A 227,597-nucleotide genomic window follows, 5' to 3' on the forward strand; every position below is an offset into this window, starting at 1 on the left:
CAGCACATCGACACGGTCGTCGACGCAGATGGCTGCGATCAGCAGGACGCGCAGATCGGATGCGCGCAGGGCCGCACTGACCGCGGAGCGGATGCCCGGGACCAGCGGCAGCGGGTCGGGCAGCGCACTCATCCCTGTGCGCTGCTCGGGCGTGAGTGCAGCAGCGATCTCCACAGCGATGGCCTCATCGCCGCAGCACGTCGCGACGAGCTGCGCGTGCACATGCGGTGCGATCGTCGCCTGTGCGGCGGGCGGCCCTCCCGGCACCGCTGCGCGGACGTTCCTGGGTACTGCGAAAACCGTGGCCACATCGCCCTCCGATCACAACGCTGATCGCGTGGGCAAAATGTTAGCACCGATTACAAACTAATCGCATGCACCCGTGGAATCGGGCGTCCCGTGTTACGAGGCGTCGTCCTCGTCGTCCGCCCGGTACGGGTCGGCGTCGCCCGCGTGCGTGGCGGTCGAGGCCAGCTTCGCCACCTCGGCATCCCGCTCCTGCGCCTCACGCAGCAGAGCGCCGATGTGGTCGGCGGTCTCCGGCAGCGCATCCGGGATGAATTCCAGCGTCGGCACCAGACGGGTGCTCAGCTGACGGCCCACCTCGCTGCGCAGCATCCCCGTCGCCGAGGTCAGCGCGGCGCCGCTGGCGACGCGCTCCTCCTCGGTGCCGAGCACGGTGTAGAACACCGATGCATGCTGGAGATCGCCCGAGACGCGCACGTCGGTGATCGTCACGAAGCCGAGGCGCGGGTCGCGCAGCCCCTTCTCCAGCCGCTCGGCGAGGATGACGCGGATGCGGTCCGCGAGCCGTGCCTGTCGTTCGCCAGCCATGTTCCCTACTCCCCTGTGTGACGAATGAGGGGCGCCCGCAGGCGCCCCTCACATCGTACGGATTCGATCAGCCGCGCGGCTTCTCGACCATCTCGATGGTCTCGATCTCGTCGCCGATCTGGATGTCGTTGTACTTGCCGAGGCCGATACCGGCCTCGAAGTCGGTGCGCACCTCGGTGACGTCATCCTTGAAGCGGCGCAGCGACTCGATGGCCAGGCCATCGGCGAGCACGACGCCGTCGCGGATGACGCGCGCCTTGGCGTTGCGCGTGATCGTTCCCGAGCGGACGATGACACCGGCGATGTTGCCGAACTTCGAGGAGCGGAACACCTCGCGGATCTCGGCGACACCCGACTGGACCTCTTCGAACTCGGGCTTGAGCATGCCCTTGAGCGAGCTCTCGATCTCATCGATCGCGTTGTAGATCACCGAGTAGAAGCGGATGTCCACGCCCTCGCGGGACGCCGCCTCGCGGGCCTTCGCGTCGGGGCGGACGTTGAAGCCGATGACGATCGCGTTGTCGATCGTCGCCAGGTTCACATCCGACTCCGTGACGGCGCCGACACCGCGGTGGATGATCCGCAGCTGCACCGAGTCGTCGACCTCGATCTTGAGGAGCGACTCCTCCAGCGCCTCGACGGCACCGGACACGTCGCCCTTGATGATGAGGTTGAGCGTCTCGACCTTGCCCTCTTCGAGAGCACGGGTGAAGTCCTCGAGCGAGATGCGCTTGCGGGCCTTGGCCAGCTGGGCGTTGCGCTCGACGGCCTCGCGCTTCTCAGCGATCTGGCGGGCCATGCGGTCCTCGTCGGTGACGATGAACACGTCACCGGCGCGGGGCACCGAGTTCAGACCCTGCACCTGCACCGGACGCGAGGGCGCTGCGAACTCGACCGCGTCGCCGTTCTCGTCGAGCATGGCGCGGACACGGCCGTACGCCGTGCCGGCGACGATCGCGTCACCGACGTGCAGCGTTCCGGACTGGATCAGCACGGTCGCGACGGAACCGCGGCCCTTGTCCAGCTTCGCCTCGATGGCGACACCACGGGCGGCCTTGTTCGGGTTCGCCGTGAGGTCGAGACCGGCGTCGGCGGTCAGCAGCACCGCGTCGAGCAGCTCCTGGATGCCGGTGCCGGCGCGAGCCGACACGTCCACGAACATGACGTCGCCGCCGTACTCCTCGGCGACCAGGCCGTACTCGGTCAGCTGCTGGCGCACCTTGGCCGGGTTGGCCTCGGGCTTGTCGACCTTGTTCACCGCGACCACGATCGGCACCTCGGCCGCCTGGGCGTGGTTCAGTGCCTCCACCGTCTGCGGCATGATGCCGTCGTCGGCGGCGACCACCAGGATCGCGATGTCGGTCACCTGCGCACCACGGGCACGCATGGCGGTGAACGCCTCGTGACCCGGAGTGTCGATGAAGGTGATCGCACGCTCGTTGCCCTCGTGCTCGGTCCAGATCTGGTACGCACCGATGTGCTGGGTGATGCCGCCGGCCTCGCCATCGATGACGTTGGTCTGACGGATCGCGTCGAGCAGTCGGGTCTTACCGTGGTCGACGTGGCCCATGACGGTGACCACCGGAGGACGGATCTCGAGGTCGTCCTCGCTCTCGGCCTCCAGCTCGGCCTCGAGGTCGAGACCGAAGCCCTCCAGGAGCTCCTTGTCCTCGTCCTCGGGGGAGACGATCTGCACCTTGTAGCCGAGCTCCTCGCCGAGGACCTCGAAGGTGGCCTCGTCGAGCGACTCGGTCGCGGTCGCCATCTCACCCAGGTTGAACAGGATGGTGACGAGCGTGCCGGGCTGGACGGTGTAACCCCTCAGGGCCTCGAGCTTGTCCGCGAAGTCGGCGATCGATGCGCCGCGGCGCAGACGGATGATCTCGCCGTTGCCCTTCTGGACGTTGACGCCGCCGACGACCGGCGCCGACCGCATCTCGAACTCTTGCCGCTTCGCCCGCCGCGACTTGCGCTGCTTGCTCTTGCCGCCGCCCTTGCCGAACGCACCGGCGGTGCCACCACCGGGTCCACGGCCACGACCGCCACCACCACCAGGGCGACCGGCGAAGCCGCCGCCCGGACGCTGGAAGCCACCACCGGCACCGGCACCCGCACCGGGACCGCCGGGACGCCCCGGACCGCCGGAGCGCTGCTGGAACGGTGCGCCGGGACGACCGCCCTGGCCGCCGCGTGCGCCACCGGGACGACCGGCACCTGCCGGACGGGGGCCGCCGACGCGCGGCGAACCGGGACGGGGAGCCTGCGGCCGCGGGATGTTGCCCGGGGTCGGTCGCTGGCCCATGCCCTGCGCAGAGGCGAACGGGTTGTTGCCCGGGCGCGGGCCTGCGGGGCGCTGCCCCATGCCCTGCGCGGACGAGAACGGGTTGTTGCCGGGGCGCGGAGCGCCCGGCTTCGGGGCGCCGCCGCCCTTCGGGGCGGCACCGCTCTGACCGGCACCGGGCTTCGGTGCGCCACCCGGCTTGGGTGCGCTGCCGCCCGGCTTGGGCGCCTCGGATGCCGGGGCCGCGGGCGCGGCCGGAGCGGCCTGCTCGGCGACCGGCGCCTCGGGCGCGGGCTTCGCCGGAGCCGCGGGCTTCGCGGGACCGGGCTTCGGGCCCGGCTTCGGGGCGCTCTTCGCACCCGGAGCCGCAGGCTTCGGGGTGGACTTCGTCTCGGGCTTGGCCTCGGCCGGCTTCGCGGTCGGGTCAGCCTCGATCGCCGCGCGCAGCTTGCGCGCCACCGGCGGTTCGATGGTCGAGGACGGGCTCTTCACGAACTCGCCGAGCTCCTTGAGCTTCGCGAGAGCGAACTTGCTGTCGACGCCGAGTTCAGCGGCGATCTCGTGCACACGTGGTTTGGCAGCCACAATTCTCCTGTCTGGGTCGGTCCGCCCAGGCAGGGCGGACCATCAGTCGCGGACGGGTCTCATTTCGAGCCGTTCACTTTGTTTCCATAGCCGTTCAGCCTTTGTTCTGGCGATGCTGTTCAATGGTCCGCACGTCGGCCTCGGAGAACTCCAGGGATCCGGACGTGCGCAGTGCACGTGGGAAAGCGCGGCGCCGCTGCGCGGCATCCATGCATTCCCGCGTCGGATGCAGCCACGCACCTCTCCCGCTCAGCACAGCGCGCTCGTCCAGGACGAGTTCACCATTCCGGGCAACCACCCTGATCAGGGCGGATCTAGAGGCACGTTCGCGGCAACCGACACACGTTCGTACAGGTTCCATCCTACACCTCGGCCTCGGGTGTCCGTTCCCCCGCGCCGGGGTCAGTCCATGACGCTGTCGGGCTGGATGTCGATCTTCGCCCCGGTGAGCTTCGCGGCGAGGCGGGCGTTCTGCCCCTCCTTGCCGATCGCGAGCGACAGCTGGTAGTCGGGGACCAGCGCGCGGACGGCCTTCGTGCTGGCGTCCAGCACGAAAGCGCTGGTGACCTTCGCCGGCGACAGCGCGTTCGCGACGAACGTCGCGAGGTCGGGGTTGTGGTCGACGATGTCGATCTTCTCCCCGGAGAGCTCCTCGGTGACCGCGCGCACGCGACGACCGAGCTCACCGATGCAGGCGCCCTTGGCGTTGATCGACGGATCGTTCGCCTTCACCGCGATCTTGGTCCGGTGACCGGCCTCGCGGGCGAGCGAGACGATCTCGACCAGACCCGCGGCGATCTCGGGGACCTCGAGCGCGAACAGCTTGCGCACCAGCCCCGGGTGGGTGCGCGACACCGTGATCTGCGGGCCCTTGGCGCCCTTCGCCACGCTCGTGACGTAGACGCGCAGTCGCGAGCCGTGCGTGTACTCCTCGCCGGGCACCTGCTCCTCCGGGGGCAGGATGCCCTCGACCGAGCCGAGGTCGACGTGGATCATCCGCGGGTTCGGACCCTGCTGGATGACGCCGGCGACGATGTCGCCCTCCTTGCCGCGGAACTCACCCAGCACGGCGTCGTCGGCGATGTCGCGGAGCCGCTGGCTGATGACCTGCTTGGCGGCGAAGGCGGCGATGCGGCCGAAGTCGTCGGGAGTGGTCTCCTCTTCACCGATGACCGCACCCTCCTCGTCGAGGACGGGCTGCAGCACGGCGACGTGACCGGACTTGCGGTCGAGGTGCACCCGGACGCCCTCGGTGGTGTCCTCACCCTCGGACGAGGCGTTCTTCAGGTAGGCCGTGAGGATCGCCTGCTCGATGATCTCGACGAGTTCATCGAAGGGGATCGCCTTCTCCTTCTCGATACCGCGCAGCAGTCCGAGTTCGATGTCCATGACGGCCTCCCTATTAAGCTCTCACCGCGGTCAGGTTCGCCGCGGGCATCCGTCCAGGATACCGGAACCAGCGACGAGGGAGGATTCGCGCTCTGGACGTGCGCATGCCGCTGCCCGCATACTGTGCGGCATGGTTCTCCCCGACGCGGCCCCCACTCGGTACGACACGATCGTGATCGGCGCCGGCATGGCCGGCACGACCTGCGCACGGATGCTGCAGGACGCCGGACATCGAGTGCTGGTGCTGGAGGCGAGGGATCGGTTGGGCGGGCGCATGCACACCGACAGGACGGCGGGATTCCCGATCGACCTCGGCGCGTCCTGGATCCACGGGATCGCCGACTCCCCGCTCTGGGAGCTCACGCAGGCGCTCGGCGTGCCGACGATCGAGTTCACCGTGGGCAGCTTCCAGGCCGGAGGGCGGCCCATCGAGGACTTCGACGGCGACGGCCGCCGGATGGATGCTGCGGAGAGCGCCCAGTGGGTGGAGGACGTCGCTCGCGCGGACGCCGCGCTCCTCGACGAGATCGCCGCTTCCTCCCCCGGCGACACCTACCTCGACGTGACCGAGCGGGTGCTGGATCGGTCCGGTCTCGAGCCGGAGCGCATCGACGAGATCCGCGAGTTCTTCCGGCACCGGGTGGAGGAGCAGTGCGGTGCCTGGATCGGCGACCTGGACGCGCACGGTCTCGACGAGGACGCCATCGAGGGCGACGAGGTGGTGTTCCCCCGTGGCTATGACGAGCTCCCGCACCGCATCGCCGCGGGCCTGGACGTGCGGCTGTCCGAGCCGGTGACCGCCGTCGCGCGCGGCACGGACGGTGTGCGGGTCACGACCACCGCGGACGAGCACCGCGCGGGCTCGGTCGTGGTGACCGTGCCGCTCGGTGTTCTCAAGGCCGGCGTGATCGCGTTCGACCCGCCGTTGCCGGAGCAGATCACCGGTCCGCTGGGCAGGCTCGGCATGGGCGTGTTCAACAAGGTCTTCCTGCAGTTCCCAGAGCGATTCTGGGACGAGGGCAGCTACGCGATCCGCGCGCTGGGCGAGCAGGGCGAGATCTGGCACTCCTGGTACGACGTCTCCGCGATCAGCGGGCGACCGATGCTGCTCACCTTCGCTGCCGGCCCGCTGGGCCGCCACCTTCAGGACGTCTCGGACGCCGGGATCATCACCGACGTTCTCGGCGCGCTGCGCGTGCTGTACGGCGACGGCGTCCCGGATCCGGTCGCGCACCGGATCACGCGATGGGGCGAGGACCCGTACTCGCACGGATCGTACTCGTACCTCGCGACCGGTTCGTCGCACGAGGACCACGACGCACTCGCGGGTCCGGTGGACGGAGTGCTGCACTTCGCCGGCGAGGCGACCTGGGGCGACGAGCCGGCGACTGTCGGCGGCGCCTACGCATCGGGCCATCGTGCCGCGGAGCGCATCCTCGGACGCCCCGTCGACCGGGCGGAATTCGCCGCGGGGCTCAGATGACGCCGCGCAGCCAGGTGAGAATCGTGTCCAGGGCCTCGGGGTCCAGGCGGGTTCCGGGGTCGTTGTAGCCCGCACCCGGTGCGGCGGCGCGCTCCTCGGGCGTGCGGACGTCCTCCTTGAGCACGTGGTTGGCGTGCTCCGGGAACGCGAAGGTCACGCGGGGCATGCCGTCGGCGGCGATCTGCAACGGCTCGCCGTCGAGCTCCGTGTCGACCTGCACGTCGCGGCGCCCGATCACCACGAGCACGGGGACGCGCACCGCGGGCAGCGTGTCGGTGGCATCCTCCGCCCACAGCTCGCGGGCGAACGGCAGATTCGCCGGCGTCTCGAAGCTCATCAGCACCGTCCGCAGCGGCTCGGGCAGTCGGTCATCGGGTGCCATCGACTCCCCTGCGCTGTACCGCGCTGCCGCCTGCTCCACCAGAGGCACCAGGTCGGCGCCACCGGGCACCAGCCCGAGCTGCGTGCGCAACTGGGTCAGCAGCACCGCACCGATGCTGCGCCCGGGCGGGGCCGCCAGCACCAGCCCTGCGAACGGCACCTCCTGTGCTGTCGTCGCGTAGTGCAGCACATGCAGGCATCCCTCGCTGTTGCCCAGCCCGACGATCCTCGCGGCATCCACGCCATCCTGCGCGGCGAGCGATCCGACCGCCGAGACCAGCTCGTCGAGGTGCGACTGCATGCTCATCTTCCCGATCAGCCGCGGTACGTTCTCGGCGGCACGCGGTCCGGAGGCGCGTTTGTCATAGCGCAGCGAGGCGATGCCCGCCTCGGCGAGCGCCTCGGCGAGCAGCCTCGCGCTGCCGTTGTCGCCCGGCAGCAGCGGCGAGGTCCAGTCCTGATCGGTGGGGCCGCTGCCTGCGACCATCACCACCGCCGGGTACGGTCCTCTGCCATCCGGCGCGGTGAATGTCCCGAACATCTCGATGCCGTCCAGCTGCCAGGTCACCTCTGCGGAGTGCGTCATGGACTCATGATGTCACTCGCCCGGAATCCCGCGCTTGTCCGCGTGACGGCGCGGGTCTAGCCTGAGCGCAACGGATCTCTGCGGATGCCGCCCGCATCCGCGCTGGGGAACGAGATCGGACCACCGTGATGCCGCTGGACATCCTCTTCATCGGGGCGGACGCCGGCGGGAACGTGCCGCCGGTGACCGCCGTCGCGCGTGAGCTCGTCACGCGCGGGCATCGAGTCGCGTTCGCCGGCCTGCTCCCCCGGCATCCCGGAGTGGAGCCCGTACCGCTGCCGGCACTGGTGGGGCATCAGCCGGGACTCGCCACGAACGGCGCGGCGCAGATGTCGGACATGGCCAGGATGGGCTTGAGCCGGACCATCGCGCGGCAGGTGCGGCAGGCGATCGCCCAGCGACATCCGGACGTCGTCGCGATCGACGGCATCATGATCGCGTCGATCCGCGAGGCGACGCGGCTCGGTGCTCCGACGGCCGTGCTGTTCCACTCGTTCGGCGCGCTCTGGGACGGCCGGATGTCGCGCGGCCCCGCCGGCACGGTCCTGGGGCCGGTCGGATTGAGCCCGACGGCGGTGTGGGGAGCGGCGGATGCCCGGCTGCTGCTCACCGATCGGGAACTCGATCCACTCGCCGATCAGGAGAACACGCTCGGATTCGAGTGGACCGGCACCACCGAGCGGGGAAGCGCACCGGCACCGCGGGCCGCCTCGGACCCCCCGCTCGTGCTGGTCAGCCTCAGCAGCGTCTGGCAGCGCAGGCAGGACGGCGTGTACCGGAGGGTGATCGCCGCCCTCGGCGGCCTGCCGGTGCGTGCCGTGGTCACCAGGGCGATGCCGCTGACCCCGCTGCGCGGCGACATCCCGCCCAACGTCGAGGTGCGCGGCAGATCGGCGCACGCCGAGATCCTGCCGCACGCGTCGCTCGTGATCGGGCACGGCGGGCACTCGACGACACTCTCGGCGCTGGCCCACGGCGTGCCGCTGCTGGTGCTGCCCATGAACAGGGCGTCGGATCAGCCGCTGATCGGCCGCGTGGTCGAGTCCCAGGGCGCCGGCCGGGCGCTGCCCCGGTCGGCGCTGGCCCCGGAACTGCAGAGCGCCATCACCGGGCTGCTCGCTGATGCGCGCGTCGCGGCGTCCGCGGCCCGCATCGGAGAGCGTCTGCGGGCCGAGCAGGGCGCGGCCGTCGCTGCGGACCGGATCGAGCAGCTCGCCGGGTCCTGACCGCGCTCAGCCCGCCGACGGCAACGCGTTGATCGCGCGGATCAGCCGGTGCAGCGACCCCACCCTGAACTGGTTGAGCACCAGAACGAGCCGCGGCAGGTCGACCGCGTCGTGATCGGCGCGCTCAGGCGCGAGCGGCTCGGTGCGCTCGATGCTGCCGCGCAGCAGCAGGTCGCCGAACCGCTCGTTCAGAGACTCGATCTCCGCGTCGGTCGGCTCGTTGCGCAGGCGCAGAACCAGCTGGTCGCCCACCCAGCGCAGCGAGTCGTAGTTGTGCCAGAAGCCGATGATCTCGCGGGAGGCCGCCTCGACGGAGTCGGTGATGAGCACCCGCTCCAGATCGTCGCCGGCGATGTATCCGCCTGCCGCGAGGCTGCCGTCGACGAAGGCCTTCAGCCCGTGCCAGAAGGTGCCGCCCGGCTCGTCCAGAAGCACGATCGGCACCGGCTCGGCTTTGCCGGTCTGCTGAAGGGTGAGCAGCTCGAACATCTCGTCCATCGTGCCGAACCCGCCGGGGAGGCAGACGAATCCGCGCGACTCCTTGATGAGCATCAGCTTTCGCGTGAAGAAGTACTTCATCGAGACGAGATTCGAGTCCTCGGCGACGACCGCGTTCGCCTTCTCCTCGAAGGGCAACCTGATCGAGACGCCGATCGACATCGCCCGTCCCGCTCCCTCCGCGGCGGCCTGCATGATGCCGGGACCGGCACCGGTGACGACCATCCAGCCGTCCTTCGAGAGCAGAGCGGCCACGTCGTGCGCCTGACCGTAGAGCGGGTCGGCCTCAGTGGTGCGCGCCGAGCCGAAGATCGTCGCCTTGGGCACGCCGCTGAGCGGCTGGAACAGGCGGAACGCATCTCGCATCTCGCTGATCGCCGCCGAGGCGATCTTCAGGTCGAGACGGTCGGTGCGATCCTGCCCCAGAGCGACAGCGGACTGCAGGATGCGCATGACGAGGGCCCTGTTGGCAGTGACGCCCTCCTCGTCGAGCAGCGCCGTGAGTCGGGCGCGGAGGTCGTCGGATGAAGGCACATCGGTCATGTCTCCAGCCTGTCACGCGGGACAGCGCCGAGCTCGTCGCCCTCGCCGGGCGAGTCGGGGCCGCCGCGGGGGCGCCCGTGCCGGAAGATGAGTGCTGCCGCGCTGCACAGCGCGCCGGGAGGAGAACCCCTGATGGCCAGGACGAAGCGGGCGCGTCACAGCGAGCTGAAGAACACCGCGTACGAGATCTTCATCGGCATCCTGTCGCTGCTGTCGATCGCGAACCTCGTGCTGGTCTACGTGTTCGCCGGCGACGGCGCGATGCAGCTGGTGCTGTCCGTGATGAACGCGCTGTTCAGCGTGATCTTCCTGATCGACTTCCTGTACCGGATCGCCACATCCGACACACCATGGAAGTACTTCTTCCGCGGCTTCGGGTGGGCCGATCTGCTGGCGAGCCTGCCGTTCCCCCAGTTCAAGGTCCTGCGCGTGTTCCGGCTGCTGCGCGTGTTCCGGCTCCTGAAGGCGCTCGGCGTCCGCCAGATCGTCTCCACGCTCGTGCACGACCGAGCGAACAGCACCCTGATGACGTTGCTGCTGCTGGGCATCCTGGTGCTGCAGTTCGGCAGCCTCTCGATCCTCGCCATCGAGGAGCACGCCAAGGGTGCGAACATCACCTCTGCGTCGGACGCGCTCTGGTACACGGTCGTCACGATCTCGACGGTCGGCTACGGCGACCAGTATCCGGTGACCAACGCCGGACGCGTGCTCGGCGTACTCATCATCATCGTGGGCGTCGGCATCTTCGGAACCTTCACCGGTTATCTGGCGAACATGTTCCTCGGGCCGTCCAAGGACGCACCCACCGCAGCAGATGCCCCGGCCGCGGATCGCACGGTCGATGCGGATGCCCCGGTCACAGCTGACACCGCGAAGGCGGCATCCGCGGGGGTGGCCGGCGGTGCGGCATCCGGAGCGGTCGCCGCGGGCGCGTCGGCGAAGGCCGACGCCGCCGGGCGCGAGGAGCGCCTGCGCGCGCTGCTCGCTCAGTCCGAGCGGATGCAGGCCGAGATCCGCGACCTGCTCGCGGAGCACTGATCCCTGACTCCGCCCGGAGCCATCACGCCTTCCCCGACTTCGGATCGCGTACGCGACACACCGCTGAAACGCCGGATGCCACGGCGTTTCAGCCGTGGCATCCGAAGTCGGGCGCGCTCGCGAAGCGCACGGGCCAAGCGGGAATCAGCCCAGACGGGCGACCAGCTCGGATGCCTGGACGGTCTCGCGCTCGCCGGAGCGGCGATCCCAGAGCTCGACCTGACCGTCGGCCGCACCGCGCCCCACGATCACGATGGTCGGCACCCCGAGCAGCTCGGCGTCACCGAACTTCACCCCGGGCGAGACCTTCGGACGGTCGTCGAAGAGGACGTCGCGACGGGTGGCCTCGATGTCGGCGGACAGCTGAGCGGCCAGCTCGAAGGCGACCTGGTCCTTGCCCGTGGCGATCACGTGCACGTCGAACGGCGCGATCGTCTCGGGCCAGATCAGACCCTTGTCGTCGCTGTTCAGTTCGGCGATCGCAGCCAGGATGCGCGTGACGCCGATGCCGTAGGAGCCCATCGTCACGGTGGTCAGCTTGCCGTTCTCGTCGAGCACCTTGAGCCCGAGCGCCTCGGCGTACTTGCGCCCGAGCTGGAACACGTGACCGATCTCCATGCCGCGGGCGATGGTCACCGGGCCGGAGCCGTCGGGAGCCTGATCGCCATCGCGCACACTGGCGACCTCGACGAAGCCGTCCGCGGCGAAGTCGCGGCCCGCGGTCACGCTGTGCGCGTGCTTCTGGTCGATGTTCGCACCGGTGATCCAGCTGGTGCCCTCGGCCACCCGCGGGTCGACGAGGTAGCGGATGCCGGTGGCCGACTCCTCGCCCAGCACGGCGCCGGTCTCACTCCACGGGCCGATGTAGCCGCGCACGAGCAGCGGGTTCTTCTCGAAGTCCGCGTCGCTGGCCGGCTCGACCTCGGCAGGCGCGAAGGCGACCTCTGCCCGCTTCTCGTCGACCTCCCGGTCGCCGGGCACGCCGACGACGACGAGCTCGCGGGATCCGTCGAGGTGGGTCAGTGCGAGCACCACGTTCTTCAGGGTGTCGGCTGCGGTGTACTCGCCGTCGAGCACGGCGTTGCTGTGCGCGACGAGCGTGTCGATCGTCGGGGTGTCCGGCGAATCGAAGATCACCGGTGCGGCATCCGCATCGAAGGCGACAGGGGCGATCGCCGGCGTGGTGTATGCCTCGACATTGGCGGCGTAACCGCCGGCGGAGCGCACGAACGTGTCCTCACCGATCGGGGTCGGGTGCAGGAACTCCTCGCTGCGCGAGCCGCCCATCGCGCCGGCATCCGCCTGAACGATGACGTACTCCATGCCGAGGCGCTGGAAGATGCGCTCGTAGGCGTCGCGCTGCGCCTGGTAGCTCGCGTCGAGCCCGGCATCCGTGTAGTCGAAGGAGTACGCGTCCTTCATGGTGAACTCGCGGCCGCGCAGCAGACCTGCGCGCGGACGCGCCTCGTCGCGGTACTTGTCCTGGATCTGGTAGATCGACAGGGGCAGATCCTTGTACGACGAGTACAGGTCCTTCACAAGCAGCGTGAACGCCTCTTCGTGCGTCGGGGCGAGCAGGTAGTCGCCGCCCTTGCGGTCCTGCAGACGGAACAGCAGGTCGCCGTACTCCTCCCAGCGGCCGGTCGCCTCGTATGCCTCGCGCGGCATGAGAGCCGGGAAGTGCACCTCCTGAGCGCCGGCGGCCTCCATCTCCTCGCGCACGATCTTCTCGATCTTCGCCTTCACACGCAGGCCCAGCGGGAGCCAGGCGAAGATGCCGGCGGCCTGCGGTCGGATGTACCCGGCACGGATCAGCAGCTTGTGGCTCGCGACCTCGGCGCCTGCCGGGTCTTCACGGAGCGTACGGACGAAGAGATGAGAGAGACGGGTGACCACGGGACGATTCTACGGGTGGCCGCCCGTCCCCTTCACCATCGTCAGTTCAGCGCGCGGGTGCCCTCGGGGATCACGCCGTTCGCGTAGAGGCTGGTCGCGACGTCCTGCAGCGCGGTCAGCGCGACACGCTGCGGCACGGGACCGTACGAGATGCGGGCGACGCCGAGCGCCTGGTACTCCGCCGCGGTGAGCGCGCCGGGCAGCCCGATCACGCTGACCTTTCCGACGCCGATCCCGTCGACGAGCGTGCGGGTGGCATCCGCATCGAGGATACCGGGCACGAAGACGGCCTTCGCGCCGGCATCCAGGTAGGCGCGGCCGCGCTCCACGGCATCGGCGAGCTTGTCGGCGAGCGGCTTGTCGCCGCCGCGCACGATCGCGTCGGTGCGGGCGTTCAGCACGAAGGGCACGCCCTCCGCCTCACCGGCTCTCACGATCGCCTCGACCTGCGCCACCGACTCGGACAGCGGCTTCAGGCGGTCCTCGATGTTCGCGCCGACGACGCCCGCGCCGATGGCGAGCCGCGTGGTCTCGCCGGCATCTCCGTAGCCGTCGTCGAGGTCGGCGGACACGGGCAGTTCCACGGCGGCCGCGATGCGACCGACGAAGTCGATCATGATCTCGCGCGGGATCTGACCGTCGGCGTAGCCGAAGGTCGCGGCGATGGAGTGCCCGGCGGTGGCGAGCGCGCGGGTCTCGGGAAGGGCCGCGATGGCCTGAGCCGAGACCACGTCCCAGATGTTCACGACCCGAAGGATCTCGGGTGCGTCGTAGAGAGCGGCGAGCGACTGGGCCTTGTCAGCAGTGGTGGTCATGTCAGCCACGCTAACCCGGTGGCGGGCGCTGTGGGCCGATGTGTCCGAAGAAGGCGGAATAGGCTGACGCCATGCCTCAGCGCCGATCGCACATCGCAGATTCCGCCGCGCAGAGCGCCCTGGCCGAGGCCCTGGCCGCGGTGCGTGCGCCCTTCGACGTCCCGTTCCCGCCCGAGGCGGTCACGGAGGCTGAGAAGGCCACAGCGCCTGTGCCCGATGTCGATCTGCGCGAGGTCCCGTTCGCGACGCTGGATCCTGCGGGGTCGAAGGACCTCGACCAGGCGTTCCAGCTCGAGCGCAGCGGCAAGGGCTACACGGTGCGGTACGCGATCGCCGACGTGCCCGGTTTCATCACTCCGGGCGGTGCGCTGGATGCCGCAGCACGCGAACGCGGGCAGACCCTCTATGCCGCTGACGGCTCGATCCCGCTGCATCCGTCGGTGCTCAGCGAGGGCAGCGCCTCGCTGCTGCCCGATCAGGAGCGCCCGGCGCTGGTGTGGACGTTCGCGCTGGATGCCGACGGCGTCGTGACGGAGACGACGCTGCAGCGGGCACTGATCCGCTCGCGTGCCCAGCTGGACTACGTGAGCACCCAGAAGGCGCTGGACCGCGGCGAGGACTCCCCCGCCGCGCTGCTGCCCGAGATCGGCAGGCTGCGACTCGAGCAGGAGGCGGCGCGCGGCGGCGCCAGCCTGAATCTGCCGGACGCCGAGGTCGTGCACACCGGCCCTGGCAGATACGACATCGAGATGCGGCGTCCGCTGCCGATCGAGGACTGGAATGCCCAGCTGTCGCTGATGACGGGCATGGCCGCGGCGACGATCATGCTCGATGGTGGCATCGGCGTGCTGCGCACGATGCCGCAGCCCGATGATGCAGCTTTCGAGGCCTTCCGGGTGCAGACGAAGGCGCTGGGCCGGCCGTGGACCGACGGTCGGTACGGCGACTACCTACGGGGGCTCGACCGCGCGGATCCGCTGACCCTGCCCATCCTCGAGGCTGCGAGCGCGCTGTTCCGCGGCGCCGGCTACGTCGTCTTCGACGGCGCACCGCCGGAGGAGCGGATGCAGGCGGCGATCGGCGCTCCGTACGCGCACGCCACTGCACCGCTGCGCCGGCTCGTCGACCGCTGGTCGCTCGCGATCTGCCTGGCGCTCTCGCAGGGCGGGAGCGTTCCCGACTGGGCTCGCGAGGGGCTGGCGGAGCTGCCGAAGCGGATGCAGGAGTCCTCTGCTCGGGCGTCGCAGCTGAATGCGCAGACCATCGATCACGTCGAGGCGGCGCTGCTCGCCCCGCTCGTCGGCACGGTGTTCAGCGCGACCGTCCTTCGCCCCGCGAACGGCGAGGGGAAGGCGACCGTGCAGATCGCCGACCCCGCCGTGACCGCGCGCGCCCCGATCCCGTCCGGCGCGAAGCCAGGGGATGTCGTGCGCGTGCGTCTCGACGCGGCGGACGTCCGGACGGGCACGGTCACGCTCTCCGCCACGGGAGACCGGTGAACGATCGACTGGATGCCGCGCAGCGCGCCTGGATCGACGACCGACTGCCGGGTGCGGAGTTCGTCCAGGACATGTCCTGGAACCTCGTCGACACGACAGTGCTGCACGTCCGCGCAGGCGGCACGGACTTCGTCGTCAAGGCCGCCGGTCCTGACGACACCCACCTGCCACGCGAAATCGCCGCACACCCCGCCTACGTCGAACCACTCGCGCTCACCGGGCAGGCCGCGCGCCTGATCGACGCGGGTGCCACCGCCCGCATCATCCTGCTCGAGTACCTGCCCGGCGCGCTGGTGCTCGGCACGAACGCCGAGCACGAGCCGGACACGTACCGGCAGGCCGGTGAGTTGCTGGGCCGGCTGCACCGGCTCGCGACACGGGCGGATGCCGGATACGAGGCGCGCGCGACCGCTCGCGCCCTGCACTGGCTCGACCAGCCGCATCGGCTGGATGCCACGGCCGCTGAGCGGGCCCGCGACATCCTGTCCTCCGCTCCGACGCCGGCTGTTCGCCTGGTCCCGACCCATGGTGACTGGCATCCCCGCAACTGGCTCGACGACCGCGGCACCGTGCGGGCGATCGACTTCGGGCGCTTCGCCTTCCGTCCGGCATCCACCGATCTCACCCGCCTCGCGGCACAGCAGTGGCGCGAGAATCCGGAGTTCGAGGCGGCGTTCTTCGAGGGCTACGGTCCGGATCCGCGCGATCCGGAGCTGTGGCGTCTGGAAGCGCTCCGCGAAGCGATCGGCACCGCGTGCTGGGCGTACAAGGTCGGCGATGAGCGGTTCGAGAACCAGGGGCACCGGATGCTGGCCGAGGCGCTCGCCGCCTTCTGAGCAGGCACCGCCGCTACGCTGGCCGGATGCCCGGCATCCAGATCCGCGACTGTCGCGACAGCGACGCGGCGGCGACCCTGCAGGTGTTCCTCGACGCCGTCACGGTCACAGCTGCGGCCGACTACTCGCCGGAGCAGATCGCCGCGTGGGCGCGACCGGAGAAGCGCAGCATCGAGGAGTGGAGCGCGGCGATGCAGCGGCTCGCCGGCATCGTCGCCGTCATCGACGGTCGAGTCGCGGGGTTCTCGGACGTCAGCGCGGAGGGGGACATCGACATGATGTTCGTCTCCCCCGACTTCACCCGCCGTGGCGTGGCCCGCGCACTGCTGACCGAGCTGGAGAGTCGCGCCAGGACCGCCGGAACGCCCGTCCTCTCGGCGAACGTGAGCGTCACAGCCCGTCCGTTCTTCGAGCACGTGGGCTTCTCGGTCGAGGCCGAGCAGCATCCGGTGATCGACGGCGTCGAACTCACGAACTTCCGCATGATGAAGCCGCTCGGCTGATCGTGAGGGCTGGATAGCATGGCCGGATGCGCCACCTGATCCGCCTCTCCGACTGGGACCGCGCCGACGTCGAGCGTGTGTTCGCCCTCGCCGACGAGTACGAACGAGGCGCCGGGCCACGCCGCGAGGGCTGCGCCGTGATGTTCTTCCCGAGCAGCAGCCTGCGCACCCGAGCCTCGTTCGAGCGGGGCGCGCAACTGATGGGCCTGCAGCCGATCGTGTTCCCGCCTGATTCTCTCGAGAAGCCCGAAGCACTCGCCGACGTCGCCGGTTATCTCGCGTCGTGGGCGGACGTGCTGGTCGTGCGGCACCGGATGCAGATCATCGAAGAGCTCGCCGCATCGAGTCCGATTCCCGTCGTCAACGCGATGACCGAGCTCAGCCATCCGTGCGAAGTGCTCGGCGACGTCTACGCCCTCGGCCGCACGCGCGACCCGCAGAGCCTGCGCTTCCTGTTCGTCGGCGCCGACGGCAACATCGCCCGTGCCTGGCGGGAGATCGCCGGCGTTCTCGATCTCGACCTGGTCCAGTGCTGCCCGACCGCGATCGCGACGCCCGGGACAGCGCACACCGAGGATCTCGCCGGCGCAATCGCGAGGGCCGACGTGATCATCACAGATGGTCCGGGGCAGCACGCCGAGGCACTCGCGCCGTTCCGCATCACCGCCGACCTACTCGACTCGGCTCCGGCGGGCGCGCAGTTCATCCCCTGTCCCCCGCACGTCGCGGGTCGAGAGGCGACCAAGGCCACATTCCTGCATTCGGCCTTCGCCGGGCACAGCTTCAAGAGGACGCTTCTGCCCGTGCAGCAGGCAGTCATCTCGACCTGCCTCGCCTGACCGCTCAGGATGCCGGGGGTTCCTCCCCCGATTCGACGAGGGCCTTCAACGTGTGCAGCGAGGCGGCGAGGTAGCTCTCGTAGCGCCGCATCCACGGGCCGAGTGTCGCCTGGAACGCGTCAGCGTCGATCCGGTACCGCTGGTTGCGCCCCTCACGCTCCGACACGACGAGTCCCGCGGCGCGCAGCGCCATCAAGTGCTTCGAGATACCTGATGCCACCAGCTCCGGGAACTCCTCGGCGAGCTCACCGACCGTGCACACACCACGGTCGGCGAGCAGGTCGAGGATGCGCCGGCGCGTCGGATCGGCGAGTGCCCGGAACGCGGCATCCGAAGGATCGGTCATTCGTCCTCCACGAGCGCGGCGAGCTGCTCCAGGATCCGGTGCTTCGCGATGCCGCGCTGGTACGCGTCTCGGGTGCCGCGCCAGTCCTCCTTGCCGATGCCGGCGAAACCGTCGTGCACGAGAGCGGCCGCGGTACCCGCCTCGGTCGGCCGCAGTTCGATGACGAGCCGGCCGGGATGCTCCCACCCGGCATCCTCTTCCAGCCAGGACAGCACCAGTCGCCCTTCCGGCACGAGTTCGAGCACGCGGCCACTGATGGCCGTGTCGTCCGGTCCGGTCATCCGGTAGGAGCCGCCGACGGCCAGGTCGATCTCCAGGTCCGCGCCGATCCAGCGGCGCAGGCCCTCCTGGGTCTCCAACCACCGCCACACGGCGCTGGGGCGAGCAGCGATCTCGAGGGAATGCGACACGTCGGGCATGATGACCTCCTGTATTACCAATCAGTAAACTTTACTGATCGGTAAGAGATTAGGTCCGGCCGACGCCGGCGTCAACCCCGATCCACCTGTGCGAACTGCGCGGCACTGTACCGGTCCCCCTGCACGCTGTCGGCGAGGGCGTCGAGCTCGGCGAGTTCAGCGGGCGTCAGCACCAGATCCACGGCCGCCAGGTTCTCCTCGATACGGGAGATCCGCCGGGTGCCGGGGATCGGCACGATCCACGGCTGCTGCGCGAGCAGCCAGGCCAGCGCGATCTGTCCCGGCGTGGCATCCTTCGCTGCGGCGAGCGCGGTGACGTGCGCGATCAGCGCGGCGTTCGCCGCGCGGTTCTCCTCGGTGAACCGCGGCAGCCCGTTGCGCATGTCATCGGATGCGAACGCCGTCGCGGTGTCGATCGCCCCCGTGAGGAAGCCGCGGCCGAGCGGGCTGAACGGCACGAAGCCGATGCCGAGTTCACCGAGCACCGGCAGCACCTCCGCCTCCGGGTCGCGGGTCCACAGCGAGTACTCGCTCTGCACCGCCGTCACCGGCTGCACGGCATGAGCGCGACGGATCGTCGCCGCGGACGCCTCGGACAGTCCGAAATGGCGCACCTTGCCCTCCGCGATGAGTGCGGAGACCGTGCCGGCGACTTCCTCGATGGGCACGGCCGGGTCGACGCGGTGCTGGTACAGCAGGTCGATCACATCGGTGCCGAGTCGCCGCAGCGAGGCATCCACGACCTCCCTGATGTGCTCCGGCCGACTGTCCAGTCCGTGCTCGCCGATGCGGAAGCCGAACTTCGTCGCGATGACGACCTGGTCCCGCACGGGCGCGAGCGCCTCTCCGACCAGTTCCTCGTTCACGTAGGGCCCGTACACCTCGGCGGTGTCGAAGAGCGTCACGCCGAGGTCGACCGCGCCGCGCAGCACGCCGATCATGTCGTCGCGACTGCCCGGGTTGGGCCCGTAGGTCTGGGACATCCCCATGCATCCAAGGCCGATGGCCGAGACGTCGAGTCCCTGGCCGAGGGTTCGCTTCTGCATGTCATGCTCCTTCGCTGTCGGTGATGCGGTCATGCTCGGCCAGCGCGCGGATCCCGCGAACAGCCGAGTACGGCTTCATGTACAGGACCTCGCCGATCCGCTGCTCCCGCGCCCGTCGCAGGCGCCGGGCCAGATCGGGCCGCAGGTCCCAGAGGTAGGCCCGCGCGAGCTCCGCATGCGGGGAGTTCGACACGATCCTGATCACGTCGGCGTCCTCGATCAGCACGATCGCGTTCTGCACGTTCTCGTGCGTCGTACTGCTCAGCGTGTCGAGCCGGATCGGACCGGTGTATCCGCGTCGCCGCGCATACCCGGCGAGCAGCTCGGCCTCGGGGATCTCGCCGCCCACGGCGCCGCCGCAGAGGACGAGCACCGATTCAGCGGCATCCGGCGACGGCGAACGCAGCGCGGCGCGCACTCGATAGCGGTTCACGCCGTTGATGCGCGTGCCGCGGTTGCGGTAGCCGAGGACGACGATCGCCTCGCGCCGCGTCGGATGCCCGTCGTCGACGCCCACCCGGCGGCGGGAGGAGCGCTCGTGCACGACCTCCGACCAGACCAGGACGGCGGCGACCGCCGTGGCCCCGGCGACGGCCGCGCCCCGGAATGCCCTGCTCATCCGATTCGCGGTCACGTCCACCGACGCTACTCCCTTCGACGCGGCATGGGTCAGGGCCGGGTCACGAGGACCCGGCCCTGGAGGGCGGAATCAGCGGATGCCGGTCAGCAGGCGCCGAGGTCCTTCCACACGCCCCACTCGCCCGTGGTGCCCGGCTTCTCGCCGGTCGTCCACCAGGAGGCCTTCCAGGTGTGACCGGCCTCGCTCACCTGAGCGCCGCCGAGGTAGATGCCGGAGTCGCTCCACGCCGGTGCCGTGCAGGTGCCCGGGTTCGGCGTGGGCGTCGGATCGGGATCCGGATTCGTCGGTCCGCCGGTGCCCACGGTCACGTCCATGCAGTTGTAGAACGCGTTCACGGTGTCGGCGACGTTCCAGCGCGCGAGGATCGTGTGGTCGCCGGCAGGCAGATTCGACAGCGTGTGCTTCACCGTGGCCTCGGGCTGCCTGTTCCCCCCGTCGAACACCTTGAACGGCACACCGTCGACGAAGTACTCCCAGCTGCTCGTCGAGTGACGCGCGGTGATGTTCCAGGTGAGCGTGGCCGTTGAGTCGACCTTCGTGCGCGGCCACGGCTTGGACGCGTCGTCGAGGATCGCGTACTCGGCGTTGCCGCCGCTGCACTTCATCGATCCCTTCGGCGCCTCGACGCTCTGCGGCTCGTACGTGATCGATCCGCAGTCGAACGAGGTCGCGCCCGCCGCGCACTGCGCCTGGCGGCTCGGCGGATCCGTCACCCAGCCGTGTGCACCGGCTGCCGTCGCTGCGGCCCCGGCGACGAGGGCCCCGATCGCGATGCCCACCGCGATGATCCATTTCCGTCTCATTGCCTGTCTCCTCCGTGTCGTCCTTCACCGTCCAGCGGCCCCGGCAGCATCCGAGCGCCGTCGCCGAGCACGCTAGCGGCGATCGGGATCGGCACGCCCGGTTCCGGCGCAGGCATGTGGAAACCACGTACGGCGTAGCATCCAGCTGTGACCGCAGACCCGCTCGCCTCCTGGCTCCGCACCGACGCGCACCGGCTGCGCACGCTGGATCCGGACGATCCCGACGACAGCGACATCGAGCCGTTTCTCGAGATCATCGGCGATGCAAGGATCGTCGCGATCGGCGAGTCGATGCACCGCGTGCACGAATTCCTCGCCCTGCGTCACCGTCTGTTCCGCTTCCTCGTGCGCCGCGCCGGGTTCACCGCCCTGGTGATGGAGAGCGGGCAACCGGAGGGGCTCAGGGTCGATCGCTGGCTGCGTGACGGCGGCCCCGGGCTGCGCGACGTGCTGAACCGCGGGATCACCTACCGGTTCGGCGCCTGCGAGGAGCTGCTGGACCAGGTCACCTGGATGCGGGAGCAGAACGTCCGCGGCATCCCGGTACGGTTCGCTGGGATGGACATACCGGATTCCTCGGCCAGTGCGGTCCCCGGAATCCTCGCCGCCCTGGACCTGCTCGATGAGGCCGACCCGGCGTATGCGGCGCATGTCCGTGCTGCTGTGGTCCCGCTGTTCGACTATCTGCCCATCGATCGCTCCGGCCTGGCGCAGGCGGCACCCGCCATCCGGGCCTACCTTGCGCTCCCGCCGGAGAGCCGCAACGAGATCGCGGCTGCCATCGGTGACCTCGCCGCCCGCGTGCGGGCGCTGAGGCCCGATCTGATCGCACGCCTCGGCGGCGGGAGGGCAGCGATCCGTCGCGTCGACGAGGCGATCCACGCCGCGGAGAGCGCGCGCTCCGCCGATGACTTCCTGCGCGCGATGACGAGCGGCCCGGTTCGCACCTGGTCCCCTGCCAACATCCGGGATGCGTGGATGGCGGACTCCGTCGAGCGGGTGCTGCGCGACCAACCGCGCATCCTCGTCGCGGCTGCGAACGGTCATGTGCAGCGCACGCCGTTCTCCGCACCTCCGTACGTGCCGGACGCCATGACGACGCTGGGCGGACATCTCACGGAGCGGTTCGGGCCGGACTATGTCGCGATCGGCACGACGTTCGGCGGCGGTGACGCGTGGCTGCACCGGCCGGATCCCGCCGATGCACCCGGGCACTCCCGGCCCTTCGTGCAGCCGCTCGGCCCGCTGCTGCCGGACAGCGTCGACGCGGCATTGGCGCACACCGGGGTCGGCGATGCCATCGTTGATCTCCGGCGCGCGACGCCCGCCGCCGGGCACGCGCTGGACCGCATGACCGGTGTTCAGAACGGCGACGTACTGCAGCCGCTGTCCGTGCGGGAGGCGTTCGACGCGATCGCGTTCGTCGAGACCGTGTCCCCGTGGCACACCTGGCTGAACGAGTACGGCGTCGACGAGCGAGCCACGAGCTGACAGGTCAGACGGCGACGGCCGTCGTGGTCATCGTGAGCAGCTGGTCCTGCAGATCCAGCGAGACGGTGATCGAGGCGAACTCCGCGAGCGAGGCGGCGTGGGTTCCGCCGCACGGGATCGACGCGGTGCCCTCGGGCAACTCGCACTCCCAGCGGCGCATGTCGATGATCGTCGGGCCCTCGGTGACGATGCGGCTCGGGGCCCCTGAGGCCACCCAGGCGGCCAGCGTGGTGTTGATCGCCGCCTCGCGCTCCGCCACCGTCGCGGCGAAGGTCTCGGAGTCGAAGCCCGCCTTGCGCAGGCTCTTGCCGATCCGGTACTCGTCGACCGCGCCATCGGCGTGGATGAAGCTGGTCTGGTTCGCCCGGCCCTCGAAGTCCGGGTTGCCGAGTGCGTCGCTGCCCGGGTCCTTGCGCCACAGGTCGGCGAGGGCCAGGTCGAGGGCAAGGGATGCCAGGTGGCATGCGGTGTGACCGCGACTGAGGCCGGCCCGGCGCTCCGCATCGACCTCGAGCACAGCCGACGCCCCTGCCACGACGGATGCCGGGATCTCGCCCTCCGTGCGGTGGCCGACCAGCCACGTCCAGCCCTCCGCGCCGCGCTTGACCGGGATGTCGGTTCCCACGGCGAGCGCGCCGTCGTCGCTGACCGCCGCCATCACGGCCTCTGCCACATCGACACGCGCGCCGTCCACCGTGATCGTGCCGGAGTCCCCCGGCTGATCGGGCCAGGTGTGGTCGACCGGGTGGAACGGCGTGGCGTCTGTGACGACCACGCGTGAGCCGGAGTCGACGAGGAGCACCTCCCCGGTGCCGCTCAGAACGTTGCCGGGAAAGGAGACACGCGTCGGATGCATGACCTCAACGCTACGCGAAGAGCGGTCAGCGGTTCGGCGGGATGGTGACGCCGGCCGATCCTCAGCTGGTGACGACCTGCGCCGTGCCGAGCGGCGCGTCCGGGCCCATCTCGGCGGCGATGCGGTTCGCCTCCTCGATGAGGGTGGCGACGATGTCCTCCTCGGGCACGGTCTTGATGACCTCGCCCTTGACGAAGATCTGGCCCTTGCCGTTGCCGGATGCCACGCCGAGGTCGGCCTCGCGGGCCTCACCCGGGCCGTTCACGACGCAGCCCATGACGGCGACGCGCAGTGGCACGGTCATGTCCTTCAGCCCCTCGGTGACATTGTCGGCGAGGGTGTAGACGTCGACTTGCGCACGTCCGCAGGACGGGCAGGAGACGATCTCGAGCTTGCGCTCGCGCAGATTCAGCGACTGCAGGATCTGGTGCCCGACCTTGACCTCCTCGGCCGGCGGTGCGGAGAGCGACACGCGGATGGTGTCTCCGATGCCCTCGCCCAGCAGGATGCCGAACGCCGTCGCGCTCTTGATCGTGCCCTGGAAGGCAGGCCCGGCCTCGGTGACGCCGAGGTGCAGCGGCCAGTCGCCGCGCTCGGCGAGCATGCGGTACGCCTTCACCATGACGACGGGGTCGTTGTGCTTGACGGAGATCTTGAAGTCGTGGAAGTCGTGCTCCTCGAACAGCGACGCCTCCCACACGGCGCTCTCCACGAGCGCCTCCGGGGTGGCCTTGCCGTACTTCTCGAGCAGGCGCCGGTCCAGCGAACCGGCGTTGACGCCGATGCGCAGCGAGACCCCGGCATCCTTCGCCGCTTTGGCGATCGCCCCGACCTGGTCGTCGAACTTGCGGATGTTCCCCGGGTTCACGCGCACCGCTCCGCAGCCGGCATCGATGGCCTGGAAGACGTACTTCGGCTGGAAGTGGATGTCGGCGATGACCGGGATCTGGCTCTTCTTCGCGATGATGTGCAGCACGTCGGCGTCGTCCTGGGACGGCACGGCGACGCGGACGATCTCGCAGCCCGATGCCGTCAGCTCGGCGATCTGCTGCAGGGTGCCGTTGATGTCGGTGGTCTTCGTGGTCGTCATCGACTGCACGCTGACGGGGGCGTCACCGCCGACGAGCACCTTGCCGACCCGGATCTGACGGGACTTGCGACGAGGGGCGAGGACTTCCGGGACGCGCGGCATCCCCAGGTTCACTGCTGGCACCCCTCCAGCGTACCCGGGCGTCACACGCGGAGGCCTGATGCCCGCTGTGTGGTAGCTTCGCGGTATGTTCGCGAACCGTTCCTGGTGGCCCGCCTCCTAGGCGGAGTTTCGCGTACCCACGAGAATCAGACCGCCTTCCGGGGCGGTCTTTTTGCATCCCGCGCCGGATTCCCCGATACAGGAGACCCGATGGCCATCGCCGACCGCCTGCACGCCCTCACTGCCGACCCCGACGCATCCTTCGTGCTCATCGCACGCGACGGCGGCGTCGAGCTGCTCACCGGCGCCGTCGCCGACGTGGATCTGCTCGCCGACATCCCGCTCGCACCGGACCGCGAGGTGTTCGCACTGGTCCCCTACCGTCAGGTGCGCGAGCGGGGCTTCGAGGCCCAGGACGACGGCACTCCGCTGCGCTGCATCCTCGTCGACGAGCACGACGAGCTGGATGCCGCCGAGCTGATCGCGGCGCTGCCGAATGCCCCGATCGCGCTGCGAGACGGCGCCTTCGACATCACCGACGAGGACTACGCGGCGATCGTGGAGCAGGTCATCGACGAGGAGATCGGCCGCGGCGAGGGCGCGAACTTCGTGATCCGTCGCGATTACCGGGCTTCCTTCGACGCCGACGACCGCACCGCCGCGCTGACCTGGTTCCGCGCCTTGCTCGAGCACGAACGTGGTGCGTACTGGACCTTCGCGGTGATCACTCCCGGCCGCATCGCAGTCGGCGCGAGCCCCGAGGCCCACGTCGTCGCCCGCGACGGGATCGTCACGATGAACCCGATCTCGGGCACGTTCCGGCATCCGTCCGGGGGCGCGACCAAGGCCGCGCTGACCGAGTTCCTCTCCTCCACGAAGGAGACCGAGGAGCTGTTCATGGTCGTCGACGAGGAGCTCAAGATGATGAGCCAGGTCTGCTCGGACGGCGGCCGCATCACCGGCCCGCACCTCAAGCAGATGTCGCGGCTCACACACACCGAGTACATGCTCCGAGGGCAGAGCAGGCTCGACCCGCGCGATGTGCTGCGCGAGACGATGTTCGCGCCCACCGTCACCGGGTCGCCGATGCAGAACGCCTGCGCCGTCATCCGCCGGCACGAGCAGACTCCGCGCGGCTATTACTCCGGCGTGGCTGCGCTGTTCAGCCCGAACACGCACGGCGGTCACGACCTGGACGCGCCGATCCTGATCCGCACCGTCTACGTCGGCGATGGGAGCCTGTCCGTGCCTGTGGGCGCCACCCTGGTGCGGCACTCCGACCCGTACGGCGAGGTCGGCGAGACGCATGGCAAGGCCGCGGGCGTGCTGGGCGCGATCGGCGCGATCGAACGCGACCACGCGGCAGAGGCGCGCGATGACGCGGACGCTCCCGACGCCGCGACCTCGCTCGCCGATGACCCCGAGGTCTCCGAGCTGCTCGCCTCGCGAAACGCGCGCCTGGCCGATTTCTGGCTGCAGCCGCAGGACGCCGCGGCCTCGGGCCCCGTCGCCGGCCGGACCGCCCTGGTCGTGGACGCGGAGGACCGCTTCACGACCATGCTCGCCCACCAGTTGCGGCATCTCGGTCTCGACGCCCGCGTCGTGCCGTGGGACGCCGTGACCGACGACGAGATCGACGCCGCCGACCTGGTCGTCGCCGGCCCCGGGCCCGGCGACCCGCGGGATGCCGCGTCAGCGCGCATCGCGCGGATGCGGCAGGTCGTCACTCGCCGCCGCGCAGCGGACGCTCCGCTGCTCGCCGTGTGCCTCAGCCACCAGATCCTCGCGGACTCGTTCGGGATCGACCTCGTGCCGCTTGATGCGCCGCACCAGGGCGTGCAGAAGACGGTGCCGGTGTTCGGTGAGGACGCGTCGGTCGGCTTCTACAACACGTTCACCGCGCGGGTCGCTCCCGGCACCGCTTCCGTGGCGGATGCCGAGGTCTCGGCCGATGCGAACACCGGAGACGTCTACGCGCTCCGCGGCGAGCGCTTCGCGTCGATCCAGGGCCACCTGGAGTCGATCCTGTCGCGCGACGGCATCCGCACCCTGCAGCGGCTGGCGGAGCACGCCCTGGCCTGAAAGGCCCTTCGTCACTTCGTCTCGCTGCGCTCGCTCAGGAACCGGATGAACACCCCGGACCCTGAGCGAGGAGCGCAGCGACGAGACGAAGGGCGTCAGCCCAGCAGGTTCACCGGCTTGAGCAGATCGGCGACGATCAGCAGCGCACCCATGCCGATCATCACCACGGCGACGACGACGGTGAGCGGCACCAGTCGCGTGGCATCCACCGGCTTCGGCGCCCGGCGTCCGGTGAGCCTGGCCCAGGTGCGCTTGATGCCCTCCCACAGTGCGACGGCGATGTGACCGCCGTCCAGCGGCAGCAGCGGGATGAGGTTGAACACGAACAGGGCGATGTTCAGCGCGCCGAGCAGATACAGCAGCGTGGTCAGGCGGTTCAGGATCGGGCTGTCGGTGACGGCCACGTCACCGGCCAGGCGTCCGACGCCGACGACGCTGAGCGGCCCGTTCGGGTCGCGCGGCGCTCCGGCGAAGACGGTCTCGCCGACGCTCCACATCTTCTGCGGCAGGGTCACGATCATCGAGGCGACGCCGCTGACCTGCTGCCAGGTCATCTCCGCTCCGGTTCCGATCGGCTGGCGCACATACGCCTGCTGCGAGGTGATTCCGGCATAGCCGACCTCGTGCATGACGGGCTTGCCGTCCGCATCCACCACGGGCTGCCCCTTGGCATCCACCTCCTGCCGCTGCGCAGGAACCGGCGTGAGGGTCGTGTCGACCTGTGTGCCGTCGCGCTCGACGACGACGGGCAGCGCGACGCCCGGCGAGGCCTGGATGATGGCGGATGCCTCGGCGAAGGTGGACACCTTCTCACCGTCGACGCTCACCAGCACGTCGCCGGGCTGGATGCCCGCCTCGGCGGCGGGCGCTGTCGGGTCGCCCGGCTTGCAGGTGGTCTGACTGGAGCCGGCCGGCACCACGCACTCGCTCACGGATGCCACGGTCGTGGTGGCCTGCAGCAGGCCGATGCCCGAGGCGACGACGGTGAAGATCAGCACGCCGAGGATGAGGTTCATCAGCGGGCCGCCGAACATCACGATGATGCGCTTCCAGACCGGCAGCCTGTAGAAGACGCGGTCCTCGGCGCCCTCGGCGATCGTCTCGTCGTTGGCGGAACGGGCGTCCTGCACCAGTTTCGAGAACAGACCGGTGGCCTTGCCGGTCTCCTTCGACGGCGGGTACATGCCCGACATCGAGATGAACCCGCCCAGCGGCAGCGCCTTCACGCCGTACTCGGTCTCGCCGATCTGCTTCGACCACAGCCGCGGGCCGAACCCGATCATGTACTGGCCGACGCGCACGCCGAAGAGCTTCGCGGGCACGAGATGCCCGATCTCGTGCAGTCCGATGGACAGCGCGAGACCGATCAGCATGAACAGGATGCCGCCCAGGTACAGCAGGATTTCCACCAGATCACCGTACTGGCCGAGGCGAGGAATCCGCTGTGACCGCGGCAGGGATCCGCAGACCGCGTGGGAGACTGGAGGCGTCATGGCCACCGTACCCGCCTCCGCTCCCCTGCCCCCCGTCCTGCGTCCCGAGCGCCCGCCGCACCGGTCGCTCGCCGATCTCGCCGAGCGCTTCGACCTCGGCATCCGAGGGGATGTCTCCGGCCTGACGGCTGCGGGCATCACTCTGGCCACCGCGGATCTGCGCGAGGGCGAGGTGTTCGTCGGCATCCACGGTGCTCGCAGGCACGGCGCGGAGTTCGCCGGGCAGGCCGCCGCGCAGGGCGCCGTCGCGATCCTCACCGACGCCGACGGCGCGGAGATCGCCGCCCCGAGCGGGCTGCCGGTGTTCGTCGCCGACGACCCGCGCGCCGTTCTCGGCGGGATCAGCGCCTGGCTGTACGGCACCGACCATGACATGCCGGAGCTGCTCGCCGTCACCGGCACCAACGGCAAGACCAGCACCGCCCACGTGCTCGAGGCGATCCTGAACCAGCTGGGCGTGGTCACCGGCCTGAGCTCCACGGCGGAGCGGCACATCGCCGGGCAGACCATCGTGTCGCGGCTGACGACGCCGGAGTCGTCCGAGATGCACGCGCTGCTGGCTCTCATGCGCGAGCGCGACGTCGAGGCGGTCGCCGTCGAGGTGAGCGCCCAGGCCCTGTCGCGGCACCGCGTCGACGGCATCCTGTTCGACGTCGCCGGCTTCACCAACCTCACCCACGACCACCTCGACGACTACGGCGACCTCGAGACCTACCTCGAGGCGAAGCTCGCGCTGTTCCGCCCCGACCGCGCCCGTCGCGGGGTGGTGTGCGTGGACACCGCCTCGGGGCTCGAGGTCGTCTCGCGCGCGGAGATCCCGGTGGTCACCGTGGGTGCACCGCAGCTCGCACAGGATCCGGATGCCGCGGCCGGCGCCGACTGGACCGTCCGCATCGAGGAGGAGACGCAGCGCGCCACGACCTTCACCGTCCGTGCGCCGGGCGGAGCGGAGATCACCACGACGATCCCCGTGATCGGCGCGCATATGGCCGCCAACACCGGTCTCGCCATCGCGATGCTCGTCGAGGCCGGCCACGACTTCGACCGGATCGCAGAGGTCCTGCTGCGGGACGGCGAGGTCCGGGCTGTGCTGCCCGGCCGCACCGAGATCGTCTCCGGCGAGCGCGGCCCCGTGGTCTACGTCGACTTCTCGCACACCCCCGACTCGTTCGAGAAGACCCTCGCCGCGGTGCGCAAGGTCACTCCCGGCAAGGTGCTGATGATGTTCGGGGCCTCCGGCAACCGGGACACGCTCAAGCGGCCGATCATGGGTCGCGTCGCCGCCGAGGGCGCCGACATCGTGCTGGTGACCGATCACCATCCCCGCTACGAGGAGGCGGCACCCATCCGAGCCGCACTGCTGGAGGGCGCGCGCTCAGCGGGGACGGAGGCCGAGATCCTCGAGGTCGCGGCTCCCGAGGAGGCGATCCGCACCGCGGTCGCGATGACCGGCGAGGGCGACGCGATCCTCTGGGCCGGCCCAGGTCACCAGGACTACCGCGAGATCGACGGGGTGCGCACCCCGTTCTCCGCGCGCGCCCTGGCCCGTCAGGCGCTGCGGGATGCCGGGTGGCCGGCGGCTGACGACCACTGAGACGGATCAGGCCGCAGAGATGAGGGCGTCCGCCTTCGCGCGGGCCCAGGCCTCGGCATCCGCCAGCGACTCGAGAGTGAGCTGCTCCGGCGGCTCGTGCGCATCGACGACTGCGGCGATCGTGTCGATGATCCCGAGGAACGACAGTCGCCCCTCGTGGAACGCGTCCACCGCCTGCTCGTTCGCGGCGTTGTAGACCGCGGGGAACGTCGCCCCTGCGCGGCCGACCTGCTTCGCGAGGGCCACGGAGGGGAAGGCGATGTCGTCGAGCGGCTCGAACGTCCAGCTCGTGGCCTGGCGCCAGTCCATCGGGCGCCCCACGCCGCCGACGCGGTGCGGCCAGTCCAGGCCGAGCGAGATCGGCAGCCGCATGTCGGGTGGCGACGCCTGAGCGATCGTCGAGCCGTCCACGAACTCCACCATGGAGTGCACGATCGACTGCGGGTGCACCACCACCTCGATGTCGTCGTAGGCGACGTCGAAGAGCAGGTGCGCCTCGATCACCTCGAGCCCCTTGTTCACGAGAGTCGCCGAGTTGGTGGTCACCATCCGTCCCATGTTCCAGGTCGGGTGTGCGAGCGCCTCGGCGGGGGCGACCTCGGTCATCTGCTCCCGCGTGCGCCCGCGGAAAGGTCCACCTGATGCGGTGACGACCAGCCGCCGCACTTCGCCGTGCTCTCCGGAGCGCAGCGCCTGCGCGATCGCGGAGTGCTCGGAGTCGACCGGGACGATCTGCCCCTCGGCTGCGGCGGCGCGGACCAGCGCGCCGCCGACGATCAGCGACTCCTTGTTCGCCAGTGCCAGGGTGCGGCCGGCCTTCAGGGCGGCCAGAGTGGAGCCCAGTCCGATCGAGCCGGTGATCGCGTTGAGCACGACATCGGCCTCGACCTCACGGACCAGCTGCTCGGCCTCCTCCGCGCCGAGCGCGGTGTGCTCGACGTGGAACTCGACTGCCTGCTCGGCCAGCATCCCGGCATTCGAGCCTGCGGCGATGCCGACCAACTCGAACCGCCGCGGATTCGCGCGGATCACGTCCAGGGCCTGAGTGCCGATGGAACCTGTGGACCCGAGGACGAGGATGCGACGCATGCCGCCAGCCTATTGCGCGGCAGGGTGCCTCACTGCTTCTCGACGGGGGTGGTGCCGAGGATGTCGACGACGAAGACCAGGGTCTCCTTCTTCAGCTCGTTGCTGTCGTCCGCGGCTCCGTAGCCGTCCTTCGGCGGGATCTCGGCGAGCACCTGAGAGCCGACCTTCTGGCCGATGAGCGCCTGCTGGAAGCCCTTCACGACCCCGGTCGCGGGGAACTGCGACGGATACGCGTCGCGGCTCCACGTGGAGTCGAACTCCTTGCCGTCGCTCCACTTCACGCCCCGGTACTGCACGGTGACCAGGTCGTTCGCGGTCACCGTGGCGCCGTCGCCCTGCTTGAGCTGGCCGATCTTCGTCTCGGTGGGCGGGTCGGTCTTGGGGATGGTGATCGTGGGCGCGCCATCCTTGTCGAGCTTGACGGCGGCCATACCGGCGGGCGGGTCGACGTCCTTGCCGGTGGCGACCGTCGGCAGCTTCTCCAGCGTCTGCACGTACAGCACGACGGAAGGCTGGTTCTCGCCCAGCTTGTCACCGGGGAGCGCGAGCACCGCCTCCGAGCCGATCGGCATGCACTCGGTCGCGATGAGGAAGATCGGCGACATGGTCATGTCGTACATCTGCTGCGGCGTGTTCGGGTTGAGCAGCACCGGCAGCACGCCCTCCGGGCCGCGCTTCGACGTGTCCAGCACGGCCCCGGTGTCGGCCTGGATGAGCTGGTAGCGCACCGAGATGAAGTCGGTGGGGGTGATGTCCTTGCCGTCGCCCTTCTTGACCACGGTGCGCTCGACGTCCGCGAACTTCGCGTCCTTCGGCACGGTGACCTTGGCATCGAGTCCCGATCCGTCGACCTTGACCGAGTCGGAGGTCGCGCCGGCCTGGGTGTCCAGCACGCACGTGGAGGAGCTCTTGGTGGGCGTCGGCGTCGACCCCGCATCCGGCGAACCCGCGCAGCCGGCCAGGATCAGGGTCGCCGCGGCGACGGTGGACAGCAGGGCAAGCGGACGACGCAGGCGCACGGTGAGACCTCGTGATCGGGAGCAGGAGACTTCCCATCATCCACCATCCGGTTAGGCCAGGGCTGAGTGCCACCCATTCCCCCACCGGCATGAATGCTTCGATAATCTCTACGGATGACCTCTGAGCAGTCGCCGGAGCCCGAATCGGCACCTGAACAGACCAGCACTCCGAGGCGCGCCGGCTTCGCGTACGCATTCGGCCGAATGCTGCTCACACCGTTGGCACGCCTGATCTACCGTCCTCGGGTCGAGGGCCGCGAGAACGTGCCGATGGACGGCCCGGTGATCTTCGCCAGCAACCATCAGTCGTTCATCGACTCGATCGCCATCCCGGTGACCGCTCCCCGACCGGTGCACTTCCTCGCGAAGTCGAGCTACTTCGAGGGCACCGGATTCAAGGGCGCGATGTCGCGGATGTTCTTCACCTCGATCGGCGCGATCCCGGTGCGACGCGGCGCCGGTCAGGCGGCTCTCGACGCCCTCGACCAGCAGAAGCAGCTGCTCGACGACGGCCTGACCGTCGCGCTGTATCCGGAGGGCACCCGCTCCGACGACGGCCGGCTGTACAAGGGCCGTACCGGGGTGGCGTTCCTCGCGCTGGAGACCGGCGCACCGGTCGTGCCCGTCGGACTGATCGGCACCGACCTCGTCATGCCCCGCGGCGCGAAGATGCCTTCGCTGCGCCCGCGCGTGACCGTGAAGTTCGGTGCGCCCCTCGATCTCAGCACGCACGGGCCCGCTTCCAGCGGCAGAGCGCGGCGCCAAGCGACCGACGAGATCATGGCCGCCATCCACGCGCTCTCCGGGCAGGAGCTCGCCGGCGTCTACAACGAGCCGCCCGCGCAGAACCCGATCGAGAAGATCAAGCAGGCCCTGCCGCACGAGCGGCGCTGATCCCGGCACCCCGCGGCGCGCCGGACGGCTCCCTCAGTCTGCGACCGTGACGACCGGCTCGACGCGCACCGGGAAGTTCACCGAGTTCGCGATGAAGCACCACTCGTGCGCCTGATGGTGCGCCTGCTCGGCCGCCTCGACCATCGAGGAGTCGGCGACGGTCACCTGCGGGCGCAGCACGACCTCGGCGAACGCCCCGCCACCGCGGCCGTCCTCGCGCATCACGCCGGTCGCCTCGTCACGGTACGACGTGACGACCACTCCCACCGTCACGCAGGCGTGCAGGTACGAGAGCAGGTGGCATTCCGACAGGGATGCCACGAGCAGATCCTCCGGGTTCCACCGCGAGGTGTCGCCGCGGAACGGCTTGTCGGAGGAGGCCAGCAGGTCGGGCTTCCCCTCGACCTGCAGCGTCACGTCCCTGCGGTAGTCGCGATACCCACTTGTGCCGGTGCCGGCGTTGCCTGTCCACGTGGTCGTGAGCGCGTAGTGGTGTTCTCCCAGGGGCATGCCGTCAGTCTGGCACGGCGGCCGACACGTCATAAGCTGGAAGACGTGCTCGAGACTCTCACCGTTGCGGATTCTGTGGAACTGGCCGTCGTCGAACGCAGCGGATTCGTCGAATCCCGTCATGCCGGCGCCGCCGTCGTGCTCTCGCCCGAGGGCGAGGTCGTCTCGCGCCACGGCAACGCCGATGCGCTGATCCTGCCGAGGTCGAGCATGAAGCCGCTGCAGGCCGTCGCCTGTGTCACGGCCGGCGCCGCGCTGGAGGGCGAGCAGCTCGCGATGAGCACCGCCAGCCACACCGGCACCGACCGCCACGTCGAGGTCGTGCGCGAGATGCTCGTCGCCGGCGGCCTCACCGAGGACGACCTCGCATGCCCGCCGTCCTGGCCCGGCGACACGGACACCCGCAGCGAGATGACGCGCGACCACGCCGAGCCGAGCCGCATCCGGATGAACTGCTCCGGCAAGCACGCCGCGATGCTGCGCGCCTGCGTGGCGACCGGCTGGCCGACCGAGGGCTACCTCGATCCGGCGCATCCGCTGCAGCTGCACATCCGCGAGACGGTCGAGCGCCTCATCGGCGCGAAGGTCGCGCACACCGCCATCGACGGGTGCGGCGCTCCCGTGCACGCGATGACGCTGGAGGGCCTCGCCCGCAGCATCCACCGCATCGGCACCGCCTCGGATCGCTCGCCGTTCGCCCTGCACCGCGTCGCGGGGCAGCTCGTCCGCGCCGTGCGTGAGAACCCCTGGACGATCGCCGGCCCCGGCCACCAGGACACCGTCGCGATCGAGCGCCTCGGCGTCTTCGCGAAGCATGGCGCCGAGGGTGTGATGGTGATGGTCGCACCCGGCGGCACGACCGTCGCCCTGAAGATGCTGGACGGCAACGGTCGTGCCGCCACCATCGTCGCCGCCACCCTGCTCGCGCGTGCCGGAGCGGTGGCCGAGACGGATGTCGCGGCGCTGGCCGCCGAGCTGCCGCTGGTCGTGAACGGCGGCGGAGCCCCGGTGGGCACCATCCGCCCCGGCGCCGGCATCTGACCGCTCAGTCCGGCGCACCGGGGAGCAGCACTCGCCGCGGCGCACTGCCCTGGATCGTCGACCACGCCCTCCCCGCATGCGTGCGGGCATACGGCGGCAGGCTGCGGACTCCGGCCAGCTGACGCAGTTCGCCCCCGCACTCCGCGGCGATCAGCATCTCGCCTTCGGCCCGCACCCGCTGCGCGAGCGACCAGTTCATCCGCCAGTCCTCGGGGTCGGCGACGATGATCACCGGCCCAGCGGATGCTGCGGCACCCGCGACCGCGGCCTCGATCCTGAGCACCTGGTGCGACGGGTGCTGTCCACGGAGCAGTTCGACAGTGCGCGATGCCGCCGGCGTGACCACTCCGCTGATGCCCTGCTCCGGCCGCCACTGGGGTGAGCCTGGTGCGGGCTGCGGCTGCGCGTGCTCCGCCCCGATCCAGCACAGCTGCACCTCGCGACCGTCGATGCGCGCCCGCCCTGCAGGGCGATCCCTGCGGAACGCGTCGGCTTCACCGCCGGCTGCGATGTGCTCGATCCGCCCCGGCATCCGCAGCACCGCGCGCCGCGGCAGCGCGTCGATGACCCGACCCAGCGCGCCGGAGATGCGGGACGACGTCACCGCTGCAGGGCGGGCGCGCACGAGCTGTTCCCATGCCGACACGAACTCCTGCGCGTACTCCGGCGGGTAGGCGGAGACGAGGGCGTCGAGATCGTCGCAGAGCACCAGGGGCGGACGTACAGCCCCGGCGAGCAGCTCCTGCACGGAATCCCAGGCGCCCTCGGCGTCGGCCGGGATCATCCGTGCGGCCGGCTGCTGCACCGAGAGCAGGCGCAGAGCCGCCGTCTTCCCGGATCCTGGACCGCCGACCACCGCCAGGCCGGATCCCGGTTCGAGGGAGACCGTCGGCTGGCGTTGACGGTCGGGTTCGTCCGCCCTGCCCAGCACGAGCCCCGCGCCGCGTCGCCGCAGGCCGCCGTCCGCAGACGGGAGCAGCTCTTCCAGCCCGATCCGTTCGGGAAGCGCAGGCAGCCAGGGGCTGCGCGGCCGTTCGGCCTCAGCCCATCGCAGCGACGCGGCGCGCACCTCAGCGGCGCCGGTGAGCGCGATGCGGGCGCAGACTGCCTCCTCGTCCTGCGGCCGGCGCACGAAGGCGAGCCCGCGCGACTCCGGCCCACCCGGCACTGCGGCCGCGGCGTCCGAACCGATCACGAGCCTGCTGTCCGCGGCATCCGACACTCGCAGGCTGACACGCAGCGGGCAGTTCGCGGCGAGTGCGTCGCGGATCACCCCGGCCGCGCGCTGCGTGCCCAGCACGAGGTGCATGCCCAGCGCGCGGCCGCGCGCGGCGACGTCGGTGAACACCGCGCCCAGATCGGCGTGCTCCCGCAGCAGCGCGGCGAACTCGTCGACGACGATCACCAGCCGCGGCAGCGACGGATGCTGGCCGATGTCGCGCGCACCGGCCTCGGCCAGCGCCCGTTCCCTGCGGCGCAGTTCAGCCGTCAGGCTCTCCACGCCGCGACGCGCCCCGTCATCGTCGAGGTCGGTGATCACCGCGGCGACCTGCGGCAGCTCACGGAGCGGATCGAAGGCCGTGCCGCCCTTGAAGTCGGCGAGCACGAAGTTCACCCGCTCGGGACCGTGCAGGGCGGCCATCGACGTCACCCAGGACACCAGGAGCTCGCTCTTGCCGGTGCCGGTCATGCCGGTCACGATCGCGTGCGGTCCATCCTCGACGAGATCCACGACGACATCGCCTCGTTCGCCGCGGCCGATGGCCGCCGCGAGTCCGACGCTCGGCGCTCTCTCGAGTTCGTGCAGCGCGACCGCCGCCGGCACCTCGGACACCTCCTCCGCACTCGCCGCGCTCTCCGCTGCGATCCGCCGCGCCTGAGCGGCGGACAGCCCCTCGACGACGAGTTCCTGGACTCCGTCCGGGGTGCGCAGTCGGGCGCGCGCGGGGTCGGCGCAGTCCAGCACCGCAGTCACCCCGTCGGGCGGCTGCTCTTCCGGGGCGCACAACGAGAGCTGCGCATCGCCGCCGTGCTCGCTCCCCGTGCCGATGACCAGGCGGAAGGCGGAACGTCGAGCGGCACTCGCATGCGGCAGCTCAGCCACGCCGAGGTCCTCGAGGCCCTCCCCCAGCAGCATCAGCTGCGACGCGGTGAACCGCCGGCAGAGCTGCACGATCAGCGCCCGCAGCACCGCGGCGCCGACCGGTTCGGGCGCGCGCACGCAGACGCCCCGGCCGATCGGGACGACCACCGGCGCATCGCCCAGCACCGCAGCACGTTCCCGGAACGCACGGGAGCGATCGTCCTCTCCCCCGCTGGCACGCACCCCGCTCGCCCGTGTGCCGCGACCGACCACGAGCGCCGTGTCCGCCGTCGGCGGTTCAGGTCCGCGCAGCGGCTGCTCGATCAGGCACCCGGCCGCATCCGGGTGACGTCGCCACAGGTCAGCGCGCTCGCGGGAGTGCAGCTCCATCAGTTCGGCCTCGGCGCGCCGCCACGCGGCATCCGCCTCAGCCTCTCCGCGCCGGCGGTCGCGGCGCCGCGACCGCAGACCGTCGAGGAACGACGCGAGGAGCATGAGCGGCCCGAGGGCAGCGAAGCAGAGGGCGAACAGTGAACCGGTGACCGCCCACAGCACCACCCCGGCGACGACGGGCACGATCGCCGCCAGCAGCGGCAATGACGGGCGACTGGGCGGTGCCGGTGACGGCGGCAGCATGATCGTGGTGGCTTCCATGCCCCCATCAGAGCGCACGGAAACGCGCGATCGTGGGCTGTCCACAGCCCGATGCGGTCAGTCCTCGGAATCGCCCGCTGTGGAGGACGGGTCATCAACCTGCAGCACGATCACCGTGACGTTGTCACGGCCACCGTTCTCCAGCGCCGCCTCGAGCATCGCCTCGACCGCGGCGGCCGGATCGTCGTGCTCGCGCAGGAAGTGCAGGATGCCGTAGTCGGTGAGCTCCTTGGTGAGTCCGTCGGAGCAGACCACGAAGCGGTCCCCCGCCTGCACCTCGACGGAGATGTAGTCCGGCGGGAGCAGCTCGCTCGCTCCGACGGCACGCGTGATCACATTGCTGTACGGGTGCCCCTCGGCCTCTTCCGGGCTGAGCTTGCCCGAAGAGATGAGCTCCTGCACCACCGAGTGATCGGTGGTGACCTGTGCGAGCTTGCCCTCGCGCGCCAGGTACACGCGGGAGTCGCCGATGTTGAGCACGACCCAGCGCGGCTCCTCGTTGCTCAGGTCGAGGAAGAGCCCGGTCAGCGTGGTGCCGGTGCCCTCGTCCGTGGTGTCGGGATGGGCGGCGATGTCCGCCACGGCCAGGCCGAGTGCCTTCTCGATCGCCTCGGTGCCCACGTCGCCGCTGTCGACGACGGCGTCCAGACGGGCGATCGTCCGGCTGCTCGCGATCTCGCCTCCGGCATGACCGCCCATGCCGTCGGCGACGACGAAGAGCGGATAGCGCGCAAGGAAGGCGTCCTGGTTGGTGTCGCGGCGGTGACCCTGATCGGTCGCACCCGCCCACGACAGCTGTACGGCGTCATCGACGCGGTACGTCTGCGTTGTCGTCTCAGGCACGAGGACTCTCCGGTGTGCGGGCGGTGCTCCGGACATCGCCGGAATCTCTTGCCATCGTAGTGGAACGCGGGTTCACAGACCGACTGCCGGATCCTCGGGAAGCGGGAAGAGCGCGTCGATCGCGGCCAGCTCCGTCGCATCCGGCTCCCAGGCGATGGCCGCGCGCGCGTTGGACTCGACCTGCGCCGGCGTCGTGGCCCCGGCGATCACGCTCGAGACCCCTGGCTGCGCCAGCAGCCAAGCGTACGTCGCCTCGAGCATCGTGATGCCGCGGTCAGCGCAGAACGCGGCATATCCCTCGAGCGCGTCCCAGGGAGCGTTCTCCCAGATGAAGCGGCGCTCACTCATGATGCGGCTGCCGGCGGGCCCGGCGTCACGGGTGAACTTGCCGGTCAGCAGGCCGTTGTGCAGCGGGAAGAACGGGAAGAAGCCCAGTGCGTACCTGTTGACGGCGGGCAGCACCTCGCGCTCGGCGCCTCGCGCCAGCAGCGAGTACTGGTTCTGCGACGAGACGAAGCGCCCGGTCGACCGCCCCTGTGCGGTGAACTCGGCTTCGGCGATCTGCCAGCCGGTGAAGTTCGAGTGTCCGTAGTAGCGGATCTTGCCCTCGTCGACCAGCTCGTCCAGCGCGTCGATCGTCTCGGCGATCGGCGTCTGCACGTCGGGAAGGTGCAGCTGGTAGAGGTCGATCCAATCCGTCCTCAGCCGGCGCAGCGACTGCTCGACTGCGAACCTGACGTAGCGGCGCGATCCACGCCCGCCCGGGAAGTCGTAGCCCATGTCGTACTCGTGCCCGAACTTCGTCGCCAGCACGACACGATCACGGCGCCCCTCCAGCGCCTCGCCGATGAAGCTCTCGCTGGTGCCGCCATTGCCGTACATGTCGGCGGTGTCGAAGAAGAACATGCCCTGGTCGATCGCCGCATCGATCACGTCGCGGCTTCCCTGAATGCTCTCGGTCACCGTGCCCGTTCGGCCGAAGTTGTTGCATCCGAGACCTGCGGCAGAGACGACGAGTCCGGAGGCCCCCACGCGACGCTGAGCGTTCACCATGCCTTCCACACTATCGGTGCTGTGTGAGGCGGGGACGCCGAAGGGCTCCCGATCCTTCGATCGGGAGCCCTTCGGTTCCGGACTCAGGCCGGGGGCCGGTTCTCGTCGCCCTCTGCGGCAGGAGGAGCATCCGGAGCATCCGCCTGCGGCTCGGCCGCGGGAGTGCCGAAGTCGATCGCGGGAGCGTCGGCCTGCGGCGCCGATTCAGGAGCGGCGTCCGCTGCGGGTGCGGCATCCGTCGGCGGAACCGGAGGCGCCGGCGGCGCGGGAGGCGCGGGCGGAGCCGGCGGGGTCTGCGGAGCAGCCGGGGTCTCCGGCGTGCTGAAGGCAGGCGGAACCGGGGCGCCAGGAGCCGGAGCGGCCGGCGGAACGGGGGCACCAGGAGCAGGAGCACCCGGAGCCGGCGGGGCGTAGCCCTGCGGCGCGGGCGGGGCGTATCCCTGCGGAGTCGGGAAGCCCTGCGGCGCACCGTACGCGGGAGCGGCGCCCGCCGGCTGCACGGGCACACCCTGCCACACGGTGCGGTCGCCGAAGAACGCGTTGCCCGCCCACGGGGCCGGAGCGATCGCGACGTTCCAGCGCGACTTGTCGAAGGCGTTGATGCCGAGCCACACGATCGAGAGGAAGATGTAAAGGATCACCCAGACACCCTCCTTCTGCAGCTTCAGTCCGACGCGCCACGAGGCGATGACCATCAGCGCCGCAACCGCCAGCAGGACGATCTGGCCGATCACGGGGATCCACCCGAGCAGAATGGACGCGCCGATGCCGTAGAGGATGAGCCACGGGCTCATGTCGCCGAGCTTGAGGAAGATCATCGCGTTGTAGACCGGGATCCACGCGCGCCACTTGCCCTGCACACCGGCCTTCTCGAAGATCTTCATCAGGAAGAGCGACGTGAGGATGTACCCGGCGATGGAGATGAGGAAGATGACGAAGAAGTACACGGCCAGAATGGCTGCGTAGCCTGCTCCGTAGTCGGAGTAACCCATGAGACTCACATTTCTCTGGTCTCGGGAGACGGATCTCGCCCCCCACGGCGAAACCTGGGCTTCGCACAGGTCATGCTATCGGCGTGGCTCCGGCCACGGCAACGACCGTTGCGGCGGGTTCTCCCCGCGGGTCATTCGTCGACGACGAGTTCCAGCACGCCTGGATCTGTGCGCCGGAGCACGACGCCGTTCTCCTCCGCCCAGCGCAGCAGTGCCGCCGAGCTGCCCACACGGGGCCGCGACAGCGCGAGGAGGCGCACGAGTTCACCCTTGGACTTCTTGTTGAAGTGGTTCAGTGCGCGCCCGGTCGGGGTCACCACGCGCACGTACTCCGACTTCACGGTCACCGGCACCGGTCCCAGAGCCACGTAGGCCTCGCTGCGCAGGTCGAGCACGAAACGCTCCTGTGCGAGCGCGGCACTCGTCGCGTCGGCCCAGTGCCGCCGCATCGGAGGGATGCCGGGAAGAGAGGTGCCCGCGGCGAGACGGTAGGACGGGATCGGGTCGAGAGCGCCGACCGGACCGAACGGAGCCGAGTGCACCAGCACATGCGCTCCGAGCCAGCGACGCCCCTGCGCATCCAGCGACGCGGCATCGAGTGCGTCGTAGAGCACGCCCGTGTACCGGTCGATCGCCGGCATCGTCGCTGCCGTGCGCAGCACGCGGTTGTGCTCGACATCACCGGCCTGGCGATCGCTCAGCTTGAGAACGCGCTGCGCGTGCGCGGCATCCGCTGAGAGCGCGATCAGCGCATCGACGGTCTGATGGCGCGCCGCGGCGAGCGATGGCAGCGCGAGGGCGTCGACATCGAGCGGCGTGTCCGTCCCGCCCGGACGCTTGGTCTCGGACGGCGGCAGCAGGATCCTCATGGGCGGCCCCTTCCCGGACTGGGCTGCAGACGGCTCCGCCCCGGGACCCTGAGCGGGGACCGGGGCGGAGACGTGGATACGGATGTCAGGCGATCAGTGCGGCGTTTCCGGCCACGATGGTGAGCTCGTCGCCCTCCATCGACAGGAACCCGTCCTGCGCGTTGGCCAGCACCTTCGAGCCGTCGAGCTCGGTGATGCGGACCTCACCCTTGGCGAGGATCGCGAGCACCGGCTCGTGACCGCTCATGATGCCCATCTCGCCCTCGACGGTCTTGGCGACGACGAGGCTGGCCTCGCCCGACCAGATCTCCGCCTCGGCGGAGACGAGATTGACCTTCAGAGCCATGATCAGGCGTTCTCCTTCTGGATCTTCGCCCACTGCTCTTCGACGTCCGAGATGCCACCGACGTTGAAGAAGGCCTGCTCGGCGACGTGGTCGAAGTCACCACGGGCGATCGCGTCGAACGACTCGATGGTCTCCTTCAGCGGCACCGTCGAACCCTCGACACCGGTGAACTTCTTCGCCATGTAGGTGTTCTGCGAGAGGAACTGCTGGATCCGGCGCGCGCGGGCGACGATGATCTTGTCCTCTTCGGAGAGCTCGTCGACACCGAGGATGGCGATGATCTCCTGCAGCTCCTTGTTCTTCTGAAGGATCTGCTTGACCGTGGTCGCCACGCGGTAGTGGTCCTCGCCCAGGTAGCGGGGGTCCATGATGCGCGACGTCGAGGTCAGCGGGTCGATCGCGGGGTACAGACCCTTCGAGGCGATCTCACGGGAGAGCTCGGTGGTGGCGTCGAGGTGCGCGAACGTGGTCGCCGGAGCCGGGTCGGTGTAGTCGTCGGCCGGCACGTAGATCGCCTGCAGCGAGGTGATCGAGTGACCACGCGTCGAGGTGATGCGCTCCTGGAGCACACCCATCTCGTCTGCGAGGTTCGGCTGGTAGCCCACGGCCGAGGGCATGCGGCCCAGCAGCGTCGACACCTCGGAACCCGCCTGCGTGAAGCGGAAGATGTTGTCGATGAACAGCAGCACGTCCTGCTTCTGCACGTCGCGGAAGTACTCCGCCATCGTCAGAGCGGAGAGGGCCACGCGCAGACGCGTCCCCGGCGGCTCGTCCATCTGGCCGAACACGAGGGCGGTCTTGTCGAAGACGCCCGCCTCCTCCATCTCAGCGATGAGGTCGTTGCCCTCACGGGTGCGCTCGCCGACACCGGCGAACACCGACACACCACCGTGGTCCTGCGCGACGCGCTGGATCATCTCCTGGATGAGGACGGTCTTGCCCACGCCCGCGCCGCCGAACAGGCCGATCTTTCCACCCTGCACGTACGGGGTGAGGAGGTCGATCGACTTGATGCCGGTCTCGAACATCGTGGTCTTCGACTCGAGCTGGTCGAAGTTCGGCGCCTTGCGGTGGATCGGCCAGCGCTCGGTGATCTCCACCTGCTCGCCGGGCTCGGCGTTGAGGACCTCGCCGATGACGTTGAAGACCTTGCCCTTGGTGACGTCGCCGACCGGGACCGAGATGGCCTCACCGGTGTCGCGCACCTCCTGGCCGCGGACCATGCCGTCGGTGGGCTTCAGCGAGATGGCGCGCACGAGGTCGTCACCGAGGTGCTGAGCGACCTCGAGCGTGATCTCGGTGGACTCCTCGCCGATCGTGATCGTGGTCTTGAGCGCGTTGTAGATGTCGGGGATCGAGTCGTGCGGGAACTCGATGTCGACGACCGGGCCCGTGACGCGTGCGACGCGTCCGACGACCGCGGTCGCGGCGTTGTCAGCCGTTGCGGTGGGGGTCATATCTTCGTCTCTCTCTTGAGGCTTACTTGCTCGACGCCAGGGCGTCGGCGCCGCCGACGATCTCGGCGATCTGCTGCGTGATCTCCGCCTGACGCGCGTTGTTGCGCAGACGGGTGTAGTCGGTGATGAGCTTGTCGGCGTTGTCGCTGGCCGACTTCATCGCCTTCTGCGTCGCGGCCTGCTTGGCGGCCGAGGACTGCAGGAGGGCGTTGAAGACGCGGCTCTGGATGTACACCGGCAGGATGGCGTCCAGCACGGTCGCGGCATCCGGCTCGAACTCGTACAGCGGGTAGACGGTGCTCCCCGCCTCGGAGGCGTCTGCCTCGGCGATCTCGAGCGGAAGCAGACGGCGTGCCGTCGGCTCCTGCGTCATCATGCTGACGAAGCGGTTGAACACCAGGACGATCTCGTCCACGCCGCCGTCGGCACCGCCCCGCAGGAAGGCCTCCTGCAGGACGTGCGCGATCTCCTCGGCGGTGTGGAACGAGGGCGTGTCGGTGTCACCGGTCCACTCCGCGGCCGCGGTGATGCCGCGGAACTGGAAGTAGCCGACGGCCTTGCGGCCGACGAGGTAGTACACCGGCTCGCTGCCCTTGGATCGGATCTGCTCACCCTGCTCGAGGGCTTCGCGGATCACCTGCGAGTTGAACGCACCGGCCAGGCCGCGGTCGCTCGAGAAGATCACGACCGCGGAGCGGCGGATCGTCTCGGACTCCCGGGTGAGCGGGTGATCGACGCTGGAGTGCGTCGCGACGGCGGACACGGCCCTCGTCACGGCCTGCGCGAAGGGAGAGGACGCCTTGACGCGTGCCATCGCCTTCTGGATGCGCGAAGCCGCGATGAGTTCCATCGCCTTCGTGATCTTCTTGGTCGTCTGAGCAGAAGAGATCTTCTGCTTGTAGACCCGGAGTTGAGCGCCCATGAATGCCTATCCCCCGCGCGTTACGCGCGGCGACCCTTGACGATCTTCTCCTGGTCGACTTCGCCGGCGTCCTCGGCCGAGACCTGCTCGTTGCCGGGGGTGCCCAGGGACTGGCCCTTGCCGCCGGAGAACTCCAGGATGAAGGCGTCGGTCTGCTTCTCGAGCTCGGCGACGGTGTCGTCGTCGAGGACGTTGGTCTCGCGCAGCTTGTCGAGGACCTTCGTGTTGCGACGCAGGTAGTCGAGCAGCTCGCGCTCGAAGCGCAGCACGTCGGAGACCTCGATGGTGTCCAGCTTGCCGTTGGTGCCGGCCCAGATCGAGACGACCTGCTCCTCCACCGGGTACGGCGAGTACTGCGGCTGCTTGAGCAGCTCGGTCAGGCGCGCACCGCGGGCCAGCTGACGACGCGAGGCCGCGTCGAGGTCGGACGCGAACATCGCGAAGGCCTCGAGCGAGCGGTACTGCGCGAGCTCGAGCTTCAGCGTTCCGGAGACCTTCTTGATCGACTTGACCTGAGCGTCACCGCCGACTCGCGAGACCGAGATGCCCACGTCGACAGCAGGACGCTGGTTGGCGTTGAACAGGTCGGACTGCAGGAAGATCTGGCCGTCGGTGATCGAGATCACGTTGGTCGGGATGTACGCCGAGACGTCGTTCGCCTTGGTCTCGATGATCGGCAGACCCGTCATCGAACCGGCGCCGAGCTCGTCGGACAGCTTCGCGCAGCGCTCGAGCAGACGCGAGTGCAGGTAGAAGACGTCGCCCGGGTAGGCCTCACGCCCCGGCGGGCGGCGCAGCAGCAGCGACACGGCACGGTAGGCCTCGGCCTGCTTCGACAGGTCGTCGAAGATGATCAGGACGTGCTTGCCGCCGTACATCCAGTGCTGGCCGATGGCCGAGCCGGTGTAGGGGGCGAGGTACTTGAAGCCTGCCGGGTCGGATGCCGGAGCGGCGACGATCGTCGTGTACTCCAGGGCGCCGGCCTCTTCCAGCGCGCCCTTGACGGAGGCGATGGTCGAGCCCTTCTGGCCGATCGCGACGTAGATGCAGCGGACCTGCTTGTTGACGTCGCCCGACTCCCAGTTGGACTTCTGGTTGATGATCGTGTCGATCGCGAGAGCGGTCTTGCCGGTCTGGCGGTCGCCGATGATCAGCTGACGCTGACCGCGGCCGACGGGGATCATCGCGTCGATGGCCTTGACGCCGGTCTGCAGGGGCTCGTGAACGCTCTTGCGCTGCATGACGCCGGGCGCCTGCAGCTCGAGCTCACGAACGCCCTCGGTGGCGATGTCGCCGAGGCCGTCGATCGGGTTGCCGAGCGGGTCGACCACGCGGCCGAGGTAGCCGTCGCCGACCGGGACCGAGAGCACCTCACCGGTGCGGGTGACCTCCTGGCCGGCCTCGATACCGGTGAAGTCGCCGAGGACGACCACACCGATCTCGTGCTCGTCCAGGTTCAGTGCGAGGCCCTTGGTGCCGTCCGCGAAGGTGACGAGCTCGTTCGCCATCACACCGGGCAGTCCCTCGACGTGAGCGATGCCGTCGGCGGCGTCGATGACCGTGCCGACCTCGGTCGCAGCGGCCGACGTGGGCTCGTAGGCGGCGGCGAAGTCCTTCAGCGCGTCACGGATGACGTCGGGGCTGATCGATAGTTCTGCCATTGTCTTCCCTTTGTATCTGGTGGCGCGGTCAGCCCGCGCAAAGTCTTGAGTCAGCCCGCGAGCTTCTGTCGGAGGTCGGCGAGCCGCGCGGAGATGCTGCCGTCGATCACGTCGTCGGCGACCTGCACGCGCAGGCCCCCCACCACGGTGGGGTCGACGACAACGTTCAGCGACACGTTGGAGCCGTACCGCCGGGTCAGCGCCTGGCTGAGGCGCGTCTGCTGCTCCGCCGAGAGGGGCGACGCCGTCTGCACCGTGGCCACCACCGCGCCGCGCTGTGCGGCGACGATGCTCATGGCACGGCTCAGCAGCTGGCGCACGCGACGCTCACGCGGCTGGCGCACCAGCGACGAGACGATGAGCTCCGTCGCCGGGCTGGTGCTGCCGCCGAGCACACGCTCGACCAGACCGCCCTTGGCCGCGCTGTCGCCCAGGCGGCTGCCCAGGGCCAGCTCGAGCTCGGGGTTGTCCGCGATGACGCGAGTCACCGCGAACAGCTCGCCGGAGAGGTCTGCGTTCGGCTCACCGATCGCCGCGGCACGGACCGCGAGCTCCTCGATGCCGTCCACCAGGTCGGCTGCTGAGGACCAGCGCTGCGACACGGCGACACGGAGCACCTCGCGCGTCGGCTCAGAGGCCTGCGCGAAGACGTCCGATGCGACCTTCGCGCGGGCCTCTGCAGGCACCGACGGGTCGGCGAGCGCGCCGCTCAGCTGAACGGACTCATCGACCAGGCGCGCGACGGCGAACAGTTCGCCGGCGACGTCTACCGTGATCCCCTTCGTCGAGGCCAGAGCATTCGCGGTGGTCTCGAGAGCCTGAGTGGTCGCGCTGCCCATTACTTGGCCGCCGTCTCAGATGCCTCGAGGTCGGCCAGGAAGCGGTCGACCACTGCGGCGGCACGAGTGTCATCGGACAGCGACTCGCCGACCACGCCACCGGCGAGGTCGATCGCGAGAGTGCCGACCTCGCTGCGCAGGGAGACGAACGCCGACTGACGCTCGGCCTCGATCTGGGAGTGTGCGGCAGCGGTGATGCGAGCAGCCTCCGTGGTCGCGGCGTCCTTCGCCTCGGCGACGATCTTCTTGCCGTCCTCGCGGGCGGCGTCGCGGATCGTGCCGGCCTCGGCGCGAGCCTCGGCGAGCTGGCGGGTGTACTCCTCCAGCGCGGCCTCGGCCTGCTTCTGCGCCTCATCGGCCTTGGCGATGTTGCCCTCGATGGCTTCGGAGCGCTCGTCGAGCATCTTCGTCAGCTTCGGGATGGCGACCTTCCAGAACACCACCAGGATGATGATGAAGCAGATCGCGGACCAGAAGATGTCGTAGGTCGCCGGCAGCAGCGGACTGGGAGATGTTTCCTCCGCCGCAGTGACAAGAGTGCTCAGCATCCTGTCTCCTTACGTGTGAGGTGGCGGATCAGAAGCCGAAGATGAAGCCGGCGGCGATACCGACGAAGGCGAGCGCCTCGGTGAAGGCGATACCGATCCACATCAGGACCTGCAGGCGGCCGGCCAGCTCGGGCTGACGGGCCACGCCCTCGATCGTCTTGCCGACGACGATGCCGACGCCGATGGCCGGGCCGATGGCGGCGAGGCCGTAACCGACAGCGGCGAGCGAGCCGGAAGTTGCAGCGAGAACCGTAGTTGCGTCCACGGGGGTTTTCCTTTCGGTTGGTGGGCAGGCGGTAGCCTGTCCCCTTTAGTGCTCTTCAGCGACTGCGAGCTGGATGTAGACCGCAGTCAGGACGGCGAAGATGTAGGCCTGGAGGACAGCCACCAGGATCTCGAACAGGGTGAAGGCGAACCCGAACGCACCGGTGGCGACACCGAGCGCCGACCAGAAGCCGCCGAGTCCGAAGATGAAGAACTGGGTCGCCGAGAACAGCAGCACCAGCATGAGGTGTCCGACCATCATGTTCATCAGCAGTCGCAGCGTCAGCGTGACGGGGCGGATGATGAACGTCGAGATGAACTCGAGGATGGCGACGAACCACTGCAGCGCGACCGGGATGCCCGACGGGAAGAGCGAGGCCTTGACGAAACCCTTGGGGCTCTTCTTCACACCCGCGTAGATGAACGTCACGTACGAGACGAGGGCCAGCAGCAGCGGCACCGCGATGACGGACGTTCCGGCGATGTTGATGCCGGGGATGATGCCCGTGATGTTCATGAACAGGATCATGAAGAACATGGTCATCAGGATCGGGAGGAAGCGCTCCCCGTCCTTGCGGCCGAGCAGGTCGTGCGCGATGTTGTTGCGCACGAAGCCGAAGCCCATCTCGATGATGCTCTGGAAGCGGCCGGGAATCATCTTCAGGCGACGCGTCCCGATGAGGAACAGTGCCACGAGGACGACAGTTGCGAGGATCTGCGCGAGGTTGATCCGCGTGATCGCGAACGGCGTGCCTTCGAACAGCAGAACCGGGGGGAAGAACTCCCAGATCGACGGCGGATGGAACGTCGGATCCTCAGCGGCTGCTGCGATGAAGGTCACGGCTTGAGTCAACGTTGCGGCTCCAGCTTCGTCTGCGCCGATCGTGATCGGTGCGGAGGGGACGGATGATCGTCACCCGCGATCACGCCGAGGCACATGACTGTTCAGCAATCTCTCAGCGGGGACTTCTACAGCCTAGCAAACTTGTGCGCCTGCTCACGAATCCGATGAGTCCTCGGTGGACTCCGGCAGCGAGACGTCGCTGACATTGGGCATCCTGGAGCGCATCATCACCACGACATCGATGATCAGCGTGACGATGATGCCCGCCAGGATGGCGAAGAAGAACACCTGGGGCTGGATCCACGGCTGCCCGCGCAGCGTGGCGAGCACCACGAGGAAGATCACGAACTTCAGCAGCCAGCCGCCGAGCACGGCACCGAAGAAGATCGGCACGTAGAGGTCGTCGCCGTACCACCGGTTCGCGATCAGGATGCTGATCGCCGTGATGGCCAGGAACACCGCGGACAGCAGCACACCGACCAGCGCGCTGATCAGTCCCTCCTGCCCCGCGACGGCCCATCCGATCAGGGCGCCGAGAACGGCGAGGACTCCGGTGGCGATCGCGCTGAGGATCAGGGTGCGGCGCAGCAGCGGCGTGCTGGTCGGCCTGGCGGGGGTGTTCATGACTTCTCCGGTGTGGGGTGCTTCGGACGGGAGGGGTAGAAGGTGACCACGAGGCAGGCGATGACTCCGACGGCGCCGAAGACGACGCCGACGAGATAGCCGCCGGGCCAGTCCTCGCGGGTGGCGATGTACATCAGCAGCACCGCGATCGAGATCACGGCGGTCCACGCGTAGAAGATCAGCACGGCGTCGCGGTCGCGGTGGCCGAGATCGAGCATCCGGTGGTGCAGGTGCAGGCGGTCGGGTGAGAACGGCGACTTTCCGGCGCGCATGCGCCGGAAGACCGCGAGACCGAAGTCGAGCAGCGGGAGGATGACGATCACCAGCGGCAGCAGGATCGGGATGAATGCACCCAGCAGCTGCGAACGGCCGAACTGCTCGGGGTCGAAGGCGGTCGGCGGCATCTGGCCGGTGAGGGCGACCGCTGAGGTGGCCATCAGCAGCCCGATCACCAGCGCGCCGGAGTCGCCCATGAACAGCTTCGCAGGACTCCAGTTCAGCGGCAGGAACCCGAGGCAGGCCCCGATCAGCACGGCGGCCAGGAAGGTCGCGAGGTTGAAGTAGCTGGACGCGCCGGAGTCACGGGTGAGCGTGTAGGCGTAGATGAAGAACACGCCGTTGGCGATCAGACACACCCCCGCCACCAGGCCGTCCAGACCGTCGATGAAGTTCACCGCGTTCATGACCACGACCAGCGCGAGCATCGTCACCCCGATGCTGACCCAGCTGGAGACGAGGATCATCTCGTCGAACGGGAGCGAGAGGATCTGCAGCCCCCCGCCCACGGTGATGATGCCGGCGGCGAGGAACTGCACACCCAGCTTGATGAACCAGTCCAGGTCCCACAGGTCGTCGAGCACACCGATGACGGCGATCAGCGCGGAGGCGCCGAGCACCGACCACATCGTGCTCGGCGGAACCCACATGATGTCGAAGAAGGGGTTCGCCGCCGAGGCGGCGATGGCCGCGACGATGCCGAAGAAGATGGCCACGCCGCCCAGTCGCGGCGTGGGCGTGGTGTGCACGTCCCGTTCACGGATGCCGGGATAGAGCTTGTACTTCAGGCTCAGCTTCCAGACGGCCCAGGACAGCGCGAACGTGATCGCCGCCGTCAGGATGACCGTGAACAGGTACTGCTTCACGCGGCGCCGTCCGGAGCCGTGGTCCCGTCCTCGACGCCCTCCTCCGGCGCTCCCCGGTGCTTCGCAGGCTCCTGTTCCGTCGCCGCATCGGCCGGCGGCTCCTCGGGCTCGAGCAGATCGCCGAGTACGACCCTCAGCTGTTTCCTGCTGATCGCCCCGTCGCGCAGAACACGCACGAGCGGGTTCTCGGCGGACGGATCGGCCAGCGACGTGCAGTCGATGATGGTGGACGCGACGCCGGTCTCGCTGAGGCCGCCGTCGAGGTACACCGAGACGCTGTCGCCGAGCATCTCTTCGGCGTCGGGCACCGATATCGCGACGTCCTTGCCGGTGAGGTTGGCGCTCGAGACGGCCAGCGGTCCGGTCTCCTCCAGGAGCTCGAGGGCGATCCGGCGATCCGGCATCCGCACCGCGACGGTGCCCAGCGTGTCGCCGAGATCCCAGGCCAGCGACGGCTGCGACGGCAGGATGATCGTCAGGCCGCCGGGCCAGAACTCGTCGACCAGCCGCTGCACCGGCTCGGGGATGGTCTCGACCAGCGCTGCGAGAGCGGCCTGCCCGGCGACGAGCACGGGCGGCGGCATGTCGCGGCCCCGGCCCTTCGCCTCGAGGAGACGGCGGACGGCAGCCGGCGAGAAAGCATCGGCGGCGACGCCGTAGACGGTGTCGGTGGGGATGACGACGAGCTCGCCCCTGGCGATGGCCTGACGGGCGTGACGCATACCTGCGAGAAGCTCGGCCTCATCGCTGCAATCGAAGACGGTAGACATGGCGGCCTCAGTCTACGCGGGCGGCGGGCGCCGAACCTGTCGATGGGATGCCGATCCGCGCGGCGCGGATCACGGCCGCAGCGCCATGGTCGCGCGATCGCGCCTGGTGAGATCCGGATGCGTCACTGCCCCGCGCCATCCGTCGCCGGTCAGGATGCCGCGGATCGCGTCCCCCTGAAGCTCACCGTGCTCGAGCACGAGGACCCCGCCGGGGCGCAGCAGCTCGAGCGCGCGGCGGCTGATCACCCGCACCACGTCGAGCCCGTCCGGTCCGCCGTAGAGCGCCTGCGCCGGGTCGAACAGGCGCACCTCCGGGTCGCGCGGGATCGCGTCGTCCGGCACGTAAGGCGGATTGGAGATCACGACGGACACGGTTCCACGCAGTTCCTCGAAGGCCGTGGCGAGATCGCCCTGCACGAGAGTCAGATTCGCGGCATCCGCGGTGTTCCGCACCGCCCACGGAAATGCTGCGTCCGAGAGTTCGACTGCGAAGATCCTCGCCTGCGGCACCTCTGTCGCCATCGCCATCGCGATGGCGCCGCTGCCCGTGCCCAGATCGATCCCGATCGGCTCGGGCTCCGCCATGCTGATCAGCGCATCGATCGCGAACTGCACGACCAGCTCGGTCTCGGGGCGGGGCACGAACACCCCCGGCCCGACGGCGAGCTCCAGCCGGCGGAACGGCGCCGTGCCGGTCAGGTGCTGCAACGGCTCCCTTGCGGCCCTGCGCTCGGCGAGTGCCGCCAGCTCCGCGGCATCCTGCTCGTCGACGGCGTCGCCGCGCAGGGCAGCGGCCTGCACTCCCCCGCGCGACAGGCCGAGCACATGGCCCGCGAGCAGCTCCGCATCGACCCGGGGGTCGGGGACACCGGCATCTGCGAGCTGCCCGGCGACGGCGCGCAGCAGCGCGGAGAGGGTGTCTGGCATGGGTTCAAGTCTAGGAGCAGACACATTCCGTCATCGTTCGGAGACCGAGAAGTAGGCTGGTGCCGCTCTCGCTCCTTGCATCGAAAGGTCGACCCATGTCCGGTATCCATTCCGAGATCACCTCCACGTTCGGCAACACCCCGCTCGTGCGTCTGAACCGGCTCACCGAGGGTCTGGACGCCACCGTCCTCGTCAAGCTGGAGTCCTTCAACCCGGCCTCGAGCGTGAAGGACCGCATCGGCATCGCGATCGTCGACGCCGCGGAGGCGTCCGGCGAGCTGAAGCCGGGCGGCACCATCGTCGAGGCCACCAGCGGCAACACCGGCATCGCCCTCGCCATGGTCGGCGCTGCGCGCGGCTACCGCGTGATCCTCACCATGCCGGCCTCGATGTCGAAGGAGCGCCGCGTGCTGCTGAAGGCCTACGGCGCCGAGCTCGTGCTGAGCGACCCGACCAAGGGCATGAGCGGCGCGATCGAGGCCCTGCAGGAGATCATCGAGAAGACTCCGGGCGCGGTCTGGGCCCGCCAGTTCGAGAACGCGGCGAACCCGCAGATCCACCGCGAGACGACCGCTCAGGAGATCCTGCGCGACACCGACGGGAACGTGGACGTCTTCATCGCCGGCGTCGGCACGGGCGGCACGGTCACCGGCACCGGCCAGGCGCTGAAGAAGGCCAAGCCCGAGGTGCAGGTCATCGCCGTCGAGCCGAAGGACTCCCCTCTGCTCTCCGAGGGTCGCGTCGGCCCGGCGAAGATCCAGGGTATCGGCCCGAACTTCGTCCCCGCCGTACTCGACCGCGACGTCATCGACGAGATCATCACCGCCGAGTTCGACGAGTCCCTCGCGACCGCACGCGCCCTCGCCGCGAAGGAGGGCCTGCTGGTCGGCATCTCCAGCGGCGCCGCCGTCGCACAGGCGCTGAAGGTCGCCGCCCGCCCCGAGAACGCGGGCAAGACGATCGTCGTGATCGCACCCGACACCGGCGAGCGCTACATCTCCACCGCGCTGTTCGAGGACCTGCGCGAGGACTGATGCCGGTCCCTGGCATGACATGGGCCGGGCGGATGCGCGAGGACATCGCCGCCGCCCGGCTTCGTGATCCCGCCGCGCGCAGTGCGGTGGAGATCGCGGTCCTCTACCCCGGTCTGCACGCCGTCTGGGCGCACCGGGTGAACCACGCGCTGTGGAAGCGCGGGCTGCGCTTCCCTGCCCGTCTCGGCTCCCAGCTCAGCCGCTGGCTCACCGGGATCGAGATCCATCCCGCCGCAGTCATCGGCCGACGCTTCTTCATCGATCACGGCATGGGCGTCGTGATCGGCGAGACCGCCGAGATCGGCGACGACGTCATGCTCTATCACGGAGTGACGCTCGGCGGCCGCACCAGGGATGCCGGCAAGCGGCATCCCACCCTCGAGGACGGTGTCCTCGTCGGCGCCGGCGCGAAGATCCTCGGCCCGATCATCATCGGTGCGGGCACGGCCATCGGCGCGAACGCGGTGGTCACGAAGGACGCCCCGGCCGACTCGGTGCTCACCGGCGTACCCGCCAAGGTGCGCTCTCGCGTGCCCGGTGAGAACCTCGCGCATCTGCTCTCCGCTCCCGAGTACCTGATCTGAGGCTGCCCCTGGACGGTATTGACTCCTAGACAATAGGATGCGTCGCAATCGAGCAAGGAGGCTCAGATGGCGACTCCCCAGCCGCGCGCCGCGCGGGATCACCGAGTTCCCCCGTCCAGAATCGACGCCCGCCCACTCCGCCGGCGATGGTTCGCCGCCCTGGCTGCGGCATCCGTCCTCGCCGCCGGAGCGATCGCCGTTCCTGCGGCGGCCCCACCGGCATCCGCAGCGCCGGCGGCCTCGCAGGCCGCCGTGGACGGATGGTGGGACGCGCCGAACCGCCCCTCCCCCGACGCCGAGTTGAACGTCACCGGCGCGCCGTTCACCGGCTCCGTCAAGGGCGAGGTGCGCGGGCTGGTCGACGCCCACACGCATCTCAACTCGAACGAGGGATTCGGGGGCCGGATGATCTGCGGTGCACCGTTCTCCCCAGACGGCATCGCCGCCGCGCTGAAGGACTGTCCCGAGCACTATCCCGACGGGCGCCTCGCCATCTTCGAGAGCCTCGTCAGCGGGATCGACCATCACGACCCGGTCGGGTGGCCGACGTTCAAGGATTGGCCGAAGACCGCCTCGATGAGCCATCAGCAGTCCTACTACGCGTGGATCGAACGCGCCTGGCGCGGCGGACAGCGCGTGCTGGTGAACGACCTCGTCACGAACGGCGTGATCTGCTCGCTGCCGATCATGCCGAAGGACCGCTCCTGCGACGAGATGACGGCGATCCGGCTCGAGGCGAAGAAGGCGCGTGAGATGGAGTCCTACATCGACGACATCTACGGCGGCCCGGGCAAGGGCTTCTTCCGCATCGTCACCTCGCCCGAGCAGGCGCGGCAGATCATCGAGTCGGGACGGCTTGCCGTCGTTCTCGGTGTCGAGACGTCCGAGCCGTTCGGCTGCAAGATGATCCTCGACGTCGCCCAGTGCAGCAGGGCGGACATCGACAAGGGCCTCGCCGAACTGCAGTCGCTCGGCGTGAGCAGCATGTTCCTGTGCCACAAGTTCGACAACGCGCTGTGCGGAGTGCGCTTCGATGAGGGAACCCAGGGCACCGTCATCAACATCGGTCAGTTCTACTCGACCGGCACGTTCTGGCAGACCGAGCAGTGCACCGGCGCAATGCACGACAATCCGATCGGAGGCGCGAGCGTCCCCGAGCTCGAGAAGGACCTGCCGCCGGGCGTGGAGGTCCCCACCTACACGGCGGGGAAGAACTGCAACACGCGCGGACTCACCTCGCTCGGCGAGTACGCCCTGAAGGCGATGATGGCGCGCAACATGATGATCGAGCTGGACCACATGAGCGTCAAAGCCGCCTCACGCAGCCTGGACATCGTCGAGGCAGCGGGCTACCCGGGTGTCCTCTCCAGCCACAGCTGGATGGACGAGCGCATGGTCTCGCGGCTGTACGCGCTCGGCGGCTTCAAGACCGGCTACCCCGGATCCGCCGAGGGCTTCGTCACGGAGTGGAAGCGGGATGCCGCCGCCCGCAGCACCGCAGGCGGCGGATATGGGTTCGGTCTCGACTTCAACGGCGTCGGCAGCCACCCCGGGCCGGACGCGTCCCCCACGAAGATCACGTATCCGTTCTCTGCGGCGGGCGGTGTGAAGCTCGAGCGCCAGGTGACCGGCGAGCGCACGTTCGATCTCAACACCGACGGATTCGCGCACTACGGCCTGCTGCCGGACTATGTCGAGCAGATCCGGCTCGCAGGCGGCAAGGCGGTCGTCGACGACCTGATGCGCGGCGCCGAGGGCTATCTGCGCACCTGGGAGAAGACGAAGAGCTATACGTCGAAGCAGAATCTCGCCACCCGGAAGCCGGCGATGGCGAGCACCTCGGAGTGGAACCCGATCTACAGCTACCAGGCCGGCCAGGCGGTCGACGGCTCGACGTCGACCCGCTGGGCCAGCAAGGACTGGGACGGCAATCCGCAGTGGCTCGGCGTCGACCTGGGAGCCAGCGTGCCGGTGGGCCGCGTCACCGTCAACTGGGAGAAGGCGGCCGCGAAGGCCTACGAGGTGCTGGTCTCCGATGACGCGAAGAACTGGCGGCCCGTATGGTCCACGACCACGGGCGACGGGGGCCTGGACACCGCGTCCTTCGAGCCGACCGCGGCCAGGTACGTCCGCGTGAGCATGACCCAGCGCACGACGAACTACGGCTACTCGATCTGGGAGCTCGGCGTCTACGGCGGCTGAACTCGCGCGGGGCGGGTGCCGGCCGGCATCCGCCCCGCGTACCCTCGGGAGCATGCACTGGGTGCTGCACGTCGACCTCGACCAGTTCATCGCGGCGGTCGAGGTGCTGCGGCGCCCCGAGCTCGCCGGTCTCCCGGTGATCGTCGGCGGTCGCGGCGATCCCACCGAGCGCGCTGTCGTGTCGACCGCGTCGTACGAGGCGCGCGCGTTCGGCGTCGGATCGGGGATGCCGCTGCGCATCGCAGCCCGCAAGGTGCCCGACGCCGTGATCCTCCCGGTCGACGCACCGGCGTACCTCGCCGCGTCCGAGGAGGTGATGGCCGAGCTGCGAGCCCAGCCTGGAGCCGTCGTGCAGGTGCTCGGCTGGGACGAGGCGTTCGTCGGGGTCGACACGGACGATCCGGAGGCGTTCGCACGGGGCATCCAACAGTCCGTGCTCGCAAGGACCTCGCTGCACTGCAGCGTCGGCATCGGCGACACGCTCGTGCGCGCTAAGATCGCGACCGGTTTCGGCAAGCCGCGCGGGGTGTTCCGGCTCACGGCGGAGAACTGGGACGAGGTGATGGGCGACCGACCGGTCATCGAGCTGTGGGGCGTCGGCTCGAAGGTGTCGAAGCGACTGCTGGCCCTCGGCATCCGCACCGTCGCCGAGCTCGCCGCGGCGCCCGAGGACGCCCTCACGACGGAGTTCGGCCCGCGCATGGGGCTCTGGTATCAGGAGCTCGGTCGTGGCGGCGCCTCGGCCGAGGTCGACGACACGCCCTGGGTGCCCCGCGGGCACAGCAGGGAGACGACGTATCAGACCGATCTCGTGGACCGCGCGGAGATCGAGCTCGCGGCACTCGCGCTCCTCGACCAGGTGCTCACGGATGTGGGCGAGGACGGGCGTCCGGTCGTGGGCCTCGGTCTGAAGGTGCGCTACGCGCCCTTCACGACGAAGACGTTCACCAGGCGCGTGCCCTCGACCACGGATCGCGAGGCCGTGGTCGCGAAGGCGCGCGAGATGATCGCCAGGATCGACCCCGAACGGCCGGTGCGACTGCTCGGCATGCGCGCCGAGATGGCCATGCCGGAGGATGCCAGGGACGGGCACACCCCGACACGCGGCGGATGGTGAACGCTCAGGAGACCTCGACCAGGCCGCCGCTGTGCACCGGACGGATCTCGACCGCGCCCCCGGCGAGCACGGCGGGGTTGTGCCGTGCCAGGCGCGCCGCCTCGTCGATGTCGGCGGCCTCGATCACGTAGAAGCCCGCGACGATGTCACCGTCAGGCCGATGCACGCCCTCGACGTCGCCCGTCCGCCTGACCGTCTTCGCGAACTCCTTGGGTGTGAGGGCGTAGGCGAGGCTCATCCTGCCGCTGGCGACGAGCGCCTCGTAGTCGTCATCGCACTCCTTCAGCTCCTCCGGCGTCGCATCGGGAGCGTGGGCGGAGTCGGAGACATGGATGAGGACGGCGAACTGCGGCATGGCATCTCCTGAAGTCGAGGAACAGGCAGAGCCTAGCCCCTGACTCCGACGAAGGAGACGACCTCCGTCGTCAGGAGCCGACGGCGCCGAGGCGCTCGGCCTCGTCCGCCTCGATGCAGGAGGCGATCACCGGGGCGAGCGCGCCGTCCATCACCTGGTCGAGGTTGTACGCCTTGTACCCGGTGCGGTGGTCGGCGATCCGGTTCTCGGGGAAGTTGTACGTGCGGATGCGCTCGGATCGGTCCATGCCGCGGATCTGGCTCTTCCGCGCATCGGATGCCGCCGCGGCGAGCTCCTCCTGCTGCTTGGCCAGCAGACGGGCGCGCAGCACTCGCATGCCCGCCTCGCGGTTCTGCAGCTGCGACTTCTCGTTCTGCATCGACACCACGATGCCGGTCGGAACGTGGGTGATGCGAACGGCGGAGTCGGTGGTGTTCACCGACTGGCCGCCAGGACCCGAAGAGCGGAACACATCGATCTTCAGATCGTTCTGATCGATCTGGATCTCCTCGGGCTCGTCGACCTCGGGGAACACCAGCACGCCGGTGGTGGAGGTGTGGATGCGCCCCTGCGACTCGGTGGCGGGCACGCGCTGCACCCGGTGCACGCCGCCCTCGTATTTCAGGTGCGCCCAGACGCCCTGCGCCGGATCCGTCGAGGATCCCTTGATCGCGACCTGCACGTCCTTGTAGCCACCGAGGTCGGACTCGTTGCGCTCCAGCAGCTCGGTCTTCCACCCCATGGATGCCGCGTACTGGATGTACATCCGCAGCAGGTCGGCGGCGAACAGCGCCGACTCGGCCCCGCCCTCCCCCGCCTTGATCTCCATGATCACGTCGCGGGCGTCGTCCGGATCGCGCGGGATCAGCAGCCGGCGCAGCTTCTCCTGCGCGGCCTGCAGCCCCTCTTCGAGCGCGGGCACCTCGTCGGCGAACGCGCTGTCCTCGCGGGCCAGCTCGCGCGCGGCATCCAGATCATCGGATGCCGCCGACCAGGCGTCGTACGCCGCGACGATGCGCGAGAGCTCGGCGTAGCGCCGGTTCACGCGCTTGGCGCGCGCGGCGTCGGCGTGCACCGCCGGGTCGGAGAGCTCCTCCTGCACCCGGCGATGCTCGTCGATGAGGCCTTGGACGGACTCGAACACGATCTCAGCGGATGCTGTTCTCGTGCCCGTGGCTGTGGCCGGTCGCCGGCGGGGCCGGGATCGACTTCTGCATCTGAACGAGGAACTCCACGTTCGAGCTGGTCTCCTTGAGCTTGCCCAGCACGACCTCGAGGGCCTGCTGCGGGTCGAGGCCGGCGAGGGCGCGACGCAGCTTCCAGGTGATCTTGACCTCGTCGGAGGACAGCAGCATCTCCTCGCGGCGGGTGCTCGACGCGTTGACGTCGACGGCCGGGAAGATGCGCTTGTCGGCCAGCGCGCGCGACAGACGCAGCTCGCTGTTGCCGGTGCCCTTGAACTCCTCGAAGATGACCTCGTCCATCTTGGAGCCGGTCTCGACCAGCGCCGTCGCGAGGATGGTCAGCGAGCCACCGTTCTCGATGTTGCGCGCGGCGCCGAAGAAGCGCTTCGGCGGGTACAGCGCCGAAGCGTCGACGCCACCGGTGAGCACGCGACCCGAGGTCGGGGTCGACACGTTGTAGGCACGGCCGAGGCGGGTGATCGAGTCGAGCAGCACGACGACGTCGCGGCCCAGCTCCACCAGGCGCTTCGCACGCTCGATCGCCAGCTCGGCGACGGTGGTGTGGTCCTCGGCGGGACGGTCGAAGGTCGAGGCGATGACCTCGCCCTTCACCGAGCGCTGCATGTCGGTGACCTCTTCGGGGCGCTCGTCCACCAGGACGACCATGAGGTGCACCTCGGGGTTGTTGTGCGCGATCGCGTTCGCGATCTGCTGCAGCACGATCGTCTTGCCGGCCTTCGGGGGCGCGACGATCAGACCGCGCTGGCCCTTGCCGATCGGCGCGACGAGGTCGATGATCCGCTGGGTCAGCTTCTCGGGCGCGGTCTCCAGGCGCAGACGCTCCTGCGGGTAGAGCGGGGTGAGCTTGCCGAACTCCACGCGGGTGCCGGCGTCGTCGGTGGACAGACCGTTGATCGAGTCGACCTTCACCAGGGCGTTGTACTTCTGGCGGCCCTGCTGCTCGCCCTCACGCGGCTGCTTGATCGCGCCGACGACGGCGTCGCCCTTGCGCAGGTTGTACTTCTTCACCTGGCCGAGCGAGACGTAGACGTCGGTCGGGCCGGGCAGGTAGCCGCTGGTGCGCACGAACGCGTAGTTGTCGAGCACGTCGAGGATGCCGGCGACCGGGATGAGGACGTCGTCCTCGCCGATCTCGGTCTCGAACTCGTCGGTGGTCTGGTTGGCGCCGCCGCGGCGCTTGTTGCGCTGACGCGAACGGCCACTGCCCTGCTCGTCGTCGGACGAGGAGGAGGACTGCTGCTGCTCCTGCTGGCCGCCCTGGCCGTTCTGACCGCCCTGGCCACGGCCGCGGTTGCGGCTGCGGCTGCGGGTCCGGCCGCGGCCGGTGCCCTCCTCGCCGTCGCCGGAGTCCTTGTTGTCGCCGCCCTGGTCGGCGGACTTCTCGGCCTGCGCCGCACCGGACTCGGATGCCTCGGATGCCGCGGGCTCGCCCTCGGCCTGTGCCGGCTGCTCGCTCTTCTTGCCGCGACGACGGGCCGGCTTGGCGGGCTGCTCGCCCTCGGCCGCGTCGTTCTCGGCGACGGGCGTCTCGGCGACCTGCTCGGCCTGCTCGCCGGCCTCGGCTGCGGGAGCGGCCTTGGACGAGGCGCGCCGGGTGCGCTTGGCGGGTGCGTCTGCGGCGGCCTCGGCGGCGGGGGCGGCTGCCTCAGCGGTCTCGCCCTCGGGTGCGGCATCCGCCTTCTTCGCGCGACTGCGCGTCGGACGCTTCGCCTTGGGCGCCTCGGCCGGAGCCTCGGCAGTGCCGTCGGCAACGGGGGCGGCAGTCTCGGCGACCGGCGCGGCGGCCTCGGTCTGCGCCTTCTCGGCGGCCTTCGCGGCGGCGGTCGCCGTGGTGGCACGACGCGGCGCGCGCTTGCGCGGCGCCTCGGCCGCAGGTGCGTCGGCCTGAGTGGCCGGAGTGGATGCGGGGGCGTCGTTCACCGGCGCCGCCTGGTCGTTCTGGGTCTCGGAGAAGTTCTCCACGAGTACTCCCTCATATGTCGTGGGGTATGAGCAATCCTGAGCACACAGCAGTGCTGGGTGCGTTGCACGCACAGGCGACGAGCACCAGCCAGCCGGAACCGCGAAGGAACGGATTCCTTCTCAGACCGGGGAACACGTGCGGATCTCGCAGAAGTGCGATGGGGCCAGATTCACGAAGTTACGTGGAGCCCTCCGCTCGGTTCCTTACTGTACCACCCCGCACGTCCACTGCGAGCATGTGTGCCGCCCACGGGGTGTCCGTGACGGAGTCCGCGAGCTCGACGGCGTCCTGCCGGTGGCCTGGGCCGTCGGCGAGCACCAGCACGCTGGGACCCGCGCCCGACACGACGGCGGCGAAGCCCGCCTGCCGGAGCGACTGCACCAGCCGCAGCGTCTCCGGCATCGCCGGACCCCGGTAGTCCTGGTGCAGGCGGTCAGCGGTCGCGTCCAGCAGCAGCTCCGGGCTCTGCGTGAGCGCCGCGACCAGCAGCGCGGAGCGCGACACGTTGAACACGGCGTCTTCGCGCGGCACCTGAGGCGGCTGCAGCGAGCGCGCCAACGAGGTCGACATCGTGAAGCCGGGCACGAACACCAGCGGCGCCACACCGCGGTGCACGAGCAGCTTCTTGTGCGCAGGGCCGTGATCGCCGATCCACGCGATCGTCAGCCCGCCGAACAGCGCGGGTGCCACGTTGTCGGGATGCCCCTCGATCTCGGTCGCGAGTCGCAGCAGCGCCTGATCGTCGATCTCGACGTCACCGGCGAGAAGGCCCTTCGCCGCCAGGATGCCCGCGGTCACGGCCGCTCCGGAGGAGCCGAGCCCGCGGCCGTGCGGCACGCCGTTGTCGGCGACGATCCGCAGCCCCGGCATCGGGCGGCCGGCGTCCGCGTAGACATGCGCGATCGTGCGCACGACGAGGTTCGTGGCGTCGGTGGGGATCTCGTCCGCGCCGGAGCCGGACACCTCGATCTCGAGTCGGTCGTCGGCGAAGGACGACACCACCAGGTGGTCGTAGATGCTCAGCGCGAGGCCGAGCGTGTCGAAGCCTGGACCGAGGTTCGCGCTGGTCGCGGGGACGGTGACGTCCACGGTGCGCAGAGCACCCGCGACAGGCTCGCCGCCGGGCAGATCGACCGGTTCGGCAGCGGGGATGACGGTGACGGCCACGGTCACTCGCCCTCGACGCGCAGCACAGACACCACGCGCTCGACGACGCCGCTGGCGGCCAGGCTGTCGACCGTGGCGCTGAGCGACTGGTCCGCCGCCCGGTGCGTCCCGATGATCAGGCGGGCGGTGCCGCCCTCCTCGGCATTCGGCTCGGCCACCGTCTGCAGCACCGTCGCGACCGAGACGCCGCCCTCGCTGAGCAGGCCCGCCACCGCGGCGAGCACGCCGGGGGCATCCGACACCTCGAGGGTGATCTGGTAGCGCGTGGTGACGTGCCCGATCGGCACGATCGGCAGGTTAGCCCTGGTGGACTCCCCCACGCCCGTTCCGCCGGCGATGTGCCTGCGGGCGGCGGAGACGATGTCGCCGAGCACGGCCGACGCGGTCTGCACGCCACCGGCACCGGCGCCGTAGAACATCAGCGGCCCGGCGGCCTCCGCCTCGACGAAGACGGCGTTGTTGGCGCCGTGCACCGACGCGAGCGGGTGCGACCGCGGCACCAGGGCCGGATAGACGCGCACCGAGATCGACTCGGCGCCCTCGTCGCCCAGGCGCTCGCAGACCGCGAGCAGCTTGATCACGAAGCCCGCGTCCCGGGCCTCCTCGATCATGTCAGCGGTGACGCCGGTGATGCCCTCGCGGTGCACCGTCTCGAGCGGCACCGCGGTGTGGAACGCCAGGGATGCGAGGATCGCCGCCTTCTGGGCGGCGTCGTAGCCCTCGACGTCGGCGGTCGGGTCGGCCTCGGCATAGCCCAGGCGCTGTGCATCGGCGAGCACGTCAGCGAAGTCCGCACCCTCGGAGTCCATCCGATCGAGGATGTAGTTCGTCGTGCCGTTCACGATGCCCATGATCCGCACCACGCGGTCGCCGGCGAGCGAGTCGCGCAGCGGGCGGATGATCGGGATTGCACCGGCGGCGGCGGCCTCGTAGTAGACCGAGGCGCCGACGCGGTCGGCGGCCTCGAAGATCTCGGGGCCGTGCGTGGCCAGCAGCGCCTTGTTCGCCGTCACGACGTCGGCACCGGAGCCCAGCGCGAGCAGGGTGTGCGCCCGGGCCGGGTCGATGCCGCCCATCAGCTCGACGACGATGTCCGCGCCGGTGATGAGGCTCTCGGCGTCGGTGGTGAACAGCTCCCGCGGCAGGTCGACGTCACGGGGCGCGTCGAGGTTGCGCACCGCGATTCCGGCCAGTTCGAGCTCGGCGCCCGCGCGGTCGGCGAGCTCGTCGCCGTGGCGCAGCAGCAGACCCGCCACCTGGGATCCCACGGCTCCGGCGCCCAGCAGCGCCACTCGAAGTCGTCGGTACTCGCTCATCTCTCTCCTTCGGAGGTCTGCGGATGCAGGGCGTCGGAATCGGGCTCCGTGATTCCGACGTCGCGGGACAGCAGATCGGCCACGGTCTCGCCGCGCACGATCACCCGGGCGGCCCCGTCGCGCACGGCGACGATCGGCGGACGCGGGACGTGGTTGTAGTTGCTCGACAGCGGTGCGCAATAGGCGCCGGTCGCCGGCACGGCCAGCAGGTCGCCCGGGGCGGCGTCCGCCGGCAGGTACTCGTGATCCACGACGATGTCGCCGGACTCGCAGTGCTTGCCGACCACGCGCGACAGCACCGGCTCGCCGTCGCTCTCGCGGGAGGCGAGGCGCGCCGAGAACTGCGCACCGTACAGAGCCGGGCGCGCGTTGTCGCTCATCCCGCCGTCGACGCTGAGGTAGCGGCGGCTGCCGTTCTCGAGGACCACGTCCTTGATCGTCCCGATCTCGTAGAGCGTGACTCCGGCGTTGCCGATGATCGCGCGGCCGGGCTCGAAGGACAGCAGCGGCAGGTCGATGCCGCGCGCCGCGCAGCCTTCGGCCACCGCCGCGACGATGCCCTCGGCGAGTTCTGCGACCGGAGCCGGGTCGTCGGCGCGGGTGTACGCGATGCCGAAGCCGCCGCCCAGGTTCAGCTGCGGCACGGGGCCGCCCTCGAGCAGCTCCGCGTGCAGGTCGAGCACGCGCGACGCGGATTCGCGGAAGCCTGCGACCCCGAAGATCTGCGAGCCGATGTGGCAGTGCAGCCCGACGAACTCCAGTCCCGAAAGCTCACGGATGCGGGCGACCATCGCCGCAGCATCCGCGAGCGGGGTGCCGAACTTCTGATCCTCATGGGCGGTCGCGAGGAAGTCGTGCGTCTCGGCGTGCACTCCGCTGTTGACCCGCAGCATCACGCGCTGCACGGTTCCGGTGCGCGCCGTGATCGCCGCGAGTCGCTCGATCTCGATCGAGCTGTCGATGATGATCGTGCCGACGCCGACCTCCACCGCGCTCTCCAGCTCGGCCGCCGACTTGTTGTTGCCGTGGAAGCCGATGTGCGCCGGGTCGACGGATGCCGCGAGCGCGACCTGCAGCTCTCCGCCGGTGCACACGTCGACGTTCAGCCCCTCTTCGACCATCCACCGTGCGACGGCGGTGGAGAGGAAGGCCTTGCCCGCGTAGTAGATGCGCGCGCTCGTGCCGTGCGCCGTGGCCGCCGTCTCGAAGGCGTCGCGCAGCGCCGCCGCGCGGCGGCGCACCTCGCCCTCGTCCAGGACGAGCAGGGGGGTGCCGTGGGAGCGCACCAGGTCACCGACGGGCACACCGCCGATGACGAGCGCTCCGTCCGCGTCGCGGTGCGCGGATGCCGGCCACACCCCCGCCGCGAGATCATCGGGATCGTCGGGCACGGCCAGCCAGTCGGGGGCGAGCGCAGTGGGGGCGGAATGCACGGAGCAGGACACCAATCGTGGGAGGGATCCTCGGGCGAGAACAGCGCACGCGGCGAGGTTCCCCCGATTCTATGGCACCGTCGCGCGACCTCCTGTCAAGCCCTCGGCCTCATTACGAGCCCTTCGGTAGGGTGGCGCCGATGGAAGACGAAACGCACTCGAACCAGCCGGCGTCCGCCGCACGGGTCCGGTGGCGGGACCGGATGATCCGCGGCGCCCTGCGCCTGCGGGCGGTCAGGGCCGTGCTGCTGCACCTCGCACGCCGCGGGCCGATGCTCGCGGATGCGGTGACCTATCGTGCCCTGTTCAGCGTGTTCGCCGCCGTGCTGCTGGGGTTCTCGGTCGCGGCGCTCTGGCTGGCCGGGAACGATGCCGCGTGGAATGCGGTCGTCTCCGCGGTGGACGCCGCGCTGCCCGGACTCATCTCGAAGGACGGCGAGGGCGGGATCGTCGACCCGTCGAGCATCCGGGCGCCAGCCGGCCTCACGATCGCCGGAGCGCTCTCCGCGATCGGATTGATCGGGTCCGCGCTGGGCGGCATCGGCTCGCTGCGCGCGGCGATGCGCACGATGTGCGGCACCGCAGCCGATGACGGTCCGTGGCTGCGGGTGACCGCACGCAATCTGCTGCTCGCGGTCGTGATCGGTGCGACGTTCCTCGCGGCGGCGTTCCTCACGTTCGCCGGTGGCGTCGCCGTGCGCTGGTCGGCTCGGGCGGTGGGCATGCCCCCCGAGTCCGGGGTCGTGTTCTGGTCGGTGCGCGTGCTGTCGCTTGTCGTCGTGCTCGCCCTGAACGTGGTGCTCATCGTCGCCGCGTTCCGCACCCTCTCGGGGGTGCGCGCCCCGCGTCCCGCGCTCTGGGGCGGCGCGCTCGGCGGAGCTGTCGGTCTGCTCGTGCTGCAGGAGCTGTCCGGTCTGTTCGTCAGCGGGGCGAAGGCGAACCCCCTGCTGGCCTCGTTCGCGTCGCTGCTGGCGCTGCTGATCTGGCTCAACCTCTCGACGCAGGTGATCCTGCTCGCGACGGCCTACATCGCCATCGCCGCCGAGGAGAGCAGCGATCGCGTGCTCAGCACGCACGGAGCTCAGACCCTGGCGCAGTACCGACTGCGTCGGGCGGAGCAGGACGTCACCGTCGCCACTTCAGCGCTGCGCGAGGCGCAGCGCGCGGTGTCCGACGAGCGCGGGGCCTCCTGACCGGAATGCGCTCAGGGGCAGGTGCCGTTCTCCTGCAGCGTCCGGTCGGTGCCGATCCTGCCGTCGACGGCCACATCGGCCACTGCGGTGTCGCCGACGATCTTCAGCCCGGTGAGGGTGATCCCCGCCGGCAGCTGGTCCGCGATGCAGATCCGGTGCGTCTCAGCAAGGCCCGAGCCGATCCCGCCGAGGCGGTCGGCCAGCTGCGCGAGGTCGAGGTCGATGCCGCCCAGCGTCGCGGAGACGGGGGTGAGCAGCAGCTCGCCGGCATCCGCTCCCGGCGTGACCGTGAGGGAGACCGGGAGAGACATCCCGAGAACAGGCACGCTGCCGCTGGCCGTGACGTCCGGTGCGTCGAACGCGATCTTCTCGATCGGCAGATCCGCCTTCTTCACGAGCGCGGCGAACTGGTCCTCCGGGATCGTCACCGTTCCCGACGCGTGTCCGATGTCACCGCCGCCGAGCGGCACTCCCGTCGCCATGACGTCCACGGCGCCGGTGATGCCACCGAGCTCGACGCTGTCGCTCGAGAGATCCAGCCGGCCGAACCGGCCCGCGATCAGCTGTGGCACCAGCAACCCGTAGGTCTGCACGTCGAGCTGCTGATCTGCGGGCAGATCCATGCTGTCGACGACCACACTGCGCACGATGTTCGGCACGACGGCCCGCGCCACGAGCTCGGCCGTCACGGCGAGCGCCGCGAGCACCACGACCACGATCAGAACCACCCAGGGCCAGCGGGCGCGGCGGCGCTTCGGCTGCGCCGCGGCCGGTGCGAGATCGTCCGGCAGCGGCAGCGTGTGGTACGCCGAGGTGTCGCTCACATGCGCTCCGGGGCGGTGACTCCGAGCAGGCCGAGTCCGTTGCGCAGCACGATGCCGGTGGCGTCGTTCAGCCACAGCCGGGTGCGGTGCACCGTCTCGATGGGGTCGTCCCCCTGCGGGATCACGCGGCAGTTGTCGTACCAGCGGTGGTACAGACCGGCGAGCTCCTCGAGATAGCGCGCGATGCGATGCGGCTCGCGCACCTCGGCGGCGAACGCGACGAGACGCGGGAACTCCTGCAGCGCGCCGAGCAGCGCGGACTCGGTCTCGTGGGTCAGCGTCTCGGGGGCGAATTCCGAGCGATCCACGCCGGAGTCCCCCGCATTGCGGGCGACATTGTGGGTGCGGGCGTGCGCGTACTGCACGTAGAACACCGGGTTGTCGTTGGTGCGCTTCTGCAGCTGCTCGGGGTCGAGGTCGAGCGGCGAGTCCGCCGGTGAGCGCTCCAGCGAGTAGCGCAGGGCGTCGGCGCCCAGCCAGTTCAGCAGGTCGTCCATCTCGATGATGTTGCCCGCCCGCTTGCTCAGGCGCGCGCCGTTGATCGACACCATCTGACCGATCAGCACCTGGATGTTCTTCTCCGGATCCTCACCCGCGGCGCCGGCGACGGCCTTGAGCCGGTTCACGTAGCCGTGGTGGTCGGCGCCGAGCAGGTAGATCTTGTTCTCGAAGCCGCGGTCGCCCTTGTTCAGGTAGTACGCGGCATCGGCGGCGAAGTAGGTGTACTCGCCGTTCGAACGACGGATGACGCGATCCTTGTCATCCGTGAAGTCGGTGGTGCGCACCCACACGGCACCCTCGTCGTCGAAGACGTGCCCCTGCTCGCGCAGGCGGTCGACGGCCTGGTCGATCAGGCTGGGGCCGCCGTCGGCGGACGCCGCGTGCAGCGTGCGCTCCGAGAACCAGACGTCGAAGGGCACGTTGAACCGCTCCAGGGAGTTCTTGATCTCGGCGAGCTGGTACTCGTAGGCGAGGTCGCGCGCGACGACCAGCTGCTCGTCATCGGGGAGCGCGAGCAGGTCGGGGCGTGCTTCGAGCACACGAGTGGCGAGGGTCGCGATGTATTCGCCCGGGTAGCCGCCCTCAGGAGTCGGCTCGCCCTTGGCAGCGGCGAGGATCGAGTCGCCGAAGCGCTGCATCTGCACGCCGGCGTCGTTGATGTAGTACTCGCGCACGGCGTTCGCGCCGCTCGCCAGCAGCAGGCGCACGATCGAGTCGCCGAGCGCCGCCCAGCGGGTGTGCGCGATGTGCAGCGGGCCGGTCGGGTTCGCCGAGACGAACTCGACGTTGACCGACACGCCCGCCTGCGAGTCGTTGGTTCCGTAGCTCTCCCCGGCGTCCACGATCGTCTTCGCGAGGGCGCCGGCCGCTGCCGCGTCCAGCCGGATGTTCAGGAACCCCGGACCCGCGATGTCGGCGGCGGCGATGCCGTCGGACTGCACGAGCCCGTCGGCGACGCGCTGCGCGAGCTCGCGCGGGTTGGTGCCGAGTCCCTTGGCCAGGCGCATCGCGATGTTCGACGACCAGTCGCCGTGGTCACGGTTGCGCGGTCGCTCCAGCACGATGTCGGAGGCCGTGAGGCCGAGCTCTTCCCCGGGTCGCAGCGACGCCGCGATCGGGGTGATGACGGCGAGGATTTCCTGGGCGAGCGTTTCCGGGTTCATAGACCTTCTAGTCTACGTGGTGCTCCTGTGCGTCAGCGGGCGCGGGCCGCGGCGACGGAGGCCGTCAGTCTCGCGTGCCCCTCCCCGTCCACGACGACTCCCGCGTGCCGGAGGGCGAGCGCAGCCGCGCCGACCACGCCGTCCGCAACCGGGATGAACCGCGCCTGCGGTTCGCGGTCCAGCACCAGGCGCCGGAAGATCTCGGACAGCAGCCCCTCCTGGGCGAGCACGCTGCCGCCCACCACCACAGGTCCGGAGCCGCGATGCACGGATGCGAAGGTCTGCGCGAGCAGCTCGCCCGCGCGCAGAAGAATGCCGCGCGCGATCTCGTCCGCGTCGGCTGCGGCGAACACCAGCGGAGCCAGGCGCGCCAGTTCGACGGGGCGACCGAGGTAGATCGTGCGGACCAGCGCCTCGAGCTTCGCGGGCCGGCCGTAGCCGAGCGAGAAGTCGCTGGGCACGACCTGGAGAGCGTCCAGGACGGCTTCGGTCAGGGCGGTCGCCGGGCCGCGCCCGTCGAGGTCCTCGACTGCCGCGAGTGCGGCGTGATGACCGATCCAGAAGCCGCTCCCCCGGTCTCCGAGCAGCCAGCCGACGCCGTCGGAGGTCGCCTCCAGCCGGCCGCCGGAGACCCTGACGACCGCGGCGCCGGTGCCGGACACGATCGCATATCCCTTCTGCTCGGCAGTCCCGGAGAAGTAGAGGGCGAGAAGGTCCGACTCGAAGCCCAGCGCCCCGTCGTAGCCGGCGACGGCGAGCGTGTCGATCAGCCAGCGCACGTCGCCCCCGGCGCCGTGTCCGGCCATTGCCGCGACCACGTGATCGACCTCGCCGATCTCACGGCCCGCGGCACCGAGCGCAAGCGACATCGCGTCCACGATGCTCTCGCCCGCGAGCTGCATGCCTGCGGAGGTGGGGTTCCCGCTGCCCGACTTCCCGTACCCGAGGCACTGGCCGTCCCGAGTGAGGAGCGTCGCCCTGGTGGACGTTCCGCCCGCGTCGATACCGACGATCAGGCGGTCGCCATCGAAATCTCGCATGTTCATCGTTGACCTCGGAGCAGAATGAGAATAGGTTTCAGAAAGACGCTTACCAAACGTATGCGATTTTCACTGGAGGCAATGGTGCCACGGACCGAGACGACCGGCAACGATGTCAGCATCGCACGCCGGATCGACGCCGGGCGCTGGCGCATGCCGGCTGCGATGGCCAGAGTCGCCGATGTCGTGGAGCAGAATCCCTCCGCGCCGCTGGAGTGGACGATCAGCGAGCTCGCGGCGCGTGCGCAGACGTCCGCGGCGACGGTCACGAGGTTCTGCCGTCTGATCGGATTCGACGGTTACACCGAGCTTCGGGTCCGCGTCGCCTCCGAGATCGGACGGGCGAGCGCGACCGACGAGGCACCGCGCCGCGCACGACGAGTCCTCGGTGAGGATGATCCGCCCGAGATCCTCATGCAGACCCTGGTCGAGACGCACGGCCGCGCCATCCAGGCGACCGTCGACCGGCTGGATCTCGGCGCGGTGGAGCGGGCGGCGAAGGCGATCGCGCACTGCGATCATCTGGACATCTACGCCGTCGGCTCCAGCGGGACGATCGCGGCGTTCCTCCGTGATCGCCTGTACCGGATCGGAGTGAACGCGCACCTGTGGACGTCCGCTCACGACGGCCTCACCTCGGCCGCACTGCAGGGCGGCACCAGCGCCGCGATCGGCATGTCCACCACGGGCAGCACGATCGACACCGTCCAGATGCTGTCCCGAGCAGCCGCCTCCGGCGCCTTCACCGTCGCGATCACGCAGGACGCCCATTCGGCGCTGGCCGATGCGGCGGACGAGGTCATCACCACGGCCGCGCAGTCGCCCTCCGTCCAGCCCGATGACCTGTCGGCGCCGCACGCTCAGCTCTTCGCCATCGACCTGCTCTACTACCTGGTCGCGCAACAGGACTTCCCCGCCTCGAGAGCCCGGCTCGAGGACACCGCCCGCGCCGTCGCCGGGCTTCGGCGGCCACGATGGCGATCCACGGCACACCTTCCCCGAGGAATTCAGGAGATCCGATGACCGCCACCCCCACAGACCTGCTGCGCGAGGCCACCACACGGCTCGAGCGCATCACCGCGCTCGCCGAGGAGGGCGGCCTGGACAGCGCGATCTCGCTGCTCACGCGTGCTCTCGAGGACGGCGGTGTGATCCACGCCTTCGGCACCGGGCACTCCGAGGCGTTCGCCATGGAGATCGCCGGACGTGCCGGCGGGCTGATCCCGACCAACAAGATCGCCCTGCGGGACCTCGTGCTGCACGGCGAGCGGGATGCCGGCATCCTGAACGCTTCGCTGGAGCGCGAGCCCTGGCTGGTCGACGAGCTCATGGCTCTCACGCCCGTGAGCGAGCACGACGTGTTCGCGATCGCCTCGAACTCCGGAGTGAACGGCTCGATCGTCGGCGTCGCCGTCTGGGCGAAGGAGCATGGTCATCCGGTCATCGCCGTGACCAGCCTTGATCACACGTCGAGGGTCGAGTCCAAGCATCCGAGCGGGAAGCGGCTCAGCGAGGTCGCCGACGTCGTGATCGACAACCTCGCGCCCTACGGGGACGCCACTCTCGAGGTGACCGACGGCGTCGCCGCCGGTGCGATCTCGTCGATCACCGCCGCCTTCATCGCGCAGCTGCTGACGCTCGGCGTCGCCCGCGCGATAGCCGAGACCGGCCATAAGCCACCCATGTACATCTCTGCCAACATCCCGGGAGGAGACGAACACAACCACGCACTGGAAGAGCTCTATGCGGAGCGCATCCGCCGCGGCAACTGACGCCGCCGGATCGTTATCCACCCGGAGCACCGATACGAATACCCTGGGCCGCAAGGCCACCAAAACCACACATCCCCAACACCAGGGAAGGTAGTCACAAGATGGAACTCGAGAACACCTCCATCAGCCGCCGCAACCTGCTGCGCGGAGCCATCGCCACGGCGGCGCTGGTCCCGTTCGGCATGACGCTCGCATCGTGCGCAGCGCCCGGCGGCGGCAGCAGCGGCGGCGGCTCGACGGGCAAGGTCACCGCCGACAACCCGTTCGGCGTCGCAGCGAACTCCAAGGTCGACGCGGTCATCTTCAACGGCGGCTACGGCATCGACTACGTCGAGAACTCCGCGAAGATCATGGAGGGCAACAAGAAGCTCGACGGTGTGACCGTCAAGGTCTCGTCGTCCACCAAGATCGCGCAGGAGCTGCAGCCCCGCTTCGTGGGCGGCAACCCGCCGGACCTGATCGACAACTCGGGCGCGAACTCGATCGGCTGGAACACCATCCTCGACCAGCTCGAGGAGCTGGACGACGTGTTCGAGGCCAACAACCTCGAGGGCACGAAGATCGCAGACACCGTGTACGGCGGCGTCAAGGACCCCGGCACCTTCGACGGCAAGTTCAAGGCGCTGAACTACGTCATGACGATCTACGGCATCTGGTACTCCGGTTCGCTGTTCGAGAAGGAGGGCTTCCAGGTCCCGAAGACCTGGCAGGACCTGCCCGCACTCGGCGCCGCGGCCAAGGCCAAGGGCAAGTACCTGTTCCTCTGGGGCAAGGAGGCGGCGACGTACTACCAGACGCTCGTCATCGACTCCGCGGTCATCCAGTCGGGCGACGACGTGCGCCTGCCGCTGGAGAACCTCGACCCGAAGGCCTGGTCGCACCCGACCCTGCAGAGCATCCTGACGATCCTGTACGACCTGATCAAGGCGGGCTACATGAAGCCCGGCGGCGGCGGAACCCAGTTCACGCAGGCGCAGTCGCAGTGGAGCCTCGACCAGGCAGCGCTGCTCTACCCCTCGGGCTCGTGGATCGAGAACGAGATGAAGAAGCAGACCGCGCCCGACTTCAAGATGATGGGCATGACCGAGCTGCCGCTGGACGACAAGCAGACCACCCCGGCGGGCTTCGCGCGCGCCGAGGCGGGCGAGCCGTTCATCGTCCCGTCGAAGTCGAAGAACCCGGCCGGCGGCAAGGAGCTGCTGCGCACCATGCTGTCGAAGGAGTCCGCCACCGCGTTCGCGAAGAGCAAGTTCGCTCCGACGATCGTGAAGGGCACCGTCCCCGAGGACGGCTTCGGCTCGACCGCGCTTCAGTCGCAGGGCAAGATGCTGGAGGCTGCCGGCGACAACGTGTTCACGATCAAGTCGACCAACCTGTACGGCATGAACTCCGACCAGCTGCCGATCTGGAACTCGTTCCTGGCCGGCGGCATGACGGTCGCCGAGATCACCAAGCAGCTGCAGGCTCTGGTGGACAAGGTCGCGAACGACAGCTCCATCACGAAGATCGAGATCAAGTGAGCAATTCCACTCCCAGCGGTGGACCGGGCTTTCAGACAGCCGCGGTCACCGCAGCACGCACGGGGCGCCGCAAGGCGCCCCGTGCGGGGCTTCCGCGCAAACTGAACTGGGACTACGGCTCGTTCCTGCTGGTGTTCCTGGTCCTGCCCCTGGCGATCTTCCTGGTGTTCGTGATCTCCCCGTTCGTCCAGGCGCTGTACTACTCGATGACCAACTGGACCGGGTTCTCGCCGAACATGCAGTTCGTCGGCCTGCAGAACTTCGTCAAGCTGTTCCAGGACACCACCTTCCTGCAGGCGATGGGCAACAACATCCTGCTCGCCGTGGTGGTGCCCCTGATCACCATCGTCATCGCCCTCATCTTCGCGAGCATGATCACCGTCGGCGGCCCGAGCCACGGCAACGTCAGGGGCCTTCGCGGCTCGAGCTTCTATCGGGTGGTGTCGTTCTTCCCGTACGTCATCCCCGCCATCGTCATCGCGATCCTGTGGAGCATGATCTACGCTCCGACGGGTCTGCTCAACGGCGTCCTGAGTATCTTCGGCATCGACAACAACCAGTTCGCCTGGCTCGGCGAGGAGAGCACGGCCATGGGAGCGACGATCTTCGTGATCGTCTGGAGCATGGTCGGCTTCTACATGATCCTGTTCATCGCCGCCATCAAGGGCCTCCCGGGCGAGACCCTCGAGGCCGCCCGCATCGATGGCGCGGGGCGGTTCCGCACGGTCACCTCGATCCTGCTTCCGCAGATCCGCGACAACGTGCAGACCGCGTACATCTACCTGGGCATCATGGCGCTGGACGCCTTCGTCTACATGGCCGGTCTGAACTCCACCGGTGGCCCCTCGAACACGACGCTGGTGATGAGCCAGTACCTGTTCCGCACCGCGTTCGAGAAGGGCCAGTTCGGCCTCGCAACCGCCATGGGCGTCGTGCTCGCGGCGATCACCCTGCTGTTCGCCGCCGTCGTCATCGGCGTTTTCCGCCTCATCGGCGGCAAGGATGAAGGAGGACGCGCATGAGCACCGACACGCGCGCCGCTGTCACGATCGAGAAGGGCAAGCGCCCCGCTCCCCAGATCCGCGTGACGAAGTCGACCACGGGCGACAAGGTCGTCGGCGGCATCTCGCACGTCATCCTCGTGATCTGGTCGATCATCGTCATCCTGCCGATGATCTGGACCCTGATCGGATCGTTCAAGACCACGAAGGAGATCTTCGCCAGCCCGTTCGGGCTGCCCGCGAACTGGAACTTCGACAACTACATCAGCGCCTGGGTCGACAACAACTTCGGCGGGATGTTCGTGAACACGGTCATCGTCGTCGGCGTCTCGCTGGTCCTCGTGATGGTGCTCGGCGCCATGTGCGCGTACGTGCTGGCACGCTTCGAGATCCCCGGCAGCCGCATCATCTACTACCTGATGCTGGCGGGACTCACCTTCCCGGTGTTCCTCGCCATCGTTCCCCTGTTCTTCATCCTGCAGGGCATGGGGCTGCTGAACACGCTGCCTGGTCTGATTCTCACCTATGTCGCGTTCGCGCTGCCGTTCACGGTGTTCTTCCTGTTCTCGTTCTTCAAGTCACTGCCCTACGAGATCCAGGAAGCGGCCTACGTGGACGGCGCCAGCGAGTGGCGGACGTTCTTCCAGGTGATGCTGCCGATGGCAAAGCCCGGCATGGCCGCGATCGCGATCATGAACTTCCTGGGTCTGTGGAACCAGTTCCTGCTCCCGATCTCGCTGAACACGAACCAGGACAACTACGTGCTCTCGCAGGGCATGGCATCGTACGCGTCGTCGGCGGGCTACGCACTGGACTTCGGCCAGATGTTCGCCGCCGTCATGATCACGATCATCCCGGTGCTGATCGTCTACATCCTGTTCCAGCGCCAGCTGCAGGGCTCCGTGTCACAGGGCACGTCCAAGTAGTCGGCGGAGCGCTTATCCTCGGATCATGACTCCGCCATCCCGTCGTCCACGCATGTCGCTGCGTGGCGCGATCCTCATCGGCGCCGCCGTCCTCGTGACGGCGGCGTCGATCGGGTTCGGGATGCTTCGCACGCACGCTCCGGATCCAGTCGCACTGGGCGCATCATCCGGTGCGACGAGCGCCGAGGCTCCCGCTCCCCTGGTGCTGCCCGAGCACCCCCGCATCCTCGTCTTCGGCGACTCGTGGACGTACGGGTCTGCGGCCACGCCGCCCACCGACGGCTACGCCTACCGGCTCGCCGACCTCATGCACGGGACGACGATCGTCGACGGCGTGCGCGGCAGCGGCTACCTCAAGCCCGGTCTCGACGGACCGGCCTACGGACCGCGGATCGACCGGCTCGATCCGGCGCTGCGCCCCGACCTCGTCGTGATCGAGGGCTCGATCAACGACCGGCGGCTGCCGGCGGCCGGCTACCGCGCCGCGGTGGACGCCGCATGGAACAGACTCGCGGACATCTATCCGGATGCCGGGATCGTGGTGCTCGGCCCCGCACCGCAGGTGCTCCCCGTCGAGCAGGCCACCGCGCGCATCGATCGCGACCTGCAGCAGCTCGCCGCTCAGCGCGGCTGGTGGTACATCTCCCCGGTGCAGCAGAAGTGGATCACCCCGCAGAACTACGCCGGCCTCATCGACACCGGGATCGGACGGGATCACCCGTCGAACGCCGGACACCGGTACCTCGCCGAGAAGGTGGCGGCTGCGCTGAAGGAGATGGCGGGTGCGCCGGTGACCGTCGCCGTGGAGCCGGCGGAGACCGTGCAGCCGGTCGCCCCTGGCAAGTAGCCGACCCGGCCGCCAGGGGCGCAGAACGCCGAAAGGGCCGCCCTGACGGGCGGCCCTTTCGATGTTCGTGCCCCCGACAGGAATCGAACCTGCGACCTACGGTACCGGAAACCGGCGCTCTATCCGCTGAGCTACGGAGGCGAACCTGACGAGCCTATCAGCTACCGGACCGCCCTCATGCCGCGCGCTCCCGCGGCGGTGCTCCCAATACCCTCATAGGGTATGTCGCTACGGTCCTCATCATGCCCGTTCGCCGATACACTCCCGCCATCGTCTCCGCTGCTCTCGCGGCTCTGATCCTGACCGGGTGCGCGGCTCCGGCGCCGTCGCCGGACACCGCACCGGATGCCTCGGCGACGTCGTCCGAGCTGCTCGCAGAACACGACCTGGACGGTCTCGACGTTCGCGCCGTCATCGATCGCCTCGACGCGCTGCCGGTGGCGGAGCGGCCGGCCGACCTCATCGCGTCTGTGCGCCCCGACCGCGTGGAGTTCTCCGACCAGGCAGGACGGACGACGTCCCTGCCTCTCCCCGACGACCTCTTCTACACCTCGGTCGCCCCGTACACCGACCGCACCCACGAATGCTTCTTCCACAGCCTGACGACGTGTCTCGGCGAACTGCCGAACGCCGACGTCCGCGTGATCGTCACCGACGCGGACGGCGCCGTGCTGTCGGATGAGGCGCGCACCACGAACGACAACGGATTCGTCGGGCTCTGGCTGCCGCGCGGCATCCAGGGAACCATCACCGTCGAGCGCGACGGCCTTCGCGCGAGCCGGCCGTTCTCCACAGATGCGGACTCCCCCACCTGCCTGACCACGCTGCAGTTGACCTGAGCCGGTTCGAGCCGAACCCGCGCACCGGGTACCGTGGGCTCAGCACCTGCTGATCGAGAGGAATCCGATGTCGTACGCGCCACCCACCCCTCCCGGCTGGTATCCGGACGGCGCGCCCGGCATGCTGCGCTGGTGGGACGGAACGGCCTGGACGGCCAGCACGATGGCGATGCCCTCGCCGGCACCCGTAGCAACGCCTCAGCACTACCCGCAGGTGCCCGCAGGGACCCCGACGAACACCCCGTGGATCTGGGCCGTCGTGGCGGTGCCCCTGGCCGGCCTGGTGCTCACGATCGTGCAGCTGGTGCTCATGCAGCAGATGATGCAGCGGATGATGGCGACGTTCAACACGATGATGTACGACCCGTACGCCTCCGACCCGACGAACATGAACGGCTTGTTCGTGTGGACGAACGGCCTGATGACGATCACGATGCTGCTGTCGTTCGGCAGCCTGCTGCTCTACGGCGCCGGAGTCCTGTTCGCCTATCTCGATCACCGCGACCTCGGCCGGCTGGGGTACCAGCGCCGGTTCCACTGGGCCTGGAGCTTCGTCAACCCGGTGTACCCGATCGGCCGCTCGGTCGTCGTGCGCCGTCAGGCGGGCACCGGTCAGTGGCCGATGTGGGCCGCGATCGCGATCGCCGTCACATCAGTCCTCACTGCGATCATCTGGACGTCCGCCGTGCTCTCGTCGTTCTACGCACAGTTCTTCTCGACGGTCTCGCAGTTCTCCTGAGCCGGAGTCCGGCTCAGCCGAGCTTGTGCAGGGCGTCCTCCGCGGCGACCCAGGCGAGCATCGCGCACTTCACGCGGGCCACGTACTTCGACACCCCGCCGAGCGCTGCGGCGTCGCCGAGCAGCTCCGGGTCGGGTTCGATCTTCCCGCGCGACCGCATCGCCTCACGGAACGCGTCGATCCGATGCTCCGCCTCGGCCACCGGCATACCCTCGACGAGCTCGGCGAACAGCGAGGCGGACGCCTGCGAGATCGCGCACCCGTGGCCCTCCCAGGCGATCGCCTCGATCGTGCCGTCGGGGGCGGCGTGCACCTGCAGGGTGATCTCGTCACCGCACGTCGGGTTCAACTGGTGCGACTGCGCCGCGATGGCCGGGCGCAGACCGAAGCCGTAGGGCGCGCGGGAGTGGTCCATGATGAGCTCCTGGTAGAGCCCCTGCAGGTCGGACGAGGCCATCATGCCCTCCGGAAGAAGTCGATGGTGCGGGCGACGGCGTCGATCACCTGATCGACCTCGTCCCCCGTCGTGTACAGATACGTGCTCGCGCGCGTCGACGACGTCACGCCCAGTCGACGGTGCAGCGGCTGCGCGCAGTGGTGCCCCACCCGCACGGCGATGCCGGCGTCGTCGAGGAACTGCCCCACGTCGTGCGAATGGATGCCGGGGATGTCGAAGCTCGCGAGTCCCACCCGCGGCAGATCGATGCCGGCGCCGAGCACGCGGACACCGTCGATGGCGGACAGGCCCTGCACCAGTCGGGCGCCGAGCTCGGCCTCGTGCGCGGCGATCCGCGGCATCCCGACGGCCTGCAGGTACCGCACGGCCGCGGCGAGCGCGACCGCCTGCGAGACCCGCTGCGTGCCGGCTTCGAAGCGCTGCGGCGGCGGCAGGTACTCCGCCTCGGTGGTGGTGACGGTGGTGATCATCGAACCGCCGGTGAGGAACGGCGGCATGATCTCGAGCAGCTCGCGCCGTCCGTACAGCGCGCCGATGCCCGTCGGCCCGAGCATCTTGTGCCCGGAGAGCACGGCGAAGTCGACGTCGAGCGCGTGCACGTCCAGCGGCAGGTGCGGCGCCGACTGGCAGGCGTCCAGCAGCACGAGGGCTCCGACGGCGTGCGCGGCGGCGATCAGCCGCTCGACGGGGTTGATCACGCCCAGCACGTTCGAGACGTGCGTGACGGCGACCAGGCGGGTGCGCTCGCCGATCAGCTCGGCCGCGACGTCGAGCCGAAGGGCGCCGTCGTCGTCGAGCGGCACGACCCGCAGGGTCGCGCCGGTGCGCGCGGCGAGCTCCTGCCACGGGATGAGGTTGGCGTGGTGCTCCATCTCGGTGGTGACGATCTCATCACCGGGGCCGAGGCGAAGCCGGTCGGCCTCGGGGCCGCCGCGTCCTGCGGAGGCGTTCGAGAGCGAGTACGCGACGAGGTTCACGGCCTCGGTGGCGTTCGAGGTCCAGACCACCTCGTCCTCGTCCGCGCCGATGAACTCTGCGAGCGTCGCGCGGGCGTCCTCGAAGGCCACGGTCGCCTCGGCGGCGAGCGTGTGCGCCCCGCGGTGCACGGCGGCGTTCAGCGTCGTGGCGAACTCGCGTTCCGCGTCGAGCACGGCGAAGGGCCGTTGCGAGGTCGCCCCCGAGTCGAGGTAGACGAGCGGATGCCTGTTCACCTCGCTCTGCAGGATCGGGAAGTCCTCGCGCAGTCGGAGGACCTCCTGATCGGTCAGCGCGGCAGCGGTCGCGGTGCGGATGTCCATGCATCAATCCTCTCAGCCACCGGAGCACCCTGGGCCCGGTCAGAGCAGGAAGATCGGCAGCATCCCCGGATTGTGCGCATGCACGAGCACCGCGAACACGACGGCGTCGAACAGCAGATGCACGGTCACCACGTATGCGAGCGAGTGGGTGCGCAGGAAGATCCAGCCCTGCAGCAGCGCGAACGGGATCGTCAGCACGGGCCCCCACGCGCGGTAGCCCAGCTCCCAGAGGAACGAGACGAACACCACCGCCTGCAGCACGTTCGCGGTGGCGTCCGGCAGGTGCCGGCGCAACAGGGCGAACACCGTGCAGATGAAGAACAGCTCATCCCAGATGCCGACGGCGCCCACGCCGAGGAACAGACGCCCGATGAGCTCTGGACTGTCCACCACCGGCCAGTTCAGGTACACGCCGCTGGTGATGAAGTAGAACGGCAGGATCAGCCAGCCCAGCACGAGCACCGCGACGAGCCAGATCCACTGCCACGGCGCCCAGCGCCTACCCGTGCGCCAGGGGAACGAGATCGCCCTGTCCCGGAACACGAGGCGCGAGAGCAGGTAGGGCACGAGGACCGCGCCGCCGAGCGCCAGCGTGAAACGCAGCATCGCCCCGTCGTCGAGCTCCGCCGCGAGCGGGATCGAGTGCACGATCAGCATGCCGATCGCGATCAGAGCGAGGTCACGGGTCAGCGACGGCTCCGCGGCGACGAGACGGCCGCGCTCGATGAGCGCCGCGACGCCCACGCCGGCCACGAGGAGCGCCCAGCCGACGACGGCCCAGCCCAGCACGAAGAAGGCGGGGGCCGCCGCACACACGAGCGCGGCGGGTCCGAGGCTCTGCCAGGCGCTGCGCGTCACTGCACTCGTCGATACGCGAGGTCGCGGATGTCGCGGCCCTTGGCGATGCCCTTGCGCTCGAACGCGGTCATCACGCGACCGTCGAAGCGCTCGGCCCACTCCCCCTCGAAGGCGCGCTCGAACTCGGGTGCCTCGTCGAGCACCTCGCGCATCTGCAGCGCGTAGTCCTCCCAGTCGGTCGCGAGGCGCAGCATCCCGCCGTCGGCGAGAGCACGAGCGGCGGTCTTCGGGAAGCCGGGGCGCACCAGACGGCGCTTCGTGTGGCGCTTCTTGTGCCAGGGGTCGGGGAAGAAGATCCACACCTCGGATGCCGCGCCGGCGGGCAGGTACGAGGACAGCACCTCGGGCGCGTTCGCCTCGACCAGGCGCAGGTTGCGCGCACCGGCCTTGTCGGCGTCGAGCATCGTGCGGGCGAGCCCGGCGCGGAACACCTCGACGGCGAGGAAGTCGTCGTCAGGGCGGCTGGATGCCGCGTGCACGATCGCATGCCCCTGTCCGGAGCCGACCTCGACGATCAGGGACGCTTCGCGGCCGTACTCGGAGGCCGGGTCGAGCCGGGCCTCTGGATGCACCGAGGTCCAGGCGACGTCGCGGGGCACATCGAGCAGGTAGTGCGGAGCCAGCTCCTCGAACGCCCGCTCCTGGGCCTCCGACATGCGGCCGGAGCGGCGGACGAACGAGACCGGCTCATCGCGGAAGGTGCGGGGTTCTGGCATCCCTCCAGGGTAATCGGCTCGCTCGCCCCGCCGATCACCAGTTCGGAGTGACTCCTTCGACGTTGTCAGGCAGGCGCTTGCCCTGGGGCGTGTAGATGTAGGCGATGCCGTTGGTCGAGTTCTGCCACACCTTCTCGAAGTTCTCCCGGGTGTAGATGCTGCGCACGTTCTCGTTGCTGTTCGCCGCGGGGTCGTTCAGGATCGGATCGCCCTCGGCTGTGAAGCCGACGATGACCATGAGGTGACCGTCGGTGTCGTATCCGGCCTCAGGCATCTCCTCGAGATCCCAGGAGAGCGAGACGATCACCGGGATGCCCCGTGCGATGAACCGCTCCGCCTCAGCGAGCGAACGCAACCGGGTGACGAACGAGTCGAGCCCGAAGCGGTGCGCATACGCGGCGTTGAACGGCCAGTTGCCCGCGCCCTCATAGGTGTAGTCCCACGCGTGGATGGCGGCGTAGGCCACCTGCGGGTCCTGCGGAACACCCTCGATCGTCGCCAGCTCGCGCGTCGGCACCCGCTTGCCCCAGTAGTACTGCACCATGGCTGTCGAGGTGGGTGAGCACCAGACCTCTCCCCCGCCGCCGAACTCCGGGTACTCGCCGGAATGGATGTTCTGCGCGTACGGCGGCACGTCCAGTTCGACCTGCTTGCCGAGCGTGAACGCACTGGTCACGTCGTCCGATCCCTCGAGGTACTCGTTGGTGAGCGTGGTCACGGCCTCGACGCTGGGCCTCGCCCTCGAGCCCTCTGGTCGCAGCAGTCGCACCCGGGTCTGGAACGCCTCGGGTTCCTGACCTGTGCGCGCCGAGAACGTGTCTGTCCAGATGTTCGCATGCTCGTCGCCCTGGCCGTCGACCGAGGTGCGATGGATGTCGCCCTTGCCGAAGTCCGCGCCTGAGGTCCAGCGTCCCATCACGTACCACTTGGTCCAGGTGCCGTCGGTCAGTCGTCCGCGGAAGGATGACTCGACCCAGGTGCCCGTGGGCGTCGTCGCGTTCCACGAGACGATCGCCTCGTCGATCGAGTAGCCGGGGACGACGACCGGCGAGGTCCACGTGCCGTACTCGTAGGTGCGCTCGGCACCGTCGCCGAACGGATCGACGTACGTCAGCGTCGGCAGCCGGTGCGAGCGTGACGGCGGCAGCGTCACCCCGCTGTGCGGGGCCGGCCTCACGCCGTCGGAGGTTCCGTGGGCGAAGTCGCGCCTGGAGTCCCAGTGCGTCGACGTGATCATCTTCTGATGCGTATCATCGTCGCCCGCACTCGCGGATGCGACAGGTGCCAGGAGTCCGGCCATCAGTACGGCGATGGCGCCGACCGAGATCAGGTGGCGAAATTTCACGATTCTCTCCTCGGGGCAGGAACAGCTTGTGCCGATTCTGCCCTCGAATCCCTCTTGAGGGAAGACGAATCTCGTCGTGATCTTACGTTTCGTATCTTTGATGCGCTCCGGTCACTCGGTGACGAAGTCGATCAGCTCCTCGACCCGCCCGAGCAGCGAGGGCTCCAGATCGCGATAGGTCGACACCCGCGACAGGATGCGCTTCCAGGCGTGTGCGATGTCGGCCTGCGACTCGGCCGGCCAGCCGAAGGCGCGGCAGATGCCGGTCTTCCAGTCGGTGCCCTTCGGGATCACCGGCCAGGCGCGGATCCCCAGCGCGGCGGGCGTCACGCACTGCCAGACGTCGATGTACGGATGCCCGACGATCTTCAGGTGCGGACCGTGCGGTCCCCGCAGGATCTGCTCCACCATCCGGGTCTCCTTCGAGCCCGGGACCAGGTGGTCGACGAGCACGCCGTAGCGCCGCTGCGCTGTCGGCGGGGCCTCAGCGAGCAGCTCGTCGAGCAGGTCGATGCCCTGCAGGTACTCCACGACGACGCCCTCGTGTCGCAGGTCGTCGCCCCACACCTTCTCGACGAGCTCGGCGTCGTGCCGCCCCTCGACCAGGATGCGGCTGGGCAGCGCCGTCCGCGCCCTGCTGTCCGCCACGGCGAATGAGCCGGAGGCTGTGCGCTGCGGGCCGGAGGACTTCGCGGTCGGATGCACCAGACGCACCGGCTCGCCGTCGATGAGGAAGCCGGCGCCGAGCGGGAACATCCGCCGACGGCCCTTCCAGTCCTCCAGTTCGACCATGCCGGCCTCGATCCGGATCACCGCACCGCAGTACCCATCGTCGGCGACCTCGACGACCAGATCGACCTCGGCGGCGACGTCCGCGGACTTCTTGAACCCCTGCTCGCGCCAGCCCGCGGCGAGCACATCCGATCCGTACCGGTCTTCCATGCCTTCCAGGGTATGCGTCGCTCTGCCGCGCTCCGCGCAGGGCGAACGGCGATTGCGTCCCGCCGCTGTCGCCTGTCCTCGCCAGTGCATAGACTCGTGCCGTGGGGCATGCTCATCGGGGTGGAGGGAGCGGGATGCGGACTCGCTGGACGGTCGTGGTGGGTCTGCTGGTCGCGCTTCTGGGCTCGGGCCTCGCTGCCGGTGCGGCATCCGCGGCGGATCCAGGACCACTCGACCCCGGGGTCTACGTGACGGACACCAGTGGCGTCCTCACTCCCGCGCAGGAGAACGAGGCCGAGGCCCGGCTCACCGCGCTCGACGAGCAGACCGGTGTCGGGCTGTTCTTCGTCTTCGTGCCGGAGTTCACGAACCCGAGCATCGACACCGATTGGGTCGACCAGACCGCCGACGCCAACGGTCTCAGCGATCGTCAGTATCTGATCGGCATCGCCACTGACACGCGGGTGTTTGCGATGAACGGCCCCGAATCCGGAGGGGCCGTGTCTGTCGCCGACCGCGCCCGGGTCACCGACGCCATGCTTCCGGCACTGCGCCAGAGTGATTGGGCAGGGGCGATCGACGCGGCCGCTGCGGAGGTGCAGGACATCGTGGTCGACGGCCCGGCGCGCACCGCGCGGGGGTGGGCGATCTTCGGCGTGGTGGCCGTCGTCGCAGTCATCGTCCTCGTCATCGTGCTGCAGGTGCGTCGCAGCCGCAGGCGCGCGACGGAGAAGGCAGCCCGCGAGGCGGAGATCGCCGCGCTGTCGCATCAGGCGTCGATCGCCCTGGTGCGCACAGACGACGTCGTGAAGTCCAGCGAGCAGGAGATGGAGTATGCCAGGGCGCAGTTCGGCGACGACGCCATCGGCGAGTTCGTCGCGGCGCTGAAGACCGCTCGCACCAACCTCGACCAGGCGTTCTCGCTGCAGCAGAAGCTCGACGACGAGATCCCGGACACCGATCAGGAGCGCATCGTCTGGAACCAGAGCATCATCCAGCTGTGCTCCGAGTCGACCCAGTCGCTCGAGGAGCGCAAGGCTGCTTTCGACGAGCTCCGCGAGCTCGAGCAGAACGCCCCCGCGGCGCTGGAGAACGTGCGCCGGCTGCGCGCCGCGGCGGTTGCCGAGATCGACCGCGCCGACCAGATCTTCGCCGCGCTGGGCACGGTCTACGCGCCCGCGGCGATCTCCGCCGTCGCTGACAACACCGCTCAGGCTCGCTCGCGCATAGCGTTCACCGACGAACAGATCCAGGCCGCCGAGCAGCAGATGGCCGCGGGGAAGACCGGGGATGCCGCGGTGTCGATCCGCGCTGCGGAAGGCGCGGTCCAGCAGGCAACACAACTGGAAGATGCCGTCGAGCAGCTCTCGAACGACCTGAAGGCCGCAGACGAGCGCGGCGCGGCACTCGTCGCCGAACTGCAGAGCGATCTGCAGACCGCGCAGACCCTGCCCGACGCGCAGGGATTCGTCGCGCAGGCGATCGCCGCCACCTCCCAGCACCTGTCCGACGCGCAGCGTCTGCTCGGCGGCACCGGACGCAACCCCATTGACGCGCTGCGCGTGCTGGACGCCGCGAACGCTGTCATCGACCAGACCGTGCAGCAGGTGCGTGACGAGCAGGCCAAGATCGCACACGCCCGCAGCCTGCTCGGCGGTGCCCTGGAGCGTGCGGACGTGCAGATCTCCGCAGCGGAGAGTTTCATCCTCAACCGCCGAGGGGCGATCAGCTCCACCGCCCGCACCCGTCTCGCCGAGGCTCAGTCCAACCGCGACCAGGCGCGCCGCATGGCCGACGCCGACCCGCAGCAGGCCCTTGCGTACGCGCAGCACGCGGATCGGATGGCCGGTGAGGCATTGCGCCTCGCGCAGAACGACACCGGTTCGTGGGGCGGGGGCGGCGGCGGTGGCGGCAATGACACCCTCGGCGCCGTGCTCGGCGGCGTGCTCATCGGTCAGCTCCTCGGCGGCGGAAACCGTGGCGGTGGCGGCTGGGGCGGCGGCGGCTGGAGCAGTGGTGGAGGCGGAGGCGGCTTCTCCGCCGGCGGCTTCGGCGGCGGACGCTCCAGCTCCAGCGGAGGCCGCTTCTGAACCCGGATTGACCTCGATCTCGACTCACAGACCCTTCCGTATCGAAAGGAAACACACCATGGCCAAGGAATCCATCTTCGGGCGCATCTCGACACTGGTGAAGGCGAACATCAACTCGCTCCTCGACTCCGCCGAGGATCCGCAGAAGATGCTCGACCAGCTGGTGCGCGACTACACCAACAACATCGCGGACGCCGAGTCGGCGATCGCCGAGACCATCGGCAACCTGCGTCTGCTCGAACGCGATCACGAGGAGGACGTGCGCGCGGCCCAGGAGTGGGGCAACAAGGCCCTCGCCGCCAGCCGCAAGGCTGACGAGCTCCGCGGCGCCGGCAGCACCGCGGACGCCGACAAGTTCGACAGCCTCGCGAAGATCGCGCTGCAGCGTCAGATCAGCGAGGAGCGCGACGCCCGCGCCGCCGAGCCTCAGATCGCCGCGCAGACTGAGATCGTCGACAAGCTGAAGAACGGCTTGAACGGCATGAAGGACAAGCTCGAGCAGCTCAAGAACAAGCGCAGCGAGCTGCTCGCGCGCGCCAAGGTCGCCGAAGCGCAGAACAAGGTGCAGGACGCCGTCAAGCAGATCAACGTTCTCGACCCCACCAGCGAGCTCGGCCGGTTCGAGGACAAGATCCGTCGTCAGGAGGCGCTCGCCCAGGGCAAGGCCGAGATCGCGGCATCGACGCTCGATGCGCAGTTCGAAAGCCTCGAGGACCTCGGAGAGCTCACCGAGGTCGAGGCGCGTCTGGCCGAGCTGAAGGCCGGCGGTTCGCCGAAGCCGCAGGCGGCCATCGAGTCCGAGTGACACCCCGGGTGGGCGCTGCTGCAAGGCGGCGCCCACCCCGTCCCCCATCATCCCGACACCCCGACTGACATGACCGAATTCCTGATCGTCCCCCAGTGGCAGGGTTCGCCCTCCGCTCGGGCCATGCTCCTCACCGACGGCGCCGCCGCCATCGCCGGCGACCTGCCGCGCTCCTCCACCACGATGCTCGACGTGCCGCTCGAGGCCGGCGAATCACTCGGCAGCGGTGTGCATCGCCTGAGTTCGCTGCTGCGGGTGCGCACCGCCCTGCAGGACTCGTGGACCGAGGGCGCCGTCGTGATCGGCGGCGACTGCAGCGTCACCGTCGCGGCCCTCGCCGCTGCCGACACTTCGGACGTCGCCGTGCTGTGGTGCGACGCGCATCCCGATCTGCACTCCCCTGACACCTCGCCGTCCGGCGCATTCTCGGGCATGGCGCTGCGCGCTGTGCTCGGTGAGGGCGAGGCTCAGGTCGCGCTCTCCCCCGGCGTTCCCCGCGAACGCGTGGTGACCGTCGGCGTGCGTGCCATCGACGACGAGGAGGCGGGCGAGCACGAGCGCCTCACCTCGCTCACTCCCGAGGATCTCACCCGCGCGGATGCTGTGCTCGACGCCATCCGGGCCACCGGCGCCTCACGCGTCTGGGTGCACATCGACGTCGACGTCATCGACCCCGCTGAGTTCAGCGGGGTCTCCGAAGCCGCACCGTTCGGCGCCTCGGCCTCCGATCTGGTCACCGCGATCCGCCGGCTCCGCGAGGAGTTCCCGCTCGCCGGTGCGACGATCGCAGGCTTCGCCCCGCGCACGCCGACGGCCGCCGTCGACGATCTCGGCGCGATCCTGCGGCTGATCGGCGTCCTCGCGTGACGGACGACTGGCGCCCGGCCGCCGAAGCGGCCCTGGCCCGCGGTCGGCGGTTCGACCGCCGCATCCCCTCGCTCCTGCTGCGCTCACCGATCAGCCGCATCGGCTACTGGTGGGGCACCTCCGTCGGCTTCGTCTGGGGCTCGCTCTGGAGCACAGGTCCGGTCGAGCGACGCAACGGCCTGTGGGTGTTCCGCGGGCTGCCGAACTGGGCGTTCGCCCGCGGCGGGGTCTGTGTCGGCGGCTGCTACCTCACCGGCGAACGCCCGCCGAGCGAGGCGGTGCTGAAGCATGAGGCGGTGCACAAGGCGCAGTGGCTGCGGTACGGCTTCCTGATGCCGCTGCTGTATCTGTTCGCGGGGCGCGACGCGCTGCGCAACCGCTTCGAGATCGAGGCGGGCCTCGAGGACGGCGGATACGTGCGCCGTCAGCGCGTCAGCAGTCCGTAGCTCTCCGGTGTGCTGATCGCCGCGGCATCCATTCCGAGCGAATCGGTGAGGTGCTCGACGATGTCGGCCGTTCCGAGAAAGCCTCCGAGCAGGGTGACGCTCGTCTCGATCGCGTCGTCGCAGAGCATCTCGTCGGCCCATGCGCATGTGGCCCGGGCCAGTGCCTCGCCAGGAGCACACAGGCGCCCGGATCCCGTGGCACCGGTGCGGCTGCCGCGGGCGAGCCAGGTGACCGTCATGCGACCCGGCGCCGTGATGACGCCGATGTCGGAGACCTCGGGCACTTCGATGAAGATGCGACCGGACGCGCACAACGGGAGAGTCGCGATGAAGAGCTCGAGCTCGGCGAGCGAGTTCTCGTCGGCCGTCACGAGATGGTGCGAACGACGACGGGCCTCGCGGCGCTGAGAGCGCGTGCTGGTCGCGTCAAGGGAGGTTCGCATGATGCCTCCATCGTATCACCCAGCCAAGGCTTACCTAACCTCAGCCCGCCCCTCCTACTCGACGAGCGTGCGACCGAGTGCATCCAGCTCGGCATCGGTGAGCCCGCCCGCCCGCAGGTAGCCGACGATCGAGCCGTGCCTTCGCTCGATGCCGGCGAGGAGCTCCCGCATCACCGGCGCGGGCGATGCCGTCGCCAGGTCGATCGCGTTCCTGGCATCCGGATGCCGTGCCTGCAGGTACTGGACGACCGCCCTCGTGCGTGCCTGCGGCAGCTGCGAGGCGGTCAGCGCATAGTCGGCGATGATCTCGTCACGGTCAGCACCGACCGCCGAGAGCGCGAGGGCGACGGTGACCCCCGTGCGGTCCTTCCCGACGGTGCAGTGCACGAGCGTCGGTTCGCCTGCCGCGATCACGCGGATGGCGTCGATGAGACGCGGCGCCGCATCATCGACGAGGTGCTGGTACATACCGGCGAGGCTGAAGTCCTCGGCGAAGAAGGATGCCACAGACCCGAGGAACAGCGGCACCCGGGTGGTGGGCACGTCATGCAGCGCGGACGGCTCGGCGGACACCTCGGTGTCGTCGCGCAGGTCGACGACCCGGCGCACTCGGGCACGCAGCATCTCGTCGCCCTCCGCGGTGAGGTGAGCGAGGTGCCCTGAGCGGAACAGCACCCCGTCCCGCACCCGGGACGTCCCCGCGGAGATCCCGCCGACATCGCGGATGTTCGCGACGCCGGGAACCTGGAGGACACTCATGATTCCATCCTACGAAGACCGCGCCGTCGAGGCGCCGCTGCATAATGACAAGTATGTGCGCGACACCGCGCACACACAGCACGCAATACCCTCGCATTCGCTTGTCATATTGCACCGGCATTTCCGCGAGACCCTGTCCAGGAAGGAGAATACAGCGGTGGAGAATGACACCAGCGAGTTCCGCTACCTTCCCGGCCAGGCTGCCGCACTCGGCGTCCCCGCACCGAAGACCGAGCGACTCGCGCTTCACCTCCCGGACGGTCGCACCCTGAGCGCGATCCGCTACGGCGGGGGCAGCCCCGAAGTGACGCTGCTGCACGGCGCCGGCCTGAACGCGCACACCTGGGACACCACCGCCCTTCTCCTGCGACGCCCCGTCCTCGCGATCGACCTCGCCGGGCACGGCGACTCCTCCTGGCGCGACGATCTCGACTACACGCCGCAGACCCTCGCCGCCGATGTCGCCCTCGCCCTCGATGCCTGGACCGACGGCCCCCAGGTGCTCGTGGGCCAGTCCCTCGGGGGCCTGACCGCGGCATCCGTCGCCGCTGCCCACCCCGCATCCGTCCGAGACCTGATCATCGTCGACATCACGGCCGGTGTCCGGGGCGACGCCGCCCCCTCTGTGCTCGGCGAGTTCTATCGGCAGGCCGACTTCGCGTCGCTTGACGAGGCGGTGGATCGGGCGATGTCGTTCGGTTTCGGAAGCACCCGCGCCGAGACCGAGCGGGGTGTGTTCCTGAACACCCGTGTCCGTGCGGACGGACGCATCGAATGGAAGCACCACTTCGCGCACCTCGCCGGATCGGCACTCGCGACCACGCCGGATGCCGGTGCGGCCATCCTCGCGTCCGACCGCAGCTGGGCGGATCTCGCCGCCGTCACCGCACCGATCACTCTGGTCCGCGCGACCAGGGGCTACGTCGCCGACGACGACGCCTCCGAGTTCCGCACACGGCGTCCGGATGCCGCGATCCGCACCGTCGATGCGACCCACAACGTCCAGGAGACCGCACCCGCGGCCCTCGCCTCTCTCATCGCGGAATCGTTCGACGCCTCCCGACGTTGACCCTCCCGCACGCACACAGCACTGCCGTCTGAAAGGACCGCACATGTTCCGACGCCCCACCCGCCTCGCGCTGATCGGCGCGCTGACCGCCGTCGCGCTCGCACTCAGCGCGTGCACCGGCTCAGCGGAGCCGACGCCGACCTCCGTCGGCAAGCCCGACCCCGACGCCAGTCTGTCGGTCGGCCTGGTCCTGGAGCCGACCAACCTCGACATCCGGCACACGAGCGGCGCCGCACTCGAGCAGATCCTGTTCGACAACATCTACGAGGGCCTGGTCACGCGCACGCAGGACAACAAGATCGAGAAGCGCCTGGCCAGCGACTACGAGGTCTCCGCCGACGGCCTGACCTACACGTTCACGCTGAACGACGGCGTGACCTTCCACGACGGGACCGCGCTGACCTCGGCCGACGTCGTGTCGTCGTACAAGACGGTCCAGACCGACGAGAGCGTGCAGGGCCACGCAGACTTCGCGGGCGTCGCGTCGATCACCGCGACCGATCCGAAGACCGTGCAGATCGTGCTCACCGCGCCGAACCAGAACTTCCTGTTCGCGCTCACCGGCCGCGCCGGGCTGGTCTTCAAGACTGGTGACACCACCGATCTGAAGACGGCCGAGAACGGCACCGGTCCGTTCACGCTGGGCAGCTGGTCGAAGGGCGCGAGCATCACGTTCGAGCGCTCCGACACGTACTGGGGTGACAAGGCCGGCGTGAAGCAGGTCGTGTTCCACTACATCCCCGACTTCACCGCCGGCGTGAACGCCGCGATGGACGGCACGCTCGACGTGCTCACCGCCGTGGACCCGAACCTCGTCGACCAGCTCAAGGAGACCGGCGACTTCACTGTCACGACCGGCCGCACCACCGACAAGGGCACCCTGGCGTTCAACAACGCGAAGGCACCGCTGAACGACCAGAAGGTGCGCGAGGCGCTGCGCCTGGCCATCGATCACGACGCCCTCGTCGAGGCGGTGGGCGCCGGTCAGACGATGTACGGCCCGATCCCCGAGCTCGACCCCGGATACGAGGACCTCTCGAAGCTGGTCCCCTACGACCCGGCCAAGGCCAAGAAGCTGCTCGAGGAGGCCGGGCAGAAGGACCTCACCCTGACGCTGACGATTCCGACGTTCTACGGCACGACCGTGCCGCAGGTGCTGATCTCGGACTTCGCGAAGGTCGGCGTCACACTGAAGGTGAACCGCGTCGAGTTCCCGGCCTGGCTCGAGGACGTCTACACGAACCACGACTACGAGCTCAGCTTCGTGCTGCACGTGGAGCCGCGTGATTTCGGCAACTGGGCGAACCCGGACTACTACTTCGGCTACGACAACAAGCAGGTGCAGGAGCTGTACGCCGAGGCGATGGCCGAGATCGACCCCGACAAGTCGGCCGCGCTGCTCTCCCAGGCCGCCAAGATCGTCTCGGAGGACGACGCCGCGGACTGGCTGTACAACGGCGCGACCCTGACCGCGCTGCTGCCGATCGTGAAGGGCTTCCCGAAGGACTCGATCAACTCCCGGATCGACCTGCTCGGCGTCACCCGCGCAAAGGACTGACCCGCCCGTGCTCCGATACACGCTCACACGAGGAGCCCTGCTGATCGCAGGGCTCCTCGTGTCGAGCGTGCTGATATTCCTCACCCTGCGCGTCTTCCCCGGAGACGTGGCGCAGCTGATCGCCGGAACGCAGGCGAGCCAGGCGCAGGTCGACGCCATCCGTGAATCGCTCGGGCTCGACCGACCGTTGCCCGTGCAGTACGCGGAGTGGATCGGGGGCATCCTGCACGGCGACCTCGGCACCTCGCAGCTGAGCGGGGCGTCGGTGGGCGCCGAGCTCGCGCAGAAGGCGCAGGTGACGGTGCCGCTGGGACTGATGTCGCTGACGATCGCGCTGCTCATCGCCGTGCCGTTCGGCATCGTCTCGGCCATGCTCCGCGGCCGCGCGGGCGGCACCGCGACGAACTTCATCGCGCAGGCCGTGGCGGCCGTGCCGGTGATCTGGGCGGGGATGCTGCTGGTGCTGGTGTTCGCGCACGGACTGCACTGGCTGCCGGCGCAGGGCTTCCCGATCGCCGGCTGGGCGAAGCCCGGGAAGGCCTTCGAGTCGCTCATCCTGCCCGCCCTGACCATCGGCCTCGTCGAGGGCGCGATGCTGATGCGCTTCGTGCGCAGCGCCACCCTGCAGGCGGCCGGCCAGGACTTCGTGCGCACCGCAGCGGCGAAGGGGCTCACGCGACGCCGTGCGCTCGTGCAGCACGGCATCCCCGCCGTGGGTCTGTCCATCGTCACCGTGCTCGGCCTGCAGGTCGCCGGAATCATCGTCGGCTCGGTCGTGATCGAGCAGTTGTTCACCCTTCCCGGCATCGGACGGATGCTGGTCACCGACGTCGGCACCCGCGATCTGGTCAAGGTGCAGAGCGAGCTGCTCGTGCTGACCGGCTTCGTGCTGGTGATCGGATTCCTCGTCGACCTCGTGCACCACGCGATCGACCCACGACAGCGGGAGGCGGAATGAACTGGCGCTCCCGGCTCTGGGCCTCCCGTATCGGCCGATTCGCCGCCATCGTCGTCGCCGTGGTCGCCCTGACCGCGCTCATCTCGCTGTTCTGGACGCCCTTCGACCCGCTCATCGGGAGCATCCGCGACCGCTGGGCCGCCCCGGGGTGGCCGCATCTGCTGGGCACCGATGGCACAGGGCGCGACATCCTCAGCCTCATCATGGTCGGCGCGCGCACGACGGTGTTCGTCAGCGTCGGCGCCGGGATCGTGGCGACGCTGGTCGGCATCGCCCTCGCCGCGCTGGGTGCGCTCACCACCCGCTGGGTGCGCGAAACCGTCGCCGTACTTGTCGACATCCTGATCGCGTTCCCGGTGCTGCTCATCGCGATGATGATCTCGGCGGTGTGGGGCGGGTCGCTGTGGGTCGTGGTGTTCTCGGTCGGGATCGGATTCGGCGTGAACATCGCCAGGGTGACGCGCCCCGAGCTGCGCCGCGTGCAGCGGAGCGACTTCGTGCTCGCCGGCAGGGCGAACGGTCTCACGCCGGGCGAGAACCTCGTGCAGCATCTGCTGCCCAACGTCGCCCCGGTCTTCATCGTGCAGCTGTCCTGGTCGATGGCCGTCGCCGTGCTCGCCGAGGCCGGCCTGTCGTATCTGGGCTTCGGCGCCTCGGTCTCGCAGCCGTCCTGGGGTCTGCTGCTGGCCGACCTGCAGCGCTACATCGGTGTGCATCCCCTGTCGGTGCTGTGGCCGGGGCTGGCGATCACGCTGACCGTGCTCGCCCTGAACCTGCTCGGCGACGCGCTGCGCGAGGCGACCGATCCGACGCTCTCGGCGCGCGGCTCGAAGCGCCGCGCCGCGGAGGCGCACGTACCCGGGGTGGTGTCATGAGTCTGGTCGTGCAGGATCTCGTGATCGAGATCGACGGACGACGCGTCGTCGACGGAGTCTCGTTCGAGGTCGCGGAGGGCGAGCGGCTCGGGCTGATCGGCGAGTCGGGCTCCGGCAAGTCGCTGACGGCGCTCGCGGCGATGGGGCTGCTCCCCGAGGAGGCGTCGGCGAGCGGCAGCATCCGCTGGGACGGCACCGAGATCATCGGTCTGCTGGACCGGCGGATGGCGCAGCTGCGCGGTGACCAGATCGGCATGGTGTTCCAGGAGCCGCGCACGGCCCTGAACCCGATCCGCACGGTGGGGCGGCAGATCGCCGAGGCGGTGCGCATCCACGAGCGCATCCCGAAGGCCGAGGCGCGCCGGCGCGCGATCGAGGCGGCCGCGCAGGTGCGACTGCCCGACCCCGAGAGCATCATCGACAGGTATCCGCACCAGCTGTCCGGCGGTCAGCGGCAGCGCGTCGCGATCGCGATGGCCCTGGCGGCGAATCCCCGCCTGCTGATCGCGGATGAGCCGACCACCGCCCTCGACGTGACGATCCAGGCAGAGATCCTGCATCTGCTGCTGGCCCTTGTGCAGGAGCGCGGGATGTCGCTGGTGTTCATCACGCACGACCTCGCCGTGCTGGCCCAGGTCGCCACGAACGGCGTCGTGCTCGAAGACGGCCGCGTGGTGGAGCGCGCGCCGGTGAGCACGCTGCTCAGCGCCCCGCAGTCCCCCATCACCCAGGGGCTGCTGCGCGATGCCACTGCGACACTGTGGCGCCCGGAAGGCGGTGGGGCATGAGCGCTTCGTCAAGCTCAGGACGGCGCCTGATCGAGGCATCCGGCCTCAGCCGCGAGTTCCGACTGCCGAAGAAGTCGATGTTCGAGCGCACCCGCATGAACACCGCCCTGCATCCGACCGACCTGCGGATCGCCGAGGGCGAGTCGCTCGGCGTGATCGGGGAATCGGGCTCGGGCAAGTCGACGCTGGTGCGCCTGCTGCTGGGCCTGGACCGGCCGACCACGGGCCGCGTGATGGTCGACGGGCGCGAGGTCGACGCGTCGGCGAGCGCGCGGTCGCTGCACTGGCTGCGCCGGCAGACCGGTCTGGTCTTCCAGGACCCGTACGCATCGCTGGACCCGCGGATGTCGGCGGGGCGGATCATCTCCGAGCCGCTGCGCGCGCTCGACATCGACGGCGACCACCGCGCGCGGGTGCGTGAGGTGCTCGAACAGGTCGGACTGGACGCAGACATGGCGGACCGGCATCCGCACGAGTTCTCCGGCGGTCAGCGGCAGCGCATCGCGCTGGCGCGCGCGATCGCGCACCGCCCGCGCATCCTCGTCGGCGACGAGCCGCTGTCGGCGCTCGACGTCACCGTGCGCGCGCAGATCCTCGAACTGCTCGCCGAACTGCGGCGCACCGAGAACCTGACGGTCATTCTCGTGTCGCACGACATCGGGGTCGTGCAGCACCTCAGCGACACGGTGGCCGTGATGAAGGACGGCAGGATCGTGGAGCACGGCTCGACGGATGCCGTGCTGCGGCATCCGAAGCAGGACTACACGAAGGCGCTGCTCGCCGCGATCCCCGTCATCCCTGAGAACCCGGCGTCCTGAGCGACAGCTGCAGGAACTGCACGCCGAGGTCGCGGCCGAACTTCTCGCCGACGTTCCGCAGCGCGCCGGCGTCTGTGAAGCCCGCCTTGCGGTGCAGCGCGAGCGAGGCGTCAGCGCCCTCCACGATCACCGCGATCACCTCACGGAGCCCCGCGGCCCGGCAGGCGTCGAGGAACTGCGCCATCAGCGCCCAGCCGTAGCCCTGACCGGCGGTTCCGGGAGCGAGGTAGATCGAGTTCTCGACGGTGTACCGGTACGCCGACTTCGGCGACCACGGCTGAGCGAGCGCATATCCGATCAGCTCTCCGTCGTCGGTCTCGGCCACCAGGAACGGCAGACCGGCGGCCCGGATCCTCGTCGCCTTCGCTGCCCAGTCCTCGTCGGTGGACTCGGTCTCGTCGAACGTGACGACCGACTCGCGCACGTAGTGGTTGTAGATCGCGCGGATGCCGGAGAGGTCGCCGTCGGAGACCGGACGGGTTCTCATGCCTCTCCCCCGACTCGCCAGTCGACGGGATCGGCGCCCTGCTGGGCGAGCAGCTCGTTCGCTCGGGAGAACGGCCGGGAGCCGAAGAACCCGCGACTCGCGGACAGCGGTGAGGGATGCGCGGATTCGATGATCGGAGTCCGGTCGAGCAGGGGCTTGAGACCACGGGCATCCGCGCCCCACAGGACGGCGACGAGCGGCCGGTCGCGCGCGACCAGCGCCCGGATCGCGAGCTCGGTCACCTGCTCCCAGCCCCAGCCGCGGTGGGATGCCGGGGTGCCGGGCCGCACCGTGAGCACCCTGTTCAGCAGCAGCACGCCCTGATCGCTCCACGCGGTCAGATCGCCGTGCGGTGCGGGCGGGATGCCGAGGTCGGTCTGACGCTCCTTGTAGATGTTGCCCAGACTGCGCGGCAGCGGCCGCACATCGGCCTCCACCGCGAAGGACAGGCCGATCGGGTGCCCCGGCGTCGGGTACGGATCCTGACCGGTGATCAGCACCTTGACGTCGTCGAGCGGCCGCTGGAACGCGCGCAGCACGTTCGCCCCTGCCGGAAGGTAGCCGCGGCCGGCAGCTTGCTCGGCACGCAGCCGGTCACCGAGCTCGGTGATCACCGGCTGCACGGGCGCGAGCGCCTCGGCCCAGCCCGGATCGAGCTGCCCGTCGGCGGCGAGCTCGACGAGCGTCCTGGACATCAGAGTGCGCTCCGGTCGCTCGAGACGACCACGCCGTCCTCGCCGGGCGAGACGCGCCAGACGCTGCCCTCTCCGGCGATCCGCAGACCGTCGGGCCCGGCGATCAGGGTGGTGCTCTCGTCGAGTCCCACGCCGCCGTCGACGGCCCCGGCCTCGGTCGCCGCGATCAGGCGGGACAACGCGCCCCACTGCGCGACGTGCACGTCGACGGACACGTCGACCAGGCCGATGCCAGGGGCGATGGTGAGCTCGTCGAGTCGCTGCGAGACGCCCTCCGGCGCCACGGGCACGCCGCCGATGAGCCGGCCGCCGAGGATGGCGCGCTCGGCGGCGATCATCGCGCCGGCGGAGAATCCCAGGTACGGCGTGCCGCCGGCGACGGCCGCGCGGATGCGGTCGAAGCTCGCCTCCAGGGCGGCGTGATAGGCCGGCGTCCGGCCGCCGCCGATCACGATCGCGTGCACGCCGTCGAACACGGCCGGGTCGACGACGTCGTCCTCTGCGACGGCCACGAGACGGATGTCGAAGGCGGCGGCGCCGTCGGCGGTGATCGCCTCCACAAGGTCGCGGGCATGCCCGGTGCCGCCGTTCTCGCGGACGGTGACGACCACGACGACCGGAGTCTCATCGTCGGGTGCTGTGGCGCGCACGTCCGCGGTGAACGGCGCGAAGGCCGTGCGTCCGAAGCCGCCGCCGACGAGGTGGACGCCCACGTTCAGTCCTCGATCCGCGGGCGCAGCGGACCGCGCGCCAGCAGGTGCGAGGCGGCCTGCGCCACCGGCCGGATCACGATCAGGTCGAGGTTCACGTGCGCGGGGGCGTTCAGCGCATAGGCGGCGACGTCGGCGACGTCCTCCGCGACCAGCGGCGCCTCCACGCCCGAGTAGACGGCCTCGGCCGCGACCGCATCTCCGCCGAGGCGGCGCAGCGTGAACTCCTCGGTGTGCACCATGCCGGGGGCGATCTCGGTGATGCGGATCGGCTCGCCGTTCAGCTCCAGACGCAGCACCTGCGGGATCATCGACTCCGCCGCCTTCGCAGCGTTGTATCCGCCGCCGCCCGGATAGGCCCCGCGCGCGGCGACCGAGGTCACGAACAGCAGGTCGGCGTGACCATCGACGGCCGCCTCACGAAGCTGCGGCAGCAGCGCCGCGGTGAGCTGCTGGGCGGCGATCACGTTCGACTCGTACATCCAGCGCCACTGCTCCGCCGACCCGCCCTCCACGCGATCGGTGCCTCGCGCACCGCCGGCGACGTGAACGAGCGCGTGCACCGGGCCGGTCTCGGCGAGATGAGCCGTGAGGGCTTCGATCTGCGCAGCATCCGTGAGGTCGGCGGCGAAGGCTGTCGAACCGGTCTCGGCCGCCAGCGCCTCCAGCCGCTCCGCCCGCCGGGCCACGCCCACGACATCCCACCCGGAGGCGCGGAGCGCCCGCACCGTCGCCTCGCCGATACCGGTGCTCGCGCCGGTCACCACTGCACGTCTGTTCGCCATGACTCAACCGTACGACGGATACCGCCGGTGTCAGTGGCGCGCACACCGGACCGGTTGTTACGTCACATTTCCCGCTCCTTGTTGACAGACATCGTTCTTCCGTACTGTCACTGGAAGGCATCCGCCGCATCCACTCGCTTCCATCCCTGGGGGAACCTCATGTCCGCAGCTGAGAACTGGCGTTTCGAGACCAAGCAGATCCATTCCGGCGCCGCGCCCGACCCCGTCACCAAGGCTCGCGCGACGCCGATCTACCAGACCACGTCGTACGTCTTCGACAACGCAGACCACGCCGCGAACCTGTTCGCCCTGGCCGAGTTCGGCAACATCTACACCCGCATCCAGAACCCCACCCAGGACGTGCTCGAGCAGCGCCTCGCCGCGCTCGAGGGCGGCACCGGCGCGCTGGTGCTCTCCAGCGGCCAGGCGGCGTCGACCTTCGCCATCCTGAACATCGCGCAGGCCGGTGACCACTTCGTCGCCTCCAGCTCGATCTACGGCGGCACCTACAACCTGTTCAAGTACACGCTCGCCAAGCTCGGCATCGATGTCACGTTCGTCGAGAACCAGGATGACATCGAGGAGTGGCGTCGCGCGGTGCGCCCGAACACCAAGCTGCTGTTCGCCGAGACCATCGGCAACCCGCAGATCAACGTGCTCGACATCCGCGCCGTCGCCGACGTCGCCCACGAGAACGGCGTCCCCCTGATCGTCGACAACACGATCGCCACCCCGTACCTGATCCGCCCCTTCGAGCACGGCGCCGACATCATCGTGCACTCCGTGACCAAGTTCCTCGGCGGCCACGGCACCACCATCGGCGGCGTCGTCATCGACGGCGGCACGTTCGAGTGGTCGAAGAACGTGGACAAGTTCCCCGGGCTGACGGTGCCGGACCCGTCGTACCACGGCGCCTCGTACACCGCTGCGGTCGGCGATCCGCTGGCGTACATCATCAAGGCCCGCGTGCAGCTGCTGCGCGACCTCGGCTCGGCGATCGCCCCGCAGAGCGCCTGGAACCTCATCCAGGGCGTGGAGACCCTGTCGCTGCGCGTCGAGCGTCACGTGCAGAATGCGCAGGAGATCGCCGAGTGGCTCGAGAACCACGACGACGTCGCCAGCGTGAACTACTCCGGCCTGCCGTCCTCGCCGTGGTACGCCAAGGCGAACCACTACGCACCGAAGGGCGTCGGCGCCGTGCTCTCGTTCGAGCTCAAGGGCGGGGTGGAGGCCGGTCGCGAGTTCGTGAACAGCCTCACGCTGTTCAGCCACCTCGCCAACATCGGCGACGTCCGCTCGCTGGTCATCCACCCCGCATCGACGACGCACGCGCAGCTCACCCCCGAGCAGCAGCTCACCGCCGGCGTCACGCCGGGCCTGGTGCGCCTCTCGGTCGGACTGGAGAACATCGACGACCTCAAGGCCGACCTCGAGCAGGCTCTCGCGGCCGCCCGCGCCGTGACCGAGGCCGCTCGCGCCTGACTCCCTCCTCCTCAGGGACACGGATGCCCCGGACCGTCTGGTCCGGGGCATCTTGCGTGTGAGGCGATCGGAGCTTCTGCCGGACCTCGGAGTCCGCAGGATCAGGGTCTGCAGGCCACCACGGAGTCGTAGGACAGCACGCCGTTGCCGCCGAGAATCGTCACGTCTTCCGGTTTCGTCCGGACCAGATCGGTGACCGTCGGGACGGGAACGCATGACCTCGGCGTCAGGTACAGCGGGCCGGTTGCCGTCTTCTGCAGCGAGGCGGCGGCGAGCGCGTCGGGGAAAGTCCCACCCGCGGCGAGATAGGCATGATCCGCCGCTCCGGGATAGGCGAGCCGCGACACTGCGATGGAGGTCGCGTACCGGTCCGCGCCCGAGGCGCGACTCACCGTGACCCCCGTGCCGAACGACGACGCCAGTCCCGACGATACTGCGCCGGTGCCGCCGAGCACCGTGACCTGTTTCGTACCGAGCCGCTTGAGCGCCGCCACCGTCGCGGCGTCCGCCTTCCGCGCCTTGCCGTCCACCAGCAGGATCGGCGCGCCGAGTGCCTGGGCGGCCGGCACCGCGGCGAGTGCATCCGGGAAGTCTCGCCCGGTCGCGACAAGCGCCCGCTGCGCCGTCCCCGCCCCGTACGCCGAGGCGATGATCGCCCGCGATGTCGCATAGCGGTCCGCGCCACCGATCCTCGTCACAACCGGCACCAGCGAGCGCACCTGCTTCAGCACGGCATCGGACACCACACCCGCCCCGCCGACGACGACGACCTTGGCGGGTCGCAACCTGGTCAGTTCGGCCTTCGTCGCCGGAGGCAGAGATGATGCACCGGTCAGAAGCAGAGCGGAGCCGGTCTTCGCGACCACCGGCCCGGCGGACAGCGCGTCTGCGAACGACGTCCCCGAAGCGATGTAGACCGTGCGCGGACCGGCGCTCGGAAACGCCTTTCGGGACACTGCCGCCGCCGTCGCATAGCGGTCGGCGCCGGCCGCCCGGCCGACCGCGGTGTCGACCACCGCGTTATAACAGAAGTACTGACTCATCGGGATGCCGCCGGGCACCGTGGCGGTCTCCACCAGGCATACCCTCTGTCCTGCGGCGGAGGCGGGGACGACCAGCTTTCCGCCGGCTGAGGCCGTCATGAGTACGTTGCGACTGAGATCGACGCTATCCGACCACCTGGCGGGCTCTCCCAGGACGAGACGATCCACGATGGTCGCATCGGATGCCGACCACTCAGCGGGAGTCAAGGAGACCGGGCTGCCCACCGCGAGGGTGGTGCTGGCCGGTGCGATTGCGTTCTGCGTCGGATACGCCGATGCGACCGTTGCCGTCACACACGACTGCGGGGCGACCGAGCCGGCGCTGCTGAACGCGGCGCACACCGTATATGTCCCCGGGGGTGCCGGGTCGATCGCCGCAGTCAGCGGATGCAGGCCCACGACTCCGGGGTGCTGGGACGTCAGGCTCGCGGAGGGGGTGTCCACTCCTCCCCCGCTGACAATGGCTGACGGCGGCAATACGTTCTGAGGCACACCGCCGGGGCCGGTGTACGTGATCGCGAGGTCGGCGGAGACGGGGACGAAGTCGTTCCAGCTATCCGCCACCCATCCGTCGATGTACAGCCCGGATCGCCCGGAGTGTCCTCCGACGGTGTTCAGCCCGCCGGAGATCTTCCTGGCGGGCACCGTCACCTTGGTGCAACCGAGGTTGGTCCAGCTGCCCGCGGCAGGTTTCGGATCCGCGGGGGCCGCCTTCGCGCACACCGTGTACACGCCTGGCTTGGCGACATTCGCCGTCGTCGAGAACCCGTGGTGCACCGTATTGCCGAACCTCGGATCCTTGTCCGGGTGGTCGCTCACACCGTTCGTGAACGAGTGGGTGGACAGCAGCGGCTGGTCGTACGCCGTGGAGACCGCCCGACCGTCAGGTCCTGTGACCGTCACGTTCACCAGGTTGTTGTTCGTGTAGACATCGCGGGGATCCTTCGACCACCCGTAGATGTCCAGGTAGGGGCCGCCACTGAATTTGACCGCGACCCGCTCGATCCGGCCGCTCATGGTGACGGCCGCAGCCGCGGGCGGCGATGCGGCGATCGCCGCGGGAACCAGCAGCCCGATCATCGCGAGCACGAGGGCGATCCGGCGCATCTACGCGTCCTTTCATACCGGCAGGCAGCGCCCGCTCGACGCGAGACTACACCCGCAGAAGGCCGCGGAAGAACGCCGGTCTCACTCGTTCACAAGCACCGGCACGCCGATCGCGGCAGCGACCGCCTTGCCGCGCAGCCCGGCGGGCACCTCGATGCGGAACGCGATCGTCTCGGAGGGCACGCCGGCATGATCGTGATCGCCGTCCGCGTGCTGCTCGAAGCGCGCGGTGCCGAGCATGCGTCCACCGTCGTCGTAGAAGCCGGCGACCACCATCAGCTCGAGCACGTCGCTGACATCGGAGGTGATCTCGAGCTCGCCCGTGACGACCGCGCCGTCGAAGGCGACATCACGCACGACGAAGCGGTCATCGAACGGACCGGCGGCGAGTGGCACCCTCCCTGGGGCGGGATGCAGATCCTGCAGCGACGCGAGCTCCGGCTCCCCGCTCGGCGCGGGGAGGTCGGGGAACGTCGTCGCGATGACGGGCCGCGATGCGGCATCCTCTGCAGGCGGTGCGACGGATGCCGAGCATCCGGTCAGCAGCAGAGCGGTGACCGCGACCAGGGCGAGCGTGTGACGTCTCAAAGCCTTCTCCAGACAGGCCGAAGCGGGGGCGCCCGATCGGGGCGCCCCCGCCGGGTGGATCAGCGCACGCGGAGTGCGCCGGTGACGATGTCGAACAGATCGGTGTTGTCGATCGAGCCCTGCATCTTGTCGGAGCCGGCGCCGTAGGAGTAGATCGGCACGTCGGCACCGGTGTGGTTGCCCGACAGGTAGGTCAGCCACAGGCTCGCCTCGGGGCTGCCGTCCTTGACGTCCTTCGGGTCGTCCGCAGTGCGGAACGTCGCCGGGGCGAAGTTGTGCGGGTCGTTCGAGCCTGCGCCGTTCACGATGCCGGTGGAACGCGAAGCATCCTTCGTGTTGCCGCCGGCGCGCGAGGGCGTGGAGTTGTTCGCGGTGTTCCCGCCGTCCACGTTGACCGGCGGGTTCGCCGCCTCGGCGTTGGTGAACGAGCCCTTCTCGATGATGTTGAAGCCCGCGCACTCGTGGTCGGCGGTGACGATGACCAGGGTGTGACCGTCCTTCTTCGCGAAGTCGAGCGCTGCCTTGACCGCGTCGTCGAAGGCCTTGATCTCCTCGAGCGTCTGAGCCGCGTCATTGGCGTGCGAGCGCTTGTCGATGAGCGCGCCCTCGACCTGCAGGTAGAAGCCCTTGCCCTTCTTGCCCTTGCCCTCCAGCAGCGAGATCGCCTTGGTGGTCATCGCGGCGAGGTTCGGCTCCTTGGCCTGGATCGACTGCGGGTTCTCGCGCTTGGCCTTCTCGATCGTCAGGTTGCCCTGGTTGAACAGGCCGAACACCTTGTCGCCCTTCGCGCCGGCGAGGTCGGCTCCGGTAGCGACCGTCTGCGATGCAGGCGATCCGAGCACGGTGTAGCCCTGGGCGCGCAGCGCCTTCTCGTCCGCGGCGTCGAAGCGGCTCAGACCGCCGCCGAGGATGACGTCGGCGGTGCCGTTACGGGCGATCTGCTTCGCCACCGGCGTGACGCGCAGGTCGTCGGTGGGCAGCTCCGCGCCGGTGACCTCGGCGTCCTGGCAGGACTTCGCCGAGTACACGGGGCCCTGGCATCCGCGGGCCAGCACGTGGCTCATCTGACCGGCAGGGGTGGCGTCGGTGATCTCGGCGGTGCTCACGTTGCCGGTGCGGTAGCCGGCCTTTTTGGCCAGTTCCATGGCGGTCGGCACGAGCGTGCCCTTGGCGTCGACGCCGAGCGCGGCGTTGTAGGTCTTCACGCCCGACGACCACGCGGTCGCGGCGGATGCGGAGTCCGTGACGTAGTTCGGCTCGAAGCCGTCCTCTCCGGGCTGCGCGGAGCCCTTCTGCACGGCGTACGTGCTGACGTACCCGTGCGAGGGCATGGTCTCCATGTTCAGGCGCCCGTCGGCGCCGTAGTACCTCTCGCGACCGGCCGACACGTGGGTGCGTCCCATCCCGTCTCCGACCAGGTAGATCACGTTCTTGACGCGGCCGTCGTTACGGCCGTCGTTGCCGTTCGCGGATGCGGATGCCGGGGCTGCCGCTGCCCCGACCAGCGATGCCGCGACGATCGCGACCAGCGCGCCGGTCGCGGCGAGCGCAGATGTCGTGCGCTTCATGAGGTTCTCCTCCGAGTGAGTGCGTAGGACGCCGACCGGCGCCGCCCCAGAGGTTAGGGATGCCAGGCGAGCGCAGCGCGAACGGCAGATGACGCGACGGTGAACGACTCCGCCACGCACTGCGTAACGTGCCACAGCCGCAGGGCGTCTCACGGAAGAATGGAGGCATGGACTGGCAGACGACCTCGGCAGACACGGTGCCCTCGCGGCGTGTGACCGAAGCGCAGTCCAGCATGATGCGGGCGCGTCCGCCGGCCACCGGTGCCTGGCGCGACGGCGACCCGGCCGGAGGCCGCAGCTTCACCGATCTGGGTGTCTTCCGCACCGAGAACGGCGCCGAGTTGCCCGGCATCCGCCTCGCCTGGGAGTCGTGGGGCGAACTGAACGCTGCGCGTGACAACGCGATCCTGATCCTGCACGCACTCACCGGCGACAGCCATGTGCGCGGTGAGGCGGGTCCCGGCCACCCGACCGCGGGCTGGTGGAACGACATCGTCGACGCCGGCGGCGCCATCGACACCGACGAGTGGTTCGTCATCGCGCCGAACATCCTGGGCGGATGCCAGGGCTCGACCGGTCCCGCGAGCATCGCACCGAACGGCCGGGAGTGGGCGTCCCGCTTCCCGTACCTGACGATCCGAGACCAGGTGTCGGCTCAGGTGAAGCTCGCCGATGCGCTCGGCATCGAGCGCTGGGCGGCCGTGATCGGCGGCTCGATGGGCGGCATGCACGCCCTGGAGTGGGCGGTCACGCACCCGGCCCGCGTCGAGCGTCTCGCGGTGCTGTCCTCTCCCCCGGTGACCACCGCCGACCAGCTCGCGCTGAACTTCGTGCAGCTCGAGACCGTGCGGATGGACCCGCGCTTCGACGACGGCGAGTACTACGACGCCGGGCTCGGTGACGGCCCGCACCGCGGGCTCGCCCTCGCGCGTCGCATGGCGCTGCTGAACTACCGCAGCCCGATCGAGCTGAACCAGCGCTTCCAGCGCTCCTGGCAGTCCGACTTGTCCCCGCTCGGCCGCGGCGGCCGGTTCGCGGTCGAGTCCTACCTCGACTTCCACGGCAACAAGTTCACCCGCCGGTTCGACGCGAACAGCTACCTGACTCTGGTCGAGGCGATGAACTCGCACGACGTCGGCCGCGACCGCGGCGGCGTCGAGGAGGCCCTGCACCGGGTCACGGCGAAGACGCTGGTGCTCGGCATCGACACCGACCGCCTGTTCCCCGTCGACGGGCAGCAGCGCATCGCGCGCAGCATCCCGCACACGATCGACGACGGTGCGGTCGTGCTGAACAGCGATTTCGGTCACGACGGCTTCCTCATCGAGACCGACGAGGTCGGCGGCCACCTGCGGCGGCTGCTCGAGGACTAGGCTGACCCCCATGCACGCGCAGCAGCAGCGATTTCTGAGCCCCCGGCCTCATGGCCGCGGGGCCGTCGACGCTCGCATGTAGCGCACCGGGTCTCCGTGGGCACGGCCGGGGGAAGCTCTCATCCTTCGCCAGCCCGCTTCCGCTTCCTGGAGACCTCATGTCGCACGACGATTACCTGACCGCCGACCAGCTCTGCCGCGCCCTGAACCTGCGCGACCTCACCGACCCCGCTCAGGGCGCACACGCCCTGCAGTCCCTTCTCGATTCCGTCGTCAGCGCGCTCGCGACTGCATGGGAAAGCTCCGTGCGCCTGGTGCGCAGCTCCCCCGTCGTCCCGGTGCGCGAGAACTACGATCGCCTCGGCTACCGACGCGACGATGTCACCCGCGCCCGCCGCTACACGCGGTACATCAGCCCCACCGTGATGCTGCGCAGCCACCTGAGCGCCGAGCTCCCGACGGCCCTCGAGGACTACGCCGGACGAGACGGGATCGATGAACTGATCGTTGCGCCTGGCCTCGCCTACCGGCGTGACGCCGTCGATCGCACGCATGTCGGAGAGCCCCACCAGGTCGACCTCTGGCGCATTCGCAGCGCCCCGGGCGTCGACGATGACGACATGCTCACGATGATCGGCCGTCTTGTCGAGGCTGTGCTCCCCGGCGCGGAGTGGCGGACGACGGACGTGGCGCACCCCTACACGGACGGCGGGCGCCAGATCGACGTGCTGCACGACGGCGAGTGGCTCGAGCTCGCCGAATGCGGGCGCATCCATCCCGACGTGCTGCGCGGTTCAGGGCTGGAACCTGAGCGGTGGTCCGGTCTGGCTCTCGGCATGGGTCTCGAACGCGCTCTGATGCTGCGCAAGGGGATCTCCGACATCCGGTACCTCCGTGCCGGGGACCCGCGGATCGCCACCCAGATGCTGGATCTCTAACCGTGGCGCCACGTCTCACCGCTGCCGGCAGCCCGGCGGGACATCTCGGTGGTGCTGGATGCGGAGCACGACGAGGAGACGCTCGGCGACCGCGTCCGGATCGCGCTCGGTGACGACGCGGACGTCGTCGAATCGGTCGAAGTACTCTCGCGCACGGCGCACGAGCAGCTGCCGGAGGCCGCCCGCTCCCGCCTCGGCACCGAGCGCGGTCAGGTGAACGTGCTGCTGCGGATCATCCTGCGCCCCATCGATCGCACGCTCACCTCGGACGAGGCCAACGCGATCCGCAACACGATCTACCGTGCCGTGCATGAGGGGCCGGTGCTGGAGCTGATCTGACGATGACCGGGCGCGTGCCGCGTCTAGCCGCGCTGGTACGTCCAGGGCAGGCGCCCGGTCGCGATGCGGTTGCGCGCGCCCGCCCCACCAGGACGCTCCGGATGCTGCTCATCACCCTCCCAGAGGAACACCCGCCCCTCGGCGGACTCCACGATGCGGGTCCGCCGCAGCTCGGGCTCACCGAGCGATGCGAACGCCTCAGCCGACGTGCGGTGCGGGAGCAGCCCGTGCAGGGTCACCCAGGTGGGCGGCCACAGCACCAGGTCTCCCGCGCCGTGCCTGCGCAGGGCCTCGGCTGGGGCGACCCATTCGGCGCGCTCGATCTCGCCGGGGTTCACGTGCACGTCCTCGCCGTCCTCCGCGGCGAGGAAGAACCAGGTGCGGATGCGCTTGGGCACCTCGCGCGGCGGTTCCCAGCACGACACGGTGACGAGGTCGCGAATTCGAATGCCGGCTTCTTCGGCGGTCTCGCGCACGGCGGCGGAGCGGGCGCGCTCCGTCTCATCGACGCCGACATCCCCCGGGTCGACCCTGCCGCCGGGGAACACCCACGACCCGGCGAAGGAACCGCGATCCGGGCGCAGCAGCATGAGGACCTGCATCCCGTCCGGGGCATCCCGCAGGACGACCGCGGTGCCGGCGACCGGGATGCCGTCCTCGAAGTCAGGCCTGTGCGGCATCCTCGATCGCCGCCTCGAGCCGTTCGATCTTGCCATCGATCTCGCCGCTGCGGCCGGGGCGGATGTCGGCCTTGAGCACCAGCGAGACCCGCGACCCGAACGGCATCACGGCCTCGGTGGCGCGCTTGACGACGTCCATGACCGTGTCCCAGTCAGGGCCCTCGATCTCGGTGAACATCGACGTCGTGCGGTGCGCGAGGCCCGAGTCACGCACCACCTTCACGGCGGCGGCGACGGCGTTGTGCACGGAGCCGTCGGGGCTCTCCGAGCCGTCCTGGGGCGCGCCGCTCGGGGCGACGGAGAAGGCGATGAGCATGGGATACCTCCGGTTGGTGGGTTCAGCGGTTCCGGCCGGCGGCCGGCACGCGCAGTACGGCGCCGATGCCGACCACGGCCAGCACGACGAGCAGGATGTTGCGGACGGTGAGCAGCAGCACGGGCAGCGGCTCGGCGCGCAGCAGCGCGTCGTAGGTCAGCGGGTACACGAGGAAGGTGAGCGCGCACAGTCCGAGCACCAGCAGCGCGGGTGTCACGGCACGTGCGCGGTCCAGGACCAGCCACAGGATGATCGGCGCGAACAGCCAGGTCTGGAACTGCGGTGACCCGACCTTGTTCGTGACGATCAGCAGCGTGACCAGCGTCAGCGCGAGCGGCGGGAACAGTCGCTGCCAGGTCGCGCCGCGGGCGGCCTTCACCGCGCCGAACACGGCGACGGCGATCACGACCAGCGCCATCAAGGGCGTCAGCAGGGTCGAGACGACGGCTGCGCCCGGCGCCCCGATCTGGAAGGTGAGGATCTCCTGGCTGTAGGCGATCGACGCCTGGCCGGAGGCCGCCATCCAGAGGAACGGTGTCGCCGCGACCGCCTCGATCTGCAGGCCGCGCCCTGTCTGCTGGCCGAGGAAGCCGAACAGCGCGCTGTCCGCGCCGAGCAGGAACAGCACGACGATGATGCCGGCGGTCACCGCGGCGGCCGTCAGCAGGACGCGGATGCGCTGCTTCACGGCGATGATCGCGGCGAGCACCAGCGCGGCCGGCCAGATCTTGATCCAGGCGCCGACGGTCAGCAGGGCGGTTCCGACGGCGGGTCGCGTGGCCAGCCAGAGTCCGCCGATGATCGCGAGCGGCACGGTCACGGCATCCAGGCGGTACATCGCGATCGGGCCGAGCAGCAGCAGCGCACCGCACCAGAACCAGCCGGCGATCCGCCGGCGGTGCGTGCGGCCCCGCCCCACGAGCACGGCGAAGCCCACCAGGTCGAGTGCGGTGACCAGCACCGCCCAGGCGATGAGATATGCGCCGAGCGATCCCATCGCCCCGACCAGCGGCAGCGAGAGCAGATAGGCGATGACCATCGGGATGAGCGCCAGCTGCGGGTAGACCCACGACTCGGTGATTCCCATGATCGCCCCGCCGCTGAGTGCCGAGTGCGACCAGGGCTGATAGACGAGCACGACGTCGCCCATCGGCTGGCTGGGCAGCACCCACCCGAACCAGGCGACGACCGCGTGCACGGCGATGAAGACCACCCAGAGTGCGATCGTGCCGGGCCGGATCCGAGCCCGGCTCATGCCAGCAGCTCCGCCACCGCGTAGGGCAGCGCGTCTGCGACGTCCAGAGCGACGATCGGATGCCCCGTCGCGCCGTTCTCGGCACCGGCGGCGATCGTCGCCGCCCGTCCGTGCAGCCAGGCGCCGGAGGCCGCGACCTCGACGGGGGCCGCGTCCGGGTTGGCAGCGAACAGTGCTCCGATCACGCCGGCCAGCACGTCGCCGGCACCGGCGGTCGCCAGCCAGCCTGGCGCGTTGGCCACCACGATCGTCATGCCGTCCGGTGCGCAGACCAGGGTGCGGGCCCCCTTCAGCAGCACGGTGCAGTTCAGCGTCTGCGCGACCTCCACGGCCTGCGCGGCACGACCCGCGTCATCCGCGAGGACGGCGCAGTCGAGCGCCATCCGGTCGCGCAGCCGGGCGAACTCGCCCGCATGCGGCGTGATGACCATCGGCGCTGTGCTTCCGCGGACCAGATCGAGGGCGCCGGCGTCCACGACCACCGGTCGATCCCCCGCGAGGATGCCGCGCAGCGCACGCTCCTCGTCATAGCCGCGTGCCGACACGGCGGACCGCCCGGCATCCGCGCGCGGCGCCCCCGGCAGCGCCACCGCCGCGGTCGCAGGGGCCGCACCGCGTCCGGCGCCGCCGACCCGTGCGCCGTCCGTGCCGGAGCCGATCACCCAGGCGTCCACGTGTGCGCCGGCATCCGCACCGATCACGGTCTCCGGGCGCCTGGCCAGCACGATGTCGGTGGCGGGGCCGGCGTAGCGTACGAAGCCGCAGCCGGTGCGCCAGGCCCCTTCGACACCGAGCACCGCGGCTCCCGGGTACCTCATCGATCCGGTGCGCAGCGCGACGACGCCGCGGGAGCGCTTGTCGTCGCCGGCCCCGGGCGCACGCAGGAAGCGCGCGACATCCGCACCGGTCCACTCACGCATGCCTCCACGTTAGCGCCGGCGGTCGGGCGGGGCGGTAGCGTCGATGTGTGAGCCTGCTGTTCTCCCCGCTGACCCTCCGTTCCCTCACCCTGCGCAACCGACTGTGGGTCTCGCCGATGTGCATGTACTCCGCCGTGGACGGTGTGCCCGGGGACTGGCATCACGTCCATCTGCCGCAGTTCGCCGACGGCGGCGCCGGCCTGATCATCGCCGAGGCCACGGCCGTGGTGCCGGAGGGCAGGATCTCGCCGCACGACACCGGCCTGTGGAACGACGTCCAACGCGAGGCCTGGGCGCCGATCGTGCGCAGCATCCACGATCGGGGCGCGCACGCCGGCATCCAGCTCGCTCACGCGGGCCGCAAGGCGTCGACCTGGTGGCCCTGGGCGGAGCAGCGGGGCTCGGTGCCCGCCGCCGAGGGCGGCTGGCCGACCGTCGCCCCCTCGGCGATCGCCTTCCAGGGCTTCGCCGACCCCGTCGCTCTCGACGGCGCCGGCATCGAGGGCGTCGTCACCGGCTTCGCGGATGCCGCGCGCCGTGCCTTGGATGCCGGGTTCGATCTGCTCGAGGTGCACGGCGCTCACGGCTACCTGCTGCACCAATTCCTCTCGCCGCTGTCGAATCTGCGCTCCGACGCCTACGGCGGCAGCCTCGAGAACCGTGCCAGGCTGCTGCTGCGCGTCATCGACGCGGTGCGCGATGTCGCCGGCGGGGCCGTCCCCATCCTTGTGCGCATCTCGGCCACCGATCACGCTGAGGGCGGTTTCACTCCCGAGGAAGCCGCGATCGTCGGCGGGTGGGCGGTCGAGCACGGCGCCGACCTCATCGACGTGTCCAGCGGCGGACTGGTGCTGCACCAGCAGATCGACCCGCACCCCGGATATCAGGTGCCTCTCGCCGAGATCGTGCGGCAAGGCGGACGGGTCACCACCGGCGCCGTCGGACTCATCACGACCGCCGAACAGGCCGAGCAGGTCATCGCATCCGGCAGCGCGGACGCGGTGCTCGCCGGCCGGGAATGGCTGCGCGACCCGCACTTCGGCCTGCGCGCCGCACACGAGCTCGGCGCGGACGTCGCCTGGCCGCCGCAGTACCTGCGTGCCCGCTGGCGCTGAGCGCCGGCGGGCACGCGTGGTTCAACGACCGTAGCCGCGCCGAGTGGCGTCCTGCACCTCGCCGACGAGCTCCTCGATGATGTCCTCCAGGAACAGCACGGCGGTGGTGTCGCCGTTGCGGTCGCGCACCCGCGCCAGGTGCCGCCCGGCACGCCGCATCGCGGTCAGCGCGTCTTCGAGGTCGGTGTCCTCCTGCACGGGCACCATGTGGTGGATGCGCTTCGCCGGCACCGGGACGGTGGCCCGCTGCGCGGCATCCGGTCCCTCGGCGGCGCGCAGGATGTCCTTCAGGTGCACGTATCCGACCGGCAGGCCATCGTCGTCGACGATCACGTACCGCGAGAAGCCGTAGCGGGCGACCGCCCGCTCGATCTCGTCCGGTGTGGTGTTCTGCGGCAGGGTGACCAGATCGCCCAGCGCCACAGCCACGTCGCGGGCCTTCTTGTCGGTGAACTCGACGACCGCCGCGACCGTGCCCGCGGCATCCGCCAGCACGCCCTCGCGACGGGACTGATCCACGATCGTGGCGACCTCGTCGAGGGTGAACGTCGAGGCGGCCTCGTTCTTCGGCTCCACCCGGAACAACCGCAGCACGGCGTTGGCCGAGGCGTTCAGGAACCAGATCACCGGCATGAAGACCTTCGAGATCCACACCAGCGGAGTCGCGAGCAGCAGCACCGCGCGATCAGGCAGCGAGAAGGCGAGGTTCTTCGGCACCATCTCGCCGAACACCACGTGCAGGAACGACACCAGCACCAGCGTGATGACGAACGCCGTCACGTCGACGACCGCGGTCGTCCAGCCCAGCGCCTCCAGCGGCACGGCGAGCAGGTGGTGGATCGCCGGTTCCGAGACGTTCAGGATCAGCAGCGAGCAGATCGTGATGCCCAGCTGCGAGGTCGCGAGCATGAGCGTGGCGTGCTCCATCGCGAACAGGGCCGTCTTCGCCGGGCGCGAGCCCTTCTCGGCGAGCGGCTCGATCTGCGATCGGCGCGCGGAGATGACGGCGAACTCGGCGCCGACGAAGAAGGCGTTGCCGAGCAGCAGCACGACAAGCCAGACGATTCCCGCCCAGTCGCTCATCGGTCGCCCTCCTCGTCGTCGGACACCGGGTCGGGCGTGAAACGGAGACGGTCGATGCGTCGGCCGTCCATGCGCACGACGTGCAGCACACCGTGCTCGGTGCGCACCTCGTCGCCGACGACCGGCACCCGCTCGAGCAGGCTCATGACGAAGCCGGCGACGGTGTCGTAGACATCGCCTTCGGGGACGTCTATGCCGGTCTGGGCGCGCAGCTCATCGGGCCGCAACTCGCCGGGGAACGTCACGGAGTCGGGTCTGCGGACGACGCCGGCGCGGGTGCGGTCGTGCTCGTCGGACACCTCGCCGACGATCTCCTCCACGAGATCCTCCAGGGTGACCAGTCCCGCGGTGCCGCCGTACTCGTCCACGACGATCGCGAGCTGGTAGCCCTTGGCGCGCAGCTCGGCGAGCAGGGCGTCCAGGTGCACGGTCTCCGGAACACGGAGCGGTTCGGTGCAGAGCGCTCCGACGGGGACCTCGGAACGCCGCTCGCGCGGCACGCCCACCGCGGCCTTGAGGTGCACGACACCGGTGATGTCGTCGAGGTCGTCACCGTGCACGGGGAAGCGGCTGAGACCGGTGCGACGGGCCAGCTGGATGACGTCGTCCGCGCTGTCGGATGCCGCGACGGACTGCATGCTCGGACGGGCCGTCATGATGTCGGCCGCCGTGAGGCGGGTGAACGTCAGACTGCGGTCGAGCAGGCTCGCGGTGTCCTCCTCGAGGACGCCCGCGCTGGCCGAGCGGCGCACCAGCGAGGAGAGCTCCTCTGCGCTGCGCGCGCCGGAGAGCTCCTCCTTGGGCTCGACGCCCATCGACCGCAGCACGGCGTTCGCGCTGCCGTTGAGCACCAGGATCGCGGGCTTGAACACCGCGGTGAACACGGTCTGGAACGGGAGCACCAGCTTCGCGGTCGCGATCGGCAGCGCCAGCGCGAAGTTCTTCGGCACCAGCTCTCCGAGGATCATCGACAGCAGCGTCGCGACGACCATCGCGACGACGACGGCGATCGGCCGGACAGCGGCCTCCGGCACACCCCAGGCGGTGAGCACCGGCGCCAGCAGGTTCGAGATCGCCGGCTCCATCGTGTAACCGGTCAGCAGCGTGGTCAGCGTGATGCCCAGCTGAGCCGACGACAGATGCGTCGACGTGATCTTCAGCGCCCGGATGGTGAGTCCGAGACGCGTCTCGCCACGGGCCTGCCGCGCTTCGAGGTCTGCGCGGTCGAGATTGACCAGTGCGAACTCGCTGGCGACGAACAGGCCGGTGCCGATCGTGAGGAGAAGCCCCACGCCCAACAGGATGTAATCCATCAGTTGATCCCCTCCGAATGAAGGAGGAGCGGGCGGTGGGGCGAGGGACTGCAAGAAGGAGGGTCGTCCATTGTGCGCACGATTCTACATAGTCGCGCTGTGTCCCCGCCTGTTCACCACGAGACCGGCAGCGCCTTGCCCTCCTCGTACCCGGCTGCGGACTGCAGTCCGACCAGCGCGCGCTCGTGGAACTCGGGAACGGTGGCCGCCCCGGCATAGGTGAACGAGGAACGGATGCCGGAGGTGATCATGTCGAGCAGATCCTCGATACCGGGACGCAGCGGATCGAGGTAGATCCGCGACGATGAGATGCCTTCCGCGAACAGCTCCTTGCGCGCCCGCTCGTAGGAGTCCAGCCGGCCGAACCTCGCCTGCACGGCCTTGGTCGACGCCATGCCCCAGGACTCCTTGAACACGCGCCCCTCGGCATCGTGCTGCAGCTCGCCCGGAGCCTCGATCGTGCCGGCGAACCAGGAGCCGACCATGACGGATGCTGCACCGGCGGCGAGCGCGAGCGCGACGTCGCGCGGGTACCGCACTCCCCCGTCCGCCCACACGTGCGCGCCGACCTGTCGAGCCGCCTCGGCGGTCTCCAGAACGGCGGAGAACTGCGGGCGTCCGACGGCTGTCATCATGCGCGTCGTGCACATCGCTCCTGGGCCGACCCCGACCTTGAGGATCGTGGCACCGGCGGAGACCAGGTCGCCGACGCCGTCGGCGGTGACGATGTTGCCCGCGACGATCGGGATGCCGAGATCCAGGTCCGCGACGAGGGACAGTGCGCGCAGCATCCCCTCCTGGTGCCCGTGGGCCGTGTCGACGACGAGCACGTCGACACCGGCGGCGGCCAGGGCCCTGGCCTTCTCGGCGACGTCGCCGTTGATGCCGACCGCGGCGGCGACGGCGAGGCGCCCCGAGCCGTCGACGGCCGGGCGGTACAGGTTCGAGCGCAGCGCGGTGCGGCGGCTGAGCGTGCCGACCAGGTGCCCGTGGTCGATCACCAGCGCCATCTCGGCGTCGAGGGCGTCCACGGCGTCGAACGCCGCGCGGCCCTCTCCGACGGTCTCCGCGTCGATCGCCGGAGCATGCGCATGCACGAGGTCGCCGAGCGCGGCATCCGGCAATGCGGTCGCGAGGCGTGTGGCCGGAAGGATGCCCGCGATCTGCTCGATCGACAGGCGGTCGTCACCCGACGGATGGGCCACGACGATCCCGTGCCCCTCGGTCGGCGGCAGCAGCCGAAGCGCGTCGGCGACGGTGGCCGACGGCGGCAGCACCAGCGGGGTGTCCCACCGCACCGGCTGGCGCTTGACCCAGCGGATCGCCGCGTCGAGCTCCTGCAGCGGCAGGTCCTGAGGCAGCACGCCCAGTCCGCCGCGCCGTGCGAGAGCTGCGGCCAGCCGGGGACCGGTCACCGAGTTCATGTTCGACGCCACCAGCGGAATGGTGGCGGGGGTGCCGTCGGCAGGGGCCAGATCGACCTGCAGGCGGCTGGTGATGCCCGAGCGCCGCGGCACCAGGAACACGTCCGAATACGTGAGGTCGACCATGGGTCGTTCGCCTGCAAACTCCATGGGTTCCACGGTACCGGGTGGGGCGGCGTGGCGGCGCTGCCGGATCAAGCGCTCGTGCAGGGAATGGCATTAGGCTTGAACCCCGTAACGTGTGCGGGTCTGCCCTGATCCGCTCATCAGACATTCAGCGATGAAAGAGGGCGATCGAGAGTGGCGAACCAGGTGACCGGCGTCGGCGGCGACGGGGGGTTCGGAGCCAATTCCTGGCTCGTGGACGAGCTCTATGAGCAGTTCAAGAAGGACCGCAACTCCGTCGACAAGGAGTGGTGGCCCGTCCTCGAGAACTACCAGCCGGATGCCGCGGCCGCGGCGCCCGTGCCGACCACGACCGCTCCGGTCACGGCGCCCATCCCGGTGATCGGCGCGCAGCCCGTGGCGCGCACCACCGCGAAGCCCGCCCGCCAGGCTCCGGTGCCCGCGCAGGCCCCCAAGCCGCAGTCGAAGGCCGCGGAAGAGGCTCCCGCCGTCGACGAGGACAAGGTCACGCCGCTGCGCGGCATGCCGAAGACCCTCGCCGCGAACATGGATCAGTCGCTCAGCGTCCCGACCGCGACCAGTGTGCGCACGGTCCCGGCCAAGCTGATGATCGACAACCGCATCGTGGTCAACAACCACATGGCCCGCACCCGCGGCGGCAAGATCAGCTTCACGCACCTCATCGGCTGGGCGCTCATCCAGACGCTCAAGGAGTTCCCCAGCCAGAACGTGTTCTACGCCGAGGTCGACGGCAAGCCGTCGGTGGTCGCCCCCGCGCACGTGAACCTGGGCATCGCGATCGACATCCCCAAGTCCGACGGCACGCGTGCGCTGCTGGTCCCGAGCATCAAGCGCGCCGACACGATGAGCTTCCACGAGTACCTCTCGGCATACGAGGACCTCGTCTCCCGCGCCCGCGGCAACAAGCTCACCGCGGCCGACTTCGCCGGCACCACCGTCTCGCTGACCAACCCCGGCGGCATCGGCACCGTGCACTCTGTGCCGCGCCTGATGAAGGGCCAGGGCTGCATCATCGGCGCCGGCGCCCTCGAGTACCCGGCCGAGTTCCAGGGCTCCAGCGAGAAGACGCTGGCCGAGCTCGGCATCGGCAAGACCATCACCCTGACCAGCACCTACGACCACCGCGTCATCCAGGGAGCCGGTTCGGGCGAGTTCCTGAAGAAGGTGCACGAGCTGCTCATCGGGCAGCGCGGCTTCTACGACGACATCTTCGCGGCGCTGCGCATCCCGTACGCCCCGATCCGCTGGAACTCCGACATCTCGATCGACCTCGCCGAGCGCGTCGACAAGCAGTCCCGCGTGCAGGAGCTCATCAACTCGTTCCGCGTCCGCGGCCACCTGATGGCGGACATCGACCCGCTGGAGTACGTGCAGCGCACGCACCCCGACCTCGAGATCGAGAACCACGGCCTGACCTTCTGGGATCTGGACCGCGAGTTCATCACCGGCGGCTTCGGCGGCAAGCGCCAGATGAAGCTGCGCGACATCCTGGGCGTGCTGCGCGACTCGTACTGCCGCACCGTCGGCATCGAGTACATGCACATCCAGGACCCGGAGCAGCGCCGCTGGTTCCAGGAGAAGCTCGAGGTCAAGTACGTCAAGCCCGGCCACGACGAGCAGCTGCGCGTGCTCCGAAAGCTGAACGAGGGCGAGGCGTTCGAGACCTTCCTGCAGACGAAGTTCGTCGGTCAGAAGCGGTTCTCGCTCGAGGGCGCCGAGTCGCTCATCCCCCTGCTGGACGAGATCCTGCAGGGCGCCGCGTCGGCGGGCCTCGAGGGTGCCGCGATCGGTATGGCCCACCGCGGCCGCCTGAACGTGCTCACCAACATCGCCGGCAAGACGTACGGTCAGGTGTTCCGCGAGTTCGAGGGGTCGCTGACCCCGGGCAACCAGCGCGGCTCCGGCGACGTGAAGTACCACCTCGGCACCGAGGGCACCTTCGTGTCGGAGGACGGCGCGGAGATGCCGGTCTACCTGGCTGCCAACCCGTCGCACCTCGAGACGGTCGACGGCGTGCTCGAGGGCATCGTCCGGGCCAAGCAGGACCGCAAGCCGATCGGCACCTTCGCCTGGCTGCCGGTGCTCGTTCACGGCGACGCCGCCTTCGCCGGCCAGGGCGTCGTGGTCGAGACTCTGCAGATGTCGCAGTTGCGCGGTTACCGCACCGGCGGCACCGTGCACATCGTGGTCAACAACCAGGTCGGGTTCACCACCCTGCCGAACGACTCGCGCACGTCGGTCTACTCCACGGATGTCGCGAAGACGATCCAGGCGCCGATCTTCCACGTGAACGGAGACGACCCCGAGGCCGTCATCCACGTCGCACAGCTCGCATTCGAGTACCGCGAGCGCTTCCACCGCGACGTCGTGGTCGACCTGGTCTGCTACCGCCGCCGCGGCCACAACGAGGGCGACGACCCGTCGATGACCCAGCCGCTGATGACCGACCTGATCCAGGCCAAGCGCTCGGTGCGCAAGCTGTACACCGAGGCGCTGGTCGGACGCGGTGACATCACCGAGGAGGAGTACGACGAGGCCAAGGCCGACTTCCAGAACCGCCTGGAGATCGCCTTCGCCGAGACGCACGCCGCAGAGACCGGTGCCACGCCGATCGCCCCGGAGCTGACGCCCGTCGACGACCGCGTCGGGGCGCCCGAGGTGACGGGGGTCTCCGAGGAGATCATCCGCCTGATCGGCGACGCGCACGCGAACAAGCCCGAGGGCTTCACCGTGCACCCCAAGCTGCAGCAGGCTCTGGACAAGCGCGTCGAGATGAGCCGCTCCGGCAACATCGACTGGGGCTTCGGCGAGCTTCTCGCCTTCGGCTCGCTGCTGCTCGAGGGCACCCCGGTGCGCCTGGCCGGCCAGGATTCGCGCCGCGGCACCTTCGTGCAGCGCCACGCCGTGCTGCACGACCGCAAGAACGGCCAGGAGTGGCTGCCGCTGACGAACCTGTCTGACAGCCAGGGCCGCTTCTTCGTGTACGACTCTCTGCTCAGCGAGTACGCCGCGCTCGGGTTCGAGTACGGCTACTCGGTCGAGGACACCGAGGCGCTCGTGCTGTGGGAGGCGCAGTTCGGCGACTTCGTCAACGGCGCCCAGTCGGTCATCGACGAGTACATCTCGGCAGCCGAGCAGAAGTGGGGCCAGCAGTCCAGCGTCACCCTGCTGCTGCCGCACGGATACGAGGGTCAGGGACCGGACCACTCCTCCGCCCGCATGGAGCGCTTCCTGCAGCTGTGCGCGCAGGAGAACATGATCGTCGCGCGTCCGTCGACCCCCGCGTCGTACTTCCACCTCCTGCGTCGCCAGGCCTACGCCCGACCGCGCAAGCCGCTGATCGTGTTCACCCCGAAGGCGATGCTGCGTCTGCGCGGCGCGACCAGTGCGGTGGCGGACTTCACCCAGGGCCGTTTCGAGCCGGTGATCGACGACGCACGTCAGCTCGATCGCGCCGCGGTCAAGCGCGTGCTGGTCCACTCTGGCAAGGTGCACTGGGATCTGCGCAGCGAGCTCGACAAGAACCCGAACCCCGAGGTCGCGCTGGTCCGGCTCGAGCAGCTGTACCCGACGCCGATCGACGAGCTCAAGGCCATCACCGACAGCTACCCGAACGCCGAGCTGGTGTGGGTGCAGGAGGAGCCGGAGAACCAGGGCGCCTGGCCGTTCCTGGCGCTCGCGTTCACCGACGTCCCCGGCCCGCGGCAGTTCCGCGCGATCAGCCGTCCGGCATCGGCGTCGCCCGCGACCGGCTCCTCGAAGGTGCACGCCGTCGAGCAGGCCGAACTGCTGAAGGCGGCGCTCACCCTGAGCTGATCCGCCTTTCGCGATGACGGATGCCGCCCCTCCTCGAGAGGGGCGGCATCCGTCGTCTCAGTCGCTGCGGCTTCGGCGCACGAGCGTGACGACGACGGCGGCGGCCGCGAGCAACAGCGGCACCACCAGCGCGATGCCGGCCAGCGGCAGCAGCAGGATCGTGAGCACCACCGCGACCATGGCGAATCGATGCCCCGCTGTGCCCCGCGGGAGCAGCCTGACGGCCGAGATCATCCCGATCACGTAGATCGCGACCATGCTCGCAGTGTGGATCAGGATGAACGGCTGAAGCTCTCCGCCTGTGAGCAGCGCGGCGCAGAAGTACAGCATGACGACGACGCCGGTGAGCAGCAGGGCACGGCGCGGGACCTCCCCGTTCTCGACGCCCTTCGCGAACCAGCCGGGCAGGTCACCGGCGGATGCCAGTGAGGCGCCCAGCTTCGCGAACGCAGCGAGATACACGTTCATCACGCCTAGGGCCACGATGCCCGCCGCCGCTCCGATCAGCATCGGCGCACCGGGCAGGTCGCCGGCGCGGGCGAGGTCGAGAAGCACCACGTCGCCCTCCCCTGCTCGTTCGCCGAGCGCCCCCACTGTGACGATCTGCAGCACCAGGTAGCCGACCCCGGACAGCACCAGGGTCACGGCTGTGGCGATCGGGATGGTGCGGCGCGGCCGGCGGAACTCGCCGGAGATGTGGGTGCCGACCTCCCAGCCGGCGAACGCCCACACGTACATCACGATCGCCGTGCCCACCCCGCCCCATCCGTGCGGCAGGAACGGCCGGAAATTCTCCTGCTCCACTGCCGGCGCCGCCACGGCGATCACGGTGATCACGACCGCCATGAGCAGGCCCGTCAGGGCGAGCTGCGCCCAGCCCGCGATCCGCACGCCGAAGAGATTCGCGATGAACGGCACGGCGAGGAACGCGAGGGCCATCACGGGGACGGCACGGCCGTCGATACCGAGGACGGTCGCCACGTACCGGGCCCCGAGCAGCGCGACGACGCATCCGCCGGCGGCGACGCCGAACATGAACCAGTAGCCGGCCGCCCTGGCCGCGGTGGCACCGAGCGTCCGGCGGGCGTAGCCCGCGACGCCGCCGGGGTCGGGATGCCGTGCGGCCAGCGCGGCGAAGGCTCCCGCGAGCGGGATCGCGAGCAGCGTCACCGCTCCGACGGAAAGGATGCTCGCCGGCCCCGCTGTCTGGGCGGCGAGACCGGGCAGCACGAGCAGACCCGTGCCGAGCACGGAGGCGAGGTACAGCGCGATCCCCGGCAGCAGGCCGAGACGACCGCCGACGTGTCCTGCAGGATGCGTCGTGATCGGCGCAGGTTCCCGGATGCTCACCCGCTCACGCTAGCGCCGGGATCTGACACCGGGATGCGCTCAGCGGCCTGCGGACCAGGATTGTCCGGAATGCTCCGCAGAGCGGCCGGATCACTCCGTCGGTCGCCCTCGCGGGTCAGTACCAGATGCCGAGAGTCGGCGCCTCGGTGGTGCGGAACGCGTCGTCGATCGCCGCGATTTCGCGGGGATCGCCGTGGATCCGTCCGGCGGCGGCGAGCTGGGTCGCCCGCACTCCTCCGGCGTAGATCGCGGAGAGCTCCACCACGGTCATCGTGACCTCGGCGGCAGCATCCGTCGCCTCGACGGTCGCCTCGCCAGACGCGGTGACCCGCAGCCGCCACGTGCCGTCGGCGAACCCCAGTGCGTCGTCGACGCGCAGCACGAGGTCGAGCGGCGCACGATAGCGGCGCGCCGCGAGCGCGGCGGGGACGTCGAGGACGCGCAGCCACCCGTGGTCGTGCACGGTGAACTCGACGGCGCGCTGATCTGCCACCAGGTGCAGGATCGGATCGTCGACCGGACGCAGATCGCCCTCGATCCCGGTCACGAGGTCGTGATGGACGGCGAAGCTCCACAGCGCGCGCAGCGCCTCATCGGTCTCGGCCACGAGATGGTTGATGGCCAGCGTGAATCGGAAGGTCCCGGACTGCTCCTTCAGCGAGTACGCGAGCACTCCCCTGGTCTCGCCGTCGGCGTCCACGTGGCGCACTCCGCGCACTCCGGCGCCCTTCGAGTCGTCTGCTGCGAGTCCGGCCTTGCGCAGCCAGCGCAGCTTCCAGCCAGGAATCTGCCCCGTCCGCCGGGCGCGGGAGCGCTCGAAGACGCTCTCCAGCTCTGCGGCGGTCGTCTCGCGGTCGATGTACTCCAGCCGCCCTTCGGTCGCGCCCCCGATCCATCCGGCGCGGCGGGTGTCGATCGCCACCCGCGCGACCGGGATCGCCGGTGCGAATCCGTACCGCGAGTAGATCGTCGCCTCCGAGACCGTCAGCCCGGCGATCGGTACGCCGGCGGATGCCGCGGAGCGGAGTTCACCCTCCAGCAGGTTTCGGGCGATGCCGCGACGGCGGTGCGTGGCGGCGACGGTGACGGAGCTGATCGCCCACATCGGAACCTCGCCGCCCGGGACGGTCAGCGGAACCACCCACGAGTTCACCGTGGCGACGGGGAACGCCTCCGGCGCGGCGCCGGGCTCGTAGACGCCGATGTTCCGGCGATCCTGCCAGCCCTCCCGCATCCGCCCGATCTGCTCCTCGCCCGGATCGGCGTCGAGGAATCCGCGGGCGTCGGCCCTGGCGAACGCTCCGGCCGGAACGGCATCCGCCATGTCGACGACGCGGTACTCGAGACCTGCGTCGCTCAAGCGCGCGGTGGACTGGGGGTCAGCTGCTACGGAGCGGGCGTCGATGAGGGTCACCCGCCCACCCTACCGAGGGGCGCCGACGGAGGTCAGTGCGCGGCGGCGGCGGTGCGCAGCCGCGCGAGGACCTGGTCGCGCAGTTCCTCCGGAGCCGCCTCCTTGCAGGCGCGCGCGACGACCTCGGTCAGGGTCTTGGCGACGAGAGCCTCGTCCTGGCAGGACGGACAGTTGTCCAGGTGCTCGCGGATCTCGCCTTCGGACGTCTTGCAGACCTCCGAGCGCAGGTACTCCTCAAGGTCGCGACGCGCCTTCTCACAGCCGCAGTCCGTCATTTCGTGCTCCTCGTTCCGGCCGCCGCGATCCCTCGCTCGGCGGCATAGTCAGCCAGCAGCTCCCGCAGCATTCGCCTGCCACGGTGCAGGCGGCTCATCACGGTGCCGATGGGCGTCTTCATGATGTCGGCGATCTCCTGGTAGGAGAATCCCTCGACGTCGGCCAGGTACACGGCGAGGCGGAAGTCCTCGGGCACCTGCTGCAGCGCGTCCTTGACCACGGAGGCCGGCATCCGGTCGATCGCCTCGGCCTCGGCCGAGCGGCCGCGGGTCGCCGTCGTGGACTCGGCCCCGCCGAGCTGCCAGTCCTCGAGGTCGTCGATCGTGCCCTGGAACGGCTCGCGCTGCTTCTTGCGATAGATGTTGATGTAGGTGTTCGTGAGGATCCGGTACAGCCACGCCTTCAGGTTCGTCCCCTGCGAGAACGTCGCCCACGAGCCGAACGCCTTGACGAAGGTCTCCTGCACGAGATCAGCGGCGTCGGCCGGGTTGCGCGTCATGCGCATGGCAGCGGCGTACAGCTGATCCATGTACGGGATCGCCTGCTCCTCGAAATCGCGTCGAGGGTCGCGCGCAGCAGCGTCGTCAGAAGAGGTCTCATCCATCACCGGCCAGTCTAGGCCGGTGCCCCAGGGGTCCACGATGGCGATGTCATCGCGCTCCAGAGTCGAGAGCATGCCGCCCCTCCTCTCCGATCACGTCGGGGCCGTTCACTAAGGTTGGAACCGATGAGCGCTGCAAGGTATTCCACCTCCCCTGTGACGGGTCGGTATTCCGCGCCCGTGGCCGCCGGGCCCGTCGTCGCGACCCTGACGATCCCCGGCTCGAAGTCGCTGACGAACCGCGAGCTCGTGATCGCCGCGATCGCCGACGGACCCGGACGCCTGCTGCGTCCGCTGCACTCCGACGACTCGCGCCGGATGATCGACGCGCTGCGTGCGCTCGGCGTCGGCATCGAAGAGGTCGAGGGCGACGGCGAGTTCGGCCCCGACCTCGAGGTGACCCCGGCGCCGCTCGCCGGCGGCAACGAGATCGACTGCGGTCAGGCCGGCACGGTGATGCGCTTCATCGCCCCGCTGGCGGGCCTCGCCACGGCCGATGTGCCGCTCACGGCGCATGAGACAGCACTGCACCGGCCGATGGGGGCGATGATCCACGCACTGCGCGACCTCGGCGTCGACATCGACGACGAGGGCACCTGGTCGCTGCCGTTCACGGTGCGCGGACACGGGCACATCCGCGGCGGGCGCGTCGAGATCGACGCGTCGGAGTCGAGCCAGTTCGTCTCCGGTCTGCTGCTCGCCGCTCCCCGGTTCGACGTCGGGCTGCACCTCGTGCACACCGGCGAGCACCTGCCGAGTCTGCCGCACATCGACATGACGATCGAGGCGCTGAGCACCCGCGGCATCCGCATCGAGCGCCCCGCTGCGGGTGAATGGCTGGTCGAGGCGGGCGTGCCGCGCGCCAAGCAGATCGCGATCGAGCCCGACCTGTCCAACGCCGCGCCGTTCCTCGCCGCCGCGCTCGTCACCGGTGGCGAGGTGTCCGTCACCGGCTGGCCACTGCACTCCACGCAGCCGGGGGCCCTGCTGCCCGACATCCTCCGCGCGATGGGCGCGCACGTGTCGCGCCATTCCGGCGTCCTCACCGTGCGCGCCGGCGATGGCATCCGCGGTCTCGACCTCGACCTGTCCGCCGCGAGTGAGCTCACCCCCACGATCGTGGGCCTGGCGGCCTTCGCCGACGGCCCCACCACGATCCGCGGTGTCGCGCACATCCGCGGGCACGAGACCGACCGGATCTCGGCACTGGTCGGCAACCTGCGCGCGCTCGGCGGTGAGATCGAGGAGCTGCCGGACGGAATGCGGATCACGCCGGTCCCGCTGCACGGCGCCGAATGGCCGGCGCACCACGACCACCGGATGGCGACCACCGGCGCGCTGGTCGGACTGCGCGTGCCCGGGGTGGAGATCGACGAGATCGGCACCACCGCGAAGACGCTGCCCGAGTTCACCCACCTGTGGGAGCGGATGCAGGAGGGCACTGATGCGCCGGGGAGCACACGCGCGTGAGCTGGCTGGGCGCTGACGACGACGAGGACGACCTCGACGAGTTCGATGAGTCCGACGTGCGGGTGCGCCCGAACCCCAAGGCGAACCGCCCCCGCACCAAGCGTCGACCAGCCCATGAGGACGCCTCGATCGGCCGCGTGCTCGGCGTCGACCGCGGCCGCTACAACGTGTTGGTCGACGAGGACACCGAGGACGAGCACCTGATCACCGCGGCGCGGGCCAGAGAGCTGCGCAAGAAGCCTATCGTCACCGGTGACCGCGCCCGCGTCGTGGGCGACCGCTCCGGCGACGACGGCACCCTCGGCCGCATCGTGGGCATCGAAGAGCGCAGCTCGCTGCTGCGCCGCAGCGCCGACGACACCGACCAGGTCGAGCGCGTGATCGTCGCGAACGCCGACCAGATGCTCGTCGTGGTCGCCGCCGCCGATCCCGAGCCGCGCGAGCGGCTGGTCGACCGCTACCTCGTCGCGGCTCTGGACGCCGGCATCCGCCCCCTTCTCGTCGTGACCAAGACCGACCTCGCCGACCCGGCGCCCTTCCTCGCCCACTTCGACGGACTGGACGACCTGCGGGTGTTCACCAGCGCCCGTGAGCAGATGCCGGTGGACGAGATCGGAGCGGCACTCGTCGGGCACTCCACCGTGTTCGTGGGGCACTCCGGCGTGGGCAAATCCACGCTGGTCAACGCGCTGGTACCCACCGCGGGGCGCGCCACCGGACACGTCAACGAGGTCACAGGCCGAGGCCGGCACACGTCGTCGTCGACGGTCTCGCTGCGCTACCAGGGCGTGGACGGACGCGGCTGGGTGATCGACACTCCCGGAGTGCGCTCCTTCGGCCTCGGCCACGTCGATCCGGCCAACATCCTCGCGGCGTTCACCGAACTCGCGGCGATCGCCGAGGACTGCCCTCGCGGATGCACGCACCTGCCGGATGCCCCTGACTGCGCCCTGAACGAGGCCGCGGCGTCCGGCGAGCTGGGCGAGGCCGGACGCGGACGCCTGGACTCGCTGCAGCGCCTGCTGCAGACCTTCGGCTGACCGGCGCGCACCGCGAGCCCGCCGTTAGGCTGGGAGCATGACTGCAACGCGCCTCGAGCCGGGCACCCCGGCCCCCGACTTCTCCCTGCTCGACCAGGACGGGAAGACCGTCTCCCTGGCGGACCTGCGGGGGAAGAAGGTCGTGCTGTACTTCTACCCCGCCGCGATGACTCCGGGCTGCACCACCCAGGCATGCGACTTCCGCGACAGCATCTCCTCGCTGCAGGGGGCGGGGTACACCGTCGTCGGCGTCTCGCGCGACGAGCCGGCGAAGCTGAAGAAGTTCCAGGAGCGCGACGGGCTGACCTTCGAGCTGCTCAGCGATCCTGATCACGCCGTGCACGCGGCATACGGCACCTGGGGCGAGAAGATGAACTACGGCAAGGTGATCGAGGGTGTCATCCGCTCGACCTTCGTGCTGGACGAGGACGGCGTCATCACGCTGGCGCAGTACAACGTGAAGGCCACCGGCCACGTCGCGCGACTGCGCAAGACGCTCGGCATCGACGCCTGATCAGTCCCGGTTCTGCACCCTCGGGTCGTTGCGACCGTCGTTGCGCGACGCGAGGATCAGGAGCACCAGGCACACCGCCCCCGGCACACCCACGGCGATCGTGAACGGCCACGGGATCGGCTGCAGCGTGAGCGAGGAGAGTCCGAGCGCGACGGCCAGCACCTGGAACACGATGGCACCGGAGCGCGCCCAGGACAGGCGGCGCAGCACGCCGAACGCGAACAGCACGAGTCCCACCGCCACGAGCAGGGTGAGCACGACCAGCCCCAGTCCGGACGGCGTCGAGGTGACGTTGCCCGCCCCCAGCTGCACGAGCTCGATGATCGAGACGATGCCGAGGGCGATGCCCTCCAGCACGAGCAGGATCGCGGCGAGGAAGGCGGGACGGGATGCGCGCACGAGCACTCCTGAGGAATCGGATGTCAGAAAACCCTTGATTTCAGGGTTTCCATGTAACAGAATAGACAAAGCCATGTGCTCCCACAGCGGCGTGGGGCGAGCAATCGCTCGCATCTCACCAGGGTAGCGGACCCCCGAACCGCCGCCCGCATCGAGTGTCGCAACCGCGTACTCGAACCAGATCCCATACCGAGGAGCCCCCATGGATTGGCGCGACAAAGCCGCCTGCCTGACCGTCGACCCCGAGCTGTTCTTCCCCGTCGGCAACACCGGTCCCGCCGTCGACCAGATCGAGAAGGCGAAGGCCGTCTGCGCCACCTGCACTGTCACCGAGATCTGCCTGCAGTACGCCCTTGAGACCGGACAGGACTCGGGCGTCTGGGGAGGCCTCTCCGAAGACGAGCGCCGCGCCCTCAAGCGCCGCGCCGCGCGCGCCCGCCGCGCCGGCTGACCGCTCGCACACTGAGCCATCGACGCCGCCGCCCGGATTCCGGACGGCGGCGTCTTCGCGTGTCGTGCCGGTGCGTCAGGCCTTGATCCAGCGCAGCGGCACGTCGATGGTCACCTCGGTGCCCTCGCCGTCCACGCCCTTCCACTCGATCGTGCCGCCGAGCTCGCCCTGGATCAGGGTGCGCACGATCTGCGTGCCGAGTCCCTGTCCGACGCGCCCCTCCGGCAGTCCGTGTCCGGTGTCGCGCACGACGACACGCAGGTTCTCGGTGGTGCGCTGAGCCTCGATCGTCACGACGCCCTCCTGTCCGGCGAGACCGTGCTCGACGGCGTTGGTCACCACCTCGGTGAGCGCCAGCGCCAGCGGCGTCGCGTACTCGCTGGGCAGCACGCCGAAGCGGCCGCTGTGCTGCGTGCGAGCGCGGGTGTTCGGCGCGGCGGCGACCTCGGCCACCAGCTTGAGCACGCGGGCGAACACCTCATCGAAGTCCACCGTCTGCGAGAGCCCGCTGGCGAGCGTGTCGTGCACGACGGCGATCGACTCCACACGGCGCATCGCCTGCGTCAGAGCGTCCCTGGCGTCCTCGGAATGGGTGCGGCGGGCCTGGATGCGCAGCAGCGAGGCGACGGTCTGCAGGTTGTTCTTCACCCGGTGGTGGATCTCACGGATCGTCGCGTCCTTGGTGATGAGCTCCTGCTCCTGGTGCCGCAGCTCGGTCACGTCGCGGCACAGCACGATCGCGCCGATCCTGGTGCCGTGGTCCTTGAGCGGGATCGCCCGCAGCGACACGGTCACGCCGCGTGCCTCGATGTCGGTGCGCCACGGCGCACGACCGGTGACGACCACCGGCAGCGACTCGTCGACCTGCCGCGACGGCGGCACCAGGCGCGTGGTGACCTCTGCGAGGGACTCCCCCTCGAGCTCGTCGTCGAACCCCATCCGGTTGAAGGCGGACAGCGCGTTCGGGCTGGCGAAGGTGGTGATGCCGTCGACGTCGATACGGATCAGGCCGTCCGAGGCGCGCGGAGCGCCGCGACGCGGTGACGTGGGTGCCGCGAGGTCGGGGAACTCCCCCGTCGCGATCATGCGGAACAGGTCGTTCGCGCACTCGTCGAAGCTGATCTGCTGGCGCGACGGCATCCGCGCCTCGCCGAGGTTGGTGTGCCTGGTGATCACCCCGAGCACGACGCCCTGCTGACCGCGTCGCTCGATCGGCACCGCACGCACGCGCGTGGGGATCTCCTCGAACCAGTCCGGCGACGAGGAGTCGATGATCTCGCCGGTGTCGAACGCGGTCTGCACCTGGGTGCGCCACTGCGGCCGCACCCGCTCACTCACGATGTCGCGGTAGAACAGCGTCGCTGCGCCGCTGGGCCGGGAGTGCGCTATCGCGATGAACGATCCGTCGCCGGTCTGCACCCACAGGACGATGTCGGCTGACGAGAGGTCGGCCAGAAGCTGGCCGTCTCCGGCGAGGCGGTGCAGCCATTCGACGTCGGCGTCGCTGAGGAGCCCCTGGGCGTGGACGAGATCACTGAGCGTGGACACCCTCCCAAGAATAGGGTGCACCGCCCAGGGAATCAGAGCACGGCGAGGGATGTCGCGCGCCAGCGCCCGTCCAGGCCCTCCAGACGCACGGCCACGGCGCGCACGCGCCCTGGGCCGGCCACGACGAGCGTCGCCTCGAGCACGCACTCCGCCGGCGACGAGTGCCGAAGCGACAGGATCTGGAACACCGGTCGAGTCGCCGGCGTGCCGCGTGCACTCCGTGCGCGCGCGGCGAGGTTCGACCGGACGACCAGCTTGCGGAAGGAGTCCTCGCTCAGCCAGCGGGCGAGCTGCTCGACCTCGCGGACGCCCGCGAGTACCTCGAGCACGCCCTGAGCGAGCCCGCGGAGCAGCGGCACCGGGTCGGGAAGCGCGTCAGCCGGTGTGTGCTGGGGCGCGAAAAACTCCTGCGCGATCATTTATCGTCCTCGATCCATGCTGCGTGGTGTCCTTGCCCCAGCGCGAACCCCAGAAAAGTAGAACACGGATGCCCGGACTCGGGAAGCACATTCATGCAGGTCTGTGGATAACGCGTATCCACCCGACCGCCCTCCCCTAACCTCGGAGTGTGGAATGGGATCACCTCTTCGACGACCTCGAGGGACAGCTCGCCTCCGAATGGGAGGCCGAGCGCGCCGCGCTCGACGCCGAGTCCGAGCGGCTCCGCATCTCGAAGCTCGATCTTCGCGATCGCCTGCGGGCGCTCTGCGCCCAGGCATCCGTCATCGTCCTCGATCTCGGCGACGGTGAGCGACTGCGCGCGACAGCGCGCACGATGGGCGCGGACTGGGTCGCCGTGACCGCTCAGGACGACACCCGCCCCACCCTCGTCCCGCTCTCCGCGATCACCGCCGTCGGCACCGACCACGGCAGCCTGCTCGCCAGTCTGGACGCGAGCGCTCCGCTCACGCCTCTGCGCGCCAGGATGACCCTGGGCTTCATGCTGCGCGACCTCGCGCAGCGGCGCATCCCGGTCGCCCTCGCGCTGCGCGACGGCGGGCTCCAGCACGGCACGATCGATCGCGCCGGTGCCGATCACCTGGACATGGCTCTGCACGACGCCGGCGAGCCCCGCCGGAGCGCGAGCGTGCAGGGCTTCCGGATCGTGCCGTTCTCATCGCTGCGATGGGTGCGCGCGGAACGGCCGGGCACGCGGATCTCCTGAGCCGCGCACGCCGATCTGCGCGGCGCACGGATACCGGCAGAGGAGTCGGATGCCCGGGATCAGCGCTGGATGCGCGGCGCCGGCCCCCAGACCTCGGGGAAGCTGGCGTTCTCGGACTGGTGCCAGAGCGCAGTACGGCGCGCGGCCTCGGTCTGGTCCTCGAGATAGTCGTTCACGCTGGCCTCTTCGACCCTCCAGCGCGCCGGCGAGCCGAGCTGCGCACCGCGCAGTCGTCCCTCGTGGACGAGCGCGATGACCTCGTCGACCGGGACGGCGAGGAGTTCGGCTACCTGGCCGGGCGTCAGGTAGCGCGGGTCGGACGGGGCGGCTTCGGGCATTGCTCCATTCTTGCGCGAACTGCGGGTCGAGGGACAGTACCGGAGGGCCTGTGGATAACTTTCGGAGCGTTCTTCCGGGATCTGTGACTATGTCCTCATGACGACGCACTCGCGCTCCCGCCGCTCGTTCCTCGCCGACACGCGGTTCCTGATCGGGATCGCACTGGTCATCGCCTCGATCGCCGGTGTGTGGCTGCTGGTCGGCGCGGCCAGGCAGACGACGCCGGTGCTGCAGGCATCGCGGACCATCGTGCTGGGCGAACCGCTCGGGTCCTCGGACTTCCAGGTGGTCGAGGTCGGCCTCGGGGCGCTCACCGACGACTATCTCGCACCGCAGGATCTCGAGCCGGGCATGATCGCAGCGCGCACCATCGACGAGGGCGAGCTCGTGCCGCGCTCCGGCGCGACGGACGCCGATGACGGCCGCACCACGACGGTCGTGATCACGAGCACGGGCGCGATCCCCGCCGGCGTCAAGGCGGGCAGCACGGTGGAGCTCTGGCAGGCGCCGCCCAGCAAGGACGGCCGCTCCTTCGGCGATCCCCGCATCCTCGTGCCCGACGGCGTCGTCGCCTCCGTGGCCGAGCCCGAGGGCATGCTCAACGACGCCCGCACCGACGTCGAAGTGGTCATCGATCGGACCGATGTGGCCGACGTGCTCTCCGCGATCACCGGCGGATCTGCCCTGTCCGTCATCCCGGCGGGGCCGGCCGAATGACCGCCGTCGTCATCGCCCTCGCCGACGAGGAGCGCGCACGTGCCCTGGCCTCCGAGCTCGAACTCGAGGACGTCACGATCCTCTCCGTCAGCACGCCAGACGCGATCGACGCCGCAGACCTGCAGGCAGCCGACGCGCTCGTCATCACCCCGTCGCGCCGCTGGATCACCCGTGATCTGATCGCCGCGTGCGACCGCGCGGCGGTGCGGATCGTCGCCTTCGGCGACGGTGAGGAGCGACTGCTGGCACGGCATGGGCTCGCACCGGCGCTTCCCGAGGACACCCCGGGCTGGCGCATCGCGGAGACGCTCGTCGCCGACCACCCCGGCGTGCAGCCCGCGCCGGCCGAGGCGCGCGCGTCACGGGTGATCGCCGTGTGGGGCCCGCACGGTGCCCCTGGCAGGACGACACTGGCCATCCAGCTCGCTGTCGAACTCGCGCGCACCGGACGCCGAACCGCCCTGCTCGACGCCGACACCACCGCTCCTTCGATCGCCCTGCAGCTGGGACTGGGCGATGAGGCCCCTGGTCTCGCCGCCGCCTGCCGTCGCGCGGAACTGGGCAGTCTCGACCGCGCCGAGCTGTCGCGCCTCGCAGTGGCACTCGAGACCTCGGCAGGACCGATCGACGTGCTCGGCGGCCTCAACCGTCCGTCACGGTGGCCCGAGCTCGGCGCGGCGCGCATGCATGGCGCTCTGACGGCCTGCCGCGACTGGGCCGAGGAGATCGTGGTCGACGTGTCCGCCTCGTTCGAGGAAGAGGAGGACGACTACGACCTCGCTGCCCCGTCACGCCATGCCGCGACATCCGCTGCACTGCGCGAGGCCGACGCGATCATCGCCGTGACCTCGGCCGATCCGATCGGGGTCAGCAGGTTCGTCAGGGGGCACGCCGAACTGCGCCACCTGGTCGGCGCGACGCCGATCACGGTCGTCGCGAACTCGGTGCGGCCCGGTCCGCTCGGCATCGACGCCCGTGGCCAGATCCGCAGGACGCTCGACCGGTTCGCCGGCATCGACGACGTGCAGTTCCTGCCGTACGACCTGCGCGCCGCGGATGCCGCACTGCTGCACGCCCGTCCGATCGCCGACGTGCTCCCTCGCTCCTCCCTGGTCGCCGCGGTGCGCCGGCTCGCCGCGGGACTGACCCCGGGCGATGCCGCCGTCCGCGAACCTGCTACTGCCGGTAGCTCGCGAGGAAGTTCCCGAGCCGCTCGACGGCTTCGCTGAGCACCCGGGGCTCGGGCAGCGTCACCAGGCGGAGGTGGTCCGGTGTCGGCCAGTTGAATCCGGTGCCCTGGACCAGCAGGATGTGCTCGGAGACGAGCAGATCGTAGACCAGGCGCGCGTCGTCGCGGATCTCGTGCACGTTCGGATCCAAGCGCGGGAATGCGTACAGCGCGCCCTCCGGCTTCACGCAGCTGACGCCCGGGATCGACTCCAGGCCCTGCCAGGCGATGTCACGCTGTTCGTGCAGGCGTCCGGTGGGGGCGATCAGCGCGTCGATGGACTGCACGCCCGACAGCGCCGCCTGCATGGCGTACTGCGCCGGCACGTTCGGGCACAGGCGCGTCGAGGCGAGCAGCGTGATGCCCTCGAGGAACCCCTGCGCGTGATCCTTCGGTCCGGTGACCACCAGCCACCCGGAGCGGTATCCGGCCACGCGGTAGGTCTTGGACAGCCCGTTGAACGTCAGGCAGAGCAGATCGGGCGCCAGCGTCGCGGTCGGGATGTGCACGGCATCGTCGAACAGGATGCGGTCGTAGATCTCGTCGGAGAGCAGCAGCAGCTGGTTCTCGCGGGCGATCTGCACCAGCCCCTCGAGCACCTCCCGGGAGTACACCGCGCCGGTGGGGTTGTTCGGATTGATGATGACGATGGCTTTGGTCTGCGGCGTGATCCGAGACCGGATGTCCTCCAGGTCGGGATTCCAGCCGTTGTCCTCGTCACAGCGGTAGTGCACGGGGGTGCCACCGGCCAGCGAGGTCATCGCGGTCCACAGCGGATAGTCGGGCGCGGGGATCAGCACCTCGTCGCCTTCGTCGAGCAGGGCCTGCATCACCATCGTGATCAGCTCGGAGACGCCGTTGCCGAGGTAGACGTCGTCCGGATCGAATCGCGGGAAGCCGGGGATCTGCTCATAGCGGCTGACCACGGCGCGACGGGCCGAGACGATGCCCTTGCTGTCGCTGTAGCCGTGCGCCGTGGGCACAGCGGCCAGCATGTCATGCACGATCTGGTGCGGCGCCTCGAACCCGAAGATCGCCGGGTTGCCGGTGTTCAGCTTGAGGATCTGATGCCCCTCGGCCTCGAGCCGCGCCGCCTCGACCAGTGCCTTGCCTCGGATCTCGTAGAGAACGTTCTTGAGCTTCGAGGACTGGTCGAAATGGCGAGGAGGGGTCATCGCAGAATCCTAGCGCTACGAGGCGACCACTCCCGCCGCGGGGGTCTCGGTGTGCAGCGCCTGGGCGTGCGCGGTGCGCTCCCGGCGGCTGCTCTCGATGTGCGCGAGGGCGAGCGTGGCGGCGCGGTCGCCGTCGCGATCGCGGATCGCCTCATAGAGGGCGACGTGCTCCTCGGCGATGTGCCGCAGGTCGTCGTGCTGGGACAGCGCCCAGCGCAGCCGACTGCGGATGCTCTGCATGAGATCCGTCAGCAGCATGTTGTCCGCGAGGTCGGTGACGATCTCGTGGAAGTCCGCCGCGGAGCGACGGGAGACGACGCGGTCCTCGGCCTCTGCGCTGGACCGCTCGTTCTCGAGGGCCCGGTGCAGGCGCTCCAGGCCCTCCCTGCGGTGGCGCTGCGCGGCGAGCTTGAACGCCAGGGGCTCGAGCACCTCACGCACCTCATCGAGGTCGGCGAGGTCGTGATCGGTGAACTCCCGCACGACGGCCCAGGTCCGGGGACGGAGCTCCACGAGCCCCTCCCCCTCGAGAACCTTCAGAGCGTCGCGTACCGGAACACGGCTCACGCCGAACTCGGCGGCGAGGTCGCGCTCGATCAGACGGCCTCCTGGCTCGCGGACGCCGTCCAGGATCGCATCGCGCAACCACGACGCGACCCTCGTCGACTCCAGCATGCGTTCCTCTGCTCCGCTCACGGCTTCATTCTTCCAGAGTGACCGGGCGTTTCCCGGTCACTCGGCCGGAAGAGCGGCTCAGCCCTTCTTGGACGCCTTGTCCTGCTTGTCCTGCACCCACACGATTCCCTCGTCCAGTGTGGGGACGATCTCGGTGCCGATGCGGCGTGCGAGCAGGTCGTCCAGGCGGTCCAGCGGGCCGATCAGGGTGCGGCCGCCGGCGCGCGCGACACGGATCGCCGCGTCGATCTTGGGCTGCATCGATCCCTCGGCGAACTTCATGGCGGCCACCGCGTCAGCCGAAGCGGTGAGGATGTCACGCTGCTCGGGGGTGCCCCAGTTCTCGCTGACGTAGTCGCCGTCGGTGAGCATGATGAGCGTGTCGGCGCCGATGTCGGCGGCGAGCGCGGCGGAGGCGAGGTCCTTGTCGACCACGGCCTGCACGCCGATGTGACGCCCCTTCGAGTCCTCACGGACCGGCACGCCGCCACCGCCGACGCAGACGGCGAGGCTGCCGGCCTCGAGCAAACGGCGGATCAGAGGAGCCTGCACGATCGAGAGCGGGTTCGGCGACGGCACGACGCGACGGAACGCGTTGCCGTCCTTCGCGATGGTCCAGCGGTACTCGGCGGCCGCCTCGGCCGCATCGTGCGCGGAGTAGGTCGGTCCGATGAGCTTGGTCGGGCGCGCGAAGGCCGGGTCGGCCTCGTCGACGACGGTGGTCGTGATGATGCCGGCCACCTCGCGCTCGCCGTTCAGCGCGTTGGAGAGCTCCTGCTGCACGACGTAGCCGATCATGCCCTGGGTCTCGGCACCGAGGATGTCGAGCGGATAGGCGGCGACGTCCTGGTACGCGAGGTTCTGCAGGGCGAGCAGACCGACCTGCGGTCCGTTGCCGTGCGTGATGACCATCTCGTTGTCGCGAGCGAGATTCGCGAGCGCCTCCATCGTGGACTTCACGTTGGCCCGCAGGTACTCCGCGGTCATCGGCTCTCCGCGGCGGGCGAGGGCGTTGCCTCCGAGTGCCACTACGACGCGCATGCTGTTCTCCCTTGTCGAGGTCTTCTGGTATCCCGGAATCCGGGATGGTATTCCATTTGAGTAAATGGTATACCTGAAGTAATACAACGTAAAGATGCTCCGCACCGCACATCCACGGCAGGGGCATCCCGGAGAGAAGACGATGACCCCCGTCGCTGTCCCGATCGTCCTCAGGGCGACCAGCTGGGATCACGCGCTTGCGGAGACGCTCTCAGGAGCCGCCGAGCGCGCGTTCGGCGATGCCGCCGTCGGCACCGTGCATTCCGTGCACCGCCGCGTCGTGAACGTCCTGTTCGGCAACACGCTCGTCGCGATCGCCGATGACGGCATCGACGACGCCCCGGCCACGATCCGCGTGCCGCTGAGCGAATGGGACTCCCGCGGCATCCGCCAGGGCTCGACCGTCGTGGCCCGCCTCGACCGGATCGAGTTCGCGGGCGCACACAGCGCGCCGGTCGTCTCGCTCTCCGGTGCGACGGGCTGGGAAGCGCCTCGCGCCGATCTCTCCGCACTCACCGCCGACGACCTGACCGCGGCGCTGGCGGTGCTCGACGTGCTGCCCTCCCCTGCCCCGGCCACGCCGTTCGGTCGCGCGGCGGACGGCATGCTGCGCACACGGATCGGGATGCTGCGCACCGCACTGCTCGAGTCCGACGACAGCGCTGTCCGCACGGGGGCATCCGCTCTCATCGGCCTCGGCGAGGGGCTCACTCCCTCCGGCGACGACGTGCTCACCGGTCTCGCTCTGCTCGCCGCCCAGGACGGGATGCTGCTGACCCGTTCCCTTCCCGCGCTGTCCGACGCGATCCACGCCGGCGCCACGCGCACGGGCCTGCTCAGCGCGACCACCATGGCGCAGGCCGCCGACGGACGCGGTCGACGGCGCCTGCACGACCTCATCTCGGCGGTCTGCGACCGCGACGCCGCCGCTCTGCGGCGCACCGCTGACCGCATCCTCCGGATCGGCCATACCTCTGGGGCCGACATCCTCACCGGCATCCGTCTCGCGCTCGACGTCGAGCGCGAGACGCGCAGCGCCGGAAGCACGTTTCCGCAGGACGACGAGAAGAAGGAGCAGTCATGAGCGACACCACGACGGCCACCGAGGCGACTGCTTCGGCCGAGTTCGAGCACGAGCCGGTGCCCCTGAGCCACCGCAAGTCCCTCTACACCGTCTCGGCGGTGTGGTTCGGATTCCCGATGATCCTCACCAACGCCGTCCCCGGCGGCCTGGTCGTCGCGATGCTCGGGTTCTGGCCGGGAGTGGGAGCGATCCTCACGGCGAACGCGATCATGTTCGTCTACGTGAGCCTGCTCAGCTGGCGCGCCGGCCGCACCGGGAAGAGCTTCTCGCTGCAGGCCATCGAGACCTTCGGCACCGCCGGATACGCGATCGCGTCCGGGTTCCTCTCCACGGTCGTCGTCGGCTGGTTCGCCTTCAACACCGGCGCGACCGGCGCCACGCTCAGCGAGGCGTTCGGCTGGAACGAGATGCTCGTCGCCGCGATCGCCGGCATCGTCTTCATCGCCGTCACGTACCTCGGCATCCGCGCGCTGTCGGTGCTCGGCACCATCGCCGCGCCGCTGTTCATCATCGCCGTCGTCATCGCGATGGTCATCGCGGCGCAGACCAACGACTTCTCCGCCGTCTTCAGCTACGCCGGAGAGAGCGTGCCCAACCCGATGACCTTCGGCGTCGCAGTCACCGCCATCATGGCCACCTTCGCCGACTCCGGCACGATGACGGCGGACTTCACCCGCTGGGCCAAGAACGGCAAGCAGGCCGTGCTCGCCACCGTCACCGCCTTCCCGATCGCGAGCCTTGTCGCCCAGCTCAGCGGCGCCCTCTTCGTCGCGGCCGGCGCGATCGCGCTGCCCGCGGTGAACGGCGGCAACTTCGCCCCGATCCTCACCGGCACCGGCAACCCCTGGCTGAACGTGTTCCTCGTGCTCTTCGTGGTGATCAACCTCGGATCCGTCTGCACGCACTGCCTCTACAACGGCGCTCTCGGCTGGTCCCATCTGACGCGCTCCACGATGCGCCTGCTCACGCTCATCCTCGGCGTCATCGGCGTCATCGTCGCCGTGGCCGGCGCCTGGCAGTACTTCGCCAACTGGCTCGCCCTGCTCGGTGTCCTGGTGCCGCCGCTCGGCGCCGTGCTGATCGCCGACCAGATCATCCTGGCGAAGCGCAATGCCGGCCGACCCGAGAAGCGGTTCCGCGGGAACGCCCTGCTCGCCTGGGCCATCGGCGCCGCCGCCGCGCTGATCTCGCACCTCTTCATCCCGGTGCTCTCGGACGCCGTCGTCGGCCTCGTGGTCGGCTGCGTCGCCTACCTCGCTCTCGAACAGTTCTCAGCAAAGAAGGAGATCCACTCATGACCAGCACTCAGACCGTCGACGAGCAGTACCTCGCGGCAGCAGCGGCCGGCGACCTGGACGGCGTGCGCGCGGCCCTCGCCGCGGGCGCCGACAAGGATGCCGTGGACTGGGAGGAGGCGACCGCGATCCTGCACGCCGCCCGCGGCGGACACCTCGACGTCGTGCGCGCTCTCATCGCGGAGGGCGTCGACATCGACGCGCAGGACCAGACCTGCGCGAACCCGTTCCTGTTCGCCTGCATCAACGACCGGCTCGAGCTCGTCAAGATCATGGCCGAGGCCGGCGCCGACCTGAAGCGCCTCACCCGCATGGGCGGCAACGGCCTCACCCCGTCGGCGGAGAAAGGCCACCTCGAGGTCGTCCGCTACCTCCTCGAGAACACGCGCATCAACGTCAACCTCACGAACAACCTGGGCTGGACGGCACTGATCGAGACCATCATCCTCGGCGACGGCGGCCCTGTGCGCCAGGAGATCGTGCAGCTGCTGCTCGCGCACGGCGCGAAGCCCGGCATGCCCGACCCGTGGGGCACCTCCCCGGCCGATCTCGCGCGCGAGCGCGGATACACCGAGATCGCCGACATCCTCGACAAGGCCCAGGCCTAAGACTCCCCCGAAAGGACAACGATGACCAGGCACATCGAAATCAGGAAGAACACCTACCTCGACTCGGTCTCGCTCATGTCGATGAGCACCAAGGCGAACGCCGTCGAGGGCGTCACCCAGGCTCTGCTGGGCATGGCGACGCCGATGAACAAGGAGGTCCTCGCGAACGTCGGCGTCCAGGACGCCGCCGTCGACGAGGCCAAGCCCAGCGATCTGATGATCGTCGTGGATGCCTCGGAGGAGACCATCGAGGCGGCCATCGCCGCGGTCAACGACATCCTCGCCCGCAAGGACAAGAAGGCGGCGGGCGCGAACGAGGTGCGCTACCGCACCCTCGACGGCGCCTTCGAGGAGAACGACGACACCAACCTGGTGCTCATCTCGGTCAACGGCGCCTTTGCGGCCCGCGAGGCGCGCAAGGCACTGAACGCCGGCAAGAGCGTCATGATCTTCTCCGACAACGTGTCCGTGGAGGACGAGCTCTCGCTGAAGAACCTCGCGCACGAGAAGGGCCTGATCGTCATGGGCCCCGACTGCGGCACCGCGATCATCAACGGCGTCGGCCTCGCGTTCGCGAACGCCGTGCGCCGGGGGAACATCGGCGTCGTCGGCGCCTCCGGCACGGGCAGCCAGGAGGTGTCCGTGCGCGTGCACGACTTCGGCGGCGGCATCTCGCAGCTGATCGGCACCGGCGGACGCGACCTGTCGACCGACATCGGCGGCATCTCGATGATCGACGGCATCAAGGCCCTCGACGCCGACCCCGAGACCGAGGTCATCGTGCTGATCTCGAAGCCGCCGGCAGAGGACGTCGCCGAGAAGGTGCTCGCCGTCGCCGGCGCCGCCTCCAAGCCGGTCTTCGTCACCTTCCTCGGCTCCGACCGCACCGAGTCGGGCCACGACAACGTGACGATGGTCACCGAGGGCACCAAGCCCCTCGCGATCGCCGCCGTCGTGGCATCCGGCATCGACGAGTCCACGCTCGACAAGCACCCGCTGAACATCCCGCTGATCGAAGAGGTGCGCGCCAAGCTCGCCCCCGAGCAGAAGTACATCCGCGGCCTGTTCTGCGGCGGCACGCTGTGCGACGAGTCGATGTTCGCGGCCCTCGGCACCTACGAGAACGTGTACTCCAACATCCAGAGGAACCCCGCCTACAGGATCGGCGCGATGGATGCCTCGAAGGAGCACACCTTCCTCGACATGGGCGACGACGACTTCACCAACGGTCGCCCGCACCCCATGATCGATCCCTCGCTGCGTCTGCAGCGCATCGTCCAGGAGGCGGACGACCCCGAGGTCGGCGTCATCGCGATGGACTTCGTGCTCGGCTTCGGCTCGCACGAGGACCCCGTGGGCGTCACCATCCCGGCGATCACCGAGGCCAAGGCGAAGGCCGCCGCACGCGGTCAGCACCTCGAGATCCTCGGCTACGTCCTCGGCACCGACCTGGACACCCCGGCGATCGGCGAGCAGGTGGCGAAGCTCGAGGCCGCCGGCGTGACCATCGCCTCCTCCTCCACCAACCTCGGCCTCCTGGCCCGTGAATTCGTCGCGAAGGGTGACAACTGATGAGCGTCAACGACCTGTTCTCCACCGACCTGAAGCCGGTCAACCTCGGCCTCGACATGTTCGCCGACGACCTGAGGACCCAGGGCGTCGAGCCGGTCCTGATGGACTGGACCCCGCCGGGCGGCGGCGACCCCGAGGTCATCGCCGCGCTGAGCCGCCTCGAGGACCCCGCGATCGCGGAGAAGATCGACGCCGCCAACCAGGTGGCGCTCGAGCGCATCCTCGGTTCGCAGCCGTTCCTCGAAGGCTTCGGCCAGGCGATCGACACGGTCCCCGGCATGACGAAGACGACGATTCTGCACGCGGGACCGCCGATCGAGTTCACCCGGATGTCCGGCCCGATGCAGGGTGCCGTCACGGGCGCGCTCGTGTTCGAGGGTCTGGCGAAGGACCTCGACGAGGCGTTCGACCTCGCGGCATCCGGCGACATCACCTTCTCGCCGTGCCACGACCACGGGTCCGTGGGCTCGATGGCCGGTGTCACCAGCGCCAGCATGTACGTGCACAAGGTGCGCAACCGCACCTACGGCAACTACGCCTACACCAACCTGTCGGAGCAGCTGTCGAAGATCCTGCGCTTCGGTGCGAACGACCAGTCGGTCATCGACCGCCTGAACTGGATGCGCGACGTGTTCGGCCCGGTGCTCGCCGGGGCGATGGAGCTCAACACCGACGGCATCGACCTGCGACTGATGATGTCGCAGGCCCTGCACATGGGTGACGAGCTGCACAACCGCAATAACGCCGGCACCGCCCTGCTCATCCAGGCTCTCGCGCCTTACATCCTCGAGACGGACTTCACGACGAAGCAGAAGCGCGAGGTCTTCGACTTCGTCGCCTCGTCCGACTACTTCTCCGGCCCGACCTGGATGGTAACGGCGAAGGCCTCGCTGGATGCTGCCAAGGGCATCGAGAACTCCACCGTGGTGACCACCATGGCGCGCAACGGTGTCGACTTCGGCATCCGCGTGTCCGGCACCGGCGACCAGTGGTTCACCGGACCCGCCCAGGAGGTCATCGGCCCGATGTTCGCCGGCTACACCCGCGCGGACTCCGGCCTCGACATGGGCGACTCCGCGATCACCGAGACCTTCGGCATCGGCGGCTTCTCCCTCGCCGCGGCTCCGGCGATCATCGCGCTGATCGGCGGCACCGTCGAGGACGCCATGAACACGTCGCGCTCGATGAACGAGATCACCACCGGCAACAACCCGAACGTGACCATCCCGTCGCTGGACTTCATGGGCATCCCCTCGGGCATCGATGTGCGCAAGGTGATGGAGACCGGCATCCTGCCGCTGATCACCACCGCCATCGCGCACAAGGATCCGGGCATCGGCATGATCGGCGCCGGCATCGTCAACCCGCCGGTCGAGGCGTTCCAGAAGGCGCTGCGCGCCCTCGCGGACACGATCAAGCCATGACGACCGTCGCTCCCGCCCCGGCCGCTGTCCACCTCAAGTGGTGGAAGAAGGGTGACATCGCGGCGTTCTTCGCCCTGTTCACCAACAACCTCACGAACATCATCACCTTCACCGCGCTGCTCACGATGGCAGGGCTGCCGGTGGGGATGGTGGTGGGACGGATCGCACCGGCCTTCGGCCTGGCGATCCTGATCACCTCGTCGATGTACGTGTGGTTCGCCCGTCGGCTGGCCAAGAAGGAGGGTCGCGACGATGTCGTGGCCCTCCCCTCCGGCCCGAGCGCCCCGTCGATCTTCACGGTCACGTTCCTCGTGATCCTGCCGGTCTACTCGAGCACCCAGGACGCGGAGCTCGCCGTGGGCATCGGCCTCGTGTGGGGGTTCCTCGAGGGCCTGATCCTGTTCGTCGGCTCGTTCTTCGGCGACCTGCTGCGCCGTGCGGTGCCCCGCTCGGTACTGCTCGCCTGCCTCGCCGGGCTCGGCCTGCTGCTGCTCGCCATGAACCCGATGCTGCAGACCTTCCAGTTCCCGGTGGTCGCGTTCATCGTCCTGGTGATCGTGTTCATGAACTGGTTCGGCCGCTCGCCGTTCCTGGGCAAGGTCCCCACCGGTCTGCTGCTGCTGATCGTGGGAACCGCCGCCGCCTGGGCGTTCGGGCTGCAGACGCCGGAGGCGGTCCAGGCCGCACTGGTGCACGCCGGATGGCACCCGCCGCAGGTGTCGATCGGCAACTTCTTCGAGGGTCTGCAGCACGCCGGTCCGTTCCTGGCGTCGGCGGTGCCGCTGGCCCTGGCGAACTACGTGTTCGACCTGGAGAACATCGAGGCCGCCGAGGCGGCGGGTGATCACTACAGCGCCCGTCCGGTCATGCTCGTCAACGGCGGTGCGACGATGGTCGGCGCGCTGATGGGCAACCCGTACCCCGTCACCGTGTACATCGGTCACACCGCGTACAAGGAGATGGGCGCCGGGATCGGCTACACGATGCTCAACGGCATCACGATGTTCGCCGTCGGTCTGCTCGGCATGAGCGCGCTGCTGCTGTCGGTGGTCCCGATGGCCGCGATCGCCCCGATCCTGATCTACATCGGCATCGTCACCGCCGCGCAGTCGGTTCGCGAGACGCCGAAGGTGGAGCTGCCGGTGATCTTCATCGCGCTGTTCCCGTGGATCGCGAACTGGGCGAACAGCCTGATCGGCAACACGCTCAAGGCCGCCGGGACGAACGTCGCCGAGGTGGGAGCGGACGCCCTGAACGGCGCCGGCACCTACTTCGCAGGCATCTCGACGCTCGGCAACGGTGCACCGCTGTCGTCGCTGCTGTGGGGCATGATCGCGATCTTCGCGATCCGGAACAAGCCGGCGCTCGGCGCGATCGTGGGCGTGCTCGCCGCGATCCTGTCGTTCTTCGGCATCATCCACGCCCCTGAGCCCGGTCTTCCCGCCGAGTTCGCACTGTCGGACAGCCATGTGATGTTCCTGGTCGCTTACCTGATGGTCGCGGCGCTGTTCCTGGCGAAGTGGATCCAGGACCGCATCACGAAGCAGACGGTGACCTTCACCGCGATCGACGAGCTCACCCTGAGCAGCGCCGTCGCACCCAGCCCGGTCGAGCCCGCGAAGGCCTGAACCGCGCAGCGGGTCCGGGAGTGCACCGCTCCCGGACCCGTTCACCCGGACTCCGGTGCAGAGAGAGACCGATGGTCATGTCCACCCCCGCAATCGACCCCGCCCTGGTCGACCCCGGAGCCGAGAAGGTCGCGGAATACGCGTCCCGCGGCTACGCCGATGACGTGCTCCCGATCCGCCCGAAGGATCGCACCTGGAAGACGACCCAGTTCGCCACGGTGTGGATGGGCCCGATCCACAACATCCTGTCGTACTTCACGGTCGTCGGGTTCTTCGCGCTGGGCCTCTCGGCCTGGCAGGTCGTCGCCGCGATCATGACCTCGGCGGTCATCGTCTCGATCGGCTACGTACTCAACGGCCAGGCCGCGGCCAAGTACGGCGTGCCCTTCGCGATGCAGCTGCGAGAGGCCTTCGGCCACAAGGGTGCGCTGGTACCGACCTGGATCCGCGGCATCATCGCGGGCGTCGTCTTCTTCGGCCTCACCACCGTCTCGTCCGCGCAAGCGCTCGACGTGGTGTTCGAGACGGTCTTCCCCGGTTTCACGAACATCGGGAACGGCGCCGACATCCTCGGCCTGCCGATCCCGACCGCGATCTCCTACCTGATCACCTGGGTCATCACGGTCGCGCTGTTCCTGGGCGGGCAGAAGTTCCTCGGCCGGTTCAGCACCTGGGCGAACCCGCTCGTGTTCGTGCTGATCGTGATCGCCGTGATCCTCGCCGTGGCCAACGCCGGCGGCCTCGGCGAGGTGTTCGCCTTCCAGGCCGTGCAGGCCGACGTCACCCCTCTGATCTTCATCAGCTGCGTGGCCGCCCTGGTCTCGAACTGGGCCGGCCCGATCGTCAACACCGGCGACTACACCCGCAACGCGACATCGATGAAGGCCCCGGCGATCGGCTTCCCGCTCGGCGTCATCACCTCGTACATCCTGTTCACCCTTGTCACTGTGTCGTTCATGGCCTCGCTGTCGGTCGCCACCGCCGGCCAGTTCGACATCAACAGCCCTGTCGTGTTCGTCCAGGCGATCAACTCGATCGGCAACCCGTTCGTCGTCGTGTTCCTCATCCTCGCGATGAACGTCGGCGCGATCGCGTTCTGCGTGTTCGGCAACATGCTCCCCGCAGGGCTTCAGCTGACCGCTCAGCTGCCCAGGGTGTTCACCCTGAACCGCGGTGCGGTGCTGACCGCCGTCGTCGGCACCCTGATCCTGCCGTGGGTGTTCCTCGAGACCACCAGCATCCTCTTCCTGTTCTACGCGTTCATCGGATCGATGTTCGGTCCGATCGCCGGCATCATGCTGGCCTCGTACTTCGTGGAACGCAAGCGCACGCTGGACGTCGAGGGCATCTACGCCGACTACAAGGGCGGCCAGAAGGGCTCGCTGCCCGCGTACAACTGGCGCGCTGTCGGCCTGCTGATCTTCAGTTTCGTGTTCACCATGCTCGGCACCGTGTTCACGAACGTCGACTTCCTGGTGCAGGTGAAGAACATGGCGTTCTTCTCGGGCCTGATCATCGGTTTCGTCGGCTACACGATCCTCACCCTGGCCGCACGCAAGCGCGCCTGACTCGATCCGAAAGAGAAAGAGATGACTCACACCACACCCTCCCCCGAGGTCCTGGACTCGTACTTCACTCCGGCTGTCGAGGTGACGATCGAAGGGATGCGGGAAGGCACAGGCGGCCCGTTCGGCGCGACCCTGGTGAACGCCGACGGCGAGATCGTGGTCGCGGTGGGCAACACCGTGATCAAGGACACCGACATCTCGGGCCACGCCGAGATGGTCGCCGTGCGCGAGGCCTGCAGGAAGCTGAACACGCTCGACCTGTCGGGTCACGTCATGTACGCCACCTGCGAGCCGTGTCCGATGTGCGTCGCCGTGATGATGTGGGCCGGCATCACCACGTGCTACTACGCGTCGACGCACGTGGACGCCGGTGACAACGGCTTCAGCGATGTGCACCTGCGCAAGTACCTCGACGGAAGCGACACCTCGACGCTCGACATGATCCACCTGGATACGGGTCGCGAGGACTGCGCATCGATCTGGACGGAGTTCCAGGCGCTGAACGCCTGAGCCCCAGAACACGAAGAAGGCCGGTTCCCCTGAGGAGACCGGCCTTCTTCGTATCCGCTTACTTCTTCTTCTGAGCCCGGCGCTGCGCGCGGTTCGCAGGCTGCTGCGCGGGGGCGTCGACGGCCTGACCGAAGGCGCCGCGTTCGGCGGGCTGCTCGGGCTGCTGTGCGGCCTCGCGGGCGGCAGCGGCCTGGCGCATCCGTGCGGTCTGCGCCTGCTGCACCTGGCCGCGCTCGTTGCGCACCTCGACCTCGCCGGCGTCGTTCGACGCGGAGTACTCCAGCCGCTGCTCGGGCTGACCGCTGGTCAGTCCCTTCGCCTCGACCTCGGCCACCTCAGCGGTGCCGTCCTCTCCGGCGCGACGCACCTCGACCTCGAGGTTGTAGAGGTAACCGACCGACTCCTCCTTGATCTGCCCCATCATCGACTGGAACATGGCGTACCCCTCGCGCTGGTACTCGACCAGCGGGTCGCGCTGCGCCATCGCACGCAGGCCGATGCCGTCCTTCAGGTAGTCCATCTCGTAGAGGTGGTCGCGCCAGCGGCGGTCGAGCACCTGCAGCACCACGCGGCGCTCCAACTCGCGCGTGGCAGCAGATCCGAGCGCCTCCTCGCGCTTCTCGTAGGCGATCATCGCGTCGGAGAGCAGCTCGCGCTTCAGACCGTCGGCGGTGATGCCGCCCTTGCGCTCTGCAGCCTCGGCGACGACCTCATCGATCGTCACGCCCACCGGGTAGAGCGTCTTCAGCTCGGTCCAGAGCGCGTCGAAGTCCCAGCTCTCGTTGTGTCCCTCACCGGTGTGGTCATCGACCACGCCGCCGATCGCGTCCTCGATGAAGTGACCGACGCGGTCGGCGATGTCGTCGCCCTGCAGGATGTGTCGGCGGTCGGCGTAGATCGCCTCGCGCTGGCGGTTGAGGACGTCGTCGTACTTCAGCACGTTCTTGCGCATCTCGGCGTTGCGCGCCTCTACCTGCGACTGCGCACTGCGGATCGCGCGAGAGACCATGCCCGACTCGATCGGCACGTCGTCGGGGAAGTTCGTGCGAGACAGGATCGCCTCGGCGGCTCCGGACTGGAACAGCCGCATCAGGTCGTCGGTCAGGCTCAGGTAGAACCGGCTCTCGCCCGGGTCACCCTGACGGCCGGAGCGACCACGCAGCTGGTTGTCGATGCGGCGCGACTCGTGCCGCTCGGTGCCCAGCACGTACAGACCGCCGGCCTCGATGACCTTGACGCCGTCCTCGGCGACCTTGGCCTTCATCGCCTCGTAGGTCTCGTCCCACGCGGCCTCGTACTCCTCCGGGGTCTCCTCCGGGTCGAGCCCCTTGGCCTTGAGCTCCTGCACGGCGAGGAACTCGGCGTTGCCGCCGAGCATGATGTCGGTGCCTCGACCGGCCATGTTGGTCGCCACCGTGACGGCGCCGAGGCGCCCGGCGAGGGCGACGATCTCGGCCTCACGGGCGTGGTTCTTCGCGTTCAGGACCTCGTGCTTGATGCCCTTCTTCGCGAGCAGACGCGAGAGGTACTCGCTCTTCTCGACGCTGACGGTACCCACCAGGACGGGCTGGCCGGCGGCGTGGCGCTCGGCGATGTCCTCGACGACCTGGGCGAACTTGGCCTGCTCGTTCTTGTAGACCAGGTCGGGCTGGTCCTTGCGGATCAGCGGGCGGTTGGTCGGGATCGGCACCACGCCGAGCTTGTACGTGGACATGAACTCGGCCGCCTCGGTCTCGGCGGTACCGGTCATGCCGGCGATCTTGTCGTACATGCGGAAGTAGTTCTGCAGCGTGACGGTCGCCAGCGTCTGGTTCTCGGCCTTGACCGGGACGTTCTCCTTGGCCTCGATGGCCTGGTGGATGCCCTCGTTGTAGCGGCGTCCGACCAGGATGCGGCCGGTGTGCTCGTCGACGATCATGACCTCGTCGTTCATCACGACGTAGTCGGTGTCGCGCTTGAACAGCGCGATCGCCTTGATCGAGTTGTTCAGGAACGAGATCAGCGGCGTGTTGGCGGACTCGTAGAGGTTGTCGATGCCGAGGTAGTCCTCGACCTTCTCGATTCCGGGCTCGAGCACGCCGACGGTGCGCTTCTTCTCGTCGACCTCGTAGTCGACGCCGGCCTCGAGGGTTCGCGCGATCTTCGCGAACTCGGTGAACCAGCGGTTCGCCTCGCCCGAGGAGGGGCCCGAGATGATCAGCGGGGTACGGGCCTCGTCGATGAGGATCGAGTCGACCTCGTCGACGATCACGAAGAAGTGCTCGCGCTGGACGAGGTCCTCCTTGCGCCACGCCATGTTGTCGCGCAGGTAGTCGAAGCCGAACTCGTTGTTCGTGCCGTAGGTGATGTCGGCGGCGTACTGCTGCCGGCGCACGTCGGGGGTCTGGCCCGCGACGATCACGCCGGTGGTCATGCCGAGGGCGCGGTAGACGCGGCCCATCAGCTCGGCCTGATAGCTCGCGAGGAAGTCGTTCACCGTGACCAGGTGCGTGCCCTTGCCTGCGATCGCGTTCAGATACATCGCGAACACAGCGGTCAGGGTCTTGCCCTCACCGGTCTTCATCTCTGCGATGTTGCCCAGGTGCAGGGCCGCGCCGCCCATGAGCTGCACGTCGTAGGCACGCATGCCGAGTGTGCGGCGGGCCGCCTCGCGGACCGCGGCGAAGGCCTCGGGCATCAGCTGGTCGAGGGTCTCGCCCTTGTCGTAGCGCTCGCGCAGCACGGTGGTCTCGTTGCGCAGATCGTCATCGCTGAGCTTCTCGAAGTCCTCTTCGAGCTCGTTCACGGCCTTGGCGACCTGCTTGAGGCGGCGAAGGATGCGACCTTCACCGGCGCGGAGCAGCTTCTCCAGAGGATTCGCCACGGATGTCTCCCTTGGGTCTCGGGTGCCGACGATGTTCAGCGCCGGGCATACCGTGTCATGTTACCGGCCTGTGACTTGCGCTACCTGTGCATGGGAACGCTGACGGCGAACGGACACGCACTTCGGATGCTTGCGTCGACGCACATTTCCGAGTATGCATATACTCAGAAATGCAATACCAGCAACCGATCGGAGCGCCATGTCCGTCCGCCAGAGCCTGCTCGCCATCCTCGACCAGGGTCCCTGCTACGGGTATCAGCTGCGCGCCGAGTTCGACCGGCGCACCGGATCGACCTGGCCGCTGAACGTCGGTCAGATCTACAACACCCTGGAGCGGCTCGAGCGCGACGGCCTCGTCGCCAAGGGCGACGTCGACGACGAGGGTCACGTCTACTACGTGATCACGGATGCCGGGCACGAGGCCGTGACGGACTGGCTGGACTCCCCCGTCGAGCGCGCGCAGGGCACCCGGGACGAACTCGCCATCAAGCTCGCCGTGGCGGCGACGCTGCCCGGCGTCGATGTGACCGCAGTCATCCAGACCCAGCGCCGAGCCTCCCTCGCACAGCTTCAGGAGCTGAACCGCGCCAAGTACGCGGGGACGGATCCGAACGGCCCCGAAGATCTCGCCTGGTCACTGGTCGTCGACTCCATGATCTTCGCGGCCGAGGCCGAGGTGCGCTGGCTGGATCACTCCGAACAGCGACTCGCGCAGCACCCGCAGCACGCGCTCGAACTCGCTCTGTCCACCGACCGCCCCAAGCGCGGCCGCCCGGCGAAGGCCAGGGCATGACCGTCGCGGTGCTCCGCATGGTCGGAGTCTCCCAGCAGTACGGCGCGGGCGAGCTCGCGGTGTCCGCGCTGAGCGGCATCGATCTCGAGGTGCACGCCGGCGAGCTGGTCGCAGTGATGGGCGCCTCCGGTTCGGGCAAGTCCACTCTGCTGTCCATCGCCGGCGGCCTCCAGACGCCGACCTCCGGCGAGGTCGTCATCGACGGCGAGCACCTCAGCACCGCGAAGCCGAACGAGCTCGCCGCGCTGCGGCGCAGATCAGTCGGATTCGTGTTCCAGGACTACAACCTCGTGCCCACTCTCACCGCGCTCGAGAACGTCACTCTGCCGCTCGAACTGGACGGCATCAGCGCGCGCGCCGTACGCCGGGCGGGCAAAGACGCGCTGTCGCTGGTGGGGCTGGCTGAGCGCGGGAGCGCCTACCCCGATGATCTCTCCGGCGGGCAGCAGCAGCGGATCGCGATCGCGAGGGCGATCGTCGGCGGGCGGCGTCTCATCCTCGCCGACGAGCCGACCGGTGCACTCGACTCGGTCACGGGAGAGCAGGTGATGCGCACGCTCCGCGGCCGCATCGACGCCGGGGCAGCCGGCATCCTCGTCACCCATGAGGCGCGCCATGCCGCGTGGGCGAACCGCATCGTGTTCCTTCGCGACGGCCGCATCGTCGACGAGAGCCGGCGCGAGAGCGCCGACGCGATCCTCACGGCACGGGCATGATCCGGCGCGCCCGTCCCGGTGTGATCCTGCGGCTCGCGTGGCGGCAGCTGCTGCGCACCGCCGGATCTTCGGTGCTGGTCGCATCCCTCGTGGCCGTGCCCGTGGCCGGCGCCGTGGCCGGGTTGACCTTCCTGGAGAGCCGGACGCCGACTGCGCAGCAGGCGGCGACGCTGGAGCTGGGACAGGCCCAGTCCTGGATCCAGATCATCGGCGGGCCGGATCCGAGCAGGACCCAGGCCGTCGACATGCCGTTCATGACGTCGGTGGCGCAGGACGAGAACGGCGTCGCGAAGAACTCGGAGCAGCCCGTTCCGAACGGCCTGGAGCACGCCGGGCTGCCGGCCGGCACGGAGTCGATCCCTCTCGGGCTCAGCGAGGGAGTGCGTCTGAGGACGCCGGACGGTATCGCCACCTTCACCCAGATATCCGGCGCGTCATGGGACCCACGGCTGGAGGGCAAGTTCGAGGTGCTCTCCGGCAGGACGCCCGCATCCGTGGATGAGGCCATGGCATCGCCGACCCTGCTCGAGCGGCTCGGACTGAAGGTCGGGGACGACGCGGTGCTGCCGGACGAGGATCGCCGGGTGCGCATCGTGGGGACGATGCAGGCGATGGATGCGAACACCTACTCCCGCCAGACCTTCTTCGCCCCGCTCCCTGACGATGTCGAGCCGACGTCGCTCGTGTGGTTCCTGCCCGCGTGGCAGCCCGACATGGCCGAGCTGAGTGCACTCAACCGTGCGGGATACATCTCGTTCGCCCGCGACCTCGTGATCGATCCTCCGCCGGGGGCCGTGCTCGGCGGCGAGTTCGTCCCTGAATCCGAGAAGTGGGCGACCGCCGCGACCGTCAGTCTCTCCGCCGCCTTCGCCGCCGTCCTCGTCGGGCTGCTGTCCGCGGCCGCGATGGCCGTCAGCGCCCGTCGCCAGCAGCGCTCGCTCGCCGTGGTCACGACCATCGGCGCACGGCGCGCGGACGTGTTCCGCATCGTGCTCACCCAGGGGGCGCTGCTGGGGCTCGCCGGAGGGGTGATCGGGGCGGTGATCGGCATCGGCGGAGTGGCCGCCGCTCTCGCCGTGATGAACCCCGGGGTGCAGGGCACATTCTGGTCATCGTGGGGTCTCACTGTGCCGTGGACGGTGCCGGTAGCCGTGCTGCTCGCCGTTCTCGTAGGGCTGATCGCGTCTCTCGCGCCGGCGCGCACCGCCACCCACGGCGACGTGCTCTCCGCCCTGCGCGGCGCCCGGCGCCCGGCTCCTGCGTCGCGCCGGCAGCCCCGATGGGGAGTCGTCGTGCTGCTCCTCGGCCTGGCGACGGTCACCGTGACCGGCATCGCGCTGGGCACCGCGGCCGCGCAGGGAATCTGGGGGGTGCCGACCCTGGTGATGCTGTGGATCCTGATCGTCGGCGTTCTTCTGCTGCTGCTCGGCGTCGTCCTCAGCGGCCAGGCCATCCTCGCAGCGATCGCGTGGCTCCTGCCTCGCTTCGGCTCCGCCCCGCGCCTGGCGTCCCGCGACGCCGTCGCGAACTCCTCACGCACGGTACCTGCCTTCGTGGCGATCGCCGCGAGCACCGCGGTGGCGGCCTTCGTGCTCTGCGCGATGGCGATGATCAGCGCGCAGACGCAGCGGACCTACGCCTGGCAGGGGCCCGAGGGCAGCATTGCGGTCACCGGGTGGGGCGATTCGGTCGGTGCCGATCCCGCATTCCTGCGGCAGTCCGGTGCGGAGCGGATCGTCTCCGTGTCCTCACCCCCGGAGATGTCCGTGGACGAGAACGGCGATCCGATCTTCGCCGACTCGGACGCGGTGTCCGTCGACAACTACTACGACGGAACCACGGCCGGCACCGAGGCCGGGTGGGCGAGCATGTACGGCACAGCCGTCGCCGTGATCGCCCCGGACGATCTCGAAGCACTCACCGGACTCACGATGAGCGCCCGGGAGCTGAGCGACTTCGCCGACGGCGGGGTCATCGCCAGCGCGCCCGGCGTCGTCGGCCCCGACAGCATGGTCCGTCTCTCGTTCTGGGATCAGAAAGAAGTCCACACCTCCGGGTCGCCGACTCCGTTGCGCACCGTCGAGCTTCCTGCGGACGTGCGCACCGGCCGCGGTTCCGCCTGGCCGGTCGTTCTCTCCCCCGCTGCCGCGCAGGCACTGGGCATCATCGCCGTGCCGACCACTTGGGTGGCATTGTTCGACGGCGGAGCATCGGTGCCGACCCAGGACCGGGTGAGGGCGGATGCCGAGACCGCGGAGTCGGCTGGAGGCAACTACACCGTCTCGGTCGAGACCGGACCGGAATCGATCGCGCCGTGGCTCGTCCTGGTGTTCGCCGCCGTCAGCGCGATCGTGATCGCGGCCGCCGCGATCAGCCTCGGACTGGCGAGGATCGAGCGCCGCGACGACGATGCGACGCTCGCCGCTGTCGGCGCCACGACACGGGTGCGCCGTGCCATCGGCGCCTGGCAGGCGCTCATCATCGTCGGTGTCGGGTGCGCCGTGGGCATCGCTATCGGCCTGATCGGCGCCTGGGCGCTGACACAGGCCGCGGCCCCGACCCTCATGCTCGCGGATCTGCCCTTCCTCTGGCTGACCGCACTCGGGATCGGGCTGCCGCTCATGATCGCACTCTTCTCACTCGGCATCCGGCCGCCACAGGCGACGCTCACCCGCCGCTCCGCGATCGCATGAGTTCACCGGCGCCTTCCTGCCCCCGACGCGCTGCCGTCGAGAGCTGCGGCACAGCGCCCCGGACGACCGCCCCTCCGTTCTCGCAGGGCGTATCGGATCCACAGCCCGCCCAAGGCTGGAGATCGTAGGATCGGGGAATGGCCGGATTCTGGGGTAAGCGCAAACGCGATCAGGAAGAGCTGGCCGCGCAGGACGCCGATCTCGCGCGTCGCGCGGAGCAGGCACTCGTCGAAGCGGATGAGCGCATCCGCACGACCGGGGACGAGCTCGTCTTCGCGCAGGCCGAGCTCGGCGAGTCCATGACCGCCGACCTCAGCAACGCTCTCGACGCCGTGCGCACGCACATGCGCGAGGCCTTCCAGCTGCACCAGCTGAACCACGACGAGATCCCGGACACCCCTGACGAGCTGCGCACCCGGAACGCGCGGATCGTGCAGCTGTGCGAATGGGCTGAGGAGCTGCTCGACGAGAAGACCTCCGCCATCGCGGAGCAGGTCGCTCTGGTGCGCCGCTCCCCCGAGATCGTCGCGCAGCTGCGCAGGGACGCCGAGTCCCTCGCCGCCCGCATCCCGCAGGCCCGAGCGACCGTGGAGCGCCTGTCACTGCGCTATTCGGATGCCGCGATGCGCCGCGTCTCGTCGTCGCCCGCCGAGGCAGAGCAGCTCGTGACCTTCGCCACGCACGGAGCGGAGGTGTCCGAGCGTCGCCGCGAGGCCAAGCAGAACGAGGAGGCGAACCTCGCCCTCGAGACCGCGACCGAGGCGATCCGCCGCGCATCCGCCGTGCTCGACGGCGTGGAGGACTTCGAGATCCAGGCGCTGCGTGCCGAGTCCACCCTCGCCGCCGTGGTCGACGACTCGCGCGGAGACCTGATCGCGTACCGATCGGCACCGCAGACCCGCGAGGTGCAGACTGCGGCATCCGCTCTGGAGGCGGCGCTCGCCGCCCTGCCGCCGTCGGGAACCCGCAACGACCCGTTCACCGAGCTCACGGCCCTGCGTGAGGCGAACACCGGCCTGGACCAGGCGATCGCCGCTGCGCAGTACCGCGCGGAGCATCCGCTGCCCTCTCTCGAGCAGGTGCAGCACGCGCTCGACGATGCCGACCGCCAGCTCGGCATCGCGCGCCCGCTGATCTCGGGCCACCGAGGCTGGATCGGCGCCGATGCGCGCACCCGCTTCGCCGAGGCCGAGCGGCTGCGCATCGACGTGACCGGCATGCTTCCCGCCGAGGAGACCCGGGAACAGGCGCTCTCCACCGCACGACGCGTCGGCCAGCTGGCCGCCGAGGCGCTGCAGCTCGCACAGCGCGACATCGAGTCCGCGCGCCCGCAGGACTACGCCGGATGGGGCGGACCGAACCAACAGGGCGGATGGGGCGGCGGCCGGCGCGGCGGGGGCGGCGGCGACATCGTCAGCGGCGTCCTCGGCGGTCTCGTGATCGGCAGCATCCTGGACGGCATCTTCGACTGACCTCCGCGCACAGGAAGAGGCGGCCTCCCCGTTCGGGAAGGCCGCCTCTTGCGGATTCAGGACGCCAGTGCCTCCTCCGACGGCGGCGCCTGCGTCGTCAGCGAGATGACACCGTAGTCCCAGCCCTTGCGCCGGTACACGACGCTCGGGTGGTCGGTGCTCGCATCGACGAACAGGAAGAAGTCGTGTCCGACCAGCTCCATGCGGTCGACGGCCTCCTCGACCGTCATCCACTCCGCATCGAAGTTCTTGGTGCGGATGACGACGGGCGAGTAGACCTCGTCCTCCTCCGCCTGGACGGGTACTGCCCCGGTCGCGACGGCCTTGAGCACGTCTGCGGATGCGGGCTGCACGTCGATGCCGGCCAGCGCTCCGCTGCCCTTCTCGAAGTGCGCCCCACGCGGGTGCTGACGCCCGTCGATTCGCTTCTCCTTCGCGCGGCGAAGCTGCTCGGCGAGTTTGTCGACAGCCAGGTCGAGGGCGACGAACTTGTCGCCGTCGACGGCCTCTGCGCGGATGACCGGGCCTCTGCTCACGAGCGTGAGCTCCACGGTCTCGTCGGGAACACGCCCGTTGCGATACGCGCGGTGGGTGACCTTGACGTCGATGCGCTGGGCCTTGGGCGCGAGCTGTTGGAGGCGTCCCAGCTTCTCCTCGACAACCGTCCGGAACCGATCGGAGATGCTCACTCCGACACCGACGATGCTCGTTTCCATTCCTGCCTCCTTGTCCCGGTCCTCCCGGCCAAGGGCGGACCGTGGTCGCCTTGTGTGCCCTACCGTAGTGCCGAGATCGACGGTTGTCACTACCCGTTAACCCCGTGTTCGGATCTGCTCGGTGTGGCGGCGAGCGCGACCGCGCCGAGGACCCGATGTCCGGCCTGCCGGAGCACCCGCGCGGCCTCGTCGATCGTGGCCCCGGTGGTGACCACGTCGTCCACGATCACCACTGCTCCCGCTCCGGCAGGGCCGAGAAGCGGATGCCGCACCCGCATGCTGCCCCGCACGTTCCGTGCACGCGCCGCGCGGCCGAGGCTCCGCTGGTCGGTGCGGGCGCCCGTGCTCGCCAGCATCCGGCACGGCGAACGTCCCGCCGCCCGCAGCAGCACCTCCGGCACGCGGTAGCCGCGCCTGCGGAAGGCCGCCCGGCTCGTGGGGACGGGCACGAACAGCGCACCGTCGAGCTCCTGCGGGAGGGCGGCACGCAGGGCCGCGCCGAGCGGCGGCACGAGCAGGGTCTGGCCGTCCTCCTTCACTCGGCGGATGCAGCGGGCGACGACGGAGTCGAACTCGTGCGCCGCCCACACCTGCACGCCGCCGGGGGTGGTGCGCCGCACAGGGCGGGCGATCAGCGCATCCGCGCAGTCCGGGCACAGCAGGCTGCCCGGACTGTCGCAGCCGGGGCAGTCTGCTGCGAGCAGGAAGGCGAGGGCCTCGGCGCCGAGGCGCCGGGCATGATCGATCCAGACGGCGAGCATGCGTCGATCCTGCCCCGCGGCGCAGCGGCGGCCGTCCGGCTTCCGCGCGCCTGTGCACGCTCGGCCGCCTGCGGCGGACTGGGGAGGGTCACTGGCCGGAGCGCGTCCCCAGCACCAGGACGCCGTCGATGGACGCCTGCCAGGTCGAGCCCCGTTGCGCGAACACCACGCCGTCGGTCGCGAGGATGCGCACCCCGGACACGGCACGCGCACCCGAGATCGATCGCGGACCCGCCGGTGCCGATGTGGAATCGGCGGGTCCGCCGATCGGCTGGGTGAGCACGTGGGGCTCCTCGGCCGACGTCAGGATCGCGACGGCGTCCGAACCCACCCAGCTCAGCCCGAGCGCGGTGGAGGGGAACCGGCCGAGCTCATGCATCTCGCCCAGTCCGGTCGGCACGCCCTTGTCGTTCCTGATCACCGCGGCCACCACGATCCGCCGCTGCGAGCCCACGGTGACCAGCGCGGTGACCCGCGCACCGTCGGCCGAGACCCGCAGCGCGCTGATCTCCGACGCCCCGGGCCACGCCCGCTCGATCTTGTGCGGCACTGCGTCGGCGCCGATCGCCAGCAGCGCACCCGGGGTCCCGCGCGGGACCGTCCAGGTGTATTCCCAGGTGTCGAGGCTCGGGGCGATCAGCCCGGCCCTGGCGTCCAGCTCCGCGGTGTTGTCCGATGTGGCGAGATAGACGTGCCCGTCGTCGAGCATCATCGCGCCCGCGGACTCGTCCGCGGCGACGTCGATGGCGCGCAGCCGGGCGGCGTTCTTGTTCACCTGCGCGCTCAGGTCACCCACGGGCACGATCTGATCGCCCACGGCGGTGCCGAACCCGTCCTTCGTGAGCACCAGAGTCCCTGCATCCGGCGCCGGCTGCTCCACCTGCACGGTGCTGGCATCCAGCGGCCGCTGATCCACGGTGAAACGCACCTCGGCGACGCCGAGCGGAGCGAGGGTGGCTTCGAGCTGGGTGCGCATCCGCGCCAGGGTCGTCGCGTCCAGATCCAGCGCGGATCGGGTCAGATCGACCTCGGCCACCTGGGACTGGTCGATCACGACGGCGCCGCGGGCCAGGCTGACCTCGTCCGTGAACGCATTGCGCACGCCGGGTGCCAGCCACGGCGCCGGTGCTCCCGACACCACCTGCTGCGTCAGGGTCGTCGCCGTGGACCGGCCGCGCGGGTACCAGCGCGCATCGGGGACCAGATGCGTCCAGGACGGGTCGAAGTACTGCAGCGAGTACGAGCGGAACACCAGCGGGAAGTTGGCGGCGTCGAGCACGATGCCGTCCGGCGCCTGCGAGATGCGCCACTCGCCACCCTTCTTGCGCGTCAGATGGAACGTGAGCGGCGCGGTGCTGCCGGTGTCGGGCGCGTACGCTCCCGTGGCGTCGACGTTCGCCACCTGCGAGAGCTGCACGCTCACATCGGCACTGGTCGCGTCCTTGTCATCGACATCGCCCACCGCGGTGATCGACCGAGACTCGCTCGAGGTGTCGATCGTGACGCCGACGGCCGGCGACCACTCGTCGCTCATCTTCGGGGTGAGGTACTCCCTGGCGATGCCCCAGTTGTCGAGAGGCGTGATGCCGGCATCGAGGAAGCCCTCCACGATGTCCTGCGGACCGGCGCCCTCCGCGGGACGCGCGGCGAACTCGGTGAAGGGAGGAGCATCGTTCTTCTCGCCCAGCGCGAGTCCGGCCGAGACCGGTCCGGTGGTCGGCAGTCCGGTGCAGGACGCCAGCAGCAGCATCGCGGCCGCGACCGGCCCCGCTGCGAGTGCACGCATCCGTGTCATCGGTCGCCCCCTTCGGCATCCGCCGTCGGGATCGGCTGCGTCAGCGCACCGATCTCGGACAGCGTCTCCTGCGGTTCGAGAGGAACGGGGCTCGGCCCGCTCAGCTCCCCCGGATGCCGCGGGACGGTGAGGACGAAGTTCGTCCCGACCCCGAGCTCCGACCACACCTCGAGAGTTCCGCCGTGCAGCCGCGCGTCACCGAGCGCGATCGAGAGACCGAGTCCGGTGCCCCCGATCGTGCGCTTGCGCGAGGGGTCGGCACGCCAGAAGCGGTCGAACACCCGCTGTGCGTCCTCCGGCCGCATCCCCAGCCCGAAGTCGCGCACGCCGGCGGCGACGGCATGCTGATTGCTGTCGACCGTGACGACGATCGGCCGGCCCTCGCCGTGCTCGATGGCGTTGCCCACCAGATTGCGCAGCACCCGGCGCACGCGACGCGGATCCATGTCGACCGGGGAGTATCCGCCCGGCGCCACCAGCCTGAGCTCTACGCCGTGCTGCTCGGCGAGCGGGCGCATCTGGTCGACGATCTCCTCGGCGACCTGTGCGAGGCCCGTCGCCTCCACCTCGAGCTGCACCGAGCCGGCGTCGTATCTGCTGATCTCGAGCAGGTCGGCCAGCAGCGTGTCGAAGCGCTGCACCTGAGTGTGCAGCAGTTCGGCGGTGCGGGCGGTGGTCGGCTCGAAATCGCCCTTCTGGTCGTTGATCATGTCGGCCGCCAGGCGGATGGTGGTCAGAGGTGTGCGGAGCTCGTGCGAGACGTCGGACACGAATCGCTGCTGCACCAGCGAGAGCTCCCCGAGCTCCTTGATCTGCGCCTCGATGCTGTCCGCCATCGCGTTGAACGAGCGCGCCAGCACCGCCAGTTCGTCCTCACCGCGCACCGGCAGCCGCACGCCGAGATCACCGGCGGCCAGCCGGGCACTGGTCTCGGACGCCTCGACGATCGGCAGCGACACCGCGCGCAGCACCAGCCACGAGATCGCCGCGACGATGGCGACCAGCGCGATGCCCGCGAGCCACAGCGTGCGCTGCACGAACAGCAGCGTCTCGTCGGAGTCGCTCAGGTCGTAGGCGATGTAGAGCTCGTACACCGCCTTGCCCGGCACCAGCAGCTGCTGTCCGACGACGATCCCCGGGGGCGAGCTCCCCTCGGTCGCGGGCACCGCGATCGACTGCCAGAACTGCTGCCGGTCTCCCTTGTCGGCCACCCGGTTGCGCAGGCCCTCGCTGAGCATGTCGACCGAGAGTCCTCCGGCGCGGAACTCGGGCGGGATGAACCCGCCGTTGACCGTCTCGATCGGAGACGCCGTGATGATGTCGGATGCTGCGGCGCGGGCCAGGTCGGTCTGCACCGAGCGCCACAACGCCTGCAGCGCCGCGCGGTCGTCGTCGACGTTGCTGTTGTCCAGCGTTGTCTGCGCCTGGGCGACGGCACGCTGCGCCTTCGCGAGTGCGTCGTCCTTGCGCGACTCGAACAGATCGTTCTGGATCACCAGCGCCATCGCGACGCAGGTGATGAAGATCGCCAGCGAGGTCAGCAGCAGCGTGACGGCGATCGTGCGGAACCGCATCGATCGGCGCCACAGGCTCACCACCGAACGCGGCCAGCTCCTCCAGTCGCGCCATGACGCGACCGGAGCGGGCGTCACGCTCGTCGCCGTCATCGCAGGGTCCTCAGCCGGCGCTCCCGGCCCGATACCCCACGCCCCGCACCGTCATCACGATCTTCGGGTTGTCGGGGTCGAGCTCGACCTTGGCGCGCAGTCGCTGCACGTGCACGTTGACCAGACGGGTGTCGGCCTTGTAGTGATAGCCCCAGACCTGCTCGAGCAGCATCTCGCGGGAGAACACCTGCTGCGGCTTCGAGGCGAGCGCGACGAGAAGCTGGAACTCGAGCGGTGTGAGCGAGATCGGAGTGGTTCCGCGGCGCACCTCGTGACCGTCCACATCGACGACGAGATCGCCGACGCGCAGCACCTCTGTGGTCGCCTGCGGGGTCGGCCGCAGGCGGGTTCGGATGCGGGCGACCAGCTCTTTGGGGTTGAACGGCTTGACCATGTAGTCGTCCGCTCCCACCTCGAGTCCGCGCACGACGTCGGCCGTGTCGCTGCGCGCGGTGAGCATGATGATCGGCACGCCGGACTCGGCGCGGATGCGGCTGCAGATCTCGATTCCGTCCATGCCCGGCAGCATCAGGTCGAGCAGCACGAGATCCGGGCGCTGGCTGCGCCACTGCTCGACCGCTTTCGCCCCGTCAGCGCAGAACAGCGGCTCGAAGCCTTCCGTGCGCAGCACGATGCCGATCATCTCGGCAAGCGCCGTGTCATCGTCGACCACGAGGATGCGTGACGTCATATCCGCCCAGCCTCAACAATCTTTGTCCGCTACGTGCGGCTTCCGAGGCCCCTACCCCGGCATGACCGCACCTCCGCACAGCTTACTGAATCCTGCCCTGTGCGTCCTGGACGCGCCTCCACGCCGCGTCGCGCGCGTCTCCCGAGCACGCGCCGGACCCCGTCGAAGGCGACGCGGAGCCTCGCGATCGGCGCCGCCCTGCGCGCATGTGCCACGATGGGACGGCACGCTGTAGAGCTGCGCGGGAGGGGAAGCGAGTGAGCGGTCAGGGCTGGACACCGGCACCGAGACGAGGGGCGATCCCGCTGCATCCGATGACCTTCGGGATGCTGCTCGGACGGGCCTTCGCGGCGCTGCGACACAATCCGAAGGTGCTGTTCGGATTCGCCGTCGTGGTGCAGGTGCTGAGCCTGCTCATCGTTCTGATCGTGCTCGGGGCGATCATCACCGCCAGCGTGCTGCGGCTGCAGACCGTGCAGCCCGGTTCGGATGACGCGCTCACGATCCAGGCGGGCACCGTCGGCCTCAGCATCGTCTTCGGCATCCTCGCAGTGCTCCTCTCCGCCGCGGTCGCCGTCGTGCTGCAGGGGATCGTCGCCGCCGACGTCGCACTCGCCGCGCTCTCGCGCCAGGGCACGCTGCGCGCACTCTGGAAGCGGATGGCGCCCTCGTTCTGGCGGCTCCTGCTGTACGCAGTGCTGCAGGGTCTCGCCATCGGCGCCGCCTTCGCGCTCATCGGCTTCGCCATCTTCGCCGTTGCGGCGGGTGCGGGGCTGGCCGGCACCGATGCCACCGCGCTCACGATCATCCTGACCATCGCACTCGGCATCGCCTGCATCCCGCTGTTCGTCTGGCTCTCCACGAAGCTGCTGCTGGTCCCCAGCATCCTGGTGCTGGAGCGGGCGACGCTGCGCACCGCGCTGGCGCGTTCGTGGCGGCTCACCCGCGGGCGGTTCTGGGTGGCCTTCGGCGTCGTCTTCCTGATCTCGCTGATCATGGGCGTCGCCGCCAACGTGGTGTCCGTGCCCGGCACCCTCATCACGTCGATCGTCATGGGCATCGTGGCGCCCACCGGCGACCCCGGCGTCGGGCAGATCGTCGTGATGGTGCTGGCGGTCCTGGTGCCGCAGCTCCTGGTCTTCGCCGTCCAGGCGATCGGGCAGGTCGTGCAGTGCACGGGTGCGACACTCGTGTACATCGACTCCCGGATGCGCTACGAGGGACTCGATCAGACACTGATCGCGTACCAGGAGCGAAGTGCGGCCGGCTGGTCGGAGGAGCAGCTCGGCGACCCCTACGCGGTGGATCCGTCCCGCGCCGTGACGAAGGAGAAGCCGCAGGCGCCCGCGTACGCGCCCCCGCAGTACAGCTATGCAGCGCAGGGCCCGCAGCCCACGGCTCCGTACGGTTACGTGCAGCCCCAGCAGGCTCCCTCCCCTGCCGCTCCCTACGGGTACGGGCAGCCGCAGGCACCGGCGTATCCGCCGTACTACCAGCCCGCGCCTCCGCAGCCTGCGCCCGCTCCCGCACCGCCGGTCCAGCCGGCACCGCCCGCCCCCGCACCGCCGACGGCCGTCCCGCCGCCGCCGTCCGACAGCCCCTGGGCTCCCCCGAGCGGCGGCGCATGATTCTGCCGCTCGTGAGCACCGATGTCTACGTCCCCGACGGGGACGAGGCTCGACGCTGGGCGCAGGAGGAGCTCTCCAAGCAGATCTACGAGGCGGCGAAGCCGAGCTGGTTCGACCGGATGTCCAGGGCGATCCTGGAATTCCTCGCCGGCCTGTTCAACCCCGAGGGCTCCGGCGCGATCGCGCCCTTCGCCGGCGTCCTGATCGCGGTGGTCATCGTCGCCGCGCTCGTGGTCGCGCTGATCCTCTGGGGTCGCCCTCGGGCATCCCGCACCGTGCGCCGGGGCGCCCGGCTGCTCGGCGAGGCCGACGACAGGACCGCCGCCCAGCTGCGCGCCGATGCGGAGTGCGCGGCCCGAGACGGCGACTGGGATGCCGCGGTCACGCTGCGCTTCCGGGGGCTCGCCCGCGGTCTCATCGAACGCGATCTGATCGATCCCGCCCCGGGCGCGACCGCGCAGGCGATCTCGCGTGACGCCGGCGCGACGCTCCCCGCCGAGCGCGCCGCGCTGCACGACGCCGCCTCCTCCTTCGACAGGGTGCGATACCTGCGGGTGCCCGCCGATGAGGCGGATTACCGCGCGATCGCCGCGACCGACGAGCGCCTCACCGCCCTGCACCCCGAGGCGGTGCCGGCATGACGCTGCTCGAAGACGGCTCCAGTACCGCTGAGCTCGAGGAATCCACCGCCGCACCTCGCCCGCGCGGGCGCTGGCGTCGGTGGGTCGGATGGCTCGTCGTCGCGCTGATGGTGATCGGCGGCACGGCGATCGCGGCGCGGCTGGTGACGACGCCGCCCGCGGTCGGCGCCATGCTCGATCCGGAGGGTCCGGGCGACGTCGGCGCCCGCGCGCTGGCCGAGATTCTGCGACAGCAGGGCATCGACGTCACGGTGGTGCGCTCCTATGCCGAGGTGCGCAGCCACCTCGACGACGGCGCCACACTCGCGATGGCCGACCCCCTGTACCTCACCGACGAGACGGTGCAGGCGTTGGTCGCAGATGCCCCGCGCACCGTCCTGCTCTCCGGCAGCGCGCGTATGCTTCGGCTGTTCCGGCTGGGAGAATCTGCCGTCGGCGAGTCTGGCCCGGTCACGGCGGCCTGCGACCTCCCCGAGTTCGCCAGGGTGGGCACGATCCTGCCGGGCCGGATGTTCTCGCCGTCCGTGAACACGACCGGGTGCTTCACAGACCAGGACGAGAACGCGGCTGTGCTCGTCGACTACTCCTCGTCGCAACGCATCTCACTCGTGGACGGCACCGTGCTGTTCACCAACGACCGTCTCGCGCAGAACGGCAACGCCGCACTCGGCCTCGCGCTGCTCGGCCAGACCGGACACGTGGTCTGGTACGTGCCGTCCTCCGGCGACAGCGACATCACCGGCGAGGCGCAGGAGTCCCTCGGCTCGCTGACGCCCGGCTGGGTCACGCCCGCCATCCTCATGCTGCTGCTGGCCGGCCTCGCCGCGGCCCTCTGGCGCGGGCGCCGGTTCGGGCCGCTCGTGGCCGAGACGCTCCCGGTGACGGTGCGCGCCTCCGAGACGATGCACGGTCGCGCCCGGCTCACCGCGAAGGCGGCGGACGCCCCGCACGCCGCAGAGGCGATCCGCGAGGGCACCGTGCGGAGGCTGGCGCAGCGTCTCGCCCTGGGCGACCGCGTCTCGGCGCATGAGGTCGCCGACGCCGCATCCGACCGGCTGCGCATCCCGCGCGGCTCCCTGCAGGATCTGCTCGGCGGTCCCCCGCCGGCCGACGACCAGCAGCTCGTCGACCTGGCCCGCCGCCTCGCCGAGTTGGAGGACGCGGTGGACGCCGCGCTGCATCCCCACGTCCGCACCCCGAACCCCGACGACCCATCGCGATCCGGAAGGAACACCAGTGACCGAGGAGAACACCGTGCCTGATCAGAACACTGTGCCCGGCCAGAACAGCGTGCCTGGCCAGAACACCGTGCCCGGCCAGAGCACCGTGGCGCCGGATGACGCCGCTCTGCGCCAGGCCATGCACCGCGTGCGACTCGAGGTCGACAAGGCCGTGATCGGCCAGGCCGGCACCGTGACCGGACTGCTGGTCGCCCTGCTCGCGCGCGGCCACGTGCTGCTCGAGGGCGTGCCCGGCGTCGCGAAGACGCTCGTGGTGCGCTCCTTCGCTCGCGCCGTGGGGCTGGACACCAAGCGGGTGCAGTTCACCCCCGACCTGATGCCCGGCGACGTGACCGGCTCCCTGGTCTACGACGCGCGCACCGGCGAGTTCGAATTCCGGCCGGGCCCCGTGTTCACCAGCATCCTGCTCGCCGACGAGATCAACCGCACCCCGCCGAAGACCCAGGCCGCGCTACTGGAGGCGATGGAGGAGCGCCAGGTGTCGGCCGACGGCGTCAGCCGGCCACTGCCGGATCCGTTCCTGGTCGCCGCGACCCAGAACCCGGTCGAGCACGAGGGCACCTACACCCTGCCGGAGGCTCAGCTGGACCGCTTCCTGATGAAGCTGGTCGTCGGGATGCCCGAGCGCGACGCCGAGGTCTCGGTGCTGCGCCTGCACGCGGACGGCTTCTCGCCGCGTCTGCTCAGCGGTGTCGAGGCCGCCATCTCCGCGGAGGAGATCCGCGCCGCGCAGGAGGCCGCCGCCCGCGTACAGGTCACCGACGAGGTGCTGGGCTACGTGGTCGATCTCGCCCGAGCCACCCGCCAGTCGCCCTCGGTCGAGCTCGGCGCCAGCCCTCGCGCAGCCACGGCGCTGCTCGCCGCGGCCAAGGCCTGGGCCTGGCTGAACGCCTCCGCCGCGGTCACTCCCGACCACGTGCAGACCATGCTCATGCCGGTCTGGCGGCACCGCCTGCAGCTGCGCCCCGATGCGCAGATGGAGGGTGTGACGCCCGACGCCGTGCTGGGCTCGGTGGTGCAGCAGACCCGCGTCCCGATCTGATCGGCGGAGGAGAGCCCGTGTTCTTCACCGGACGATTCGCCGTCCTCGTCGGGTTCGGCGTCATCCCGATCGTGCTGCTGAGCGCGACCGGCACGCCGGCGTGGCCGGTGTTCGGCCTGTGGATCGCCCTCTGCGTCCTGCTGATCTCGCTCGACGTGCTGCTCGCAGCGAGCGCGCGACAGGTGATCGTCACACGTCGCGTGCCGGAGCGGGCGCGGATGGGCGAGCCTATCGCCGCGAGTGTCGCCCTGCAGAACACCGGACGACGCACCCTGCACGCGCTGGTCCGGGATGCCTGGCAGCCGACCGCCGGCGCCCCCACCGAGCGCGCCCGCCTGGTCGTGCCGCCAGGAGAGCGGCGTCGTGCGGCGGTGCCGCTGCTGCCGCGCCGCCGCGGCGAGCTCGTCAGCGAGTTCGTCGTCATCCGGTCCCGCGGACCACTCGGCCTCGGCGGTCGTCAGGCGAGGCACGACGTGCGCGGCGCGATCCGGGTGCTGCCCGCATTCGCCTCGCGCAAGCATCTGCCCTCCCGTCTGGCCCGGTTGCGCGAGCTGGACGGCAACACGTCGATCCAGGTCCGCGGCCAGGGCACCGAGTTCGACTCGCTGCGCGAGTACGTTCGCGGCGACGACGTGCGCTCGATCGACTGGCGTGCCACCGCGCGCGCGGGCACCACCATGCTGCGCACCTGGCGCCCTGAGCGCGATCGGCACGTCGTGATCCTGATCGACACCGGCCGCACCGCAGCGGCCCGCGTCGGCGACGGCACCAGGCTCGATGCCTCGCTCGAGGCCGCCCTGCTGCTGGCGGCACTCGCGAACCGCGCCGGCGACCATGTGCATCTGCTGATGTACGACCGGATCGCCAGGGCACGGGTCACCGGCGTCGACGGCGCGCCCCTGCTGCCGGCGCTCAGCGACGCGATGGCCCCGGTGCACGCGCAGTTGATCGACACCGACTGGCCGAGCGCGTTCGCGGCGATCCGCTCGATGACCACGCGCCCCTCCCTGATCGTCGTCCTCACCGCGCAGGATGCCGCAGAATCGGCGCGCGGGTTCCTCGGCGCGTTCCCGCAGGCGTCCCGCGCGACGACCGTGCTGGTCGGTTCGACGACCGACGACGGCATCGCCCGGCTGGCGCGGCAGCGCGACTCCCGCGCCGAGGTCTATCTCGCCGCCGCGGCGGAGCGCACGTTGCGCGACGCGGAGAACGTGGCGGATGCTGTTCGCCGCGCCGGCGGCGAGGCGATCGCCGCCGACCCGGAGGCACTGCCCCCTCGCATCGCGGACCGTTACCTCGAGCTGAAGGCCGCCGGCCGGCTCTGACCCCCGGCATCCGGCTCCGCAGCCGGCGGACCGAACATCGGATGCCGGACGGCACACCGGATCCGTCCGCCATCCGCGAGTGCAGACAGGGGAACGGCCCCTGCACCGTGCCGGGGCACGGTGCAGGGGCCGTTCAGAGCGGGACTCAGACCAGGTCGAAGCGGTCCAGCTCGGTGACCTTGCCCCAGGCTGCGGCGAAGTCGCGGACGAACTTCGCGTTCGCGTCATCCGAGGCGTACACCTCGGCCAGCGCGCGCAGCTCGGAGTTCGAGCCGAACAGCAGGTCGACGCGGGTGCCGCGGCCGACCAGCTCGCCCGAGCCGTCCTTGCGGCCCTCGAAGGCGTGCGAGCCCGGGTCCAGCGGCGTCCAGGTGGTGCCGAGGTCGAGCAGGTTCACGAACACGTCGTTCGACAGCACGCCGGGACGCGAGGTGAACACGCCGTACTCCGAACCGTCCCAGTTCGCGCCGAGGGCGCGCAGGCCTCCGACGAGCACGGTCGTCTCGGGCGCGGTCAGCGTGAGCAGGCTCGCCCTGTCCAGCAGGTGGAACTCGGCGGGCTGCTCAGCGAGCGGACCCTGGTAGTTGCGGAAGCCGTCGGCAACCGGCTCCAGGTAGCTGAACGACTCGACGTCGGTCTGCTCCTGGGTGGCGTCCGTGCGTCCGGGGTGGAACGGCACGGTGACCTCGACGCCGCCCTGGCGCGCGGCCTGCTCGACGGCCGCGTTTCCGGCGAGAACGATCAGGTCGGCCAGCGAGACCTGCTTGCCGCCGGTCTGTGCTGCGTTGAAGGATGCCTGGATGCCCTCGAGCACGCCGAGCACCTTCTGCAGGCGCGCCGGGTTGTTGGCCTCCCAGTCCTTCTGCGGGGCGAGGCGGATGCGGGCACCGTTGACGCCACCGCGCTTGTCGCTGCCGCGGAAGGTCGATGCCGCGGCCCAGGTGGTCGCGACCAGCTCGGAGACGGTCAGCTCGCTGTCGAGCACCTGCTGCTTCAGCGCCGCGGCATCCGCATCGTCGATCAGCTCGTGATCGACCGCCGGGACGACGTCCTGCCAGATCAGCTTCTCCTCGGGCACCTCGGCGCCCAGGTAGCGGGCCAGCGGGCCCATGTCACGGTGGGTGAGCTTGAACCAGGCGCGCGCGAAGGCGTCGGCGAACGCGTCGGGGTCGTCACGGAACTTCGCCGAGATCGGACCGTAGATCGGGTCGTAGCGCAGCGAGAGGTCGGTGGTCAGCATGCGCGGCTCGCGACGACCGTCCGAGTGGGCGAGCGGAACCATGTCGGCGCCGGCGCCGTTCTTCGGACGCCACTGCTGCGCACCGGCCGGGCTCTCGAACTTCTCCCACTCGTACGCGTACAGGATGTGGAAGAACTCGTTGTCCCAACGGGTGGGGTGGTAGGTCCAGGTGACCTCGAGGCCGGAGCCGATCTGGTCGTCGCCCTTGCCGGTGCCGAAGGACCCCTTCCACCCCAGGCCCTGCTGCTCGATGGGAGCGTCCTCGGGATCCGGGCCGACGTTGCTGTCGGGCGCTGCGCCGTGCGTCTTGCCGAAGGTGTGGCCGCCGGCGATCAGCGCGACGGTCTCCTCGTCGTTCATCGCCATGCGGGCGAAGGTCTCGCGAATGTCGATCGCGGCGAGCAGCGGGTCGGGGTTGCCGTCCGGGCCCTCCGGGTTGACGTAGATGAGGCCCATCTGGGTGGCCGCGAGCGGCTTGTCCAGGTCGCGCTCACCGGTGTAGCGCTTGTTGGCGAGCCACTCCGCCTCGGGGCCCCAGAAGATCTCCTCGTCGGGCTCCCAGACATCCACGCGTCCGCCGGCGAAGCCGAAGGTCTTGAAGCCCATCGTCTCGAGCGCGACGTTGCCGGCGAGGATCATCAGGTCGCCCCATGAGATCGACTGGCCGTACTTCTTCTTGACGGGCCAGAGCAGGCGGCGGGCCTTGTCGAGATTGACGTTGTCGGGCCAGCTGTTCAGCGGAGCGAAGCGCTGCTGGCCGGTTCCGCCACCGCCGCGGCCGTCGGTCACGCGGTAGGTGCCCGCGCTGTGCCACGCCATGCGGATGATGAGCGGGCCGTAGTTGCCGAAGTCCGCCGGCCACCAGTCCTGCGAGGTGGTCAGCGTTGCGGCGATGTCGGCCTTGACGGCATCGAGGTCGAGAGCCTCGAATGCGGCCTTGTAGTCGAAGTCGCCCTCGAGCGGGTTCCGCTTCTCATTGTTCTTCGCCAGCACCTTGATGTTCAGCTGGTTCGGCCACCACTGGCGGTTTCCTGCGCCGCCCGCGGCACCCTTCGGCTGGTGGATCACCGGGCAGCCGTCGGCGGCGGCTTCGGTCTGAGTCACGTCAGTCATTGCTTTCCTTCTTCGTGTGCGGTCGTGGTTGGTTCAGTCGCGGTCCAGCACGCAACGGGAGCACAGCCCCCAGTACGTCACTTCGGCCGAGGAGATGGTGAAGCCTCGGTCGTCCGAGGGCGTGAGGCACGGTGCGGAGCCGATGGCGCAGTCGACGTCCTCGACGGCGCCGCAGCCTGTGCACACCAGATGATGATGGTTGTCGTCGACCCGCAGCTCGAAGAGCATCGGGTGCCCGGCGGGTTCGATGCGGCGCACCAGACCCGCCGCGGCGAAGTCGCCGAGCGCGTTGTAGACGGACTGCATGCTGGTCGAGTCGACGTGCAGTCGCACCTTCTCGTGCACCTCGTCGGCACTGGCATGCGGGTGGTCGCGGAGCGCGTCGTACACGGCTCGACGAGAATCGGTGATCCGAAGGCCCGCGCCACGGATCGCGATGTCGGCGGCGGCGAGGGGGACGGACATGCTCCACAGTTTAGCTGTTTTGATTGATTCAAGAAAGGGGCGATCCGGCGGGCGTGTCGCCCGGCGGCGTGTCCCGGCTGTGCATTCGCTGAGAGTGCGGAATCATGTGAAAGTCCGGCAACCGCCGTGGCTTCCACAAGGTAAGGACAGAGAAAATGACTGATTCCCCGTCCCCGGCGACTCCCACGCTCGGCGCGAAACTCGCCGCAGAGGGCTTCGGAACGTTCCTCCTGGTCTTCGGCGGCGTCGGCACCGCAGTGTTCGCCTCGAACCTGTACACCGACCCCTCGCCCAACGCCGGGGTCTACCTCCCGGTGGCCCTGGCGTTCGGCCTCACGGTGCTCGTCGGCGCCTACGCCTTCGGCCCCATCTCCGGCGGTCACTTCAACCCCGCCGTCACGCTCGGCGTCGCCGCGGCCGGTCGCATCCCCTGGCGGGATGTCGTGCCGTACATCATCACGCAGATCGTCGGCGGCGCCATCGCCTCCACGTTCCTCGTGCTGATCGGCATGTTCGGCCCCGAGGGCTGGCTCGCCGGCGCGCAGGACGCCGGTTTCGCCAGCAACGGCTGGGACGAGCACTCCCCCGGCGGGTTCGGGCTTCCGGCCGCGATCATCATCGAGATCATCCTCACCGGAGTCTTCGTCCTGGTGATCCTCGGCACCACGCACCCCCAGCGCGGCACGAAGCTCGCCGGACTCGCGATCGGCCTGTCGCTGACCCTCATCCACCTGATCTCGATCCCGGTGGACAACACCTCGGTCAACCCGGCCCGCTCGATCGCCGCGGCGATCTACGGCGGCGTCGGCCCGCTCGGCCAGCTGTGGGTGTTCCTGGTGTTCCCCATCGTCGGCGCTCTGCTGGCGGGCTTCGCCTACAAGGCCCTGTTCGACGCCACGCAGAAGATCTGATCCGCACGGATCATCGAGGGGTCGGCGCATCGCGCCGGCCCCTTCTTCGTGCCGGCTGCGGTCAGCCGGCGACCAGGCGCGGGGTTCCCGCCTCGTACTCGACCAGGTCGCCGGTCTCGCCTCGGCGGACCGCACGACCACCCACCACGAGCATGTAGACCAGGAAGACGCCGAGCGCCGCGGCGCCGATGCCGAGCTTGACCGGCCAGGGCAGACCCCAGCCGGTGACGAAACCCTCCACGAGCCCCGATAGGAAGAGCGCGAAGATCAGGCCGATCGCCACCGTGGCGAGCGACCGCCCCTCGGTCGCGAGCGCCTCGGCGCGCGTACGCCGCCCTGGGGCGACCCAGGCCCAGAAGATGTGCAGCCCGGCGGCGCCGGCCACGAAGATGCACGTCATCTCCAGCATCCCGTGCGGAAGGATGTACAGCACCATCACGTCGAGCCGGCCGTGCGCGGCCATCACCGCGGCGGCGATGCCGATGCTCACCGCGTTCTGCACCATCATGTACAGCGGCCAGATGCCGGTGATCCCGAAGAGCACGCACTGCAGCGCGATCCAGGCATTGTTGGTCCACACCATCCCGGCGAACTCCGCCGCCGGATTCTCGGTGTAGTAGCCGGTGAAGTCCTCCTCGGCGTACTGCTTGAGCAGATCCGGAGGGCCGAGCGTCGCCACCAGCGCCGGATCGGATGCCGCCCACGCGGCCACAACGGCGGCGATGAGAACGAACCCGACCGCGATGACGAGCGTCGTCCACCGCACCCGGTACAGTGCTGCGGGCAACTGGGATCCGAAGAACCTGCTCACCTGCGCGAGCACGCCGTCGGATGCCCCGGTCAGGCGCAATCTGCCGGCGCCGAGCACGGTGGACAGGTAGGCGCTCTGCGGCGACTCCCCCACCGACGTCTTCAGCTCGGCGAGATCGGCCGACGCCGCGCGGTAACGCACGATCAGCTCGTCGACCCCCGCGCCGTCCAGATGACGGGTGCGGCTCAGCCGGTCGAGGGCGTCCCACTCCTGGCGGCGCGCATCGGCGAGGGCATCGGCATCCACCTGATTTACTGTACTCATGTCCCTGCCGATCGACGCGTCCGAGGAGATCCTGTCCGGCGAAGCGGTCGCCATCGACGCACAGCCGATCGGCTTCATCCTGCGTGCAGCTGGTGCGATCATCGACATGCTGATCGGCTTCGCCGTGTACCTCGCCTTCGTCTTCCTCGGCATCTGGCTCGGCGAGATCGGGGTGTTCGACGATGCGACCGCGCGCATCTACCAGGTCGCCGCGATCGTGATCAGCTTCCTGGTGCTGCCGGTCACCGTCGAGGTCGCGATGCGCGGGAGGAGCCTCGGCAAGCTGGCGGTCGGCGGCCGCATCGTGCGGGTCGACGGTGGCGCGATCGGGTTCCGCCACTCCTTCATCCGCGGCCTGCTCGGCGTCCTCGAGGTGTACATGACGCTCGGCAGCGTCGCGATCATCACCGGCGCGCTCACACCGCGGTCGCAGCGCCTCGGAGACCTGGTCGCAGGCACCTACAGTCAGCGCGTGCGCGTGCCTGCGCTGGTGACCCTCCCGCCGATGCTTCCGCAGGGGATGTCGGAATGGGCGCGCGTCGCAGACGTCGCGAAGCTGCCGGATCGGCTCGCGCGGCGCATCTCCCAGTTCCTCTCCAGCGCGGCGATGCTCAGCCCTGCGGCCCGCGTGCGCCTCGCGGACGAACTCGCGGCGGAGGCGGCGCCGTTCGTCTCGCCGATCCCGCCCGTCCCCTCGGAGACTCTGCTGGTCGCGATCACCGCCGTGCGTCGCACCCGGGAGACGCGCGCACTCGCGCTCGCCGATGACCGCGCCGAGCGACTCACCGGACGGCGCGTGCGGGTCTGACCCACCGCTGCGGGCCCGGTCAGGCGCGCAGCGCCTCGTGCCGAACGACGAGCCACCCGGCAGGCACGGAGAGCCGGTCGGAGTGCGGCCCGCACAGGTCGTGCGCATGCGGATGCCCTGCGGGCCCGAGCGGTCCGAGCGCGGCCATCTGGTCGCCGTAGTCGTACGTCAGGGTCGCGACCGCTTCGCGCGCGCAGCCCACCTTCGAGCACAGTCGTCCGTCCATCTCCCTCAGGCTACGCGTGCGCGACGCGCTACCCGGGGACGCCGCGCGGTGAGCTGGAGTCTCAGCGGCCTCGCTCCCGCACGGCACCCCGCGGATAGACTTGCCCCCATGCCCCGTCGCCGCTCATCCCGTGCCGCCGTCGCCCGCGGCGCCCGGCACGGCAGGCACGGACGCCTCGGACGCAGCGAGGTCGTCCGGCCGCCGCTGCCGCCGCTCGACGGACGCATAGACCGGTTCGACCTCACCGTCGGCACCGCGGTCGAGTTCCTGCGCGGAACCTGGCCGGAGCTGCGCGACGTGAGGTTCGAGATCGCCGCGATGCCGCTGCACGATCGTCCGGATCGTGTGCCCCGCTGGCGGATCGATCACCAGCAGCAGCGCATCTCGCTGTACCGGGTGCCGATCGAGCGGCTGCTGCCCAAGGGGCACGACGACGCCTATCACCGGCGCTATGCGATCGAGAGCGCGGTGTTCCACGCAGCCGCGGAGTACATCGGCCGGGAGCCCTGGGAACTCGGCCGGGAGGACTGACCGGACCGGGCGTCAGGGATCGACCAGGCGTCAGGGGTAGACGTCGATCGCAGGCTGACGCTGAGCGTCCGGCCACAGCGGCCAGCCCGCCATGCCCACAGACTCATCGGCCGTCGGGGGCGCGGTGGGCGGCGGCGCCGTGTCCGTACCGGTGTCGACGACGGCTCCCGTCCCCTTCTTGAGCATCGTCACCGAGGCATGCACCGGTCCGGAGGGCGACAGAACCGGTGTCGAACCGCGTCGCAGCCCGACGGACACGGACTCGCCCGCGGCCACGTCGACGGTGCGCTCGTCTCCGTCGTCGCTGATCACGACCTCGATCGGCGCGTCGCCGGGATTCGTCAGGTGCAGCTTCGGCGACGGCCCCCTCGGCACGGCGAACATCAGGGCGCTGGTGAGCTCCGGCGCCGGCGTCATCCAGGCGAAGTCCGCGCTGCGTCCATCCGCGACGGTCTGCTTGGCAGCAGCGACGACCGGCTGATCAGCCGCGATCTCGATGTCGTACGCGCCGACAGGCACGTCCCCGAGGGAGATCTCGCTCGGCACCCCCTTGAGAAGGCTCGTACGGTACTCGATGGGCTCGCCGCCGTTCTCGCGGTGCGCGGTGATGACGACGTCGCTGTCGGCACCGGGTGCCAGCATCCGCAGGATCGTGCCTTCGTCGCCGTCGCCGGCGGCCTGCGTCACCTGCACGCCGGTGATCACGAGCGCACGCTGCGCCTGGTCCATGCCGTCCTGCACGTCCGCTCCGATCGGCCGGAGCACCTGCGTGAACGAGGACTGCAGGCTGGCCCGCACCGGAGCGCCCTCCGCGGCGACCTGGATCACGGGGCTCGTCTCATCCGGAGCGATCGACGCCAGCGGCACGGCGATCTGCGTCATCGCGGGTACCGTCTGGGTGCTCGCGGAGCGCTTCGCCCCGAAGACGGTGAGCGCCACGGTGGAGGGGACGTCGGCTGCGTTCGACAGGACGACGACATCGGTCGCCCCGGTGGACGCGTCTGCTCCGACCAGCCACGTCTGCATCTGAGGCGCCCGGCACGCCGAAGCGGTGAGTCCCACCACATCGTCCGTGCTCAGCGTGAGCGACTCCGAGCCGGCGATCAGCGGAGCCCGGCGATCCTGCACCTGACCGGTGAGGCTGCGTGCACCGGAGCCGCCCGCGAGATCGGGCATGTCCAGTGCGGCGGAGGACGGATCGCCATCCGATCCGCCGATCACGGTGCGCGGCACGCCGGCGGAGATCATCAGGTCGGCCTGCGTGCTGTCGCGGCCGAGCACACGGAAGGATCCGTTGCACACCAGCACGCTGTCACCGGGCACAGGGGCGACGCTGACCTTCGCGGGCTGATGCTCCACGCCCGGCCAGGGCGCAGCGATGCCGGCGAAGACGCCGAGCACGCATCCGGCGGCGACGATCGTTCCGGTCAGGACGCGGGCGCTCGTCGCCGCCACGCGCAGGGCGCGGTTCGCGGTCATGATCGATTCTCCTCGTCTTCGGATGCGGCGGGCGGGGATGCCGCGGGTTCGTCGGGTGCCGAGGCGTCAGTTGCATCCGCTGGAGGATCCTGCTCCGCCGTGGCGGGCACGACGACGGTCGTCCCCTCACCGGCGATGCTCGCGAGCTCGCGGGCCTCCGCGTCGGCCAGGGCGAGGACATCGCGACGGCGCGAGATCACGGCAGGCTCCTCCGGTGCCCGCCCGACGATCCTGGACTGTGCGCGCGCCGCGCGCCGGGACGCCCGGGTCGGGATCGAGAGCAGCAGCGCGGCGATCACGGCGATCAGCTGGAGCAGCACCACGAGTCGAGCGGCGGCCTGCTGCGTGTCGTCCAGACCCGGCCGCGATGCCACCGTTCCCTCGACTCGCCACAGCACTCCGCGGGCGGTGTCGCCGGCCTTGACGAATCCGGTGCGCTGGCTGATCGACGTGGCCGCGGCGTTGTGCAGCGCCTCTCCCCTGTCGGAGCCCCCTGGTGCGAGGAGCACGAAGGAGATCCCCCGATCGGCGAGCGACTTCGCCGCGTCGTAGTCCCGGGCGGAGAGCAGATCGACCGCGAGCACGCTCACGCCGTCGTCACGTGGCTCGGTGGCTGTGGAGAGCAGGGTGGTCTGCGCCCCCAGGGTGCGGCCGGGACCCCAGACGACATCCGTCGCGAGGGCTCCGTCGTCGCGAGGGGTCAGCACCAGCGTGCCGACATCGTCGTTGGACTCGGCCGCGACCAGGGCGGGCAGGGTCTGTGCGGCGGCTGCGCTCAGCTCGGCACGCTCCTGGTGCTCCGCGGTGAGTGCGGGCAGCGCGCAGACCGCGAGCGCCAGACCTGCCACCACAGCCGCCACCGAGCGCAGCCAGGGCAGCGTGAGCGCCGTGTCGAGCGTGACGAGAGCCGCGCCCACGACGCCGATCCAGGCGAGACTCAGGCCCGCACCGGGCCAGATCGCCGCGCTGTCGCCATGGAAGAAGCTCACCACGATGCCGACCGCGAGGAGTGCCGTGCCGATCCCCGCCACCGTGACGACGAGCAGGATGATTCCGGCACGCCAGCGCGGCGCGACCGCGGCGATGAGCGCCAGCACGGCGAACGGAGCGAGCAGCAGCGGCACGGCCGACATCGGAGCACCGGAGACCGAGCCCCAGCCGGCGAGGTCCATCGAGGGGAAGCCCATGGCCAGTACGCCTCGTCCTGCGGCATCCGCCGTGGCCTGCGGCCCCGCCGGCCAGATCGCGCCGGGGTCCGCGAGCAGCGCGATCAGCGAGCCGTGCCGCAGCTGCGCCCAGGCCAGCGGCGCGAACAGGGCGACGGCGGGGATGATCGTCCAGATCAGTCGCGCAGCGCCGTGAATGCGCCCGCGGACGAGCACGAGGATCAGTGCGACGGCCCACAGCGCCACGACAGCGGGCGCGATCGACGGCGCGCAGGCCAGCGATGCGGCGAGCAGCAGCGACGCCGCTCCCGCCGCTCCCCAGGACCGGTGCGCGACCACCGCAGCATGCACAGCCCAGGGCAGCAGCAGGTGCAGAAGGACGGCAGCCGGACGTCCCTGGACGAGGGCCGTCAAGAAGGCGGGGGCGAGCGCCCAGGCGATGCCACCCAGGATTCTCAGACCCGAGCGATCCGTGACCCGGGTCGCCGCGAACCATCCGCCGAGGACGGCCAGCGGCAGCGCGAGGATCCAGAGCAGCACCATCGCGCGCGACGGCGAGCCCGGCCAGAGCGATCCGAGCACGGCGATCACGGCGGAGAACGGGTCGGCGGGGCCGACCGTGTGCAGTCCCATGCCCCGCAGGCCCCAGCCGGCATCCGCCCAGAGCGCCGACACGGTGTCGCGCAGCGGCAGCAGCGCGCCGCCTCCCATCCCGGGCCACGCCAGCAGGGTGGTGAAGCTCGCGACGCTCACGACCAGCGCGGCGAGCACCGCCCAGGCGCCGCCGCCGGAGAAGAAGCGCAGTTCGCTGACCGCACCGCCCTCGCTGCCGTAGCCGTCGTCCAGGCTGCGATGCAGTTCGGCGCGAGTGATGCGCAGCGGGGCGATCGCGGACCAGCCGGAGGTGCGGACGGCGGCGAGCGCCGCACGCGATCGCGCGACCGCACCGAATCGCAGCATCTCGGTGAAGGCCGCCCCCCACTCGGGCGCGACCGCAGCCGGGCGCTTGCCGATCAGGTGCGCCGCCGATCGCCACAGGGCGAGCGGCAGGAGGGTGAGCCAGTGCAGCGGCACGGCAGGCATGGGCGCATAGGTCAGTCGCCGATGCAGCTGCGCCAGGCGGGTGGCCCAGGCGCGCTGCGAGTCGCGCTGAGGAAGCGCGGCGGGTCCGTCCGCACGGACCGCCACCTGCGCGGTCGGGACGAGCACCACTCTGCCGCCGGCGAGACGTGCGCGGACGCCGAGGTCGAGCCCCTCGTCGGCGCCCGCGAGCGCGGGATCCGGGCGCAGACGCTGGACCAGCTCCGTGCGGATCAGCATTCCGCGGATGTCGGCGCTGAGGGCGTCGTCAGTGCCGTCGTGCTGGCCCTGATCGAGCTCACCCGCGGCGAGTTCGACGGACCGCCCGAGCGCGGTCATGCTCACGCCGAGGGAGACGATCTCGCGATGCTCTTCGTCTGTGAGCTTGGGCGCGGCGATGGCTGCGGACGGCGATCGCTCAAGGGCGCCCGCGAGGAGTTCGAGCGCATCGTGCTCGGGGACGGTGTCCTGCGCCAGCAGCCACACCGCGCGGCCCTCCGGGACGCGTGAGTACGCGGACTGCAGCGCATCCGCGTAGGACAGCCCCTGGCGGGTCTCGACGACCCCCTCGACGATGGACGGGAAACCGTCGCCTCGAATCGCGGCGATGCTGCCCGTCACGACGATCGTGACCGCCTCGGGAGTGAGGCTCTGCGCGCGCACCGCGTCGAGAGTGCGGATCAGCTGGGTGCGCGCGGACTCACCGGAGCGCGTGACGACAAGGGCGTGAACTCGGGCTGGCATGACGTGGACAGCCTAGGCAGACGGTGGACCGTGTGCGGTGAGCGAACCCGGCGCGCCCCGAGAAGCGGGGTCTCAGATCGGGTTTCAGCCGGCGCGGCGCTTGAGCTTGCGCCGCTCCCGCTCGGACAGTCCGCCCCAGATGCCGAAGCGCTCATCGTTGTTCAGCGCGTACTCCAGGCATTCGCCCCGGACGTCGCAGGAACTGCAGATGCGCTTGGCGTCGCGGGTGGATCCGCCCTTCTCAGGGAAGAACGCCTCCGGGTCGACCTGCGCGCAGAGCGCGTCGGCCTGCCATGCGAGTGCGTTGTCATCCTCTTCTGGTTGCCTGACCCCAGGAACGCCGAGATCGACCGGATCGACGTACCAGTTGTCGGGAACTTCCGAACGGTAACCCGTCATCTCGATCTCCCAACCCTTTGCCTTGCCCCCCTCGGGCCGTGCACTAGTAATTACACCCGTGTCATTCCGCTGGGTCAAGTCGCGGATAGTAAACCCTCAACCGGGTCTTGAAGGTTCATTGGCGGCCGACCGGCGTGTCGCGCGGGCGTGTCACGCCCGCGCGAGCGAGCTCAGTCAGCAACACCGGGCTCGGCGAGGAACGCCTCACCGACACCGCTGAGCACCAGCCGGCTCTCCTCCGCCGAAGCGAAGACCGCGGTGCCGACCGGCGCGGCGACCGGCTCGCCGTCGGCGCCGCGCACGAGGACGTCACCGCCGGTCGCAAGCACCATCGCGGGACCTCGCACGTTCAGCGCGCGTTCGGCGCCGTCGAGTTCCACCCGGCGCAGCGCGAAGTCCGGTACGGGTACCTCGTAGTCCGTGACGGCGCCCTCGTCGGGGCGCAGCACCGGCACGTCCCCCGGGGTGGTGTCCAGGATCGCCAGCAGCTCCGTCACATCGATGTGCTTGGGGGTCAGCCCTCCACGCAGCACGTTGTCGCTGGCCGCCATGATCTCCACCCCCAGCCCGGACACGTACGCGTGCAGGAGGCCCGCACGCAGGAACACCCCTTCTCCTCGCGAGAGCACCAGGACGTTCATGAGCAGCGCCACGACCACACCGGGGTCGCCGGGGTACCGGTCGGCGACCGACCGCACGACGCGCAGCTCCGTGGCGAACTCCTCCGACTCCGCCGCGGCGAGCGCCGCGATCACGTCATCGACCTCGGCCTGCGCATCGCCGGAGAGCAGCCAGGCGATGGTGTCGCGCAGCACGTCGCCGTCACCCGACAGCCTCGCGCGCAGCGCCGTGACGCCCGCGCCGTCGCCGAGCGCCTCGAGAAGGCGCAGCGAGGCATCCGCAGACCGCAGGCCGGCCAGCGCCTCGAACCGGTCGCTCAGCACGACGATCAGCTCGGGCTTGTGGTTGTCGTCGCGGTAGTTGCGCCCCGGATCGTCGGCGGGAATCCCCGCCTCGAGCGCGAATCCGGTCCGGGCCTGCTCCTTGGTCGGATGCACCTGGATCGACAGCGGAGTCGCGGCTGCGAGCAGCTTCAGCAGATACGGCAGCGTCCCGCCGGTGACGGCGTCGAGCGTGCGCCCGTCGGCGAGCTCGGCGGGGTCACCGGGATGGTCTCCGAACCAGACCTCGGCCTCCGGCGCGGCCGAGGGCGCGCGCCCCTCGAGCTCGGCCAGCAGAGTGGTGGACCCCCAGGCGTAGTCACGCGGCACGTTCGTCAGTCGCATCAGCATGATCACCAGGGTAGGGCGACCGGAGAGCGGATGCCGCGCCGCACGTTCCGCACAGGGGTTCGCAGGTCCGCGCGCTGTAGCCTGAAACGCGATGGCCCAGTTGAGCAAGCACCCCGCGACACCGGCACCGACGGCTCCCGAGCGGGAGACCACCGGGCACCTCATGCTGCGCGGCTACATCGTCCTCACGCTTTTCGCGACTCTCGCGCACACGGCGGTCTTCAACCTTCTCGGTTCCACCGGCGCCGTGGTGGCGATGGCCGTGCTCACCGCGGGCATCCTGGGCATCTGGATCCCCGCCATCGTGCATCGGCGCCCCACTCGCTTCCCCTGGCGGCGACTGCCCTGGGTCGCGCTCGGCTACGGCGGCTTCGCCCTGCTGTCGGTGATCTGGTCGGAGTGGCCGAGCGCCACCCTGGTCACCTGGGCGCTGTGGCTCGCAGTGACGATCAATGCGCTGTTCGCCGCGACGATGCTGACCTGGCAGGAGCTGGTGCGCGCGCTCTCCAGCGCGTTGAAGTGGATCCTCGGCCTCTCTCTCGCGATCGAGCTGTGGGTGGCCCTCGTACTGCGGCATCCGATCCTGCCGAACTTCGTGACCGTGCCGGACGGCAAGATCGATCCGCACATCTACTGGGTGCGCGGCAACCTCTTCAACGACGGCCGGATCCAGGGCATCGTCGGCAACGCGCACACTCTGTCGATGATGTGCCTGCTGGCGCTGATGGTCTTCGGCGTCCTGTACGCGTCGAAGGCGCGTCGTCGCGGAGCGCTCATCGCGTGGGCGATCGTCGCACTGATTCTGCTCTACAAGGCCGCGTCCGCGACGAGCGTGCTCTGCGGCGTCGCGGCCGGTGTCGTGCTGCTGATCGCCCTGCTGATGCGCGGCGCTCGGCGCCCCTCGCAGCGCACGGCCATCTACGTCGGCTCCGCGCTGGTCGTGGTCGCCGGCGTCGCCGGCGGCTTCGTGCTGCGGGAGCAGGTGCTGGCCGCGTTCGGCAAGGACTCCGACATGACCGGCCGGTTCGAGATCTGGGCCAAGGTCTGGGAGCGCGCGATCACGCATCCGGTGATCGGGAACGGCTACTCCTCCCCCTGGGTCCCCTGGGACCCGGGTTTCGCCGGTTGGATCGTCGACCACAAGCTCACCGTGTTCCACGCGCACAACATGTGGCTGGACGTGTTCTTCCAGCTCGGCATCATCGGTGTGCTGCTGATGCTCACCGCGTGGGCGGCGCTCGCCTGGCGCGCCTGGTTCTTCGCCGTGGACCGTCCCCGCTGGGACCTCGACGCCAAGCGGCCCTACTCCCCGCTCTCGCTGCTGCCCACGATGGTCGTCGCCACGCTGCTGGTCGAAGGACTCGCGGAGTCCGCACCCATCATGCTGTGGGGCTGGATGCTGCTCGTGATGTTCTCCTTCAAGATCAAGGCGGTGCCGCTCGTGGGTGTCGGGCTGGACGAGCGCTCCTCCGTCCTCGCCCGCGGTGAGCAGGCTCGGCAGGTGCCATGACCGATCTCCGGCATCCTGTGCGCCTGCTCGCCTCGGCCGAGTTCGCCAGGGCGTACACGATCGCCGTGCTCATCGCGGTGTTCGGAACCTTCGCGATCGAACGGCTCTCCTCCCGGCTGACGCTCGCCACCGTCATCGTCGTGCTGGCCCTCATCGGCGTCGCGGTCCTGTTCGCACGACGGGAGGAGCTGAGCCTGCTGCGGCTCGCCCCGACGTCCCTGCTCGGGTTCCTCGCACTGGCGCTGCTCAGCGTGGTGTGGACGACGGATCGCTCTGAGACGCTGACGAGCTGGGCGGCCCTGGCCGGTTATGCGGTCCTCGCCATCACCGTGGGGCATGTGCGCGACACGCTGCAGACGGTGCGTGCGATCGGCGACACGCTGCGCTGGATGCTCATGGTCTCGCTGGCGCTCGAAGTGCTCTCCGGCATCCTGCTGGACGTGCCGTTCGAACGGCTGGGCATCGAGGGCAACCTCGCTGCCGGCGGTCCGGTCCAGGGCATCTTCGGCACCCGCAACATGCTCGGGTTCATCGCCGTCATAGCTCTGATCACGTTCGTGATCGAGTGGCGCACCCAGTCCGTGTCCACGCCCGTCGCGGTCGGCTCGGTGGCCCTGGGCGCGTTCCTCGCCCTGGTGTCGGCATCGCCGACCGTCGTCGTGCTGGCCGCAGGCGTCGGAGTCACCACCCTCGCCCTCATGATCGTGCGGCACGCACCTGCAGAACGCCGGAACATGGTGCAGTGGGCGCTCGGCGCCGTCGTGCTGATCGGCCTGATCGCCGCGTTCGTGCGTCGCCATCAGATCATCCAGATGCTGGATGCCGGCTCGGACTTCTCCATGCGCGCCGACCTCTGGAACACGCTCCTCGACTTCGCGCTGCAGAACCCCGTCCTCGGCTACGGCTGGTTCGGCGGATGGGCGCGCGCCGAGTTCCCGTTCAACCCGATCAACGTGCTCCTGAGCCAGCAGCACCAGAGCGCCCTGAACGCGTACTTCGACGTGCTGCTGCAGTTGGGCTGGGTGGGGCTGCTGCTGTTCCTCGTGCTCGGTGGCGTCGCGATCATCCGTTCCTGGCTGGTCGCCAGCGTCCGTCGCTCCGTGGTCTACGCCTGGACTCCCCTGGTGCTGGTGACGCTGGCGATCGACTCGATGTTCGAGAGCTTCACGCTGGTCGGGGCAGGCTGGTTCATGCTCGTGCTCTGCGCTCTGCGCGCCGGCCAGACGAGGTCCTGGCGCGAGAACATCGACGCCGCGCACACCGGGACGATGCCGACGCTGCCGGTGCACTGACGGGCGGACTCCGCTCCCGGGGTTCTCAAGGTATGCCCGGTAGGATTGCACCTCGTGACCCATGTGCTGCAGAACGTCGTGTTCCCGCTTGACCGAGACCCCGACCTGCTGCCGCTCTACGCCGACCCCGAGACCTGGTCGGTGATCGACGAGGAGCCGGTGCGCGTCTCGAATCGGGCGCATCTGGGGAACATCCTCGGCCGCAACCGGGCACGCATCGTCGCCGGTCGGCGGGTGTCGCTCGGCACCTACTTCAACGCGTTCCCCGCGTCGTACTGGCAGCACTGGACCAGTGTCCGGCAGGTGCGCCTCACTGTGCGGACCTCGGGGCCGGCGACCATCCTGGTGTACCGGTCCAATGGAGCCGGCGTGCGTCAGCGCGTGGACGATCGCGAGGTGAGCGGCACGGCGACGACCTCCTTCGATCTGGCCCTCACCGAATACTCCGACGGCGGATGGCTCTGGTTCGATGTCGTCGCCGACGACAAGCACGCCGTGCTCGAGGGAGCCGAGTGGACCACCGAGCAGGAGCCGGCCCGCATGGGGAAGGCCTCTCTCGGCATCACCACGTACAACAAGCCGGATTACTGCGTCGAGACCCTTCAAGCCCTCGCGGATGCGCCGGACGCACTCGATCTCGTCGATCGCATCTTCCTGGTCGATCAGGGCACGCAGCTCGTCGCCGATCAGGACGGATTCGACGACGTCGCCGGGCGACTCGGCGAGACGCTGTCCGTGATCCGCCAGCCCAACCTCGGAGGTTCGGGCGGATTCGCACGGTCCATGCACGAGACGCTGCAGCGCCCGGAGAGCGACTTCGTGCAGCTGCTCGACGACGACGTGCGCCTGGAACCCGAGTCGCTGCGGCGCTCGATCGTCTTCGCCCGCTTCGCCACCAACCCGATGCTCGTCGGCGGCCACATGTTCGACCTGCTCGACCGCCCCAAGCTGCACGGCTGGGCCGAAGTCGTCGACGAGGACCCCTTCATGTGGCGAAATCTCTATCAGGAGAAGCTGCCTCACGACTTCGGCGTCGCGAACCTGCGCCAGTCGCCCCTGCTGCACATGCGCATGGACGCCGACTACAACGGCTGGTGGATGTGCCTCATCCCGGTCGCAGCGATCCGCGAGGTGGGTCTGTCGCTGCCCGCATTCATCAAGTGGGACGACGCGGAGTTCTGCCTGCGCGCCGGGGAGGCCGGCTTCCCCACGGTGTCCCTTCCCGGCGTCGCCCTCTGGCACGTGTCCTGGGTGAACAAGGACGACACGATCGACTGGCAGGCGTACTTCCACGCACGCAACCGCATCGTGGCCGGCCTTCTGCATTCGAACGCTCCACGGGGCGGACGTCTGCTGTCGCACAGCCGACGGGTCGATCTGAAGCATCTGATGATGATGCAGTACTACCCCACCGCGCTTCGCGCGAGGGCGCTCCGCGATGTGCTGTCGGGGCCGTCGCACATGCGCGGCAACCTCGCCACGGCCATGCCTGCAGCACGCGCGCTCGCGGCCGAGTTCCCTGAGACCGTGGTGCACCGGGATCCGTCCGTCGTCCTGCATTCCCGCAAGGGGCGCCGGGTGTACAAGCGGCGCAAGCAGCATGAGTACGACAGCCCGACCGGCATCCGGCTGCGATGGTTCACCGCGAGCACTCTCCTCAAGCACTGGCTGCATGAGCCCGACCCGGCCAACGTGTCCCAGCCCGAGGTGGAGTTCGGCAAGGACGACGCGCACTGGTGGCGGCTGCCGGCGTTCGACAGCGCCCTCGTCAGCTCGGCGGACGGCTCGGGCAAGAACGTCTACACGCGGGATCGCGCGAAGTTCCGACGGATGCTGCTGGACAGTGTGCGTCTGCACCGACAGCTGAAGCGCCGCTGGCCCCAGCTGCAGAAGGAGTATCGCGAGGCGCTTCCCGACCTCGTCTCCGACGCTGCATGGCAGCACACCTTCGAGGAGCAGTCTTGACCGCCGCCCCGTTCGATCCCGCCTCCGCGGCGATCGTCATCGTCACCTACAACCGCTCGCACCTGCTGCAGGGGCTGCTCACCAGCATCCGCGCGATGGACCCGAAGCCGGGCCGCATCGTGATCATCGACAACGCATCGTCGGATGACACCACCGAGGTCGTCGAGTCGTTCCGGGCCGACCTCGGCACCGAGATCGTGTACCGCCGCCTGGAGACCAACACGGGCGGTTCCGGCGGCTTCAGCGAGGGCATGCGCACCGCCTACGAACTCGGCTCCGAGTGGATCTGGATGATGGACGACGACGTCGAGGTGCTCCCCGACGGGCTTGCGCGAATGGGCAAGTGGTCCACCCGGTTCAAGAGCATCCAGGGTCGCCGCTACGACTACGACGGCAGCGAGTTCTACTGGCAGTACCGCATCGCGGAGCGGATGGGCATCCCGATCCCGTTCGCGCCGTCCGGCTTCGACGGCACCGGGTTCAAGGAGATGAACAGCGGATGCTTCGAGGGCATGTTCATCCACCGGTCGATCGTCAAGGAGATCGGTCTTCCCGATCCCCGCTTCTTCATCTACTGGGATGACCAGCTGTACGGCTGGCTCGCATCACGGCGGACGACGGCCGTGATCGTGGACGAGTTCGTGCTGCGCCGCACGCGCGAGATCGTGCAGTGGGATCTCGGTATCCGCCACCTGAACGCGTCCAGCAACGCCTACCGGTACTACATCATGCGCAACCGGGCGTTCATCAAGCACTACTACCGCGCGAACGGCGTCTACAACCCGGTGCTGTTCGGCGCCGGCACGACGCTGACCTTCTTCAAGGAGTTGATCCGCTTGGCATTCGTAGAGCGCACCGTTCGCGGTACGAGCAACCTGTTCCGCGGGCTGCGTGACGGAGGCCGGATCGGCCGCGATCGCAGCTGGCGGCCGATGGCGCCGCTGGAGTCCTGAGATGACTCAGCAGGAGCCGGAGTACGTCTGGTCTTTCCCCCCGGAGCAGAAGCGCCACCCCGGCCGGGTGTGGCTGATCATCGGGTTGTCCTTCGCAGCCGTGGCGGTCGCGGTCGCGCTGTTCCTGCTCTTCCTGCCTCGCTCGGCGCCGGTCGCGCAGCCGACGGACACTCCGAGCCCGACGACGTCGCCGACATCGACCGAGACTCCGACCGCGACCCCGACGCCGACGCCGACGCCCACCTCGACGACGGCTCCCACGCCGTCCGCTCCTCCTGCGACATCCCCGCCGCCCGCCGATCCCAGCCTCGCGGTGTTCCGCGACAAGGTGCGACCGGTGCTGACCGACGCCGACACCGGTCTGCGCATGCTCGGTTCGATGAACGGACAGGATGCGGTGCAGGTCGTCGACCAGTTGCGGCAGGACGCTGAGCGCCTCTCGGACATGGTCGCGCCCTCGTCGATCGCGAGCGCCTGGAGGACACGCACCGACGCCTACCTGGGTGCGCTGTCACAGCTCCAGAAGGCTTACGCCGACGGAGCCTCGACGGACGCGCCGATGAAGTCGGCGCTGTCCGCCGAGAAGTCGCTCAAGCAGCTCGTCGGCCTGTGATCTCAGGCGCTCCGCTGTTCAGCGCGCGGCGCTGTCGGCGTTGTAGCGGTCGAGCACATCGCCGATAGGGCCGTCGAGCACCAGCTCGCCCTTGTTGAGGTAGAGGCCTCGGCTGCAGAACCGGCGCAGGTCCCGCTCATTGTGGCTGACGAAGAACAGCGTGCGTCCGTCGGCGAGAAGCTCGTCGATGCGGGCGTAGCACTTGTCCCGGAACGCCTTGTCGCCGACGGCGAGCACCTCGTCGACGAGCATGATGGGCTCCTCGAGCTGTGACACGACCGAGAACGCCAGCCGCACCTTCATTCCGTTCGAGAGGTGCTTGTAGGGCGTGTCCTGGAAGTCCTCGAGCTCGGCAAAGCCGATCATGTCGTCGTAGCGGCGAGCGATCTCATCCTTGGGCATGCCGTGCAGACCCGCGGTCATCCGGACGTTCTCGCGGACGGTCAGATCCCCGACGAAGCCGCCGGTGAGCTCGATGAGGGGCGCGACCCCGCCGTTCACTTCAACCGTGCCCTCGTCCGGGAGGAGCACGCCGGCGACGAGCCGCAGCAGAGTCGATTTGCCCTGGCCGTTGCGCCCCACCACGCCGATCGCCTCACCGGGGGCGACCGTGAAGGACACGTCTCGAAGCGCCCAGAACTCGCCGGGCCGTGAACGACGGCTGGCTCCGGCGAACAGGTCTTTCAGCGTGCGATTGCCGCGGCGGTTGCGCCGGAACCGCACCCCGAGCCCACGGACCTCGATGGCAGCGGTCATCACAGCTCCTTCAGGACAGGACGCTCGAGTGTCCGGAAGGTCCAGACACCCAGCACGAAGATCACCGCGGTCATGATCAGGCCGATGACGATCGCCTTCGGATCCCATTGATCGGGGAAGAAGGCCATCCGGTACAACGAGAAGATTCCCGCGAGGGGGTTGAACGCGCCGATCGTCTCGAACACGCCGGGCAGGTCGCGGACGCTGTAGATGATCGGCGTCGCATAGAAGAGAGCGCGCAGGATGAGCGCCGTCGTCCGCTCGAGATCGGTGTACAGGGCGCACAACGGTGCGACCAGCAGACCGAGTCCGATCAGGAGAACGGTCTGCCAGACGATCGCGACCGGGAACCAGAGGATGCCCCACCCGACATGCGCGAGATTGTCGGGGTCGGTCTCGAACAGCATGTTCGCCGCGACGAAGATCACGAGCACGGGAAGCGAGAACAGGAACTCGATCCCCTTGCTGAGCACGATCCGATTGACCCAGATCGACCGCGGGATCGCCGTGGAGCGCACCAGCCGTGAATCCTTCTTGAACGCGCGGGTGAAGTCGCCGACAGAGCTGTTGAACCACACCCATGGCAGCAGGGCGGAGATGAGGAAGATGATGTAGGGCATCTCACCGGCGCTGCGGTGGAACACCTTGGTGAAGACGAACCAGTAGATCGCACTCATCACCAGCGGGTCGAGCACCGACCAGAGATATCCCAGCGCGCTGGTCGAGTAGCGCACCTTCAGGTCTCGCGCCGACAGCAACCAGAGCGAATGGAAGTAGCGCCGGGGCGTTCCCGGCGCCCCCACCGTCGTCGTCATCTCAGCCGTGCAGCTCGGTCAGGTCGTTGCGCCACATCGAGAGCGCCGAACCGATGGCCATGTGCATGTCGAGGTACTGATAGGTGCCGAGGCGTCCACCGAAGTGCACGTCCTTCTCCCCCTTGGCGAGCTCGCGATACGCCAGCAGTCCGCTGCGATCGGCAGGAGTGTTCACCGGGTAGTAGGGCTCGTCGTCACGCTCCGCGAAGCGGGAGAACTCGCGCATGATGACGGTCCGGTCCTGCTCGAAGAGCTCCTTGCGCTCCGGGTGGAAGTGCTTGAACTCGTGGATGCGGGTGTATGCCACGTCCAGGTCCGGATAGTTCATCACGGGCGTGCCCTGGAAGTCGGAGGTGCCCAGCACCTCCTGCTCGAAGTCCAGCGTGCGCCAGGAGAGCGCGCCCTCGGAGTAGCCGAAGTACCGGTCCACGGGACCGGTGTACACGACCGGCACCTGCCCGACGACGGCCTTCTTGTTCAGCGGCTGCGACTCGTCGAAGAAGTCGACGCCCAGCTTCACCTCGATGTTCGGGTGATCGGCCATCCGCTCGATCCAGGCCGTGTAGCCCTCGGTCGGCAGGCCCTCCCAGGTGTCGTTGAAGTAGCGGTTGTCGTAGGTGTATCGGACCGGCAGCCTGCTGACGATGTCGCCGGAGAGCTTGTGCGGGTCGGTCTGCCACTGCTTCGCGGTGTAGTCGCGGAAGAACGCCTCGAACAGCGGGCGCCCCACCAGGGCGATGCCCTTCTCCTCGAAGTTGGCCGCCGTCTTGACATCGAACTCGCCGGCCTGCTCCTTGACCAGCGCCCGCGCCTGGTCCGGCGTGTAGGCGGACTGGAAGAACTGGTTGATCGTGCCGAGGTTCACCGGCATCGGGAACACGGTGCCCTTGTGCGTCGTGTAGACGCGGTGGACGTAGTTCGTGAACGTGGTGAACCGGTTGACGTACTCCCAGACCGTCGGGTTCGACGTGTGGAACAGGTGCGCACCGTAGCGGTGCACCTCGATCCCCGTCTCGGGCTCCGCTTCGCTGTATGCGTTGCCGCCGATGTGCGGGCGGCGGTCGATGACGGTCACCTTGCGGCCGGCGTCAGCGGCGCGCTCAGCGATGGTGAGGCCGAAGAAACCCGACCCTACGACGAGGAGATCCATGAAGACAATCGTATCGGCGTCGACGACCAAGGCTGTGCGACCACTGTGCCAGCCCTCCGTCCACCGATATGGTTCGGGAGGGGACACGTCCCTTTTACGCTGCCCGTCTCCCGAAGGGACGTCTCTGTGAACCTCCGCCGCCTGTTCGTCGCAGCGCTGGCCTCCGCCGCGCTCATCGGTCCACTCGCCATCGCCCCCTCATCTGTCGCGGCCGCCACAGGCACCGCGCCGGAAGTCGCGTCGTTTCCGACGGGAATCACCCGGTTGGCCGGGGCGAGCAGGTACGACACCGCCGTATCGGTGTCACAACGCTACGCCCCGGGCGTCGACGCGGTGTTCGTCGCGACCGGGCAGAACTTCCCTGACGCGCTCTCCGCAGCGGCCGCGGCTGCTCAGCTGGGGGGTCCGCTGCTCCTCACACCTTCCGCATCGCTCCCTGCGAAGGTGCGGCAGGAGATCGTGCGTCTGAAGCCACGGACGATCTACGTCGTGGGCGGCACGGGGGCAGTGGCTCCCGCCGTCGCCACAAGTCTGCAGACCATCGCCCCGACGACGCGGCTCGGAGGCGCGACCCGCTACGAGACCGGGAACAACGTCGTCGCTCGAGCCTTCGCGTCCGCAACTCACGCCTTCATCGCCACCGGCAGCACATTCCCCGACGCGCTGGCAGCGACCGGCGCAGCAGGTTCGCTGTCCGCACCGGTGATTCTCGTCGACGGCTCACGACCCGCACTTCCTCCCTCGACCATCACGCTGCTCGACAGACTCGGTGTCTCCTCGGTCACCGTGGTGGGAGGCTCCGGCGCCGTTTCGGACGGGATTCTGACCCACCTTCAGACCCGCTACCAGACGCAGCGCATAGGTGGGTCCGGACGGTACGAGACAGCCGCCAAGGTGAACGACGTGTTCTTCCCGACGGGATCAGCGCCGGCGGTGTTCCTGGCGACCGGCCTGAACTTCCCCGATGCCCTCGCGGGTGCCGCTCTCGCCGGGCGGTTGACGAGTCCGGTCTACATCACTACCGCAGCATGCGTGCCCGAAGTAGCGCGCACGTCTCGGCAGCGCATCGGCGCGGCCAGCACGGTCGTCCTCGGCGGCGCCGCGGTTGTCAGCGACAACGCCGCCAGGAACATCGGCTGCCTCACGCCCGGAGCACCACGAGTCCTGGGAACGGCCAAGGTCACGTACCGACTGACTGCTCAGGTCGGAACGTGGACTGCGGGCACATCGTTCAGGTACCAATGGCTCGCCAACGGCACGGCAATCAGCGGTGCGACCTCGTCCACGCTCCTGCTCTCCACGGGAATGGCGGGTAAGCAGATCTCTGTACGGGTCACCGGTTCCAAGGCCGGCTATCTGACCGCATCCGCGACCTCCGGCAAAACCGCCAAGGTCGTCTATCCGGGACGGACCGTGCCGATCGACAGCTGGAACTGCCCTTCGTGGGCGCCGATCAAGGGCAACGCGAGCTCGATGATCTACCACGTCCCCGGCGGCGCCTACTACGCGAGGACGAATCCCGAGGAGTGCTTCCGGACTGAAACCGATGCGAGGAACGCGGGCTATCGCAAGTCGAAACTGTGACTCAGCCGTTGCAGGGCGTATGTTCAGCGGATCTTCAGGTTCGGGATAAGATCGCTCATCGGCTATGACGGCGGTACCGTTCCTGGGACGCACGGACGCCGCCTCCCGGAAGGTTCTCATTCCATGTCTTCTCAGTCCCGCCGACGTGCGGCCGCTGCGTTCGCCGCCGCGGTCACCTTGTCACTCTGTGTCCCTGTCGCTGCGCATGCAGCGACAGCACCGGCCTGGCCCTCGTCATCTTCGGACGGCCGTGATGAGCAGACGAGCCCTGCTGCACGTCTCTCCGGCCTGAAGATCGAAGCGGCGGCGGGCGCAGCCGCGCGTACCACTCAGGAGCGCGTCGTACCCCATTCGGCGACGACGGCTGCGGCTGCGGTGCCCGGGCAGGTGGCGAAGCCCACAGCGAAGCTGGACAGCGGGACATCCGTCGTGCTGACGTGGGTGGCGCCGGCGGATGGCGGTTCTCCCATCACCGGCTATGTCCTGACGTTCACCACCGATCTCGGTGTCTACACGCTCGAGTGGAACGACCCCTCCACATCGGCACGCGTCTACAACCTGGATCCGGACACGACGTATCAGGTGAGCGTCGCAGCCGTGAATGCGATCGGCACCGGCGCATCATCCGAGGCTGTCGTGTTCGCGACGCCGTTCGTCTACATCGAGCGGCAGTTCGGCGCGGATCGCTACGAGACCGCCGCTCGCGTTTCGGAACGCGCGTTCCCCTACTCGGGAATCGACGGAGCATTCGTGGTCAACGGTCAGAACTTCCCCGACGCTCTCGCCGCTGCGGCAGCGGCCGGCACCGGCGACGGACCGGTCCTGCTGACGAAGGCCACCACCCTGGCACAGCCCACGGCCGATGAGCTGCAGGCGCTTCAGCCGGGCGTCGTGGTGATCGCCGGGGGCAAGGCAGTCGTCAGCGATGCCGTCGCGAACAAGGCCGGGACGTATGCCACTCAGAACTCGCTGCGTCTGGCCGGCGCGACCAGGTTCGGCACGGCGGCCGAGGTCTCGCGCTTCTGGGACACGGCGGACACCGTCTATCTCGCCAACGGGCAGAACTTCCCCGACGCGCTGGCGGGTGCCGCCGCAGCCGGGTACAAGGACTCGCCGGTGCTGCTCACGAAGGCAACCACGCTGCCGAGCGAGACCGCAGCCGCTCTCAAGCGTCTGAAGCCCAAGAAGATCGTCGTGCTGGGCGGCACCGGAGTCGTCAGCACCACTGTGGCCAACAAGGCGAAGGCCGCAACCGGTGTGACGACGTCGTTGACGCGCCAGGCGGGGGCGGATCGCTACACCACGGCCGTGGCGATCTCGAAGGCGGCCTTCCCGACCGCGGGCGTGCCCGTCGTCTACGTCACCAACGGGAAGAACTTCCCCGATGCACTCGCCGGTGCCGCGGCCGCCGCGCATCTCGGCGGACCGGTGCTCCTCACCGATCCGGCTGTCGCTCCGGCATCCGTGATCAACGAGATCAAGCGACTCAAGCCGCAGCGCATCGTGGTTCTCGGCGGACCGACCGTGGTGAGCAACAAGGTGGTCAGCCAGCTGAACGCAACTCGCTGACCGGGAAGAAGGACGGGGTGGCGCCTGCTGGCGCCACCCCGTCCTTCTTCCGACCTCGGATGCTCAGCTGGCGGCGCCGACCACGATGCGCGGCGTCCCGGCCCAGAGCGCGGCGTCGGTCGCGTTGCGGCCGTCCACGAGCAGCTTGATCCCGGGGATCTGCGCCGGAGCGATGGTCTTGTAGACGGCGTGGTCGGTCTGCAGGATCGCCAGTTCCGCCGCATCCCCGACCGCGAACGGCTCGAACCCGAGACCGCGCAGCTCGTCATCGGTGTACAGCGGGTCGTGCACGAACACCTCGGCGCCGCGCTGCTTCAGCGCGGCCACGGTCGGGAACACCCCGGAGAACGCCGTCTCCTTCACTCCCCCGCGGTACGCGGCGCCCAGGACCACCGCACGGCGCCCGCTCAGGTCGCCGAGCACACCGGCGGCCTGCGCGACGAGGCGCTCCGGCATCGACGCGTTGAAGTTGCGGGCGACGCGCACGATGTCGGCATCCGGGTCGGTCGACAGGTAGAGCCGCGGGTACACCGGGATGCAGTGCCCGCCGACGGCGATGCCCGGACGGTGGATGTGGCTGTAGGGCTGCGAGTTGCACGCCTCGATCACCTTGTACACGTCGATGCCGTGATTCGCGGCGAAGACGCCGAACTGGTTCGCCAGTCCGATGTTCACGTCGCGGTAGGTGGTCTCCGCCAGCTTCGCCATCTCGGATGCCTCGGTCGAGCCGAGGTCCCACACGCCGTTGGGCCTGGGCAGGTCGGTGCGCTCGTCGAACTGCAGCACCGCCTCGTAGAACTCGCGCGCACGACGCGTGCCCTCGTCGGAGAGCGCACCGATGAGCTTGGGGTACTTCCGCAGGTCGGCGAAGACGCGACCGGTGAGCACACGCTCCGGCGAGTAGACGACGTGGAAGTCGACGCCCTCGGTGAGGCCGGAGCCCTCCTCCAGCATCGGCTTCCAGCGGGAGCGCGTGGTGCCCACCGGCAGGGTCGTCTCGTAGGAGACCAGGGTGCCGGGGGTCAGGTGCTCCGCGAGGGACTTCGTCGCGGCATCCATGTACTTGAAGTCCGGCTCCCACGTCTCGTCGTCGACGAAGACCGGGGCGACGAGCACCACCGCATCGGCGCCAGGAATGGCCTCGGCGTAGTCGGTGGTCGCACGCAGACGGCCGGCGGGGATCAGCTCCTCGAGCCGCTCCTGGAGTTCGGCCTCGCCGGGGAACGGCTCCTTCGCGGCGTTGATCGAGTCGACCGCCCTCTGGTTGACGTCGACGCCGATCACATCGTGACCGGAGGAGGCGAACTGGACGGCAAGGGGAAGCCCGATCTTTCCGAGGGCCACGACGGCGATACGCATGGGATCTAGTCTACGGGCCCCCTCACGAAGCACGACCTCGTGGGCTAGGTTGACAGTGCAGGTCGGGTACCCGCGTGTTGCTCCTGCATCGATGATCTCAAGGACCAGCCCATGAAACTGCGCACTCTCGTGCGGACCGGCATCGCCGCTGTTGCGGTCGCTGCGCTCGTGCTCACCGTTCCCGCGCAGGCCTCCGTCGCTGCGCTCACGACGTCGACGTCTGGGGCGGATGCCGCGGTCACCGCGGCTGCCCCTGTGTCGGGACGGTTGTACGGTGCATTCCGATATGACACCGCCCTCGCTGTGTCCCGCACCTTCGTCGCCGAACAGAAGGCTGTGTTCATCGCCACGGGTGAGAACTTCCCCGATGCGCTGTCCGCTTCCACAGCTGCCGCGAAGGTCGGCGGACCGGTCCTGCTGACGAAGGCGACGGCGCTCTGGCCCGGTGTTCTCAACGAGGTCAAGCGGCTGTCCCCCGAGCGCATCTACGTGCTGGGCGGCCCCACCGTCATCTCGACGAAGGTGGCCGACGCGCTCAAGGCCGTCGCACCGATCGAGCGGATCTACGGCACCGATCGTTACGAGACCTCCCGCAAGATCGTGAAGAAGTTCGTGCCACTCGCCGAGCAGATGATCCTCGCCACCGGACGCGGCTATGCCGACGCGCTGGTCGCCGGAGCGGCTGCAGGTCGACAGGGCATCCCGGTCATGCTCGTCGACGGCGCCAAGGCCACTCTCGACACCGCGACCCGCAGCATCATCACCGCTTCGAGGGCGAAGAAGCTCGCACTGGCAGGCGGATACGGGGCGATCAGCATCCCGATCGAGCAGTCCATGCGCACCGCCGGCTATACGATCGACCGCCTCGGCGGCGCAACGCGCTACGACACCGCCGCCGCGCTCACTGCGGCTTTCGGTCCGAAGGCGCCGATGAAGGCGTACGTCGCGACCGGTGAGGACTTCCCCGATGCGCTTGCGGCCGGTGCACTCGTGGCACAATCCGATGCGGTGCTCACACTGGCGCGGCAGAACTGCATGCCTCGCGCAGAGCGCCTCGCGCTCGCGGCTCTGCCCGACATCCCCCGTATCGCAATCGGAGGCACGGCGGTCGTCAGCAACGCCGCCGTCGCCGGTGCGAGTTGCGGGGACGACCCTGCCGCACCGGCCACCTGGAACACCGGCGGCTTCACGTTCCGCGCCGATGTCGACGCCCCCTATTACGACCGCCGCACGGTCGATGTCCACGACCCCGCCATCGTGCTGGATTCCACCGGCCTTCGGGTGCTGAACATGGGTCCGAACGGCTCGAGGGTCGACCATCCGGTCGCCTACGCGCAGTACGGGATGTCGGCGCTGGCCGAGTACCAGGAGACGGGCGACACGGTGTGGCTCGATCGCGCCACCCGCCACGCGGAACGACTGATCCAGATTCGCACCGAGCGTGATGGCGCGTGGTTCTACCCCTACCTGTTCGACTGGGCGATGGCCAGCTGGTACCGGCAGCCCTGGTGGTCGGGGATGGCCCAGGGCGAGGCGCTGTCACTGTTCGTGCGCATGTACGAGCAGACCGGCGATGAGACGTGGCGGACTGCCGCGGATCACACGTGGAAGAGCTTGACGCTCCCCCAGTCCGCCGCTGAGCCGTGGGCTCGCCTGATCGTGGGCAAGACGCTGTGGATCGAGGAGTACGCCGGACGCGGCAGCACTCAGCCGATGCGCGTGCTCAACGGGCACATCTTCGCGCTGTTCGGCGTCTACGACTACTGGAGACTCACCCAGGATCCTGATGCTCTGCGATACCTCGACGGCGCGACCGCCTCAGTGCTCGAGGTCATGCCCAAGATCCGCGTGCCCGGTGGTATCTCCTACTACTGCTGGCAGGTCGGATGCGCGACGCCACGTTGGCAGAACAAGACCTACCATCCGATCCACAGTTGGCAGCTCGACACTCTCGCACGCCTGACCGGGGACCCGCGGTTCTCGACGTGGGCGGCCACGCTCCGCAAGGACTGGGCTCCGCTGAAGACCCGTTCCTTCGACGCTCAGGACGCTTCCGGCATCCTCCTGCCGAATGATGAAGACGCGATGGCCGGAACCGGTGTGAGCTCGACCGATCAGTAGCGATCGGTGGCCGCGATGGCACCCGCTAGAGCCTGAAATCCCGCGGGAGGGTCTCGGGCAGTCGGAGCGAATCCGTGTCGACGCGGAGGAATGATCCGTCGTCCGCCTGCTCGTAGTCCCCCGCGGACACACCGGTGATGACGAACTGCCCGGTCGGTTCGCCCTTCTCGAGTTCGTAGTCGTCGAGGAAGAACAGATGAGTCGTGCCCGGCTGCAGCGCCACGGAGTCCTCACCGGCGCCGAGATCGAGGACGATCACCTGCTCGCGAGCTTGGCCCTTCAGCGTCCGTTCGACGTGCACGACGCGCTCCACCACGTTCGCCAGAGCGCCGTGGTTCGCCATCGTGTACTCGTCGCTCACGGTGGCGACCACGACGAGAGAACTGTCCTGCGTGAGTTGCGAGATCTTGTCGTAGCTCTTGACCCGGCTCGTCTGTGCCTCCGGCGCAGAAGGCGCAGCCACGCGCTCAGCCACCGCGGAAGCCTGATCGGGGTGCGTCGGCGCAGCGCCGCAGCCCGCCGTGACGATCAGGAGCAGACACACTCCCCCTGCGACCATGAAGTGCTGGGTGTTCATCGTCGTCGCCCTTCGCCCGCGCGGGTCGACACGCGCGATGCGCAGATCATACTATGCGCACGCGCTTCGCCGCTCAGGACTCCGACGATGCCGCCTCGCGCAGCAGCACGTCGACGACGCGCTCCGCGGCGTGCCCGTCACCGTACGGGGCGGCGTCCGTGTCATCCGGGTGAGGCCGGGTCACGCCCGCCCCGATCTCCTCAGCGGTGTTCGCCAGCACGTTCCAGCCCAGCTCGACCGTCTCGACCCATTCGGTCTCGGTGCGCACGGTGGTGCACGGCACGCGCAGCAGGAAGGCCTCCTTCTGCAGGCCGCCGGAGTCGGTGACGACGCCGGCGCTGGACAGCGCTGCGGCGATCAGGTCGGGGTACGCCAGGGGCGCATGGGCGATGAGCGTGCCCTGGGTGAGCTCGATGCCGTGAGCCGCGGCCTTCGCGACGACACGCGGGTGCGCGAGGAGCACGACCGGCCGGTCGAGACCACCGAGCGCAGCGGCGATCTCGGCGAGCCGCGCCGGGTCGTCCGTGTTCTCCGCACGGTGGATCGTGGCCAGGTAGTAGCCACCGGCCTCGAGGCCGAGCTCTTCGAGCAGCACGGACGAAGCGGAGCCGACCTGATCACGCACCTCGTACAACACGTCGGTCATGACGTCGCCCACCAGGACGGTGCGCTCGGCGAGCCCCTCGCTCGCGAGATGCTCGACGGCCACCTGGGTCGGGGCGAGCAGCAGATCGGCGGCGTGATCGGTCATCACGCGGTTGTGCTCCTCCGGCATCCGCCGGTTGAAGCTGCGCAGTCCCGCCTCGAGATGCGCGACCGGGATGTGCATCTTCACTGCGCTGAGCGCAGCCGCGACAGTCGAGTTCGTGTCGCCGTACACAAGCACCCAGTCCGGACGGTGCTCGTCGAAGACGCCGTCGAGAGCGGCGAGCATCGCCCCGGTCTGCACCCCGTGCGAGCCGCTGCCGACGCCCAGGTGCACGTCGGGCGCGCCGATGCCGAGGTCTTCGAAGAAGACATCCGAGAGCATCGGATCGTAATGCTGACCGGTGTGAACGATCACGTGCTCCACACCGGCGGCGAGTGCGGCCTTGTGGATGGGGGCGAGCTTGACGAACTGCGGGCGCGCGCCCACGACGCTGACGATCTTCACGAGACACCAGTCTAGGGCCCGTGTCCGAGGCACCAAGCGGGTCGCCGGTAACATCGAGGAGTGATGAGCATGGACGGATCAGGAACAGACGCGGAGCGGAAGCCGCATCTGCTGTATGTCGCATGGGGATTCCCGCCGTGCCGAGGCAGTGGCGTGTATCGAGCGTGGGCGACGGCCAACGCGTTCGCCGCCGCCGGGTGGGACGTGACCGTGCTGACGGTTCCGCGGGAGACCTTCACCATGTCGACCGGCGTGGACGAGTCGCTGGAACGCACCGTCGACCCGTCCATCGAGATCGTTCGCGTCCCGTTCCACGCCGCCGCGTTCGAGAACGATCTGCGCAACTGGTCGCGGACGCGGGCGACGATCCCCGAGATCTGGAACGTCATCAACGCCCGGAAGAACTGGCGCTCCTTCCCCGAGCACACCTATGGCGGCTGGCGCTCCGAGCTCGAGTCGGCCGCGCTGGCCGTGCACGCCCGGCATCCTGTCGACATCGTCCTCGGGTCAGCGAACCCGCACGTCGACTTCACACCGGGCTGGGCCCTGTACACGAAGTTCGGCGTTCCCTACGTGATGGACTACCGGGATGCCTGGCAGCTCGACGTCTTCACGGGAGCACGCCTGTCCGCCCCGAACGGCGCAGTCGCCAAGTGGGAGCGTCAGCTGATCACGCACGCCCACGCCGTCTGGTTCGTGAACGACCCGATTCTGCAGTGGCATGCGGATCTCTACCCCGACGACGCGGACAAGTTCCACGTCGTGGCCAACGGTTACGACGCGGCTCCGGAGGAGTCAGTGGTGAAGGATGATGACGAGGGCCTGGTCTTCGGGTACATCGGCACCATCTCCGCGTCAGTCCCCATCGAGAGTCTGGTCGAGGGGTGGAAGCGCGCAAGGGAGCGGTCACCCCTGCTCGCGAAGGCCCGCATGGAGCTGTGGGGACATCTGAACCACGTCGGGCCTCCGAACGAGGCCGTCGCTCGGCAGTTGTCCGTGTTCGCCAATCACGCGATCGCGTATCGCGGCCCCGTGCCGAAGCGCGAGATCGATCGTGTCTACGCGAACTTCGATGCACTTCTCCTCGTCCTCGGGACAGGACGTTACGTGACCAGCGGCAAGGTGTACGAGTACGCCGCAACAGGGCTGCCCATCGTCTCCGTGCACGACCCGATCAATGCCGCCACCGAGGTGCTGCGTGATGCGCCTGCGTGGTATCCGGTCAAGGATCTGACCCCTGATTCCATCGCGTCCGCGCTGATCGACGCCGCCGAGGCTGCGCAGAGCCAGACCGGTGAGGACCGCCTGGCCGGTCGCGCCTGGGCCGAGCAGTTCCAGCGCGCGCGCCAGCTCGATCCGCAGATCGCGGCGCTTCGCAGCACTGTCGAAGGAGCGAAGCAGCAGTGAACATCCTCCTGATCGCCCCCTCCGGATCCGTCGCATCCGCCCTCGAGCAGCTGTCGCTGGATTCGGCCGAGCATGAGGTGACCGTGCTCTCGCGAGAGGACACCGACTCCGACATCCGCACCATCCGAGTGACCCCCGGTGCTCGCGGCGTCAGCGTGCGCGCGGACCGGATGCTCGGCGGCTCCGCAGCGGGCCGAAATCTCTTCCGCCTCAGCCCCCTCGACCACGGACGCCGATTCGCAGCTGCCGCGCGCCGAGATCGCGACTGGCAGGAGGCCGCGAGCACCGCTCAGCTGATCGTCGTCCTGGAACGCGACGGACTCCTCACCGGCTGGCAGACGATGCGTCGTCTCGCCCCGGCATCCGTACGGGCAGTCAACGGGATCGCGCCCGCCCGAGCCGTGCTCGACGGCGTGGGCTGAGCCGGACGACGCACGAAGTCTCGGATGACCATCTCGATGAAGAGCACCTCGCCGCAGCCGTCGATCGCACGGCTGGACTCCCTGACCGGTCTGCGCTGGTGGGCCGCGTTCGCCGTATTCTTCTTCCACCTGCGGAATCTGATGCCCATGCCGGGGATACTGGGGCCGATCGCCCAGTACGGCTATCTCGGCGTGACCTTCTTCTTCGTGCTCTCAGGATTCGTGCTCACCTGGTCGTGGCGACCGTCGGTGGGCATCGGCACCTTCTACTGGCGTAGGATCGCGCGTATCTTCCCGTTGCATCTCACGGCGCTGGCCCTTGCGATCCCGGTCTTCTACAGTCTCACGCCCGATCCCGCCCACCCCTGGGAGAATCCGTTCGACGGCGGCGTGCTCCTCCTCAACGTCTTCCTGCTCCAGGGCTGGTCGCGTGACCTGAATGTTCTGTTCTCCGGCAATCCTGCCGCATGGACCCTGACCGCAGAGCTGTTCTTCTACGCGCTGCATCCGTTCATCATGAAGCCGCTTCGCAGGCTCCAAGCGCGTGGCGCTCTGTGGGTCGCTCTCGGCGTTCTGCTCATCAGCGTGCTCGTCCGTGTCGCGATCATCGCCGCGCCGACCGGGTGGCTCGCCGGGCTGCCCTGGCCGGTGCTCAGGCTGAACGAGTTCGTCATCGGGATGTCACTGGCCTGGGCGATCCGCTCGGGATGGCGTCCGCGATTCCGTGCGTGGCTGCCCGTCGGCGGCATGGTGCTCTACCTCGGCACGCTCAGCCTGCTGGAGCGGATCCCTGATTCCCAGGGCGCGCACGACCTGCTCGCCTCCGGCACCAGCGAGACGATGACCGTGCTGTTCGCTCTCCTGATCTGCGCCTTCGCGGCCAACGACATCGCCGGACGCAGCCGACTGATGCGGGCGCGCCCGCTGCTGGCCCTCGGAGAGTGGTCGTACGCGTTCTATCTCGTCCACGCGACCCTGATCTACGCCGCTCGGGATCTCGTGGGGTACCAGACATTCGGCAAGAAGGGCATCGCGATCTCGCTCCTCGTGCTCGCGGCCTCGATCGCGCTCTCCTGGCTGTTGCACATCGGCATCGAGCGGCCCGCAGAACGCCGCCTGCGGGCGATGCAGAACGGCTGGGCTGCTGCCATCACCGCGCGCCGAGCAGGGCAGCGGACCGGAGCAGCTTCCTCCTGACCCAGAGCTGCGGGACGCGGGCGGCGCGGACTCGAGCCGACCTCCGCGTCAGGCCGGCTGCTGCAGTCGACGCAGGATGTTCCGCTCGACCTCGAGATCGACATCCGAGGACATCTCCTCCGCGACGGCGTCGGTCGCGGCCTTGAAGCCGGCGATCTCCTCGCGCGACAGCGCGCGGATCGCCTCCGCGAGGTCCGTCGCCGAGTATCCGGCGGTGACGACGCCGAGGCCGTTCTCGATGATGAGCCGGTCAGTCTCCGTGGACGGACCGAACACGAATCCGAGTCGCGCCTGCACGAAGTCGAAGAACTTGTTCGGCAGCATCAGGCGGTGGTTCGGGGTGTGCGGCGGAAGCAGATAGACCCCGAGATCGTACGGGTTGAGCGCCACGGGAAGGTCGTCAGGAGCCACCGCATCGTGGAGCGTCGTCCGCGGGCTGTTCGCGATGCGAGCAGTGATCTGCTTCCAGTACGCGTCTGCTTGCCGCGACGGGATGAGGAACAGGTCCAGCGTGTACCCGTCGCCGAGGAGGTCGACGGCGTCGATGATCGACTCGATGTTCCGCCCTGGCACCGCTCCCCCGCTGTGCACGAGCCGGATCGCCCCGGGAGCCAACGGTGTGGGTGCGAGCGCTGCGACGAACGGACGCGCATTCCTCACGATCTCCGGCTCGATGCCGTAGCGCTCCTCGTACATCCGGGCGATCGACGTGTTCACGGTCGTCGTCGCATCCGCACGCGGCAGGTAGCGGGCACAGAGCCAGTCCATGAACGGCGCCACGAGCAGACGCCAGGACAACACGTGCGTCCTCTCCTCCGGTGCCCACTCGTGCAGATCGCACCAGATCCGCGGAGCGCCTTCGACGCGATACGCGAGCGGGAGCGCTCGCGCTTCGTTCGCGACGACGATGTCGAAGGAGTGCCCCTGGACCAGGTCGAGCGCGGCCTTGACTGCCGGCGCCTGGAACTCCACGGCCCGGAACCGGCGCAGGGCGAGATTCATGACGCCCACCGGCGTCTGCGGAAGTGACGGAAGATCCATCGGAATCTGGAGATGTCCCTCGACGCCGTCGGGCTTCGGACCGTAACTGAGGGTGGTCACGTCACCCATCTCCTGGAGGACGTCGAGCTGACGGAGCACACGCGAGTCCGAGCTGATGTCCGAGAACGAGATGCAGAGGATGCGGGGGCGAGTCATGAGCAGTTCTCTCGGTCGTTCATCTGGTCGTGTGGTGTCGGTGCGAGAAAGTCCGTGAGCGCCTCAGCAGAGGCACGTCCGTCATGGATCTCCCGGACGTACTCGGGGCCGCGCGCCGCATACTCGATCCAGGACTCCCGGTCGGAGAGGATGACCTCGATCATGCCACCGATGTCTCGATATCGGGATTCGACGATGGGGAGCTCCCGGCCGGTGCGGAGCCGCGCTCGCTCACGCACGTCCTCGTGGACGTGTCCGATCACGAGACGCCCTGCCGCCATGGCCTCGCATGCCGCGACTCCGTAGTCGCCCAGCCGGAACTGATCGAGCACGATGTCGGCGGATCGGTAGAGGTCCGGCATCTGCGCGGACGGCATGTCCTGGACTCGTCGGTACTCGATGAGTCCCCGCCTCTCGAGTGCATCCAGCTGCACGTCGATGCTCGGATCGCCTTTGAGCGCGGAGCTGCTCGGGGCGTACGCGACGACCGGCCGGCGCCGCTGCAACGGAGGCTCGGCCGACCGCCACGTCTCCATGTCCACAACGACAGGCAGCCATCGCGAACCGGGGACGTCGAGAAGACCGGGGGTCGACACGAAGACGGGAATGCCGGCGTCGGCGAACATCTCCCGACGCTCCCGGGCGTTGCGTTCGAGCGTCTGCCGGGACGAGGGAGGGTAAGCGCCGTCCGCGCCGAACGGCGAATCGCGTTCCCATCGAGCATGCTCGCTGGGAACGCGGATGTCCGTTCCGTGCCAGAGCAGCGCGACCGACACGCCCTTCGCCCGCACTTCCTCCACCACGTCGCGTGGTGTGCGTCCGGGGCGCAACCCGTACATGAACCGACCCGACTCCAGCAGCACATGCGTGAACTGCCGCAGGATGGCCTCGCGCTGTCGCTGCTGCCACTGGTGCGCGAAGATGAAGCCGCTGTCGGGCACACGATAATCAGCCGGGAACCCGTAGTGCGTCGTGCGCGCGACGGCGCTCATCAGGTTGACGGCGCTCACGCCCGGAACAACCGCCTCCGCGGCGCGCGCCCAGCGGAACGCCTGGCCCGCGGAATTGACCGGTGCGATCAGCAGTCGGACCGGCGAATGCACGTCCCGCGGTTCGGCGACATGCATCGCTTCCGGATCCCAGCCGAGATCTCCCGGGAGGGCACGCGCGAGGATCCGGTCCGGCACGACGCCGAGCACGGATCGCGCTGCCGACACCAGGCGGGTCCTGGCGTTCATCCTGTTCATGCCGGCGCCCGGCCGAGGAACGGTGCGAGGACCTCGGCCGCAAGCGCGCCGTCGTGAACCGCAGTCACGTACTCGGGGCCCCGTCCGGCGATCTCACGGTAGTGATCCGGCCGCTCCGCCACATCGCGCAGCACGTCGCCCAGCGTGTCGGGAGTCGCTTCGACGATCGGTGCCTCAAGCCCTGTCACCATGCGGATGTGATCACGCACCTGGTCATGCAGATGGGCGATCACGAGCCGTCCCGCCGCCATCGCCTCGATCGAGGTCGTCGAATAGATGCCGATGGCGAACTGATCGAGTACCACATCGGCCGCCGCATACCGGGCGGGCATCTCGGACGCCGGCACCCGGATCACCCGCTGGTAGTCGATGATGCCGTCGGCGGCCAGCCGCTCCACGACGGGCTCGATCTGTCCCGTGCCCTTGACCGCCGCGTTCGTCGGCGCATGGAGCACCACGGGAATGCCGCCGTCGAACGCGGGCCGCGGGATGCGCCACCTGGCCGGGTCGACGACGTTGGGCAGCCAGACGGCGTCGGGCCAGTCCAGGAGCAGTTCGGGCGTCGCGACGAACGCGGGGGCCTGCAGCCGCTCGAAGAGCGCGCGATTCGCCCGCGCGCGGGCCTCCAGGGCCTTGACCCACCCGGGGTCAGCGTCCCGGAACGGCGACCACTCATCGATCTGTGCGTGCCGGCTCGGCAGTCGCAGGTCGCTGCCATGGCTGACCAGTCCCACCTGCACGCCTCTGTTCCGGAGCCACCGGGCCTCGCGGCCGGTGAAGCCTTCGAAGGCGACGCCGAACATCGCGCGCTCCGATTCGATGAGTGCGTGCGTGAATCCGCCGCCGACGGCATCGCGCTGCCGGCGTCCCCAGGATCCGGAGAGGCGGAAGACCTCCTCGCTGACTGCGTAGTCAGCGGGGAAGCCGAAATCGTGCGGCGTGCGGTACTGCATGTTCACGGCCCCGACGTCCGGCAGCCGCTCGGCGGCCCGAGCCCATTGATACCCCTGCGCCGCGAAGTTCGCCGGCGCGATGAACAGACGTACGCCGGTATCGGGTGCGGTGACAGCCTCCGGAACATCGTTCAACGCGAACCGGCGGCTCCGTGGGCGGAGAGGCATCGACAACCGGTCTGGCAGCAGGTCTGTGACCACGCGATACGCCAGTGCCGCCTTGGAGGTCAGCGCACTCATGCGAGACCTGCCAGCTTCGCCTGCGCGGCGAACTCGGGACTCGACGCCACGACTTCGGTGAAGGTGCCCTGTGCCGTCACGGTGCCGTCGTGCATGAACAGCACAAGATCGGAGTCCTTGATCGTGCTGAGGCGGTGCGCGACAGCGATCACCGTGACGTCGCCTCGAAGGTCTCGGATCGCTGCCGCGACGTCCGCCTCGGTCTTGGTGTCGAGCGCGCTCGTCGCCTCGTCGAGCACGAGTATCAGCGGCTCGTTGTAGAGCGCCCTGGCGATACCCAGACGCTGGCGCTGTCCTCCGGACAAGGTGAGACCCCGCTCGCCGACTCGGGTCAGCAGGCCGTCCGAGCGCTGCTGGATCACGTCCCAGAGCTGGGCACGCCGCGCCGCGGACTCCACGCGCTCGAGATCGACGTCGTCGCCCCAGGTCAGCGCGATGTTCTGCGCGATGGTGCCGTCGAAGAGCGTGACCTCCTGCGGCACGTACCCGACGTGCGAACGCCACGCCGCCATGACATCGACGAGGGAGTTGCCGTCGATTTCGATCGAGCCGGCTGTCGGCGTCAGCAGCCCGAGCAGAAGATCGACGAGCGTCGACTTCCCCGCTCCGGACGCTCCGGCGATACCGACCGTAGCTCCCATGGGAATGCGCAGTGCGATGTCGTGCACGGCCGGACGGTCTCCGCCGGGGAAGGTGAAGGCGACGTCCTTCAGCTCGAGCAGTCGCGGCTCTCCCGGCAGCGGCTGCTTGCCCAGGACCTCCTGATCGGCGAGGAACTTCTTCGACGCCTCGATGTCCGCGATCACGGCATCGACGTACGGCGCGGAGGTCATCGTCCGAGTGAGAACGGCCTGGAACCCGGTCAGAGACGGGACGAGGCGGAATCCGGCGATGCCGAAGAGCGCGACCGCCGACACCGTGGCATCCATGTCGCCACGGTTCGTGAGGAACGCTGCGCCGCCCACGACGATGAAGCCGCCGATGATGGCGGCGTCGAAGATGAATCGAGGAACGGCGGCGAGGAAACTCGAGTTCGCTCGAGCCTGAGCTGTGCGCACGCGCGTCTGACGCACGACCTCACTCACCTCGTCGGCCTTTCCACGAAGGGTGATCTCCTTCAGCGACGCGACCATCCCGGAGATCAGCGCCGCCACCTTGAGCGCGGAGTCCCGCGCCACCCGAGCCGCCTGGCGGGTCCTGCCACTGAGCACGAAGTACTGCAGCAGAGCGATGCCACCGAGATAGACGATGGTGATCAGCGCCGTGAGCGGCTGGGTGAAGACGATCACACCGACCACGCCTGCCGATGTCACCAGAAGGCCAGGCAGAGTCGTCACGGGCAGCAGGAAACCGGCGATCACGTTCGCGATACCGGTATCCGACATCGACACGATCTGCGCACTGTTGCGGGAGATCCGGTCAGTCCACGAAGACCGGATGTAGGCGCTGAAAAGCTCCTGTCCGACCGCGAGCTCGTAGGAGGCGAACCGACGCGTCGCGATCCACTGAAGCCACACGTTCGCCGCCGACTTCGCGATGACGACACCGGCGAGGACGAGGATCAGCGTCAGAACCTGATCCTGCGGGATCGACCCGATCACCGGAAGCTGGATGCCTCCGCCCGTCACCGTTCCCGCGAGGGCGAGCGCCAGGAGCATCAGAGCCACGACGTCGACCACCGACAGCAAGGCCGACACGACGCCGAACACGAGAAGGAAGCTGCGGGCGGAAGACGGCAGGAACGGGATCAGCCGCCGCAGGGTGTCGACGATGTTCTTCATACTCAGAGCGTGACTGCGACGCCTTCGCGGGCGGACTCCAGCGCAGCCTCGACGACGGCCAGCGTGCGCTGCCCCTGCGCCATGGTCACGACGTCGTTGCGCACGCCGAGCACCGCGTCACGGAACGCCTCGTGCTCCACGCGCAGCGGCTCGCGCTTCGCGAACGCGTAGCGGGTGACGTCGCCCTCGGAGACGCCGCGGAAGCTCGAGACCGACTCCCACTCCAGCGGGATGGTGCCGTTCGCATAGAAGGTCAGGTCGCCGGTGGAGGTGTCGGCGACGAAGGCGCCCTTCTCCCCCGTGACCACAGTGACCCGCTCCTTCATGGGCGAGAGCCAGTTCACGATGTTGTTCACGATCACGCCCGACGCGGTGCGTCCGGTGATGGTGATCATGTCCTCGTGCTCACGCCCGCTCTTGAAGGCGGTCTGCGCGAACAGTCGCTCGTAGTCGGACTGCACCACCCATGCGGTGAGGTCGACGTCGTGCGAGGCGAGGTCCTTGGCGACGCCCACGTCGGCGATGCGCGCCGGGAACGGCCCCTGCCTGCGGGTCGCGACCTGGTACACCGCGCCGAGCTCGCCGGCCTCGATCCGGCGACGCAGCTCCTGCAGAGCGGGGTTGAAGCGCTCGATGTGGCCCACGGCGCCGACCAGGCCGGCCTCCGCGAACGCGTCCACCATCCGCTGTCCGGCCTCCAGGCTGTGCGCGATCGGCTTCTCGACGAGCGTGTGCACTCCGGCGGCGGCCAGCTTGAGAGCGGCCTCCTCATGGAACCGCGTCGGCACAGCGACCACGGCGAGGTCGATGCCCTCCCCGATCAGCGCATCGATGTCGGGCAGGATGCTCAGGTCGCCGGCGACACCGTGCGGGTCACCGCCGGGGTCGGCGATCGCGACGAGATCGACGCCCTCCACCTCGCGCAGCACACGCGCGTGGTGGCGCCCCATCATGCCGACGCCGAGGAGCCCGGCGCGCAGCGCCATCAGGCGCCCGCCCCTGCGACGGTGTTCACCGCGGCGACGATCCGGTCAAGGTCGTCCTGCGACAGCGACGGGTGCACGGGGAGCGACACGACCTCACGCGCGGCGCGCTCCGTCTCGGGCAGGTCGAGCCCCGGTGCGTACGGTGCGAGCGACGGCAGCCGGTGGTTCGGGATCGGGTAGTACACGCCCGCGCCCACGTTGTGCTCCGCCTTCAGCGCCGCGACGAACCCGTCGCGGTCCTCGGGGACACGGATCGTGTACTGGTGGTAGACGTGCACGGCGCCCTCGGCGACCGGCGGAACGACGACGCCCTGCAGGTTCGCGTCCAGGAAGGCCGCGTTCTGCTGGCGGGTCTTCGTCCAGGCATCCACCTTCGTCAGCTGCACACGACCGATGGCCGCGTGGATGTCGGTCATGCGGGCGTTGAACCCGACGATCTCGTTCTCGTACTGACGCTCCATACCCTGGTTGCGCAGCAGCTTGACCTGACGGGCGATCTCGGCCGTCGCGGTCGTGACCATCCCGCCCTCGCCGCTGGTCATGTTCTTGGTCGGATACAGGCTGAACATCGCGAACTCGCCGAAAGAACCCACCGGGCGGCCGTCCAGCGATGCGCCGTGCGCCTGCGCGGCGTCCTCGTAGAGCGCGATGCCTCGGTCTGCGGCGAGCGCTTCGAGCTCACGCATCCGCGCCGGGTGCCCGTACAGGTGCACCGGCAGGACGCCCTTCGTGTTCGGAGTGATCGCCGCGGCGACCGCCTCCGGGTCCAGCGTGAAGGTCTCGGGCTCGATGTCGACGAACACCGGAGTCGCCCCGGTCAGCGCGACGGAGTTGCCGGTCGCGGCGAAGGTGAAGGACGGCACGATGACCTCGTCGCCAGGGCCGACCCCCGCGGCCAGGAGGCCGAGGTGCAGGCCGGCGGTTCCCGAGTTCACCGCGACAGCAGGGCGCCCCGGCACGAAGTGCTCGGCGAACTCCTGCTCGAAGGCAGCGACCTCCGGGCCCTGTGCGACCATGCCGCTGCGCATGACGCGGTCGACGGCCGCGCGCTCCTCGTCGCCGATGATCGGCTTCGCCGGGGAAATGAACTCGCTCACGCGGCCTCCTTGGTCAGAATTCCATTGGTTTCGGAGTATCGGTCGCCCGTGGTCGGGCAGATCCAGGTTCCGGCGTCGTCGCCGGCGATCAGCGGCACGCCGGACTCGCCGACCCAGCCGATCCGCTTCGCCGGCACACCCGCGACGAGCGCGTAGGCCGGCACGTCCTTGACGACGACCGCACCGGCGGCAACAGTCGCCCAGGCGCCGATGGTCACCGGCGCGACGCACGTGGCCCGTGCACCGATGGCGGCACCCTTCTCGATCGTCACGCCGACCGGCTCCCAGTCGTGCGCGCTCTTGATCGTGCCGTCGGCGTTGATCGCGCGCGGGTACGTGTCATTGGTCAGCACGACGGCCGGTCCGATGAACACGCCGTCGGCGAGCTTGGCCGGCTCGTAGACGAGCGCGTAGTTCTGCACCTTGCAGTTGTCGCCCATCTCGACGCCGGTGCCGATGTAGGCACCCCGGCCGACGATGCAGTTCGCGCCCATGCGGACGCCCTCGCGCACCTGAGCGAGGTGCCAGATCGACGAGCCGTCACCGATGGATGCGTCGGGAGAGACATCAGCAGAATCGACGATGCGCACGCGGGAAGGGGTATTCACTGAGGCTCCTCATGATGGCACCGCCGGATGCGGGACCCAGGTCTGGCACTGATTCTATCGTCCGGTCCGTGAAGGCCCGCTCAACGCCTGCCGATCGCGTCGTGCACCGCTTCGGCCACGCGGTCGGCGACGGCATCCAGCGACACGTTCGTCCGTGCCCAGTCCGCACGCTCGGCACGTCGGAGCTCGGTCACCCCGGCCTCACGGTCACGAAGCAGCTGCCGCATGCCCTCAGCGACGGCCTCCGCGTCGAACCGGACCGCGTACCCGAGTCCGGAATCACGCACCAGGTCGCTGCCGGCGCCGGCGCCGGCGAACAGGACGGGGGTACCCACCGCAGCGGCCGCATAGGTCTTCGTGGGTTTCGCGAAGTCGTAGCCGATGCCGGGAACGATGCTGACCAGCGCTCCGGCCGCGCCCCGGATCCACCGAGCGGATTCCGCAGGGCCGACCACGCCGCCGAACTCGACGCGTCCGGGCGCGATCCGATCCGCAAGCTCCCTGAGATCGGCCTCCACACTGCCCTGCCCGAAGAAGCGGATCTTCACGTCCGACTCTCCTGCGATGAGTGCGAGCGCCTCGATGAAGACCGAGGGGCGCTGCCATTCGGACATCGTGCCGGTGTAGACGAAGTAGTCGTCTTCGGTGTCGGGCGATGCGACGTCCGGCGAGAACACCCCGGTGTCGATGCCGTTGCCGACTGTGGCGATGCGTTCGGGATCAGCGCCGAGCGCCACCAAGCGTTCTGTGACCTCGGCGGAGACGGAGATGACTCGCGCGGCGCGTGCCAGCAGCAGCCGCTCCATCGCACGCATCAGCCAGACGACGGGCGCGGGAGCGCCCATCGAGATGACGCCATCGGTCCAGACATCCGCCGCGTAGTACACCACCGGCCGTCGTTTCAACGCCGACATCACCCACACCACGAGACCCGTGGTGGGCGGCGACTCAGCGACGGCGACGTCATACCGCCCGCGGAGCATGCGGAACGCCAGCGGCACGTCGTAGCTCGCATACTGCACGTACCCGCGGACGTTGCCGCCTCCGTCGCGCAGAACCGGTCGGCGGTCCACCCGCACGCCCTCTGGATCGGGGATCACCGGGGCGTGCGAAGGCGGGACTGTGGTCAGCACTCGCACGGCGTCTCCGCGCCGCACCAGCGCCCGTGCGAGCGCTCCGAGACGGAAGGCCCCCGCGCTGACCTCCGGCGGGAACAACCGCGAGGCGATCAGGATCCTCGGGCTCAACGGCCGCCCTCCTGGTCCGTGGATGAATCAGTCGCGTCGTCATCGTCGCGCCGCTCCTCGAGCACCCGGACGCGCTCCGAGAGGAATGCGGACTGCTCGGCGAGTGATCTGAGCTTCTCCTCGACCCTGGTGAGCTCAGCACCGTACTGCAGACTGACGAGGAAGAGCAGGCCGATGGCGACGAAGAAGACCAGATTGACGGGGACGACGACCCCCAGCAAGGATGCCGCCCAGCCGAGCGTCTGCGGGAACACCGCGATGATGAGCGCCAGTATCCCTCCGACGAACCACCAGACGGCGTGCCGCTCGCGAAGTGTGCCCCGCCGCATGAGTTCGATGATGGCGATCAGCGCGAGCACCGCCGCGACGATCCCGAACGCATAGGTGATCGGATTGAGCATCATGCCTCCGAACCGCTTCTCGGCTTGATCATCGCCAGTCCGAATGCCGCACAGGCTCGGACGAGGTACACAGCGGCTTTGATCGGATGGTGCGACGGGGCGCCGCCCTGCCTCTCACGCATCGCGACGGGCACCTGGCGCACGGTCATGCCGCTGCGAGCGGCGATGACCAGTGCTTCGATCGTGTCACCCAGGTACTCCGCCGGAAAGGTGTCGGCGAACAGCGCAACGGCGCGCGGACCTGCCGCCTTGAAGCCGCTCGTGACGTCGGTCAGGCGAGTCTTCGCGACTCTGCTCAGGACGGTGGCGAGGATGCGCATGGCCCAGCGCCGCGGTCCGCGCACGCCGTAGTCGCCGACCCCTGCGAAGCGAGCTCCGATGACGAGATCCGCGCTGTCCAGAGCGTTGATCAGCTCCGGGATCTGCGCGGGATCGTGCTGCCCGTCCGCATCGACCTGCACCACGACGTCGAAACCATGAGTCCTGGCGAAACGGAACCCGGCCCGCATAGCCCCGCCCACACCGAGGTTGAACGGCAGCGACAGCACAGTGGCGCCGGCAGCCCGCGCACGCTCTGCGGTCGCGTCGTGCGAGCCGTCATCGATCACGACGCAGGTACTCGCAGGGAGGGCACGGCGCACGGCGCGGACCACGTCCGCGACGGAGTCCTCCTCGTTCAACGCCGGAACGGCGATGAGAACAGACTGATCAACCGGACGCATCGACTCCGATCCTAGCGATCGGTCGGCAGGGCTCACTGAGCGCACGCCGTGATCCGCCACAACGACGCGTCCCCCACTCCGGCTACGCGTTCGAAACCGGGCTGCCCGTCGAAGTCGGTCATCCCGGGCATGATGTACCGTCCGGGCTCATCCTCGCCGGGACCGAAGTCGAGCACGTACGCCGGATCGCCGTAGGCGTGCAGCGCATCGCACACCGCCGGATCGGATGCCGCGTCGCGCAGGCCTCCGGCGAGGACCTGCCAGGGCCCGCTGGACGGCGGGGCCCAGGTGCGCGGATACACGTCGACCCCGCTGAAGAAGTACCCGAATCCCATGCCGGTGCTGGGGTTGCCGATCACCCGTTCACCGGGCTCGACGTACTCGTCGAGCTTCTCGAGCAGAGCCCGCTCATCGATGCTCAGGTAACTCTCGGCCGTCACGTCGTACCGGGACTCGTCGTCGAAGCCCCCGGTGCGGAAGTTCGGCATCGCCACCGGACGCAGGAGCACGACGAGCAGCATGAACACGGTCGTCGCGACCAGCCCGATGACCGCCCATCGGGCGCTGTCCGCGTCCTTCTTGAGCAGACGGGCGGCTCCGCGGACGATCGCGTCAGCGCCCAGCGCCGCCAACGGGATGACCACCACGGGCGCCAGCGCGGCGATCCGGTACGGGTCGGCGTACCAGGCGCCGAGGATGTCGATGCGGAAGATGTCGCGACCAGCCGAGGCGACGAGCACGTACAGCAGCGAGATCCCGAGCCAGGCGACGGCGAACCAGCGCAGCGGCGCACGGCGCACGGCGAGGACGAGGCCGAGGATCATGAGCGCGCTCACACCGAACGCGAACGGGATCCCCACCTGGCCGTTGAGGAGCACGTCCAGGACAGCCGCGGCCTTTCCTCGGAACGGCGGCCAGTGCGACCCGCTGGTGCCCTGCGCGAGGTACCACCAGATGACCGCGAAGACGATCCACACCGCAGCCAGCAGCGTGATCGCCCTTCCTCTTCTGATGGGCGCCCCGGTGCGGAGCAGACGGAACGTCAGCCACACCAGGCTCATCGCGGCCCAGGGAAGGAACGCCGCGGGCTGTGAGAGCAGCAGCGAACCCGCCGCGACCAGCACGAGGAGCGCACCCTGCGCGGTGTCCCGCCACGGCCCGCGGCCTCCTCGCAGCGCCGGCAGAGAGGCGACCAGCGCGACCCCTGCCGGGATGAGCGCGGTCGACAGCGCGTTCGGGAAGAGCACACCCCACTGGAACATCAGCAGCGGGAAGGTCTGCAGCGCTCCGGACAGCACCGCGGCGTACGCGGTCACGGTCGCGGAACCGGCGAGCACCTGCGTGAGCCAGGCGACCCCGAGCGGCCAGATCAGCGCACCGATCACAAGAGTGAGGATGTTCGCGGCCACGGGGATCGTCGTGCCGGTGATCATGACGACCAGCGAGACGATGCCGTGCCAGGCCGCCGGATAGAAGCTGTGCCCCCCGATCACCGCATTGACATGCAGGGATGAGGCGTCCGAGGTCTCCAGGATGTACCGCACCGCATTCAGGTGGAACACATCGTCGTTGGTCTGCGAGATCCCCGCTGGATCGTGGATGTAGCCGATCAGCCGCCACGCGGAGAAGAGGATCCCGGCTGCGAGGGCGACCGGGATCAGCCATCGGCGAGCGCTCCCGGTCCGCTCCGGCGTGCGATTCCCGAGCATCCGCCCCAGCACCGCAGCGAGGAGCACGACGACGAGGCTGCCTGCGCCCCAGCTCAGCGGCGACCAGGGAACACCGACCATGCCGAAGATCAGCGCCAGAACGGCAGTCGAGGCGACGGAGAAGACCGGGGCGAAGGCGAGGAGCGCGAGTCCGCGCAGGCCCACCGCGAGCATCGCGAGGACGCCGGGCACGAACACGACGAGCAATGACGCCAGGAGCGCCGGCGTCTGCAGGATCCAGTCGCCGATCATGCGTCCACCAGCTCGATCGCCCCCTCGACGCCGCCGTCGTAGACGACCTCGCCCTTCGAGATCACCACGCCGCGGGTGCAGAGCTGGCGCACCATGTCCATGTCGTGGCTGACGACCACCAGGGTCTTACCGGCCGCGATGAGCTCCTCGAACTTCAGCCGGCACTTCTCCCGGAACGGTGCGTCGCCGACGGAGAGGATCTCGTCGACGAGCAGGACGTCGAGCTCGACGTGGATCGCCACCGAGAACGCCAGGCGCATGAACATGCCGGAGGAGTAGTGCTTCACCTCCTGATCGATGAACTGCTCGATCTCGCTGAAGGCCACGATCTCGTCGTAGCGCGCCTCGATCTCGTGCTTCTTCATCCCCAGGATCGCCGCGTTCAGGAAGACGTTCTCACGTCCGGACAGCTCGGGGTGGAAGCCCGCGCCGACCTCGATCAGGCCTGCGACCCGCCCGCGGGTGAGCACCTGACCGTCATCGGGCTCCATGACACCCGAGACCAGCTTGAGCAGGGTGGACTTGCCGGAGCCGTTCATGCCGAGGATCGCCACGGACTCCCCCTCGCCGATGACGAGGTCGACGCCCTTCAGCGCCTCGAAGGTGCTGGTGGTCTTACGCCGGCGGATCCACGCCACCATCGTGTCCTTCAGCGAGAACGCGTGGTTGAGCGTGAACGTCTTACGGACGCGGTCGATGATGATGCTGGGCTTCGCCGTGATCTGAGTGCTCATAGGTCCTGTGCGAACCTTCCCTCGAGGCGGCGGAACACCAGCTGCCCCAGCAGCAGGGTGCCGACAGCGATCAGGAAGGTCCAGAGAGTGTTCCAGCCGAGCGCCGGCGGCAGCGGGATCATCCCGTCCAGACCGGCGGATGCCGGACGCCAGAACGCGTAGTGGAAGAGCTCGACGCCCTGGGTGATCGGATTGAGCATGTACAGCTCGACGATCCATGACGGCCAGTGCAGCGTGTCGACGGCTTCCTGCACCATCGTCCAGGCGTAGAGCACGGGTGACGCCCACGTTGCCAGCAGCAGCATGAGCTCGACGATGTTCTCCGCGTCGCGGTAGCGCACGTTGATGGCGCCGAAGAACAGCCCGAGTCCGAGGGAGAACAGCATCACGATGAGCATCCCTGCGAAGATCGCGCCGACCGCGAGCAGTGACACGTGGGTGATCCAGCCCATGAGCAGGCAGACCACCAGCAGCAGGCCGACCTGGGGCAGGAAGTGCACGAATGCGACGATGATCGCGGACACCGCGAACAACTGCCTCGGGAGGAACACCTTGCGCACCAGCGGCGCGTTGCCCACGATCGACGTGGTCGCATTCTTGAACCCCTCCGAGAAGAGGTTGATCACGACGATGCCGGAGAACAGGTAGACCGCGTAGTTCGGGACTCTGTTCATCCCGAGGAAGAGCCCGAGCACCACCCAGAACACGAGGAACTGCGCGGCGGGCCGGACGTACGACCAGGTCCAGCCCAGCACGGAGTTCCGGTAACGGGTGGTCACTCCGGTGCGCACCAGCAGGCGCAGCAGATAGCGCCAGCGCACCACATCGATCAGCCCGTGGCTCTGGCCCGGGATGTCGAATTCGGAGCGCGGGACGACGGCGAAAAGATCTCGGGTGTCGGTCACGGTCCCACTCACTCGGTGGCGACGACCGGTGCCGTCGCGGACGTCATCATCCTATTCCACGACGGCTGAGAACTCGGGCGACCGCCTCACCGGAAGCTGACACGCCCCGTCGTGCCGTCGTACGTGGCAGTGCCCTTGGTGAACGCCATCGTGCAATCGCCCCCGGGCAGTCCGCACTTCGCCGCCGCCGCGGGCCAGCCCCAGGCTCCCGCCGCGCCGCTGGACTTCACGTACGCGGTGCGCAGCGCACCGTTGCCCATGGCGAATGCACCCACCGGCGACTCCCAGAATGTGCCCTTCGAGAACTCCTGGAGCGTGCCACCGCCGTTCTGCGGGATCGCCTTCGCCGCGGTCCTCGGATACCCGATCGACGCCGGGCCCAGTCGCTGCCACTCCTTGGTCACGCCTGCGGACATCAGCACAGCGCCGGTGGCACCCGAGTATCCGACGGTGCCCTTGGTGAAGGGCATCGAGCACCCTCCGCCGACCAGTCCGCATTTCGCGGCCGCCGCCGGCCAGCCCCACGCCCCCGCCGGACCACCCGCCTTCAGGTACGCCGTACGCAGCGCGCCGTACCCCATGGCGAAGGCGCCGGCACCGGACTGCCAGAACGTGCCCTTGGTGAACTCCTGCACCGTACCGCCGCCGTTGGCGGGGTTCGCCGTCGCAACCGCCTTGGGATATCCCACGGACGCGGGGTCCAGCCTCAGCCATTCCTTCGCGACCGCCGTGGACATCAGCACGGATCCGGTCTCAGCGGAGTATCCGATCGTGCCCTTGGTGAACGCCATGACGCAGCCGCCGCCGGAGAGGCGGCAGGTCGCAGCTCCCGCCGGCCACCCCCACGCGCCCGCAGGACCGTTTGCCTTCACATACGACGTCCGCAGTGCACCATGCGCCATGGCGAAGGCGCCGGCAGGGGACTCCCAGATGGTGCCCTTGCTGAACTCCTGCACCGCGCCGCCCCCGTTGGCGGTGCTCGCCTTCGCATCGGCAAGGGGCAGCCCGAGGCTGGAGCCCAGCCCGCCCCACGTCTTGGCGACGCCGTTGCTCAGACGGACCAGGCCGGCAGTCGCCGTATAGACCCCGAGGCCGTTCACGAACGCCTGCTGCACGGCTCCGGCCGATGCCGACGAAGGAGCCTTCGGATACCCGAAGACGCTCTTCTCATTACCCGCCTTGGCGTACGCCGGCGCGATCGACTTCGGCACCAGCACCGACTGGGTGTCAGGAGAGTAGAACGTCGTGCCGTTCTGAAACTCCATCCGGCAACCGCCCGCGAGCAGGCCACAGGTCGCCACGGAAGCCGGCCAGCCCCAGGATCCGCCCTGGGCGCCCGCCTTCTCATAGTTCGTGAGGAAGGGCCCCAGCGCCATTCCGAACGCTCGGGTCGCGCCGCTCTTCAGCCAGATGGTCCCCTTGGCGAACTTCTGCACCTGTCCGCCGCCATTGGCTGTGACGGTCGTCGCCGACGTCGTGGGCTGCCCGAGCGCACCACCGGCGCCGCCGAGACGCGTCCACTCCGTGGCGATGGCGCCCGTCACGGAAGGCGTGGTGCTCGCGGGCTTCTGCGTCGACCCGAACCAGTCCGTGAAGTAGTTGTAGAAGTTCCGGTTCCCGTACGCGGAGCACGAGTCCCCTGTCCCGTACCCTGCACGAAGAGCCGCCGCGTTCGGCTGATAGGGCGTGTAGTAGTACAGCGCCGACGTCGCCTTGTTCGCGACGTAGACCGGTGACGAGCCGCAGGCGGAGTTCGGGCTGTAGCGGATGTTCCAGGTCTTGCCCGGCGCGTACCAGGTGAAGTACTTGCCCTCCATGTACAGGTTCATCTGCCGCGCTGCGCCGTAGATCTGGTGGAAGAAGCCGATGAACTTCGGGTCGCACGGTGCCGTGTCCGGACACGCCTGTCCCAGCGCCTTGTCGTAGCGCCACTGACTGGGCCACGTGTGGGTGACCAGGCCCTGCTCCTTCTGCAGCATCACGATCAGCACCTGCGGGTTGATGTTGCAGGACTGTGAGACCCGGTAGATGATGCGTGCCGCAGACTCGTTCGCTGCTCCCGTGTAGCCCTTGCAGTACGCATCGGCCGGCCTGGTCACCGAGGTGATGCGGAAGTCCTTCAGACACGTGTACCCGCTCTGACAGGTCTTGACCTTGCTGTTGAAGAACGACTGGATCTGCGCCTCGGTCATGCTGCCCTTGGCCGTGAACACCGCGTCGCTGATGATGTTCCCCGCCGAGAATCCGACCAGTGAGGCCTTCACGGGGCCGCCTGCCGGCGCCGCGGATGCCGCCGTCGCAGGCATCAGCACACTCAGGGAAAGTGCTGCCGCAGCGACGACTGCGGTGAGGATTCGGCTGATGCGGGGCGATTTCTGCGGACGCCGGGAACGTCTGGACATGTGAACAGTGTGACAGAAGTCACCGGTGTGGCGCGAGGGGCACCTGATTCAGGCGGGAGTAAAGTTGACGACCACGCGTGTGTCAGAGCTCGGCGTGCAGCGCCCAGACGCGCTCCGCGGAGCTCGCCCATGAGAAGGCCTTGGCACGATCGGATGCCAGCACCCGCAGTTTGTTCGCCTCGCTGCCCGCCGCCGCGACGACCGCCTCGGTGAAGTCCTCCGGCGCGACCACGAGACCGCCGTCCGCGACGACGTCACGATGCACCCCGCTCGAGGCCGCGACCACCGGAACGCCGAGCACCATCGCCTCGATGACGCGCCACGGCCACGCATCCCACGCGCTCGTCGCGAGCACTGCCGCGGCGCCGGCCAGCACCGCCGCGCGATCCGGCGCGTCGAGAGCGCCGCGCACGTGCGCCCGGCGCTCCGGCATTCCTGCGGCAGAGGCGATCTCCGTGATCGCGGACTCCGATCCCTCCGCCGCGTCGAGGACGACGGCGTCGAGGCCGGCGGCCACCGCCGCGGCGAACCCCACCGACAGCGAGTCGCGATCGCCCACGATCACGGCGTACCGCTCCGGCAGGAGCAGGGCGCCGCGGCGCGGCGCGGCATCCGCCGGCACCGCGAATCGCTGGGGCGGTGCACCGGCGATCACCCGGATGCGGTCGCCGAAGGATCCGATCTCGGCCAGGCGCCGCGCCATGGCGTGCGACGGCACGACGATCGCGTCGGCATGCTTCACCGCGCGCCGCAGCATCCCCCGCTGCCAGGCCACGGATGTCTTCGAGTACTGGTCGGGCGCGTCCCACGCTCCCAGATCCCACAGCGTGACGATCGTCTGGTCGCCGTCGTGCACGCGATCGTGCCGAACCAGGGGGGCCATCAGCGTCGGCGCGTGCACCAGCCCGCCACCCACTCCCGGTGCGAAGCCGAGCGGCCACGCGGCTGCGAGCTCGCGCCGCCCCATCGCGAGCGTGCGCACCTCCTCGACCCCGGCGATCGGCACCTCGGCACCCACGGGCGCGATCGCCGACACCGCGCATCCACGAGGTGCGGTGAGGACGAGCCCTGCCGTCAGGTCGAGCGACGCCGCAGCCTGATCCGGATCCACGACCGTCACGAGCTGATCGAGGACGACACGCAGCAGCACACTCATGAGGCAAGGCTAATCGCGCGTGCCTGAGAACTCGGTTGGACGGTGTCCAGGAACTTACGGCGTCGGCGTCTTCGTCGGCGGATGCAGGGCCTGCTGCACCATCTCGTGGATCTGACCGAAGTCCGGATGCCGCTCGCTGACACCGCCGTCCGGCGTCAGCTCGATGGTCGTCACCTTCTGCTTCTTCGCCTTCATGATCAGGTCAAAGAACTCCGGAAGCTTGTCCTGCGGCAGATCCGTGTGAGCGAGCTCGGCACCGGCGTCCGCGACCGCGCTGAAATGCGTGAGCACATTCTGCGGGGTGAACTGCGCGAGGATCGCCTGCTGGAGCTGACGCTGTCGCTTCATCCGGTCGAAGTCGCTGGTCGTGTAACGGGAACGGGCGTACCACTGCGCGGTGTCGCCGTTCATATGCTGCTGGCCCGGCTCGATCCAGCCGGTCGCCCACTCCGACACCGGCTTGTTCGTCTTGCCCGGTCCCCCGCCCTTCGGCAGGCGCTTCTCGACCTTGATGTCCACGCCGCCGAGGGCGTCGATGAGGTCGGCGAAGCCGTTCATGTCCACGAACACGTAGTACGGGATCTCGATGCCGAGCACGCCCTCGGCCGCATCCTTCGTGGCCTCGATCCCCGGATCCGATCCGTGCGCGACGGCCTCGGGGTACAGGCTCTGCCCCTTGTCCTTCCGGCACACCTGCACGGCGTTGGTGAGCTGGTTGATGCCCGAGCCCCAGCCGCAGGTCGCGTCGTCGTGACCCTCGAAGAAGTTGCGGTAGTCGTAGCCGACGAGCTTCGGATCGCGCATCGGGCTGTCCTCGGCGAACGGAACCTTCGGCATGTCGCGGGGGATGCCGAAGATGGTGACCTTCCCGGTGGCCGCGTTCACCGAGACCACCGAGATGCTGTCGTAGCGCAGCGAGTCGCGCCCGGTGCCGCTGTCGGCGCCGAGCAGCAGGATGTTGTAGTAGCCGTCGCTGGGCGGCAGGCTCGGGCCGCTGCTTCCGAAGATGGAGGTGAAGGCCCCACGCGTGGACGCCACCGCAGTGGACGCGTAGAGCGTGCCCCAGACGGCCAGCGACAGCACCAGCAGCGCCGCGATCGGCGCGAGGAAGCGCGACACCGTCGGCAGCTTCACCACTCGCAGCAGCCGGATCGTGTCGATCGTCAGCACCACCCAGAGCACCGCGTACGCGATCAGCAGCACCTGGACGAGGGTGAGCACGAACCAGTTGCCCGCGAGCGTGATCATCGCGCTGCGCCAGAACAGTGCGAGCCCCGCTGCCAGAAGCACAAGTACCCAGCCGAGCAGTGTCGCGCCCAGCCCGAACCTGCCGAGCCGGCGGTTGCCTGCGAGGATCTGGGCCGAACCGGGCACCAGGAAGTTCATCGCCACGAGCCACCAGGCCCGACGCCCCATGAACGGCTGATCGTCGCTCTCGGGGTTGCGCAGCGGCAGCGACTCGATCAGCGGGCGTCCCGCCGATGCGCGCTGCCGGGGCGGGGCCAGGGTCACAGGGAGCCCTTCAGCCGCCGGTTCTTCTCCTCGACCTGCGCCTCCAGGTCGCGGGCGTACTCCTCCACCCGATCGGCGAGGGCGTCGTCGGAGGTGCCGAGGATGCGCGCCGCGAGCAGGCCCGCGTTCTTCGCGCCGCCGATGGAGACGGTTGCGACGGGGATGCCGGCCGGCATCTGCACGATCGAGAGCAGCGAATCCATGCCGTCGAGGTACGCCAGCGGCACGGGCACGCCGATCACGGGAACAGCGGTCACCGAGGCGAGCATGCCCGGCAGGTGCGCCGCGCCGCCGGCCCCGGCGATGATCACCCGGATGCCGCGGCCGCGGGCATCCCGTCCGTAGGAGATGAGCTTGTCCACCGTGCGGTGGGCTGACACCACCTCGACCTCGTGTGGGATGCCGAAGTCGCTGAGCGCCTGGGAGGCGTCGCTCATCACGCGCCAGTCGGAGTCCGATCCCATGACGACGCCGACGACGGGACGGCTCGAGGAGTGCAGTGGCTCAGTCACCACAACAGGCTACGGTTCGCGCCTGTGAGAACGGCGCAACGGCACGCCTACGCGAAGTATGCCGCCGCCGCCCGCGCCGCGTAGACGACGTCATCGAGATCGTCGCCGGCGACGTTCACATGCCCGACCTTGCGCCCGGGGCGGGAGGCCTTGCCGTAGGTGTGGATCTTGGCGTCGGGGTGCGCGGACATGGCCGCCGGGAAGCGCTCGTCGATCGTGGCATCCGCCGGGCCGCCCAGGATGTTGATCATGACCGACCACGGTGCGCGCAGCCCCGTGTCGCCCAGCGGCAGGTCCGCCACCGCACGCAGATGCTGCTCGAACTGCCCGGTGACCGCGCCGTCCTGGCTCCAGTGCCCGCTGTTGTGCGGACGCATGGCGAGCTCGTTCACGAGCAGACGCTCGTCCACCGTCTGGAACAGCTCGACCGCCAGCATCCCGGTGACGCCGAGGCCCTCGGCGATCTGCCGACCGATGCCCTCGGCGACCTGCACCAGGCGATCGGACGCCTCCGGGGCGGGGGCGAACACCTCGGCGCAGACGCCGTCGCGCTGCACGGTCTCGACCACCGGATAGGCGACGATGTCGCCGCTGGGGCGACGCGCCACCTGCTGCGCCAGCTCGCGGGAGAACGAGACCAGCTCCTCGACCAGGAGGGCGTCGAAGTCGCCGAACCACTCCGCCGCGTCCGCAGCATCCGACACGACCATCACGCCCTTGCCGTCGTATCCGCCGCGCGGTGTCTTCACGACGGCGCGGCCGCCATGGTCGTCGAGGAAGGCCTGCAGCTCGGCGGTGTCGTGCACGGCCGCCCAGTCCGGCTGAGGAGCACCGAGCTCTGCGAGCTTCGTGCGCATGACGAGCTTGTCCTGCGCGTACTGCAGGGCGTCCGGTCCAGGGTGCACCTGGACTCCGTCGGCGACGAGCGCGCGCAGCACCTCTTGCGGGACGTGCTCGTGGTCGAAGGTGATCACATCGACGTCGGCGGCGAATGCCCGCACGGTCTCGAGGTCTCGGTAGTCGCCGACTCCGGTGGCCGCCAGCTGCGCCGACATCCCCTCGTCCTCCGCGAGCACCCGCAGATCGAGTCCGAGCTCGACCGCCGGGGCGATCATCATCCGGGCCAGCTGCCCTCCACCGATCACACCTACGCGCACTGCCATCCGCGACTCCTAACGTCGCGTCCATTCTCCCGTATCAGGGAGCCAGCGGCGGCCCTGACGGCGGCGGCGCCCCGAGACCGGACTGCGCATCGCGGTGCGCGAGGATCTGGCTGACCTCGATCTGGTCCGCCAGCGTCTCATGGACGAGGTTCACGCTGGGCACGTTCACCAGCCGCAGCGGTGCATCCACGCCGTTGCTGAGCGTGATCGTCCCCGCACCCCACATCCGCTGCACCAGCCCGCGATGCACTGCGATCGTGTAGCCGCGCGCGTGCGAGACCTCGCGGCGACGCCGCGACCCGATCCCCTCGCGCACGATCACGCGACGGTTCGTGATCGTGTAGCTGCGCGACCGCCACACCGCGTACGGGATGAGGACGAGAAGCACGATCGCCGCTCCCGCGGCCGCCAGCAGCATCCAGTTCTGGAAGGGCGCAGGAAGGTTGCCGTAGAGGTACGCCGTCGCGCCGAACACGACGATCAGCACCAGCGCCGACCAGAACAGCCGTCGCGCATGCCCGTGGAACCGCGCGACGAGCAGCTCCTCGACGGGAGCACCTGGCGGCGGCATCATGGGCCGCCCGCCGAGAGTGACGGGCTGGGACATGGCTCCATTGTGCCCAGGGGTCCCTGACATACCGCTCTGCGCGGCCCGGCGTGTCAGACGGCGCGGACGTGCACCACGTCGCCGGCCGAGACGGGATGCTCTGCGCCGTCTGACACGACCACGAGGCGTCCGTCGGCGTCGAGGCCCGTGGCGACGCCGAGCAGCTCACCGCCCGCGGGCAGTTCGACACGCACCTGCCGCCCGATCGTCAGGCAGCGGGCGGTGACCGCGGCACGGACGCGATCGGCACTCTGCTCCGTGGCGAGCGCCGCGATCCAGGCGTCGAGCGCCGACACGTAGTCGGCCACCAGGCGGTCGTCGTCGGCCGTCACCCCGAGAGCGGCGAACGAGGTCGCTGTCGCGACCGGCAGCTGCTCCGCGGTCATCACCGTGTTCACGCCGGAGCCCACGATCACCGCATCCTGCGTCGCCTCGGCGAGGATGCCGCAGATCTTGCGCCCGTCGACCAGCACGTCGTTCGGCCACTTCACGCCCACGTCGTGCTCCGACAGCTGCGCCGCCACTGCATCCGCCATCGCCAGCCCCGCGACGAGCGGGATCCAGCCGCGCGCGGCGGGCGCCGGCAGGTCGCGCAGCAGCACCGAGATCGCCAGCGCGGAGCCCCGGGGCGTCACCCAGGTGCGGTCCAGGCGGCCTCGGCCGGCGGTCTGGTGATCGGTCAGCAGCACCGTCAGGTGCGGCGCACCTTCGGCGGATGCCCGCAGCTGCGCATTCGTGGAGGGCGACGCGGCGACCACGACGAGGCGCGCCGCGACGGCAGCGGTGCGGGGCAGATCCATGCTCACACCGACCGGATGACGGCGCCGCGCAGAGCGGCGGAATCGATCACGTGGCCGTCCCCGGTGGGGCGCAGCGGCAGGTCGTCGACCCCGATCCCGTCGATCATCAGACCGGCCTCATCGCCCGCGGTCGTCGCATCGCGCTTGCGCCGGCGCACGTTGATCTCCTTGACGGTGCCCGTCAGGTTCCCCGCCTCGCGCTCGAGCACGACGGCCCCGCCCTGAGCGACAGAACCGGATGTCACGCGACCGGTGAACACCGGGCCGCGGAAGGTGATCACGAACACGTCGTCGATCTCGAATCGGAACGGACCGGAGGCCGCCGGATTCGGCTGCGCCATCCTCTCCGTGCGGCGGAACAGTCCCATCAGTCCTCGTCCTCGTCCTTCGCCTCTTCGTCGTCGTCGTCCTCTTCGGAACCCGCATCGCCGATCTCGCCGGCGTGCCAGTCGTCCCACTTCTGCATGAGCTGCTCGATCGCGGCGTGGAACTTCGCGGTCGCGACGCCCTCGGTCGTGTCGCCGAAGTAGTGCTGCACCCACATCCGCAGCTTCTTGATCGCGTCGTCGTCGGCGCGCACGCGCTCGACCTCGGCGACGATGTCCGCGGCACCCTCGACGGTGAGCCACTCGCAGTCGGACAGATACCCCTTGGTGTCGATCGAGGCGCGTTCGTCGGCGGGGCGGGTGATCAGCAGCGGCTTGCCCGCGGCCAGTCTGTCGTAGACCATCGCCGAGATGTCGACGATCGCGACATCCGCCGCGGCGAGCTGCCAGCCCAGCTCCGGACCGTCGTCGTAGAAGTGCTTCGCGGCCGGATCCGCGCCGTTCGCCTCGGCGATCGCGGCGAGGATGCGGCGATGGGCGGCACCGTACTCGGCGTCGACCACACCGCTGCGCGGGTGCGGGCGGTAGATGACCCGGTGCGTCCCGGTGGCCAGCAGGGCCTTGACCAGCGCCTCGCCGTGCGTGGCGATCGAGCCGTAGTGCGCCGAGGGGCGGTCGCCCTCCCAGGTCGGCGCGTACAGCACCACCGTGCGCTCGTCCGGGGTGTAAGGCAGCGTGCCGGAGTAGTGGTCGGCCTGCGGACGGCCGATCTCGATCGTGCGGCTGTCGATGTCGTAGTCCCACAGCGTCCGGCTGAGCCGGTCACGTGCGGCCTGTCCCGCCACCAGGGCGTAGTCGTAGGCCTTGTACTGGTTGGTGGTCATGTACATCTTGTCGGATTCGCCGTGGTTGATGAACACGTGCCAGCGGCGCCCGTATCGGAACATCTGGAAGTTGCGGGTGTTCTGGTTCACGTACAGCACGACACGGATGTCCTGCTTCGCGATGAACCGCTCCAGGTCGCGCACTGTGGGCACGAAGGCCACCGGCGGAGCATCCTCGGCGATCAGTTTCTCGGCACCGGTCGCGCTGCGCGACAGGACCACGACGGGCCAGCGCTCGGCCAGACCCGCGAGCGGCCGGTACCACTGCCGCATCTGGTACATGTTCACGGCGCCGTCGGCGAAGTACACCGCGATCTGGAAGTGCTGCTCGGGAAGCGGCGGCTGTGCGGCGATCGTGCGTCGCACCCGCTGCACCGCCGTGCGCGAGGCGAGGGCCTTCCTCAGCAGGGAATAGGCCTTCTTTGAATCGGACACCACGCTCACACATCCAGAGTACTAAGAGCATCGGTCGTGAAAGGATCGTCACGTGCAGGATGATGCGATCACGACGGCCGGGGTGTCCTTCGTGATGCCCGTGCTCAACGAGCGCGCCTACCTCGAGCATGCGGTCGCCTCGGTGCTGTCGCAGGACGTGGACGGCCCCACCGAGCTCGTCCTGGCGCTCGGTCCCTCCGGCGACGGCACGACCGAGCTCGCACACCGTCTCGCGGCAGCGGATGAGCGCATCAGGGTCGTTGACAACCCCGCCGCAGACATCCCCATCGGTCTCAACCTGGCGATCAGGGCGAGCCGCTATCCCACTGTCATCCGCGTGGACGCGCACTCCGAGCTCTCCCCCGGGTACGCACACCGTGCGATGCAGACGCTGGAGCGGACAGGCGCCGCCAATGTCGGCGGGGTGATGCGCGCCGAGGGCCGCACGCCCTTCCAGAAGGCGGTCGCGCACCTGTACAACTCCCCCGTCGGCCTCGGCGGCGGCGCCTACCACGGCAGCACCCACGAAGGCGAGGCGGAGTCGGCCTATCTCGGAGTGATGCGCCGCTCGGTGCTCGACGAGGTGGGCGGCTTCGACGAGACGATCCGCCGCGGCGAGGACTGGGAGCTGAACCTGCGCATCCGTCAGGCCGGCCATCTGGTCTGGTTCGACCCGCAGCTCGCCGTGACCTACTGGCCGCGCGAGAGCTGGTGGCGTCTGGCCAGGCAGTTCCGCGCCACCGGTGCATGGCGCGGCGAGCTGGTGCGGCGGTACGGCCGCCGCAACGGTCTGCGGTTCTTCGCCCCTCCGGCCCTCGTGGTGCTTCTCGCGGTCGCGGTCGTGATCGGCGTCCTCCAGCTGACCGGTGTACTGGCCGGCGCCTGGTCGCTGATCGCTTCCCTCGTCTACGTGCCGCTGATCGCCTACGCCCTGCTGGTGATCGCCGTGGCGTTCGCGCCCGGCGGTCGCGGACTCCGCGAGAGGCTCTGGACGCTGGCGGTGCTGCCCACGATGCACATCGCCTGGGGCGCCGGATTCATCGCGGGCCTGCTCCGGGGCGCGCACGACACCGTCGACGCATCCCGTCTCGGCGGCCGCAACACCCCGCTTCCCTGACCGTTCGTCCGGCTCAGGGGCCGGGTGGCTACGGCGTCAGCCACCCCTGGTCGAGGATGCGGGACACGACGCGCTCCGCGGCGCGCCCGTCGTCCCGACGATTGAACTGCGCGCGCCAGGCGGCGTACCGCTCGGCGTACACGTCTGTGGTGTTCGCGGCGAGCGCGGCGACCAACTCGTCCTGTGAGCGCAGCAGCGGGCCGGGGGCGCGCTCGGCGAGATCGAAGTAGAAGCCGCGCAGCTCACCGCGGTAGTGCTCGAGGTCGGGCACCAGGAAGTACATCGGCTTGCCCGTGACGCTGAAGTCGAACATCACCGAGGAGTAGTCGGTGATCAGGGCGTCGGCGGCCAGCAGCAGGCGCGCGGTCTCGGGGTACCCGGTGACGTCGATCACGCGGGCGCCGGTGCGGTCCTGGCCAGGCTTCAGCGTGCGGGAGTGCCCGCGCACCAGCACCACGGCGTCCGTCTGGCGCGCCAGGGCCTCGGGGTCGACGAAGTCGACCATCTCGGTGCGGTCGTCGCGCCACGTCGGCGCGTACAGCAGCACCCGTTCCTCTGCTCCGATCCCCAGAGCAGCACGGACCCCGGCCGCGTCACCGCCGGTGAGCACGTCGTTTCGCGGATAGCCCTCGACCCAGATCGGCTTGCCGAAGAACGCGTAAGCCTTCCTGAGCACCCGCTCGGCGTACAGGTTCTGCGCGAGCAGCACGTCCCAGCGTCGGGATTCCTTGACCACAGCCGCCATCCGACGCGGGTCGAAGCCGCGGCGGTGCAGGGCGAGGCGCTTCAGCGGCGTTCCATGCCAGGTCTGCAGCACCCGCTGCCCCGGCTTGCGGGAGAAGCGCCTGCGCAGCCAGTCGTTCACGATCAGCATCCGGGACGCGCCCCGGGCGCGCCACCACTCCGGGCTGCCCTCGACCACGGGCACCGCGCCCTCCGGCACCTCGACCGACAGGTCGGTCACCGCCCAGTACCGGGTCACCGCCGGAGCCCGCTCGGCCAGCACGCGGTCGATCGCGCGCGGGTTGCAGCCGGCCACCTGGCCGTAGAAGCTCTCGAAGAACACGGCGTTCTCGGTGCCGCCGCCCTCGGCCGCGTACCGCTCCTCGAGCGTCGACTGCCCCTCGGTGGTCTCGTAGACCGGGTCGATCGGAGGGGCGATCGTCACCGCCGCACCGCTGACGGCCACTCGAAGGATCGGCAGCAGCACATCCTCGAGGGTCAGCTCGCCCAGATCGGCACCGTCGATCTCGAGACGGTACTCCCCCGCCGGCAGAGGCAGCTCGGCCCCACCCCAGCGCGAGGTGCGCAGCGGGAACGAGGCCTTCCAGGTCTTGCCGCCACCCGTGATCGTCGCCGCCACCCCGGCTCTGGCGCCCGACAACGCTCCCGCAGACGGGCGCGGGCCGCTGCCGCTGATCACCAGGGTCTCGCGATCCTCATCGATCCGGGCAGTCGTCATCGTGTTCCCTTCGGTGCCGGGATCCCGCGTGAGCGGATCGCCCGGTAGACGCGGCCGGCGTTGCCGCCGTCGCGATAGGCGTGCATCTCTGCGCTGAGCGTAGCCGACCTTGCGGACCGGTTCTCGAAGGTCGCCTCATCGGCGAGCGTGCTCTCGAGATCGGCCAGCAGACCGTCCCAGCCGGTCGCCGCATCGGGTGCGACATCCTCGTACCGGCCGTAGAACCCGCGCACGCGGGAGTACTCCTCCGCGTCGGGGGCGAGGAACAGCACCGGCATGGCGAGCAGCCCCACGTCGTAGGCCAGCGACGAGTAGTCGGTGATCAGCACGTCGATGCGCGGGAGCGCGGGAGTCACATCCGGAAGCAGCGACGAGCCCAGCATCCGCACCCGACCGCTCGACCACGGCGGCGCGTATGCTCCCTCGCCCAGCGGGTGGGAGCGGACGAACAGGATCGCGTCGTGCCTCTCGAGCAGGGCGACGATGCGGACCCACTCCGCGGCATCGGGCACGGCGGGATCGGCCTCGCCGTCACGCCAGGTCGGTGCGTACAGGATCGCCCGCTGCCGGCGCAGCAGCGGTCCGGTGCGGGTGAGCATCGCCGTGGCGGCAGTGCGCCGCTCGTCGGCGGTGCCGGCGGAGAGCACGTCCACACGCGGCTCACCGGTGACCACGACGCGGTCGTCGCCGAGCCCGAAGGCCGACTCCAGGCGGCCGCGGGAGCGATGCGAGGCGGCGGGCAGCACGCGGATGCGCTGTGCTGCGCTGCGGTACGCCACGCCGACGAGCCGCCGCAGCACGGATGCGCCGGGCACGGCGGGCACCTCGGTCGTGGCCGGCGAGTCCAGTCCGATGCGCTTGAGCGGGATGCCGTGCCAGAGCTGCACGACGAACGCGTCGGAGGACCCGTACCTGTTCACGTCGCCCAGGCCGTGGGTCACGACGACGACACCGGCGCGCGCCGTCGCCCACCAGCCCCGGATGCTGTCGCGGGGAACCGTCCGGATGCCGAGTTCCGCGGCATCCGCCTTCTCGCGCGCGTTGCGCACGAGCCAGACCGCCCGATGCCCCTCGGCGGTCGCGACCCGCCACATCGCGAGAGCCCCGTCGCCGATCCCGGCGCCGCAGCCGAACACCCAGGTGCGTCCGCGCGGCACGATCAGATTGCCTATGCGCCCGACGGCATACAGCGGGAGGCGCAGCAGCTTAGCCGCATTCCCGGAACCGAAAGAGAAGGACGCCACCCCGCGAGCCTATCGCGGTGGTGACGTCCTTCTCTGAGGAGCAATTGCGGGTCGCCTGCTCTGCGGAGCGGGCGAAGACCGGCACTAGGGCTTGAGCGTCCCGAGCGTGACCTCGGTGTCGTACGACTTGCCGTCGCGGACGTAGGTCAGCTTGGCGTCGCTGCCGCCGGCGACGGCGCGCACCTGGGCGGTGAGATCAGTCGAGTTCGTGATCGGGACGCCGTTGAACTCGGTGACGACGTCGCCCTTCTGCAGGCCCGCCTTCGCGGCCGCCCCGCCTCCCGTGGCATCCACGATGTATGCGCCGGCGACCGTGGCGTCCTGCACCGAGGATGCGTCCCGCACCGAGGCGCCGAGCAGGCCGTGGGTGGCGCTGCCGTCGTCCATGATCTGCTTGGCCACGCGCTGCGCGACATCGGACGGAATCGAGAAGCCGAGGCCGATCGAGCCCGACTCGCTGCCGCCGGAGGACGAGCCGCCGGCGGTCGCGATCGCGACGTTGATGCCGATCAGGTCACCCTTGCTGTCGACCAGCGCACCACCGGAGTTGCCCGGGTTGATGGCGGCGTCGGTCTGGATCACGGCGATCGAGATGGATTCGCTGGCCTGCTGCTGCTGGCCCTGACCCGGGATGTCGAACTGGAACGGGCTGCCGTTGCCGTTGCCCTGTCCGTCCTGACCGTTCTGGTCCTCCTGGCCCTGGTTCTGATCGCTGGTCTTCGGCGCCGCCGAGGACGCGATCTGGATGCTGCGGTTCAGCGCACTGACGATGCCGGTGGTGACCGAGTTGGAGAGGCCGAGCGGTGCCCCGACGGCCACGGCCGTGTCGCCGACGTTCAGCTTCGACGAGTCCGCGAAGTCGATCGGCTTCAGGCCCGAGGCGTCCTTCAGCTTGATGACGGCGAGGTCGTAGATCGGGTCGGTGCCGACGACCGTGGCGGAGAAGATCTTTCCGTCCGAGGTGGTGACCCTGATCGTCGGGTCGGAGACCGCCCCGCCGAGGGTCACCACGTGGGTGTTGGTCAGCACGTAGCCGTCCTTGGTGAGCACGACGCCCGAGCCGCTGCCGCCCTCGCTCTGCCCGGAGACGTCGATGGTGACGACCGACGGCAGCACCTTGGAGGCGATGGCCGTCGTCTCGTTCACCGAGCCGGGGTTGTTCACCGTCACGGTCTGCGGACCGGAGGCCGCCGAGCCCTGGCTCTCGGGGACCGCCGAGTTCCACAGTGCGCCACCGCCGAAGCCGGCGACGCCGCCGACGAGAGCCGCGGCAAGCACGAACGCGGCGATCTTGCCGCCGGAGCGCTTCGCTGGCGCGGTGGTCTGTGCGCCGTGCAGGGGCTGCACCGGCTGGGTGGGCGCGTCCGCACCCTGCGGGGGCAGGCCGAAGGCCGCGCCGGTCGCGTATGCGGCGGTGGGCTGCTGCTGAGCGGCGCCCTGCGCCGGGTAGCCCTGGCCCTGCACCGGCTGACCCAGGGGTGCCTGTGCCTGTGCCTGCGCCTGCTGCGCCGGAGTGTGCGGGGCTGGGAACACGGGGTTCTGCGGGGCCTGCGCCTGCGGCGTGACGGGGGCCTGCGGAGCCGCAGCGGCCGGCTCGGATGCCGGTGTCTGCGAGTCCGAGGAGAAGTTCGAGGGAAGCTGGTGACCTGCGGGGGCGCCCGCGGCCGTGGCATCCGGGTTCTGGGACGGCTGGGGGGCGATCGGTTCGCCCTGGTTGTTCTCGTTCATGGTCTGCTCCTTACAACTCTTACAGCGTGACGGGCGATGCTGTGCGTTTCGTATGGCGACGATGGATTTCTTCTATGGTCTTAGCCTGTTCTGCATGGATGTCATTCCCGGCGCATGGCGCCGCACAGCAGCGGGCGCCGGACTGCTCTCCCCTGACGGCCAGGTCGCACCCACCATCTTCGCGGAGATGTCCGCCGCGGCGCTGCGGACGGGATCGGTCAATCTCGGTCAGGGGTTCCCCGACGAGGACGGGCCGGCCCAAGTTCTCGAGGCGGCCCGCGATGCGATCGCCGCCGGCGTGAACCAGTACCCGCCCGGACGCGGCACCGCGGACCTCCTGGCGGCGATCAGCGAGCATCAGCGGCGCTTCTACGGACTGGTGGTCGACCCTGCATCCGAGGTGATCGTCACGGCCGGTGCCACGGAGGCGCTCACCGCGACGCTGCTGGCGCTGATCGACTCCCCCGATGACGAGGTGCTCGTGTTCGAGCCGTACTACGACTCGTACGCCGCGGTCGTCGCCCTCGCCGGCGCCCGGCTCCGCACGGTGCCGCTGCGCGTGCCCGGCTTCCAGCCCGACCTGGACGAGCTCGCCGATGCGGTGAACGATCGCACCCGCATCATCCTGATCAACGATCCGCACAACCCGACCGGCGCCGTGTTCGGCCCCGAGGTCCTCGCCGAGGTCGTCCGGCTCGCGAATCTGCACGACGCGGTCATCGTCACGGACGAGGTGTACGAGCATCTCGCCTTCGACGGTCCGCACGTGCCGATCGCGACGCTGTCCGGCGCCGCTGAGCGCACCCTGACGATCTCATCGGCCGGCAAGACGTTCTCGACGACCGGCTGGAAGATCGGCTGGGTCCACGGCCCTGCGGCCCTGATCACGGCCGTGCTCACCGTGAAGCAGTTCCTCACCTACGTCAACGGCGCGCCGTTCCAGCCCGCCGTCGCCGTCGGACTGCGACTGCCGGACTCCTACTTCGCAGATGCCGCAGCCGCCCTGCTGCGCAAGCACGAGCTGCTCGGCGGCGCGCTGCGCTCCGCCGGCTTCGAGGTGCACAGCCCGCAGGGCGGCTACTTCACCGTCGCGGATGCCACGGCGCTGGGCGGGGCGGATGCCGCGGCGTTCTGCCGCGCGCTGCCGGACCGAGCCGGAGTGGTCGCGATCCCGCTCAGCGCCTTCGTCTCACCCGAGCGGCAGTCGTCCTATGCGGGCCTGGTGCGCTTCGCCGCCTGCAAGCGCGTCGAGGTGCTCGAGGAGGCCGCGCGACGACTCACTGCGCTCCGCCCCTCCGACCGTTGAAGTCAGCGATGGAGGTGTTCGTCGAGCGAGCGTCAGCGAGTCGAAGCGCAGAGGCGACACGCACTGCGGTCACCTGAGAGCCGTCGCCACTTCGGCTCGCTGCGGCGATCGTCGCTCAACGACCGGGGTCTGGTACGACCGCGTAGCGGCGCAGCCTCAGCACCGGGTTGACCTCGCGGGTGCGCGCGATCAGCCCCGGATCGACGGCGGCGATCGCGACGCCCTCGTCGCTGCCGACGCCCGCGACGACCACGCCCTGCGGATCGACGATCTGCGAGCGCCCGACGCCGATCGGCGCGGGGTGGTCGGCCGAGATCACATAGGCGGTGTTCTCGATCGCACGGGCGGCGAGGAGTGTCGTCCAGTGGTGCTCCTTGAGCGGCCCGCGCACCCATTCCGCCGGTACGACGAGCGCATCGGCACCGGCATCCGCCAGCGTGCGCGCGACCTCCGGGAAGCGCAGGTCGTAACAGGTCATCAGGCCGTACCTGATGCCGTCGAGGTCGAAGGTCGCGGTGCCCAGCTCCCCCGGCGCGATCCAGTCGGACTCGGTCTGCCCGAATGCGTCGTAGAGGTGCTGCTTGCGGTAGACGGCGCGCACGCCGTCGACGGAGACCGCGACGACCGTGTTGTGCACGCGGCCGGCATCCGCCGTCTCGACCAGCCCTGCCACGATCACGACGCCGTGGCGGGATGCCGCCTCGCGCAGCGTCTGGACGAAGGGGCCGTCCAGCGACTCGGCGTTTTCGGCGAGCGAGGCGTCCATCGGGTTCACGAAGTAGCTCGAGTACTCGGGCAGAACGATGAGCCGGGCGCCGTGCGCCGCGACACGGGCGACGAGCTCCGCGATCTTCTCGCGATTCGCCGCACGGTCCGCCGTCGGGGCGAACTGGCAGACGGCGACGAGCGGCGCGGATCCGGACATGCCCCCATCCTGCCCCAGGAACAGCACCGGCAGCGCTGCCCTGCACCCGATTCGCGAGACCCCGGTTTCCGTGCTAGGCTGTCTTCTTGTGCCGCGGGGTGGAGCAGTTCGGTAGCTCGCCGGGCTCATAACCCGGAGGTCGCAGGTTCAAATCCTGTCCCCGCAACAAAGAAAAGGCTCCTGATCAGGAATTACTGATCAGGAGCCTTTTGCTTTCCCCGGAGAGCCGCGCTCCGGAACACGCCCGCCGGGCGTCGACTTTGGAGTCGCGCCCGCGCCCCGGTAAGCTGTTCAACGTGCCGCGGGGTGGAGCAGTTCGGTAGCTCGCCGGGCTCATAACCCGGAGGTCGCAGGTTCAAATCCTGTCCCCGCAACAGAACGAAGAGGGCCGGTCCGCGAGGACTGGCCCTCTTCATGTTCGCGAAGCCCTCACCCTCGGTGTTCGATCTCGCAGTCCGGACCGGGGAACACGAGCGATTCGTGGCCGTCGTCGAAGCGGACGAAGTACGGCGGTCCCCCGCTGTCGCCGCGCACCTCGATCACCTCGCCGTGACGCTCGCCGTCGCCCACCTTCGCCCCATGGATCACGATCCGCGACCCTGCCACGAGCTCCATCCGTGCCACCTCCTCGTCCTCGAGCCGATGTCTTCATCATCCGCCCGTGACGCCGCTCCCGCCAGGGGCAGACGCGCAGAGACCCCCGCCCGCGATCAGCGGGCGGGGGTCTCTGCGCGGCTGGGCCGTACTACTTCTTCGGTGTCTCCGAAGCCGACCCCGACAGGTCGAGCAGCTTCTGCACGGCATCCGTGAGCTGCTTGTCCGCGGCGGCGAACGCCTCCAGATCACCGGCCTTCAGCGCCGCCTCACGGGCCTGCATCGCCTTCGAGGCATCCGCCAGCGCCTGCTTCTCGGCGGCATCCGGAGCGGTGGGCGTCGTCGGATTCGTCGGCGGTGTCGTCTCGCCGCCGGTGGGCGGCACGTTCTCCGCGCCACCGCTCGCGCCGGCGTCGCCGCCGAACAGCGCGTCCAGGGCCTCGGTCAGCGTGTCCTCGAACGCCACCTGGTCGCCGAACGCGACGAGGATCTTGCGGAGGTTCGGCAGCTGGGTGCCCTTGGACTGCTGCACGTAGACCGGCTGCACGTACAGCAGACCACCGCCGACAGGAAGAGTCAGCAGGTTGCCGTACTTCACCTGCGACTCGCCCTGCTGCATCAGGTTGACCTGCTGCGCGACGGACGTGTCCGAGTTGAACGTGTTCTGCACCTGGCCGGGGCCGGGCACGGTGTTGTCCGTGTCGACCTCGAGCAGCTGCAGCTTGCCGTAGGTGTCGGACTTCTCGCCCTTGGTCGAACCGGCATCCGAGTCGACGGACAGATAGCCCATCAGCACCTCGCGTGTGGTCTGTCCCTGAGCCGCGGGGATGAACGTCGAGTACATCGAGAACCGCGCGGTGTCCTCACCCGGCATCCGCATCGAGAGGTAGTACGGCGGCTGGGACTGGTTCTGCGCCTGCGGGTCGTCCGGCGTCTGCCAGCGGTTGTCCTCCTGCGCGAACGAGCTCGCGTCCTTGATGTGGTAGATGCCGAGGATGTTGCGCTGCACCTTGAACAGGTCGGTCGGGTAGCGCACGTGGCTCATCAGGTCGCCGGACATCTTGCTGATCGGCTCGACCGTCGACGGGAACACCTTCTGCCACGTCTTCAGCACCGGGTCCTTGTCGTCCCACGCGTACAGCTTCACGGAGCCGTCGTAGGCGTCGACCGTGGCCTTGACCGAGTTGCGGATGTAGTTGATCTCATCGAACGACACCGCCGAGGCGGGGTTGGTCGAGTCGGCGATCGCATCGCGCAGGCTGACCTTCGACGAGTACGGGTACGACGCGCTCGTGGTGAAGCCGTCGACGATCCAGACGATGCGCCCGTCGACGACGCTCGGGTACGGGTCGTTGTCCAGGGTCAGGTACGGGGCGACCTTCTGCACCCGCGTGATCGGGTCCCGGTCGTACAGGATCTGCGACTCGGAGTTGACCAGGTCGGAGAACAGGATCTGCTCGGACTGGAACTTCAGCGCGTACAGCAGCTTCGTGAACGTGTTGCCGATGCGCGGCCCGCCGTCGCCCTTGAAGGTCGTCTTGGTGTCGGAACCGCCGTCTTCGCCACCGCGCGGGTAGTCGATCTCGACCGGCTTGGATCCCTCCGGGGCGCCGACGATCGAGTACTCCGGCGAGT

General features: G+C 69.5%; 208 protein-coding genes and 3 tRNA genes (2 of these 211 cut by a window edge). 83 read left to right on the top strand and 128 right to left on the bottom strand.

The genetic code is table 11. The features are described from left to right. The 5 genes from ACFVAE_RS04170 to nusA form a co-directional block, all read right to left on the bottom strand. Window positions 1–309, bottom strand: the 5' end (the start) of a protein-coding gene (locus tag ACFVAE_RS04170; protein ID WP_378888206.1) for a LuxR C-terminal-related transcriptional regulator. The gene continues 1,701 nt to the left of window position 1, outside the view; only the first 309 of its 2,010 coding nucleotides appear in the window; the start codon lies at window positions 307–309; its stop codon lies off the left edge, out of view. Between the two features lie 93 nt (window positions 310–402). Then, window positions 403–834: a 30S ribosome-binding factor RbfA gene (gene rbfA, locus ACFVAE_RS04175; protein ID WP_378888208.1), complete on the bottom strand. Its 432-nt coding sequence runs from the start codon at window positions 832–834 to the stop codon at window positions 403–405. Between the two features lie 67 nt (window positions 835–901). Then, complete coding sequence (infB, locus tag ACFVAE_RS04180) at window positions 902–3,700, bottom strand: translation initiation factor IF-2 (protein WP_378888211.1); 2,799 nt, start codon at window positions 3,698–3,700, stop codon at window positions 902–904. 94 nt (window positions 3,701–3,794) lie between these two features. Then, the gene (locus ACFVAE_RS04185; protein ID WP_378888214.1) at window positions 3,795–4,061 is read right to left on the bottom strand and encodes a YlxR family protein; all 267 of its coding nucleotides are present in this window, start codon (window positions 4,059–4,061) and stop codon (window positions 3,795–3,797) included. Window positions 4,062–4,102: 41 nt separating this feature from the next. Next, window positions 4,103–5,089: a transcription termination factor NusA gene (nusA, locus tag ACFVAE_RS04190; protein ID WP_378888216.1), complete on the bottom strand. Its 987-nt coding sequence runs from the start codon at window positions 5,087–5,089 to the stop codon at window positions 4,103–4,105. A 130-nt stretch (window positions 5,090–5,219) separates the two neighbouring features. Here nusA and ACFVAE_RS04195 point away from each other — a divergent pair, with 130 nt between their 5' ends. Then, entirely contained in the window at window positions 5,220–6,572 is a 1,353-nt protein-coding gene (locus ACFVAE_RS04195) for a flavin monoamine oxidase family protein (protein ID WP_378888218.1), read from the top strand. Here ACFVAE_RS04195 and ACFVAE_RS04200 read toward each other — a convergent pair. Continuing rightward, entirely contained in the window at window positions 6,565–7,539 is a 975-nt protein-coding gene (locus tag ACFVAE_RS04200) for an alpha/beta hydrolase family protein (RefSeq protein ID WP_378888221.1), read from the bottom strand. The genes ACFVAE_RS04195 and ACFVAE_RS04200 overlap by 8 nt on opposite strands. Window positions 7,540–7,667: 128 nt before the next feature. Between ACFVAE_RS04200 and ACFVAE_RS04205 the strand changes: the two genes are divergently transcribed. After that, window positions 7,668–8,765, top strand: coding sequence for a glycosyltransferase (locus tag ACFVAE_RS04205; protein WP_378888223.1), 1,098 nt, complete (start codon window positions 7,668–7,670; stop codon window positions 8,763–8,765). Window positions 8,766–8,771: 6 nt separating this feature from the next. On the opposite strand, the gene ACFVAE_RS04210 is transcribed toward ACFVAE_RS04205, so the two are convergent. Continuing rightward, complete coding sequence (locus ACFVAE_RS04210) at window positions 8,772–9,806, bottom strand: TIGR00730 family Rossman fold protein (RefSeq protein ID WP_378888225.1); 1,035 nt, start codon at window positions 9,804–9,806, stop codon at window positions 8,772–8,774. A 132-nt stretch (window positions 9,807–9,938) separates the two neighbouring features. Between ACFVAE_RS04210 and ACFVAE_RS04215 the strand changes: the two genes are divergently transcribed. After that, window positions 9,939–10,844 (top strand): potassium channel family protein, encoded by a 906-nt coding sequence (locus ACFVAE_RS04215; RefSeq protein ID WP_378888227.1) that lies wholly within the window; start codon window positions 9,939–9,941, stop codon window positions 10,842–10,844. Window positions 10,845–10,988: 144 nt separating this feature from the next. On the opposite strand, the gene ACFVAE_RS04220 is transcribed toward ACFVAE_RS04215, so the two are convergent. Continuing rightward, a complete protein-coding gene (locus ACFVAE_RS04220; RefSeq protein ID WP_378888229.1) occupies window positions 10,989–12,740 on the bottom strand; it encodes a proline--tRNA ligase in 1,752 nt (583 codons plus the stop codon). 41 nt (window positions 12,741–12,781) lie between these two features. Then, window positions 12,782–13,555, bottom strand: coding sequence for an isocitrate lyase/phosphoenolpyruvate mutase family protein (locus ACFVAE_RS04225; protein WP_378888231.1), 774 nt, complete (start codon window positions 13,553–13,555; stop codon window positions 12,782–12,784). A gap of 71 nt (window positions 13,556–13,626) precedes the next feature. Between ACFVAE_RS04225 and ACFVAE_RS04230 the strand changes: the two genes are divergently transcribed. From ACFVAE_RS04230 to ACFVAE_RS04245, 4 genes are read left to right on the top strand one after another with little or no spacing between them, the layout of a single operon-like run. Then, on the top strand, window positions 13,627–15,054 hold the full coding sequence (locus ACFVAE_RS04230; RefSeq protein ID WP_378888234.1) for an RNB domain-containing ribonuclease: 1,428 nt from the start codon (window positions 13,627–13,629) through the stop codon (window positions 15,052–15,054). Then, window positions 15,051–15,890: a phosphotransferase gene (locus ACFVAE_RS04235; protein WP_378888236.1), complete on the top strand. Its 840-nt coding sequence runs from the start codon at window positions 15,051–15,053 to the stop codon at window positions 15,888–15,890. Before ACFVAE_RS04230 ends, ACFVAE_RS04235 begins: the two co-directional genes overlap by 4 nt. Before the next feature lie 26 nt (window positions 15,891–15,916). Beyond that, a complete protein-coding gene (locus ACFVAE_RS04240) occupies window positions 15,917–16,393 on the top strand; it encodes a GNAT family N-acetyltransferase (RefSeq protein WP_378888239.1) in 477 nt (158 codons plus the stop codon). A gap of 26 nt (window positions 16,394–16,419) precedes the next feature. Further along, window positions 16,420–17,232, top strand: coding sequence for an ornithine carbamoyltransferase (locus ACFVAE_RS04245; RefSeq protein WP_378888241.1), 813 nt, complete (start codon window positions 16,420–16,422; stop codon window positions 17,230–17,232). A 4-nt stretch (window positions 17,233–17,236) separates the two neighbouring features. Here ACFVAE_RS04245 and ACFVAE_RS04250 read toward each other — a convergent pair whose 3' ends face one another. The 5 genes from ACFVAE_RS04250 to ACFVAE_RS04270 all read right to left on the bottom strand — a co-directional run bounded on the left by ACFVAE_RS04250 (window position 17,237) and on the right by ACFVAE_RS04270 (window position 20,486). Beyond that, complete coding sequence (locus ACFVAE_RS04250) at window positions 17,237–17,578, bottom strand: ArsR/SmtB family transcription factor (RefSeq protein ID WP_378888244.1); 342 nt, start codon at window positions 17,576–17,578, stop codon at window positions 17,237–17,239. Beyond that, window positions 17,575–17,997 carry an SRPBCC domain-containing protein gene (locus ACFVAE_RS04255; protein WP_378888247.1) on the bottom strand — a complete coding sequence of 141 codons (423 nt, stop codon included), beginning with the start codon at window positions 17,995–17,997 and terminating at the stop codon, window positions 17,575–17,577. The genes ACFVAE_RS04250 and ACFVAE_RS04255 overlap by 4 nt, the downstream gene beginning before the upstream one ends. Before the next feature lie 71 nt (window positions 17,998–18,068). Further along, window positions 18,069–19,043, bottom strand: a complete 975-nt coding sequence (locus tag ACFVAE_RS04260) for an aldo/keto reductase (protein ID WP_378888250.1) — start codon at window positions 19,041–19,043, stop codon at window positions 18,069–18,071. A 1-nt stretch (window position 19,044) separates the two neighbouring features. Continuing rightward, window positions 19,045–19,677 carry a YdcF family protein gene (locus ACFVAE_RS04265; RefSeq protein ID WP_378888252.1) on the bottom strand — a complete coding sequence of 211 codons (633 nt, stop codon included), beginning with the start codon at window positions 19,675–19,677 and terminating at the stop codon, window positions 19,045–19,047. A gap of 89 nt (window positions 19,678–19,766) precedes the next feature. After that, window positions 19,767–20,486 (bottom strand): lytic polysaccharide monooxygenase, encoded by a 720-nt coding sequence (locus ACFVAE_RS04270; RefSeq protein WP_378888255.1) that lies wholly within the window; start codon window positions 20,484–20,486, stop codon window positions 19,767–19,769. Window positions 20,487–20,633: 147 nt separating this feature from the next. Here ACFVAE_RS04270 and ACFVAE_RS04275 point away from each other — a divergent pair, with 147 nt between their 5' ends. Continuing rightward, window positions 20,634–21,977 (top strand): erythromycin esterase family protein, encoded by a 1,344-nt coding sequence (locus ACFVAE_RS04275; protein ID WP_378888257.1) that lies wholly within the window; start codon window positions 20,634–20,636, stop codon window positions 21,975–21,977. Window positions 21,978–21,981: 4 nt separating this feature from the next. Here ACFVAE_RS04275 and ACFVAE_RS04280 read toward each other — a convergent pair whose 3' ends face one another. Together ACFVAE_RS04280 and ispG are read right to left on the bottom strand one after the other, a co-directional pair. Next, window positions 21,982–22,833: a hypothetical protein gene (locus tag ACFVAE_RS04280; protein WP_378888260.1), complete on the bottom strand. Its 852-nt coding sequence runs from the start codon at window positions 22,831–22,833 to the stop codon at window positions 21,982–21,984. Between the two features lie 61 nt (window positions 22,834–22,894). Then, window positions 22,895–24,046, bottom strand: coding sequence for a flavodoxin-dependent (E)-4-hydroxy-3-methylbut-2-enyl-diphosphate synthase (gene ispG, locus ACFVAE_RS04285; RefSeq protein ID WP_378888263.1), 1,152 nt, complete (start codon window positions 24,044–24,046; stop codon window positions 22,895–22,897). A gap of 189 nt (window positions 24,047–24,235) precedes the next feature. Here ispG and ACFVAE_RS04290 point away from each other — a divergent pair, with 189 nt between their 5' ends. Next, on the top strand, window positions 24,236–26,107 hold the full coding sequence (locus tag ACFVAE_RS04290; protein WP_378888265.1) for an anthranilate synthase family protein: 1,872 nt from the start codon (window positions 24,236–24,238) through the stop codon (window positions 26,105–26,107). 95 nt (window positions 26,108–26,202) lie between these two features. Here the strand turns inward: ACFVAE_RS04290 and ACFVAE_RS04295 are convergent, their stop codons facing one another. Further along, window positions 26,203–27,516 (bottom strand): M50 family metallopeptidase, encoded by a 1,314-nt coding sequence (locus ACFVAE_RS04295; RefSeq protein ID WP_378888267.1) that lies wholly within the window; start codon window positions 27,514–27,516, stop codon window positions 26,203–26,205. An 82-nt stretch (window positions 27,517–27,598) separates the two neighbouring features. Between ACFVAE_RS04295 and ACFVAE_RS04300 the strand changes: the two genes are divergently transcribed. Continuing rightward, window positions 27,599–29,194, top strand: coding sequence for a Mur ligase family protein (locus ACFVAE_RS04300; RefSeq protein ID WP_378888269.1), 1,596 nt, complete (start codon window positions 27,599–27,601; stop codon window positions 29,192–29,194). A gap of 6 nt (window positions 29,195–29,200) precedes the next feature. Here ACFVAE_RS04300 and dxr read toward each other — a convergent pair whose 3' ends face one another. Both dxr and ACFVAE_RS04310 read right to left on the bottom strand, forming a co-directional pair. After that, the gene (dxr, locus tag ACFVAE_RS04305) at window positions 29,201–30,283 is read right to left on the bottom strand and encodes a 1-deoxy-D-xylulose-5-phosphate reductoisomerase (RefSeq protein ID WP_378888272.1); all 1,083 of its coding nucleotides are present in this window, start codon (window positions 30,281–30,283) and stop codon (window positions 29,201–29,203) included. Window positions 30,284–30,312: 29 nt separating this feature from the next. After that, window positions 30,313–31,302, bottom strand: coding sequence for an FKBP-type peptidyl-prolyl cis-trans isomerase (locus tag ACFVAE_RS04310; protein ID WP_378888275.1), 990 nt, complete (start codon window positions 31,300–31,302; stop codon window positions 30,313–30,315). A gap of 114 nt (window positions 31,303–31,416) precedes the next feature. Between ACFVAE_RS04310 and ACFVAE_RS04315 the strand changes: the two genes are divergently transcribed. Beyond that, the gene (locus ACFVAE_RS04315) at window positions 31,417–32,196 is read left to right on the top strand and encodes a lysophospholipid acyltransferase family protein (RefSeq protein WP_378888277.1); all 780 of its coding nucleotides are present in this window, start codon (window positions 31,417–31,419) and stop codon (window positions 32,194–32,196) included. Window positions 32,197–32,229: 33 nt separating this feature from the next. Here ACFVAE_RS04315 and ACFVAE_RS04320 read toward each other — a convergent pair whose 3' ends face one another. Next, on the bottom strand, window positions 32,230–32,706 hold the full coding sequence (locus ACFVAE_RS04320; RefSeq protein WP_378888280.1) for an OsmC family protein: 477 nt from the start codon (window positions 32,704–32,706) through the stop codon (window positions 32,230–32,232). A gap of 45 nt (window positions 32,707–32,751) precedes the next feature. Here ACFVAE_RS04320 and ACFVAE_RS04325 point away from each other — a divergent pair, with 45 nt between their 5' ends. Continuing rightward, window positions 32,752–33,747 (top strand): asparaginase, encoded by a 996-nt coding sequence (locus ACFVAE_RS04325; RefSeq protein WP_378888283.1) that lies wholly within the window; start codon window positions 32,752–32,754, stop codon window positions 33,745–33,747. A 4-nt stretch (window positions 33,748–33,751) separates the two neighbouring features. Here ACFVAE_RS04325 and ACFVAE_RS04330 read toward each other — a convergent pair whose 3' ends face one another. The 17 genes from ACFVAE_RS04330 to prmC all read right to left on the bottom strand — a co-directional run bounded on the left by ACFVAE_RS04330 (window position 33,752) and on the right by prmC (window position 50,585). Next, the gene (locus ACFVAE_RS04330) at window positions 33,752–36,484 is read right to left on the bottom strand and encodes an FtsK/SpoIIIE domain-containing protein (RefSeq protein ID WP_378888285.1); all 2,733 of its coding nucleotides are present in this window, start codon (window positions 36,482–36,484) and stop codon (window positions 33,752–33,754) included. Between the two features lie 57 nt (window positions 36,485–36,541). Beyond that, complete coding sequence (locus tag ACFVAE_RS04335; RefSeq protein ID WP_378888287.1) at window positions 36,542–37,327, bottom strand: PP2C family protein-serine/threonine phosphatase; 786 nt, start codon at window positions 37,325–37,327, stop codon at window positions 36,542–36,544. 72 nt (window positions 37,328–37,399) lie between these two features. Then, window positions 37,400–38,380: an aldo/keto reductase gene (locus tag ACFVAE_RS04340; protein ID WP_378888290.1), complete on the bottom strand. Its 981-nt coding sequence runs from the start codon at window positions 38,378–38,380 to the stop codon at window positions 37,400–37,402. A gap of 83 nt (window positions 38,381–38,463) precedes the next feature. Further along, window positions 38,464–39,372 carry a hypothetical protein gene (locus ACFVAE_RS04345; protein ID WP_378888292.1) on the bottom strand — a complete coding sequence of 303 codons (909 nt, stop codon included), beginning with the start codon at window positions 39,370–39,372 and terminating at the stop codon, window positions 38,464–38,466. A 131-nt stretch (window positions 39,373–39,503) separates the two neighbouring features. Then, complete coding sequence (locus tag ACFVAE_RS04350) at window positions 39,504–40,241, bottom strand: YaaA family protein (protein ID WP_378888295.1); 738 nt, start codon at window positions 40,239–40,241, stop codon at window positions 39,504–39,506. Between the two features lie 85 nt (window positions 40,242–40,326). Further along, entirely contained in the window at window positions 40,327–40,587 is a 261-nt protein-coding gene (locus ACFVAE_RS04355; protein WP_378888298.1) for a F0F1 ATP synthase subunit epsilon, read from the bottom strand. 2 nt (window positions 40,588–40,589) lie between these two features. Continuing rightward, a complete protein-coding gene (gene atpD / locus ACFVAE_RS04360) occupies window positions 40,590–42,044 on the bottom strand; it encodes a F0F1 ATP synthase subunit beta (RefSeq protein WP_157311410.1) in 1,455 nt (484 codons plus the stop codon). Between the two features lie 22 nt (window positions 42,045–42,066). Then, window positions 42,067–42,966, bottom strand: coding sequence for a F0F1 ATP synthase subunit gamma (locus tag ACFVAE_RS04365; RefSeq protein ID WP_378888300.1), 900 nt, complete (start codon window positions 42,964–42,966; stop codon window positions 42,067–42,069). Between the two features lie 20 nt (window positions 42,967–42,986). Next, the gene (gene atpA / locus ACFVAE_RS04370) at window positions 42,987–44,627 is read right to left on the bottom strand and encodes a F0F1 ATP synthase subunit alpha (RefSeq protein ID WP_378888303.1); all 1,641 of its coding nucleotides are present in this window, start codon (window positions 44,625–44,627) and stop codon (window positions 42,987–42,989) included. 50 nt (window positions 44,628–44,677) lie between these two features. Beyond that, window positions 44,678–45,466 carry a F0F1 ATP synthase subunit delta gene (locus ACFVAE_RS04375; protein ID WP_378888305.1) on the bottom strand — a complete coding sequence of 263 codons (789 nt, stop codon included), beginning with the start codon at window positions 45,464–45,466 and terminating at the stop codon, window positions 44,678–44,680. Next, complete coding sequence (locus ACFVAE_RS04380; RefSeq protein ID WP_378888307.1) at window positions 45,466–46,014, bottom strand: F0F1 ATP synthase subunit B; 549 nt, start codon at window positions 46,012–46,014, stop codon at window positions 45,466–45,468. The genes ACFVAE_RS04375 and ACFVAE_RS04380 overlap by 1 nt, the downstream gene beginning before the upstream one ends. Before the next feature lie 28 nt (window positions 46,015–46,042). Further along, window positions 46,043–46,279, bottom strand: coding sequence for an ATP synthase F0 subunit C (atpE, locus tag ACFVAE_RS04385; RefSeq protein WP_378888309.1), 237 nt, complete (start codon window positions 46,277–46,279; stop codon window positions 46,043–46,045). A gap of 45 nt (window positions 46,280–46,324) precedes the next feature. Continuing rightward, window positions 46,325–47,119, bottom strand: coding sequence for a F0F1 ATP synthase subunit A (gene atpB / locus ACFVAE_RS04390; protein ID WP_378888311.1), 795 nt, complete (start codon window positions 47,117–47,119; stop codon window positions 46,325–46,327). A 156-nt stretch (window positions 47,120–47,275) separates the two neighbouring features. Beyond that, on the bottom strand, window positions 47,276–47,746 hold the full coding sequence (locus ACFVAE_RS04395; protein ID WP_378888314.1) for a hypothetical protein: 471 nt from the start codon (window positions 47,744–47,746) through the stop codon (window positions 47,276–47,278). Continuing rightward, window positions 47,743–48,888: an MraY family glycosyltransferase gene (locus ACFVAE_RS04400; protein ID WP_378888317.1), complete on the bottom strand. Its 1,146-nt coding sequence runs from the start codon at window positions 48,886–48,888 to the stop codon at window positions 47,743–47,745. Before ACFVAE_RS04400 ends, ACFVAE_RS04395 begins: the two co-directional genes overlap by 4 nt. Beyond that, window positions 48,885–49,658 (bottom strand): L-threonylcarbamoyladenylate synthase, encoded by a 774-nt coding sequence (locus tag ACFVAE_RS04405; protein ID WP_378888320.1) that lies wholly within the window; start codon window positions 49,656–49,658, stop codon window positions 48,885–48,887. The genes ACFVAE_RS04400 and ACFVAE_RS04405 overlap by 4 nt, the downstream gene beginning before the upstream one ends. A gap of 69 nt (window positions 49,659–49,727) precedes the next feature. Then, window positions 49,728–50,585, bottom strand: coding sequence for a peptide chain release factor N(5)-glutamine methyltransferase (prmC, locus tag ACFVAE_RS04410; RefSeq protein WP_378888323.1), 858 nt, complete (start codon window positions 50,583–50,585; stop codon window positions 49,728–49,730). Between the two features lie 95 nt (window positions 50,586–50,680). On the opposite strand from prmC, the gene cysK reads away from it, so the two are divergent. The 4 genes from cysK to ACFVAE_RS04430 all read left to right on the top strand — a co-directional run bounded on the left by cysK (window position 50,681) and on the right by ACFVAE_RS04430 (window position 55,522). Beyond that, window positions 50,681–51,619, top strand: a complete 939-nt coding sequence (gene cysK, locus ACFVAE_RS04415) for a cysteine synthase A (RefSeq protein ID WP_378888326.1) — start codon at window positions 50,681–50,683, stop codon at window positions 51,617–51,619. A gap of 14 nt (window positions 51,620–51,633) precedes the next feature. Further along, window positions 51,634–52,203, top strand: a complete 570-nt coding sequence (epsC, locus tag ACFVAE_RS04420; protein WP_378888329.1) for a serine O-acetyltransferase EpsC — start codon at window positions 51,634–51,636, stop codon at window positions 52,201–52,203. 66 nt (window positions 52,204–52,269) lie between these two features. Next, window positions 52,270–54,405 (top strand): discoidin domain-containing protein, encoded by a 2,136-nt coding sequence (locus ACFVAE_RS04425; RefSeq protein ID WP_378888331.1) that lies wholly within the window; start codon window positions 52,270–52,272, stop codon window positions 54,403–54,405. A gap of 52 nt (window positions 54,406–54,457) precedes the next feature. Next, on the top strand, window positions 54,458–55,522 hold the full coding sequence (locus ACFVAE_RS04430) for a DNA polymerase IV (protein WP_378888333.1): 1,065 nt from the start codon (window positions 54,458–54,460) through the stop codon (window positions 55,520–55,522). 4 nt (window positions 55,523–55,526) lie between these two features. Here ACFVAE_RS04430 and ACFVAE_RS04435 read toward each other — a convergent pair whose 3' ends face one another. The 6 genes from ACFVAE_RS04435 to lysA all read right to left on the bottom strand — a co-directional run bounded on the left by ACFVAE_RS04435 (window position 55,527) and on the right by lysA (window position 62,961). Continuing rightward, entirely contained in the window at window positions 55,527–55,877 is a 351-nt protein-coding gene (locus ACFVAE_RS04435; RefSeq protein ID WP_378859911.1) for a YciI family protein, read from the bottom strand. Window positions 55,878–55,947: 70 nt separating this feature from the next. Beyond that, on the bottom strand, window positions 55,948–57,021 hold the full coding sequence (prfA, locus tag ACFVAE_RS04440; protein ID WP_378888336.1) for a peptide chain release factor 1: 1,074 nt from the start codon (window positions 57,019–57,021) through the stop codon (window positions 55,948–55,950). 4 nt (window positions 57,022–57,025) lie between these two features. Then, on the bottom strand, window positions 57,026–59,044 hold the full coding sequence (gene rho, locus ACFVAE_RS04445) for a transcription termination factor Rho (protein ID WP_378888338.1): 2,019 nt from the start codon (window positions 59,042–59,044) through the stop codon (window positions 57,026–57,028). 178 nt (window positions 59,045–59,222) lie between these two features. Then, window positions 59,223–60,173, bottom strand: a complete 951-nt coding sequence (gene thrB, locus ACFVAE_RS04450) for a homoserine kinase (protein WP_378890483.1) — start codon at window positions 60,171–60,173, stop codon at window positions 59,223–59,225. A 41-nt stretch (window positions 60,174–60,214) separates the two neighbouring features. Then, window positions 60,215–61,528, bottom strand: coding sequence for a homoserine dehydrogenase (locus ACFVAE_RS04455; RefSeq protein WP_378888340.1), 1,314 nt, complete (start codon window positions 61,526–61,528; stop codon window positions 60,215–60,217). Then, window positions 61,525–62,961, bottom strand: coding sequence for a diaminopimelate decarboxylase (lysA, locus tag ACFVAE_RS04460; RefSeq protein WP_378888342.1), 1,437 nt, complete (start codon window positions 62,959–62,961; stop codon window positions 61,525–61,527). The genes ACFVAE_RS04455 and lysA overlap by 4 nt, the downstream gene beginning before the upstream one ends. 140 nt (window positions 62,962–63,101) lie before the next feature. On the opposite strand from lysA, the gene ACFVAE_RS04465 reads away from it, so the two are divergent. Further along, window positions 63,102–64,154: a YhjD/YihY/BrkB family envelope integrity protein gene (locus ACFVAE_RS04465; RefSeq protein ID WP_378888345.1), complete on the top strand. Its 1,053-nt coding sequence runs from the start codon at window positions 63,102–63,104 to the stop codon at window positions 64,152–64,154. An 11-nt stretch (window positions 64,155–64,165) separates the two neighbouring features. Here the strand turns inward: ACFVAE_RS04465 and ACFVAE_RS04470 are convergent, their stop codons facing one another. From ACFVAE_RS04470 to ACFVAE_RS04480, 3 genes are read right to left on the bottom strand one after another with little or no spacing between them, the layout of a single operon-like run. After that, complete coding sequence (locus ACFVAE_RS04470) at window positions 64,166–64,978, bottom strand: DUF2993 domain-containing protein (RefSeq protein WP_378888347.1); 813 nt, start codon at window positions 64,976–64,978, stop codon at window positions 64,166–64,168. Continuing rightward, a complete protein-coding gene (gene argS, locus ACFVAE_RS04475; RefSeq protein WP_378888349.1) occupies window positions 64,975–66,642 on the bottom strand; it encodes an arginine--tRNA ligase in 1,668 nt (555 codons plus the stop codon). Before argS ends, ACFVAE_RS04470 begins: the two co-directional genes overlap by 4 nt. 32 nt (window positions 66,643–66,674) lie before the next feature. Further along, window positions 66,675–67,682, bottom strand: coding sequence for an N-acetylglucosamine kinase (locus ACFVAE_RS04480; RefSeq protein ID WP_378888352.1), 1,008 nt, complete (start codon window positions 67,680–67,682; stop codon window positions 66,675–66,677). Window positions 67,683–67,763: 81 nt separating this feature from the next. On the opposite strand from ACFVAE_RS04480, the gene ACFVAE_RS04485 reads away from it, so the two are divergent. The 6 genes from ACFVAE_RS04485 to ACFVAE_RS04510 all read left to right on the top strand — a co-directional run bounded on the left by ACFVAE_RS04485 (window position 67,764) and on the right by ACFVAE_RS04510 (window position 73,748). Then, the gene (locus ACFVAE_RS04485; RefSeq protein WP_378888354.1) at window positions 67,764–68,705 is read left to right on the top strand and encodes a MurR/RpiR family transcriptional regulator; all 942 of its coding nucleotides are present in this window, start codon (window positions 67,764–67,766) and stop codon (window positions 68,703–68,705) included. Continuing rightward, window positions 68,702–69,454 carry a sugar isomerase domain-containing protein gene (locus ACFVAE_RS04490; protein WP_378888357.1) on the top strand — a complete coding sequence of 251 codons (753 nt, stop codon included), beginning with the start codon at window positions 68,702–68,704 and terminating at the stop codon, window positions 69,452–69,454. The genes ACFVAE_RS04485 and ACFVAE_RS04490 overlap by 4 nt, the downstream gene beginning before the upstream one ends. A gap of 101 nt (window positions 69,455–69,555) precedes the next feature. Continuing rightward, on the top strand, window positions 69,556–70,974 hold the full coding sequence (ngcE, locus tag ACFVAE_RS04495; RefSeq protein WP_378888360.1) for an N-acetylglucosamine/diacetylchitobiose ABC transporter substrate-binding protein: 1,419 nt from the start codon (window positions 69,556–69,558) through the stop codon (window positions 70,972–70,974). Beyond that, window positions 70,971–71,996 carry a carbohydrate ABC transporter permease gene (locus tag ACFVAE_RS04500; protein WP_378888363.1) on the top strand — a complete coding sequence of 342 codons (1,026 nt, stop codon included), beginning with the start codon at window positions 70,971–70,973 and terminating at the stop codon, window positions 71,994–71,996. The genes ngcE and ACFVAE_RS04500 overlap by 4 nt, the downstream gene beginning before the upstream one ends. Next, window positions 71,993–72,901, top strand: coding sequence for a carbohydrate ABC transporter permease (locus ACFVAE_RS04505; RefSeq protein ID WP_378888366.1), 909 nt, complete (start codon window positions 71,993–71,995; stop codon window positions 72,899–72,901). The genes ACFVAE_RS04500 and ACFVAE_RS04505 overlap by 4 nt, the downstream gene beginning before the upstream one ends. Before the next feature lie 25 nt (window positions 72,902–72,926). After that, complete coding sequence (locus tag ACFVAE_RS04510) at window positions 72,927–73,748, top strand: SGNH/GDSL hydrolase family protein (RefSeq protein ID WP_378888369.1); 822 nt, start codon at window positions 72,927–72,929, stop codon at window positions 73,746–73,748. A 68-nt stretch (window positions 73,749–73,816) separates the two neighbouring features. On the opposite strand, the gene ACFVAE_RS04515 is transcribed toward ACFVAE_RS04510, so the two are convergent. Next, window positions 73,817–73,889 (bottom strand) — tRNA-Arg (locus ACFVAE_RS04515). 101 nt (window positions 73,890–73,990) lie between these two features. Between ACFVAE_RS04515 and ACFVAE_RS04520 the strand changes: the two genes are divergently transcribed. Both ACFVAE_RS04520 and ACFVAE_RS04525 read left to right on the top strand, forming a co-directional pair. Further along, window positions 73,991–74,587, top strand: coding sequence for a CueP family metal-binding protein (locus tag ACFVAE_RS04520; protein ID WP_378888372.1), 597 nt, complete (start codon window positions 73,991–73,993; stop codon window positions 74,585–74,587). Window positions 74,588–74,654: 67 nt separating this feature from the next. Next, window positions 74,655–75,326: a DUF2510 domain-containing protein gene (locus ACFVAE_RS04525; protein ID WP_378888375.1), complete on the top strand. Its 672-nt coding sequence runs from the start codon at window positions 74,655–74,657 to the stop codon at window positions 75,324–75,326. Window positions 75,327–75,339: 13 nt separating this feature from the next. Here ACFVAE_RS04525 and sufU read toward each other — a convergent pair whose 3' ends face one another. From sufU to ACFVAE_RS04555, 6 genes are all read right to left on the bottom strand, one after another. Further along, the gene (gene sufU, locus ACFVAE_RS04530) at window positions 75,340–75,783 is read right to left on the bottom strand and encodes a Fe-S cluster assembly sulfur transfer protein SufU (RefSeq protein WP_378888378.1); all 444 of its coding nucleotides are present in this window, start codon (window positions 75,781–75,783) and stop codon (window positions 75,340–75,342) included. Then, window positions 75,783–77,081 (bottom strand): aminotransferase class V-fold PLP-dependent enzyme, encoded by a 1,299-nt coding sequence (locus tag ACFVAE_RS04535; protein ID WP_378888381.1) that lies wholly within the window; start codon window positions 77,079–77,081, stop codon window positions 75,783–75,785. Before ACFVAE_RS04535 ends, sufU begins: the two co-directional genes overlap by 1 nt. A 39-nt stretch (window positions 77,082–77,120) precedes the next feature. After that, entirely contained in the window at window positions 77,121–77,939 is an 819-nt protein-coding gene (locus tag ACFVAE_RS04540; RefSeq protein ID WP_378888383.1) for a CPBP family intramembrane glutamic endopeptidase, read from the bottom strand. After that, the gene (gene trmB / locus ACFVAE_RS04545) at window positions 77,936–78,655 is read right to left on the bottom strand and encodes a tRNA (guanosine(46)-N7)-methyltransferase TrmB (protein WP_378888385.1); all 720 of its coding nucleotides are present in this window, start codon (window positions 78,653–78,655) and stop codon (window positions 77,936–77,938) included. The genes ACFVAE_RS04540 and trmB overlap by 4 nt, the downstream gene beginning before the upstream one ends. Before the next feature lie 34 nt (window positions 78,656–78,689). Next, window positions 78,690–80,000, bottom strand: coding sequence for a C39 family peptidase (locus tag ACFVAE_RS04550; protein WP_378888387.1), 1,311 nt, complete (start codon window positions 79,998–80,000; stop codon window positions 78,690–78,692). A gap of 111 nt (window positions 80,001–80,111) precedes the next feature. Further along, window positions 80,112–80,942, bottom strand: a complete 831-nt coding sequence (locus ACFVAE_RS04555; protein ID WP_378888389.1) for a DUF3097 domain-containing protein — start codon at window positions 80,940–80,942, stop codon at window positions 80,112–80,114. 134 nt (window positions 80,943–81,076) lie between these two features. On the opposite strand from ACFVAE_RS04555, the gene ACFVAE_RS04560 reads away from it, so the two are divergent. From ACFVAE_RS04560 to ACFVAE_RS04575, 4 genes are all read left to right on the top strand, one after another. After that, window positions 81,077–83,032, top strand: a complete 1,956-nt coding sequence (locus ACFVAE_RS04560) for a TPM domain-containing protein (protein ID WP_378888392.1) — start codon at window positions 81,077–81,079, stop codon at window positions 83,030–83,032. A gap of 58 nt (window positions 83,033–83,090) precedes the next feature. Then, the gene (locus tag ACFVAE_RS04565) at window positions 83,091–83,837 is read left to right on the top strand and encodes a PspA/IM30 family protein (RefSeq protein ID WP_378888394.1); all 747 of its coding nucleotides are present in this window, start codon (window positions 83,091–83,093) and stop codon (window positions 83,835–83,837) included. Between the two features lie 69 nt (window positions 83,838–83,906). Next, window positions 83,907–84,704 (top strand): arginase family protein, encoded by a 798-nt coding sequence (locus tag ACFVAE_RS04570; protein ID WP_378888396.1) that lies wholly within the window; start codon window positions 83,907–83,909, stop codon window positions 84,702–84,704. Then, the gene (locus ACFVAE_RS04575; protein WP_378888398.1) at window positions 84,701–85,150 is read left to right on the top strand and encodes a Fe-S oxidoreductase; all 450 of its coding nucleotides are present in this window, start codon (window positions 84,701–84,703) and stop codon (window positions 85,148–85,150) included. The genes ACFVAE_RS04570 and ACFVAE_RS04575 overlap by 4 nt, the downstream gene beginning before the upstream one ends. Here ACFVAE_RS04575 and ACFVAE_RS04580 read toward each other — a convergent pair. Next, window positions 85,129–85,593, bottom strand: a complete 465-nt coding sequence (locus ACFVAE_RS04580) for an SIP domain-containing protein (RefSeq protein WP_378888400.1) — start codon at window positions 85,591–85,593, stop codon at window positions 85,129–85,131. The genes ACFVAE_RS04575 and ACFVAE_RS04580 overlap by 22 nt on opposite strands. A 54-nt stretch (window positions 85,594–85,647) precedes the next feature. Then, on the bottom strand, window positions 85,648–86,352 hold the full coding sequence (locus tag ACFVAE_RS04585) for a tyrosine-protein phosphatase (RefSeq protein ID WP_378888403.1): 705 nt from the start codon (window positions 86,350–86,352) through the stop codon (window positions 85,648–85,650). A 157-nt stretch (window positions 86,353–86,509) separates the two neighbouring features. Here ACFVAE_RS04585 and ACFVAE_RS04590 point away from each other — a divergent pair, with 157 nt between their 5' ends. The 6 genes from ACFVAE_RS04590 to ACFVAE_RS04615 are packed head-to-tail and all read left to right on the top strand — an operon-like array spanning window position 86,510 to window position 92,418. Beyond that, complete coding sequence (locus ACFVAE_RS04590) at window positions 86,510–87,421, top strand: alpha/beta fold hydrolase (RefSeq protein ID WP_378888405.1); 912 nt, start codon at window positions 86,510–86,512, stop codon at window positions 87,419–87,421. A 43-nt stretch (window positions 87,422–87,464) separates the two neighbouring features. Beyond that, window positions 87,465–88,979: an ABC transporter substrate-binding protein gene (locus tag ACFVAE_RS04595; RefSeq protein WP_378888408.1), complete on the top strand. Its 1,515-nt coding sequence runs from the start codon at window positions 87,465–87,467 to the stop codon at window positions 88,977–88,979. 7 nt (window positions 88,980–88,986) lie between these two features. Further along, window positions 88,987–89,937, top strand: coding sequence for an ABC transporter permease (locus ACFVAE_RS04600; RefSeq protein WP_378888410.1), 951 nt, complete (start codon window positions 88,987–88,989; stop codon window positions 89,935–89,937). Next, complete coding sequence (locus ACFVAE_RS04605) at window positions 89,934–90,812, top strand: ABC transporter permease (protein ID WP_378888413.1); 879 nt, start codon at window positions 89,934–89,936, stop codon at window positions 90,810–90,812. Before ACFVAE_RS04600 ends, ACFVAE_RS04605 begins: the two co-directional genes overlap by 4 nt. Next, complete coding sequence (locus ACFVAE_RS04610) at window positions 90,809–91,600, top strand: ABC transporter ATP-binding protein (RefSeq protein WP_378888415.1); 792 nt, start codon at window positions 90,809–90,811, stop codon at window positions 91,598–91,600. The genes ACFVAE_RS04605 and ACFVAE_RS04610 overlap by 4 nt, the downstream gene beginning before the upstream one ends. Beyond that, on the top strand, window positions 91,597–92,418 hold the full coding sequence (locus ACFVAE_RS04615) for an ABC transporter ATP-binding protein (RefSeq protein ID WP_378888417.1): 822 nt from the start codon (window positions 91,597–91,599) through the stop codon (window positions 92,416–92,418). The genes ACFVAE_RS04610 and ACFVAE_RS04615 overlap by 4 nt, the downstream gene beginning before the upstream one ends. Here ACFVAE_RS04615 and ACFVAE_RS04620 read toward each other — a convergent pair. Genes ACFVAE_RS04620 through ACFVAE_RS04635 form a run of 4 tightly spaced genes read right to left on the bottom strand, consistent with a single transcriptional unit; the run spans window position 92,393 to window position 95,095 of the window. Then, a complete protein-coding gene (locus ACFVAE_RS04620) occupies window positions 92,393–92,905 on the bottom strand; it encodes a GNAT family N-acetyltransferase (protein ID WP_378888420.1) in 513 nt (170 codons plus the stop codon). The genes ACFVAE_RS04615 and ACFVAE_RS04620 overlap by 26 nt on opposite strands. Further along, window positions 92,902–93,600: a uracil-DNA glycosylase gene (locus tag ACFVAE_RS04625; RefSeq protein WP_378888422.1), complete on the bottom strand. Its 699-nt coding sequence runs from the start codon at window positions 93,598–93,600 to the stop codon at window positions 92,902–92,904. The genes ACFVAE_RS04620 and ACFVAE_RS04625 overlap by 4 nt, the downstream gene beginning before the upstream one ends. After that, the gene (locus ACFVAE_RS04630; protein WP_378888425.1) at window positions 93,600–94,313 is read right to left on the bottom strand and encodes a Type 1 glutamine amidotransferase-like domain-containing protein; all 714 of its coding nucleotides are present in this window, start codon (window positions 94,311–94,313) and stop codon (window positions 93,600–93,602) included. Before ACFVAE_RS04630 ends, ACFVAE_RS04625 begins: the two co-directional genes overlap by 1 nt. 2 nt (window positions 94,314–94,315) lie before the next feature. Further along, window positions 94,316–95,095, bottom strand: a complete 780-nt coding sequence (locus ACFVAE_RS04635) for an SDR family oxidoreductase (RefSeq protein ID WP_378888428.1) — start codon at window positions 95,093–95,095, stop codon at window positions 94,316–94,318. 159 nt (window positions 95,096–95,254) lie between these two features. Between ACFVAE_RS04635 and ACFVAE_RS04640 the strand changes: the two genes are divergently transcribed. Continuing rightward, on the top strand, window positions 95,255–96,577 hold the full coding sequence (locus ACFVAE_RS04640; RefSeq protein WP_378888430.1) for a bifunctional o-acetylhomoserine/o-acetylserine sulfhydrylase: 1,323 nt from the start codon (window positions 95,255–95,257) through the stop codon (window positions 96,575–96,577). A 101-nt stretch (window positions 96,578–96,678) separates the two neighbouring features. Here ACFVAE_RS04640 and ACFVAE_RS04645 read toward each other — a convergent pair whose 3' ends face one another. The 3 genes from ACFVAE_RS04645 to ACFVAE_RS04655 all read right to left on the bottom strand — a co-directional run bounded on the left by ACFVAE_RS04645 (window position 96,679) and on the right by ACFVAE_RS04655 (window position 100,883). Then, complete coding sequence (locus ACFVAE_RS04645) at window positions 96,679–98,727, bottom strand: cell wall-binding repeat-containing protein (RefSeq protein ID WP_378888432.1); 2,049 nt, start codon at window positions 98,725–98,727, stop codon at window positions 96,679–96,681. Window positions 98,728–98,808: 81 nt separating this feature from the next. After that, window positions 98,809–99,315 (bottom strand): hypothetical protein, encoded by a 507-nt coding sequence (locus ACFVAE_RS04650; protein ID WP_378888434.1) that lies wholly within the window; start codon window positions 99,313–99,315, stop codon window positions 98,809–98,811. Window positions 99,316–99,374: 59 nt separating this feature from the next. Continuing rightward, on the bottom strand, window positions 99,375–100,883 hold the full coding sequence (locus ACFVAE_RS04655) for an alkaline phosphatase (protein WP_378888437.1): 1,509 nt from the start codon (window positions 100,881–100,883) through the stop codon (window positions 99,375–99,377). 167 nt (window positions 100,884–101,050) lie between these two features. On the opposite strand from ACFVAE_RS04655, the gene ACFVAE_RS04660 reads away from it, so the two are divergent. From ACFVAE_RS04660 to ACFVAE_RS04670, 3 genes are all read left to right on the top strand, one after another. Beyond that, window positions 101,051–102,256, top strand: a complete 1,206-nt coding sequence (locus ACFVAE_RS04660; RefSeq protein WP_378888439.1) for a homoserine O-acetyltransferase — start codon at window positions 101,051–101,053, stop codon at window positions 102,254–102,256. 158 nt (window positions 102,257–102,414) lie between these two features. Further along, a complete protein-coding gene (locus ACFVAE_RS04665) occupies window positions 102,415–103,194 on the top strand; it encodes a hypothetical protein (RefSeq protein WP_378888442.1) in 780 nt (259 codons plus the stop codon). 21 nt (window positions 103,195–103,215) lie between these two features. After that, window positions 103,216–103,533: a hypothetical protein gene (locus ACFVAE_RS04670; RefSeq protein WP_378890486.1), complete on the top strand. Its 318-nt coding sequence runs from the start codon at window positions 103,216–103,218 to the stop codon at window positions 103,531–103,533. Window positions 103,534–103,556: 23 nt separating this feature from the next. On the opposite strand, the gene ACFVAE_RS04675 is transcribed toward ACFVAE_RS04670, so the two are convergent. The 4 genes from ACFVAE_RS04675 to ACFVAE_RS04690 are packed head-to-tail and all read right to left on the bottom strand — an operon-like array spanning window position 103,557 to window position 106,704. After that, window positions 103,557–104,213 (bottom strand): NUDIX domain-containing protein, encoded by a 657-nt coding sequence (locus tag ACFVAE_RS04675; protein ID WP_378888445.1) that lies wholly within the window; start codon window positions 104,211–104,213, stop codon window positions 103,557–103,559. Beyond that, complete coding sequence (locus ACFVAE_RS04680) at window positions 104,197–104,529, bottom strand: MTH1187 family thiamine-binding protein (RefSeq protein ID WP_378888447.1); 333 nt, start codon at window positions 104,527–104,529, stop codon at window positions 104,197–104,199. Before ACFVAE_RS04680 ends, ACFVAE_RS04675 begins: the two co-directional genes overlap by 17 nt. A gap of 22 nt (window positions 104,530–104,551) precedes the next feature. Next, window positions 104,552–105,784, bottom strand: coding sequence for a hypothetical protein (locus tag ACFVAE_RS04685; protein ID WP_378888450.1), 1,233 nt, complete (start codon window positions 105,782–105,784; stop codon window positions 104,552–104,554). Then, on the bottom strand, window positions 105,781–106,704 hold the full coding sequence (locus tag ACFVAE_RS04690) for an NAD(P)H-hydrate dehydratase (RefSeq protein WP_378888453.1): 924 nt from the start codon (window positions 106,702–106,704) through the stop codon (window positions 105,781–105,783). The genes ACFVAE_RS04685 and ACFVAE_RS04690 overlap by 4 nt, the downstream gene beginning before the upstream one ends. A gap of 47 nt (window positions 106,705–106,751) precedes the next feature. On the opposite strand from ACFVAE_RS04690, the gene ACFVAE_RS04695 reads away from it, so the two are divergent. After that, entirely contained in the window at window positions 106,752–107,819 is a 1,068-nt protein-coding gene (locus tag ACFVAE_RS04695) for an NADH:flavin oxidoreductase/NADH oxidase (protein WP_378888456.1), read from the top strand. A 21-nt stretch (window positions 107,820–107,840) separates the two neighbouring features. On the opposite strand, the gene ACFVAE_RS04700 is transcribed toward ACFVAE_RS04695, so the two are convergent. From ACFVAE_RS04700 to ACFVAE_RS04710, 3 genes are all read right to left on the bottom strand, one after another. Next, a complete protein-coding gene (locus ACFVAE_RS04700; protein WP_378888458.1) occupies window positions 107,841–108,902 on the bottom strand; it encodes a hemolysin family protein in 1,062 nt (353 codons plus the stop codon). Further along, window positions 108,899–110,215: a hemolysin family protein gene (locus ACFVAE_RS04705; RefSeq protein ID WP_378888461.1), complete on the bottom strand. Its 1,317-nt coding sequence runs from the start codon at window positions 110,213–110,215 to the stop codon at window positions 108,899–108,901. Before ACFVAE_RS04705 ends, ACFVAE_RS04700 begins: the two co-directional genes overlap by 4 nt. Before the next feature lie 113 nt (window positions 110,216–110,328). Continuing rightward, the gene (locus ACFVAE_RS04710; protein WP_378888463.1) at window positions 110,329–111,789 is read right to left on the bottom strand and encodes a GuaB1 family IMP dehydrogenase-related protein; all 1,461 of its coding nucleotides are present in this window, start codon (window positions 111,787–111,789) and stop codon (window positions 110,329–110,331) included. A gap of 150 nt (window positions 111,790–111,939) precedes the next feature. Between ACFVAE_RS04710 and ACFVAE_RS04715 the strand changes: the two genes are divergently transcribed. Next, the gene (locus ACFVAE_RS04715; protein ID WP_378888466.1) at window positions 111,940–115,602 is read left to right on the top strand and encodes a multifunctional oxoglutarate decarboxylase/oxoglutarate dehydrogenase thiamine pyrophosphate-binding subunit/dihydrolipoyllysine-residue succinyltransferase subunit; all 3,663 of its coding nucleotides are present in this window, start codon (window positions 111,940–111,942) and stop codon (window positions 115,600–115,602) included. 57 nt (window positions 115,603–115,659) lie between these two features. Here ACFVAE_RS04715 and ACFVAE_RS04720 read toward each other — a convergent pair whose 3' ends face one another. From ACFVAE_RS04720 to ACFVAE_RS04735, 4 genes are all read right to left on the bottom strand, one after another. Further along, complete coding sequence (locus tag ACFVAE_RS04720) at window positions 115,660–116,952, bottom strand: APC family permease (RefSeq protein ID WP_378888468.1); 1,293 nt, start codon at window positions 116,950–116,952, stop codon at window positions 115,660–115,662. Window positions 116,953–117,067: 115 nt separating this feature from the next. Next, entirely contained in the window at window positions 117,068–118,366 is a 1,299-nt protein-coding gene (locus tag ACFVAE_RS04725) for a GNAT family N-acetyltransferase (RefSeq protein ID WP_378888471.1), read from the bottom strand. A gap of 32 nt (window positions 118,367–118,398) precedes the next feature. Then, the gene (locus ACFVAE_RS04730; RefSeq protein WP_378888473.1) at window positions 118,399–118,641 is read right to left on the bottom strand and encodes a zf-HC2 domain-containing protein; all 243 of its coding nucleotides are present in this window, start codon (window positions 118,639–118,641) and stop codon (window positions 118,399–118,401) included. Next, a complete protein-coding gene (locus tag ACFVAE_RS04735; protein WP_378888476.1) occupies window positions 118,638–119,318 on the bottom strand; it encodes a sigma-70 family RNA polymerase sigma factor in 681 nt (226 codons plus the stop codon). The genes ACFVAE_RS04730 and ACFVAE_RS04735 overlap by 4 nt, the downstream gene beginning before the upstream one ends. A 51-nt stretch (window positions 119,319–119,369) precedes the next feature. Here ACFVAE_RS04735 and aroA point away from each other — a divergent pair, with 51 nt between their 5' ends. From aroA to bcp, 3 genes are read left to right on the top strand one after another with little or no spacing between them, the layout of a single operon-like run. Next, window positions 119,370–120,713, top strand: coding sequence for a 3-phosphoshikimate 1-carboxyvinyltransferase (gene aroA, locus ACFVAE_RS04740; RefSeq protein WP_378888478.1), 1,344 nt, complete (start codon window positions 119,370–119,372; stop codon window positions 120,711–120,713). Further along, the gene (gene rsgA / locus ACFVAE_RS04745; protein ID WP_378888481.1) at window positions 120,710–121,753 is read left to right on the top strand and encodes a ribosome small subunit-dependent GTPase A; all 1,044 of its coding nucleotides are present in this window, start codon (window positions 120,710–120,712) and stop codon (window positions 121,751–121,753) included. Before aroA ends, rsgA begins: the two co-directional genes overlap by 4 nt. A gap of 37 nt (window positions 121,754–121,790) precedes the next feature. Beyond that, on the top strand, window positions 121,791–122,267 hold the full coding sequence (bcp, locus tag ACFVAE_RS04750) for a thioredoxin-dependent thiol peroxidase (RefSeq protein ID WP_378888484.1): 477 nt from the start codon (window positions 121,791–121,793) through the stop codon (window positions 122,265–122,267). Here bcp and ACFVAE_RS04755 read toward each other — a convergent pair whose 3' ends face one another. Further along, the gene (locus tag ACFVAE_RS04755) at window positions 122,268–122,666 is read right to left on the bottom strand and encodes a hypothetical protein (protein ID WP_378888487.1); all 399 of its coding nucleotides are present in this window, start codon (window positions 122,664–122,666) and stop codon (window positions 122,268–122,270) included. A 202-nt stretch (window positions 122,667–122,868) separates the two neighbouring features. Here ACFVAE_RS04755 and ACFVAE_RS04760 point away from each other — a divergent pair, with 202 nt between their 5' ends. Further along, window positions 122,869–123,117 carry a WhiB family transcriptional regulator gene (locus tag ACFVAE_RS04760; protein WP_116241334.1) on the top strand — a complete coding sequence of 83 codons (249 nt, stop codon included), beginning with the start codon at window positions 122,869–122,871 and terminating at the stop codon, window positions 123,115–123,117. A gap of 75 nt (window positions 123,118–123,192) precedes the next feature. Here ACFVAE_RS04760 and ACFVAE_RS04765 read toward each other — a convergent pair whose 3' ends face one another. Together ACFVAE_RS04765 and ACFVAE_RS04770 are read right to left on the bottom strand one after the other, a co-directional pair. Then, window positions 123,193–124,665 carry a sensor histidine kinase gene (locus ACFVAE_RS04765; RefSeq protein WP_378888490.1) on the bottom strand — a complete coding sequence of 491 codons (1,473 nt, stop codon included), beginning with the start codon at window positions 124,663–124,665 and terminating at the stop codon, window positions 123,193–123,195. Window positions 124,666–124,697: 32 nt separating this feature from the next. Beyond that, window positions 124,698–125,084 (bottom strand): Rv3235 family protein, encoded by a 387-nt coding sequence (locus tag ACFVAE_RS04770; protein WP_378888492.1) that lies wholly within the window; start codon window positions 125,082–125,084, stop codon window positions 124,698–124,700. Window positions 125,085–125,233: 149 nt separating this feature from the next. On the opposite strand from ACFVAE_RS04770, the gene ACFVAE_RS04775 reads away from it, so the two are divergent. Then, complete coding sequence (locus ACFVAE_RS04775; RefSeq protein ID WP_378888494.1) at window positions 125,234–125,830, top strand: hypothetical protein; 597 nt, start codon at window positions 125,234–125,236, stop codon at window positions 125,828–125,830. 59 nt (window positions 125,831–125,889) lie between these two features. On the opposite strand, the gene ACFVAE_RS04780 is transcribed toward ACFVAE_RS04775, so the two are convergent. Next, window positions 125,890–126,168 carry a helix-turn-helix domain-containing protein gene (locus ACFVAE_RS04780; protein WP_378888497.1) on the bottom strand — a complete coding sequence of 93 codons (279 nt, stop codon included), beginning with the start codon at window positions 126,166–126,168 and terminating at the stop codon, window positions 125,890–125,892. Window positions 126,169–126,265: 97 nt separating this feature from the next. Between ACFVAE_RS04780 and ACFVAE_RS04785 the strand changes: the two genes are divergently transcribed. Both ACFVAE_RS04785 and ACFVAE_RS04790 read left to right on the top strand, forming a co-directional pair. Then, window positions 126,266–126,886, top strand: coding sequence for an SAF domain-containing protein (locus tag ACFVAE_RS04785; protein ID WP_378888499.1), 621 nt, complete (start codon window positions 126,266–126,268; stop codon window positions 126,884–126,886). Further along, complete coding sequence (locus tag ACFVAE_RS04790) at window positions 126,883–128,115, top strand: CpaE family protein (RefSeq protein ID WP_378888502.1); 1,233 nt, start codon at window positions 126,883–126,885, stop codon at window positions 128,113–128,115. The genes ACFVAE_RS04785 and ACFVAE_RS04790 overlap by 4 nt, the downstream gene beginning before the upstream one ends. Here ACFVAE_RS04790 and ACFVAE_RS04795 read toward each other — a convergent pair. The 3 genes from ACFVAE_RS04795 to ACFVAE_RS04805 are packed head-to-tail and all read right to left on the bottom strand — an operon-like array spanning window position 128,063 to window position 131,005. Next, window positions 128,063–129,289 carry a pyridoxal phosphate-dependent aminotransferase gene (locus tag ACFVAE_RS04795; RefSeq protein ID WP_378888504.1) on the bottom strand — a complete coding sequence of 409 codons (1,227 nt, stop codon included), beginning with the start codon at window positions 129,287–129,289 and terminating at the stop codon, window positions 128,063–128,065. The genes ACFVAE_RS04790 and ACFVAE_RS04795 overlap by 53 nt on opposite strands. Before the next feature lie 15 nt (window positions 129,290–129,304). After that, window positions 129,305–129,985, bottom strand: coding sequence for a GntR family transcriptional regulator (locus ACFVAE_RS04800; RefSeq protein WP_378888506.1), 681 nt, complete (start codon window positions 129,983–129,985; stop codon window positions 129,305–129,307). A gap of 57 nt (window positions 129,986–130,042) precedes the next feature. Continuing rightward, complete coding sequence (locus ACFVAE_RS04805) at window positions 130,043–131,005, bottom strand: carbamate kinase (protein WP_378888508.1); 963 nt, start codon at window positions 131,003–131,005, stop codon at window positions 130,043–130,045. Window positions 131,006–131,099: 94 nt separating this feature from the next. On the opposite strand from ACFVAE_RS04805, the gene ACFVAE_RS04810 reads away from it, so the two are divergent. From ACFVAE_RS04810 to ACFVAE_RS04845, 8 genes are all read left to right on the top strand, one after another. Next, a complete protein-coding gene (locus ACFVAE_RS04810; RefSeq protein ID WP_378888510.1) occupies window positions 131,100–132,089 on the top strand; it encodes a DUF2877 domain-containing protein in 990 nt (329 codons plus the stop codon). Then, window positions 132,086–133,387 (top strand): purine-cytosine permease family protein, encoded by a 1,302-nt coding sequence (locus ACFVAE_RS04815; protein WP_378888512.1) that lies wholly within the window; start codon window positions 132,086–132,088, stop codon window positions 133,385–133,387. Before ACFVAE_RS04810 ends, ACFVAE_RS04815 begins: the two co-directional genes overlap by 4 nt. Further along, entirely contained in the window at window positions 133,384–133,992 is a 609-nt protein-coding gene (locus ACFVAE_RS04820) for an ankyrin repeat domain-containing protein (RefSeq protein ID WP_378888515.1), read from the top strand. Before ACFVAE_RS04815 ends, ACFVAE_RS04820 begins: the two co-directional genes overlap by 4 nt. Window positions 133,993–134,013: 21 nt before the next feature. Next, window positions 134,014–135,564: an acyl-CoA synthetase FdrA gene (fdrA, locus tag ACFVAE_RS04825; RefSeq protein WP_378888517.1), complete on the top strand. Its 1,551-nt coding sequence runs from the start codon at window positions 134,014–134,016 to the stop codon at window positions 135,562–135,564. After that, window positions 135,564–136,988 (top strand): DUF1116 domain-containing protein, encoded by a 1,425-nt coding sequence (locus ACFVAE_RS04830; RefSeq protein ID WP_378888519.1) that lies wholly within the window; start codon window positions 135,564–135,566, stop codon window positions 136,986–136,988. The genes fdrA and ACFVAE_RS04830 overlap by 1 nt, the downstream gene beginning before the upstream one ends. After that, window positions 136,985–138,616, top strand: coding sequence for a hypothetical protein (locus tag ACFVAE_RS04835; protein WP_378888522.1), 1,632 nt, complete (start codon window positions 136,985–136,987; stop codon window positions 138,614–138,616). Before ACFVAE_RS04830 ends, ACFVAE_RS04835 begins: the two co-directional genes overlap by 4 nt. A 77-nt stretch (window positions 138,617–138,693) precedes the next feature. Beyond that, window positions 138,694–140,184, top strand: a complete 1,491-nt coding sequence (locus ACFVAE_RS04840) for a cytosine permease (RefSeq protein WP_378888525.1) — start codon at window positions 138,694–138,696, stop codon at window positions 140,182–140,184. A gap of 21 nt (window positions 140,185–140,205) precedes the next feature. Beyond that, entirely contained in the window at window positions 140,206–140,694 is a 489-nt protein-coding gene (locus ACFVAE_RS04845) for a nucleoside deaminase (protein WP_378888528.1), read from the top strand. Window positions 140,695–140,752: 58 nt separating this feature from the next. On the opposite strand, the gene secA is transcribed toward ACFVAE_RS04845, so the two are convergent. After that, window positions 140,753–143,557: a preprotein translocase subunit SecA gene (gene secA, locus ACFVAE_RS04850; protein ID WP_378888531.1), complete on the bottom strand. Its 2,805-nt coding sequence runs from the start codon at window positions 143,555–143,557 to the stop codon at window positions 140,753–140,755. A 199-nt stretch (window positions 143,558–143,756) separates the two neighbouring features. Here secA and ACFVAE_RS04855 point away from each other — a divergent pair, with 199 nt between their 5' ends. The 4 genes from ACFVAE_RS04855 to ACFVAE_RS04870 all read left to right on the top strand — a co-directional run bounded on the left by ACFVAE_RS04855 (window position 143,757) and on the right by ACFVAE_RS04870 (window position 149,231). Then, window positions 143,757–144,350: a PadR family transcriptional regulator gene (locus ACFVAE_RS04855; protein WP_378888534.1), complete on the top strand. Its 594-nt coding sequence runs from the start codon at window positions 143,757–143,759 to the stop codon at window positions 144,348–144,350. After that, entirely contained in the window at window positions 144,347–145,066 is a 720-nt protein-coding gene (locus tag ACFVAE_RS04860; protein WP_378888537.1) for an ABC transporter ATP-binding protein, read from the top strand. The genes ACFVAE_RS04855 and ACFVAE_RS04860 overlap by 4 nt, the downstream gene beginning before the upstream one ends. Then, window positions 145,063–147,759: an FtsX-like permease family protein gene (locus ACFVAE_RS04865; RefSeq protein ID WP_378888540.1), complete on the top strand. Its 2,697-nt coding sequence runs from the start codon at window positions 145,063–145,065 to the stop codon at window positions 147,757–147,759. Before ACFVAE_RS04860 ends, ACFVAE_RS04865 begins: the two co-directional genes overlap by 4 nt. A 137-nt stretch (window positions 147,760–147,896) precedes the next feature. Further along, the gene (locus ACFVAE_RS04870) at window positions 147,897–149,231 is read left to right on the top strand and encodes a hypothetical protein (RefSeq protein WP_378888542.1); all 1,335 of its coding nucleotides are present in this window, start codon (window positions 147,897–147,899) and stop codon (window positions 149,229–149,231) included. Between the two features lie 56 nt (window positions 149,232–149,287). Here ACFVAE_RS04870 and hpf read toward each other — a convergent pair whose 3' ends face one another. The 5 genes from hpf to mtrA all read right to left on the bottom strand — a co-directional run bounded on the left by hpf (window position 149,288) and on the right by mtrA (window position 154,861). After that, a complete protein-coding gene (gene hpf / locus ACFVAE_RS04875) occupies window positions 149,288–149,947 on the bottom strand; it encodes a ribosome hibernation-promoting factor, HPF/YfiA family (RefSeq protein ID WP_378888544.1) in 660 nt (219 codons plus the stop codon). 89 nt (window positions 149,948–150,036) lie between these two features. Continuing rightward, complete coding sequence (locus tag ACFVAE_RS04880) at window positions 150,037–150,708, bottom strand: ComF family protein (protein ID WP_378888546.1); 672 nt, start codon at window positions 150,706–150,708, stop codon at window positions 150,037–150,039. An 88-nt stretch (window positions 150,709–150,796) separates the two neighbouring features. After that, window positions 150,797–152,503, bottom strand: coding sequence for an LpqB family beta-propeller domain-containing protein (locus ACFVAE_RS04885; RefSeq protein ID WP_378888548.1), 1,707 nt, complete (start codon window positions 152,501–152,503; stop codon window positions 150,797–150,799). Beyond that, window positions 152,500–154,170, bottom strand: coding sequence for an MtrAB system histidine kinase MtrB (gene mtrB, locus ACFVAE_RS04890; RefSeq protein ID WP_378888551.1), 1,671 nt, complete (start codon window positions 154,168–154,170; stop codon window positions 152,500–152,502). Before mtrB ends, ACFVAE_RS04885 begins: the two co-directional genes overlap by 4 nt. A gap of 10 nt (window positions 154,171–154,180) precedes the next feature. Further along, complete coding sequence (mtrA, locus tag ACFVAE_RS04895) at window positions 154,181–154,861, bottom strand: MtrAB system response regulator MtrA (protein WP_236124155.1); 681 nt, start codon at window positions 154,859–154,861, stop codon at window positions 154,181–154,183. A 257-nt stretch (window positions 154,862–155,118) separates the two neighbouring features. Between mtrA and ACFVAE_RS04900 the strand changes: the two genes are divergently transcribed. The 5 genes from ACFVAE_RS04900 to ACFVAE_RS04920 all read left to right on the top strand — a co-directional run bounded on the left by ACFVAE_RS04900 (window position 155,119) and on the right by ACFVAE_RS04920 (window position 160,738). Further along, on the top strand, window positions 155,119–156,489 hold the full coding sequence (locus tag ACFVAE_RS04900) for a hypothetical protein (RefSeq protein WP_378888554.1): 1,371 nt from the start codon (window positions 155,119–155,121) through the stop codon (window positions 156,487–156,489). A gap of 11 nt (window positions 156,490–156,500) precedes the next feature. After that, entirely contained in the window at window positions 156,501–157,130 is a 630-nt protein-coding gene (locus tag ACFVAE_RS04905) for a DUF4129 domain-containing protein (RefSeq protein WP_378888556.1), read from the top strand. After that, a complete protein-coding gene (locus tag ACFVAE_RS04910) occupies window positions 157,127–158,392 on the top strand; it encodes a DUF4350 domain-containing protein (RefSeq protein WP_378888558.1) in 1,266 nt (421 codons plus the stop codon). The genes ACFVAE_RS04905 and ACFVAE_RS04910 overlap by 4 nt, the downstream gene beginning before the upstream one ends. Window positions 158,393–158,489: 97 nt before the next feature. After that, a complete protein-coding gene (locus ACFVAE_RS04915) occupies window positions 158,490–159,413 on the top strand; it encodes an AAA family ATPase (RefSeq protein ID WP_378890489.1) in 924 nt (307 codons plus the stop codon). A gap of 17 nt (window positions 159,414–159,430) precedes the next feature. Beyond that, window positions 159,431–160,738, top strand: coding sequence for a DUF58 domain-containing protein (locus tag ACFVAE_RS04920; protein ID WP_378888561.1), 1,308 nt, complete (start codon window positions 159,431–159,433; stop codon window positions 160,736–160,738). Between the two features lie 145 nt (window positions 160,739–160,883). Here the strand turns inward: ACFVAE_RS04920 and katG are convergent, their stop codons facing one another. Both katG and ACFVAE_RS04930 read right to left on the bottom strand, forming a co-directional pair. Further along, window positions 160,884–163,091 carry a catalase/peroxidase HPI gene (gene katG, locus ACFVAE_RS04925; RefSeq protein ID WP_378888563.1) on the bottom strand — a complete coding sequence of 736 codons (2,208 nt, stop codon included), beginning with the start codon at window positions 163,089–163,091 and terminating at the stop codon, window positions 160,884–160,886. A gap of 33 nt (window positions 163,092–163,124) precedes the next feature. Next, window positions 163,125–163,556 carry a Fur family transcriptional regulator gene (locus tag ACFVAE_RS04930; RefSeq protein WP_378888566.1) on the bottom strand — a complete coding sequence of 144 codons (432 nt, stop codon included), beginning with the start codon at window positions 163,554–163,556 and terminating at the stop codon, window positions 163,125–163,127. 155 nt (window positions 163,557–163,711) lie between these two features. Between ACFVAE_RS04930 and aqpZ the strand changes: the two genes are divergently transcribed. Continuing rightward, the gene (gene aqpZ / locus ACFVAE_RS04935; RefSeq protein ID WP_378888568.1) at window positions 163,712–164,467 is read left to right on the top strand and encodes an aquaporin Z; all 756 of its coding nucleotides are present in this window, start codon (window positions 163,712–163,714) and stop codon (window positions 164,465–164,467) included. Between the two features lie 61 nt (window positions 164,468–164,528). Here the strand turns inward: aqpZ and ACFVAE_RS04940 are convergent, their stop codons facing one another. Beyond that, on the bottom strand, window positions 164,529–165,524 hold the full coding sequence (locus ACFVAE_RS04940; RefSeq protein WP_378888571.1) for a stage II sporulation protein M: 996 nt from the start codon (window positions 165,522–165,524) through the stop codon (window positions 164,529–164,531). A gap of 16 nt (window positions 165,525–165,540) precedes the next feature. Here ACFVAE_RS04940 and ACFVAE_RS04945 point away from each other — a divergent pair, with 16 nt between their 5' ends. Then, window positions 165,541–166,350 carry an RDD family protein gene (locus tag ACFVAE_RS04945; RefSeq protein ID WP_378888574.1) on the top strand — a complete coding sequence of 270 codons (810 nt, stop codon included), beginning with the start codon at window positions 165,541–165,543 and terminating at the stop codon, window positions 166,348–166,350. Between the two features lie 19 nt (window positions 166,351–166,369). Here ACFVAE_RS04945 and ACFVAE_RS04950 read toward each other — a convergent pair whose 3' ends face one another. Continuing rightward, the gene (locus tag ACFVAE_RS04950; protein WP_378888576.1) at window positions 166,370–166,576 is read right to left on the bottom strand and encodes a DUF3499 family protein; all 207 of its coding nucleotides are present in this window, start codon (window positions 166,574–166,576) and stop codon (window positions 166,370–166,372) included. Window positions 166,577–166,684: 108 nt separating this feature from the next. Between ACFVAE_RS04950 and ACFVAE_RS04955 the strand changes: the two genes are divergently transcribed. Then, window positions 166,685–167,107 (top strand): hypothetical protein, encoded by a 423-nt coding sequence (locus ACFVAE_RS04955; RefSeq protein WP_378888578.1) that lies wholly within the window; start codon window positions 166,685–166,687, stop codon window positions 167,105–167,107. 30 nt (window positions 167,108–167,137) lie between these two features. Here ACFVAE_RS04955 and ACFVAE_RS04960 read toward each other — a convergent pair whose 3' ends face one another. From ACFVAE_RS04960 to manA, 4 genes are all read right to left on the bottom strand, one after another. After that, the gene (locus ACFVAE_RS04960; RefSeq protein ID WP_378888581.1) at window positions 167,138–168,586 is read right to left on the bottom strand and encodes a DUF5719 family protein; all 1,449 of its coding nucleotides are present in this window, start codon (window positions 168,584–168,586) and stop codon (window positions 167,138–167,140) included. Continuing rightward, entirely contained in the window at window positions 168,583–171,576 is a 2,994-nt protein-coding gene (locus tag ACFVAE_RS04965; protein WP_378888583.1) for a glycosyltransferase, read from the bottom strand. Before ACFVAE_RS04965 ends, ACFVAE_RS04960 begins: the two co-directional genes overlap by 4 nt. Before the next feature lie 84 nt (window positions 171,577–171,660). Next, entirely contained in the window at window positions 171,661–171,975 is a 315-nt protein-coding gene (locus ACFVAE_RS04970) for a WhiB family transcriptional regulator (protein ID WP_378890492.1), read from the bottom strand. Between the two features lie 170 nt (window positions 171,976–172,145). Then, window positions 172,146–173,267 (bottom strand): mannose-6-phosphate isomerase, class I, encoded by a 1,122-nt coding sequence (gene manA / locus ACFVAE_RS04975; protein ID WP_378888585.1) that lies wholly within the window; start codon window positions 173,265–173,267, stop codon window positions 172,146–172,148. 91 nt (window positions 173,268–173,358) lie between these two features. On the opposite strand from manA, the gene ACFVAE_RS04980 reads away from it, so the two are divergent. From ACFVAE_RS04980 to ACFVAE_RS05000, 5 genes are read left to right on the top strand one after another with little or no spacing between them, the layout of a single operon-like run. Then, entirely contained in the window at window positions 173,359–174,777 is a 1,419-nt protein-coding gene (locus ACFVAE_RS04980; RefSeq protein ID WP_378888588.1) for an O-antigen ligase family protein, read from the top strand. After that, window positions 174,774–176,069, top strand: coding sequence for an O-antigen ligase family protein (locus ACFVAE_RS04985; RefSeq protein ID WP_378888591.1), 1,296 nt, complete (start codon window positions 174,774–174,776; stop codon window positions 176,067–176,069). The genes ACFVAE_RS04980 and ACFVAE_RS04985 overlap by 4 nt, the downstream gene beginning before the upstream one ends. A 54-nt stretch (window positions 176,070–176,123) precedes the next feature. Then, entirely contained in the window at window positions 176,124–178,034 is a 1,911-nt protein-coding gene (locus tag ACFVAE_RS04990; RefSeq protein WP_378888594.1) for a glycosyltransferase, read from the top strand. Continuing rightward, window positions 178,004–178,987, top strand: a complete 984-nt coding sequence (locus ACFVAE_RS04995; protein ID WP_378888596.1) for a glycosyltransferase family 2 protein — start codon at window positions 178,004–178,006, stop codon at window positions 178,985–178,987. Before ACFVAE_RS04990 ends, ACFVAE_RS04995 begins: the two co-directional genes overlap by 31 nt. A gap of 1 nt (window position 178,988) precedes the next feature. Next, window positions 178,989–179,600 (top strand): hypothetical protein, encoded by a 612-nt coding sequence (locus tag ACFVAE_RS05000; protein WP_378888599.1) that lies wholly within the window; start codon window positions 178,989–178,991, stop codon window positions 179,598–179,600. An 18-nt stretch (window positions 179,601–179,618) separates the two neighbouring features. Here the strand turns inward: ACFVAE_RS05000 and ACFVAE_RS05005 are convergent, their stop codons facing one another. The 3 genes from ACFVAE_RS05005 to glf are packed head-to-tail and all read right to left on the bottom strand — an operon-like array spanning window position 179,619 to window position 182,321. Beyond that, window positions 179,619–180,356, bottom strand: coding sequence for an ABC transporter ATP-binding protein (locus ACFVAE_RS05005; RefSeq protein ID WP_378888602.1), 738 nt, complete (start codon window positions 180,354–180,356; stop codon window positions 179,619–179,621). After that, window positions 180,356–181,171, bottom strand: a complete 816-nt coding sequence (locus ACFVAE_RS05010) for an ABC transporter permease (protein WP_378888604.1) — start codon at window positions 181,169–181,171, stop codon at window positions 180,356–180,358. The genes ACFVAE_RS05005 and ACFVAE_RS05010 overlap by 1 nt, the downstream gene beginning before the upstream one ends. 1 nt (window position 181,172) lies before the next feature. Beyond that, entirely contained in the window at window positions 181,173–182,321 is a 1,149-nt protein-coding gene (gene glf, locus ACFVAE_RS05015; protein WP_378888607.1) for a UDP-galactopyranose mutase, read from the bottom strand. A gap of 126 nt (window positions 182,322–182,447) precedes the next feature. On the opposite strand from glf, the gene ACFVAE_RS05020 reads away from it, so the two are divergent. Together ACFVAE_RS05020 and ACFVAE_RS05025 are read left to right on the top strand one after the other, a co-directional pair. Further along, window positions 182,448–183,905, top strand: a complete 1,458-nt coding sequence (locus ACFVAE_RS05020) for a cell wall-binding repeat-containing protein (protein ID WP_378888610.1) — start codon at window positions 182,448–182,450, stop codon at window positions 183,903–183,905. Between the two features lie 387 nt (window positions 183,906–184,292). Next, a complete protein-coding gene (locus ACFVAE_RS05025; protein WP_378888613.1) occupies window positions 184,293–185,474 on the top strand; it encodes a cell wall-binding repeat-containing protein in 1,182 nt (393 codons plus the stop codon). Window positions 185,475–185,537: 63 nt separating this feature from the next. Here the strand turns inward: ACFVAE_RS05025 and ACFVAE_RS05030 are convergent, their stop codons facing one another. Beyond that, a complete protein-coding gene (locus ACFVAE_RS05030; protein WP_378888616.1) occupies window positions 185,538–186,833 on the bottom strand; it encodes a nucleotide sugar dehydrogenase in 1,296 nt (431 codons plus the stop codon). Between the two features lie 111 nt (window positions 186,834–186,944). Between ACFVAE_RS05030 and ACFVAE_RS05035 the strand changes: the two genes are divergently transcribed. Next, window positions 186,945–188,954, top strand: coding sequence for a cell wall-binding repeat-containing protein (locus tag ACFVAE_RS05035; RefSeq protein ID WP_378888618.1), 2,010 nt, complete (start codon window positions 186,945–186,947; stop codon window positions 188,952–188,954). Between the two features lie 25 nt (window positions 188,955–188,979). Here the strand turns inward: ACFVAE_RS05035 and ACFVAE_RS05040 are convergent, their stop codons facing one another. Beyond that, window positions 188,980–189,531: a hypothetical protein gene (locus tag ACFVAE_RS05040; RefSeq protein ID WP_378888621.1), complete on the bottom strand. Its 552-nt coding sequence runs from the start codon at window positions 189,529–189,531 to the stop codon at window positions 188,980–188,982. 73 nt (window positions 189,532–189,604) lie between these two features. Beyond that, window positions 189,605–190,684 (bottom strand): non-hydrolyzing UDP-N-acetylglucosamine 2-epimerase, encoded by a 1,080-nt coding sequence (wecB, locus tag ACFVAE_RS05045; RefSeq protein ID WP_378888623.1) that lies wholly within the window; start codon window positions 190,682–190,684, stop codon window positions 189,605–189,607. 153 nt (window positions 190,685–190,837) lie between these two features. On the opposite strand from wecB, the gene ACFVAE_RS05050 reads away from it, so the two are divergent. From ACFVAE_RS05050 to ACFVAE_RS05060, 3 genes are read left to right on the top strand one after another with little or no spacing between them, the layout of a single operon-like run. After that, on the top strand, window positions 190,838–192,091 hold the full coding sequence (locus ACFVAE_RS05050; RefSeq protein ID WP_378888625.1) for a glycosyltransferase: 1,254 nt from the start codon (window positions 190,838–190,840) through the stop codon (window positions 192,089–192,091). Further along, window positions 192,088–192,513 (top strand): hypothetical protein, encoded by a 426-nt coding sequence (locus tag ACFVAE_RS05055; RefSeq protein WP_378888627.1) that lies wholly within the window; start codon window positions 192,088–192,090, stop codon window positions 192,511–192,513. The genes ACFVAE_RS05050 and ACFVAE_RS05055 overlap by 4 nt, the downstream gene beginning before the upstream one ends. Window positions 192,514–192,537: 24 nt before the next feature. Further along, on the top strand, window positions 192,538–193,710 hold the full coding sequence (locus tag ACFVAE_RS05060; protein WP_378888629.1) for an acyltransferase family protein: 1,173 nt from the start codon (window positions 192,538–192,540) through the stop codon (window positions 193,708–193,710). Between the two features lie 48 nt (window positions 193,711–193,758). On the opposite strand, the gene ACFVAE_RS05065 is transcribed toward ACFVAE_RS05060, so the two are convergent. The 22 genes from ACFVAE_RS05065 to ACFVAE_RS05170 form a co-directional block, all read right to left on the bottom strand. Further along, window positions 193,759–194,907, bottom strand: a complete 1,149-nt coding sequence (locus tag ACFVAE_RS05065; RefSeq protein ID WP_378888632.1) for a glycosyltransferase — start codon at window positions 194,905–194,907, stop codon at window positions 193,759–193,761. Next, a complete protein-coding gene (locus ACFVAE_RS05070) occupies window positions 194,904–196,145 on the bottom strand; it encodes a glycosyltransferase (RefSeq protein WP_378888634.1) in 1,242 nt (413 codons plus the stop codon). Before ACFVAE_RS05070 ends, ACFVAE_RS05065 begins: the two co-directional genes overlap by 4 nt. A gap of 5 nt (window positions 196,146–196,150) precedes the next feature. Continuing rightward, window positions 196,151–197,347, bottom strand: a complete 1,197-nt coding sequence (locus ACFVAE_RS05075; RefSeq protein ID WP_378888637.1) for a hypothetical protein — start codon at window positions 197,345–197,347, stop codon at window positions 196,151–196,153. Further along, window positions 197,344–199,128, bottom strand: coding sequence for an ABC transporter ATP-binding protein (locus ACFVAE_RS05080; protein ID WP_378888640.1), 1,785 nt, complete (start codon window positions 199,126–199,128; stop codon window positions 197,344–197,346). The genes ACFVAE_RS05075 and ACFVAE_RS05080 overlap by 4 nt, the downstream gene beginning before the upstream one ends. A gap of 2 nt (window positions 199,129–199,130) precedes the next feature. Next, window positions 199,131–200,117, bottom strand: coding sequence for a Gfo/Idh/MocA family oxidoreductase (locus ACFVAE_RS05085; RefSeq protein ID WP_378890495.1), 987 nt, complete (start codon window positions 200,115–200,117; stop codon window positions 199,131–199,133). After that, the gene (locus ACFVAE_RS05090; protein ID WP_378888643.1) at window positions 200,114–201,211 is read right to left on the bottom strand and encodes a DegT/DnrJ/EryC1/StrS family aminotransferase; all 1,098 of its coding nucleotides are present in this window, start codon (window positions 201,209–201,211) and stop codon (window positions 200,114–200,116) included. The genes ACFVAE_RS05085 and ACFVAE_RS05090 overlap by 4 nt, the downstream gene beginning before the upstream one ends. Beyond that, window positions 201,208–201,819, bottom strand: coding sequence for a DapH/DapD/GlmU-related protein (locus ACFVAE_RS05095; protein WP_378888646.1), 612 nt, complete (start codon window positions 201,817–201,819; stop codon window positions 201,208–201,210). The genes ACFVAE_RS05090 and ACFVAE_RS05095 overlap by 4 nt, the downstream gene beginning before the upstream one ends. Before the next feature lie 80 nt (window positions 201,820–201,899). Beyond that, window positions 201,900–203,066, bottom strand: coding sequence for a glycosyltransferase family 4 protein (locus ACFVAE_RS05100; RefSeq protein ID WP_378888649.1), 1,167 nt, complete (start codon window positions 203,064–203,066; stop codon window positions 201,900–201,902). Then, a complete protein-coding gene (locus ACFVAE_RS05105) occupies window positions 203,063–203,467 on the bottom strand; it encodes a DUF2304 domain-containing protein (protein WP_378888651.1) in 405 nt (134 codons plus the stop codon). Before ACFVAE_RS05105 ends, ACFVAE_RS05100 begins: the two co-directional genes overlap by 4 nt. Continuing rightward, window positions 203,467–204,189, bottom strand: coding sequence for a glycosyltransferase family 2 protein (locus tag ACFVAE_RS05110; RefSeq protein WP_378888654.1), 723 nt, complete (start codon window positions 204,187–204,189; stop codon window positions 203,467–203,469). The genes ACFVAE_RS05105 and ACFVAE_RS05110 overlap by 1 nt, the downstream gene beginning before the upstream one ends. A gap of 32 nt (window positions 204,190–204,221) precedes the next feature. After that, window positions 204,222–206,150, bottom strand: a complete 1,929-nt coding sequence (locus ACFVAE_RS05115; RefSeq protein ID WP_378888656.1) for a DUF6541 family protein — start codon at window positions 206,148–206,150, stop codon at window positions 204,222–204,224. Further along, window positions 206,147–206,884: an ABC transporter ATP-binding protein gene (locus ACFVAE_RS05120; RefSeq protein WP_378888659.1), complete on the bottom strand. Its 738-nt coding sequence runs from the start codon at window positions 206,882–206,884 to the stop codon at window positions 206,147–206,149. The genes ACFVAE_RS05115 and ACFVAE_RS05120 overlap by 4 nt, the downstream gene beginning before the upstream one ends. After that, window positions 206,881–207,789, bottom strand: coding sequence for an ABC transporter permease (locus tag ACFVAE_RS05125; RefSeq protein WP_378888661.1), 909 nt, complete (start codon window positions 207,787–207,789; stop codon window positions 206,881–206,883). Before ACFVAE_RS05125 ends, ACFVAE_RS05120 begins: the two co-directional genes overlap by 4 nt. A gap of 86 nt (window positions 207,790–207,875) precedes the next feature. Beyond that, window positions 207,876–210,191 carry an LGFP repeat-containing protein gene (locus ACFVAE_RS05130; protein WP_378888663.1) on the bottom strand — a complete coding sequence of 772 codons (2,316 nt, stop codon included), beginning with the start codon at window positions 210,189–210,191 and terminating at the stop codon, window positions 207,876–207,878. An 82-nt stretch (window positions 210,192–210,273) separates the two neighbouring features. Beyond that, window positions 210,274–211,347 (bottom strand): glycosyltransferase, encoded by a 1,074-nt coding sequence (locus ACFVAE_RS05135; protein ID WP_378888666.1) that lies wholly within the window; start codon window positions 211,345–211,347, stop codon window positions 210,274–210,276. Between the two features lie 54 nt (window positions 211,348–211,401). Next, window positions 211,402–212,859, bottom strand: coding sequence for an LCP family protein (locus tag ACFVAE_RS05140; protein ID WP_378888668.1), 1,458 nt, complete (start codon window positions 212,857–212,859; stop codon window positions 211,402–211,404). Next, entirely contained in the window at window positions 212,856–213,323 is a 468-nt protein-coding gene (gene purE, locus ACFVAE_RS05145; RefSeq protein ID WP_378890498.1) for a 5-(carboxyamino)imidazole ribonucleotide mutase, read from the bottom strand. The genes ACFVAE_RS05140 and purE overlap by 4 nt, the downstream gene beginning before the upstream one ends. 95 nt (window positions 213,324–213,418) lie before the next feature. Beyond that, complete coding sequence (locus tag ACFVAE_RS05150) at window positions 213,419–214,534, bottom strand: 5-(carboxyamino)imidazole ribonucleotide synthase (RefSeq protein WP_378888671.1); 1,116 nt, start codon at window positions 214,532–214,534, stop codon at window positions 213,419–213,421. Between the two features lie 34 nt (window positions 214,535–214,568). Then, a complete protein-coding gene (locus ACFVAE_RS05155; protein ID WP_378888674.1) occupies window positions 214,569–215,141 on the bottom strand; it encodes a PH domain-containing protein in 573 nt (190 codons plus the stop codon). Between the two features lie 53 nt (window positions 215,142–215,194). Further along, entirely contained in the window at window positions 215,195–215,941 is a 747-nt protein-coding gene (locus ACFVAE_RS05160; protein WP_378888675.1) for a biotin--[acetyl-CoA-carboxylase] ligase, read from the bottom strand. A gap of 2 nt (window positions 215,942–215,943) precedes the next feature. Continuing rightward, window positions 215,944–216,309: a hypothetical protein gene (locus tag ACFVAE_RS05165; RefSeq protein WP_378888677.1), complete on the bottom strand. Its 366-nt coding sequence runs from the start codon at window positions 216,307–216,309 to the stop codon at window positions 215,944–215,946. Beyond that, the gene (locus ACFVAE_RS05170) at window positions 216,309–217,595 is read right to left on the bottom strand and encodes a CDP-glycerol glycerophosphotransferase family protein (protein ID WP_378888680.1); all 1,287 of its coding nucleotides are present in this window, start codon (window positions 217,593–217,595) and stop codon (window positions 216,309–216,311) included. Before ACFVAE_RS05170 ends, ACFVAE_RS05165 begins: the two co-directional genes overlap by 1 nt. An 85-nt stretch (window positions 217,596–217,680) precedes the next feature. Here ACFVAE_RS05170 and ACFVAE_RS05175 point away from each other — a divergent pair, with 85 nt between their 5' ends. After that, a complete protein-coding gene (locus ACFVAE_RS05175; RefSeq protein ID WP_378890501.1) occupies window positions 217,681–218,703 on the top strand; it encodes a glycosyltransferase family 2 protein in 1,023 nt (340 codons plus the stop codon). A gap of 28 nt (window positions 218,704–218,731) precedes the next feature. Here the strand turns inward: ACFVAE_RS05175 and ACFVAE_RS05180 are convergent, their stop codons facing one another. From ACFVAE_RS05180 to ACFVAE_RS05190, 3 genes are all read right to left on the bottom strand, one after another. Beyond that, window positions 218,732–220,165 carry a CDP-glycerol glycerophosphotransferase family protein gene (locus ACFVAE_RS05180; protein WP_378888683.1) on the bottom strand — a complete coding sequence of 478 codons (1,434 nt, stop codon included), beginning with the start codon at window positions 220,163–220,165 and terminating at the stop codon, window positions 218,732–218,734. Then, window positions 220,162–221,409, bottom strand: coding sequence for a CDP-glycerol glycerophosphotransferase family protein (locus ACFVAE_RS05185; RefSeq protein ID WP_378888686.1), 1,248 nt, complete (start codon window positions 221,407–221,409; stop codon window positions 220,162–220,164). The genes ACFVAE_RS05180 and ACFVAE_RS05185 overlap by 4 nt, the downstream gene beginning before the upstream one ends. An 84-nt stretch (window positions 221,410–221,493) precedes the next feature. Further along, complete coding sequence (locus ACFVAE_RS05190; protein WP_378888689.1) at window positions 221,494–223,137, bottom strand: S1C family serine protease; 1,644 nt, start codon at window positions 223,135–223,137, stop codon at window positions 221,494–221,496. 94 nt (window positions 223,138–223,231) lie between these two features. On the opposite strand from ACFVAE_RS05190, the gene ACFVAE_RS05195 reads away from it, so the two are divergent. Continuing rightward, on the top strand, window positions 223,232–224,443 hold the full coding sequence (locus tag ACFVAE_RS05195; protein ID WP_378888692.1) for an aminotransferase class I/II-fold pyridoxal phosphate-dependent enzyme: 1,212 nt from the start codon (window positions 223,232–223,234) through the stop codon (window positions 224,441–224,443). A gap of 115 nt (window positions 224,444–224,558) precedes the next feature. Here ACFVAE_RS05195 and ACFVAE_RS05200 read toward each other — a convergent pair whose 3' ends face one another. Next, complete coding sequence (locus ACFVAE_RS05200; RefSeq protein WP_378888694.1) at window positions 224,559–225,368, bottom strand: carbon-nitrogen hydrolase family protein; 810 nt, start codon at window positions 225,366–225,368, stop codon at window positions 224,559–224,561. A gap of 92 nt (window positions 225,369–225,460) precedes the next feature. Between ACFVAE_RS05200 and ACFVAE_RS05205 the strand changes: the two genes are divergently transcribed. Next, window positions 225,461–225,534, top strand: a tRNA-Met gene (locus ACFVAE_RS05205). 134 nt (window positions 225,535–225,668) lie between these two features. After that, window positions 225,669–225,742: transfer RNA gene (locus ACFVAE_RS05210), tRNA-Met, on the top strand. A gap of 55 nt (window positions 225,743–225,797) precedes the next feature. Here the strand turns inward: ACFVAE_RS05210 and ACFVAE_RS05215 are convergent. Next, window positions 225,798–225,983: a DUF1918 domain-containing protein gene (locus tag ACFVAE_RS05215; protein ID WP_378888696.1), complete on the bottom strand. Its 186-nt coding sequence runs from the start codon at window positions 225,981–225,983 to the stop codon at window positions 225,798–225,800. A 130-nt stretch (window positions 225,984–226,113) separates the two neighbouring features. Further along, a protein-coding gene (locus tag ACFVAE_RS05220) for a UPF0182 family protein (protein WP_378888698.1) crosses the window boundary here: on the bottom strand, window positions 226,114–227,597 show its 3' portion. It continues 1,429 nt past the right edge of the window; 1,484 of the gene's 2,913 nt are visible here — the last part of the coding sequence; its start codon lies off the right edge, out of view — the gene reads right to left on this strand; it ends in the stop codon at window positions 226,114–226,116.

Origin of the sequence: Microbacterium sp. NPDC057659 (genome assembly GCF_042799915.1) — a bacterium.
Taxonomy (GTDB): Bacteria; Actinomycetota; Actinomycetes; order Actinomycetales; family Microbacteriaceae; genus Microbacterium.

Coding starts and splice junctions, on each gene's coding strand:
- rbfA (WP_378888208.1), bottom strand. CDS start 834: ATGGCTGGCGAACGACAGGCACGGCTCGCGGACCGCATCCGCGTCATC.
- ACFVAE_RS04185 (WP_378888214.1), bottom strand. CDS start 4,061: ATGGAACCTGTACGAACGTGTGTCGGTTGCCGCGAACGTGCCTCTAGA.
- nusA (WP_378888216.1), bottom strand. CDS start 5,089: ATGGACATCGAACTCGGACTGCTGCGCGGTATCGAGAAGGAGAAGGCG.
- ACFVAE_RS04195 (WP_378888218.1), top strand. CDS start 5,220: ATGGTTCTCCCCGACGCGGCCCCCACTCGGTACGACACGATCGTGATC.
- ACFVAE_RS04200 (WP_378888221.1), bottom strand. CDS start 7,539: ATGACGCACTCCGCAGAGGTGACCTGGCAGCTGGACGGCATCGAGATG.
- ACFVAE_RS04205 (WP_378888223.1), top strand. CDS start 7,668: ATGCCGCTGGACATCCTCTTCATCGGGGCGGACGCCGGCGGGAACGTG.
- ACFVAE_RS04210 (WP_378888225.1), bottom strand. CDS start 9,806: ATGACCGATGTGCCTTCATCCGACGACCTCCGCGCCCGACTCACGGCG.
- ACFVAE_RS04215 (WP_378888227.1), top strand. CDS start 9,939: ATGGCCAGGACGAAGCGGGCGCGTCACAGCGAGCTGAAGAACACCGCG.
- ACFVAE_RS04225 (WP_378888231.1), bottom strand. CDS start 13,555: ATGACCACCACTGCTGACAAGGCCCAGTCGCTCGCCGCTCTCTACGAC.
- ACFVAE_RS04230 (WP_378888234.1), top strand. CDS start 13,627: ATGCCTCAGCGCCGATCGCACATCGCAGATTCCGCCGCGCAGAGCGCC.
- ACFVAE_RS04240 (WP_378888239.1), top strand. CDS start 15,917: ATGCCCGGCATCCAGATCCGCGACTGTCGCGACAGCGACGCGGCGGCG.
- ACFVAE_RS04245 (WP_378888241.1), top strand. CDS start 16,420: ATGCGCCACCTGATCCGCCTCTCCGACTGGGACCGCGCCGACGTCGAG.
- ACFVAE_RS04250 (WP_378888244.1), bottom strand. CDS start 17,578: ATGACCGATCCTTCGGATGCCGCGTTCCGGGCACTCGCCGATCCGACG.
- ACFVAE_RS04255 (WP_378888247.1), bottom strand. CDS start 17,997: ATGCCCGACGTGTCGCATTCCCTCGAGATCGCTGCTCGCCCCAGCGCC.
- ACFVAE_RS04260 (WP_378888250.1), bottom strand. CDS start 19,043: ATGCAGAAGCGAACCCTCGGCCAGGGACTCGACGTCTCGGCCATCGGC.
- ACFVAE_RS04270 (WP_378888255.1), bottom strand. CDS start 20,486: ATGAGACGGAAATGGATCATCGCGGTGGGCATCGCGATCGGGGCCCTC.
- ACFVAE_RS04280 (WP_378888260.1), bottom strand. CDS start 22,833: ATGCATCCGACGCGTGTCTCCTTTCCCGGCAACGTTCTGAGCGGCACC.
- ACFVAE_RS04290 (WP_378888265.1), top strand. CDS start 24,236: ATGGCCATCGCCGACCGCCTGCACGCCCTCACTGCCGACCCCGACGCA.
- ACFVAE_RS04300 (WP_378888269.1), top strand. CDS start 27,599: ATGGCCACCGTACCCGCCTCCGCTCCCCTGCCCCCCGTCCTGCGTCCC.
- dxr (WP_378888272.1), bottom strand. CDS start 30,283: ATGCGTCGCATCCTCGTCCTCGGGTCCACAGGTTCCATCGGCACTCAG.
- ACFVAE_RS04315 (WP_378888277.1), top strand. CDS start 31,417: ATGACCTCTGAGCAGTCGCCGGAGCCCGAATCGGCACCTGAACAGACC.
- ACFVAE_RS04320 (WP_378888280.1), bottom strand. CDS start 32,706: ATGCCCCTGGGAGAACACCACTACGCGCTCACGACCACGTGGACAGGC.
- ACFVAE_RS04330 (WP_378888285.1), bottom strand. CDS start 36,484: ATGGAAGCCACCACGATCATGCTGCCGCCGTCACCGGCACCGCCCAGT.
- ACFVAE_RS04340 (WP_378888290.1), bottom strand. CDS start 38,380: ATGGTGAACGCTCAGCGTCGCGTGGGGGCCTCCGGACTCGTCGTCTCT.
- ACFVAE_RS04345 (WP_378888292.1), bottom strand. CDS start 39,372: ATGGGTTACTCCGACTACGGAGCAGGCTACGCAGCCATTCTGGCCGTG.
- ACFVAE_RS04350 (WP_378888295.1), bottom strand. CDS start 40,241: ATGAGGATCCTGCTGCCGCCGTCCGAGACCAAGCGTCCGGGCGGGACG.
- ACFVAE_RS04355 (WP_378888298.1), bottom strand. CDS start 40,587: ATGGCTCTGAAGGTCAATCTCGTCTCCGCCGAGGCGGAGATCTGGTCG.
- atpD (WP_157311410.1), bottom strand. CDS start 42,044: ATGACCCCCACCGCAACGGCTGACAACGCCGCGACCGCGGTCGTCGGA.
- ACFVAE_RS04365 (WP_378888300.1), bottom strand. CDS start 42,966: ATGGGCGCTCAACTCCGGGTCTACAAGCAGAAGATCTCTTCTGCTCAG.
- atpA (WP_378888303.1), bottom strand. CDS start 44,627: ATGGCAGAACTATCGATCAGCCCCGACGTCATCCGTGACGCGCTGAAG.
- ACFVAE_RS04375 (WP_378888305.1), bottom strand. CDS start 45,466: ATGGGCAGCGCGACCACTCAGGCTCTCGAGACCACCGCGAATGCTCTG.
- ACFVAE_RS04380 (WP_378888307.1), bottom strand. CDS start 46,014: ATGCTGAGCACTCTTGTCACTGCGGCGGAGGAAACATCTCCCAGTCCG.
- ACFVAE_RS04395 (WP_378888314.1), bottom strand. CDS start 47,746: ATGAACACCCCCGCCAGGCCGACCAGCACGCCGCTGCTGCGCCGCACC.
- ACFVAE_RS04405 (WP_378888320.1), bottom strand. CDS start 49,658: ATGTCTACCGTCTTCGATTGCAGCGATGAGGCCGAGCTTCTCGCAGGT.
- prmC (WP_378888323.1), bottom strand. CDS start 50,585: ATGCCAGACACCCTCTCCGCGCTGCTGCGCGCCGTCGCCGGGCAGCTC.
- cysK (WP_378888326.1), top strand. CDS start 50,681: ATGTCCGGTATCCATTCCGAGATCACCTCCACGTTCGGCAACACCCCG.
- epsC (WP_378888329.1), top strand. CDS start 51,634: ATGACATGGGCCGGGCGGATGCGCGAGGACATCGCCGCCGCCCGGCTT.
- ACFVAE_RS04425 (WP_378888331.1), top strand. CDS start 52,270: ATGGCGACTCCCCAGCCGCGCGCCGCGCGGGATCACCGAGTTCCCCCG.
- ACFVAE_RS04430 (WP_378888333.1), top strand. CDS start 54,458: ATGCACTGGGTGCTGCACGTCGACCTCGACCAGTTCATCGCGGCGGTC.
- ACFVAE_RS04435 (WP_378859911.1), bottom strand. CDS start 55,877: ATGCCGCAGTTCGCCGTCCTCATCCATGTCTCCGACTCCGCCCACGCT.
- ACFVAE_RS04455 (WP_378888340.1), bottom strand. CDS start 61,528: ATGAGCGAGTACCGACGACTTCGAGTGGCGCTGCTGGGCGCCGGAGCC.
- ACFVAE_RS04465 (WP_378888345.1), top strand. CDS start 63,102: ATGGAAGACGAAACGCACTCGAACCAGCCGGCGTCCGCCGCACGGGTC.
- argS (WP_378888349.1), bottom strand. CDS start 66,642: ATGAACCCGGAAACGCTCGCCCAGGAAATCCTCGCCGTCATCACCCCG.
- ACFVAE_RS04480 (WP_378888352.1), bottom strand. CDS start 67,682: ATGCGAGATTTCGATGGCGACCGCCTGATCGTCGGTATCGACGCGGGC.
- ACFVAE_RS04485 (WP_378888354.1), top strand. CDS start 67,764: ATGGTGCCACGGACCGAGACGACCGGCAACGATGTCAGCATCGCACGC.
- ACFVAE_RS04490 (WP_378888357.1), top strand. CDS start 68,702: ATGACCGCCACCCCCACAGACCTGCTGCGCGAGGCCACCACACGGCTC.
- ngcE (WP_378888360.1), top strand. CDS start 69,556: ATGGAACTCGAGAACACCTCCATCAGCCGCCGCAACCTGCTGCGCGGA.
- ACFVAE_RS04505 (WP_378888366.1), top strand. CDS start 71,993: ATGAGCACCGACACGCGCGCCGCTGTCACGATCGAGAAGGGCAAGCGC.
- ACFVAE_RS04510 (WP_378888369.1), top strand. CDS start 72,927: ATGACTCCGCCATCCCGTCGTCCACGCATGTCGCTGCGTGGCGCGATC.
- ACFVAE_RS04520 (WP_378888372.1), top strand. CDS start 73,991: ATGCCCGTTCGCCGATACACTCCCGCCATCGTCTCCGCTGCTCTCGCG.
- ACFVAE_RS04525 (WP_378888375.1), top strand. CDS start 74,655: ATGTCGTACGCGCCACCCACCCCTCCCGGCTGGTATCCGGACGGCGCG.
- sufU (WP_378888378.1), bottom strand. CDS start 75,783: ATGGCCTCGTCCGACCTGCAGGGGCTCTACCAGGAGCTCATCATGGAC.
- ACFVAE_RS04535 (WP_378888381.1), bottom strand. CDS start 77,081: ATGGACATCCGCACCGCGACCGCTGCCGCGCTGACCGATCAGGAGGTC.
- trmB (WP_378888385.1), bottom strand. CDS start 78,655: ATGCCAGAACCCCGCACCTTCCGCGATGAGCCGGTCTCGTTCGTCCGC.
- ACFVAE_RS04555 (WP_378888389.1), bottom strand. CDS start 80,942: ATGGAAGACCGGTACGGATCGGATGTGCTCGCCGCGGGCTGGCGCGAG.
- ACFVAE_RS04560 (WP_378888392.1), top strand. CDS start 81,077: ATGCGGACTCGCTGGACGGTCGTGGTGGGTCTGCTGGTCGCGCTTCTG.
- ACFVAE_RS04565 (WP_378888394.1), top strand. CDS start 83,091: ATGGCCAAGGAATCCATCTTCGGGCGCATCTCGACACTGGTGAAGGCG.
- ACFVAE_RS04570 (WP_378888396.1), top strand. CDS start 83,907: ATGACCGAATTCCTGATCGTCCCCCAGTGGCAGGGTTCGCCCTCCGCT.
- ACFVAE_RS04580 (WP_378888400.1), bottom strand. CDS start 85,593: ATGCGAACCTCCCTTGACGCGACCAGCACGCGCTCTCAGCGCCGCGAG.
- ACFVAE_RS04585 (WP_378888403.1), bottom strand. CDS start 86,352: ATGAGTGTCCTCCAGGTTCCCGGCGTCGCGAACATCCGCGATGTCGGC.
- ACFVAE_RS04595 (WP_378888408.1), top strand. CDS start 87,465: ATGTTCCGACGCCCCACCCGCCTCGCGCTGATCGGCGCGCTGACCGCC.
- ACFVAE_RS04605 (WP_378888413.1), top strand. CDS start 89,934: ATGAACTGGCGCTCCCGGCTCTGGGCCTCCCGTATCGGCCGATTCGCC.
- ACFVAE_RS04610 (WP_378888415.1), top strand. CDS start 90,809: ATGAGTCTGGTCGTGCAGGATCTCGTGATCGAGATCGACGGACGACGC.
- ACFVAE_RS04615 (WP_378888417.1), top strand. CDS start 91,597: ATGAGCGCTTCGTCAAGCTCAGGACGGCGCCTGATCGAGGCATCCGGC.
- ACFVAE_RS04620 (WP_378888420.1), bottom strand. CDS start 92,905: ATGAGAACCCGTCCGGTCTCCGACGGCGACCTCTCCGGCATCCGCGCG.
- ACFVAE_RS04625 (WP_378888422.1), bottom strand. CDS start 93,600: ATGTCCAGGACGCTCGTCGAGCTCGCCGCCGACGGGCAGCTCGATCCG.
- ACFVAE_RS04635 (WP_378888428.1), bottom strand. CDS start 95,095: ATGGCGAACAGACGTGCAGTGGTGACCGGCGCGAGCACCGGTATCGGC.
- ACFVAE_RS04640 (WP_378888430.1), top strand. CDS start 95,255: ATGTCCGCAGCTGAGAACTGGCGTTTCGAGACCAAGCAGATCCATTCC.
- ACFVAE_RS04645 (WP_378888432.1), bottom strand. CDS start 98,727: ATGCGCCGGATCGCCCTCGTGCTCGCGATGATCGGGCTGCTGGTTCCC.
- ACFVAE_RS04655 (WP_378888437.1), bottom strand. CDS start 100,883: ATGAAGCGCACGACATCTGCGCTCGCCGCGACCGGCGCGCTGGTCGCG.
- ACFVAE_RS04660 (WP_378888439.1), top strand. CDS start 101,051: ATGGACTGGCAGACGACCTCGGCAGACACGGTGCCCTCGCGGCGTGTG.
- ACFVAE_RS04665 (WP_378888442.1), top strand. CDS start 102,415: ATGTCGCACGACGATTACCTGACCGCCGACCAGCTCTGCCGCGCCCTG.
- ACFVAE_RS04675 (WP_378888445.1), bottom strand. CDS start 104,213: ATGCCGCACAGGCCTGACTTCGAGGACGGCATCCCGGTCGCCGGCACC.
- ACFVAE_RS04680 (WP_378888447.1), bottom strand. CDS start 104,529: ATGCTCATCGCCTTCTCCGTCGCCCCGAGCGGCGCGCCCCAGGACGGC.
- ACFVAE_RS04685 (WP_378888450.1), bottom strand. CDS start 105,784: ATGAGCCGGGCTCGGATCCGGCCCGGCACGATCGCACTCTGGGTGGTC.
- ACFVAE_RS04690 (WP_378888453.1), bottom strand. CDS start 106,704: ATGCGTGAGTGGACCGGTGCGGATGTCGCGCGCTTCCTGCGTGCGCCC.
- ACFVAE_RS04700 (WP_378888458.1), bottom strand. CDS start 108,902: ATGAGCGACTGGGCGGGAATCGTCTGGCTTGTCGTGCTGCTGCTCGGC.
- ACFVAE_RS04705 (WP_378888461.1), bottom strand. CDS start 110,215: ATGGATTACATCCTGTTGGGCGTGGGGCTTCTCCTCACGATCGGCACC.
- ACFVAE_RS04710 (WP_378888463.1), bottom strand. CDS start 111,789: ATGGAGTTTGCAGGCGAACGACCCATGGTCGACCTCACGTATTCGGAC.
- ACFVAE_RS04730 (WP_378888473.1), bottom strand. CDS start 118,641: ATGACGGACTGCGGCTGTGAGAAGGCGCGTCGCGACCTTGAGGAGTAC.
- ACFVAE_RS04735 (WP_378888476.1), bottom strand. CDS start 119,318: ATGCTCTCGACTCTGGAGCGCGATGACATCGCCATCGTGGACCCCTGG.
- aroA (WP_378888478.1), top strand. CDS start 119,370: ATGAGCGCTGCAAGGTATTCCACCTCCCCTGTGACGGGTCGGTATTCC.
- bcp (WP_378888484.1), top strand. CDS start 121,791: ATGACTGCAACGCGCCTCGAGCCGGGCACCCCGGCCCCCGACTTCTCC.
- ACFVAE_RS04760 (WP_116241334.1), top strand. CDS start 122,869: ATGGATTGGCGCGACAAAGCCGCCTGCCTGACCGTCGACCCCGAGCTG.
- ACFVAE_RS04770 (WP_378888492.1), bottom strand. CDS start 125,084: ATGATCGCGCAGGAGTTTTTCGCGCCCCAGCACACACCGGCTGACGCG.
- ACFVAE_RS04780 (WP_378888497.1), bottom strand. CDS start 126,168: ATGCCCGAAGCCGCCCCGTCCGACCCGCGCTACCTGACGCCCGGCCAG.
- ACFVAE_RS04785 (WP_378888499.1), top strand. CDS start 126,266: ATGACGACGCACTCGCGCTCCCGCCGCTCGTTCCTCGCCGACACGCGG.
- ACFVAE_RS04790 (WP_378888502.1), top strand. CDS start 126,883: ATGACCGCCGTCGTCATCGCCCTCGCCGACGAGGAGCGCGCACGTGCC.
- ACFVAE_RS04795 (WP_378888504.1), bottom strand. CDS start 129,289: ATGACCCCTCCTCGCCATTTCGACCAGTCCTCGAAGCTCAAGAACGTT.
- ACFVAE_RS04805 (WP_378888508.1), bottom strand. CDS start 131,005: ATGCGCGTCGTAGTGGCACTCGGAGGCAACGCCCTCGCCCGCCGCGGA.
- ACFVAE_RS04810 (WP_378888510.1), top strand. CDS start 131,100: ATGCTCCGCACCGCACATCCACGGCAGGGGCATCCCGGAGAGAAGACG.
- ACFVAE_RS04815 (WP_378888512.1), top strand. CDS start 132,086: ATGAGCGACACCACGACGGCCACCGAGGCGACTGCTTCGGCCGAGTTC.
- ACFVAE_RS04820 (WP_378888515.1), top strand. CDS start 133,384: ATGACCAGCACTCAGACCGTCGACGAGCAGTACCTCGCGGCAGCAGCG.
- fdrA (WP_378888517.1), top strand. CDS start 134,014: ATGACCAGGCACATCGAAATCAGGAAGAACACCTACCTCGACTCGGTC.
- ACFVAE_RS04830 (WP_378888519.1), top strand. CDS start 135,564: ATGAGCGTCAACGACCTGTTCTCCACCGACCTGAAGCCGGTCAACCTC.
- ACFVAE_RS04835 (WP_378888522.1), top strand. CDS start 136,985: ATGACGACCGTCGCTCCCGCCCCGGCCGCTGTCCACCTCAAGTGGTGG.
- ACFVAE_RS04840 (WP_378888525.1), top strand. CDS start 138,694: ATGTCCACCCCCGCAATCGACCCCGCCCTGGTCGACCCCGGAGCCGAG.
- ACFVAE_RS04845 (WP_378888528.1), top strand. CDS start 140,206: ATGACTCACACCACACCCTCCCCCGAGGTCCTGGACTCGTACTTCACT.
- ACFVAE_RS04855 (WP_378888534.1), top strand. CDS start 143,757: ATGTCCGTCCGCCAGAGCCTGCTCGCCATCCTCGACCAGGGTCCCTGC.
- ACFVAE_RS04860 (WP_378888537.1), top strand. CDS start 144,347: ATGACCGTCGCGGTGCTCCGCATGGTCGGAGTCTCCCAGCAGTACGGC.
- ACFVAE_RS04865 (WP_378888540.1), top strand. CDS start 145,063: ATGATCCGGCGCGCCCGTCCCGGTGTGATCCTGCGGCTCGCGTGGCGG.
- ACFVAE_RS04870 (WP_378888542.1), top strand. CDS start 147,897: ATGGCCGGATTCTGGGGTAAGCGCAAACGCGATCAGGAAGAGCTGGCC.
- hpf (WP_378888544.1), bottom strand. CDS start 149,947: ATGGAAACGAGCATCGTCGGTGTCGGAGTGAGCATCTCCGATCGGTTC.
- ACFVAE_RS04880 (WP_378888546.1), bottom strand. CDS start 150,708: ATGCTCGCCGTCTGGATCGATCATGCCCGGCGCCTCGGCGCCGAGGCC.
- ACFVAE_RS04885 (WP_378888548.1), bottom strand. CDS start 152,503: ATGACACGGATGCGTGCACTCGCAGCGGGGCCGGTCGCGGCCGCGATG.
- mtrB (WP_378888551.1), bottom strand. CDS start 154,170: ATGACGGCGACGAGCGTGACGCCCGCTCCGGTCGCGTCATGGCGCGAC.
- mtrA (WP_236124155.1), bottom strand. CDS start 154,861: ATGACGTCACGCATCCTCGTGGTCGACGATGACACGGCGCTTGCCGAG.
- ACFVAE_RS04910 (WP_378888558.1), top strand. CDS start 157,127: ATGACGCTGCTCGAAGACGGCTCCAGTACCGCTGAGCTCGAGGAATCC.
- ACFVAE_RS04915 (WP_378890489.1), top strand. CDS start 158,490: ATGCACCGCGTGCGACTCGAGGTCGACAAGGCCGTGATCGGCCAGGCC.
- katG (WP_378888563.1), bottom strand. CDS start 163,091: ATGACTGACGTGACTCAGACCGAAGCCGCCGCCGACGGCTGCCCGGTG.
- ACFVAE_RS04930 (WP_378888566.1), bottom strand. CDS start 163,556: ATGTCCGTCCCCCTCGCCGCCGCCGACATCGCGATCCGTGGCGCGGGC.
- aqpZ (WP_378888568.1), top strand. CDS start 163,712: ATGACTGATTCCCCGTCCCCGGCGACTCCCACGCTCGGCGCGAAACTC.
- ACFVAE_RS04945 (WP_378888574.1), top strand. CDS start 165,541: ATGTCCCTGCCGATCGACGCGTCCGAGGAGATCCTGTCCGGCGAAGCG.
- ACFVAE_RS04950 (WP_378888576.1), bottom strand. CDS start 166,576: ATGGACGGACGACTGTGCTCGAAGGTGGGCTGCGCGCGCGAAGCGGTC.
- ACFVAE_RS04955 (WP_378888578.1), top strand. CDS start 166,685: ATGCCCCGTCGCCGCTCATCCCGTGCCGCCGTCGCCCGCGGCGCCCGG.
- ACFVAE_RS04960 (WP_378888581.1), bottom strand. CDS start 168,586: ATGACCGCGAACCGCGCCCTGCGCGTGGCGGCGACGAGCGCCCGCGTC.
- ACFVAE_RS04965 (WP_378888583.1), bottom strand. CDS start 171,576: ATGCCAGCCCGAGTTCACGCCCTTGTCGTCACGCGCTCCGGTGAGTCC.
- ACFVAE_RS04970 (WP_378890492.1), bottom strand. CDS start 171,975: ATGACGGGTTACCGTTCGGAAGTTCCCGACAACTGGTACGTCGATCCG.
- manA (WP_378888585.1), bottom strand. CDS start 173,267: ATGCTGATGCGACTGACGAACGTGCCGCGTGACTACGCCTGGGGGTCC.
- ACFVAE_RS04980 (WP_378888588.1), top strand. CDS start 173,359: ATGGCCCAGTTGAGCAAGCACCCCGCGACACCGGCACCGACGGCTCCC.
- ACFVAE_RS04985 (WP_378888591.1), top strand. CDS start 174,774: ATGACCGATCTCCGGCATCCTGTGCGCCTGCTCGCCTCGGCCGAGTTC.
- ACFVAE_RS04995 (WP_378888596.1), top strand. CDS start 178,004: ATGGCAGCACACCTTCGAGGAGCAGTCTTGACCGCCGCCCCGTTCGAT.
- ACFVAE_RS05000 (WP_378888599.1), top strand. CDS start 178,989: ATGACTCAGCAGGAGCCGGAGTACGTCTGGTCTTTCCCCCCGGAGCAG.
- ACFVAE_RS05005 (WP_378888602.1), bottom strand. CDS start 180,356: ATGACCGCTGCCATCGAGGTCCGTGGGCTCGGGGTGCGGTTCCGGCGC.
- ACFVAE_RS05010 (WP_378888604.1), bottom strand. CDS start 181,171: ATGACGACGACGGTGGGGGCGCCGGGAACGCCCCGGCGCTACTTCCAT.
- glf (WP_378888607.1), bottom strand. CDS start 182,321: ATGGATCTCCTCGTCGTAGGGTCGGGTTTCTTCGGCCTCACCATCGCT.
- ACFVAE_RS05030 (WP_378888616.1), bottom strand. CDS start 186,833: ATGCGTATCGCCGTCGTGGCCCTCGGAAAGATCGGGCTTCCCCTTGCC.
- ACFVAE_RS05035 (WP_378888618.1), top strand. CDS start 186,945: ATGAAACTGCGCACTCTCGTGCGGACCGGCATCGCCGCTGTTGCGGTC.
- ACFVAE_RS05040 (WP_378888621.1), bottom strand. CDS start 189,531: ATGAACACCCAGCACTTCATGGTCGCAGGGGGAGTGTGTCTGCTCCTG.
- ACFVAE_RS05060 (WP_378888629.1), top strand. CDS start 192,538: ATGACCATCTCGATGAAGAGCACCTCGCCGCAGCCGTCGATCGCACGG.
- ACFVAE_RS05065 (WP_378888632.1), bottom strand. CDS start 194,907: ATGACTCGCCCCCGCATCCTCTGCATCTCGTTCTCGGACATCAGCTCG.
- ACFVAE_RS05070 (WP_378888634.1), bottom strand. CDS start 196,145: ATGAACGCCAGGACCCGCCTGGTGTCGGCAGCGCGATCCGTGCTCGGC.
- ACFVAE_RS05075 (WP_378888637.1), bottom strand. CDS start 197,347: ATGAGTGCGCTGACCTCCAAGGCGGCACTGGCGTATCGCGTGGTCACA.
- ACFVAE_RS05080 (WP_378888640.1), bottom strand. CDS start 199,128: ATGAAGAACATCGTCGACACCCTGCGGCGGCTGATCCCGTTCCTGCCG.
- ACFVAE_RS05105 (WP_378888651.1), bottom strand. CDS start 203,467: ATGCTCAATCCGATCACCTATGCGTTCGGGATCGTCGCGGCGGTGCTC.
- ACFVAE_RS05110 (WP_378888654.1), bottom strand. CDS start 204,189: ATGCGTCCGGTTGATCAGTCTGTTCTCATCGCCGTTCCGGCGTTGAAC.
- ACFVAE_RS05115 (WP_378888656.1), bottom strand. CDS start 206,150: ATGATCGGCGACTGGATCCTGCAGACGCCGGCGCTCCTGGCGTCATTG.
- ACFVAE_RS05120 (WP_378888659.1), bottom strand. CDS start 206,884: ATGAGCACTCAGATCACGGCGAAGCCCAGCATCATCATCGACCGCGTC.
- ACFVAE_RS05130 (WP_378888663.1), bottom strand. CDS start 210,191: ATGTCCAGACGTTCCCGGCGTCCGCAGAAATCGCCCCGCATCAGCCGA.
- ACFVAE_RS05135 (WP_378888666.1), bottom strand. CDS start 211,347: ATGAGTGTGCTGCTGCGTGTCGTCCTCGATCAGCTCGTGACGGTCGTG.
- purE (WP_378890498.1), bottom strand. CDS start 213,323: ATGGGATCGGACTCCGACTGGCGCGTGATGAGCGACGCCTCCCAGGCG.
- ACFVAE_RS05150 (WP_378888671.1), bottom strand. CDS start 214,534: ATGGCAGTGCGCGTAGGTGTGATCGGTGGAGGGCAGCTGGCCCGGATG.
- ACFVAE_RS05155 (WP_378888674.1), bottom strand. CDS start 215,141: ATGTCCCAGCCCGTCACTCTCGGCGGGCGGCCCATGATGCCGCCGCCA.
- ACFVAE_RS05160 (WP_378888675.1), bottom strand. CDS start 215,941: ATGGATCTGCCCCGCACCGCTGCCGTCGCGGCGCGCCTCGTCGTGGTC.
- ACFVAE_RS05165 (WP_378888677.1), bottom strand. CDS start 216,309: ATGGGACTGTTCCGCCGCACGGAGAGGATGGCGCAGCCGAATCCGGCG.
- ACFVAE_RS05175 (WP_378890501.1), top strand. CDS start 217,681: ATGCCCGTGCTCAACGAGCGCGCCTACCTCGAGCATGCGGTCGCCTCG.
- ACFVAE_RS05180 (WP_378888683.1), bottom strand. CDS start 220,165: ATGACGACTGCCCGGATCGATGAGGATCGCGAGACCCTGGTGATCAGC.
- ACFVAE_RS05190 (WP_378888689.1), bottom strand. CDS start 223,137: ATGAACGAGAACAACCAGGGCGAACCGATCGCCCCCCAGCCGTCCCAG.
- ACFVAE_RS05195 (WP_378888692.1), top strand. CDS start 223,232: ATGGATGTCATTCCCGGCGCATGGCGCCGCACAGCAGCGGGCGCCGGA.
- ACFVAE_RS05200 (WP_378888694.1), bottom strand. CDS start 225,368: ATGTCCGGATCCGCGCCGCTCGTCGCCGTCTGCCAGTTCGCCCCGACG.
- ACFVAE_RS05215 (WP_378888696.1), bottom strand. CDS start 225,983: ATGGAGCTCGTGGCAGGGTCGCGGATCGTGATCCATGGGGCGAAGGTG.